At 62.5% G+C, this 230686-nt stretch carries 209 protein-coding genes, 1 tRNA gene and 1 riboswitch; of the genes, 106 read left to right on the forward strand and 104 right to left on the reverse strand.

Annotated elements, in window-relative coordinates; genetic code table 11:
- Window positions 1-235 precede the first annotated feature (235 nt).
- From GC125_RS03480 to rraA, 6 genes are all read left to right on the forward strand, one after another.
- Window positions 236-1306, forward strand: coding sequence for an AbrB family transcriptional regulator (locus tag GC125_RS03480; RefSeq protein WP_199864421.1), 1071 nt, complete (start codon window positions 236-238; stop codon window positions 1304-1306).
- Between the two features lie 116 nt (window positions 1307-1422).
- The gene (locus GC125_RS19910; RefSeq protein ID WP_199864422.1) at window positions 1423-1575 is read left to right on the forward strand and encodes a hypothetical protein; all 153 of its coding nucleotides are present in this window, start codon (window positions 1423-1425) and stop codon (window positions 1573-1575) included.
- A 120-nt stretch (window positions 1576-1695) separates the two neighbouring features.
- Entirely contained in the window at window positions 1696-2613 is a 918-nt protein-coding gene (locus GC125_RS03485; RefSeq protein ID WP_199864423.1) for a LysR family transcriptional regulator, read from the forward strand.
- Window positions 2614-2701: 88 nt separating this feature from the next.
- Complete coding sequence (locus GC125_RS03490; protein WP_151984062.1) at window positions 2702-3793, forward strand: Ldh family oxidoreductase; 1092 nt, start codon at window positions 2702-2704, stop codon at window positions 3791-3793.
- Complete coding sequence (locus tag GC125_RS03495; protein ID WP_151984063.1) at window positions 3790-4752, forward strand: D-2-hydroxyacid dehydrogenase family protein; 963 nt, start codon at window positions 3790-3792, stop codon at window positions 4750-4752. The genes GC125_RS03490 and GC125_RS03495 overlap by 4 nt, the downstream gene beginning before the upstream one ends.
- Before the next feature lie 11 nt (window positions 4753-4763).
- Window positions 4764-5246, forward strand: coding sequence for a ribonuclease E activity regulator RraA (rraA, locus tag GC125_RS03500; protein ID WP_151984064.1), 483 nt, complete (start codon window positions 4764-4766; stop codon window positions 5244-5246).
- A gap of 18 nt (window positions 5247-5264) precedes the next feature.
- On the opposite strand, the gene GC125_RS03505 is transcribed toward rraA, so the two are convergent.
- The 13 genes from GC125_RS03505 to GC125_RS03565 all read right to left on the reverse strand — a co-directional run bounded on the left by GC125_RS03505 (window position 5265) and on the right by GC125_RS03565 (window position 20328).
- On the reverse strand, window positions 5265-5927 hold the full coding sequence (locus GC125_RS03505; RefSeq protein ID WP_151984065.1) for an MFS transporter permease: 663 nt from the start codon (window positions 5925-5927) through the stop codon (window positions 5265-5267).
- A gap of 100 nt (window positions 5928-6027) precedes the next feature.
- On the reverse strand, window positions 6028-6807 hold the full coding sequence (locus GC125_RS03510) for a siderophore ferric iron reductase (protein WP_151984066.1): 780 nt from the start codon (window positions 6805-6807) through the stop codon (window positions 6028-6030).
- A gap of 18 nt (window positions 6808-6825) precedes the next feature.
- Window positions 6826-8916 (reverse strand): TonB-dependent siderophore receptor, encoded by a 2091-nt coding sequence (locus GC125_RS03515; RefSeq protein WP_199864424.1) that lies wholly within the window; start codon window positions 8914-8916, stop codon window positions 6826-6828.
- Window positions 8917-9019: 103 nt separating this feature from the next.
- Window positions 9020-10228: a BaiN/RdsA family NAD(P)/FAD-dependent oxidoreductase gene (locus GC125_RS03520; RefSeq protein WP_151984068.1), complete on the reverse strand. Its 1209-nt coding sequence runs from the start codon at window positions 10226-10228 to the stop codon at window positions 9020-9022.
- Between the two features lie 137 nt (window positions 10229-10365).
- Window positions 10366-11955, reverse strand: a complete 1590-nt coding sequence (locus tag GC125_RS03525) for an FGGY-family carbohydrate kinase (protein WP_151984069.1) — start codon at window positions 11953-11955, stop codon at window positions 10366-10368.
- Between the two features lie 16 nt (window positions 11956-11971).
- Window positions 11972-12667 carry an HAD family hydrolase gene (locus tag GC125_RS03530; protein ID WP_286165348.1) on the reverse strand — a complete coding sequence of 232 codons (696 nt, stop codon included), beginning with the start codon at window positions 12665-12667 and terminating at the stop codon, window positions 11972-11974.
- Window positions 12668-12678: 11 nt separating this feature from the next.
- The gene (locus tag GC125_RS03535) at window positions 12679-14154 is read right to left on the reverse strand and encodes a mannitol dehydrogenase family protein (protein WP_151984070.1); all 1476 of its coding nucleotides are present in this window, start codon (window positions 14152-14154) and stop codon (window positions 12679-12681) included.
- 35 nt (window positions 14155-14189) lie between these two features.
- Complete coding sequence (locus GC125_RS03540) at window positions 14190-14963, reverse strand: L-iditol 2-dehydrogenase (RefSeq protein WP_151984071.1); 774 nt, start codon at window positions 14961-14963, stop codon at window positions 14190-14192.
- Window positions 14960-15973, reverse strand: coding sequence for an ABC transporter ATP-binding protein (locus GC125_RS03545; protein WP_151984072.1), 1014 nt, complete (start codon window positions 15971-15973; stop codon window positions 14960-14962). Before GC125_RS03545 ends, GC125_RS03540 begins: the two co-directional genes overlap by 4 nt.
- A gap of 12 nt (window positions 15974-15985) precedes the next feature.
- The gene (locus GC125_RS03550; RefSeq protein ID WP_151984073.1) at window positions 15986-16816 is read right to left on the reverse strand and encodes a carbohydrate ABC transporter permease; all 831 of its coding nucleotides are present in this window, start codon (window positions 16814-16816) and stop codon (window positions 15986-15988) included.
- A 13-nt stretch (window positions 16817-16829) separates the two neighbouring features.
- The gene (locus GC125_RS03555; protein ID WP_151984074.1) at window positions 16830-17702 is read right to left on the reverse strand and encodes a carbohydrate ABC transporter permease; all 873 of its coding nucleotides are present in this window, start codon (window positions 17700-17702) and stop codon (window positions 16830-16832) included.
- A 231-nt stretch (window positions 17703-17933) separates the two neighbouring features.
- Window positions 17934-19256 (reverse strand): ABC transporter substrate-binding protein, encoded by a 1323-nt coding sequence (locus tag GC125_RS03560; protein WP_151984075.1) that lies wholly within the window; start codon window positions 19254-19256, stop codon window positions 17934-17936.
- A gap of 130 nt (window positions 19257-19386) precedes the next feature.
- A complete protein-coding gene (locus tag GC125_RS03565; RefSeq protein ID WP_151984076.1) occupies window positions 19387-20328 on the reverse strand; it encodes a sugar-binding transcriptional regulator in 942 nt (313 codons plus the stop codon).
- Window positions 20329-20534: 206 nt separating this feature from the next.
- Between GC125_RS03565 and phnD the strand changes: the two genes are divergently transcribed.
- The 9 genes from phnD to GC125_RS03610 all read left to right on the forward strand — a co-directional run bounded on the left by phnD (window position 20535) and on the right by GC125_RS03610 (window position 29003).
- Window positions 20535-21482, forward strand: a complete 948-nt coding sequence (gene phnD / locus GC125_RS03570; protein ID WP_151984077.1) for a phosphate/phosphite/phosphonate ABC transporter substrate-binding protein — start codon at window positions 20535-20537, stop codon at window positions 21480-21482.
- A gap of 84 nt (window positions 21483-21566) precedes the next feature.
- Window positions 21567-22397 carry a phosphonate ABC transporter ATP-binding protein gene (phnC, locus tag GC125_RS03575; protein WP_151984078.1) on the forward strand — a complete coding sequence of 277 codons (831 nt, stop codon included), beginning with the start codon at window positions 21567-21569 and terminating at the stop codon, window positions 22395-22397.
- The gene (gene phnE / locus GC125_RS03580; RefSeq protein WP_199864425.1) at window positions 22397-23212 is read left to right on the forward strand and encodes a phosphonate ABC transporter, permease protein PhnE; all 816 of its coding nucleotides are present in this window, start codon (window positions 22397-22399) and stop codon (window positions 23210-23212) included. Before phnC ends, phnE (GC125_RS03580) begins: the two co-directional genes overlap by 1 nt.
- On the forward strand, window positions 23200-24027 hold the full coding sequence (gene phnE, locus GC125_RS03585) for a phosphonate ABC transporter, permease protein PhnE (RefSeq protein ID WP_286165349.1): 828 nt from the start codon (window positions 23200-23202) through the stop codon (window positions 24025-24027). The genes phnE (GC125_RS03580) and phnE (GC125_RS03585) overlap by 13 nt, the downstream gene beginning before the upstream one ends.
- A 118-nt stretch (window positions 24028-24145) precedes the next feature.
- The gene (locus GC125_RS03590; protein WP_286165350.1) at window positions 24146-24895 is read left to right on the forward strand and encodes a FadR/GntR family transcriptional regulator; all 750 of its coding nucleotides are present in this window, start codon (window positions 24146-24148) and stop codon (window positions 24893-24895) included.
- The gene (locus tag GC125_RS03595) at window positions 24892-25887 is read left to right on the forward strand and encodes an ABC transporter substrate-binding protein (RefSeq protein WP_151984080.1); all 996 of its coding nucleotides are present in this window, start codon (window positions 24892-24894) and stop codon (window positions 25885-25887) included. The genes GC125_RS03590 and GC125_RS03595 overlap by 4 nt, the downstream gene beginning before the upstream one ends.
- A gap of 76 nt (window positions 25888-25963) precedes the next feature.
- Entirely contained in the window at window positions 25964-26947 is a 984-nt protein-coding gene (locus GC125_RS03600; protein ID WP_286165351.1) for a Bug family tripartite tricarboxylate transporter substrate binding protein, read from the forward strand.
- A gap of 28 nt (window positions 26948-26975) precedes the next feature.
- Window positions 26976-27494 carry a tripartite tricarboxylate transporter TctB family protein gene (locus GC125_RS03605; protein ID WP_151984081.1) on the forward strand — a complete coding sequence of 173 codons (519 nt, stop codon included), beginning with the start codon at window positions 26976-26978 and terminating at the stop codon, window positions 27492-27494.
- 24 nt (window positions 27495-27518) lie between these two features.
- Complete coding sequence (locus GC125_RS03610; RefSeq protein ID WP_151984082.1) at window positions 27519-29003, forward strand: tripartite tricarboxylate transporter permease; 1485 nt, start codon at window positions 27519-27521, stop codon at window positions 29001-29003.
- A 64-nt stretch (window positions 29004-29067) separates the two neighbouring features.
- Here the strand turns inward: GC125_RS03610 and GC125_RS03615 are convergent, their stop codons facing one another.
- The 10 genes from GC125_RS03615 to GC125_RS03660 form a co-directional block, all read right to left on the reverse strand.
- On the reverse strand, window positions 29068-30867 hold the full coding sequence (locus tag GC125_RS03615) for an NAD(P)/FAD-dependent oxidoreductase (RefSeq protein WP_151984083.1): 1800 nt from the start codon (window positions 30865-30867) through the stop codon (window positions 29068-29070).
- Window positions 30868-31123: 256 nt separating this feature from the next.
- Window positions 31124-32743 carry a GMC family oxidoreductase gene (locus GC125_RS03620; protein ID WP_502706033.1) on the reverse strand — a complete coding sequence of 540 codons (1620 nt, stop codon included), beginning with the start codon at window positions 32741-32743 and terminating at the stop codon, window positions 31124-31126.
- 29 nt (window positions 32744-32772) lie between these two features.
- The gene (locus GC125_RS03625; protein ID WP_151984085.1) at window positions 32773-33990 is read right to left on the reverse strand and encodes an acyl-CoA dehydrogenase family protein; all 1218 of its coding nucleotides are present in this window, start codon (window positions 33988-33990) and stop codon (window positions 32773-32775) included.
- A gap of 110 nt (window positions 33991-34100) precedes the next feature.
- Window positions 34101-35627, reverse strand: coding sequence for a 2,3-bisphosphoglycerate-independent phosphoglycerate mutase (gene gpmI, locus GC125_RS03630; protein WP_199864426.1), 1527 nt, complete (start codon window positions 35625-35627; stop codon window positions 34101-34103).
- Between the two features lie 240 nt (window positions 35628-35867).
- A complete protein-coding gene (locus GC125_RS03635; protein WP_199864427.1) occupies window positions 35868-36611 on the reverse strand; it encodes a Crp/Fnr family transcriptional regulator in 744 nt (247 codons plus the stop codon).
- A 25-nt stretch (window positions 36612-36636) separates the two neighbouring features.
- A complete protein-coding gene (locus tag GC125_RS03640) occupies window positions 36637-37860 on the reverse strand; it encodes a glycoside hydrolase family 18 protein (RefSeq protein WP_151984087.1) in 1224 nt (407 codons plus the stop codon).
- 2 nt (window positions 37861-37862) lie between these two features.
- Window positions 37863-39224 carry a polysaccharide biosynthesis/export family protein gene (locus GC125_RS03645; RefSeq protein WP_151984088.1) on the reverse strand — a complete coding sequence of 454 codons (1362 nt, stop codon included), beginning with the start codon at window positions 39222-39224 and terminating at the stop codon, window positions 37863-37865.
- Between the two features lie 36 nt (window positions 39225-39260).
- Window positions 39261-42668 (reverse strand): polysaccharide deacetylase family protein, encoded by a 3408-nt coding sequence (locus GC125_RS03650; protein WP_151984089.1) that lies wholly within the window; start codon window positions 42666-42668, stop codon window positions 39261-39263.
- 234 nt (window positions 42669-42902) lie between these two features.
- Window positions 42903-43571, reverse strand: a complete 669-nt coding sequence (locus tag GC125_RS03655) for a response regulator transcription factor (RefSeq protein ID WP_151984090.1) — start codon at window positions 43569-43571, stop codon at window positions 42903-42905.
- A gap of 261 nt (window positions 43572-43832) precedes the next feature.
- Window positions 43833-44417 carry a sigma-70 family RNA polymerase sigma factor gene (locus GC125_RS03660; protein WP_151987510.1) on the reverse strand — a complete coding sequence of 195 codons (585 nt, stop codon included), beginning with the start codon at window positions 44415-44417 and terminating at the stop codon, window positions 43833-43835.
- A gap of 271 nt (window positions 44418-44688) precedes the next feature.
- On the opposite strand from GC125_RS03660, the gene GC125_RS03665 reads away from it, so the two are divergent.
- The gene (locus GC125_RS03665; protein ID WP_151984091.1) at window positions 44689-45009 is read left to right on the forward strand and encodes a BON domain-containing protein; all 321 of its coding nucleotides are present in this window, start codon (window positions 44689-44691) and stop codon (window positions 45007-45009) included.
- A 28-nt stretch (window positions 45010-45037) separates the two neighbouring features.
- Here GC125_RS03665 and GC125_RS03670 read toward each other — a convergent pair whose 3' ends face one another.
- On the reverse strand, window positions 45038-45241 hold the full coding sequence (locus GC125_RS03670) for a hypothetical protein (protein ID WP_151984092.1): 204 nt from the start codon (window positions 45239-45241) through the stop codon (window positions 45038-45040).
- Window positions 45242-45430: 189 nt separating this feature from the next.
- Between GC125_RS03670 and GC125_RS03675 the strand changes: the two genes are divergently transcribed.
- The 4 genes from GC125_RS03675 to GC125_RS03690 all read left to right on the forward strand — a co-directional run bounded on the left by GC125_RS03675 (window position 45431) and on the right by GC125_RS03690 (window position 47448).
- Window positions 45431-45730 (forward strand): hypothetical protein, encoded by a 300-nt coding sequence (locus GC125_RS03675; RefSeq protein WP_151984093.1) that lies wholly within the window; start codon window positions 45431-45433, stop codon window positions 45728-45730.
- Complete coding sequence (locus GC125_RS03680) at window positions 45731-46318, forward strand: DNA-3-methyladenine glycosylase (protein ID WP_502706034.1); 588 nt, start codon at window positions 45731-45733, stop codon at window positions 46316-46318.
- 68 nt (window positions 46319-46386) lie between these two features.
- Window positions 46387-46650: a DUF6894 family protein gene (locus GC125_RS03685; protein ID WP_151984094.1), complete on the forward strand. Its 264-nt coding sequence runs from the start codon at window positions 46387-46389 to the stop codon at window positions 46648-46650.
- A 78-nt stretch (window positions 46651-46728) separates the two neighbouring features.
- Complete coding sequence (locus GC125_RS03690) at window positions 46729-47448, forward strand: Crp/Fnr family transcriptional regulator (protein ID WP_151984095.1); 720 nt, start codon at window positions 46729-46731, stop codon at window positions 47446-47448.
- Window positions 47449-47455: 7 nt separating this feature from the next.
- On the opposite strand, the gene GC125_RS03695 is transcribed toward GC125_RS03690, so the two are convergent.
- Window positions 47456-47860, reverse strand: coding sequence for a hypothetical protein (locus tag GC125_RS03695; protein WP_151984096.1), 405 nt, complete (start codon window positions 47858-47860; stop codon window positions 47456-47458).
- Window positions 47861-47868: 8 nt separating this feature from the next.
- Entirely contained in the window at window positions 47869-48768 is a 900-nt protein-coding gene (locus GC125_RS03700) for a TIGR02587 family membrane protein (protein WP_151984097.1), read from the reverse strand.
- Between the two features lie 262 nt (window positions 48769-49030).
- Between GC125_RS03700 and GC125_RS03705 the strand changes: the two genes are divergently transcribed.
- The 3 genes from GC125_RS03705 to GC125_RS03715 are packed head-to-tail and all read left to right on the forward strand — an operon-like array spanning window position 49031 to window position 52516.
- Window positions 49031-49981, forward strand: coding sequence for a cupin domain-containing protein (locus tag GC125_RS03705; RefSeq protein ID WP_151984098.1), 951 nt, complete (start codon window positions 49031-49033; stop codon window positions 49979-49981).
- A gap of 40 nt (window positions 49982-50021) precedes the next feature.
- The gene (locus GC125_RS03710; protein WP_199864428.1) at window positions 50022-51344 is read left to right on the forward strand and encodes an oligosaccharide flippase family protein; all 1323 of its coding nucleotides are present in this window, start codon (window positions 50022-50024) and stop codon (window positions 51342-51344) included.
- Window positions 51341-52516 carry a GNAT family N-acetyltransferase gene (locus GC125_RS03715; RefSeq protein ID WP_151984100.1) on the forward strand — a complete coding sequence of 392 codons (1176 nt, stop codon included), beginning with the start codon at window positions 51341-51343 and terminating at the stop codon, window positions 52514-52516. Before GC125_RS03710 ends, GC125_RS03715 begins: the two co-directional genes overlap by 4 nt.
- Before the next feature lie 9 nt (window positions 52517-52525).
- Here GC125_RS03715 and GC125_RS03720 read toward each other — a convergent pair whose 3' ends face one another.
- Entirely contained in the window at window positions 52526-53323 is a 798-nt protein-coding gene (locus GC125_RS03720) for a creatininase family protein (protein ID WP_151984101.1), read from the reverse strand.
- Between the two features lie 13 nt (window positions 53324-53336).
- The gene (locus GC125_RS03725; protein WP_151984102.1) at window positions 53337-53723 is read right to left on the reverse strand and encodes a RidA family protein; all 387 of its coding nucleotides are present in this window, start codon (window positions 53721-53723) and stop codon (window positions 53337-53339) included.
- 200 nt (window positions 53724-53923) lie between these two features.
- On the opposite strand from GC125_RS03725, the gene GC125_RS03730 reads away from it, so the two are divergent.
- The 7 genes from GC125_RS03730 to GC125_RS03760 are packed head-to-tail and all read left to right on the forward strand — an operon-like array spanning window position 53924 to window position 60481.
- Complete coding sequence (locus tag GC125_RS03730; protein ID WP_502706035.1) at window positions 53924-54949, forward strand: ABC transporter substrate-binding protein; 1026 nt, start codon at window positions 53924-53926, stop codon at window positions 54947-54949.
- A 14-nt stretch (window positions 54950-54963) separates the two neighbouring features.
- Complete coding sequence (locus GC125_RS03735) at window positions 54964-55827, forward strand: ABC transporter ATP-binding protein (protein ID WP_151984103.1); 864 nt, start codon at window positions 54964-54966, stop codon at window positions 55825-55827.
- The gene (locus GC125_RS03740) at window positions 55820-56692 is read left to right on the forward strand and encodes an ABC transporter permease (protein WP_151984104.1); all 873 of its coding nucleotides are present in this window, start codon (window positions 55820-55822) and stop codon (window positions 56690-56692) included. The genes GC125_RS03735 and GC125_RS03740 overlap by 8 nt, the downstream gene beginning before the upstream one ends.
- On the forward strand, window positions 56692-58038 hold the full coding sequence (locus tag GC125_RS03745) for a cytosine deaminase (RefSeq protein ID WP_151984105.1): 1347 nt from the start codon (window positions 56692-56694) through the stop codon (window positions 58036-58038). The genes GC125_RS03740 and GC125_RS03745 overlap by 1 nt, the downstream gene beginning before the upstream one ends.
- Window positions 58026-59438, forward strand: coding sequence for an FAD-binding oxidoreductase (locus tag GC125_RS03750; RefSeq protein ID WP_502706082.1), 1413 nt, complete (start codon window positions 58026-58028; stop codon window positions 59436-59438). The genes GC125_RS03745 and GC125_RS03750 overlap by 13 nt, the downstream gene beginning before the upstream one ends.
- Window positions 59438-60034 carry an NAD(P)H-dependent oxidoreductase gene (locus GC125_RS03755; protein WP_199864429.1) on the forward strand — a complete coding sequence of 199 codons (597 nt, stop codon included), beginning with the start codon at window positions 59438-59440 and terminating at the stop codon, window positions 60032-60034. The genes GC125_RS03750 and GC125_RS03755 overlap by 1 nt, the downstream gene beginning before the upstream one ends.
- Window positions 60035-60073: 39 nt before the next feature.
- On the forward strand, window positions 60074-60481 hold the full coding sequence (locus GC125_RS03760; RefSeq protein ID WP_151984107.1) for a DUF4345 domain-containing protein: 408 nt from the start codon (window positions 60074-60076) through the stop codon (window positions 60479-60481).
- Here GC125_RS03760 and GC125_RS03765 read toward each other — a convergent pair.
- On the reverse strand, window positions 60478-62304 hold the full coding sequence (locus GC125_RS03765; RefSeq protein ID WP_286165352.1) for an ABC-F family ATP-binding cassette domain-containing protein: 1827 nt from the start codon (window positions 62302-62304) through the stop codon (window positions 60478-60480). The genes GC125_RS03760 and GC125_RS03765 overlap by 4 nt on opposite strands.
- A gap of 4 nt (window positions 62305-62308) precedes the next feature.
- A complete protein-coding gene (locus GC125_RS03770) occupies window positions 62309-62983 on the reverse strand; it encodes a thiamine diphosphokinase (protein WP_151984109.1) in 675 nt (224 codons plus the stop codon).
- 63 nt (window positions 62984-63046) lie between these two features.
- Window positions 63047-63153: riboswitch (TPP riboswitch) on the forward strand.
- 39 nt (window positions 63154-63192) lie between these two features.
- Here GC125_RS03770 and thiB point away from each other — a divergent pair.
- The 10 genes from thiB (at window position 63193) to GC125_RS03820 (ending at window position 74466) form a co-directional block, all read left to right on the forward strand.
- Window positions 63193-64206 (forward strand): thiamine ABC transporter substrate binding subunit, encoded by a 1014-nt coding sequence (gene thiB, locus GC125_RS03775; RefSeq protein ID WP_151984110.1) that lies wholly within the window; start codon window positions 63193-63195, stop codon window positions 64204-64206.
- A 16-nt stretch (window positions 64207-64222) separates the two neighbouring features.
- The gene (thiP, locus tag GC125_RS03780; protein ID WP_151984111.1) at window positions 64223-65845 is read left to right on the forward strand and encodes a thiamine/thiamine pyrophosphate ABC transporter permease; all 1623 of its coding nucleotides are present in this window, start codon (window positions 64223-64225) and stop codon (window positions 65843-65845) included.
- A gap of 2 nt (window positions 65846-65847) precedes the next feature.
- Window positions 65848-66576 carry a thiamine ABC transporter ATP-binding protein gene (locus GC125_RS03785; protein WP_286165353.1) on the forward strand — a complete coding sequence of 243 codons (729 nt, stop codon included), beginning with the start codon at window positions 65848-65850 and terminating at the stop codon, window positions 66574-66576.
- Between the two features lie 241 nt (window positions 66577-66817).
- Window positions 66818-68239, forward strand: a complete 1422-nt coding sequence (locus GC125_RS03790) for a M48 family metalloprotease (protein ID WP_151987520.1) — start codon at window positions 66818-66820, stop codon at window positions 68237-68239.
- A 193-nt stretch (window positions 68240-68432) separates the two neighbouring features.
- Window positions 68433-68771 (forward strand): ferredoxin FdxA, encoded by a 339-nt coding sequence (fdxA, locus tag GC125_RS03795; RefSeq protein WP_126008096.1) that lies wholly within the window; start codon window positions 68433-68435, stop codon window positions 68769-68771.
- Window positions 68772-69166: 395 nt separating this feature from the next.
- Window positions 69167-69751, forward strand: a complete 585-nt coding sequence (locus GC125_RS03800) for a CarD family transcriptional regulator (RefSeq protein ID WP_151984112.1) — start codon at window positions 69167-69169, stop codon at window positions 69749-69751.
- 153 nt (window positions 69752-69904) lie between these two features.
- Window positions 69905-70759: an RNA polymerase factor sigma-32 gene (locus tag GC125_RS03805; RefSeq protein WP_151984113.1), complete on the forward strand. Its 855-nt coding sequence runs from the start codon at window positions 69905-69907 to the stop codon at window positions 70757-70759.
- A gap of 113 nt (window positions 70760-70872) precedes the next feature.
- A complete protein-coding gene (locus tag GC125_RS03810; RefSeq protein ID WP_151984114.1) occupies window positions 70873-71712 on the forward strand; it encodes an AAA family ATPase in 840 nt (279 codons plus the stop codon).
- A 9-nt stretch (window positions 71713-71721) separates the two neighbouring features.
- Window positions 71722-72906: a vWA domain-containing protein gene (locus GC125_RS03815; protein ID WP_151984115.1), complete on the forward strand. Its 1185-nt coding sequence runs from the start codon at window positions 71722-71724 to the stop codon at window positions 72904-72906.
- Between the two features lie 102 nt (window positions 72907-73008).
- Complete coding sequence (locus GC125_RS03820; protein ID WP_151984116.1) at window positions 73009-74466, forward strand: NAD-dependent succinate-semialdehyde dehydrogenase; 1458 nt, start codon at window positions 73009-73011, stop codon at window positions 74464-74466.
- Window positions 74467-74544: 78 nt separating this feature from the next.
- Here the strand turns inward: GC125_RS03820 and GC125_RS03825 are convergent, their stop codons facing one another.
- The 3 genes from GC125_RS03825 to GC125_RS03835 all read right to left on the reverse strand — a co-directional run bounded on the left by GC125_RS03825 (window position 74545) and on the right by GC125_RS03835 (window position 77979).
- Window positions 74545-75138: a histidine phosphatase family protein gene (locus GC125_RS03825; RefSeq protein WP_151984117.1), complete on the reverse strand. Its 594-nt coding sequence runs from the start codon at window positions 75136-75138 to the stop codon at window positions 74545-74547.
- Window positions 75139-75236: 98 nt separating this feature from the next.
- Complete coding sequence (locus GC125_RS03830) at window positions 75237-77513, reverse strand: xanthine dehydrogenase family protein molybdopterin-binding subunit (RefSeq protein ID WP_151984118.1); 2277 nt, start codon at window positions 77511-77513, stop codon at window positions 75237-75239.
- Window positions 77514-77517: 4 nt separating this feature from the next.
- Complete coding sequence (locus tag GC125_RS03835; RefSeq protein ID WP_151984119.1) at window positions 77518-77979, reverse strand: (2Fe-2S)-binding protein; 462 nt, start codon at window positions 77977-77979, stop codon at window positions 77518-77520.
- A gap of 170 nt (window positions 77980-78149) precedes the next feature.
- Between GC125_RS03835 and ispG the strand changes: the two genes are divergently transcribed.
- Window positions 78150-79412, forward strand: a complete 1263-nt coding sequence (gene ispG, locus GC125_RS03840; RefSeq protein ID WP_151984120.1) for a flavodoxin-dependent (E)-4-hydroxy-3-methylbut-2-enyl-diphosphate synthase — start codon at window positions 78150-78152, stop codon at window positions 79410-79412.
- A 17-nt stretch (window positions 79413-79429) separates the two neighbouring features.
- Here the strand turns inward: ispG and GC125_RS03845 are convergent, their stop codons facing one another.
- Together GC125_RS03845 and GC125_RS03850 are read right to left on the reverse strand one after the other, a co-directional pair.
- Complete coding sequence (locus GC125_RS03845) at window positions 79430-81907, reverse strand: hybrid sensor histidine kinase/response regulator (RefSeq protein WP_286165355.1); 2478 nt, start codon at window positions 81905-81907, stop codon at window positions 79430-79432.
- Between the two features lie 100 nt (window positions 81908-82007).
- On the reverse strand, window positions 82008-82928 hold the full coding sequence (locus GC125_RS03850) for a polyprenyl synthetase family protein (protein WP_151984121.1): 921 nt from the start codon (window positions 82926-82928) through the stop codon (window positions 82008-82010).
- 112 nt (window positions 82929-83040) lie between these two features.
- On the opposite strand from GC125_RS03850, the gene mtgA reads away from it, so the two are divergent.
- The 4 genes from mtgA (at window position 83041) to GC125_RS03870 (ending at window position 85519) form a co-directional block, all read left to right on the forward strand.
- A complete protein-coding gene (gene mtgA, locus GC125_RS03855; RefSeq protein ID WP_151984122.1) occupies window positions 83041-83787 on the forward strand; it encodes a monofunctional biosynthetic peptidoglycan transglycosylase in 747 nt (248 codons plus the stop codon).
- A 70-nt stretch (window positions 83788-83857) separates the two neighbouring features.
- A complete protein-coding gene (locus GC125_RS03860) occupies window positions 83858-84499 on the forward strand; it encodes a glutathione S-transferase family protein (RefSeq protein ID WP_151984123.1) in 642 nt (213 codons plus the stop codon).
- A gap of 148 nt (window positions 84500-84647) precedes the next feature.
- The gene (rpmF, locus tag GC125_RS03865; RefSeq protein ID WP_126008123.1) at window positions 84648-84833 is read left to right on the forward strand and encodes a 50S ribosomal protein L32; all 186 of its coding nucleotides are present in this window, start codon (window positions 84648-84650) and stop codon (window positions 84831-84833) included.
- 272 nt (window positions 84834-85105) lie between these two features.
- The gene (locus GC125_RS03870; RefSeq protein WP_151987524.1) at window positions 85106-85519 is read left to right on the forward strand and encodes a hypothetical protein; all 414 of its coding nucleotides are present in this window, start codon (window positions 85106-85108) and stop codon (window positions 85517-85519) included.
- 26 nt (window positions 85520-85545) lie between these two features.
- Here GC125_RS03870 and GC125_RS03875 read toward each other — a convergent pair whose 3' ends face one another.
- Window positions 85546-85977, reverse strand: coding sequence for a GlcG/HbpS family heme-binding protein (locus tag GC125_RS03875; RefSeq protein ID WP_151984124.1), 432 nt, complete (start codon window positions 85975-85977; stop codon window positions 85546-85548).
- A 112-nt stretch (window positions 85978-86089) separates the two neighbouring features.
- Entirely contained in the window at window positions 86090-86686 is a 597-nt protein-coding gene (gene phaR / locus GC125_RS03880) for a polyhydroxyalkanoate synthesis repressor PhaR (protein WP_151984125.1), read from the reverse strand.
- Between the two features lie 281 nt (window positions 86687-86967).
- On the opposite strand from phaR, the gene GC125_RS03885 reads away from it, so the two are divergent.
- The 4 genes from GC125_RS03885 to GC125_RS03900 all read left to right on the forward strand — a co-directional run bounded on the left by GC125_RS03885 (window position 86968) and on the right by GC125_RS03900 (window position 90976).
- Window positions 86968-88152 carry an acetyl-CoA C-acetyltransferase gene (locus GC125_RS03885; RefSeq protein ID WP_151984126.1) on the forward strand — a complete coding sequence of 395 codons (1185 nt, stop codon included), beginning with the start codon at window positions 86968-86970 and terminating at the stop codon, window positions 88150-88152.
- Between the two features lie 82 nt (window positions 88153-88234).
- Window positions 88235-88957 carry a beta-ketoacyl-ACP reductase gene (locus GC125_RS03890; RefSeq protein WP_151984127.1) on the forward strand — a complete coding sequence of 241 codons (723 nt, stop codon included), beginning with the start codon at window positions 88235-88237 and terminating at the stop codon, window positions 88955-88957.
- 157 nt (window positions 88958-89114) lie between these two features.
- Window positions 89115-89657: a TRAP transporter small permease gene (locus GC125_RS03895; protein WP_151984128.1), complete on the forward strand. Its 543-nt coding sequence runs from the start codon at window positions 89115-89117 to the stop codon at window positions 89655-89657.
- Window positions 89654-90976, forward strand: coding sequence for a TRAP transporter large permease (locus GC125_RS03900; RefSeq protein WP_151984129.1), 1323 nt, complete (start codon window positions 89654-89656; stop codon window positions 90974-90976). The genes GC125_RS03895 and GC125_RS03900 overlap by 4 nt, the downstream gene beginning before the upstream one ends.
- Here the strand turns inward: GC125_RS03900 and GC125_RS03905 are convergent.
- Window positions 90970-91866, reverse strand: coding sequence for a helix-turn-helix domain-containing protein (locus GC125_RS03905; protein ID WP_151984130.1), 897 nt, complete (start codon window positions 91864-91866; stop codon window positions 90970-90972). The two genes, GC125_RS03900 and GC125_RS03905, sit on opposite strands and share 7 nt — an antisense overlap.
- A gap of 128 nt (window positions 91867-91994) precedes the next feature.
- Between GC125_RS03905 and pobA the strand changes: the two genes are divergently transcribed.
- Window positions 91995-93167, forward strand: coding sequence for a 4-hydroxybenzoate 3-monooxygenase (gene pobA / locus GC125_RS03910; protein ID WP_151987526.1), 1173 nt, complete (start codon window positions 91995-91997; stop codon window positions 93165-93167).
- A gap of 27 nt (window positions 93168-93194) precedes the next feature.
- Here the strand turns inward: pobA and GC125_RS03915 are convergent, their stop codons facing one another.
- From GC125_RS03915 to GC125_RS03925, 3 genes are all read right to left on the reverse strand, one after another.
- Entirely contained in the window at window positions 93195-94376 is a 1182-nt protein-coding gene (locus GC125_RS03915; protein ID WP_151984131.1) for an MFS transporter, read from the reverse strand.
- 112 nt (window positions 94377-94488) lie between these two features.
- On the reverse strand, window positions 94489-97953 hold the full coding sequence (gene pyc / locus GC125_RS03920) for a pyruvate carboxylase (RefSeq protein WP_151984132.1): 3465 nt from the start codon (window positions 97951-97953) through the stop codon (window positions 94489-94491).
- Between the two features lie 87 nt (window positions 97954-98040).
- Complete coding sequence (locus GC125_RS03925) at window positions 98041-98781, reverse strand: LuxR family transcriptional regulator (protein WP_199864430.1); 741 nt, start codon at window positions 98779-98781, stop codon at window positions 98041-98043.
- Window positions 98782-99030: 249 nt separating this feature from the next.
- On the opposite strand from GC125_RS03925, the gene GC125_RS03930 reads away from it, so the two are divergent.
- On the forward strand, window positions 99031-99597 hold the full coding sequence (locus GC125_RS03930; protein WP_151984134.1) for a type 1 glutamine amidotransferase domain-containing protein: 567 nt from the start codon (window positions 99031-99033) through the stop codon (window positions 99595-99597).
- Between the two features lie 58 nt (window positions 99598-99655).
- On the opposite strand, the gene GC125_RS03935 is transcribed toward GC125_RS03930, so the two are convergent.
- A complete protein-coding gene (locus GC125_RS03935; RefSeq protein WP_151984135.1) occupies window positions 99656-101350 on the reverse strand; it encodes a phospholipase D-like domain-containing protein in 1695 nt (564 codons plus the stop codon).
- 203 nt (window positions 101351-101553) lie between these two features.
- On the opposite strand from GC125_RS03935, the gene GC125_RS03940 reads away from it, so the two are divergent.
- Window positions 101554-102360, forward strand: coding sequence for a CDP-alcohol phosphatidyltransferase family protein (locus tag GC125_RS03940; protein ID WP_151984136.1), 807 nt, complete (start codon window positions 101554-101556; stop codon window positions 102358-102360).
- Window positions 102360-103160: an FkbM family methyltransferase gene (locus GC125_RS03945; RefSeq protein ID WP_151984137.1), complete on the forward strand. Its 801-nt coding sequence runs from the start codon at window positions 102360-102362 to the stop codon at window positions 103158-103160. The genes GC125_RS03940 and GC125_RS03945 overlap by 1 nt, the downstream gene beginning before the upstream one ends.
- Here the strand turns inward: GC125_RS03945 and GC125_RS03950 are convergent.
- Window positions 103076-104023: a lysylphosphatidylglycerol synthase transmembrane domain-containing protein gene (locus tag GC125_RS03950; protein ID WP_151984138.1), complete on the reverse strand. Its 948-nt coding sequence runs from the start codon at window positions 104021-104023 to the stop codon at window positions 103076-103078. The genes GC125_RS03945 and GC125_RS03950 overlap by 85 nt on opposite strands.
- Before the next feature lie 110 nt (window positions 104024-104133).
- On the opposite strand from GC125_RS03950, the gene GC125_RS03955 reads away from it, so the two are divergent.
- The 5 genes from GC125_RS03955 (at window position 104134) to GC125_RS03975 (ending at window position 109172) form a co-directional block, all read left to right on the forward strand.
- The gene (locus GC125_RS03955) at window positions 104134-105843 is read left to right on the forward strand and encodes a sulfatase-like hydrolase/transferase (protein WP_151984139.1); all 1710 of its coding nucleotides are present in this window, start codon (window positions 104134-104136) and stop codon (window positions 105841-105843) included.
- Complete coding sequence (locus GC125_RS03960; RefSeq protein ID WP_151984140.1) at window positions 105843-106829, forward strand: zinc-dependent alcohol dehydrogenase; 987 nt, start codon at window positions 105843-105845, stop codon at window positions 106827-106829. Before GC125_RS03955 ends, GC125_RS03960 begins: the two co-directional genes overlap by 1 nt.
- Before the next feature lie 74 nt (window positions 106830-106903).
- Window positions 106904-107272: a 6-pyruvoyl trahydropterin synthase family protein gene (locus GC125_RS03965; protein WP_151987528.1), complete on the forward strand. Its 369-nt coding sequence runs from the start codon at window positions 106904-106906 to the stop codon at window positions 107270-107272.
- Between the two features lie 2 nt (window positions 107273-107274).
- Window positions 107275-108345, forward strand: a complete 1071-nt coding sequence (locus GC125_RS03970) for a glycosyltransferase family 4 protein (RefSeq protein WP_151984141.1) — start codon at window positions 107275-107277, stop codon at window positions 108343-108345.
- Window positions 108342-109172, forward strand: coding sequence for a class I SAM-dependent methyltransferase (locus tag GC125_RS03975; RefSeq protein ID WP_151984142.1), 831 nt, complete (start codon window positions 108342-108344; stop codon window positions 109170-109172). Before GC125_RS03970 ends, GC125_RS03975 begins: the two co-directional genes overlap by 4 nt.
- A 29-nt stretch (window positions 109173-109201) precedes the next feature.
- On the opposite strand, the gene GC125_RS03980 is transcribed toward GC125_RS03975, so the two are convergent.
- Complete coding sequence (locus GC125_RS03980; protein ID WP_151984143.1) at window positions 109202-109765, reverse strand: cytochrome b; 564 nt, start codon at window positions 109763-109765, stop codon at window positions 109202-109204.
- Between the two features lie 44 nt (window positions 109766-109809).
- On the reverse strand, window positions 109810-110514 hold the full coding sequence (locus GC125_RS03985; protein ID WP_286165356.1) for a RibD family protein: 705 nt from the start codon (window positions 110512-110514) through the stop codon (window positions 109810-109812).
- 446 nt (window positions 110515-110960) lie between these two features.
- On the opposite strand from GC125_RS03985, the gene GC125_RS03990 reads away from it, so the two are divergent.
- On the forward strand, window positions 110961-119438 hold the full coding sequence (locus GC125_RS03990; RefSeq protein ID WP_286165597.1) for a GH36-type glycosyl hydrolase domain-containing protein: 8478 nt from the start codon (window positions 110961-110963) through the stop codon (window positions 119436-119438).
- 209 nt (window positions 119439-119647) lie between these two features.
- Window positions 119648-120889: an OpgC family protein gene (locus GC125_RS03995; RefSeq protein WP_151984145.1), complete on the forward strand. Its 1242-nt coding sequence runs from the start codon at window positions 119648-119650 to the stop codon at window positions 120887-120889.
- Between the two features lie 214 nt (window positions 120890-121103).
- Here the strand turns inward: GC125_RS03995 and pufC are convergent, their stop codons facing one another.
- The 12 genes from pufC to GC125_RS04055 all read right to left on the reverse strand — a co-directional run bounded on the left by pufC (window position 121104) and on the right by GC125_RS04055 (window position 132408).
- Window positions 121104-122480 (reverse strand): photosynthetic reaction center cytochrome PufC, encoded by a 1377-nt coding sequence (pufC, locus tag GC125_RS04000; protein ID WP_151984146.1) that lies wholly within the window; start codon window positions 122478-122480, stop codon window positions 121104-121106.
- Between the two features lie 9 nt (window positions 122481-122489).
- Complete coding sequence (gene pufM / locus GC125_RS04005; RefSeq protein WP_151984147.1) at window positions 122490-123464, reverse strand: photosynthetic reaction center subunit M; 975 nt, start codon at window positions 123462-123464, stop codon at window positions 122490-122492.
- A 12-nt stretch (window positions 123465-123476) separates the two neighbouring features.
- Window positions 123477-124301 (reverse strand): photosynthetic reaction center subunit L, encoded by an 825-nt coding sequence (gene pufL, locus GC125_RS04010; protein WP_151984148.1) that lies wholly within the window; start codon window positions 124299-124301, stop codon window positions 123477-123479.
- Window positions 124302-124431: 130 nt separating this feature from the next.
- Window positions 124432-124635 (reverse strand): light-harvesting antenna LH1, alpha subunit, encoded by a 204-nt coding sequence (gene pufA / locus GC125_RS04015; RefSeq protein WP_151984149.1) that lies wholly within the window; start codon window positions 124633-124635, stop codon window positions 124432-124434.
- 12 nt (window positions 124636-124647) lie between these two features.
- The gene (gene pufB, locus GC125_RS04020; RefSeq protein WP_151984150.1) at window positions 124648-124872 is read right to left on the reverse strand and encodes a light-harvesting antenna LH1, beta subunit; all 225 of its coding nucleotides are present in this window, start codon (window positions 124870-124872) and stop codon (window positions 124648-124650) included.
- Between the two features lie 141 nt (window positions 124873-125013).
- A complete protein-coding gene (locus GC125_RS04025; RefSeq protein ID WP_151984151.1) occupies window positions 125014-125250 on the reverse strand; it encodes a hypothetical protein in 237 nt (78 codons plus the stop codon).
- A gap of 34 nt (window positions 125251-125284) precedes the next feature.
- The gene (gene bchZ / locus GC125_RS04030) at window positions 125285-126760 is read right to left on the reverse strand and encodes a chlorophyllide a reductase subunit Z (protein WP_151984152.1); all 1476 of its coding nucleotides are present in this window, start codon (window positions 126758-126760) and stop codon (window positions 125285-125287) included.
- Window positions 126760-128301 (reverse strand): chlorophyllide a reductase subunit Y, encoded by a 1542-nt coding sequence (gene bchY / locus GC125_RS04035; RefSeq protein ID WP_151984153.1) that lies wholly within the window; start codon window positions 128299-128301, stop codon window positions 126760-126762. The genes bchZ and bchY overlap by 1 nt, the downstream gene beginning before the upstream one ends.
- 8 nt (window positions 128302-128309) lie before the next feature.
- On the reverse strand, window positions 128310-129290 hold the full coding sequence (locus GC125_RS04040; RefSeq protein ID WP_151987533.1) for a chlorophyllide a reductase iron protein subunit X: 981 nt from the start codon (window positions 129288-129290) through the stop codon (window positions 128310-128312).
- Between the two features lie 44 nt (window positions 129291-129334).
- The gene (gene bchC / locus GC125_RS04045) at window positions 129335-130270 is read right to left on the reverse strand and encodes a chlorophyll synthesis pathway protein BchC (RefSeq protein WP_151984154.1); all 936 of its coding nucleotides are present in this window, start codon (window positions 130268-130270) and stop codon (window positions 129335-129337) included.
- 109 nt (window positions 130271-130379) lie between these two features.
- Window positions 130380-131516, reverse strand: a complete 1137-nt coding sequence (locus GC125_RS04050) for a methyltransferase (protein WP_151984155.1) — start codon at window positions 131514-131516, stop codon at window positions 130380-130382.
- Between the two features lies 1 nt (window position 131517).
- Entirely contained in the window at window positions 131518-132408 is an 891-nt protein-coding gene (locus tag GC125_RS04055; RefSeq protein ID WP_151984156.1) for a polyprenyl synthetase family protein, read from the reverse strand.
- A gap of 71 nt (window positions 132409-132479) precedes the next feature.
- Between GC125_RS04055 and GC125_RS04060 the strand changes: the two genes are divergently transcribed.
- Both GC125_RS04060 and GC125_RS04065 read left to right on the forward strand, forming a co-directional pair.
- Complete coding sequence (locus GC125_RS04060) at window positions 132480-134042, forward strand: phytoene desaturase family protein (RefSeq protein WP_199864433.1); 1563 nt, start codon at window positions 132480-132482, stop codon at window positions 134040-134042.
- Window positions 134043-134047: 5 nt separating this feature from the next.
- Window positions 134048-134887, forward strand: coding sequence for a carotenoid 1,2-hydratase family protein (locus GC125_RS04065; protein ID WP_502706083.1), 840 nt, complete (start codon window positions 134048-134050; stop codon window positions 134885-134887).
- Window positions 134888-135021: 134 nt separating this feature from the next.
- On the opposite strand, the gene GC125_RS04070 is transcribed toward GC125_RS04065, so the two are convergent.
- Genes GC125_RS04070 through bchI form a run of 5 tightly spaced genes read right to left on the reverse strand, consistent with a single transcriptional unit; the run spans window position 135022 to window position 141354 of the window.
- Complete coding sequence (locus tag GC125_RS04070; RefSeq protein WP_151984159.1) at window positions 135022-136092, reverse strand: phytoene/squalene synthase family protein; 1071 nt, start codon at window positions 136090-136092, stop codon at window positions 135022-135024.
- A complete protein-coding gene (gene crtI, locus GC125_RS04075; protein ID WP_151984160.1) occupies window positions 136070-137593 on the reverse strand; it encodes a phytoene desaturase family protein in 1524 nt (507 codons plus the stop codon). Before crtI ends, GC125_RS04070 begins: the two co-directional genes overlap by 23 nt.
- Window positions 137594-138532: an alpha/beta fold hydrolase BchO gene (bchO, locus tag GC125_RS04080; protein ID WP_151984161.1), complete on the reverse strand. Its 939-nt coding sequence runs from the start codon at window positions 138530-138532 to the stop codon at window positions 137594-137596.
- 6 nt (window positions 138533-138538) lie between these two features.
- Window positions 138539-140329, reverse strand: coding sequence for a VWA domain-containing protein (locus tag GC125_RS04085; protein WP_151984162.1), 1791 nt, complete (start codon window positions 140327-140329; stop codon window positions 138539-138541).
- The gene (gene bchI, locus GC125_RS04090) at window positions 140326-141354 is read right to left on the reverse strand and encodes a magnesium chelatase ATPase subunit I (RefSeq protein WP_151984163.1); all 1029 of its coding nucleotides are present in this window, start codon (window positions 141352-141354) and stop codon (window positions 140326-140328) included. Before bchI ends, GC125_RS04085 begins: the two co-directional genes overlap by 4 nt.
- 132 nt (window positions 141355-141486) lie before the next feature.
- On the opposite strand from bchI, the gene dxs reads away from it, so the two are divergent.
- Window positions 141487-143439 (forward strand): 1-deoxy-D-xylulose-5-phosphate synthase, encoded by a 1953-nt coding sequence (gene dxs, locus GC125_RS04095; protein WP_151984164.1) that lies wholly within the window; start codon window positions 141487-141489, stop codon window positions 143437-143439.
- 12 nt (window positions 143440-143451) lie between these two features.
- Here dxs and GC125_RS19915 read toward each other — a convergent pair whose 3' ends face one another.
- Entirely contained in the window at window positions 143452-143733 is a 282-nt protein-coding gene (locus GC125_RS19915) for a hypothetical protein (protein WP_199864434.1), read from the reverse strand.
- Between the two features lie 1036 nt (window positions 143734-144769).
- On the opposite strand from GC125_RS19915, the gene GC125_RS04105 reads away from it, so the two are divergent.
- Window positions 144770-145141, forward strand: a complete 372-nt coding sequence (locus GC125_RS04105) for a hypothetical protein (protein WP_151984165.1) — start codon at window positions 144770-144772, stop codon at window positions 145139-145141.
- Between the two features lie 119 nt (window positions 145142-145260).
- Here GC125_RS04105 and GC125_RS04110 read toward each other — a convergent pair.
- Both GC125_RS04110 and GC125_RS04115 read right to left on the reverse strand, forming a co-directional pair.
- A tRNA-Arg gene (locus GC125_RS04110) sits at window positions 145261-145336 on the reverse strand.
- Window positions 145337-145381: 45 nt separating this feature from the next.
- Window positions 145382-146545: a M20 aminoacylase family protein gene (locus tag GC125_RS04115; RefSeq protein ID WP_151984166.1), complete on the reverse strand. Its 1164-nt coding sequence runs from the start codon at window positions 146543-146545 to the stop codon at window positions 145382-145384.
- A gap of 167 nt (window positions 146546-146712) precedes the next feature.
- On the opposite strand from GC125_RS04115, the gene GC125_RS04120 reads away from it, so the two are divergent.
- On the forward strand, window positions 146713-147924 hold the full coding sequence (locus GC125_RS04120; RefSeq protein ID WP_502706084.1) for a D-alanyl-D-alanine carboxypeptidase family protein: 1212 nt from the start codon (window positions 146713-146715) through the stop codon (window positions 147922-147924).
- The gene (locus GC125_RS04125) at window positions 147921-149018 is read left to right on the forward strand and encodes a CobW family GTP-binding protein (protein ID WP_151984168.1); all 1098 of its coding nucleotides are present in this window, start codon (window positions 147921-147923) and stop codon (window positions 149016-149018) included. The genes GC125_RS04120 and GC125_RS04125 overlap by 4 nt, the downstream gene beginning before the upstream one ends.
- 28 nt (window positions 149019-149046) lie before the next feature.
- On the opposite strand, the gene GC125_RS04130 is transcribed toward GC125_RS04125, so the two are convergent.
- Window positions 149047-149286, reverse strand: coding sequence for a sulfurtransferase TusA family protein (locus GC125_RS04130; protein ID WP_286165358.1), 240 nt, complete (start codon window positions 149284-149286; stop codon window positions 149047-149049).
- On the reverse strand, window positions 149283-150530 hold the full coding sequence (locus tag GC125_RS04135) for a L,D-transpeptidase family protein (RefSeq protein WP_286165359.1): 1248 nt from the start codon (window positions 150528-150530) through the stop codon (window positions 149283-149285). The genes GC125_RS04130 and GC125_RS04135 overlap by 4 nt, the downstream gene beginning before the upstream one ends.
- 222 nt (window positions 150531-150752) lie before the next feature.
- Here GC125_RS04135 and dxr point away from each other — a divergent pair, with 222 nt between their 5' ends.
- Window positions 150753-151946: a 1-deoxy-D-xylulose-5-phosphate reductoisomerase gene (gene dxr, locus GC125_RS04140; RefSeq protein ID WP_151984169.1), complete on the forward strand. Its 1194-nt coding sequence runs from the start codon at window positions 150753-150755 to the stop codon at window positions 151944-151946.
- A gap of 44 nt (window positions 151947-151990) precedes the next feature.
- On the opposite strand, the gene hemA (GC125_RS04145) is transcribed toward dxr, so the two are convergent.
- The 4 genes from hemA (GC125_RS04145) to GC125_RS04160 all read right to left on the reverse strand — a co-directional run bounded on the left by hemA (GC125_RS04145) (window position 151991) and on the right by GC125_RS04160 (window position 157353).
- Window positions 151991-153211, reverse strand: coding sequence for a 5-aminolevulinate synthase (hemA, locus tag GC125_RS04145; RefSeq protein WP_502706085.1), 1221 nt, complete (start codon window positions 153209-153211; stop codon window positions 151991-151993).
- Between the two features lie 298 nt (window positions 153212-153509).
- Window positions 153510-154307, reverse strand: coding sequence for an FAD binding domain-containing protein (locus GC125_RS04150; protein WP_151984171.1), 798 nt, complete (start codon window positions 154305-154307; stop codon window positions 153510-153512).
- A 94-nt stretch (window positions 154308-154401) separates the two neighbouring features.
- Window positions 154402-156747, reverse strand: a complete 2346-nt coding sequence (locus GC125_RS04155) for a xanthine dehydrogenase family protein molybdopterin-binding subunit (RefSeq protein ID WP_151984172.1) — start codon at window positions 156745-156747, stop codon at window positions 154402-154404.
- 120 nt (window positions 156748-156867) lie between these two features.
- Window positions 156868-157353 carry a (2Fe-2S)-binding protein gene (locus tag GC125_RS04160; RefSeq protein ID WP_151984173.1) on the reverse strand — a complete coding sequence of 162 codons (486 nt, stop codon included), beginning with the start codon at window positions 157351-157353 and terminating at the stop codon, window positions 156868-156870.
- A 332-nt stretch (window positions 157354-157685) separates the two neighbouring features.
- On the opposite strand from GC125_RS04160, the gene GC125_RS04165 reads away from it, so the two are divergent.
- A complete protein-coding gene (locus tag GC125_RS04165; protein ID WP_151984174.1) occupies window positions 157686-158852 on the forward strand; it encodes an FIST N-terminal domain-containing protein in 1167 nt (388 codons plus the stop codon).
- Between the two features lie 5 nt (window positions 158853-158857).
- Complete coding sequence (locus GC125_RS04170) at window positions 158858-160219, forward strand: ATP-binding response regulator (RefSeq protein WP_151984175.1); 1362 nt, start codon at window positions 158858-158860, stop codon at window positions 160217-160219.
- Window positions 160220-160250: 31 nt separating this feature from the next.
- Here the strand turns inward: GC125_RS04170 and GC125_RS04175 are convergent, their stop codons facing one another.
- Window positions 160251-160919, reverse strand: coding sequence for a response regulator transcription factor (locus tag GC125_RS04175; RefSeq protein WP_151984176.1), 669 nt, complete (start codon window positions 160917-160919; stop codon window positions 160251-160253).
- Between the two features lie 314 nt (window positions 160920-161233).
- On the opposite strand from GC125_RS04175, the gene GC125_RS04180 reads away from it, so the two are divergent.
- Window positions 161234-163000 carry a glucan ABC transporter ATP-binding protein/ permease gene (locus tag GC125_RS04180; RefSeq protein ID WP_151984177.1) on the forward strand — a complete coding sequence of 589 codons (1767 nt, stop codon included), beginning with the start codon at window positions 161234-161236 and terminating at the stop codon, window positions 162998-163000.
- 31 nt (window positions 163001-163031) lie between these two features.
- Here the strand turns inward: GC125_RS04180 and GC125_RS04185 are convergent, their stop codons facing one another.
- The 15 genes from GC125_RS04185 to bchF are packed head-to-tail and all read right to left on the reverse strand — an operon-like array spanning window position 163032 to window position 179084.
- Window positions 163032-163601, reverse strand: coding sequence for an isopentenyl-diphosphate Delta-isomerase (locus GC125_RS04185; RefSeq protein WP_286165360.1), 570 nt, complete (start codon window positions 163599-163601; stop codon window positions 163032-163034).
- Between the two features lie 36 nt (window positions 163602-163637).
- Window positions 163638-164852 carry a 5-aminolevulinate synthase gene (gene hemA / locus GC125_RS04190; protein WP_151987541.1) on the reverse strand — a complete coding sequence of 405 codons (1215 nt, stop codon included), beginning with the start codon at window positions 164850-164852 and terminating at the stop codon, window positions 163638-163640.
- Between the two features lie 18 nt (window positions 164853-164870).
- Window positions 164871-165683, reverse strand: coding sequence for a putative photosynthetic complex assembly protein PuhE (puhE, locus tag GC125_RS04195; protein WP_199864435.1), 813 nt, complete (start codon window positions 165681-165683; stop codon window positions 164871-164873).
- A 10-nt stretch (window positions 165684-165693) separates the two neighbouring features.
- Window positions 165694-166761, reverse strand: coding sequence for a magnesium-protoporphyrin IX monomethyl ester (oxidative) cyclase (gene acsF, locus GC125_RS04200; protein ID WP_151984179.1), 1068 nt, complete (start codon window positions 166759-166761; stop codon window positions 165694-165696).
- The gene (locus tag GC125_RS04205; protein WP_353617037.1) at window positions 166758-167066 is read right to left on the reverse strand and encodes an O2-dependent cyclase accessory protein; all 309 of its coding nucleotides are present in this window, start codon (window positions 167064-167066) and stop codon (window positions 166758-166760) included. The genes acsF and GC125_RS04205 overlap by 4 nt, the downstream gene beginning before the upstream one ends.
- The gene (gene puhC, locus GC125_RS04210) at window positions 167063-167551 is read right to left on the reverse strand and encodes a photosynthetic complex assembly protein PuhC (protein ID WP_199864436.1); all 489 of its coding nucleotides are present in this window, start codon (window positions 167549-167551) and stop codon (window positions 167063-167065) included. Before puhC ends, GC125_RS04205 begins: the two co-directional genes overlap by 4 nt.
- 4 nt (window positions 167552-167555) lie before the next feature.
- Window positions 167556-168236, reverse strand: coding sequence for a photosynthetic complex putative assembly protein PuhB (gene puhB / locus GC125_RS04215; protein ID WP_151984181.1), 681 nt, complete (start codon window positions 168234-168236; stop codon window positions 167556-167558).
- The gene (gene puhA / locus GC125_RS04220) at window positions 168233-168997 is read right to left on the reverse strand and encodes a photosynthetic reaction center subunit H (RefSeq protein WP_151984182.1); all 765 of its coding nucleotides are present in this window, start codon (window positions 168995-168997) and stop codon (window positions 168233-168235) included. The genes puhB and puhA overlap by 4 nt, the downstream gene beginning before the upstream one ends.
- Window positions 168998-169023: 26 nt before the next feature.
- On the reverse strand, window positions 169024-170457 hold the full coding sequence (locus GC125_RS04225) for a BCD family MFS transporter (RefSeq protein ID WP_151984183.1): 1434 nt from the start codon (window positions 170455-170457) through the stop codon (window positions 169024-169026).
- Window positions 170454-171155 carry a magnesium protoporphyrin IX methyltransferase gene (bchM, locus tag GC125_RS04230; RefSeq protein WP_151987545.1) on the reverse strand — a complete coding sequence of 234 codons (702 nt, stop codon included), beginning with the start codon at window positions 171153-171155 and terminating at the stop codon, window positions 170454-170456. Before bchM ends, GC125_RS04225 begins: the two co-directional genes overlap by 4 nt.
- A complete protein-coding gene (gene bchL / locus GC125_RS04235) occupies window positions 171155-172051 on the reverse strand; it encodes a ferredoxin:protochlorophyllide reductase (ATP-dependent) iron-sulfur ATP-binding protein (protein WP_151984184.1) in 897 nt (298 codons plus the stop codon). The genes bchM and bchL overlap by 1 nt, the downstream gene beginning before the upstream one ends.
- Window positions 172048-175764: a magnesium chelatase subunit H gene (locus tag GC125_RS04240; RefSeq protein ID WP_151984185.1), complete on the reverse strand. Its 3717-nt coding sequence runs from the start codon at window positions 175762-175764 to the stop codon at window positions 172048-172050. Before GC125_RS04240 ends, bchL begins: the two co-directional genes overlap by 4 nt.
- A complete protein-coding gene (gene bchB, locus GC125_RS04245; RefSeq protein ID WP_151984186.1) occupies window positions 175739-177268 on the reverse strand; it encodes a ferredoxin:protochlorophyllide reductase (ATP-dependent) subunit B in 1530 nt (509 codons plus the stop codon). Before bchB ends, GC125_RS04240 begins: the two co-directional genes overlap by 26 nt.
- On the reverse strand, window positions 177268-178572 hold the full coding sequence (locus GC125_RS04250; RefSeq protein WP_151984187.1) for a ferredoxin:protochlorophyllide reductase (ATP-dependent) subunit N: 1305 nt from the start codon (window positions 178570-178572) through the stop codon (window positions 177268-177270). The genes bchB and GC125_RS04250 overlap by 1 nt, the downstream gene beginning before the upstream one ends.
- On the reverse strand, window positions 178569-179084 hold the full coding sequence (bchF, locus tag GC125_RS04255) for a 2-vinyl bacteriochlorophyllide hydratase (RefSeq protein ID WP_151984188.1): 516 nt from the start codon (window positions 179082-179084) through the stop codon (window positions 178569-178571). Before bchF ends, GC125_RS04250 begins: the two co-directional genes overlap by 4 nt.
- Before the next feature lie 234 nt (window positions 179085-179318).
- Here bchF and GC125_RS04260 point away from each other — a divergent pair, with 234 nt between their 5' ends.
- The 8 genes from GC125_RS04260 to GC125_RS04295 all read left to right on the forward strand — a co-directional run bounded on the left by GC125_RS04260 (window position 179319) and on the right by GC125_RS04295 (window position 186891).
- Window positions 179319-180098: a cobalamin B12-binding domain-containing protein gene (locus GC125_RS04260; protein ID WP_199864437.1), complete on the forward strand. Its 780-nt coding sequence runs from the start codon at window positions 179319-179321 to the stop codon at window positions 180096-180098.
- Window positions 180099-180120: 22 nt separating this feature from the next.
- Window positions 180121-181545 carry a transcriptional regulator PpsR gene (ppsR, locus tag GC125_RS04265; protein ID WP_151984190.1) on the forward strand — a complete coding sequence of 475 codons (1425 nt, stop codon included), beginning with the start codon at window positions 180121-180123 and terminating at the stop codon, window positions 181543-181545.
- A 47-nt stretch (window positions 181546-181592) separates the two neighbouring features.
- Window positions 181593-182504, forward strand: coding sequence for a chlorophyll synthase ChlG (gene chlG, locus GC125_RS04270; protein ID WP_151984191.1), 912 nt, complete (start codon window positions 181593-181595; stop codon window positions 182502-182504).
- A 2-nt stretch (window positions 182505-182506) separates the two neighbouring features.
- Entirely contained in the window at window positions 182507-183874 is a 1368-nt protein-coding gene (locus GC125_RS04275) for a BCD family MFS transporter (protein ID WP_151984192.1), read from the forward strand.
- Window positions 183875-183877: 3 nt separating this feature from the next.
- A complete protein-coding gene (locus tag GC125_RS04280; protein WP_151984193.1) occupies window positions 183878-185077 on the forward strand; it encodes a geranylgeranyl diphosphate reductase in 1200 nt (399 codons plus the stop codon).
- Window positions 185074-185337 (forward strand): hypothetical protein, encoded by a 264-nt coding sequence (locus GC125_RS04285; RefSeq protein ID WP_151984194.1) that lies wholly within the window; start codon window positions 185074-185076, stop codon window positions 185335-185337. The genes GC125_RS04280 and GC125_RS04285 overlap by 4 nt, the downstream gene beginning before the upstream one ends.
- A 113-nt stretch (window positions 185338-185450) precedes the next feature.
- A complete protein-coding gene (locus GC125_RS04290; protein WP_151984195.1) occupies window positions 185451-185912 on the forward strand; it encodes a TspO/MBR family protein in 462 nt (153 codons plus the stop codon).
- A gap of 118 nt (window positions 185913-186030) precedes the next feature.
- Window positions 186031-186891, forward strand: a complete 861-nt coding sequence (locus GC125_RS04295; RefSeq protein ID WP_151984196.1) for a MipA/OmpV family protein — start codon at window positions 186031-186033, stop codon at window positions 186889-186891.
- 13 nt (window positions 186892-186904) lie between these two features.
- On the opposite strand, the gene GC125_RS04300 is transcribed toward GC125_RS04295, so the two are convergent.
- Complete coding sequence (locus tag GC125_RS04300; protein ID WP_151984197.1) at window positions 186905-187378, reverse strand: MarR family winged helix-turn-helix transcriptional regulator; 474 nt, start codon at window positions 187376-187378, stop codon at window positions 186905-186907.
- Window positions 187379-187640: 262 nt separating this feature from the next.
- Between GC125_RS04300 and ectA the strand changes: the two genes are divergently transcribed.
- The 6 genes from ectA (at window position 187641) to GC125_RS04330 (ending at window position 194791) form a co-directional block, all read left to right on the forward strand.
- On the forward strand, window positions 187641-188195 hold the full coding sequence (gene ectA, locus GC125_RS04305) for a diaminobutyrate acetyltransferase (protein WP_151984198.1): 555 nt from the start codon (window positions 187641-187643) through the stop codon (window positions 188193-188195).
- Window positions 188196-188252: 57 nt separating this feature from the next.
- Window positions 188253-189542 (forward strand): diaminobutyrate--2-oxoglutarate transaminase, encoded by a 1290-nt coding sequence (gene ectB, locus GC125_RS04310; protein WP_151984199.1) that lies wholly within the window; start codon window positions 188253-188255, stop codon window positions 189540-189542.
- Between the two features lie 48 nt (window positions 189543-189590).
- On the forward strand, window positions 189591-189998 hold the full coding sequence (locus GC125_RS04315; protein WP_151984200.1) for an ectoine synthase: 408 nt from the start codon (window positions 189591-189593) through the stop codon (window positions 189996-189998).
- A 64-nt stretch (window positions 189999-190062) separates the two neighbouring features.
- Window positions 190063-191523, forward strand: coding sequence for an aspartate kinase (locus GC125_RS04320; protein ID WP_199864438.1), 1461 nt, complete (start codon window positions 190063-190065; stop codon window positions 191521-191523).
- Between the two features lie 155 nt (window positions 191524-191678).
- The gene (locus tag GC125_RS04325; protein WP_151984201.1) at window positions 191679-192800 is read left to right on the forward strand and encodes an efflux RND transporter periplasmic adaptor subunit; all 1122 of its coding nucleotides are present in this window, start codon (window positions 191679-191681) and stop codon (window positions 192798-192800) included.
- Window positions 192767-194791 (forward strand): MacB family efflux pump subunit, encoded by a 2025-nt coding sequence (locus GC125_RS04330; protein WP_286165363.1) that lies wholly within the window; start codon window positions 192767-192769, stop codon window positions 194789-194791. The genes GC125_RS04325 and GC125_RS04330 overlap by 34 nt, the downstream gene beginning before the upstream one ends.
- 111 nt (window positions 194792-194902) lie before the next feature.
- Here GC125_RS04330 and GC125_RS04335 read toward each other — a convergent pair whose 3' ends face one another.
- From GC125_RS04335 to GC125_RS04350, 4 genes are all read right to left on the reverse strand, one after another.
- Window positions 194903-195526: a nucleoside triphosphate hydrolase gene (locus GC125_RS04335; protein WP_151984202.1), complete on the reverse strand. Its 624-nt coding sequence runs from the start codon at window positions 195524-195526 to the stop codon at window positions 194903-194905.
- Window positions 195523-196323 carry an ATP-binding cassette domain-containing protein gene (locus tag GC125_RS04340; RefSeq protein WP_151984203.1) on the reverse strand — a complete coding sequence of 267 codons (801 nt, stop codon included), beginning with the start codon at window positions 196321-196323 and terminating at the stop codon, window positions 195523-195525. The genes GC125_RS04335 and GC125_RS04340 overlap by 4 nt, the downstream gene beginning before the upstream one ends.
- The gene (locus GC125_RS04345; protein WP_151984204.1) at window positions 196320-197411 is read right to left on the reverse strand and encodes an ABC transporter permease; all 1092 of its coding nucleotides are present in this window, start codon (window positions 197409-197411) and stop codon (window positions 196320-196322) included. The genes GC125_RS04340 and GC125_RS04345 overlap by 4 nt, the downstream gene beginning before the upstream one ends.
- Before the next feature lie 159 nt (window positions 197412-197570).
- Window positions 197571-198545, reverse strand: a complete 975-nt coding sequence (locus tag GC125_RS04350) for a sugar ABC transporter substrate-binding protein (protein WP_286165598.1) — start codon at window positions 198543-198545, stop codon at window positions 197571-197573.
- Window positions 198546-198797: 252 nt separating this feature from the next.
- On the opposite strand from GC125_RS04350, the gene GC125_RS04355 reads away from it, so the two are divergent.
- A complete protein-coding gene (locus GC125_RS04355; protein ID WP_286165364.1) occupies window positions 198798-200012 on the forward strand; it encodes an ROK family transcriptional regulator in 1215 nt (404 codons plus the stop codon).
- Between the two features lie 103 nt (window positions 200013-200115).
- Here the strand turns inward: GC125_RS04355 and GC125_RS04360 are convergent, their stop codons facing one another.
- The 3 genes from GC125_RS04360 to eutB all read right to left on the reverse strand — a co-directional run bounded on the left by GC125_RS04360 (window position 200116) and on the right by eutB (window position 203610).
- Window positions 200116-201486, reverse strand: a complete 1371-nt coding sequence (locus GC125_RS04360) for an aspartate aminotransferase family protein (protein ID WP_151984206.1) — start codon at window positions 201484-201486, stop codon at window positions 200116-200118.
- Window positions 201487-201605: 119 nt separating this feature from the next.
- A complete protein-coding gene (locus GC125_RS04365; protein WP_151984207.1) occupies window positions 201606-202604 on the reverse strand; it encodes a cyclodeaminase in 999 nt (332 codons plus the stop codon).
- Window positions 202597-203610, reverse strand: coding sequence for a hydroxyectoine utilization dehydratase EutB (gene eutB, locus GC125_RS04370; RefSeq protein ID WP_286165365.1), 1014 nt, complete (start codon window positions 203608-203610; stop codon window positions 202597-202599). The genes GC125_RS04365 and eutB overlap by 8 nt, the downstream gene beginning before the upstream one ends.
- 227 nt (window positions 203611-203837) lie before the next feature.
- On the opposite strand from eutB, the gene doeA reads away from it, so the two are divergent.
- Together doeA and argE are read left to right on the forward strand one after the other, a co-directional pair.
- The gene (doeA, locus tag GC125_RS04375; protein ID WP_151984208.1) at window positions 203838-205037 is read left to right on the forward strand and encodes an ectoine hydrolase DoeA; all 1200 of its coding nucleotides are present in this window, start codon (window positions 203838-203840) and stop codon (window positions 205035-205037) included.
- Window positions 205038-205045: 8 nt separating this feature from the next.
- Window positions 205046-206203, forward strand: a complete 1158-nt coding sequence (argE, locus tag GC125_RS04380; RefSeq protein WP_199864440.1) for an acetylornithine deacetylase — start codon at window positions 205046-205048, stop codon at window positions 206201-206203.
- Window positions 206204-206238: 35 nt separating this feature from the next.
- Here the strand turns inward: argE and GC125_RS04385 are convergent, their stop codons facing one another.
- The 3 genes from GC125_RS04385 to GC125_RS04395 form a co-directional block, all read right to left on the reverse strand.
- Window positions 206239-206382 carry a type II toxin-antitoxin system HicA family toxin gene (locus GC125_RS04385; RefSeq protein WP_151984209.1) on the reverse strand — a complete coding sequence of 48 codons (144 nt, stop codon included), beginning with the start codon at window positions 206380-206382 and terminating at the stop codon, window positions 206239-206241.
- Between the two features lie 9 nt (window positions 206383-206391).
- On the reverse strand, window positions 206392-206634 hold the full coding sequence (locus GC125_RS04390; RefSeq protein WP_151984210.1) for a DUF1902 domain-containing protein: 243 nt from the start codon (window positions 206632-206634) through the stop codon (window positions 206392-206394).
- A 95-nt stretch (window positions 206635-206729) separates the two neighbouring features.
- Entirely contained in the window at window positions 206730-207515 is a 786-nt protein-coding gene (locus tag GC125_RS04395) for an SDR family oxidoreductase (protein WP_151984211.1), read from the reverse strand.
- Window positions 207516-207647: 132 nt separating this feature from the next.
- Here GC125_RS04395 and pyrC point away from each other — a divergent pair, with 132 nt between their 5' ends.
- From pyrC to GC125_RS04420, 5 genes are all read left to right on the forward strand, one after another.
- A complete protein-coding gene (gene pyrC, locus GC125_RS04400; RefSeq protein WP_151984212.1) occupies window positions 207648-208685 on the forward strand; it encodes a dihydroorotase in 1038 nt (345 codons plus the stop codon).
- Window positions 208686-208769: 84 nt separating this feature from the next.
- Window positions 208770-209468: an orotate phosphoribosyltransferase gene (locus GC125_RS04405; RefSeq protein WP_151984213.1), complete on the forward strand. Its 699-nt coding sequence runs from the start codon at window positions 208770-208772 to the stop codon at window positions 209466-209468.
- A 38-nt stretch (window positions 209469-209506) separates the two neighbouring features.
- Window positions 209507-210769, forward strand: a complete 1263-nt coding sequence (locus GC125_RS04410; protein ID WP_151984214.1) for a saccharopine dehydrogenase family protein — start codon at window positions 209507-209509, stop codon at window positions 210767-210769.
- Window positions 210769-211941 (forward strand): carboxynorspermidine decarboxylase, encoded by a 1173-nt coding sequence (gene nspC, locus GC125_RS04415; RefSeq protein WP_151984215.1) that lies wholly within the window; start codon window positions 210769-210771, stop codon window positions 211939-211941. Before GC125_RS04410 ends, nspC begins: the two co-directional genes overlap by 1 nt.
- A 50-nt stretch (window positions 211942-211991) precedes the next feature.
- The gene (locus GC125_RS04420) at window positions 211992-212915 is read left to right on the forward strand and encodes a carbohydrate kinase family protein (protein WP_151984216.1); all 924 of its coding nucleotides are present in this window, start codon (window positions 211992-211994) and stop codon (window positions 212913-212915) included.
- Between the two features lie 33 nt (window positions 212916-212948).
- On the opposite strand, the gene pgi is transcribed toward GC125_RS04420, so the two are convergent.
- Window positions 212949-214592, reverse strand: coding sequence for a glucose-6-phosphate isomerase (gene pgi / locus GC125_RS04425; RefSeq protein WP_151984217.1), 1644 nt, complete (start codon window positions 214590-214592; stop codon window positions 212949-212951).
- 75 nt (window positions 214593-214667) lie between these two features.
- Here pgi and GC125_RS04430 point away from each other — a divergent pair, with 75 nt between their 5' ends.
- Together GC125_RS04430 and GC125_RS04435 are read left to right on the forward strand one after the other, a co-directional pair.
- Window positions 214668-214934: a type II toxin-antitoxin system HicB family antitoxin gene (locus GC125_RS04430; RefSeq protein ID WP_286165366.1), complete on the forward strand. Its 267-nt coding sequence runs from the start codon at window positions 214668-214670 to the stop codon at window positions 214932-214934.
- Window positions 214931-215143 (forward strand): type II toxin-antitoxin system HicA family toxin, encoded by a 213-nt coding sequence (locus GC125_RS04435; RefSeq protein WP_151984218.1) that lies wholly within the window; start codon window positions 214931-214933, stop codon window positions 215141-215143. Before GC125_RS04430 ends, GC125_RS04435 begins: the two co-directional genes overlap by 4 nt.
- Before the next feature lie 50 nt (window positions 215144-215193).
- On the opposite strand, the gene GC125_RS04440 is transcribed toward GC125_RS04435, so the two are convergent.
- On the reverse strand, window positions 215194-216894 hold the full coding sequence (locus GC125_RS04440; protein WP_210251651.1) for a long-chain fatty acid--CoA ligase: 1701 nt from the start codon (window positions 216892-216894) through the stop codon (window positions 215194-215196).
- Window positions 216895-217168: 274 nt separating this feature from the next.
- Here GC125_RS04440 and GC125_RS04445 point away from each other — a divergent pair, with 274 nt between their 5' ends.
- Genes GC125_RS04445 through GC125_RS04455 form a run of 3 tightly spaced genes read left to right on the forward strand, consistent with a single transcriptional unit; the run spans window position 217169 to window position 222769 of the window.
- Window positions 217169-218014 carry an ImuA family protein gene (locus GC125_RS04445; protein WP_151984220.1) on the forward strand — a complete coding sequence of 282 codons (846 nt, stop codon included), beginning with the start codon at window positions 217169-217171 and terminating at the stop codon, window positions 218012-218014.
- 28 nt (window positions 218015-218042) lie between these two features.
- A complete protein-coding gene (locus tag GC125_RS04450; protein ID WP_353617099.1) occupies window positions 218043-219500 on the forward strand; it encodes a Y-family DNA polymerase in 1458 nt (485 codons plus the stop codon).
- Complete coding sequence (locus tag GC125_RS04455) at window positions 219497-222769, forward strand: error-prone DNA polymerase (protein WP_151984221.1); 3273 nt, start codon at window positions 219497-219499, stop codon at window positions 222767-222769. The genes GC125_RS04450 and GC125_RS04455 overlap by 4 nt, the downstream gene beginning before the upstream one ends.
- A 29-nt stretch (window positions 222770-222798) precedes the next feature.
- Here GC125_RS04455 and GC125_RS04460 read toward each other — a convergent pair whose 3' ends face one another.
- The 4 genes from GC125_RS04460 to GC125_RS04470 all read right to left on the reverse strand — a co-directional run bounded on the left by GC125_RS04460 (window position 222799) and on the right by GC125_RS04470 (window position 225368).
- Window positions 222799-224049: an OpgC family protein gene (locus GC125_RS04460; RefSeq protein ID WP_151984222.1), complete on the reverse strand. Its 1251-nt coding sequence runs from the start codon at window positions 224047-224049 to the stop codon at window positions 222799-222801.
- A gap of 218 nt (window positions 224050-224267) precedes the next feature.
- Window positions 224268-224588 carry a hypothetical protein gene (locus GC125_RS04465; protein WP_151984223.1) on the reverse strand — a complete coding sequence of 107 codons (321 nt, stop codon included), beginning with the start codon at window positions 224586-224588 and terminating at the stop codon, window positions 224268-224270.
- Window positions 224589-224875: 287 nt separating this feature from the next.
- Entirely contained in the window at window positions 224876-225052 is a 177-nt protein-coding gene (locus tag GC125_RS19920; RefSeq protein WP_199864441.1) for a hypothetical protein, read from the reverse strand.
- Between the two features lie 154 nt (window positions 225053-225206).
- Window positions 225207-225368 carry a DUF3606 domain-containing protein gene (locus tag GC125_RS04470; protein WP_353617038.1) on the reverse strand — a complete coding sequence of 54 codons (162 nt, stop codon included), beginning with the start codon at window positions 225366-225368 and terminating at the stop codon, window positions 225207-225209.
- Window positions 225369-225740: 372 nt separating this feature from the next.
- Between GC125_RS04470 and GC125_RS04475 the strand changes: the two genes are divergently transcribed.
- From GC125_RS04475 to GC125_RS04515, 9 genes are all read left to right on the forward strand, one after another.
- Entirely contained in the window at window positions 225741-226943 is a 1203-nt protein-coding gene (locus GC125_RS04475; RefSeq protein ID WP_151984225.1) for a tyrosine-type recombinase/integrase, read from the forward strand.
- Between the two features lie 172 nt (window positions 226944-227115).
- Window positions 227116-227316, forward strand: a complete 201-nt coding sequence (locus tag GC125_RS04480; RefSeq protein ID WP_151984226.1) for a helix-turn-helix transcriptional regulator — start codon at window positions 227116-227118, stop codon at window positions 227314-227316.
- A 189-nt stretch (window positions 227317-227505) separates the two neighbouring features.
- Window positions 227506-227754 (forward strand): hypothetical protein, encoded by a 249-nt coding sequence (locus GC125_RS04485; protein WP_151984227.1) that lies wholly within the window; start codon window positions 227506-227508, stop codon window positions 227752-227754.
- Window positions 227751-228269 carry a helix-turn-helix domain-containing protein gene (locus tag GC125_RS04490; protein ID WP_151984228.1) on the forward strand — a complete coding sequence of 173 codons (519 nt, stop codon included), beginning with the start codon at window positions 227751-227753 and terminating at the stop codon, window positions 228267-228269. Before GC125_RS04485 ends, GC125_RS04490 begins: the two co-directional genes overlap by 4 nt.
- Window positions 228270-228387: 118 nt before the next feature.
- Entirely contained in the window at window positions 228388-228687 is a 300-nt protein-coding gene (locus GC125_RS04495) for a DUF6074 family protein (RefSeq protein ID WP_151984229.1), read from the forward strand.
- Window positions 228688-228926: 239 nt separating this feature from the next.
- The gene (locus GC125_RS04500; protein WP_151984230.1) at window positions 228927-229220 is read left to right on the forward strand and encodes a hypothetical protein; all 294 of its coding nucleotides are present in this window, start codon (window positions 228927-228929) and stop codon (window positions 229218-229220) included.
- A complete protein-coding gene (locus GC125_RS04505; RefSeq protein ID WP_151984231.1) occupies window positions 229217-229813 on the forward strand; it encodes a ribonuclease H family protein in 597 nt (198 codons plus the stop codon). The genes GC125_RS04500 and GC125_RS04505 overlap by 4 nt, the downstream gene beginning before the upstream one ends.
- Before the next feature lie 54 nt (window positions 229814-229867).
- Window positions 229868-230347 carry a hypothetical protein gene (locus tag GC125_RS04510; RefSeq protein ID WP_151984232.1) on the forward strand — a complete coding sequence of 160 codons (480 nt, stop codon included), beginning with the start codon at window positions 229868-229870 and terminating at the stop codon, window positions 230345-230347.
- Between the two features lie 78 nt (window positions 230348-230425).
- On the forward strand, window positions 230426-230680 hold the full coding sequence (locus tag GC125_RS04515; RefSeq protein WP_151984233.1) for a hypothetical protein: 255 nt from the start codon (window positions 230426-230428) through the stop codon (window positions 230678-230680).
- Window positions 230681-230686 lie beyond the last annotated feature (6 nt).

Raw genomic sequence — 230686 nt, forward strand, 5'->3', positions numbered from 1 at the left:
GGCTTTCCCGCCCGCACTGAAAAGTTGCCGCAATGCCGCATCGCGGTTAGGCATTTCGTATGCGGCTGTGTACAAAAGATTCTGAAATCCCGCCATCCACCATCAATCGACAATTCGAATGCGATCGGCAATGACCCAATACGGTAATACGCACGATGAAAGTGCGTCCCCGGCAGAGCGGACGCCTTCGCCCGATTCGCTGCCACCGAAGAAGAACGGTTCAGGGCCGGAGGGGATGCGCGGTTTCCTTATCCGCCTGCGCACGCTGGCCGTCGGCACGATCGGTGGTTATTGCGGCTACCGGCTCGGCATTCCGCTCGGCTGGCTACTGGGGGCAATGGTCGCGACGATCCCCCTGTCGATCGCCGGGATCGACATGCGCTCGTTCCGCAAACCGCGCCTGGTGATGATCGCCGTGATCGGCCTGATGGTCGGCAGCGCGTTCACGCCGGAGGTCGCGGCGCGCATACCTGACTGGTGGCCGAGCCTTCTCGGCGTGCTGCTTTATGTGGTGATCGTCGCGCTGGTCAGCATTGCGGTCTGCTGGCGTCTCGGCGCCATGACGCCGGCGACAGCGGCTTTTGCAGGCATGCCGGGGGGCTTGAGCGAAATGGTCATCATCGGCCCGGCCATGGGGGCCGACGTTCGTTCCGTCAGCCTGGTTCACGGAACGCGTCTCGTGGTTCTCATCGCGATGACGCCGACCTTGCTGGCGATCTTCGGGCTGATCGGCAGCGGTGCCGGCGAGGGCGTCAGTCGCGCCATCCAATGGTTTCCTAGCATCAGTCTCTTCGATGTGGCGCTGCTTACCGCCTGCGCCGTGATCGGCTTCCTCGTCGCCAAGAAGATCCGGCTGCCTGCCGGCAATCTCACCGGTCCGCTGATCCTCAGCGCCATCGTTCATGTCACGGGCCTCACCGACGCACACATTCCGGACGCTTTGCTGGCTGCCGCGCAGATCGTCATCGGCTCCGTCATCGGCCAGCATTTCGCCGGGATCGCGCGCCGCGTTCTTCTGACGGGGCTTCTCCTGGGAGCGCTTCTGACGGTCTTTTCCATGGCGCTCGCCGGCGGCTTCGCGTTCGCTTTCGAGCAGCTGCTCGGAGTGCCTTTCGCAATCGGGCTCTTGTCGCTCGTGCCGGGAGGGTTGCCCGAGATGAGCCTGATCGCCATCACGCTTGATGCCGATCCGGCCTTTGTCAGCCTCCATCATCTCGCGCGCGTCGTGCTCATCCTGATCACCGCGCCGGTTCTCATCCCGCTTTGGGTGCGCAGGCTGGAAAAGCGCCGTATCGACAGAGGTTAACGCCCGGTTAGCCAGCCATCTCCAAAGGCGATGGCCCCCTGCCTAACGAGCGCTGCCATGACTGGCGTGATCGGCGTAGCCTCCATCCATCGACAATGCCTGCGATGGAGATGACAATGCGGATCACTTCTTTCTTCACCCGCGCGCTCGACGCGCTGGCCGATCATTTCGAAGGGGTGCGTCGTTACGAGACGAACCGGCTCGTGGGCGCCCGTCGTGACATGTGGCAGAGCCTGCCGAAGGCCGCTCGCCGAGACGCAGACTGTTAGGCGAACGGCCGCTTCGTGGCAGTCAGCGCGAATCCGTCTATGCTTGGATCGCGTCCGGGCCGGCCGATCGACAGCGATCGGCTCCCGGCGGATCAGTGGTTCAGCAGGGCGGGGATAACGATGCAGACTTTCGACCCGGTAACGGCGCGGCTTTTGATCGTGCTCGCCGAAAGCGGATCGATAGGCCGCGCAGCGGATCGTCAGAACATCGCGCCATCGGCCGTCAGTCGACGGATCAGCGATCTTGAGGCCCGGCTCGCCGTCTCGCTGTTCGATCGATCGACACAAGGGGTCCGACTGACGCCCGCCGGCCGCATCTATGTCGAAGGCGTGCGCACGATTTTGCGCGAGATCGCCGATCTCGATACGGCGATGGCGGATTTTGCCGAGGGCCGTCGCGGTAATTTGCGGCTTGCGTGCACGAGCTCGGCGCTTGCCGGGCGCCTGCCCGAACTTCTTGCCGATTATGCCGCACGCTATCCGACGATCGCGCTCGACATTCAGGAGATGAACGCCGCCGGCGCCCTCCTCGCAATTGACGATGGGCAGGCCGATCTGGCGATCGTCGCCGACAACAACGATTTCAGCCGTTACGACACGCGCATTTTCGAAGACGACCAGGTCTATGTGCTGAGCGCTCCGGACCACCCCGTCGCCGAGCGGCTGAGAACGGCCAAGCCGATCGCCTTCGAAGAGGTTGCCGGTCACGAGGTGGTGGGCATCCACCATTCCGGCGCGCTCGACCGGCTGCTGAGCCAGGCAGCGGCAAGCGCAGGCCGCACGCTGGGCGAACGCGTCAATGTGGAGAGCTTTCCCTCGCTCGTTAGAATGGTCGAGGCCGGCTTCGGTATCGGGTTTCTGCGGGCCACCAGCCTGCATCTCCTGACGCCGACCGATGTGGTCGCCGCTCCCCTCGAAAACGACTGGGCCAAGCGCCAGCTGCTGGTTGCGCATCGTCGTTCCGGACCGGTCTCGCGGTCCATGGCCTCTTTCCTCGACCTGTGCACGCAAACCTATCGGCCGACCGCCATATCGTGAGTGCCGTTCACTGCATGCGGCTGTATACACAGTAAGGAATCCCTGATAGCGAGGACCCATTGCGTGATGCCAGGGGAGGATATGCCGCATGCCCGCTTCAGACGTGTCTTTGAACGTCGATCCCATTCGGCTGACCGATCTCGTCGCCCGCATATTCGCCTCTGTGGGCGTGCCGACGGACCATGCGCGCACGGTCGCGGACTGTCTCGTTCTGGCGGATCTACGCGGTGTCGGATCGCACGGCGTCAGCCGCATGCCGATCTATCTGGAGCGCTTGCGCAAAGGGCTCGTGAACGTCGCACCGACGCTTGCCATTCAAGAGATCGCAGCCGCCTGCGCCAAAATCGACGGCGATAACGGGCTTGGTTTCCTGGTCGCGAAGAAGGCCATGGCCGAGGCTTGCACGCGCGCCGGAACCTACGGCGTGGGCGTCGTTGCCGCGCACAACAGCACCCATTTCGGCATGGCGGCGACCTATCTCATCGATGCGGCCAAAGCCGGTTACGTCTCCTTCGTATTCACCAATGCGTCTCCCGCGATGCCCATCTGGGGCGGCAGGAAGCCGTTTCTCGGAACCAGCCCATTTGCCTTCGGCGCTCCCGGTGGCGACGGCACGCCGCCGGTGATCCTCGACATGGCGACATCGGTCGTGGCGCGCGGCAAGATCCGCCGCGCTGCGCAGAAAGGCGAACCGATCCCGGCGGGCTGGGCGCTCGATGCCGACGGCAACGAGACGACCGATGCGCAGAAGGCCTATGAGGGCATCATCCAGCCGCTCGGCGGACCGAAGGGTTCGGGGCTTTCGCTAATGATGGAGGTGGTCGCCGGCGTCATGTCCGGCTCGGCCTTCGGCGGCGAAGTCGGCAATCAGTATGCCGATTTCGATCGCGCTCAGGATGTCGGCCACATGTTCGTGGCGCTGAAGCCGGATCTCTTCCTCGGCGAGGGCGATTATCGCACCCGCATGGGCGACCTTGTCTCCCGCGCCAAGGGCCAGCCCCGCCTGCACGACGACCAGCCGATCCTGATGCCGGGCGAGCCGGAATCGATCCGCGAAGCGGAGCGGCGGCGCAACGGTCTGCCGATATCGGTCGAGGACATCACGATGCTCGAAAACGAGGCCAGCCGCGCCGGCGTCGCCTTCGTTGCCGACGACCTAGCCTTGCGGAGTGCGGCATGAAGATCGCGATCCTCGACGACTACCAGAATGTCGCGCTGTCGCTTGCCGACTGGGCGTCGCTCGGCACCGAAGCTTCGATCACTGTCTTCGATCGCAATCTGTCCAGCGAAGACGAGGCTGCGGCAGAATTGGCCGAGTTCGATGTGCTCGTTTTGATGCGTGAGCGCATGGCGATGCCCGCGTCGCTGATTGCGCGGCTGCCTTCGCTCAAGCTGATCGTCGTTACGGGCGGGCGCACCCGCACGATCGACATGGACGCGGCCACCGATCGCGGGATCACGATTTCCCATACCCATCCGGGTGAATCGCCCATGGCGACGCCGGAACTCGCTTTCGGGCTCATCCTCTCCGTCGCACGCTCGATACCTCAGGAACATGCCCGTGTTCGTGACGGTGGCTGGCAGGAGACGATCGGCATGTCGATCGGCGACAAGACACTGGGCCTCATCGGGCTCGGCAAGCTCGGCAGCCGCATGGTGCCAATCGCAAAAGCCTTCGGCATGGACGTAATCGCCTGGAGCCAAAACCTGACCGACGAACATGCGGAGAGCCTGGGCGTTCGCCGCGTCGACAAGGCAACGCTCTTTCGCGAGGCCGATATCGTCTCGCTGCATCTCATCCTTTCGGAACGCTCGAAGGGAATCGTCGGCGCCGCCGAGATGGCGTTGATGAAGCCCGGTGCAATGCTGATCAACACCTCGCGCGGCGGGCTTGTGGATGAGGCAGCATTGATCGAGGCACTGACGGAAGGCCGCATCCGCGCAGGCCTCGATGTCTACAACGACGAGCCGTTGCCGGAAGATCACCCGTTGCGCCGTGTGCAGAATGCGGTGACGACGCCCCATCTCGGCTATGTGACGGCGGGTGCCTATACCGCCTTCTATCGCGATGCCGTCGAAGATATCGCCGCTTGGCGTGCCGGCTCTGCGGTGCGCGTGCTCGCGGCGCCGAAAGCCTGAGGAGATTTGAAATGCGCGACATCAAGACGGCCGACCTGGTCGACGATTACGAAGACAAGGTCCGGTTCTGCGACGCCACATGGCAGCGGTTCGGCCGCCGTGCATCTGCTTACGGGCCAATCTCGACGCTTAAGGTGTTCGAGGACAACGCGCTCGTGAAACAGACGCTGTCGGAGCCGGGCGAAGGTCGAATTCTCGTCGTCGACGGTGGCGGATCGACACGCACGGCACTGGTCGGCGACGTGCTGGCCGAGATCGGGCGCGCGAGCGGATGGGCAGGCATCATCGTCAATGGTGCCATCCGTGACGGCGAAGCGTTGGACGGCATGGATTTTCTGGTGTTCTCGCGCGGCCGTTCACCGGTGAAAAGCACCAAGACCGCTGCAGGGCACCGCGATCTGCGCGTCACTTTCGGCCAGGCCGATTTCGTCCCAGGACATTGGGCCTATATGGACGCGGACGGCGTCCTGATTGCTGAAAGCGCGCTCTTCTAGGCTCTCCGGCTGCCTCCGTCAGGGTTGGACGACCGTGACGGAGGCCACGGGAATGAGAACCGCCAGCGCGATACAAGCGCCCAAGAGCACGGTTCCGATGGCTTGTAAGAGTCCACGCAGTCGGCTCATTGGGCCGTGGATGGCGAACCAACCGCTGAGTGCGCCGAGATACCAGATCAGCCCGGTCAGAAAGAGCGTCCACGCGATCGGATTGGACAGCGGGTGATCCAACTGACCAATGACCAAAGCGATATCGAAACTGAGCGCAAAGGGGGCCGCCAGATAGCACTGGCTATAGAAGGCGGGCCGCAGCGTTGATCTTGTCAGCTTCTGGTTCTTCTGATGAACCCTCTGGATCCCGACCAGCAGCGGCAGCAGACTGAAGACGACGGCCCGAAACAGCAGCAGATTGCGATCGTCGGACAATACGCCGCCGAGCTCAGGCTGCAATACGCCGACATTCATCTGAAACAGATGGGCGAGGACGAGCGTCAGGAAGAGGAAGAGCGGCGGTGACAAGGTGTCGACGAACTGCTCTTCCGGTGGGTCGGTCAATTCGCGTTCCGCATAGATCATCATGCGGACAGGGTGCGTGACGCAGCGCCAGAATGTCAGCGGGTAGAAGATGAGCCAGGATACGATCTCGTAGAGGAGCGCCTCCGCGGATCGTAGAAGGTTCATGAGATCCATGGTGGCCCCGAGAGACTGAAAACTGGGACGCATTCTGGCCCAACCCGACAGGGCATGGCAATGCAGGTCCTTGGGGTTTTGAACGACCGGATCAGTCGTCGTCGGCGCGTCGCTTTTCCGTCAGTTTGGGGCAGGATGCGCAAAGTTGTCCCGGCTCGGTGCGGTAGTGGAGACAACAGGCCTTGCGAACGAGCTGCGGGCTGCAGCGTCCATCGATGTCCGTCGCGAGTGCGATATCGCTGGCACCATCGAGGTGCATGGCGGCCAGCCATCTTTGCTTGGCGGCAAGCAACGACAGGCCGCGGTCGTCGCCGGCAAAGGCGGGATGGGCCAGAAGCACGCCGAGCAGGCGGTCGGCGAGCAGACGTTCCGCATAGACCCGCTTGATCTTGATGATGCCGCTCAGGCGCCAGAACAGCGTATCGGTCAGATCCGTCAGCGACTGGGCGGTCGTCGAAAGCGCATCGTCTGGAGCGCTCTCACTGAGGGCATTGTCGCAAAACCGGTATCCGGCGACGAGCGTGCCGTCGATGCGCTGCTGCATGCGGTCGACACTGAGCCCGCACTTCAGATCGTGCACCGCCAGCACCGCCAGGATGCAGGGCTGCCAGACCAGCATCGACCAAGAGCGGGCGGCCCAATAGGCAGGACCGGCCGCCTGATGCGCCTGAGCCGTCTCGCGGACCAGCGTGGCGATCAGTCCGGCATCGGCATCGCTGCCATCGAGATAGCCCGCCGACCAGCGTTCGATCTTCCCGTCGAGAAGGGGTGTCTGCAGCCTTGCGCGCTCCAACAGCACCTGCATCCGCGCAACCTCGTCCGGCAGAGCAGCCGCCTCGGTCGGATGGGGATGTCGTGGGTGTGCGTTCACGGGCGTTCAGCTTTCTGGTCAGAACCGCGTGGCAAGCTTGAAGTTGACCGTGCGGCCCTGGCCATAGAAGCAATCGCCGCGTGCAAGGCAGGTCGTCAGGTAGTCCTCGTCGGTGATGTTCTGCACGTTGAGCTGCGCCGACCAGCGCTCGGTCTCGTAACCGACGAGCGCGTCGGCGAGCACGAAGGACGGTGTCTCGAAGTTGTCGGCGCCGTCGAGGCTGGCGCCGACATAGCGCACGCCACCGCCGAACACCCAGCCTTCGAGCTGGTTGCCCTGCGGCCGGTAAGTGACCCATGCGGATGCCTGGTGGGTCGGGACCGAAGCGAGTTCGAAGCCGGTCACCTTGTCTTCCGTATCGAGATAGCTGTAGCCCGCCAAAAGCTCGATATCGCGGTAGCGGGTTTGCGCTTCGAATTCAAAACCGCGGATCGTCGTTTCGCCGTTCTGCACGAATTCCGGTCCCGTGGGGCTGCCGACGGGATTGGGCAGACGGCGGTCCGTCTGGTCGATCTCAAAGACCGATGCGGTGAAGAGATGGGGCGTGCCGACCGGCTGATACTTGATGCCGGCTTCGATCTGGCGCCCCGTAACCGGATCATAAGTGAAGCCGCGCGAGTCCGCAGGTTGCGGCTCGAAGGCGGTGGCGTAGCTGACATAAGGCGCGATGCCGTTGTCGAAACGGTAAAGAACGCCGGCATTGCCCGAGAATGCTTCAGTCTCGACGTCGGCGGCATCGTTGTACCAGTCGTGCCGCAGGCCGAGCGTCACGAACAGACGGTCGTCGAACGAGAGATTGTCGAAGGCATAGATGCCGGTCTGGTCGGTCTGCTGTTCCGGTCCGCGCGCCCGCGTGAAGCTGGGTACTGGCGTGCCGTAAACAGGGTTGATCATGTCGATCGGGCTGAAGGCCTGCGAATAGCTGTCGGAGCGGGTGGTCGAATTTTGATAGTCGAGCCCGAAGGAGAGGGCGTGGCTCACGGCGCCGGTGTCAAATTCGGCATTGAGCCTCGCGTCGGAGACGAAACTCTGCGCTTCGTTATAGGCCGAGTAGAGAAGCCGCGGCACGGTGTCCCCGGTCACGTTCCATGGGAACGGGTAGACCTGGTCGTAGTCCGCCGTGCTGTCCGTGTAGCGCGCCGCCACGTCTACGCTGAACGTCTCGTTGAAGCGGTGCTCGAAGAGCCCCGTGACGGAGGCGCGTTCCGCGGCGTAGCGGTCGAAATCGGGTTCGCCGAGGAAGGTGCCATTGTCGACGAAATTGCCGTTGTCGGTCGGGATCAGCGATCCCTCTATGGGCACGAACCGCGACGTCAGCCCGCCATCGTCGTTCTGGTAGAGGCCGATCACCGTCAGTTTGGTATCGTCGGTCGGCTGCCAGGTGAGCGAAGGGTTGATGAAGAGCCCGTCGTCATCCACGAAATCCACCTGCGTGCCGCTCTTCTGACCCGCGCCGACGAACCGGTAGAGGAGGTTGCCATCCGCGCTGACCGGACCCGTCAGGTCGACGCCGATGCGGGCTCGGTCGTGCGTGCCGACTTCCACGAAGACTTCGCGCGCAGCCACTTCCTGCGGAAGCTTGCTCGTCAAGTTGACGATGCCGCCCAATGCGCCGCTGCCGTAAAGCGCGCCGACAGGGCCCTTGATGACCTCGACGGCGGAGAGCGCGTAAGGGTCGATGCGGCTGTTGTTGTAAAACGAGAAATCGTTGCGCAGGCCATCGAGGAACTGCGGGGCGGAAATACCGCGGATCGTCTTGGAATCGACGCGCGTGTCTGGACCGAAGGTTTCGGCATAGACGCCCGGCACGTAGAGAAGCGCGTCGGACACATCGTCGACGCCCTGGTCGGAAAGGCGCTGCTCGCTGACGACCGACACGGAGCGCGGCGTTTCGGCAACCGGCCGGTCGCTTTTGCCGACGCTGACCTGACGGATGATCGTCTCGCCTTTCGGCCCGCCCGTGGCCTGATCCGCGGAGACCGCTTCGTCCTCGACGGTCAAGGTTTCCAGGACGGTGGTGTCTTGAGCAAGAGCGCTGGTCGACAGCGAAATCAAGACGGATGCGAGAAGCGCGCGCTTCAGGTGAACACTCGACGACAAACGAACCACGACAATCCCCACTCAACTGCAAGGACTCCGGACTACGTAAATATGAGTACTTCTGTCAACAATTGAATCGCGGACCTGAAGATTTGTTGCGCGTGGTCCGATTTCAAGCGTGCGCGGTTGCGATTGCGCTTCCTGCAGCCCAGCCGGAAGACCAGGCCCATTGGAAGTTATAGCCACCAAGCCAGCCCGTCACGTCGACGACTTCGCCGATGAAATAGAGCCCTTCGACGGTCTTGGTCGCCATGGTCTTCGAGTTGAGCGCAGCGGTATCGACGCCGCCCAGCGTGACCTCGGCCGTTCGATAACCCTCGGAGCCGACCGGATAAACTTCCCAGTGCTTCAGTTTGTCGGCAACGGCTTCGAGTGCCTTGTCGCTCATTTCGGCGAGCGGTCCGTCCGATCCTGCAAAGCGCGATGCGTAGGCGGCGAGACGCTTGGGGAGGATCTCGGCCAGGGCCGTCGTGATGGATCTCTTTCCGTTGGCTTTCTTGGCCGCCCGCAGGGACTCGAAGATATCTTCCGACGGGAGAAGCGCGATCTCGATCGGCTGGGTTTCGCGCCAGTAGGACGAGATTTGGAGAACTGCGGGACCAGACAAGCCGCGATGGGTGAAGAGCATCGCTTCGTCGAAATGCGTCTTGCCGCAGGAGATGCGCGCGTCCACGGCAAGGCCCGCCATCTCCCGGAAATCGACCAGCACATCCTCGCCGAATGTCAGGGGAACGAGTGCCGGTCGTGTCTCGACGAGGGGCAGTCCGAACTGTTCCGCGATCTGATAGCCCCGGCCGGTCGCGCCCATCTTCGGGATCGACTTGCCGCCGCAGGCGACGACGAAGTTGCGGCAATGGACGGTGCTTGCATCGGGGGCCGAAAGCTTCACCTCGAACCCGGTTTCGCGCCGCTCGATGTTATCGATCGATGTCCCGAGGCGGAGTTCGCAGCCGACCGAGTCCATTTCCGCCAACAGCATCGCGATGATGTCTTTTGCCGAGTTGTCGCAAAAGAGCTGGCCAAGCGTCTTCTCGTGGTAAGTGATGCCGTGTCGCTCCACGAGCGCGATGAAATCATGCTGGGTGTAACGGCTAAGCGCGGACTTCGCGAAATGCGGATTTCGCGAGATGAAGTTCGCGGCACTCGCATGGAGATTGGTGAAGTTGCAGCGTCCACCACCCGAGATGCGGATCTTTTCCCCCGGCGCCTTCGCATGATCGACGACGAGCACGCGCCCGCCTTTGGAGGCAGCCTGGATCGCGCACATCATGCCGGCGGCGCCGGCGCCAAGGATCACGGTATCGAACTGTTCAGCGGGCATCGGTGCGCCTTGCGCGAAATTGGTGTCCGAGGGCAGATCGAGCTTCGCCCTTCGCGTTTGATGCGGGTTAGCAGCGTCCGGCGGAAGACGCCATGCTCACCCTCTCGTTTTGCGGCTAGCAGACCGTGGACTCACCCCTATTTCGACAGGCGCTCGATCTCGGCACGTTGCGCCTGCATGAGCTTGAAGATCGCATAGTCGCGGTCGAAGCGGTTCGTCATGGCGGGATCTGGATGGCGGACGGTCCCGGGCTTGATCATAGCGCTGCAGCAGGCCGCAAGCGTGTCGTGCCACCCCGCGGCGGAGGCGGCGGTCATGGCGGTGCCGAGCAACATCGCGTCTTCGGCGGCAGGCGTCACAGTGTTGCAGCCGGTCGCATCAGCATAAAGCGCCATCAGCACCGGGTTGCGCGTATGGCCGCCGACGACATGCATCGTGTCGATCAAAAGACCGTTCTCGTTCATCGCCTCGACGATCTGGCGAATCCCAAGCGCGATGGAGACGGCGGTGCGCCAATAGAGCCGGCAAAGGCTGTCGAACGACGTGTCGATCGACAGTCCGCTGACGACACCCAATGCGTGCGGATCGCCAAGGGGGGAGCGGTTGCCGTGAAAGTCCGGCAGGATATGCATGCGGCCGCCGAGGTCCGGCCCTTCAACCACGAGCAGTTCGGCAATGCGGGCACAGATGCGCCGATGCGCGGCCTTGTCGGGCTTGAGGCCGCTTCCGTGCGTTTCGATGATGTGATCGAGGAGGCCGCCGCTCACCGATTGGCCTCCCTCGGACAACCAGAAATCGGGAAGTGCGGCGCCGAGATACGGACCCCAGATGCCGTGGATAGGCCGCGGGCTCTGTGTTAGGGCCGTGACGCAGCTTGAGGTTCCGGCGATGAGCGCCACGCGGCGCTTCATCTCGGTAGCGTCGCCGGCATAGCCACCCAAGGCGCCAAGCGCACCAGCATGGGCGTCGATCAAGCCGACGCCGACCTGGCAATCGACGGTCAGTCCCAAGTCTTGAGCCGCTTGCGCCGTGAGTGGGCCGAGATTGGCGCCGACAGGCGCAGCCTTCGCCGGCAGGCCGCCTTGGGCCGTCATGTCCTCGATGCCGATCGCAGCGAGATAGTCATGCGCCCATGGCGAGGTGTCGTGAGCCAGAAACGTCCATTTGCAGGTGAGCGTGCATTGGGAGCGCGCGGTGGAGCCCGAGGCTTTCCATGTGAGGAAATCCACCAGGTCCAGAAAAAGGGCGCTCGCCTGCCAGCTTCCGGGAAGGTTGCGCTTGATCCAGGCGAGCTTCGGCGTCGCCATCTCGGGCGAGATGGTGCCGCCTGCATAGTCCACCACGCGGTGCCGCGTTGCCGTGGCCTCGTCGGCTTCTGCGATCGCCCGGTGATCAAGCCAGGCGATCGTGTCCCAGCGTGCGTCGCCGGTGGTCGAGACGGTGACCGGCTCGCTGCTCTTGCCCCGCAGCACAATGGAGCATGTCGCATCGAAGCCGATGCCTGCGACGTCCTCGGCCGGAATGCCGGCTTCCGTGACGGCATCGCGGACGGCTCGGCAGACAGCGTTCCAGATGTCGTCGGAATCATGCTCGGCGTGGCCGGGAAGCGGGCGAAGCATGACGATCGGATGCTCGGTGCGCGCGTGGATGTTGCCATGCGCATCGAAAATGCCGGCGCGGGCACTCCCGGTCCCGACATCGACCGCAGCGACGAATGCGCGCTTCACCAACACAACTTTCCCGTCAGGTTCTGGTCCCCAGCAGCGCTGGAAGTTCGCGCATGTTATCGAATATCAAGTCTGGCTCAAGGGCGGCGACACGGGCGTGAAGATCGAACTGCGCCGCGTGGGATCCTCCCGTGAAGGCAAAAACCCGCATTCCTGCGCGTTTGGCGGCTTCCACGCCGGGCGCGCTGTCTTCCACGACGAGGCACTTTGCGGGGTCCACGCCCATTGCAGCCGCAGCGTGCAGGAAAAGATCGGGCGCGGGCTTGCCGTTCGCGACCATCGTGGCGCTGAAGATGTGCGGAGAGAGCCGGTCGAGGAGGCCGGTGACTTCGAGCGACAGGGCGATGCGTTCCGGTTGACTGGAAGAGGCGACGCAACAAGGCATCGACAAATTCTGGAGCGCCTCGGCAATGCCCTCGATGGGCTGAAGGTCGCTGCGGAAGCGCTTGTAGAGCGCGCCGCGCATGGCTTCGAGATGCTCCTGCGTCACCGCGATGCCCGGATCTTCGCCGAGAGCGGTGCAGATGCTCGCCATGCTTTTTCCGAGAAAGCGCTCATAGGCGGCCTGTTCGGTCAGCTCGAAACCGATATCGGCGACGAGGTCGATCAGCACGGCGATGGAAATCGGCTCGCTGTCGACGAGGACGCCATCGCAATCGAAAATCACGAGATCCGGCTGATAGTTCGAACGGGCGCTGATCTCGATCGCCAAGGCTTCGCCCCCTATGCGTCTTTCAGGAAAGTCTGCAGCGTCGCTTTCGTGCCGTCGCGCCAAAGTGCCGCCAGATGATCCGCGAACGCCTTGGTGAAGACCGGATTCGTGCTGACCGATCCGAAGATGTCGGAGAGCGCCAGAAACTTTGATGGGTCGTCACGCGCGGCGAGTGCTGCCGCCTTCAGCCGTTCATGGCTGGCATCGTTGGCCGGAATGACGCGGCCGCTATCGGACGTTCCGGCGCAGTAACGGCACCACAGTGCCGAAACCAGCGCGAGGCCATTGACGGACTTGCCCGCCTGCAGCCGATCGGCGGTGGAAGGCAGGATGAATTTGGGTTGGCGGTTGGAGCCGTCGAGGCACAGCCGCGCAACGGTATCGCCGATCTTGGGATTGGCGAAGCGGCGCTCAATGAGGGCGAAATAATCCTGCAGGTCCGTATCCGGCACCGGCGGGACGCAGGGAATGATCTCCTCGCGCTCGACCTTTTGCAAAAATCCGCGCACCAGCGGGTCTTCCATCGCTTCATGGACGAAATGAATGTCCATCAGGGCGGCCGGATAGGCGATCGTCGCATGGCCGCCATTGAGGATGCGGATCTTCATCAGTTCGTATGGCGCGACATTGTCGACGAAGGTGACGCCGACATCCTCGAGCGCAGGGCGCCCGGCCGGGAACTTGTCCTCGAGCACCCACTGCTTGAAGTCTTCGCAGAAGACCGGCCATGCGTCCTCGATGCCGAATTCACTGGCAAGAATGCCGATCTCGCGTTCGCCCGTCGCCGGGGTGATGCGGTCGACCATCCCGTTCGGAAAAGCGACATTGGCGCGAACCCATTGGGCGAGATCCGGGTCGAACTGGTCGGCAAGACCCGCGACGGCGTTTTCGGTCACATGGCCGTTGCCGGGGATGTTGTCGCAGGACATGACGGTGAAGGCGGGCGTTCCGGCCTTCCGCCGTGCAGCGAGACCCGCGAGGATGAGCCCGAACACAGTTTTCGGCGTGGCCGGATTTTCGGCGTCATGGCGCATGTCGGGATGGTCGGGATCGAAGCGACCGGAGGCGGGATCGATATAGTAGCCGCCCTCGGTGATGGTGAGAGAGACGATGCGGATCGCCGGATCGGCGAGCTTCTCGATGATCGCCGCTGCATGTCCGGGCTCAATATAGTCGACCATGGCGCCGGTCACGCGCGCGGTGGATTTGTCGGCTTCCTGTTCGACCACGGTCGTCAGGTAGTCCTGTTGCTCCAGCTTCTCGCGCAGCGCCTCGTCGGAGGCCAGTATGCCGGCGCCGACGATCGCGAAATCGCGGTCGCGCCCCTGGTTGAAGAGATCGTCGAGATAGACCGCCTGGTGGGCGCGGTGGAAATTGCCGATGCCGAAATGGAGAATGCCAGGCGACAGCGCCGCGCGGTCATAGGCCGGGAGATCGGCCTTTCCCTGAAGGTCCGGCAACGTGGCGAGCGATGGTTTGGTCAGCATTATTTTCATTCCTCAAACGCAGCCTTCAAGGCGCGTCAGCTCATCCAGTTGCCGCCGTCGACATTGTAGGTCTGGGCCACGACATATTCGCTTTCAGGGCCGGCGAGGAAAATCGCCATGCCGACGAGATCGTCGGCGGTTCCCATGCGGCCGAAAGGGACTTCCGCACCCACGAGGCGCTTCTTTTCGCCACGCGGCCGGTTCTCGTACTGGGCAAAGAGCGCGTCTACGCCGTCCCAGTGCTCGCCATCCACGACGCCCGGGGCGATCGCGTTGACGTTGATGCGGTGGTGGATCAGGTTCAGCCCGGCGGATTGGGTGAGGCTGATGACCGCCGCCTTCGATGCGCAATAGACGGCGACGAGCGCTTCGCCGCGGCGGCCGGCCTGGCTTGCCATGTTGATGATGCGACCGGGGCGGTCCTGCGCGATCATGGAGCGCGCAGCCGCCTGCATCATGAAGAGCGTCCCGGACACGTTGATGCGGAAGACGCGGTCGAAGCTTTCGCGCGTAATGTCGACGATCGGCGCGAGATCGAATATGGCGGCGTTGTTGACGAGAATGTCGAGGCCGCCGCAGCGCGCTTCCACGGCGGAGATCGCCGCGTCGATCGATGCCTGGTCGGTCACGTCGAGGGCCACCGCGTAGGCTCCTTCGCCGATCTCCGCCGCGGTCTTTTCAGCGCGCTCGACATCGATATCGGCGATCGCCACCGTTGCGCCCTCGCGGATATAGGCTTCCGCGAAGGTGCGGCCGATGCCGCGCGCCGACCCCGTGATCAGCGCGGATTTTCCTCCCAATCGCTTCATTTGATTGCCAGGCCCTGCGCATCGAATTTGTGGATCTTATCGCCCTGCGGCGTGAGGTAGACCGTATCGCCATGTGCGAGCATCACTTCGCCACCGGTGCGCACGGTAATCACCTCGTCATTGGGTCCGGCGCCATCGCGGTGGACGTGCAGGAAGGTGTCGGAGCCGAGATGCTCGGACACGCCGACCTTGCCCTTCCACGCGCCGTCAGTGGTCGAGATGTCGAGATGTTCCGGCCGCACGCCGATCGCGGTCGCATCGTGACGTTCGGCTTCCAGGCCCTCGACAAAGTTCATCTTCGGCGAACCGATGAAGCCGGCGACGAAACGGTTTGCCGGATGCTTGTAGAGATCGAGTGGCGAGCCGACCTGCTCGATGCGGCCGGCCTGCAGGACGACGATCTTGTCGGCCATGGTCATCGCCTCGACCTGGTCGTGGGTGACGTAGATCATGGTCGTCTTGAGCTGCTGGTGCAATTCGGAGATTTCGAGCCGCATGTTGACGCGCAGCGCCGCGTCGAGGTTCGACAAGGGCTCATCGAACAGGAAGGCTTCCGGCTCGCGCACGATCGCGCGGCCAATGGCGACGCGCTGGCGCTGGCCACCGGAAAGCTGGCGCGGCTTGCGGTCGAGATAGTCGGTGAGGTTCAGGATGCGCGCGGCATCGCCGACTTTCTTGTCGATCACCGACTTGTCGTTGCCGGCCATCTTCAACGGAAAGGCGATGTTCTGGCGCACGCTCATATGCGGATAGAGCGCGTAGGACTGGAAGACCATCGACAGGCGCCGTTTCGCAGGTGCCAGGCCGGTCGCGTCTGTGCCGTCGATCATGATCTTTCCGCCCGAGACATCTTCCAGGCCCGCGATCAGCCGCAGCAAAGTCGACTTCCCGCAACCGGACGGGCCGACGAAGACGACGAACTCGCCGTCGTCGATCTCGAGATCGATGTCCTTGATGACCTTCGTCGTTCCGAAGGATTTCGAGACCTGGTGGAGGGTGATGTTGCCCATTGTCTGTCTTCCCTACTTCACGGCGCCGAAGGTGAGGCCGCGGACGAGCTGTTTCTGCGAGAACCAGCCGAGAATGAGGATCGGTGCGATGGCCAGCGTCGATGCCGCCGACAGCTTCGCGTAGAAATTGCCCTGCGGGCTCGAATAGGAGGCGATGAACGTCGTCAGCGGGGCTGCGTTTGACGTCGTCAGATTGAGCGTCCAGAAAGCCTCGTTCCAGGCGAGGATCACGCTCAGAAGCACGGTGGAGGCAATGCCTGGGACCGACATCGGCGCCAGCACATGGGTGATCTCCTTGCGCAGCGACGCACCGTCCATGCGCGCGGCTTCCAGGATCTCGCCGGGGATCTCCTTGAAGTAGGTGTAGAGCATCCAGACCATGATCGGCAGGTTGATCAGGAACAGAACGACGATCAGACCGACGCGGCTGTCGAGCAGACCCCAGTCGCGGAAGATCAGGTAGATCGGGATGAGCACGCCGACCGCCGGCAGCATCTTGGTGGAGAGCATCCACAAGAGCACGTCCTTGGTGCGGGGCGTCGGCGAGAATGCCATGGCCCAGGCGGCCGGGATGGCAAAGATGAGACCGAGCGCGGTCGAGCCGAGCGCGAGATAGACCGAGTTCATCATGAAGCGGAAGTAGTCCGAGCGCTCCTGAACCGTGGCGTAGTTCTCCAGCGTCCAGTCGAAGAAAATCCATTTCGGCGGAATGGATATCGCGTCGAGCTCGGTCTTGAACGAGGTGAGGATCGTCCAGAGGACCGGAAAGAAGATCAACAGGCCGACCGACCATCCGATGATGGTGAAGGTGATCTTGCGGCGGGTGGACACTGCGCGGGCCATGATCTCAATCCCTTCAAGCGTCGAGGTTCTTGCCGATGATACGGACAAGGAAGAAGGCAACGATGTTGGCGAGAATGACCGCCACGATCCCGCCGGCGGATGCGCCGCCCACATCGAACTGCAGAAGTGCCTGGCTGTAGACGAGATACGGAATGTTCGTCGTCTGCAGGCCCGGTCCGCCCGATGTCGTCACGTAGATCTCGGCGAAGATGGAGAGCAGGAAGATCGTCTGGATCAGGATGACGACCGTGATGGCGCGCGCCATGTGCGGCAGCGTGATGTACCAGAAGATCGACAATGCGCCGGCGCCGTCCATCTCGGCGGCTTCCTTCTGCTCTTCCGACAGCGACTGAAGCGCAGTCAAAAGAATGAGCGTCGCGAAGGGCAGCCATTGCCAGGCGACGATGATGATGATGGCGGTCAGAGGCGCGTTGGAGAACCAGTCGATCGCGCCGATGCCGATCCAGTTGAGAAACTGACCGATGACGCCGTAGACCGGGTTCATCATCATGTTCTTCCAGACGAGCGCGGCGACGGTCGGCATTACGAAGAAGGGTGCGATGACCAGAAGGCGCACGATGTTGACGCCGTAGAAGACCTGGTCGAGCAGAAGCGCAAGAAGGATACCGCCGCAGACGGTGATGAGAAGAACACCGACGACCAGCGTCAGCGTGTTGCGCAGCGCCGTGAAGAAGGCCGGGTCGGTCAGGAAAAAGCGGTAGTTCGTCAGGCCGATGAACGGTGTTTCGGCGGGATTGAATAGATTGTAGTTCAGTGTCGAGAAATAGAGCGTCAGCGACAGCGGCACGATCATCCAGATCAGCAGGGCGATGACGGCGGGCGCCATCATCAGGCGTGCGGCGGATTTCGTCTGCAGGGTTGCCATGGCAAGGCCGTCCTCGGCGGATCGCTATCGATTGCTGCGCAAAGCTGGAGCGGTTCCAGGTGAAGTTGAAACCGGTTCACCGTTTGGAAACGCGATAAATCAAAAACTTGGAGCGATTGAGCTGTTCGAAGAAGAACGAAATTGCTCAAGCTCGGGTGCCGGAAGGTCTTAGCTGCCGACAGAAGATAAATCCCGCCCGACGGAGGATCTGGCCGGGCGGGATCGGGCGGCTTACTGAATGTAGCCGGCCCGTGTCATTTCGCGCACGGCTGCCTGCTGAGCGGCCTGAAGCGCCTGGGTCACGTCCATGCTGCCGGAGACGGCTGCGGCCATCTGCTGGCCGACCGCGGTGCCAAGTCCCTGGAACTCGGGGATGGCTGCGAACTGCAGGCCGACATAGGGCTTGTCGTCGGTGATCGACGGGTCGGCATTGTTGATCGCGGCGAGCGTCTGCTCGGCGAACGGTGCCTCGGACGTGTACTGCTCGTTTTCATAGAGCGAGGTGCGCGTGCCGGGGGGAACGTTCGACCAGCCTTCGTTCTCGGCGACCAGTTCGAGATAGGCCTTCGAGGTTGCCCAGGAGATGAAGGTCTCGGCAGCTTCTGCCTTCTGCGAGCCAGCCGGGATCGCGAGCGACCAAGCCCAGAGCCAGTTGGCACCCTGGTTCGGGCAGTTCTCGATGCCGCACGGGAACGGCGCGAAGCCGACATTCTCGGCAACCTGGCTTTCTTCAGGGTTGGTGACGAAGGATGCGGCGACGGTCGCGTCCATCCACATGGCGCAACGGCCCTGGTTGAAGAGCGTCAGGTTCTCGTTGAAACCGTTGGAGGCTGCACCGGGAGGGCCGGACTCGGTCATCATCTCGACATACTGCGTCACCGCCGTCGTCCAGCCTTCGCTGTCGAACTGCGGCTGCCAGCTGGCGTCGAAATAGTTGGCGCCGTACGAGCGGGCCATGGACCCGAGGAAGGCCATGTTCTCGCCCCAGCCGGGCTTGCCGCGCAGGCAGATGCCGTAGACATCGTCATTGGCTTCGGAAATCTGGCGGGCGGCGTCGGCGATGAAGTCCCATGTGGGGGCTTCCGGCATTTCGATGCCGGCGGCTTCGAACAGGTCTGTGCGATAGAGCGTCATGGCGCTTTCCGCATAGAATGGTGCGGCATAGAGCGTGCCATCCGTGGAAAGCGCTTCACGGATCGCGGGGATTAGATCGTCCACGTCATAGTCGTCGCCGAGGTTCTCGAGTGGGAGGAGCCAGTCGTTCTCTGCCCAGATCGGTACTTCGTAAGTGCCGATCGTCATGATGTCGAACTGGCCGCCATTGGTGGCGATGTCGGTGGTGACGCGCTGGCGCAGCACGTTTTCTTCCAGTGTGACCCAGTTCAGCTGGATATCCGGATGCGCTTCGGTGAAGGCGTCTGTCAGACCCTGCATACGGATCATGTCGCCGTTATTCACCGTCGCGATCGTCAGCGTCTCCTGTGCCGACGCGCCTGCGGTGGTTCCGACCAGCAGTGCCGCGCAGGTGGCGAGAAGCGAAAACCTGTGTCTCATGAGTTCCTCCCAGATGAGTGTCGCCGGCAACGGCTTTGAGCAATTGCCTATGCTGTGGGCAATTACTCACATCTTGCCAAGCGATGTCAACGTGGATTAGTCGCTGCAGCGCAGCATTGGCTGGGCAGCCTCAGTCGAGGAGGGCGGTGGCCGTGTCTTCGTCGGTGATCAGGCCGTTGATCAGCCGGCCTTTCAAGGCAGCGGCGATGCCGGGAAGCTTAAGCGGTCCTTTGGCGATGCCAACGACGATGCAGGTGTCGCGGGAGGGGATGGGCGAACTGGCGACCCGGTCGTTGATGATGCCGTCGATCTGATGGCCGTCGCGGTCGATTGCCCAGCCGACGATCTCGGCGACGGCGCCTGCAGCGTTCAGCTCTTCAAGTTCGACCGGACTGATGAAGCCATCGATCACAAGCGGTGCATCCGGCCCGAGATCGCCGATGCCGACAAAGGTGATATCCGCCGTCGCCGACAGTTTGAGCGTCGCCTGGATCATCGGCTGCTGATGCAGCAATTCGCGCTCGTGCATCGAAGATGCGATGACCGGCAGCGGCATGGGGAACGAACGGCACTTCACCTTGTCGGCCATGGTGAAGACGACGTTGTAGAATGCGGCCGAACCATCGGGTGCGATGTTGCCGGTCAGCGAGACGACCTTGTGCTGCGGGCAATCCATACTCGGCAGCTTTTCGATCGCAGCCTTCAGCGTGCGTCCCGTACCGATGGCGATCGTGACCGGTTCCGGCGCGGACAGGCGGCGCTCCAGTTCGGCGGCCGCGGCTTCGGCGACGCCGACCGTGGTTGACTGGGAACCCGGATCGCTCGGCACGACTTCGACCAGCTTCAGGTCGAAGCGCTTCTTCAACCGCTGTGCGAGCTCGAGGCAACTCGCGATCGGATGGTCGATCCGGACCTTGACGAGGCCCTCTTTGACGGCGAGCGAGACCAGACGCTGCGCCGATTGCCGCGAGACGCCGAGCTTGCGGGCGATGTCGTCCTGGGTGTTGCCGGCGACGTAGTACAGCCAGCCGGCGCGGGCGGCATCATCGAGCCGCATGGTCGGTGTCGTCATCGGTGTGCGTTCTGCAAATTCCACATGTCATCTACGTATCCACGCGCGCGACGGCGCGCAATCGGGAACGCGTCGCCGTGGGCTCGACGGGGGCGCCGGCAAGTCTGTCATCGAAACATCATCGATATGTCACGGACCTGTAATCAACACGGTCAATAAGCCTGCAGCACCGCCGTTTGATGACCCGCCACGAAGAGGAAAAGCCCATGAAACTGTTTGCCGCAGCACTCGCCCTTTCGGCTGCCTTCATCCTTCCCGCTCAAGCCCAGTTTGCGCTCGATTCTCGCTTCACGGATGCCGATGGGGACTTGATGGCCGATGTTCCGACCGAGGCCGCCGAGCTCGTCGACCCGGATACGCTGATCTTCACCTACACGCCCGTCGAAGATCCGGCAGTCTATGCCGACGTATGGCAAGGCTTCATGGACCATCTGGCGGAAGCCACCGGCAAAGACGTCGAGTTCTTTCCGGTTCAGTCGAACGCAGCGCAGCTTGAAGCCATGCGTGCGGGTCGTCTGCACATCGCCGGCTTCAACACCGGCGGCAATCCGATCGCCGTCGCCTGCGCCGGCTTCCGCCCCTTTGCCATGATGGCTGCCAATGACGGTTCGTTCGGCTACGAGATGGAAATCATCGTTCCTGCAGACAGCGAAGCGCAGGAAATCGAAGATCTGCGCGACGGCGAGATCGCCTTCACGCAGGAAACATCGAATTCCGGCTTCAAGGCGCCTTCGGCCATTTTGTCGACCGAGTTCGACATGGTCGCCAACGAAGACTTTACTCCGGTGTTTTCCGGTTCGCACGACACGTCGATCCTTGGCGTGGCCAATGGCGACTATCCGGCCGCCGCGATCGCAAACTCGGTCATGACGCGCATGATCGAACGTGAAGTCGTGTCTCCCGACCAGATCCGCTCGATTTACCAGTCGGCGACCTTCCCCACGACGGGCTATGGCACGGTCTACAATTTGACGCCTGAGCTGCAGGAGCAGATCCGTGACGCGTTCTTCTCGTTCGAATGGGAAGGCTCTGCGCTTGCCGAAGAGTTCAGCGCTTCGGGTGAGGAGCAGTTCATCGAGATCAGCTTCCAGGAAGACTGGGAAGTGATCCGTCAGATCGACGAAGCAACAGGCGTCTCCTATTCCTGCCAGTAAGCTTCATCTGTCCTTCATGCGGGGACGCAGCCTCAAAGTCTGCGTCCCCGCATTGCATTTCTGAAGAGGGTCAGGGGCTGGGTCATGCTTGAGGTGGACAAACTCGAGAAGCGCTACAAGACCGGCGACATGGCGTTGCGCGGCGTTTCTTTCACGGTTGCCAAGGGGCAGGTCGTCGGTCTGATCGGGCCTTCGGGCGCAGGAAAGTCTTCGCTCATTCGCTGCATCAATCGTCTGGTCGAGCCGACCGGCGGCGCCATTCGGCTGAACGGTCTTGATCTCACGAAACTCTCCGGCGGTGGATTGCGGCAGGCCCGCAGGCGTATCGGCATGATCTTTCAGGAATACGCTCTGGTCGAGCGCCTGACGGTCATGGAGAACGTGCTGTCGGGCAGGCTCGGATACGTGCCGTTCTGGCGGTCGTTCTTCCGGCGTTTCCCGCAGGCGGACGTGGACAAGGCTTTTCAGCTTCTGGATCGCGTCGGGCTGCAGGATCATGTGGACAAGCGCGCTGATGCGCTTTCCGGCGGCCAGCGCCAGCGCGTCGGCATTGCTCGGGCTCTCGAGCAGGATCCCGAACTGCTGCTCGTCGACGAACCGACGGCATCGCTCGATCCCAAGACATCGCGCCAGATCATGCGTCTCATCTGCGAAGTCTGCCGCGAGCGCGAGCTTCCGGCCATCATCAACATCCACGATGTGGTGCTCGCCCAGATGTTCGTCGATCGCATCATTGGTTTGCGTGCCGGCGCGGTGGTCTTCGATGGCCCTCCGTCCGACCTCACGGATGCGGCGCTGACCGAGATCTACGGCGAAGAAGACTGGCATGCCATGCGCAAGACGCGCGAAGAGGACGCGCTCGACGAAAGCGAAACGAAGGCGTTCGAGGCCGAGCGCCTGGCGGAGCTGGTCTAGTGGTCAGCGCAGTTTCACCCGCCGGCTTGCGTCGCTGGCGCCGGCCCCCGGTTTTCATAAAGAGCCGGTTCTGGCGCATCGCCATCTATGGTGGTTTTTTCGCCTATCTCGTGCTTGCGCTCTGGTCGGTCGACCTCGACTGGGCGCGTATCGTGCAAGGCCTCGACCGCGGCCGGCGGTTCGTCGAAGGCTTCATGACGCCGGATTTCACCACCCGCTGGCGCGACATTCGCCAAGGCATGGTGGAAAGCATCACCATGACGGTGTGTGCGAGCGTCGTCGGCATCCTCATCTCGGTTCCGATCGGCATCGGAGCGGCGCGCAACATCGCGCCTTGGCCGGTTCACGCCGTGTGCCGCAGCATCATCGCCATCTCTCGCGCGTTCCAGGAAATCATCGTCGCGATCCTGTTCGTGGCGATGTTCGGTTTCGGGCCGTTCGCGGGCTTTCTGACGCTGTCCTTCGCGACAATCGGCTTCATCTCCAAGCTGCTCGCCGACGACATCGAGGAAGTCGATGAGGCGCAGGCGGAGGCTATCCGGGCGACCGGGGCGGGGTGGTGGCAGATCGTCAACTACGCGATCCAGCCGCAGGTCATGCCGCGGCTGATCGGGCTTTCGCTCTACCGTGTCGACATCAATTTCCGCGAAAGCTCGGTCATCGGTATCGTCGGTGCAGGTGGCATCGGTGCGACGCTCAACACTTCCATGGAGCGGTACGATTACAGCACCGCCGGGGCGATCCTGATCCTCATCATCGTCTTCGTCATGCTTGCCGAGTACAGCTCGAGCCACATTCGCAAATGGGTGCAGTGATGCCGTCCGGTTCGCAGTTGGACACGAGGATCTGGTCGAAGCACACACGGCGCGAGGCGTGGCTTTTATGGGCGGGATGGTTCGCTCTTGCGGTCGTCTTCGTCCTCTCTTGGCAGGTGATGAACGAGCGCACGATCTGGGCGTTCGTCGAGGATGCACCGCGGCAGGGGGCCGACCTGCTGTCACGGTCGTGGCCGCCGCGCTGGGACTATCTCGGAAATCTTTGGCAGCCTATCTGGGACACGCTGAACATGGCGACGCTCGGCACGCTACTCGGCACGGTGATGGCCGTGCCGCTGGCGTTCCTTGCCGCACGGAACACGTCGCCGAGCCTTCTGTTCCTGCGGCCCCTGGCACTGTTCATCATCGTGGCATCGCGATCGATCAATTCGCTCATTTGGGCGCTGCTGCTCGTCGCGATCATCGGGCCCGGCATTCTCGCCGGCATCCTTTCCATCGCCCTGCGGTCGATCGGGTTCGTGGGCAAGCTGCTTTACGAGTCTATCGAAGAGATCGACGAGACGCAGGTGGAGGCCGTGCGCGCCACCGGGGCGGGGCAGCTTCAGTTGATCGACTATGCGATCGTGCCGCAGGTGCTCCCCGCATTCGTCGGGATGACGGTCTTCCGCTGGGACATCAATATCCGCGAATCCACTATCCTCGGGCTCGTGGGCGCGGGCGGCATCGGGCTGCAGCTCCAGGGCTCGCTCAACACGCTCGCCTGGTCGCAGGTGTCGGTGATCTTCGCCGTCATCTTGCTGACGGTGATCCTCTCCGAGTGGGTGTCTTCGAAAGTCCGTCGGGCCATCATCTGAGCCCTCGGATTTCCGAAGGCGCATTTTGCAAGCAATCGCTCAATCAGGAGTCATGAAGATTCCTGTTGCCGATCAATCCGGATCAATATAGCGTCTCCTCGTGGGATGGAGCGCTGCGATGCCGATGATGGCGATGCATGTGGATGCGGGCATGACGACCGCCGGGCATGACGATGAGATCGATCGCCAAAGTGCGGTCGTATCGGATGGCGCGGCGCTCGTGCAGCTGCGCGCCTATATACAGAATGCTGGTTTTCAGCGGGGTCAAAAGCTTCCGCCCGAACGTGTTCTGGGGCCGGAGCTCGGCCTGCGGCGGTTCGAGTTGCGCAAGGCGATGGAGACTCTGGTCGACGAAGGCGTGCTTTGGCGCCATGTCGGCAAGGGTACGTTCATGGCGCGCCCGACCGATCAATCCGACCAAAATGATCTTACCGCGCTGTCGCGGACCATCAGCCCCGTCGATGTCATGCGGGCGCGGCTCAGCCTCGAGCCCGCTCTTGCACGGGAAGCCGCGATCCACGCGCCTGCGTCTGCGATCGCGACGATGCGGCTGACCATGGAGCGCAGCCACCTCGCCGGCACCTGGCGTGAATATGAGGCGCTCGACAACGATTTCCATCGGCAGATCGCCGAGGCAAGCGGCTCGGTCGTGCTTCTTGCGTTGTTCGATCAATTGAACACGCTCCGGCGCATGGTGGTTTGGGGCAACCTTGCGCGTACCGGAGCGCGGCCGCCGCGCAGTCACTCGAGCTTCACGGAGCACGAGATGATCACCGATGCGATCGAAGCGCGCGATGCCGATGCCGCCTATGGCGCCATGCGGACGCATTTGCGGTCGGTCGAAGATCGACTGTTCCGCGCACCATGAGCACGCAACCTGTGATCAGCGTCGCCTGTTTCGACCACGATCGGGTGATGCCGGTGATGGATGGTCGCGTGCCGGTCGAAGGCTTTCGGATCGAGCCGCATGTGCTGCCGACCTCGAAGCTGTTTCCGCTGGCGGTGCAGGAAGCGCGGTTCGACGTGACGGAATTGTCCCTCTCGAGCCACATCCTTCAGGTGGCGCGCGGCGAGGGAGCCTATGTCGCGATCCCGGCATTCATTTCGAGGGCTTTTCGTCACAACGGCTTTTTCCGGCGCGCCGGCAGCGGCATCGAAACCCCGGCGGACCTCAAGGGTCGCCGCGTCGGTGTTCCGGAATACCAGATGACCGCCGCGCTCTGGATGCGCGGCATTCTCAAGGATCAATACGGTGTCGAGGCAACCGATATCGAATGGCGCACGGGCGCGCTCGATGCCGGCGTGCGGCACGAGCGGCTGCAACTGACGCCGCCGCCTAACCTCAAGATCGTGCCCGTCAGCGACGGAGAAACGCTGCAGTCGCTGCTGTTGGACGGCCAGATCGACGCGCTGCTCGCTCCCAATCCGCCGAAGGCCTTTGCTGAGGGCGACCCGCGGATCGAGCGCATCTTTCCCGACTTCGAAAAGGTCGAACAGGACTATTTCGCCGAGACCGGGTTCTTCCCGATCATGCATGTCGTCGCAGTGCGCAAGACCCTCGCCGAGCAGCATCCCGAACTGCCGCGGGCGCTATACGACGCGTTCTCGACGGCACGAGACGAAGCGTTGCGGCGTCTCGAAGACGTTTGGCTCGGCTCGGCCAACCGGCTGAGCCTGCCATGGCTAAATGCATCGATGGAGCGTCTGCGCGCGACGATGGGCCGGGATTACTATCCTTATGGCTATCGCGGAGCGGAACGCGAAGTCGAGGCCATGTGCCGCTATTCGGTCGAGCAATATCTCGCGCCACGACGTGTCTCGGCGTCCGAATTGTTTCATTCGTCACTCATCGAAACCTGAAAGGAGGGCCATTCGAAAGCAGCCGGAGCCCGATCAGACGGAAGACATCAATCATTATCTTGGGAGGAGACCAATAATGAGCTTTTTCAAACTCAGTGCTTCACTGGCGCTGTGCGCCACGCTTGCCGGCACCCCGGCCGCTTTCGCGCAAGAGGAGATGCGCGCGCCGGAAGGCCCGATCGAATTCACCGTCGGCGCCGGTGCGGGCGGATCGCCCGACATCATCATGCGCACCATCGCCCAGATCATGAACGAGGAAGGGATCGTCGAGAACCCGATCGTCATTCAGAACCGGTCCGGCGGCGGCCACTCCAATGCCTACAATCACGTGCTCGGTCTGCCGGGCAACGAGACGACGCTGCTGACCTTGGCTTCACCGGTCTTCACCACGCCGATCGTCCAGGGCACCGATTCCGTCATCGATCAGATCACGCCGATCGCCGGCTTCGTGCAGTCGGAACTCGTGCTGCTCACCACGCCTGACAGCCCCTACAACTCGCTGCAGGATTTTGTCGCGGCTGCAACGGAACAGCCGGGTCGCGTCCGCATCGCCGGTGGCGCCTCGGGCGGCAACGACCATGTCGCGACGGGATTGATCGAAAAGGCGGCCGGGATCACGCTCACCTATATTCCCCACGAAAGCGGCTCTGCCGCACGGGCGACATTCCTCGGCGGTAACGTCGAAGGCCATTTCGCAACGCTTGCGGAAGGTCTCGAGGCGATCAATGCCGGCCAAGCAAAGGCGCTTGCGATCCTGTCGGCGGAACGCCGGACGGAAGAGGGCTATGCCGACGTGCCGACCGCAACGGAGCAGGGCGTGGACGTCGTCTACACCCAGTTCTGGGGTGTCGGCGGACCGCCGGATCTCGATCCTGCCGTTGCTGCCTGGTGGGCCGACAAGTTCGAGCAGGCAACGCAGTCGGCACGCTGGCAGGAAAGCCTCACGGCAAACATGCAACTCGGCGAATTCTACGGGCTCGAGGAAGCTGGCGACTACTTCGCGCGCGAACAGGAAACGTTCCGTACGGTCCTGACGCAGGTCGGTCTGGCTGCACAATAATGTGCTCGGCACTCAGTGAGGGCATCCGATGACCCAACCACTCGCCCCTCTGGCGGCTCCTCCGGAAACGGAGGTGCCTGCCGCGCCCGTGTACCGGGTGACGGCACTCGACTATGTGCCGGCAGTGGCGATGATCGCTCTGTCGATCGCGATCTTCGTTGGAACGGCGGGTCTCAAATACTGGGACAATGTCACGCCTGGCGCGCGCTTTCTGCCGATCTGGCTTTCCGGCGCAGGCATGCTGCTCGGAATTCTGCTGTTCGTCTCGCTGAGGCGCGGCGGTGACGGTGGCGTTCTCGATCTGCCCGATCGCGTGGGTTTGCGGCGGGCTGTGATGGCGCTTGCTTCGATGGCGATTTTCGTCGTCCTCGCCCCCATGCTCGGCATGGTCCCCGTGGCCGGGCTGTTCATGCTGTTCATGCTGCTCGGCGTGCTTGGCCAGCGCCTCGTTCCGAGCCTTGTCACGACGGCCATCGTCGTCTTCGGACTGAAATTCATTTTCGCTTACGGGCTTTCGGTTCCGCTTCCGGCACCGCTCGGCTTCTGACGCGACCATTTGGCGGAATAAGCCATGTTCGACCTTTTGCTTCAGGGATTTGCAGTGGCTTTCCAGCCGTCAAATCTTGCCTTCATTTTCGTCGGCGTGCTTCTCGGCCAGATCATCGGCGCTCTACCGGGCGTCGGGCCGGCTGCCGGCATGGCGCTTCTTCTGCCGCTCACCTTCGGGCTCGAGCCGGTAACGGCCATCATGATGCTCGCCGGCATCATGTATGGCGGACAATACGGCGGTACGCTCACCTCCGTGCTCATCAACGTGCCCGGCGAGGCTTCCGGTGTCATGACCGCGGTCGACGGTCACCAGATGGCCCGCAACGGCCGTGGCGGTGCTGCGCTCAGCATCGCGGCCATCGGCTCGTTCATCGCCGGCATCGGCGCCGTCTGCGCGGTCGCTTTCATCACTCCGGCGCTTTCGGGTTTCGCGCTTCGGTTCAACGCCCCGGAATACTTTCTTCTCGCCGCACTCGGCATCATCGCAACAGCTAGTCTTGGTGCAACGCCGATCCGGTCGCTGATGGCCGGCGTGCTCGGCCTGATGATCGCGCTTGTTGGAACGGATCCGCTTGCCGGTACGCCGCGACTTACCTTCGGCCAGCCGGCGCTCTATGAGGGAATCGACTTCATTCCCGTCGCCATCGGCGTTTTCGGCATCGCAGAAGTGCTGGCGTCGCTGGAGCGGGCGCATGACATGCATCCGATCCGCACACGGCTCAAGGATATGTGGCTGACATCGGCGGAGTGGACGGCAAGCCGCATGGCGATCGTTCGCGGTGGCTTCATCGGTCTTTTCGTCGGCATCATGCCGGGCGCCGGCGCCTCGATCGCGTCGCTTCTCGCCTATCTCACCGAGCGGCGGTTCAGCCGCAACCCGGAAATGTTCGGCAAGGGTGCGATCGATGGCGTTGCCGCGGCAGAGGCGGCCAACAACTCCGCGTCGCACGGTGCGATGATCCCGATGCTGTCGCTTGCCATTCCAGGCAATGCGAGTACCGCAGTGCTGCTCGCGGCACTCATCCTGCATGGCGTGCGGCCGGGACCCATGCTCATGACGCAGGAAGCGACGCTCGTCTGGGGCCTGATCGCGAGCATGTTCATCGGCAATGTCATGCTGCTGGTCATGAACCTGCCGATGGCGCCGCTTTTCGCTTCGCTGCTGCGCATCCCCTATGTCTATCTCGCCCCGGGTATCCTGGTGATCTCGCTCGTCGGTGCCTATGCCGCGACGCTCGATTTCGGCACGGTCTGGATGTGCATCTTCTTCGGCCTGCTCGGCTGGCTGATGATGAAGTTCGATATCCCGCGGCCGCCGCTGGTTCTTGCGCTGGTGCTCGCGCCGCTTTTGGAAACGTCGCTGCGGCAGTCCCTGCTGCTCTCCTTCGGCAGCCCGATGATCTTCATCGAGCGTCCGATCTCGGCGGTGCTTCTGGTGGTGGTTGCCTTCGCGCTCATACTGCCGGTCTGGAGCGCGGTGAAGCGCAGGCGTGCGCGCATCGCCTGATAACGGCGATCGTGAAACAAAAAACGGGGGCCACTGGCCCCCGTTTCCGTTCTGAGCTTTCCGATCAGCCCTTGTGGTGGCTTTCCTGCAGCCCGTAGACCGGGGTCGGGATGCCTTCCATCCGCGCCTTCAACTGCAGCGACAGGAACTGCGAATAGTGGCGCGACTGGTGGAGATTGCCGCCGTGGAACCAGAGCGCTTCCTGTTGCGTCGGCTTCCACATGTTGCGCTGCTCGCCTTCCCACGGTCCCGGATCCTTCGGCGTGCCCGAGCCGAGGCCCCAGCACTTGCCCACCTTGTCGGCCGTTTCCTGATCGATGAGGTCTGCGACCCAGCCGTTCATCGAGCCGTAGCCGGTGGCATAGACGATCACGTCAGCCGGGATTTCCTTGCCGTTGTCGAGCTTCACACCATTCTCGGTGATCTCCTCCACCTGGCCGGCGACGAGCTTGATCTTGCCGTCGATGATCAGCTGCGAGGCACCGATGTCGATGTAATAGCCCGAGCCGCGGCGTAGATATTTCATGAACAGACCTGAATCGTCGGCGCCGAAATCGAGCCGGAAGCCGGCTTTCTCGAGGTCCTCGTAGAACTTCGCATCGACCTCGCGGATCTTGTCGTAAACCGGCTTCTGGAACTCGTGCAGGATCGCATAGGGGAGCGAGGCGAAGATGAGGTCGGCCTTTGCCGTCGTCATGCCGCCCTGGACCGCGCGCTCGGAATAGAGATCGCCGAGGCCGATTTCCATCAGGCTGTCGGATTTCACGATATGGGTGGTCGAGCGCTGGATCATGGTCACGTCGACGCCGGCTTCGTAGAGCGCGGCGCAGATGTCGTGGGCGGAATTGTTGGAGCCGATGACGGCCACCTTCTTGCCCTTATAGCCATCCGGTCCCGGGTGCTGGGAGGAGTGGTGCTGCTCGCCCTTGAAGCGGTCGCGGCCCTTGAAGTTCGGAATGTTGGCCTTGCCGGACATGCCTGTCGCGAAGACGAGCTGCTTCGGCTTCAGCGTGATTTCCTTGCCGTCGCGTTCCACGACGACGGTCCATTCCTTGGTGTTTTCGTCGTACTCCGCGGATTTGGCGGTGGTGCTGGTCCAGTAGTTCAGCTCCATCACCTTGGCGTACATTTCCAGCCAATCGCCTATCTTGTCCTTGGGCGAGAAGACCGGCCAGTTCTTCGGAAAATCGAGATAGGGAAGGTGGTCGTACCAGACCGGGTCGTGCAGGCAGAGCGACTTGTAGCGCTTGCGCCAGCTGTCGCCGGCACGTTCGTTCTTCTCGACGATGATCGTCGGAACGCCGAGCTGGCGCAGCCGGGCACCGAGCGCGATGCCGCCCTGGCCGCCGCCGATGATGACGACATAGGGCTGCTTCTCGTAACCGAGCGTGCGCAGTTCCTCTTCGCGCTCCTCGATCCAGTTCTTCGTGCCGACATCCTGGCCATGCTTGGCGCCGAGCGGGCGGGTGAAACCGGATTTCTCCTCATAGCCCTTGAGCTCGACCATCGTCGTCAGCAGCGTCCAGATCTGGCCGTTTTTCACCCGGATAAGGCCGTAGCCGCGGGCAACGGCCGTCTCGAAGGAAATCCAGCTTTCCATCAGGCCGTCGTTTTCGGTGGCGTCCTCGCCTTCGGCGACTTTCCAGTTCGTCGGCTTCACCTCGTCAAGGCGCGCTTGCAGCATGTCCTTGACCTGGGCGCGACCTTCCATGGTCTTGATGTTCCAGGTGAAGGCCACGAGATCGCGCCAGTAACACTGGTCTGCAAACATGCCGACCGCTTCGTCGATCTGCCCGCCTTCGAGCGCGTTTCCGAACGTGTCCAGAAAAGCCTGCATGCGCGTGCTGGGTGTCTTGTCGAGCATTTCTCTCTCCCTCTGCTCTCAAGTTGATCGGACGGCTCCTCCGCCGCCCGGCATTATCCGGCCGTCAAGAATAGGTGCGCCGCCAACGGTTCCGCAGTCTGGGTGGATAACCACCGGGTCGCTGGAACCGCGTTCAAACTTCTCGATATGCAACGATGCCGACGCTCGGGCCTCTTCTCCTGATGGGGATGCTGGCACGGCATCGCGCGAGGGACAAGAACACTAACGGACAGTTGATTTGGGCCGGCGGCTCGCTTCAGCGGCGATCCTCGATGATCATGGCAGCGCCCTTTTCGGCGATCATGATCGTTGGCGAGTTGGTGTTGCCGGAGGTGATCGTCGGCATGATGGAAGCGTCGACGATGCGTAGGCGATCGATCCCGCGTACCCGCAGGCGTTCGTCCACGACGGCCTGGGGGTCGTCCGCCAAGCCCATGCGGGCGGTGCCGACGGGGTGGAAGATCGTCGTGCCGAGATCGCCCGCTGCCACGAGCATGTCTTCCTCGGACTCGATATGCGCGCCCGGCTTGTGCTCCTCGGGCCGATAGGGCGCCATGGCCGGTTGGCCGACGATGCGGCGCGCCCATTTGAGCGAGTCCACCGCAACGCGGCGATCTTCTTCAGTGGAGAGATAGTTGGGACGGATATCGGGCGCGTCCGAAGCTTCCGGACCGGAGATATGGATGGAGCCGCGGCTCGAGGGTCGCAGATTGCAGACGCTTGCCGTGAATGCATCGAAGGGATGCAGGCCTTCGCCCCAGACATCCAGCGACAGCGGCTGGAAATGGAATTCGAGATTGGCCGTCTCGTATTCGGGACTCGATCGCACGAAAGCGCCCATCTGCGACGGCGCCATGGTGAGCGGCCCGCGGCGGCGCAGTGCATAGTCCACACCCATCAGAGCGCGGCGGAAGAGCCGTGCATAATCGCCGTTCAAGGTGCGGATGCCTGTCACCTTGTAGACGGGACGGATCTGCAGATGGTCCTGCAGATTGGCGCCGACGCCCGGCAGATCGGCAATCGGCTCGATCCCGTGCGCACTGAGCACCGCGCCCGAGCCAATGCCTGACCGTTCCAGGATGCCGGGAGAAGCGACGGCGCCGGCGGAAACAATGATCTCGCCGGTCGCGCGGGCGATCACCCGGCGTCCGTTCTGGATATAGGAGATCGTCGTGGCGCGGCCGTTCTCGATGCCGACCTTCTCAACCAGAGCGCCGGTTTCGACGATCAGATTCTGGCGTTTGAGCGCGGGGCGCAGGAAGCCGCGAGAAGCACTCCAGCGGCGGCCGCGCTTCTGGTTGACCTGGAAGTAGGACGAGCCGGAATTGTCGCCTGAATTGAAGTCGTCGATCTTGGCGATGCCCGCCTGTTCGGCGGCGTCGCGCAGACGGTCGAGGATCGGCCAGCTGATGCGGGGTTTTTCCACGCGCCATTCGCCGCCCTGCGCATGGAAGCGGTTCGGCGGTGCCTCGTGGTCTTCGTGCTTCATGAAATGGGGCAGCACGTCGTCCCAGCCCCAGCCGGTAAGGCCCATCTGACGCCAGCCATCGTAGTCACGCGCCTGGCCGCGCATGTAGATCATCGCGTTGATGGCGGAGGAGCCGCCGAGCACCTTGCCGCGTGGATAGGCCAGCGTGCGTCCGTTCAGCCCAGGCTCGGCCGCAGTCTTGAACAGCCAGTCGGCACGCGGATTGCCGATGGCGAAGAGGTAGCCGACGGGGATGTGAAACCAGATCCAGTTGTCACGGCCGCCGCCTTCGAGCAGCAGCACGCGGTTGCGCGGATCGGCCGAAAGCCTGTTCGCGAGAACGCAGCCGGCCGAGCCCGCGCCGGCGATGATGTAGTCGAACTGGCCGTCGTACTGCGTTTCCTCCACGCGGTTCTCCTCCCTCGTTTCTGCGGCGCTTAAGACGTTTGCGCCTGTTCGTCCGGCCATTGCCAGAAGGTGCGCTCTTCTTTCTCCAGGAAGCGGCTCAGCACCATCTTGTGGACTTCGTCCGCACCATCGACCAGCCGGGCCTGGCGGGCGTATCGGTAGATCCATTCCAGAACGGTGTCCTTGGAATAGCCACGCGCCCCGTTGATCTGGATCGCGACATCGGCCGCGTCATGCAGAAGATTGGCGACGTGCACCTTCGCCATGGAAACCTCCTTGCGGGCATAGCTGCCTTGGTCGAGTTCCCACGCGGCCTTCATCACGAGAAGGCGTCCGATCTCGATGCGCATGGCGAGATCGCCCAACATCATCTGCACGCTTTCGCGCTTTGCCAGAAGTTCGCCGAAAGCGTGACGTTCGGAGGCATAGGCCCGGGCGATTTCCACGCAGCGCTTGGAGAGACCGAGCCAGCGCATGCAATGGGTGAGGCGTGCGGGTCCAAGCCGGATCTGCGTGACCTTCAGGCCGTCCCCTTCGCCCATGAGGACGTCTTCGACCGGCACTTCCAAGCCGTCGAACACCAGCTCGCAATGTCCGCCATGTTCCTCTGGTCCCATGATTTCGATGCGGCGCTCGATCGACCAGCCGGGTTGATCCTTGTGGAACATGAAGGCTGTCAGGCCACGGCGTTCATCGTCGGAGGTGCGTGCCATCAGGATGAAGTGGCTCGCCTCGGCTGCCCCGGTGATGTACCATTTGCGGCCTGAAATGACGTAACGGTCGCCCTTCTTCTCCGCTTTCGTCAGCATCATCGATGGGTCCGAACCGCTTCCGGGCGCAGGCTCCGTCATGGCAAATGCGGAGCGCACCTTTCCGTCGACGATCGGAGCAAGCCAGCGCTTCTTCTGCTCAGGCGTCGCGACAGCTTCGAGCACCATCATGTTGCCGTCGTCGGGAGCCGCCGAATTGAAGATGACAGGCCCGAAGATCGACCGGTTCATCTCCTCGTAGCAGACCGCCATGCCGACCTTGCCGAGACCTCGGCCGCCGGTTTCCTGCTTCAACTGCAGGCACCAGAGGCCCTCCGAGCGGGCTTGGGCGCGAAGTTCATCTGCCAGATCGATGCGGATGTTCTCATGCGCATCGTAGGAGGACCGGTCCGCCTCCAACGGCAGGATGCGGTCTTCGACGAAACGGGCGATGCGATCGCGGTGGTCGGCGATCTCGCGTGGCAGATGAAAGTCCATGAATGCTCCTCCAGTCGGACGGGTGCTCCCACACCCGACCTCGATGTTCTGGATAGCGATCTATGGCGCAGGCTCCAACCCCGGCTTTTGGCGAGGACAGAGGCTTTTAATCAAGCCTCGGGCGTGATCAGCGAGCGGCCCGTCATGGCGGCAGGCTGCGCAATGCCAGCCATGGCAAGGAGTGTCGGTGCTACATCGGCGAGGATCCCGCTGCGGATGGTGCAATGGCCGGGCATGCGCACGATGACGGGCACCGGGTTCAGCGTGTGGGCCGTGTGCGGCTGACCCGTGATGGCGTCGATCATCTCTTCGCAATTGCCGTGATCGGCGATGACGAGAAGTTGGCCGCCCGTGCGGTCGAGTGCTGCACAGACGCGGCCGATCGCGTGGTCGACGGTTTCGACGGCCTTCACGGCAGCATCGATGATGCCGGTATGGCCCACCATGTCGGGGTTGGCGTAGTTGACGACGATCAGGTCGAACTTGCGGCTGTCGATCGCAGCGACCAGCGCGTCGGTCAGTTCATGTGCCGACATCTCTGGCTGCAGATCGTAGGTCGCGACGGCCGGCGATGCGACGAGGATACGGTCTTCGCCTTCGAATGGTGTTTCGAGACCGCCATTCAGGAAATAGGTGACGTGCGGGTATTTCTCGGTTTCGGCCATGTGCAACTGCTGCAGGCCAGCCCTCGAAACCGTTTCGGCCAATCCGTCATTCAGCGTCTGCGGTGCAAAGAGCGGCGCAACCAACGGATCGAGCTCGCTGCCGTAGGACACCATGCCGATGGTGGACGAAAACGCGATCGGACGTTTGCGCTCGAAACCGTTGAAATCCGGATCGGTCAGTGCGCTCAGGATCTGGCGCGCACGGTCGGCGCGGAAGTTGAAGAAGATGAGCCCGTCCCCATCGCACATGCCGGCATAATCGCCGATGACGGTGGGCAGGATGAATTCGTCCGTCAGGGCCCTGGCCGTTGCCGTTTCGATGGCGTCGCGGGCAGAAACCGCGTGCTCGCCCTCGGCTTCGACCATGGCGCCATAGGCTTTTCCGACGCGGTCCCAACGGCGGTCGCGGTCCATGGCGTAGTACCGGCCGCTGACGGTCGCTATCCGGGCGCCGGCGGGAAGCTCGGCCTCGAATGTCGCGAGGAATTCGCGCGCCGACGCCGGCGCGGTGTCGCGGCCATCGGTGAAGGCGTGGATCAGAACCTCGATTCCGGTGTCCGTCAGGATGCGCGCCAGGGCGACCGCATGATCCATGTGGGCGTGGACGCCGCCATCGGAAACGAGACCTGCGAGATGGCACCGACCGCCTGCGTTCAGGATCTTCTGCACGATACCGCTTTCGGCAACGCTTCGAGCAAGCTCGCCATTGGAAATCGCGGTGTCGATGCGGGGCAGGGTCTGCATCACGATGCGGCCAGCGCCGATATTGAGGTGGCCAACTTCGGAATTGCCCATCTGGCCTTCCGGGAGACCGACGGCCGGACCGAACGTCGTTAGCGTCGCATGGGGGCAGGTGGCGCGCAGCCGGTCGAAATTCGGCGTGCTGGCCAGCGCGACGGCATTGCCGGTCGTCTCGGCGCGCTCGCCCCAGCCGTCGAGGATCATGAGAAGGGTGGGCTTCGCGCGCTGCATGATCGGCATCCTCTGGTCCAGGTCGTCCATCCGCTTCATGCGAGATGAGACGGCATGAAGCGCTGATGCCGCCCCGCGCAGCAGATGTCAAACGCTAGCGCGTGCGCTGGTCGGCAGGCCGAAAGGAAAGTGACGGCCAGCCGGAAAGGTGTCGAGCCGCGCTTTCGTCGGCCAATTGGTCGACCCAAACCACTACGCGCGCCCAAGCTAGGCGGTGGCTCAATCGTGATGACCCGTCCTTCAATCGGAATCCGGGCCAAGGCCGGCGCGGCGTTTCAGCTGTTCGGGCTCGAGGATGATGACGTTGTGCGGACCGGCGGCGTCGATGACGCGATCGGACCTTAACCGCTTCAATCCCCGGCACACCGTTTCGACGGTCAGGCCGAGATGATCCGCGATATCGACGCGCGACATGTCGAGCCGGACCCTGCTGCCGCGGCTTGTCGGACCGATCAGCCGCCCCGCAAGCCTCACCAGGAAATAGCTGATGCTCTCGTCCGCATCCTTGTGGAGATGCATCAGCGTTTCCGTCTGAATATCCCAAGGCTCCCGATCGACGGCGCCTTTCACGGCTTCGAACTGGTTGGCCGGCAGATGCGAAAGCTCGACGCGGTGGACCCGGCGCAACCGGCACTCCTGGAGCGCCTCGGCCGTCAGCAGCCGCGTGCCGTCGTGAGAAAGGCTGAACACGTCGTTGCTGACGATGAAGCTGGCGATCATGCGCTTGCCGTTGGGCTGGATGTGGGACAGCGCAATGAGACCGCTTTCCAGAAGATGGATGTCGCTGCCTGGGTCGCCTTCCACGAACAACGCACGTCCGGCCGCCAATGTCTCCGGCCGATGCGCGGAAAAGGCGCTTATAAGCGGGCTCGCCGGAACCTGCTGCAGGAGCGCCGATCGGTTCGGTGGATCCGGTTCATAACCGAGCCCGACCGTATTTGGCGGTCTGGCCGCCCTTTTCATGTGCCTGAGATGGATCTGCACGGGTCTGTCCTCGATATATTTGAGATCAATGGGTTCCGTTGAGCGCCTTGCCGACCGCATCGAGCAGGGCGCCGTCATCCGATCCGAGCTCCCAAAGGATCACGCCGGCATGGCCCTGTCGGCGGGCGAACTCGGTCTTTGCGGCGACGGAGCGGGCGTTGTCGTAGGATATCCAGACGCCGTCGGCGGCGTTGTAGAGGTAGGGCACCTCGGCTTGCTCGTTCCAGAAGGCTTCGAAGCCCTTGTCGAGCGGTCGAGCGGCGACGAGGTCCCTGTATGGGATGCCCTCACCGCTCCACGCTTCCGTGCCGTCAGGATCGCCGGGCAGGAGCAAGCCGTCGCCTGACCCCGAGACTTGCGAGAACGCTCGGCCATAGAACGGAATTCCGACCGCAAGCTTGGAAGCGGCAACCCCGGCTTCCTGCCAGGCTGCCATGCTGGCCGTGATGTTCGCGGCGGGCTCCGGGTCGTCGGCGATCGGTGCCAACGGTGCGTTGAAATTCGTGACCGTCGCGCCTGCATGGTAGTCGTAGGTCATCACGTTGATGCGGTCGACGTGAGCCGCGAGGTCGTCCGGATAGGTCGATGCGATCATGCCGGGCGATGCTGCGACGGCAACGGTCAATTCCAACGTGCTTCCATTGGTGAAGCCATCCATCGCGTCGCGGATGCTGGCGAGAAGCAGCGACAGGTTTTCGCGATCGGCCGGCGTTCCATCCTGGAGGCCGCCGGCGACGGGGTACTCCCAGTCGATGTCGACGCCGTCGAACAGGCCGGGATAGGGACGAAAGAACACGTCCATGATGGATTGCGCGAAGCGAGCCCTGCCGTCCGCGGTTGCGGCTAGACTGCTGAAGGGAGCCGATCCCGTCCAACCGCCGAAAGCCACGAGAATTTTCAGATGGGGATGAGCCTGTTTCAAGGCATAAAGGCGCTGGAAGGTGCCCGTTTCAGGGATGCCGAAATCTGGAGAGCCAAGCGACGATGGCTCACCGTCGCATTCGCCGACCTCCGAGCAGGGATCGGCCAGCGCCGCTTCGCCATCGTCGTCGATGGCTCCGAATGCGTAGATGATGTGCGTCAGTTGGTTGGCGGCAAGGTGGTTGATCAGGTCGGGTCGGTCGGCAGCGCTCCACCACGACAGATAGCCGGCCACGGTGAAGTCTTGAGCGCGGGCAACGGCAGCCGGAGCCGTCGCGAGCAGCAAGCCCGCGACCACTACGGTGAAGAGATGCTGCTGCCGCGCCATCGTCACAGCCCTGCCGTCTGGCGCTCATCCTTGGCGCTGATGATGTTGAGCATGTCTCCCGGATGCATCTCGGTGAAGCTGTGAGCCTGTATATGCTGGAGGCCGTCCGGCGTGCGCCGCACGATCTCCATACGCATATGGCCGCCTTCCTCTTCCATTGCCGTCGGGTCGAGCGTCGCTACACGCGCGAGCACCTGGGCAAGGCTCGACCGCGTCGCTTCTTCCTGCGCGACGGCTGCGCGCAGTGTCTGCAACTCGCGCTCGACGGCGATCTGCTGCTCGATTTCGCCGTCCCGTTCCTGAAGGCGGACTTCAGTGATGTTGCGCTCGATCCGCGTCATCGCCGCACGCAACTCGTTCCAGGCCGCGCGAGCGTTCGACAGTTCGCTGCGTGCGACATGCACATTCTGGTCGGTGGTTGCTCCCCGCCGACGCAGATCGTTCATCACCGCGACGCGCTCGATCTTTTCCATCATGGTCTCTTCCGAATCCGCGACGCTTTGCTCGACCAGCGCGCGCTCGGCGATGAGTGAGGTCAGGATCGTTTCGCGCGCAACGCGACGGGCCTCGACGCCCTTGCGTTCAAGGTCCCTCAACGCTGTGGCTTCCGCCTGCAAATCCTCCGCGGCGCGCGGGCCGGCTACACTGAGCAACTGCTCGACGAGCCTCGAACTGTTGCGGTGGGTCTCATCTGCCAGGACAGAAGCGCGGGCCAAAACGCCCTTGAGCCGCGATTCGGCTTGGCGAACACGTTCCCGTTCGCGCACCAGATCGAGCTGGCGCCACTGATCGCCGTCAATTCGATCACTCGCGCCGGCAAGCGCAAGCGCGTGCATCACCGTCATGCCTGGAACGTAGGGGAAATGCCCCGGCTGCGGGATTGCCCCCGCCACGTAGACCGGCTCGCGCGCGGTGAGCTGAATCGCGACGGCGACATCTCCGTTGAACAGTTCCTTGAAACGGTTCTTCAGCGCATCTTCCAGTTGCGGGCTCGTCAGCATCGCGGTCTGGGTCGGGCCGATCAACGGCAGGAAGATGAAGCCGTCCTGCTGGATGACGTATTCGCCGGTGAGCTCCGAGCGCTCGACCAACGAGGAGAGAACGCTGTCTTCGGCGCCGCCCAAATCCTCGCCGAAGCGTTCGAAGAAGGTGATGCGAAGCGTGTCTCCGATCACGAAAGCCGTGCGTGCTTCCACTGCAGACGGGGTAAGCGCCGCATGTTCGACAACGGGACGCAGCTTGAGATCCTCGGCGGAGATTGCGCCCGACGGCGCGAGCGTAAGAGATGCAAGGGCGGCGCCCGCGATGATCCAGGCAACCGCCCGGGCACTCGGCGAAGCTCGATCTGATTTGAGAGAATGCATGGTTTCATTCCTTGTTTCGCAATGGCCGTGAGGCGTTCAGGCTAAAGGCTGCATGACGCGACCAGTGCGCACCAATTTGCCCCAGCCGACGAAGGTGCCCTTGAGGGCTGCAAGCAGCGCTCGAATGGCGGTGACGTAAAGAAGCTGGCGGTAGGTGATGCGCTGCAGCAGCACCAGGAAGACGGTATCGATCGTGACGCGCCCGCCGCCGAGACGCACGCCGATGGAGGCGGCGATCAGGTCGAGCGTCTGGAACCCGACCCAGAAGGCGGCAAGCAGTTGCAATGTCGGCAGGTCGACGGGATCTGCCGAGAGCATCAGCGAGGCGGCCGTCGCGGCGAGCAGCAGGAGAAGGGCCGCGTCCATGATCGGCGCGATGAGCGTGAACAGAAACTGGAGGATGATGTTGGGCAGGGTGACAAGCGATATGCCGCTCGGCCGCGCCGCCATCGCGCCCTTGTGCTTCCAGGCGATCTGCAATGTTCCGAACAGCCAGCGAAAACGCTGTTTCAGGAAAGGACGCAGTGTTTCGGGCGCTTCGGTCAGGGCGACCGCGTCGAGCGCATTGACGATCTTCCAACCCTTGCGCTGAAGAGCGATTGTGAGATCACCGTCCTCGGCCAGAGTGTCGGTGGAATAGCCGCCGACCTCGATGAGTGCCGTGCGACGCCAGGCGCCGATCGCGCCAGGCACGACGCCGATCGCGTCGAAAAGCTCGAAGGCGGAGCGCTCCAGCCCCTGGCCGATCAGATATTCGAGCGCCTGGAAACGGGTCAGGAGGTTGACCGTGTTGCCGACCACGACTTTGCCGGCCACTGCGCCGATGCGGTCATCGGTGAACGGGCGGATGAGATGTTCGACAGCATCGGGCAGGAGCACCGTGTCTCCATCGATGGCGACGAGCACGTCTTCGTGGGACATGGCAATGCCATAGTTGAGGGCTGCGGCCTTTCCACCGTTTTCCTTTCGGAAGACACGCACACGTGAATTGTTGCGGAAGGTCTCGCGCACGACGTCGCTCGTGCGGTCACTGGAGCCGTCGTCGATCACGGTGATGGTCAGGCGATCGCCGAGCGTTGAAGCCAGCAGTCCTGCAACTGTCTTGGCAATGACCTTTTCCTCGTTGAAGGCGGGAACGAGCACTGCGACGCTGCCGCGGAAGATTGGCCGCGAGGCTTGGCGTTGCCTGCGGCGGCGCTGGGCGAATGCCGCCGCGATGATGAACGCCAGACGGGCGGTCCCGATGACGGCGGCCAGGATGGCAATGAAAGAGAGAACGCCACCGAACCGCGCGCCCATGGCCATTCCCGCCGCCCGGATATTGCTGCCCGTACGACTGGCGAGCGTTTCGGGCGCATAGGGTTGGACCAACGCCTCCTGAGATACGCCGACGAGCTCGTGTGTGGACACGAACCGGTAGCCTTCCGCCGACAACGTATCGATAATCTTGGGCAGCGCCTCGATGGTTCCGCGTCGATCGCCGCCGGAATCATGCAGCAGCACGACCTGGCCGTTGCCGTCTCTCACGTCGTCGATCACGCGCTGGGCGAGCTGGTCGCCGGTCCAGACGAAATAGTCGAAGGCATCGATATCGAGGCCGCCGAACAGATATCCAAGCCGCGTCGCCTCGCCATAAAGAGCCGGAACACCTTCCAGATAGTCGTAGCCGGTCATCGCATAGGGCGGGCGAAAGAGCACCGAGCGCACGCCCAGCTCGGATTCGAACGCGCGTTGCGTCGCTGTCAGCTCCGCAGCGATCCGCTCGGCGCTGCTTTGAAACAGATTGGGATGCAGGAAGGAGTGGTTGCCGACATCGTGGCCCTCTGCGAGCGCGCGCCGCGCGATCCCGGGATCGTTCATCACCTTGCTGCCGATCATGTAGAAGGTGGCGCGTGCACCGCGTTCCTTCAGGATGTCCAGAATCTGCGGCGTGAAGACCGCATCGGGTCCATCATCGAAGGTCAGGGCAATGGATTTCGGATCGGCCGGGAACCAGGCAGCGAATTCCGTCTGGCGGGGAACCTCAGGCATGGTTTCGCCGACGATCAACCCAAGGCTTTCATTGAAGCTGAGGCTGCGGCTGCCGGCCGATCCCGGAGCTGCCGAAAGAAGTGCGCCCTTGGCCTGCTCGAATGCGCCATAGCCTGCTTCCGTCGTCGTCAGCTCGGCACGCGTCTGGTCATCCGGGATCAAGCCTTTGGCAAGGAAACGCCACACGCCCGGATCTTCCAATCCGAGCCGCCAGATCGCGATCCCGGCGGGGGCGGTGGCGAGAGCGACACTCGCCTGATTGAAAACGGTCGCGGCATCCAGCATCCAGACGGACCGGGCCGTGCCCACGGCGTCCGCATAATCGAAGGTCGCGTTGAGCGAGCCCGGATCCAGGCGCAGCTCGGCGCCGCTCGCTGCCATGCGATCCCACGCCATTTGTACCGACATCAGCTCGCTGGTGCCGTGGGCTTTCCAATCATAGGCAAAGGAGCCGATCGAAAGGATCAACTTCTCGCTCGGCACGACACGGGTCACGGTCGCCAGGTAATCCTCGAACCATCCCTGGCTCGCCGTCGGTCCGGAGCGATGGCGCTCGCCGGTGTTGTCGTGCGCCTGGACAAGAACATAATCGGTAGCCGACGAGACGCTGGCGATCTCGGCTGTCGAGGCGCCTACCGGCGCGATGTAGATGATTTTTCGGTCAGACGACTTCAGCGTTTGGCGGAGCGCCGCCAGAAAGAGCCTGGTGTCACGGTGACCGGCAGGCGAGGCCTCGGAAAAGTCGATCGCAATGCCCGCCGCGCCGAGCGTGTCCAACTGGACATCGATCCGTTCCACCAGTTCCTGCCGTGTCGCGGGCGAAGCTAGGAAGCGCAGCATGTCGCTGGTGGATGCCTCCGCTTTCAGCATCGGATAGAGCGCGAGATCCGGCGCGTTCTGCTTGATCCAGGGCAGCGTCGGGCTTTCCACCAGAGTGTTGACGATTTCCGGTCGTGTACCCTCGGCCCGCAGGCTCAACCATTCGGGAATGATGCCGTCGAGGCTGTCGGCATTGCGCATCAGCGAAATGAAGGCGCCGGTGTCCTCTTCCGCCATGAAAGCAAGGCGCATGGATTGGCGGGCGGCTTCGCCGACGTGGCGGTTGCGGGTCGCGACAAGTGCCGGCTCGTGTCGGTTTTGGGCGTGCTTGCCGGGTGCGCGGGCCGTCAGTGCGGGATGGGAGCCGACCAGTTGGCGCAGGATGGGTGCATTGACGATGCCGTAAGCGACGACCGCCAGGCCCGTGCACAGGACGAAGATCAGAATGAGCGCGATGACGTTGGCAAACAAAGCCCGACGCCCGGTGCCATCGAAAAATATATGGCTGGCGCGGTGATTGTTCTCTACCGGTCCGGACGGCTCGTCCCCGGCGGACACGGCATCACGTGCTTGACCTTCGCTTCCATCTGCCATGTTCCCAGCCCTCTAGGCGTACGCCTGCGATCAAACCTGCGGCTGCGCGGTCAGCTCTAACGACCCAGCAATGAAGTGTTGAGACCAATGTATTTTAGCGCGAATTTTATTTATTGATTTTCGTCAGTGTTTCACAATTAATTTACAATTAAAAAATTCGAAGATGTCTTTAAATGCGAGAACGCAAACTATAATATAATAATATATTTGGAAAGTTAGCGTTGATACTACGTATCAATACGTATGTGATACGCTGCGCTGATGATCTGGCCGGGGCAAATGCGCGACGAAATCGTTTTCAACGATCATTGCGAGGCGGACGAGTTCGGCGACGCTGCGTGCGTTCATCTTGGCCATGACGTTGGCCCGATGAACCTCCACGGTTCGCGGGCTGATCCGCAATTCATGGGCGATCGACTTGTTCGGGAGGCCGCCGACAACGCCGCGCATGACATTGGCCTCACGGGGCGTGAGCCGAGACATGCGCGCCCGGACATCACTGGCTTCGCCATGCTCGCCGGTGTTGATGCTGCATTTCGTATCAGTTGCGACGCGAACGGCATTGACCAGCGTATCAGGTTCGAACGGCATCTGAAGGAAATCCGCTGCACCAGCTTTCATCGCGGCGACAGCCGTTGGAATGTCGCCTTCCTTGGCGACGAAGACCACGGGGAGGTGCGTGCCATTGGTTCTGAGTTCGTGCAGGCACTGTGTCTCCGAGGGAGAGCGGGGTTCTCTCCCAACGACGATGCAGCCGGGAGAGATGCTTCCAGGCAGCGCTAGAAAATCGTTGAGGCTGCCATGGAAACGAACGGCGAAGCCCGCGAGTGCCAGCATGAAGCTGATGGAATGGCGCACCCCGTCATCCGGGTGGATCACGTGTATGACGATTTCTTGACCCATGGACGTGCCTCGGAACAAGCGAAAGAGGCTTGGGGTGTGTTGGAGCAGGCAAGCCTAAGATCGCGTGTTGCTAATGCAAATCACCTGCACCTTATTAAATCTTAGCACCATCGCTTACGTCCGGCGCCGGACGAAGGTCGGGTCCATTGACCAGACCATGCGATCAAACTGTCCCTTTGTCCTAAGCACCTAAGTCCGCATGGGATGCCAGGACCCGACGTTCACCATCAGCTAAGCAACGCCGCGGATGTCGCGGAAGCATCAGGCCGGCAGGAGTTGTTCCCGATCTCCCGCGTTGACCATGGCTTGGGCGGACACTTCACCTGAAAGCTCGATCAGATGAAGACGTGCGCGGTTCAGGCGGCTTTTAATCGTTCCGATGGCGCATCCACAGATCTGAGCGGCGTCGATATAGCTGATGCCCAGCATCGAAATCAGAATAAGCACTTCTCGCTGCTCATAGGGGAGCTTGCGGATGGCCTGGGCGATCTCGTGGCCGCGCATGGTCCATTCCTGGGTGGGGCTCATGACCGGTTTACCCGAAGCACAGTCGGCAGCCGCCGGGCTTTCACGCGCGTAAATCCTCGCCTTTGTATAAAAGGTGTTCCGCATAATGGTGAAAAGCCAGGATTTGAGGCTCGTGCCGGGCGTGAACTGGTGAATGTTCGCAATCCCCTTCAGCAGGGTTTCCTGCACCAAATCGTCGGCATCGTTGGGATTAGGGCAGAAGGTGCGGGCGAAGGCGCGCAGTGGGGCGATCATCGCAACGATCTGGCGATCGGTATCTTGTTCACGTGGCAGGCGAATGGGTTCGCTGGTCCCCTTTGTCGAAATATTCGGAATCATATTCATGTCCCTTTACTCCACAGTCTTGTCTGCCCCAGCATGGCCACTCAACGGATGGTGATTACCCTCGTTCCACAATAATAAATCTCCAGAAGATCTTTCTTTTTACTAGGGATTAACATGGGTTATTGACCCATCCCCGTCGGTCGGGAATGGACGATCACGTGATCTGTTCAGGCCCGGTGTGCGTTCGCCGGCGGTGCTCTATTTCGTGCGGCGATGAACATTCATCGGGTACAGCGCGTTGGGCTCCATTGACGGAGCACAGTCCATGGCGCGCAAGACACCTTCCAACCTTCGGTCCGGCCCTCATCCCCATGCGGACACGCCTCGCGAGGAGGCGTCGGAGCCTGCCGAGGCTCTGCCCTCCTATTCGGATGCCGAACTGGAACGGAGCCTGAGCGGTCTGATCGGCGAAGACGCGGCGATGGATGGATCGAATGTTTCCATCCACATTGCGGATGGTGTCGCGCATCTCTCGGGAGAGGTGCTGACCGAAGGGGAAGTTCAGCGGGCCGCAGAGATCGCCGCGAGCCTGCCCGGCATCACTGCCGTTCAGAACGAGCTGGTCGTCAAGCGCGGATCGCAATAGAGGCAGACGCTCGCCTCTTCGACCTGTATCAGCTCGGCCGGGTTCCGAATTCCAGCGCAATCCCGCCGATCGTCGCTTCGTCGATGATCATCTGTTCGATCTTCGTTACATCGAGATGAAATCTGTGCGCTAGGGTGGCAACCAGATCGTTGACATGTACGGGCGCGTTGTCGATCCGAGCATCGTTCATTGCACGCGCGATTTCCGCGCCGATCATTTCGTTGTCGTTCATCGAAGCCCACTCCAGTTGCGCGCAGACCGTAGGTGCATGAAGACCCGCTGACACTAACATATGTTCGTTTCAGCGGCGCTAGCTAATGCGTCCGACGGTTCAAGGTACGGGCGACTGTTAACCTTTGTTATTGCGGTGTCTCCGCACAAGAACGATGGTCCGGTCTCGTTCCAGTGGAAGGACAGCGCCATGGACATCACCCGCGAGTTGATTGTTCTCATCGAAGATCCAGCAATCCCTGACAAAGACCGCATCCTGAAAACGCGTTCCCTCGTCGAGACGATGACCTGTCGGTTCGATGACAATGAAAAGGCCGGCCGGATGCGGCGGACCTTCAACGATGCTTATCTCAATCTTCAGCTGGCCGTGATGGCGAACCATCCGAGTATGATCCAGCAATGTCGCGAGCAGTGCCGCGCGATCATCGTCGAGATCGCCGAAACTGCGCGAATGGCGTCCGAACAGTCGACACGGAAGGTGGCTTCTTAGTTGCAGACTTTGAGCGATCCGCCCGCCGGACTGACGTTGGCGCCGCTCTCGTTTTTTGAAGGGGATGCCGTTTCCATTGCCCGGGCCCTGATCGGCGCCACGTTGATCGTGCGTGGCGTCGGTGGGGTTATTGTCGAGACGGAAGCCTATCGCGGCGATGACGCCGCTTCGCACAGCTTCAACGGCGAAACCACGCGCAACCGGGCGATGTTCGGACCGCCGGGGCACGCTTATGTCTACCGGTCCTACGGCATACACTGGTGCCTCAACGTCGTCTGTGCCAGTGGGCAGGCGGTGTTGTTCCGAGCCATCGAGCCGGCGTTCGGCCTGGAGACCATGCGCGCACGACGAGCCCGGGAAAAAACCCGGGAGCTGTGCGCTGGACCGGGGCGACTGGGACAGGCCCTCGGTATTGATCATGCCGACGATGGACAACCGTTCGATGGGAGCGGTTTGGAAATCCGCACTCCGCCAACATCGTCCGTGCCCGTTCTTGCGGGCCCGCGCATCGGCATTACCAAAAACGTGGACATACCCTGGCGCTTCGGACTGTCGGGCTCGTCCTATCTCAGCCGTCGGTTCGCTTGAGATGGATGGAACATCGAAAGGGTCAATGGCTTTGGCTCGCAGGGATCGTCCGGCTGAGGAGAGACGACATGCCCCCGCCACAACGCTTGGAGCCCGTCTTGCCGGTTTATCAGTTCAAGTTCACCAAACAGCACGGCACCGAGACCGTCGACGGGATATTTCTGGCAAACGAAGCAGCACTGCAGCAGGAAGCAGTCCGCAGCGCGCGCGACATCATGCATGAAGGCATCGACGAGGGTCTGGACCGCTCGCAATGGGTACTGCACGTATTTGACGCGCAGGGCCGTTTGGTGCTTCATCTTCCCTTCGCAGAACTTTTGCAGCCGGATTAGTTCATTCAGATTGCTCGGCCTTCCGATGATTTTCATGAAGGCCGCATTTGTCCGCGCAACTTGTTGAATGGAAGACGCATGCCGCATTGCCTAAAGCTCAATCTCTCCGCTCGCGACAGGTTGAGCGAAGCCGAGTGCGCGATCATCGATCAGATGGGGGCCCGGCAGAAGCTCATACCCGCCAAGCACGACATCGTTCGCGAGGGGGACGTTCCGACCGACAGCTGTCTCGTCCTCTCGGGATTTTCTGCCCGCTATCACCTTCTGGCAAACGGCAAGAGACAGATCAGCGCCATCCATGTGTCTGGCGATTTCGTCGACCTGCACAGTCTGCTTCTGAACGAAATGGACCACGGCGTCGTGGCGCTGAGCGACTGCCACGTGGCTCTCGTGCCGCACCGGTTTCTGCGCGAACTGACGGAAACCGAGCCGCATCTGTCTCGGCTGTTATGGCTTTCGACGCTGATCGATGCCGCCGTTCACCGGCGATGGCTGGTCACGTCCGGCCGCCTGTCCGCCAGCGCTCAACTGGCCCATCTGCTATGCGAGATATTCCTCAGGTTGCAGGTCGTGGAGCAGGTCGATGGCAACAGCTTCAATTTCCCCATCAGCCAGGTGGAGCTGAGTGACGCGCTTGGACTTTCGACCGTTCACATGAACCGTACAATCCGTGATCTGCGCACTCAGGGGCTGGTGTCCTGGAAAGGATCGGAAGTGACGATCCTCGACTGGGACCGCCTTGTCGAACACAGCGACTTCGATTCCGTGTACCTCAATATCGGTCAGCGTGCCCGCTGATGCCGGCTCAGGGATCGGCGTAGCCTTCCACTATGACCTCGAACTCGGTCGTGCCCTTCGGCAGGTAAAGCCCGCCGGTCTTGGTCGAGCCCGCCGAGACATGGTCGATATGGACCGACCGCCGTTCCTCTTCGCCGGGACCGTCGTCGAAGACAGCCGACACGATGACGTTTGCCGCGGCGCGCGAACCGTCGTTGCGCACGCTGAAGAGCAACTGGCCCGTCTCTGCGAAATCCGCAGCCTGCTCGGTGGTCACGGTCAGGCTCGGTACTCCCCCGGTCGTCGTCACACCGCGAAAGACGAGGAAGCCGACAATCGCGACGATCATGATTGCCGAAACGATGCCGATGGCCCATTCAACCTGCTCGGCCCGCTTTTCGGCACGCCGTGCCGTCTCAGACTTCTCGCGCATGATTACCCTTACAGGATGAGGCGTGCGGCAGCAGCGCCAAGCGCTGCCGGAAACGCGAGAACGATCGTCGTCATGACGGTCGGGAGAAGAGCCTCGCCATCGAGACGGCCGAAACTCCAGAGTACGAAGAGGCTGATGAGGATAGCCAGCAGATAGCCGACCAGCGTGAAACGTACGAAATCGCTGATCCAGGGTGCATCGTTCGTCGTCAGCGCGCTGCCCTTGAAGCCGACGGCATAGACGAAGCCGTGCATGACCAGCAGCGAAACCCCCAGCAGCAGTACGGCGTGCAATGGCGTCATCATATGGGCGATCATCGGCATTTCGTCCGTCGGCGCCACGTTGAGGCTGAGGAAGAGAGCGCCGACTGCCATCAGGAACAATTCGCCACCATAGTCGCGCAGGGGCGTATCGGACGATGCGGTGTCATCGTTCTGTTCGGCGGCGTCATCGTCGCCATCTTCCCCACCAAGTTGGCTGCGGCCAAGGAGTGCTCCGATGCTGGCGGGAATGGCCTGCAGAACGATCTTTCCGATGACCTCGTCGAAGGACATGCCCGGACCAATCACCTTGAAGACGGCCAGCACGACCGCGGCCGTCAGGAGCCCGATGGTAAAGGCGACGCAGGCGTCGCGCACGTCTTCCTGCCAGTCCCAGGTATCCTCGAAGCCGATCCGACGCGCGAGCCCGACAAGAAGCGGCAGCGTCACGATGACCAGCATTGCCAGGCGGAAACGGTCGAGTGTGAAGCCCAGCCACCAAAGCTCCATCGTCATCAGCATCGGCAGCGAAAAGATCAGCGCACCGCCTGCGGCACGACCAATGCCGACGATCTTTTCACGCAAGGGCGCGTGCTGGTCCGCGTCTAAGCCGTCGTTGCGTGTCGACACGATTGCTGAAGTCCCCATGGGTGCGCACTTAACATTCGGCGCCGCTGCGAGTTCCGCGAAGCCCACGTTCAAGCCAATGAAGACAATAGCACAAGCAGCCGTAAGGAGCGGTTAAGCATCAAAACCGATTGCGGCAGCGGCGAGCTATTCACACGCCACGGTTTCAATGTCTGGTAATCGCTGAACGATAGCGTCCCGCATGATTGACGGCATTCGTTACGGACATCGATGCGATCCCATGCGTCGGACCGATCGATGTCACGTGCTGGGGAGATGACAGATGACAGATCTTTTCGCGAATTTCGGACCGGAGGCGCGTGCGCTTTGGGGACATCACGACGTGAAGTTGCGGCACCGGCTGCATGAACGACCCCTCTTTGGTGACGAGCAGCTTGGACGCGTTCTCGACGCGATCGAACCCCACCAGATGGCGATCAACACGATGGGGCGCGGCGGTCACGATGCGCGGACATGGTCGTACTGCCAGCGCGGCGATTTGAGCGGCAAGCAGCTCATCGATGCGGTGCGCCAGGGTCGCATCTGGATCAACGTCACCTCGGTGCACAACGTGGTCCCGGAATTCGGCGCATTGCTGGACGAGATGTTCGCCGAAATCGGCGCGCAGGTTCCCGAAATGAAGGTCATCCGCAAGTCGATGGGCCTCTTGATCTCCTCGCCCAACGCCCAGGTCTTCTACCACGCCGATGTTCCCGGCCAGTCGCTCTGGCAGATTCGCGGGGAAAAGCGGATCTACATCTACCCGAACGGCGAGCCCTTCCTGAAGCCGAAGGATCTCGAAAACATCATCCGCGGCCGCACCGAGGAAGAGGTGCCCTACCAGCCCTGGTTCGATGCGCATGCCCGCGTCTACGACCTCAAGCCCGGCGACATGCTGCATTGGCCGCTGAACGGGCCGCACCGCGTGCAAAATGCCGATTGCCTCAACATCTCTCTGACGACCGAACACTGGACGCCGGCGATCCGCCGCCATTTCGGCGTGCAGTACGGCAACGGCTTGCTGCGCTCTGCGGGCTACGCGCCGCGTTCGCGCTCGACGGACGGTATCGCCGCCTATGTCAAGTGCGGGCTCGCCGTTGCGTGGCGTCTGGCGGGCCAGCAGCAGCGGCAGAGCTTCAAGCGCGTGATGCGCTACAAGCTGGACTCACGCGAGCCGGGCTTCCTGGTTCCGCTCGACCGCCAGCCCGAGCCGATGCTGCAGGCAGCCGAGTAGGAGCACGGTCATTTCCAGGCGCAGCGACATTCTGGGCAGATTGTTCGATGCCCGTCGGCGACAGGGGCTGACGGTCATCGGCGTGCGCGTGATCGGGGCAGGGCTCGCGCTCGTTGCCCAAATCTTGGCCGCGCGCATGATCGGCCCGGAGGATTTCGGGCGATACAGCCTGCTGCTCGTCTGGCTGCTGCTGATGGGGCACGGCGCAACGGTCGGCACAAACCAACTGATCTGCCGCTTTCTCGCCCAGTATCTCGAAGCCGGCGAGCGTCATGCGGCCGCGGGGCTTCTGCGTGCCGTCTTCAGCGTGGTCGCTTGCCTTGCGGGAAGCCTGGCGCTCGGTGCGATCGGCGTGCTGTGGCTCAACCCGTTCGGCTTCGATACGGCCATGGTGGCGCTCGGCATGATCGCCTTCATGGCGGCGCCGCTCCTGACGCTGCAGGACTATCTCGAGGCGATCGCGCGCGGCATGGACAAGCCGACGCTCGGCATCGCCCCCGCCTATGTGATGCGGCATCTCGGCTTGATCGTCGGTCTGGTCGGCCTTCTCGCCATGGGTGAGAGTGCCGATGCATTCACCGTCATGACGCTGACGATCGCGGGTCTCGCCGCGAGCTGTCTCATCCAGTATGTCCTGATCCGATCGCATCTGAACGAAGCTCTCCAGGGCGCGGCGCCGTCGTTCGGCGAGCGCCGCAAATGGCTCCGCGCCGCCATGCCGATTGCGCTCGTCGATGCGGCGGAGGTTTTGTTCCTCAATGCCGATGTCCTGATCCTCGGTCTTTTCCTGCCGCCGGAACTCGTTGCGTTCTATTTTGCCGCCACGCGGCTGGCGCAGGTTCTGGGCTATGTGCCCTACGGCGTCTCGGCCGTCACGGCGCAGCGCTTCGCCGCGTTGTCGGCAACAGGCGATCGTGTCGGCTTGCAGGCCATGGTGCGACAGGCCGCGCTGATCTCCAGCACGCTCACGGCCATCGGCGCGCTGGTGCTGAGCATTCTGGCCGCGCCGCTCCTCAGCCTCTTCGGTGACGGCTTCGAGGCTGCGGCGCTCGTCGTGCCGCTGCTCTGCTTCGGCACGGTGATCCGTTGTCTGCTTGGACCCGGCGAAGACGTGCTGACCATGCTGGGCGAAGAGCGTGCCTGCTCGCTCAGTTTCATGATGGCACTTGCCCTCAACATCGCCCTCAGTTTTGCGCTCGTTCCTCTGATCGGCCTTTACGGAGCGGCAATCGCCACCGCCGTGTCGATCACGATGCGCAGCGCCCTGATGGCCTATTTCGGCTACCGGCGTCTCGGCATCATTCTGCCGGTCGGTATCCCAGACAGCATTGGCACCGCAGCCTTGAAAGGAAATCCGTCATGAGCCAGACGCAGGTCCTCGGCGGCAGAGCGACGCTTTCCAACAAGCGCACTCTTTCGGAATTCGACTGGACGATCGGCGATGCGCGCACCCTGTTGCGGCTCGATGCGCAGGCGTGGGACAGCCTGTCTGCCGAAAGCCTGGTCGAGAACCCCTTCTACGCCCGACCCTACCTCTTGGCGGGGCTCGGTCGCGTTGAACGCACGGCGGCCAAGCGGGCATTGGTGATACGCTCGCCGGGGGCCGGCCTCGTCGGGCTTTTCCCTTTCCGAAGCTTCGGTGTTCCGCCGTTCAGCGTCGCGCGCGGTGCGGCGAACATCTATCAGGCGAGCGGAACGCCGCTCATCCACCGCCGCCATGGCGCTCGTGTCATCGCGCAATTCGTCGACCTGCTTGCGGCAGGCCGCATCGCGCCGCTGTTCGTTCTGCGTCACATCGACATGAGCACCAACTTTGCCACAAGCCTGATGCAGGAAGCGCGGCGCGCCGGCTTGATCATCGAGGAAACCCATCGCTACGACCGTCCGAAACTGACCCGCATGGAGGGCGGCTTCGACCGCCACATCGACACCGTGATCAGCCGCAGCCGTGCCAAGGATTTGCAGCGCAATTTGCGGCGGTTGAAGGAGATCGGAACCGTTACGTTCGAACGCGCCGACTGTCCTGAAGCCGTCGACGAGCGGCTGGAGGATTTTTTACGCATTGAACACTCCGGCTGGAAAGGTGCGCGCGGCACGTCATTTCTCGCCAATCCGCGCCATGCGGCTTTTGCGCGGCTCGCTTATGGCGGCACGGCCGGGCTCAGCGTGATCGACAGCCTGTTGCTCGACGGCAAGCCTATCGCCGTCAGCATCAATATGGCCGGCGGCGCCACCAACTTCACGCCGAAATGCGCCTATGACGAAACCTACAAGCGGTTCAGCCCGGGGTTGCTTCTCGAATACTTCGTCATCAAGGCGTTTTATGAGGACAAGCGCTGGGAGCAGATGGATTCTGCCACGGGTATCCAGGACCACATCATTGGCGGTTTCTGGAACGACACGATGCCGATGGCGGACCTCGCGCTTGCACCGGACACTGTGCGTGGACGCCTGACCGTTGCGGCGCATCGCCAGACCTTGAAGGGAATCTCGATCGCCAAGGATTTGCGCGATCGATACTGGCGCCGTGGCTGACAGGAACGGTTAGACGTCCGAACGTGCCGTGGGCAACGGACGCCGCTGAACCTCTTCCAGAAGGCCGAGCATTCCACGCACCTGATGGGCGGCGATCTGCCGGCCCTTCTCGGCGGTCGCGGCAGCGGCATTGCCGACGGCGCCCGACGCCTGCACGTCGGTCGCTATCCAAGCGTAGGACGGCATGCCGGTCGGGCGAAGATGGCGATAGTTCTCTTCATCGGCGACGGCGATCGAGGTGAAATTCTCGGCCCGCTGCATATCGACCAAGTGCGGCTTGAAGTGCAGCACCAACGATGTCTCCACATCGCCGCCGTGGATTCCGTGGCGCTGCTCGTCTTGGTCGATCAGCCCATCCGGATAGCCGAAACTCCAGCCTGTCTTCACCACGAACATGCCGTGCCTGACGCGCAGTTCGCGCGCGACGATGCCCATGATGTCGACATTGCCGCCATGGGAATTGACGAAGACCAGCTTGCGGATGCCGGCGCGGGCGACGCTGTCGCCGATCTCTGTCCATGCGTCGATCAGCGTCGTGGCTGTCTTCGTCACGGTGCCCTTGGAGAAGAGATGTTCGTTCGACTTACCGACCGACTGGACCGGCAGAATGCGCAGATCCAGCGTCTCGGGCGTTGCGGCGATCAGTTCGTCGAGCAGGCCCTGGTTGATGATCGTGTCGGTGCCGACCGGCAGATGCGGGCCATGCTGTTCGATGGCTGCAATCGGTACGAGGGCGATCGTCGACATCGGATCGCAATTGTCGAAATCGCTGGCGAGGAAGTCGGTCCACCAGATCTTGCGGGTCATGACGGCGTCTCCTTCAGGCTTTACCGGCCGCGACGAGTTCGATCTCGACGACGAATTCCGCACGGGCGAAACCGGAGACGATCACCAATGTCGAGGCAGGGTATGGCGCGGTAAACAGCGCGTTTCGAACGCTCATATAGTCCGGCAGGTGGCTGCGATCGGTGACGTAGGCATTGATCCTGACCACGTCCGCCAAGGACAGGCCATCCTCCTTCAGGATCGCCTCTGCATTGGAAAAGCACAGCCGCGTCTGGCTCGCGCAATCGAGGGGGATCGTTCCATCGGGTGCGATGCCCAACTGGCCGGAACAGAAGACGATGCGGTGGCCTTCGGGCACGACGATGCCGTGGCTGTAGGCGGAGAAAGGCGGGTGGATGTCGGTGGGCTGGAGGCGCTTCATGCTGCGGACAATAATCGTGCCGTGTCACCATGCAATCAGGAAAAGAATGGCGACTGATTAATGTGCAGGCAAAGCGTCTTCTGGTGAATCTTTGGGCTTAACACCGAATGGCGTTGCGCTAGTCTCAGGCGCGAAACCGAGCGAGCGAGCCTCGATGCTTCCCTCGTGAGCGGTATGCCAAAAAAACAGGGGATGGGTCCATGCCAGTGATTTCGAACCGCCATATCGCCAGCGCCGCAGTCGTTGCAGCGGCGATGCTCACGTTGCCTGCTCAGGCGCAGGACGGCGAGCTGATCGATGTAAGCTACGGCACAAACTGGCTTGCCCAGGCGGAACATGGCGGTTTCTACCAGGCTATCGCCGACGGCACCTATGAGGAATACGGCCTCAACGTCACCATCCGGCAGGGCGGACCCCAGGGCGCGAACCGGGCGCTGCTCGTCGGCGGCCAGATCGATTTCTACATGGGCGGCGCCACTTCTGCGATCAACGCAGTGAAGGAAGGTATCCCGACCATCACGCTGGCGGCGATCTTCCAGAAGGACCCGCAGGTTCTGATCGCGCATCCCGACCAGGGCTTCGACACCTTCGCCGACCTTTCCGGCGCAAGCCAGCTCATCATGGGCCAGGAAGGGTTCACCACCTATTTCGAATGGATGAAGTCGAATTTCGAAGGCTTCTCGGACGAAATGTACACGCCCTATACGTTCAACCCGGCGCCTTTCATCGCCGATGAGCGCGCCGTCCAGCAGGGGTACCTGACGTCCGAGCCGTTCGAGATCGAGCGCCAGGCAGGCTTCGAGCCGGTGGTCTATCTGCTCGCGGACGAGGGTTTCGATCCCTACTCCACGACGATCGAGGCGATGCGGCCCTTCGTCGAGGAAAACCCGGATGTCGCCAAGCGCTTTGTCGAAGCGACGGCGATCGGCTGGGCCAATTATCTCTACGGCGACAACACGGCCGCAAACGACCTGATCAAGGCCGACAATCCGGAAATGACGGACGAGCAGCTTGAATACTCGCTGGAGAAGATGAAGGAATACGGTATCGTCGTTTCGGGAGAAGCCGAGGAACAGGGTGTCGGCTGCATGACCGATGCGCGCTGGCAGAACTTCTATGACAACATGGTCGAGGCCGGTGTCTTCGAAGCCGGAATCGATATCAGCCAGGCCTATACGACCGAGTATGTCTGCCAGGGCGTCGGCGTCGATCTGATGGATCAGTAGGCCCCTGCGTGGGGATGAGCGAAGGGACGGCCCAGGTGGCATTGGCGTTGAAGACACCTTCGGAACAGGTCTCGCCCGGGCGTGCGGGTGCGCGCCCGGTGGTTGCGCTCACCAACGTGTCGAAGGTGTTCTCGAACGGAACGAAGGCATTGTCGAACATGACGATGTCGGTTCGTCCGGGCGAGTTCGTCAGCCTGCTCGGACCTTCCGGCTGCGGCAAGTCGACGGCGCTTCGCATCATCGCCGGGCTCGGCGAGCCGAGCAGCGGAACGATCGACTGGCCGTCGTCGCAGATCGACAGCCGCGGGCTGCCCCAGGGTGATGTCGGTTTCGTCTTCCAGGAGCCGACGCTGATGCCGTGGCAAACGGTGTTCGGTAACGTCTACCTGCCGCTGAAGCTGCGCGGAAAATCGAAAAGCGCAGTGAAAGAGCAGATTATGGAGACGCTGGCGCTCGTCGGCCTCCAGGATTTCGCCGACGCCTATCCGCGTGAACTGTCCGGCGGGATGAAGATGCGCGTCTCGATCGCCCGCGCACTGGTCACCAAGCCGAAGCTGCTCTTGATGGACGAGCCCTTCGCGGCGCTCGACGAAATCACGCGGCAGAAACTGAATGACGACGTGCTGCGGCTTTGGGCGCAGTCCGGCCTGACCGTGATCTTCGTTACCCATTCGGTCTTCGAATCCGCCTATCTCTCCAGCCGCATCGTCGTGATGAAGGCAAGACCTGGCCAGGTCTTCGCCGATATCGCGCTCGATCCGCCGCTCGAGCGGGACGACCATTTTCGCACGTCGGAAACCTACCGCGCCATCTGTGCCGAGGTGTCCGATGCGCTGCAGGCGGCGATCGTGAAGGGTGGAGGTGTGCACCATGGCTGATGCGCTCGGCAGCACTGCCCGCGAAGCCGCAGAGGATAAGGCCGAACCGGAGCGGGCTGCTCCCGCGCGAGGACCCCTGGTGCCCGATCGATTGCTCAGGATCGTCGTGCCGCTCGGCATGTTCTGCCTCGCGGTCCTCGCCTGGCATCTCTACGTCACCATCAACGAGGTTCCGCACTATATCCTGCCGAGCCCCGTGCTTGTGGCGCAGGCCTTGTGGAACGACTGGGGTACGCTTGCGCCGGCGCTGTTCGTCACCGTCAAGATCACTTTCACGGCGCTCTTTATGGCGCTCGTCGGCGGGGTGGGGCTTGCCATTCTTCTCGTCCAGTCGCGCTGGATCGAACTCGCTCTTTTTCCCTTTGCCGTCATCCTGCAGGTAACACCGATCGTTGCGATCGCGCCGCTGCTGTTGATCTATGCATCGGACACGCAGACGGCGCTGCTCATCTGCGCATTCCTCGTCGCCTTCTTTCCAATCCTGTCGAACATGGTTCAGGGGCTGAAGAGCGTCGATCACAACCTGATCAATCTGTTCGAGCTCTATGGCGCAAGCCGCTGGCAGACGCTGATCCACCTGAAGATCCCGGCATCGCTGCCCTATTTCATGGCAGGCCTGCGCATCGGCGGCGGGCTGGCACTGATCGCGGCCGTCGTCGCCGAATTCGCGGCGGGCTCTGCCGGTGCCGGTTCCGGGCTCGCCTTCCGACTGCTTGAAAGCCAGTATCGCCTCAATATTCCACGCCTCTTCGCAGCGCTCGTCCTGTTGACGGCCACGGGCGTCGCGATTTTTGCCTTGACCTCCTTCATCTCCTGGCTCTCGCTACGGCGTTGGCACGAGAGTGCAATCCGCCGGGAGAATTGATGACCGCCACGACTGCAGCCGGGGCAAGCCGTCTTGTCCTGAAGAACGCGCGTCTGCCGGATGCGCTGGCCGGCAAGCCGACATCAGCCGCGGTGCCGCGCGTCGACATCACGATCGCGGATGGTCTGATCGCCGCCATCGAGCCATCATCAGAAGATGGCGGGGACGGCTCGGCGGCAACCGGCGCTGACACCCACGACATGCGCGACGGGCTGGTTCTGCCCGCTTTCGTCGACATCCACACCCATCTCGACAAGGGCCATATCTGGCCGCGCAAGCCCAATCCCGATGGGACGTGGATGAATGCCCTGCTGTCGGTCGCCGAGGATCGCGAGCGGCACTGGTCTGCGTCCGACGTCGAGCGACGGATGGAGTTTTCGCTGCAGGCAGCCTATGCGCACGGAACTGCGGCGATCCGCACCCATCTCGACAGCGCTCCTCCACAGCACGGCATCACCTGGGACGTGTTCGAAAAGGTGCGTGAGCGCTGGGCCGACCGCATCGAGCTGCAGGGTGTATCGCTGCTCGGGCCCGACCATCTGCTCGACAAGAACATCGTGGCCGAAGTGGTGCGGCGCACCAAAGCCGGCAACGGCGTGATGGGCGGCGCGATCGCCGATCATCCTGAAACAAAGACAGCCATGCGCAACGTCGTGGAGGCGGCGGGCGAGGCCGGGCTCGATCTCGACATTCACTGCGACGAGACCGGCAACCGGGAGGCATCGGCACTCTACTGGCTCGCCGAAGCGGTGATCGAGACGGGCTACAAGGGCCGTGTCGCGGCCGGACATTGCTGCGCGCTCGCGGTGCAGGACGAGGCAACGTTCCAGAAGACCTTGGAGCGTGTGGCGCGCGCCGGGATCGCCGTCATCTCTTTGCCCATGTGCAACATGTACCTGCAGGACCGTGCGGAAAACGGCGCGCGTACGACGCCGCGCTGGCGCGGGGTCGCGCCGCTGCGCGAACTGGCGGAAGCCGGCGTGCCCGTGGCGATTGCATCCGACAACACCCGCGATCCGTTCTACGCCTATGGCGATCTCGATTGCATCGAAGTGCTGCGCGAAGGCGCGCGCATCCTGCATTTCGACCATCCGGCAGAAGAAGCCTGGATCTGGGCCCGCAGCGTCGGTGCCACGCCGGGCGCCTTTGCCGGCATGGAGGCGAAGGCCGAGATCGTCGTCGGTGCGCCGGCAGATCTCGTTCTTCTCGGCGCCCGCAACTGGTCGGAGATGATGGCGCGCCCACAGGCCGATCGGAAAATCATGCGCGCCGGCCGCATCATCGATGCGAAACTGCCCGACTACCGCGACCTCGACGATCTCATGGGAGACACATCATGGACCTGACCGGCTTCCGCGCGGCGCTTGGCGATATCCCGATCGAAGATCATCCCCGGCTCGTGCAGCAGAAGAGCCGCGACCACTATTGGTATTCGCCGATCCTGAAAGCTCAGCTCGACAAGGTCACGGCCGATCTCGTCGTCATGCCGCGCAGCGTCGAGGATGTCGTGACGATCCTTGCCGCCGCCTACAAGTTCGACGTCCCGATCACGCCGCGCGGCGCCGGTACCGGGAATTACGGCCAGGCCATGCCGCTTGCGGGCGGCGCCATGCTCGATCTCAAGAACATGGACACGGTGCTGGAGATCAAACCGGACCGGGTTCGGGCGCAAGCCGGCGCGATCATGGTCAAGATGGATGAGGAAACGAAGGCCGCGGTCGGCGCGGAACTGCGCTTTCATCCCTCCACCTATCGCATGGCGACGATCGGCGGCTTCATCGCAGGCGGATCAGGTGGCATCGGATCCGTGCGCTGGGGCGGTCTGCGCAATCTCGGCAACATCCTCGGCCTGAAGATCGTCACCTGCGAGGAAACCCCGCGCGTGCTCGACATTCGTGGTGCCGACATCATGAAGCTCGCCCATGCCTACGGCACCAACGGCATCATCGTGGAAGCGGAAATGCCGCTCGCGCCGGCCTATGACTGGGTGGAAGTCGTCGTCGGCTTCGACGATTTCCTCGCATCCTGCCGCTACGCCGAAGCGCTCGCCGGCCAAGACGGCATTCTGCTCAAGGAAATCTCGCCCGTCGCCGCGCCGATACCTTATGACTATTTCGGCCGCTACCGGGATTTCCTGAGGCAGGACCAATCGGTGGTGCTGATCATGGTCGCGCCGAATTCCGTCGACGCGCTGAAACTCTTCACCGACCATCATGGTGGCGAGATCCTGCACCGCAGCGATGTGCACGATCTCGATGCGGACGGCCGCAAGCTGCCGCCGATCTATGAGTTCACCTGGAACCACACGACGCTCCGCGGCCTGAAGATCGATCCGACGATCACCTATCTCCAGACGCAGTATCCGACGCTCGATCATCTGGAGAAAATCTACAAGCTCCTCGGCGACGAGATGCCGATGCATATCGAGATGACGCGCTTCGACGGGCGCGTTGTCTTCTCCGGCTTGCCCATCGTGCGCTACACGGGCGAGGAGCGTCTCGAGGAAATCATACGCCTGCACGAGGAGAACGGTTGTCTGGTCTTCAACCCGCACCGCTACACCCTCGAGGAAGGCGGCATGAAGCAGACCGACCGGGCGCAACTCGCGTTCAAGAAGGAAGCCGATCCGAAGGGTCTCCTCAATCCCGGCAAGATGATCGCGTGGGATGACCCGGACTTCGATTTCGACTCCGGTCGCGTGTGGTTGTTTGCCGGTCTCGGCGTGCAGGCGCGAGGCGCAGCCTGATGCGGGTCCACGTCGTGCATGCCCATCCGGTCGAGACGAGCTTCAACCGCACGCTTTTCAACACCGTCTGCGAGACGTTGCAAGCCGCCGGCCACGAGGTGGATGCGCTCAGCCTCTACGACGAGGGCTTCGAGGCGACGCTATCGCGCGAAGAGCGCCTGAACTATCACGACGTGCCGCACAATGTGACGGACACCATCCGGCCCTATGTGGAACGGCTGAATGCCGCGGACGCAATCGTGTTCGTCCATCCGGTCTGGAATTTCGGCTACCCGGCGATCCTCAAGGGATATTTCGACCGCATTTTCCTGCCGGGCGTGTCCTTCACCATGTCGGCGGGCTCCGACCGGGGGCATCTGAAACCGAACCTTACCCACATCCGGAAGGTCGCCTTCGTCGCGACCTATGGGGGTACGCGCTTCCGTGCCATGCTGATGGGCGACCCGCCGCGCAATCTCGCTCGCCGCTGGGCCTGGGCGACGTTTCGCGGCAAGCGGCCGCCGGACTATCTCGCGCTTTACGATATGAACAACAACGAAGCGCCGGAATTGAGCGGCTTCATCGAGCGCTTGCGCCGTCATTTCGCGCGGTTTTGAGCGCACCAGCCGCGCCGTGCTCTGGGAGGAGGGGACGTCATGAATGAACGCCGCCTCCTTCAGGTCGTGGTCGCGGTGCTGTCGCTCATGCCCGTCTGCGCCGGGCTTGCCGGTGTCGTACTCGGCCCCGGGTTTCTTTCAACCGAGGAACCATGGTCGGCCAGCCTCGACAGCCATGTTCGCTTCCTCTCCGGCGTTTTCTTCGCACTTGGACTCGCGTGGTGGAGTTGCGTCCCAAACATTGAGAGGAAGACGGACCGCATGCGCCTGCTCGGCGTGGCAACGATCGTCGGTGGCTTGGCGCGGCTCGGTTCGCTCGTTGTTGTCGGCGTCCCGTCTGCCGGACATCTGGTCGGCCTCGGCCTCGAGCTCGTCATCGTGCCGCTGATCCTCGTCTGGCAGACGCGGATCCGGCGCATCGCCTTAAGCGGTGAGGGACGAACCTAGCCCTCGATCTCCTCGCGCAGGACTTCGAGTTCCAGCCATTCCTCTTCCATGCGATCGACATCGCCGCGCAATGTTTCAAGCGCCTTGGCATCACGAGCGAACGCTTCGGCCTGCTTGGTAAAGTAATCGGGCTTGGCCATGCGTGCCTCGATGGCAGCGATTTCCGCCTGCTTCGTCTCTATCTCCTTGGGCAGGGTTTCGAGCGCGAATTTCTGCTTGTAGGAGAGCTTGCGGGACGATCCGGAAGCCTGCGGCTTTTCCTTGCCGCCCGATGATCCCTTCGGCTTGTCGCCGGCGGCCTTCTTGGCGGCATCGTTGGAGAGCTTGCGCTGCGCCATCATATCGGTGAAGCCGCCCGCGAAGGCCGTCCAGCGGCCGTCCGGCGCCATCAGATTGGCGGGCGCAAGCACCGAGCCCACCGTGCGATCGAGGAAGTCTCGGTCGTGGCTGACGAGGATGACGGTTCCTTCGTAGCTCGCGACGATCTCCTGCAAGAGATCGAGCGTTTCCATGTCGAGATCGTTCGTCGGTTCGTCGAGGACGAGCAGGTTCGACGGCCGCGAAAGAATCCGCGCCAGCATGAGGCGTGCCCGCTCGCCGCCCGACAATTCGCGGATCGGGGTGCGCGACTGTTCCGGGTGGAACAGGAAGTCCTTCATGTAGCCGGTGACGTGCTTCTGCACGCCGTTGACCAGCAGCGTGTCGCCGCGCCCGTCGGTCAGATAATGGGCAAGCGTGTCGTTCTCATCGAGGTCGTCGCGGCGCTGGTCGAGAACCGCGATGTCGAGATTTGTGCCGAGGCGCACGAAGCCCGTATCCGGCGCCAGCCGTCCGGTCAGCATGTTCAAAAGTGTGGTCTTGCCAGCGCCGTTGGGGCCGACGAGGCCGATACGATCGCCGCGATGAACCCGCAGCGAGAAATTGTCCACGGCGCAATAGTCGCCGAAATGCTTCGAAATGCCCTCGGCTTCGATGACCAGCTTGCCCGACTGGTTGCCGTCGCTCGCCTGCGTCTCGACGCGTCCGGTCGGACCGCGATGGCTGCGGAACTCCTGCCGCATGGTATGCAGTTCGCCGAGCCGGCGGACGTTGCGCTTGCGCCTCGCCGTCACGCCGTAGCGCAACCAGTGCTCCTCGCGTTCGATCGCACGGCCGAGCTTGTGGAGGTTGCGCTCCTCCTCTTCCATCACCTGGTCGCGCCAGTCTTCGAAATGGGCGAAGCCACGGTCGAGCCTCCGGGTCGTGCCGCGATCGAGCCAGACGGTGGCGCGCGAAACCTTTTCCAGGAAGCGTCGGTCGTGCGAGATGGTGATGATCGCGCCGCGGAAACCGGAGAGCTCCGACTCCAACCACTCGATGGTGGGCAGGTCCAGATGGTTGGTCGGCTCATCGAGCAGAAGAAGATCGGGCGACGGCGCCAGAACGCGGGCAAGGGCCGCGCGCCGCGCTTCGCCGCCCGAGAGGCGGGAGGGTTCTTCTTCGCCGGTCAGGCCAAGATGCTCGAGGAGATAGGTTACGCGATGCGGGTCGTCGCCCGGAGCGAGCCCAGCCTCTGCATAGGAGCGCACGTCCGCGAAGTCGCCGAAATCCGGCGCCTGGAAGAGATAGCGGATCGTGGTCGAGGGGTGCCGGAAGACCTCGCCCGATTGCGGTTCGGCAAGACCGGCGGCGATCTTCATCAGGGTCGACTTGCCCGAACCGTTGCGCCCGACAAGGCAAATGCGGTCGCCTGGCTCGACCTGCAGCGCTGCACCGTCAAGCAGCGGTGTCCCGCCGAATGTCAGATGGATGTCGTCGAGCTTCAAGATAGGTGGTGATGCCAAAGGGTTAGGCTCCGGAAAAGTCGTTCGGGCGGGCAAGCAGCAGGGCAGGTCCGCCCGCGTGCCGGATGGTTACCGGCCCTTCCGCCACATTGGATATGGTGCGTGTCGTGCCGAATGTGCAGTCGAAATCGGTGAGAGGATAGCGCGCGCCCTCGATGGTCAGGCTCGCGATATCTGCAAAGGCCAGCAAGGAGAAGAGGCTGCCCTTCGGCAGATCGAAGGTCATCGGGGTACCGGTGAGGGGAAAACCCTCTTCCTCGCCCGATGTCAGCGTGATCTCGAAGCCTCGTTCCGCCAGCTTCACCGCCAGCGCCATGTGGGCAAAGGCGTGGTCCGTGCGCTCGCCGCCCAATGCACCGACGAGAATTATGCGCCGCGCTCCACTGTCGATCGCCGTTTCGATCGCGATCTCTCCATCGGTCGCATTCTTGGCCGGCGGGTATGGCTCGCGTCTGACATCCGGCCAGCTGTCGATCAGGTGAGCGTCGGCAGAATCGAAGTCGCCGACCCAGAGTTCGGGCTTCACGCGGAGTGCTGCTGCATGGCGCATGCCGCTGTCGGCTGCAATCACGCGGGTGCCCTCAACCTGCGATTTCAGGCGTTCCGTCACGGTCACTTCTCCGCTCAGGAGAACGGCGAAATGCGCATTTGCGTCTGTCGGGGTCGGTTCTGCCTGCATCGCCCGCTGCTCTAGCAGCTTTCACGCGCCTTGCCAGTGCCACCGGCCGCGATTACACATGGAGTTGCTCTAACGGGGTGTTGTCCGGAAACGGACGGCTGAGAGGCGCATGCCAACCCGAAGAACCTGATCCGGCTCATACCGGCGGAGGGATTAGACGCGTCAGAAAACGCCTATTCCCCTGAAAGCCATGAACAGAGGAGGCGTTGATGACGCTGAAGACATTCTTTCCCATGCTGCTCGCGGCCAGTTTCCTGGCTCCCATGTCGTCCGAGGCGCAGGAGGCGACGCGATCGCTCACCGTCTACACCTATGACAGTTTCGTTGCCGAATGGGGCCCGGGACCGCTGATCGAAGAGGCCTTCGAGGCGACATGCGACTGCGACCTGATCTGGGTCGGCGCGGCGGACGGCGTGGCGCTCCTCAACCGGTTGCGGCTGGAAGGCGACCGGGCGGAGGCCGGCGTCGTGCTCGGGCTCGACACCAACCTCGTCGCGGAAGCCAAGGAGACGGGCCTCTTTGCTGCCCATGAAATCGACACAAGCGCGATCGACGTCCCCGGCGGCTTCGAGGACGACGTCTTCGTGCCTTACGATTACGGGCATTTCGCCGTAGTCTACGACACCGAGGTGATCGACACGCCGCCGACAAGTTTGAAGGAACTGGTCGAAGGCGACCCGAACCAGAAGATCGTGATCCAGGATCCACGCACATCGACGCCGGGACTTGGCCTTCTGCTCTGGATCAAGTCGGTCTATGGCGATGATGCCGCATCCGCCTGGGCCGACCTCAAGGACCGCGTCCTGACGGTGGCGCCCGGCTGGTCGGAATCCTATGGCCTCTTCACCGATGGCGAAGCGCCGATGGTGCTTTCCTATACGACGTCGCCGGCCTACCACATGGTTTCGGAGGATACCGAGCGCTATCAGGCGGCGGCGTTCTCCGAGGGGCATTACCTGCAGATCGAAGTGGCAGGCGTTCTTGCCTCGGCGCCCGATATCGATCTTGCACGCGAATTCATGAGCTTCATGACTGGCGAAGGTTTCCAGGACGCCATCCCGACCTACAACTGGATGATGCCCGCAGGCCCGATAAGCGAAGAACTGCCCGAGGCTTTCTCGCGCCTGGTTCAACCGGAAGAAAGCCTGCTCTTTTCGCCGGAAGAAGTGGCCGCCAACCGTCGCGCATGGGTCGATGAGTGGCTGTCGGTGATGGCCGAATAACCAGAGAGCCGCCGCGATGCGCGCCTATCGGGCCGATCCTCTGGATATCGCTTTCGGCATCGCGGCGCTTGCCATCATCCTCGGCATCGTCGGGTTAGCCGTCGCCGGGCTGCTTGTGGCGGCAGGCGCCGACGCGTCGCGGTTCACGGCGTTCGATGCCTATACGATGCGTGTCGTTCGCTTCACGCTTTGGCAGGCCGGGCTTTCGACGCTGCTCTCGCTGGCCTTTGCCCTGCCGCTTGCACGGGCGCTGGCGCGGCGCCCGCATTTTGCGGGACGCGCCTGGATCTTGCGGCTCTTTGCCGTGCCGCTCGGCCTGCCGGCCATCGTCGCGGCGCTCGGCATCATCGCCATTTGGGGGCGCCAAGGCGTCGTTAACGACGCGTACCGCTGGCTCGGGGCGGAGCAGCCGATCTCCGTCTACGGTCTACCCGGCATCCTCATCGCCCACGTCTTCTTCAATATGCCGCTCGCAACGAGACTGCTGCTTGCAGCGCTGGAGCGCGCCCCGGCGGAGTATTGGCGCAATGCCGCCCAACTGGGGCTTTCCGCCGGCTCGGTTTTCAGATTGATCGAGTGGCCGGCCATGGCGCGGGTGATCCCGGGCATCGCCGGCCTCGTCTTCATGCTGTGCGCCACGAGCTTTACGCTGGTGCTTCTGCTTGGCGGCGGACCGGGAGCGACGACGATCGAGGTGGCGATCTATCAAGCGCTGCGGTTCGACTTCGACCCACCGCGGGCGGTCACCCTCGCATTGATCCAGATCGCGCTGACCGGCGCCCTTCTCGGCGTGCTGGCGCTTCTGCCCCGGCCAGAGGAAGGGCGCGGCGAAGGTGCCTTGCCGCGAAGGTTCGACGCGAAATCGCCAGGTGCGCTGGCTCTCGACACGCTGGTGATCGGCCTCGGCCTCGGCTTCGTGGCAGCACCGCTGGCGGCTACGCTGATGTCAGGTCTTGCTGCCGATTTGATCGCGCTTTTTGGCGAGGCGCTGGTGCAAAGAGCGCTCGTGACGAGCCTTCTGATTGCAAGCGCTGCTGCATGCCTCTCCGTCCTCATGGCGGGCATGATTGCACGGGCGCGCCATGCCGCAAGCGGTGCGCGCCGCAAGCGCTGGGCAGCCCGAGGGCTTCGCACGTCGCTTGCCGGGGCGGGCTCGCTGATTCTTTTGGTACCGCCGGTCGTTCTTGGTGCCGGCTGGTTTCTCGTCTTGCGGGATCATGTCGATCCGTTTGCAGCGGCGCCGGTCATCGTGGTGGTCGTCAACGCGTTGATGGCGCTACCCTTCGCGTTGCGGGTGCTGGAGCCGGCCTATGCCGGCCACATGCTGCGGACGGAACGGCTCAGTCTTTCCCTGGGGCTCTCGAGGTTGAGGCGGCTGTTGCGGGTGGACCTGCCGGCGCTGGGCCCGACGATCGGCGCAGCGTTTGCGTTCTCGATGGCGCTCTCGCTCGGCGATCTCGGTGCCATCGCGCTTTTCGGAAGCCAGGATCTGGTGACATTGCCCTATCTGCTGCTTCAACGAATGGGCAGCTATCGCACCGATGATGCGGCCGGGCTGGCGCTCATTCTCGGTTTTCTCTGCCTTCTGTTCATGATCGCCGGGACCCGCTATGGCGGCGGCAGCGCGCGGGAAGCATGAGCATGAGCGGTATGATGCCACCGACGATCGAGTTCGATGATGTGCGCTTTCGTTACGGTCGTGGCGGCATGGAGATGGCGTTTGCCACTGTCGTTCCGGGGGGCAGCATTACCGCCATCATGGGTCCGTCTGGATCGGGCAAGTCCACCCTGTTTGCGCTGCTCGCGGGGTTCGAGCAACCGCAGCACGGGATGATCCGCATCGGGATGGTCGACGTGACGCGGCTGGCGCCGGCCGAACGGCCGATTTCCATGGTCTTTCAGGACAACAATCTCTTTGCCCATCTCGACGTTGCCGCGAACATCGCGCTCGGGCAGGGCGCGCGCGATGCCAAAAGCGCCGCCGGCAAGGAGCAGGCGTCCGATGCGCTTCGGCGCGTCGGACTCGAAGGCTTCGAGCGCCGGCGGCCTGCGTCGCTTTCGGGTGGCGAGCGGCAGCGCGTCGCGATGGCGCGGGCGCTGGTTCGGGCGAGGCCGGTGCTGCTGCTGGACGAACCTTTTGCCGCGCTCGGTCCCGGTCTGCGCGACGATATGCGCGCGCTCATCGCTGATCTGCACCGGCAGAGCGCGTTGACCACGCTGATCATCACCCATCAGCCGGAGGATGCGCGCGCCATTTGCGACCGCATTATCTACATCGAGACAGGCAAGGTCCAGGCGAACGAGCCGACGCAATCGATGTTCGAACGGGCTGATCTTGCCGGATGGCGGGACTATCTCGGAACTGATTGAGACGATCCGTCAGCCGAGCCGGACAAAAATGTCACAGGTCGACCCGCGTCCTTCCGATGGAACCAACGTGCGCAAGATCGGCCTTTGAACCGACCTTTTGCTGTTGTAATGCTCCAGTCATCGGCTGGCATCCCGCGGGGCGACGAACCTGTTTCAATCGATTGCACATGATTGGGTGCCGCGTCAGCGGCGTGGAACTGCGAGCGGCAAGGCCGTCGCGGCAGTGATCCTTATTGCCTGCATGATTGTGCTGTCGGGCTGTCAGAGCATCATAAGCGAGCAAGACACCGTCGTGCTTGCGCCATCGCAAACCCCGCAGACCGTGGAGCAGATCGCGCGCGATGATCCGCGTGCCCAGCTCGGCGCTCGCGAACACCCGCGGATCGTTGCAAGCTATGGCGGCGAGTATCGGGATCAGCGCACAGAACTGCTTCTGGCGCGTATCGTCGGCAAACTGACCGAGGTTTCGGAGAATCCCCGGCAGACCTACCGCATCACGGTCCTGAATTCGCCGGCGATCAATGCTTTTGCCCTTCCCGGCGGCTATCTCTACATCACGCGTGGCCTTCTGGCGCTTGCCAACGATGCGGCGGAAGTCGCGGCCGTCCTTTCCCACGAGATGGCCCATGTGACGGCCAATCACGGGATCGAGCGGCAGCAGCGCGAAGAGGCCGAAGCGATTGCGGGGCGTGTCGTGTCGGAAGTGTTGTCGGGCGATATTGCGGGGCGTCAGGCGCTGGCGCGAGGCCAGTTGCGACTGGCCGCCTTTTCACGCAACCAGGAGCTCCAGGCCGACGTGATCGGTATTCGGATGCTCGGCGAAGCGGGCTATGACCCCTATGCGGCGGCGCGTTTCCTGGAATCCATGGCATCCTATTCGCGCTACCGCTCGGCCGAGCCGAACGACGATCCGCAGATGGACTTTCTCGCGAGCCACCCGACGGCGCCGCAGCGCATCGAACTTGCCCGCCGCCACGCACGCGCATTCGGTCCCGAAGGCGTCGGAACGGCAGACCGAGACCTCTATCTCGACGGCATTTCCGGGCTTCTCTTCGGCGATAGCCCGGAAGAAGGCTACGTGCGCGGACGGAGCTTCCTTCATCCGAACTTGCGCATTCGCTTCGATGTGCCCCAGGGCTTCGAAATCGACAACACGGCCGAAGCGGTTCTGGCGACGGGGCCGAACGACCTCGCAATCCGCTTCGACGGTGTCGACGATCCGGGTACGTCGCTTGCCGAGTACATGCGCAGCGGCTGGGTGACCGGGCTTGACGAGGCGTCGCTCAGGCCGCTCACGATCAACGGCCTGGAGGCGCTCAGCGCCCGCGCAGCCGCCGATCGCTGGTCGTTCGACGTCACGATCGTCAAGGTCGACGACCAGATCTACCGTTTCCTGACGGCTGCACCGCGCGGCAGCAGGCAATTGGACGAAGCCGCGAATGTCCTGAAGACGACGTTCCGCCGCATGACGGCTGGCGAGGCGGTTGCCCTGCAGCCGCTACGCCTGCGCGTACTGACAGCGGCCCCCGGGGATACGGTGCAGTCGCTTTCCGCCCGGATGGAGGGCGATGAACGCCGCGAGCAGCTGTTCCGTCTGATCAACGCACTTGGGCCGACCGGTCAGGTGGCGCCAGGCATGCGGGTAAAGCTGATCACCCAATAGACAGGCCGATATACCGCTTTGATCGCGGGTATATGCTTTTGCATGGACGTCGCCCAAGAGCATGATTTTGCTCATCCCGGCCCCGTCGCAGCGTCACGCTTGCAATGGTGGCTGCGCGGCAAAGCGGCATCTTGCAATGGTGCTGCAAAGCCGCTACCCCACCACCACTCACGAAGGACGGCGTGGAGCACGCATGACGTATCTGGTCACCGACAACTGCATCAAATGCAAATATATGGACTGCGTGGAAGTCTGCCCAGTGGACTGCTTCTACGAGGGCGAGAACATGCTCGTCATCCATCCGGACGAGTGCATCGACTGCGGTGTCTGCGAGCCGGAATGCCCTGCCGATGCCATCAAGCCCGACACTGAGCCGGGTCTCGACAAATGGCTTCAGGTGAACACCGAGTTTGCCGAGAAATGGCCGAATATCACGGTCAAGCGCGACTCTCCCGCCGACGCTGCGGAGTTCGACGGCGTCGAAGGCAAGTTCGAGAAATACTTCTCCGAAGCACCCGGCGAGGGCGACTGAGACAATCTGCCGCGCTTATCGCCTGTGGATGGTGATTCGGGCTTCGTTGCGATTCGGTGTTGGCGCACCGAACGATCTGTCGTGCATGACGGATCGAGCAAATATTTGATTTCGGGTGATTTTTGTGTTAGATAAGCACAATTGTCGTCATGTGGCGGCAATGCGTCGACCGCAACGACACCACGAAAGAACGTTCCCTGTCTTTTCAGCTGTATAAGATGGCGACCCCGTGTTGGCCAGTGCCAACCTTGTTTCGCGGCGTGGCTGCGTCTCGCAGGTACTCACGACGGAATGAAACGGGATGGACCTGATCGTCCTTCTCACTGTCCGGCTCGACCGGGCCTTATGCTTGTCCCGGCTGGGCCGGGGCGCGTAACAGGGAGTCTCGAGAACGAATGACAATGCAGATTAAAAAATCCAACCAGCGCCAGGGCTTCAAAACGGGCGAAGCGATTGTCTATCCCGCACATGGCGTCGGTACCATCGTCGCCATCGAAGAGCAGGAAGTCGCCGGCCACAAGCTCGAGCTTTTCGTCATCGACTTCGAGAAGGACAAGATGCGCCTGAAGGTGCCCGTCGCCAAGGCGCTGAGCATCGGTATGCGCAAGCTGTCCGAGACTGATTTCGTCGAGCGCGCCCTCAAAGTCGTTCAGGGTCGCGCGCGCGTCAAGCGCACCATGTGGTCGCGCCGTGCGCAGGAATACGATGCAAAGATCAACTCCGGCGATCTCATTTCGATCGCGGAGGTCGTGCGCGATCTTTACCGCGCCGAGAACCAGCCTGAGCAGTCTTATTCCGAGCGCCAGCTCTATGAAGCGGCACTTGACCGGATGGCCCGTGAAATCGGCGCCGTCAACAAGATGTCCGATACCGAAGCCGTTCGCCTGATCGAGGTCAATCTCAACAAGGGTCCGAAGCGCGGCAAGGCCGTCGACGAAGACGAGACCACGGACGAGGCTTCTCAAGACGAAGCAGCTTAACCGGCTTCATCGTTCCAATGATCCCTAAAAAGCTCGGGCCTCGGCCCGGGCTTTTTTTGTCGCATTCGATCAAATCGCACGAAACATTTGAATGATCCGCAACCTTTGGCGCTGCGTATTGTTTGCAGATAAGCCGACACAGAGGGTCCGCTGATGGATAGTGCAGCCCGCAGGCATATGGTGAAGGCGGCTATGGCCGCTCCCTATCTGGAACGTGACGAAGAGCACCAGCTTGCCGTTCGATGGAAAGAACAGCAGGACCAGGATGCCCTGCATCGTATCACGACCGCCCATATGCGTCTCGTGATCTCGATGGCTTCGAAGTTTCGGAATTTCGGATTGCCCATGGGCGACCTGATCCAGGAAGGCCATGTGGGCCTCTTGGAGGCGGCAGCGCGTTTCGAGCCGGACCGTGAGGTTCGCTTCTCCACCTATGCGACGTGGTGGATCCGTGCGTCCATCCAGGACTATATCCTTCGCAACTGGTCGATCGTTCGAGGCGGTACCAGCTCTGCACAGAAGGCACTCTTCTTCAATCTTCGACGTCTACGCGCGCGGCTGTCGCAGGGCAGCGAAATGTTGACCGAGAGCGCGATCCACCAGGAGATCGCGACGGCACTCGGCGTTCAGGTCAAGGACGTCGCGGTCATGGATGCCCGCCTTTCGGGCTCCGATACGTCGCTCAACGCACCCGTCGGTGACGGCGATTCCGGCAGCGCCGATCGGGTGGATTTTCTACGTTGCGACGCGCCGCTGCCGGACGAACAGGTCTTGCAGTCGATCGATGACGAGCGACGGTCAGCTTGGCTGAAAAGTGCGCTGACGACGCTCAACGCGCGCGAATTGCGCATCATCCGCGAGCGGCGGCTGGCGGAAGAGGGCGCGACATTGGAGTCGCTCGGCTCAGAACTCGGCATCTCCAAGGAGCGCGTGCGGCAGATCGAAAGCCGTGCGCTCGAAAAGCTGCGTCAGGCTTTGTCCCACCAGTTGCCCGCGCTTCAGGCTTGAAGGCAGGCGTTTCGTCCGCAGGTCTCCCGACGCAATCGCGGCGGCAAGCTTGACGTCGTGGCTGCCGCCGAGGCACTTACCGGCCCATGAACGAGCCAGGGAGTGGACCTGCCATGCGGTTTGACGGCACCGAAGCCTATATTGCGGAAAAGGATCTAACGGTCGCCGTCAATGCGGCAATCGCTCTGCAGAAGCCACTGCTGGTCAAAGGCGAGCCTGGCACCGGAAAAACCGAACTCGCTCGCCAACTGGCCTCCGCACTCGGTCTCGATCTCCTCGAATGGCATGTGAAGTCGACCACAAAGGCCCAGCAGGGTCTCTACGAGTACGATGCCGTATCGCGGCTGCGCGATAGCCAGCTCGGCGACGACCGCTTCAACGACATCGGCAATTATATTCGCCGAGGCAAGCTCTGGGATGCCTTCGATGCCGACAAGCGCGTCGTGCTTCTGATCGACGAGATCGACAAGGCCGACATCGAGTTTCCGAACGACCTCCTGCAGGAACTCGACCGGATGGAGTTCCACGTCTATGAAACGGGAGAGACGATCCGCGCCCGCCATCGGCCGATCGTCATCATAACGTCCAACAATGAAAAGGAACTGCCGGACGCCTTCCTGCGCCGCTGCTTCTTCCATTTCATCCGCTTTCCCGACATCTCGACCCTTCATCGGATCGTCGAGGTCCATTACCCGGGCATCAAGCAGAACCTGGTGCGCGCCGCGCTGACGCAGTTCTACGAGATCCGCGATGTTCCGGGCCTGAAGAAGAAGCCGTCCACATCGGAAGCGCTCGATTGGATCCGCCTGCTCGTCGCCGACGACGTGGCGCCGGAAGACCTGCGCGGCGACGCCAAGAACGCCTTGCCGCGCCTGCATGGCGCGCTCCTGAAAAACGAACAGGACGTCCACCTCTTCGAACGCCTTGCCTTCATGGCGCGGCGTCAGGGTTAGCGCCCGGCCATGTTTCTCCCCTTTTTCCTCGAACTGAAAGCGGCGGGCGTTCCCGTTTCGCTGGGCGAGTATCTTGCGCTGCTGGAGGGTTTGGAGGCGGAGCTTGTCACCTATGACGTCGAGGGCTTTTACTACCTTGCCCGGGCGACGCTGGTGAAGGATGAGCGGTTCATCGACCGGTTCGACAAGGTCTTTGCCCATGCGTTTCGCGGGGTCGAGGCGGTTACGGGAGAGGAGGGCGCTTTTCCCGTCGCCCTGCCTGAGGAGTGGCTGCGACGGCTCGCGGAAAAACATCTGAGCGAAGACGAGAAGAAGCTCGTCGAGGCGCTGGGTGGCTTCGAGAAGCTGATGGAGACGCTGAAGCAGCGCCTGGAGGAGCAGAAGGGGCGCCACCAGGGCGGCTCGAAATGGATCGGTACGGCCGGCACCTCGCCCTTCGGTGCCTATGGCTACAATCCGGAAGGTGTGCGTATCGGGCAGGACGGCAGCCGGCACCGCCGGGCGGTCAAGGTTTGGGACAAGCGCGATTTTCGCGATCTCGACGACCGGGTCGAACTGGGCACGCGCAACATCAAGATCGCCCTGAAACGCCTGCGCCGATGGGTGCGGGCAGGCGCGGCCGAGGAACTCGACCTCGGCGGTACGATCAAGTCGACGGCCGAGCACGGCTATCTCGACGTGCGCACGCGACCCGAACGGCGCAACGCGATCAAGCTTCTGATGTTCTTCGATGTCGGCGGCTCGATGGACGATCACATCAAGACCGTGGAAGAGCTCTTTTCCGCGGCGCGCGCCGAGTTTCGGCACATGGATTACTTCTACTTTCACAACTGCCTCTATGAAGGCGTGTGGAAGGACAATCGCCGGCGCCACGAGGCAGTGCTGCCCACCTACGATCTCATCCGTACCTATGGTTCCGACTACCGGGTGATCTTCGTCGGCGATGCGGCGATGAGCCCTTACGAGATCGTCTATCCGGGCGGGTCCGTCGAGCACTGGAACAAGGAAGCCGGGCAGGTCTGGCTGGAGCGGGTGCTCGCCCATTTCCCGAAGGCTGCCTGGCTGAATCCCACGCCGCAGGCTCATTGGGGCTATACCCATTCGATCGGGCTGATACGGCAGATCGTCAACGACCGCATGTTTCCGTTGACGCTCGGCGGGCTTGAAGCTGCAACGCGGGAATTGACGCGCTGAGCCTAAAGTCGTTTGCTCGACGGAACGTGCCTGCTGCTATCCCCGTTTGAGGGACAACAGCCATCACCAAAAATCCACTTAAGAACGGACAGGGAGAGCGTCATGCTGACACGCACGAGCCAGTATCTGAAGGAAGCCAATCTCATCGATGGCGCGTGGGTCGGTGCCGACAGCGGTGAAACCATCGACGTCATCAATCCGGCGACGGGCCAGCGGATCGGCTCGGTGCCGAAATCGGGCAAGGCTGAAACGCGCCGCGCCATCGACGCTGCGCACACGGCGTTTCTCGAATACCGCAAGACCTCGGCTGCCGAACGCGCCAAGCTGATGCGCGCGCTTCACGATGCCATCATGGACAACCAGGATGCGCTCGCCGAACTGCTCACCATGGAGCAGGGCAAGCCACTGGCCGAGGCCAAGGGCGAGGTCGGCATGTCGGCCAGCTACATCCTCTGGTACGCGGAGGAAGCGCGTCGGGTCTATGGCGACACGATCCCGTCTTCCTGGGCGGACCGTCGCATGATGGTGATCAAGCAGCCTGTCGGCGTCGTTGCGGCCATCACGCCGTGGAACTTCCCGTCCTCCATGCTCGCCCGCAAGATCGGCCCGGCCTTGGCAACCGGTTGCACGAGCGTCGTCAAGCCGGCAACCGCCACGCCCTATTCGGGCATCGCCTGGGGCGTTCTCGCCGAAGAGGCCGGCTTCCCGAAAGGCGTTATCAACGTGGTCACCGGCGGTTCGGGCGACATCGGTGGCGAACTGACGTCGAACGAGAAAGTGCGCAAGATCACCTTCACCGGCTCGACAGAAGTCGGCCGCAAGCTGCTCGCGCAATCGGCCGAAACGGTCAAGAAGGTGTCGATGGAGCTTGGCGGCAACGCGCCGTTCCTCGTGTTCGACGATGCCGATCTCGACCGCGCGGTGGAGGGCGCCATCGCGGCGAAATTCCGCAACACGGGCCAGACCTGCGTGTGCACCAATCGCTTCATCGTCCAGTCGGGCATCCACGACCGCTTCGTCGAGAAGCTGGCGGAGAAGGCGGCTGCGCTGAAGGTCGGCAACGGTCTCGATGACGGCACCACCCAAGGACCGCTGATCGACAAGGACCAGCTTGAAACGGTCGAAAAGTTCGTTGCCGACGCCAAGGAAAAGGGCGGCAAAATCCTGACCGGTGGCGAACGCCATGAACTCGGCGGCAATTTCTACAAGCCGACCGTGATTTCAGGCGCGACGAAGGAAATGCGCTTCACCAAGGAAGAGATCTTCGGCCCCGTCGCACCGGTCTACAAATTCGAGACGGAGGAGGAAGGCGTCGCCCTGGCCAACGACACCATCTTCGGCCTCGCCGCCTATTTCTACACGCAGGATCTCGGCCGCGCGTTTCGTGTGATGGAGGGGCTGGAATATGGCCTCGTCGGCGTCAACGAGGGCGTCATCACTGCGGTGGAAGCGCCCTTCGGCGGGGTCAAGCAGTCGGGTCTCGGCAAGGAAGGCGGTCATCAGGGGATCGAGGAATACCTCGAGAGCAAGTATGTCTGCCTAGGCGGTCTCGGCTTCTAAAAGCGTTTCCAGGTGAAGTGGACACCGGTTCACCGTCAGGAAACGCGCAAGATCAAAAACCGTGGGCCGGGACGCGCTTCAGTTCAGAAGAATGCGACCCACGACTGCCGGCCTGTCCGATCCTTCGGGAACCGGTCCGACGATCACCGCCTCGCCGTCGCGCGGGGTGGTGCCCGTCAGGGCCTGAACGACGCCGCCATGGGTGATGAAGAGCTGATTGCCGGGACCTCTGAAACCGTTGATGCGTGCGATGATGGCATCAAGCTGATCTTCTTCGCTCATCTCGGTCTGGCCCAGAGGATCCAGTTCCTCGAGCACTTCGACGCTGTATGAGCCGAAGGCGAGATCGGCGGTCTCCTGGGTGCGGCAGTACTCGCTGCTATAGATGCCGTTGATCGTCACCGCGCGGGCGGCGAAGCGCGTTCCCTGACGCCGCGCCTGGGTGCGGCCGCGGTCGGACAGAACCGCCTGCGTCGCGCAATCCTGAGGATCGACTTCGGAGGCGTCTCCGCCAAGCGTCTGCGCGTGCTGGAGCAAGATCGTATAGCCGCCATTCGACAGGCGCACCCAAGCCGCTTCGGTGGCCTGCGCGGCATCAGGAGCAATCGCCGATCCGACGACCAGGGCTATGGCTACTGCGGAGCCGGCGAGAAGGTGTCTGAGCTTTTTCATCCTGAACCATATCTAGGTGTAACGCTCAGAGATGTCAGCCCTTGATGTCGTGTATGAGCACGCATGCGCCGAATTGCGCCATGCCGTTTCAACCCATATCAAGCGAACTTCGTATCGTGGGTAAAGGGCATGCGCCGAAGGCGCTCGCCCGTCAGCGCGAAGATGGCATTTCCAAGCGCCGCTGCCACGGGCGGTGTGCTCGGTTCGCCCGCGCCGCCCATGCGCGCGGCATTCTGCAGGATTTCGACGTGAATGGCCGGGCATCGATCGATGCGCAGCGCATCGAAATCATGGAAATTGCTTTGCTGGACGCGGCCTTCGTCGAGCGTGATTGCCTGGCCGAGCGCGGCTGAGAGGCCGAAAATGACGCCGGACATCATCTGCGCTTCGAAGATCCCCGGATCCAGCACCGTGCCGGGGTCTGCAGCGCACCAGACGTTTTCCACGCGGATGCCGCGATCATCGCGCGAGATTTCAACCACCTCGGCGACCCAGGTGCCGAAGGACAGCGTGAAGGCGAGGCCGCGCGCCCGTCCTTCAACTGGCTGCGATCGCCAATCGGACATGTCGGCGACCTTCTCGAGAAGCGCGGTCGCGACCGGGTAGGGCGCCATCAGCTTCAAGCGGTAATCGAGCGGATCCATGCCGCTCGCCGCCGCCAGCTCGTCCATGAAGCACTCGTGGAAGAAGCCGTTGATGGAATTGCCGACCGAACGCCAGATACCCACCGGCACGCCGATATCGGCCTTGACGCCGGCGACGCGGTAATTGGCGATGGCATAGGGCTGGTTGAAGGCTCCGTCGACAATGCTCTTGTCCGGTCCCGGCAAGCTGATCGACGGATAGAAGCGTGATGCCATGGGCGAAAAGATCGGCGGAGCGGCCACCACGATGTCCAGGGCCTCCGGCAGACTATCGGCGCCGAGTGCCGCGCGCAGCCGTCCGGTCGCGGCGGGGCGATAGTAATCGTGGGCGATGTCTTCCTCGCGCGTCCAGATCACTTTGACCGGCCGACCGCCTGTTTCGCGCGCAACCAGGGCGGCGTAGACGGCGACATCCGGCTCGACGCGGCGGCCGAAGCCCCCTCCGAGCGAGGTCGTGTTGACCGTGCAGTCGGCAGTCGGGATGTCCAGCGCCGCCGCTGCGACGGCTTGAATGAGATTCGGCGCCTGGTTCGGCAACCAGAGATCCAGCCTGCCGTCCGCAAAGCGCGCCGTGGCGTTCATGGGTTCCATGGCGGCATGGGCCAGATACGGCACGTGATATTCCGCCTCGACGATCCGGTCGCGGGCATGGTCGGCGAAAACAATGTCCGTATCGCCATCGTCGCGCATCACATCGCGCGACCCGGTGCCGACGGCCGCTGTAAGGATCTCGCCGACGGCCGCATCGTCCAGGGTGGATGCGGGCTTTTCCCATTCCACCGAGACGGCGTCGGCCGCCATGAAGGCGCGCCAGGTGTTATCGGCAATCACCGCGAAACCGCGACCGAGCCGATGATCGATCTCGATCACGGAATGGACGCCGCGCATCTGTCTGGCGGCCTCTGCATCGAATGCGAGGACGCCGCCGCCGAAATGCGGATTGATGCGCACCGTCGCATGAAGCATGTCGGGCAGGTCGACGTCGACGCCATAGATCGGCGCGCCGGTTACCTTGGCGCGCATATCGGTGCGCGGCTGCGACTTGCCGAGCAGTTTCCAGTCTTCGGGCGAGCGAAGCGTTATGGCGCGCGAGACAGGCGCTTGCGCGGCCTCGGCGGCAAGCGCGCCGTAGGACAGAAGTTCGCCACTGGCGGGATTGCGCACCGATCCCGCGTCTGTCTCGAGACCCGTTGGTTCGACGCCCCAGCGGGTCGCCGCCGCTTGCTTCAAGGCCTCACGGGCGGTGGCGCCGGCATGGCGCATCTTCTCGAAGGCATCGACAGTGGACGACGAGCCCCCCGTGATGTGCAGGGCCAGGAACTTGCCGGCGATGCCAACTCCGGAGCGGGCGATGGTTGCGATCGTCGACTCGTCATAGGTCGGGAAAGGCAGGCCGTCTTCCAGCATCGCGATGTTGGCATAGGCGCCTGACGCCGGCCCATGCTCGACCACGACGGTCTCCAGCGAAACGTCGAGTTCTTCGGCCACCAGTGCCGCAAGCGTGGTGCTGACGCCCTGACCCATCTCCGCGCGCGGCACGAAGATCGTGATCGTCTCGTCCGGTGCGATCGTCAGATAGGGATTGAAGACGGCCTCCCCGTCATCGGCGCGCGCCGCGAGCGGGTTCTCAGGCGGCCGACGGTACGCATAGGCGCCGACCGCGAGCCCACCGGCGATGGCGGCAGTGCCGATGAGGAAAGTGCGCCGCGCGATCTTGCCGATCGATGCCATGGGCTCAGCTCCGCGCCGATTGTGTCGCAGCCGCGCGCCGAATGGCGGCCCGGATGCGCGGATAGGTGCCGCAACGGCAAAGATTGCCGGCCATCGCTTCATCGATCTCCGCATCACTTGGGGCGGAATTGGAAGCGAGAAGCGCGGTGGCCGACATGATCTGCCCGGCCTGGCAGTAGCCGCATTGCGCGACCTGCTCGGCGATCCATGCTTCTTGCACGGCCGTCAGGACGCCATCATTCGCAAGGCCGTCGATGGTCGTGACGGGGCCCTCGACATACTGAACGGGGAGGGAGCAGGAGCGCTCGGCAACGCCGTCGACCAAGACCGTGCAGGCGCCACAGGCGCCGATGCCGCAGCCGAATTTCGGGCCCATGATGCCCAATTCATCGCGCAGCACCCAGAGCAGCGGCATGTCGCCTTCGATATCGAGCGAGTGGCGTTCGCCGTTGACCGTCAATTCCATCGGGGTTTCTCCGTCGCGGCTCGAAGCCGTCCCACAGGTAACGATGGGACGTCACGCGCACAAGGCAAGTGCGGCTTCCAACTCGAGGGACGTTGACAATGGAGCGGTGCTATATCACCTGAAAGCCAGCCGGCAGGCTCGCCTCCGGTCTATCGTTTGAAGGACGCGCCATGCTCGATCGCAGCCCGAATTCGGCTCAACCCTATCTGACGGCCCCGCTTTCCCGGCGCGCTTCGATCGCGGTGGATGTCGGCGGCGTCATCGTCGGCGGCGGTGCCCCGGTGGTCGTGCAGTCCATGACGAACACCGACACGGCCGATATCGACGCGACGGTTGCCCAGGTCGCCGCGCTGAACCGCGCCGGTTCGGAGATCGTTCGCATCACCGTCGACCGGCCTGAAAGTGCGGCCGCCGTGCCGCGCATCCGCGAACGTCTCGATCGCCTCGGCATCGACGTGCCGCTCGTTGGCGACTTTCACTATATCGGCCACACGCTGCTTGCCGATCATCCCGATTGCGCCGCGGCCCTGGCGAAATACCGCATCAATCCCGGCAATGTCGGCTTCAAGGACAAGCGTGACCGTCAATTCACGCAGATCATCGAGCAGGCGATCCGCCATGACAAGCCGGTACGCATCGGTGTGAACTGGGGCTCGCTTGATGAGGATCTGCTGACGCGCCTGATGGACGAGAACCAGGCCAAGGGCTCTCCCATGACGGCGCGCGAGGTGACACGCGAGGCGATCATCCAATCGGCGCTTCTGTCGGCGGAACTCGCCGAGGAGATCGGCCTGCCGCGCAACCGCATCATCCTGTCGGCGAAGGTCAGCCAGGTTCAGGACCTGATCGCCGTCAATCTCGAGCTTGCCCGGCGCACGAACCATGCGCTTCATCTCGGGCTGACGGAAGCGGGCATGGGCTCCAAGGGGATCGTCGCCTCGTCGGCCGCCATGGGCATCGTGCTTCAGCAGGGTGTCGGCGACACGATCCGCATTTCGCTGACGCCGGAGCCGAATGGCGACCGCACGCGCGAAGTGATCGTCGCGCAGGAATTGCTGCAGACCATGGGTTTCCGCCAGTTTCTGCCGGTGGTCGCGGCATGCCCGGGCTGCGGACGCACGACGTCCACCGTGTTCCAGGAGCTTGCCCAGACCATCGAGGGCGATCTGAGACGCAACATGCCTGTTTGGCGCGACCGCTATCCAGGCGTCGAGAACCTGCAGGTCGCCGTGATGGGCTGCATCGTCAACGGCCCGGGCGAATCCAAGCACGCCGATATCGGCATCTCGCTGCCGGGAACGGGCGAAAGCCCCGCTGCCCCCGTCTTCATCGACGGCAAGAAGGCCAAGACGCTTCGCGGCCCGAACATCGCCGATGATTTCCAGGCACTCGTTGCGGACTATATCGAGCAGCGTTTCGGTCGCTCAGCCTGACAGCTTGGAGTTGCTGATCATGCGCGGCGCAGTTCGTGCCGTTCGGCAAGCCAGTGGTTGACCTTGGCTGCCAGCATGTCCGGTGAAATCGGCTTCGACATGTAGTCGTCCATGCCCACTTCCAGACACTTCTCCCGGTCACCCTTCAACGCATGTGCCGTGATGCCGACGATCGGAGTTCGCGAAAGGCCGAGCTGCAATTCGCGGCGGCGGATCGCTGCGGTTGCCTCATGGCCGTTCATTTCCGGCATGGAGACATCCATCAGGATCAACGCGGGGCGAAGCGCTTCCCACTGCATCAGGGCAAGACGGCCATTGCCGACGATCTTGAACGCGTAAGGCAGTTCCTGAAGCGCCTGGGTGAAGACGATCTGGTTCACCTCGTTGTCTTCGGCGACGAGAATGTCGATTTGGTCGGTGTTGGTACGCGGGCCTTTCTGCCGCGTCTCCGGCATGGACTGTGAAACTTGTTGCACGGGTTTCGGTGCCGGTATCTTGGGCTCGACTTGTGCCTGTCTCTCGCACACCACGGGCGTTGGCCTGGCAACGCCGCTGCGCGCGGCCTGGATGACGCTGGTCGCCGTTTCGAGCAGCAGCGAGGAGCGGGTCGGCTTGTTCAGATGCGCCTCGATGCCGAGTTCGCGCACGAAACGCATCTGCGTGTGCTGGTCCACAGACGAGAGCACGAGGATCGGTATATCGGCCAAATGCGTGTCGCCCCGGAGGTGGCGGGCGACATCGCCGCCATTCATCTCGGGCATCTGGTAGTCGAGGACGATCAGGTCGACCTTCGCGCCGAGCGAACGCGCCTCCTGCAGGAACGCGATACCGGCCGGACCGCTCTCGACCGCCACGCAGTCGAAATGCCAGCTCTGGAACTGCTCGATCAGAATGTCCCGGTTGATGGGGTTGTCCTCGATGATCAGAACGCCCGCGCCGCTCAGGTCCGTGGGCAGGATGCGCTGCGGCTTGGCGCCCTCCGCTTCGTGGATCGGCAACTCGATGGCAAAGGAGAAGCTCGATCCACGGCCGTAGGTGGACGCCACCGCAATGTCGCCGCCCATGAGGTTGATAAGGCGGCGCGCGATCGCGAGGCCGAGGCCCGTGCCTTCGTGCCGGCGCGTCGAGGATGCGTCGACTTGACTGAACTTGTCGAAGATCGTGTCGAGCTTGTCGGCTGGGATGCCGATGCCCGTATCTTCGATCGTGAAGGCGATTTTGACATTGCCTTCACCCACCGTGCCGGAGACGTCGACGAGCACATGGCCGGCTTCTGTGAACTTGACGGCATTGCCGACGAGGTTGGTTAGTATCTGTCGGAGGCGCCCGACGTCGCCGATCAGCATGGCCGGGAGGTCGGGCTGCACCCGCACGATCAGTTCGAGGTCCTTTTCAGCGACTCGACCGGAGACCAGCGTTGCGACATCCTCGACTGTCTCGGCCAGGCTGAAGGGTGCCGGATCGAGCTCGATCTGGTTCGCGTCGATTTTCGAAAAATCGAGAATGTCGTTGATGATCGTCAGCAGCGCGTTTCCGGATTTGACGATGACGTCGGTAAAGGTGCGCTGTTTTGCATTGAGCTCGGTCTTCGCCAGAAGCTCTGCCATGCCGAGAACGCCGTTCATCGGGGTGCGGATCTCATGGCTCATATTGGCAAGGAATTCGGATTTCGCGCGATCGGCGGCAAGGGCCTGGACCATGGCGCGATCGGTTTCCTTCTGCTTCGCCGACAGCCGCTGCACAATGCGCTGCACGGCGAAATCCATCGGAATGAAGACCAGGAAGAGCAGAGCCAGAAGCGCGGCAATGGTGATCAGCAGGAATTGCTGCAGCGTTTGGCCCTGGTTTCGGGAAAGACGCTCAAGATAGGAGCGGACCTCAATCTGCGCTCTTTGATTGGTCACGGCGACGTTGTTGTCGTAGAGCGAGAAAATCTCGCGCGCGGTCCAGTGCATGTCGAACTTGGAGCGCGCTGATTCCACACGCGCCCGATCCAGCATCAGCCGGTAGTGCTGGAAAGGGTCACGCGACGGCATGTATTGGGAAGCATTGACGATGCGCAGCTGGAGCGATTGAGGCGCGGCGCTCCAGAATGCCTCCAGGCGACGCATTTCAGCGTCCGCATTGTCCAGGCGAAACTGCATGGCGGCTTTGACGGGCTGGATGTCGACATCAATCGGCTGCGCGGCCAAACGCTCTCGTCTCTCAGCAAGCGTCATTGAGCGCAGTGCGAAGGGAAGAGTCGGTCGTTCTGATGGAAAACGACGCGCGACCGATTCCGAATAGGCCGCGAGGTCGGCCATCTGCACGTCGAGTTGGGCGAATTGTTCGCCGAGCGCGCCGATGCGGTTGATGTTGATGACCTGCTCGCGCTGCTGCAGGAAGAAATAGAAGCAGATGGCGCCGATCAGGACCAGGGAGAGGACGTAGCTGCATCGCAGGCTCCAGGCCCAGCGGTTGCTTCCGAAGATGCCGATCGAACTGATCTTCGCCATTGATTGTTTGCGCCCAGCCCGTTGTTGCCCCGCAGCAAACATCGTCGGTCAGGGTTAAGAAACCGTGCCTTCGTCTCAAGCAGCCCGGCAAGGACGAGGCTCAGTTTCGCCTGTTGGCGACGAACGCGGCTGCCTGGCGCAGGGGCTCGGCGCGGGCGCCGTAAGGCTCCAGCAATTCCACGGATGCGTCCACGAGGCCGCGGAGCTGCGTCTGTGCCCATTCCGCTCCGTGCAGGCTGACGAGCGTCGCTTTGCCCCGGTCGGCATCCTTGCCCGTCGCCTTGCCCATCGCGGCTTCGTCGGCCGTCAGGTCCAGAAGGTCGTCGGCGAGCTGGAAGGCGAGCCCGATCGCTTCTCCGAACCGCGAGAGCCGTTCGCGGTCGTCCGGCGCGGCGCCGCACACGATAGCGCCAGCCTCACAGGCGAAGCGCAGCAAAGCGCCTGTCTTCATGGCCTGGAGCGTGACAATCTCTTCTTCGGAAAGGCTTCTGTTTTCCGAAGCCAGATCGATCATCTGCCCGCCGACCATGCCGCCAAAACCGGCAGCACGGGACAGCGCGCTGACAAGCGCCACCCGGCGGTCGGGCGCAAGGGTGGTCGAGGGGTCGGTCACCATGTCGAAGGAAAGCGTCAGCAGCGCATCGCCCGCAAGGATCGCGGTCGCTTCGTCATAGGCGATATGGAGCGTGGGGCGACCGCGTCTCAGCGCATCGTCGTCCATGGCAGGCAGGTCGTCGTGCACGAGCGAATAGGTGTGGATGCACTCGAGCGCCGCAGCCACGTCCAGCGCAGCCGCCTGCGTGTCGTCATCGGGTGCAAAAAGGGAGGCGGATTCCATGACGAGGAAAGGCCGAATCCGCTTTCCGCCGCCAAGCAGCGCGTAGCGCATGGCCGAAAGGATGCGCGGTGGCAGCACGATCTCGCCCGGGCGCGGCGTTCCGTCCAGCCGATCGGCCAGTCTTCGCTCGACGAGCGTTGCGCGGGTGGCCAGTTGGCTTTCAAAATCGAAGGGCAGGTCCATTGCGCCCTCTTGGCACGGGCCGGGCCTCGTCGGCAACGATTTCCTGAAAGCAGTGGCAATGCTCCGACAGCAAAGCTATGGAGGATTTGAGACGGCAGAAGGATAGGCGGCCTTGTCGCAGCGACACCGACATTTCGGTGAGAATTTTGAAGCGAAACCGCGCGGCCGCCGGCGTCGGGCAGGCATCGGCCGATGGATCGGGCGGCTGTTCCTGCTTGGCGTCTTCCTGCTCATTTTGCCCTATCTGCTGATCCTCCTTTATCGCATCGAGATCGTCCGGCCATGGTCGACGCTGATGGCCTATGGTCTCGTCAGCGGGCAGGGTGTCGAGAGGACCTGGGTTCCGTTCGAAGACGTGGCGCCGGTGCTCGTCCAGTCGGTGATGATGTCGGAAGACGGCCAGTTCTGCGCCCATGACGGCATCGACTGGGAGGCGCTCAACTCGGTGATCGACGGCGCTTTGGAGGGTGAATCGACCCGCGGCGCGAGCACGATCCCGATGCAGACGGCGAAAAACCTGTTTTTGTGGCCAGGTCGGTCCTTCGTGCGCAAGGCGCTCGAGGTGCCGCTTGCCATGGCTGCAGATTACACCTGGTCGAAACAACGGATGATGGAAATCTATCTCAATATCGCGGAATGGGCGCCGGGCGTTTATGGCATCGAGGCGGCTGCGCATCATCATTTCGGCGTTTCGGCCAGCAATCTCAGCGCCAGCCAGTCCGCGCTTCTGGCCGTGTCGCTGCCCAATCCTCACCAGCGCAATGCCGGGTCTCCGGGCGATGGCCTGCGACGGCTGGCCGGCAACATCGAAGGGCGTGCACGTCAGTCCGGCGCCTACATCACCTGCCTTTATGGATAGTTGACGCGATCTGACTGGTCCGGCCGGGCATCGACACGGTAGGTTCACCGCCAATCGTCGGAGTATCCCCATGTCCCGCCTCACTTTGTTCATCGCCAACAAGACCTATTCGTCCTGGTCGTTTCGCCCATGGCTCGCGATGCGCATGGCCGGGATCGATTTCGACGAGGAACTGATCCCGTTCAGCGCTGGCGGCTCCAACCCGGCCTTTCGCGCATTCTCTCCGACAGGAAAGGTGCCGGTGCTGCGTGATGGTGACCTCGTCATCTGGGAGACCTTGGCGATCCTCGAATATCTGGCGGAAACGTACCCGGCGATTTGGCCTAGAGACGCGTCCGCCCGCGCCAGGGCACGCGCCATATCCTCGGAAATGCATGCGGGCTTCCAGGCGTTGCGCAACGAATGCCCGATGAACATGCGGCGTCCACGACGCGCCATCCCGGTGAGCGCGGCAGCGCAAGCCGATGTCGTGCGCATCACGGAGATCTGGACCTCGGCGCTTACGCAGTCCGGTGGACCGTTTCTCTACGGCGAATTTTTTGCTGCAGACGCGATGTTCGCGCCAGTGGTCAATCGCTTCGACGTCTACGCATTGACAGAAGATGCCGACGTTCTGGCCTATATGGAGCGGGTGAAGGCGCTTCCTCCATACCTGGAATGGGCGGAGGCGAGCCGGGATGAGCCCTGGGTGGTGCCTGAGGAAGAACACTAGAGAGTTTCGTCAAAAAAATGCCGTGGCCGCTGGTCAAACGCCTGCCGACACTGTATGAACCCGCCAAATTTCCGAATTCGGCAACGTCTGTCTTCGACGATCGGTCGAGCAATCAGGCGTTTCTTGTCGCCCGCGAATGGAGTGAACCATGGCTGTACCTAAAAGAAAAACGACGCCGTCCAAGCGCGGCATGCGTCGTTCGGCAGATGCTATCAAGGCCCCGACCTACGTCGAGGACAAGAATTCCGGCGAACTGCGCCGTCCGCACCACGTCGACCTGAAGACCGGCATGTACCGCGGTCGCCAGGTTCTGACGCCGAAGGAAAGCGCATAAGCGCTTCCCGGGCGGTCGCAACAGGCCGCCTTTTCGATCAGACTATGCAAGAGGCTGGCTTTCGCCGGCCTTTTTCCGTTGCGGGCGCCTGTATCCCGCACATCGTAGGGTGACGAACCTGTCGCCAAGGCGCAGGATTACACTGCCGATAGCTTAGAGTGATTTCGCTTTTCTTCGAATTGCTCAATCACACCAAAATTTTGATTTGTCGCGTTTCCAAACGGTGAACCGTTTTCCAATTCACCTGGAAACGCTCTATGACGGAGACCGCCGTGCTGACCGCATTTCCCCTGATGATCATTCCGTTCGTTCTCTACAACATCGCCATGTTCGGCATTGTCGGCTTTGGCGGGCCGGAATGGCTGGCAAGCGAAGTGACGAGCCTGCAGATGGTGTCGGGCGCCGTCTGGACGCTGAGCTTCGGCGATCTGATCATCGTCATCGCGCTGGTGATGCTGTTCGCGGAAATCGTGAAGGCAACGCGGACGGGTCCGTTTCAGATCGTCGACCATCTCTTGTCGCTGGTCGTCTTTCTCGTCTTCATGATCGAGTTTCTGCTGTTCCAGAGCGCCGCGACGGATGTGTTCTTCATCCTGATGGCGATCGCCTTCGTCGACGTGGCGGCAGGCTTCACGGTCGCGCTGCGCAGCGCATCGCGCGACGTCTCGATCGGTCTTGGCCGCTGAAAAGGTCCAGCGGCCGTCGGTGCCCGCTAGTCTTTCTGGGCAATGAGCCCGGCGGCTTCGATGCCCGCGACGGCTGCCGTCTCGTCGTTGTCTGCGGTGTCGCCGGAAATGCCGACTGCACCGAGTATGGTGCCCTTCTTGTCCTTGATCAGCACGCCACCCGGCACCGGCAGGATCTTGCCGTTTGAAATGCCGACCATGCCGGTAAGGAAGTGCGCGCGCGTCGCAGCCTGGTCGTGCAACCAGCGCGATCCCATGCCGACCGAGAGCGCGCCATAGGCCTTTCCGGCGCCCATGTCGAAACGCAGCATTGATGCCCCATCCTGACGCTGAAACGCCTTCACGTGACCACCGGCATCGAGCACGACGACGCCGAGCGGCTTCAGCCCCATTTCCTTGGCCTGCGCCAGAGCGCCGGTGATGATGCGATTGGCTTTGGACAGAGGCAAGTCGGTCATAGGTAAGTCTTCACTTTCATTTTAGATCGGAGTTTCTCAGAGGACGTCAGAGCACTTGGATTGCCAAGTGCTCAAAGAGCGAAACAGTTTTTCCGTGAAACGCGAAAACGGTTCACTCGCCCATGCGGTCGAGCTTTTCCTGAAGCGCGCGTAGCTGATCCTTCAGCTCGTTCAGGTCCTTACTGTCGCTGGTCTTCTTGCGTTCGCCTTCTGAGCCCGCTTCCTTCGCCGCCGCGTTGAAAGGCGAGAACATGCGCATGGCCTGCTGGAAAATCTCGGTGTTGCGGCGCACCTGCTCCTCGGCCATCTGAATGGGGATTTGCATGTTGCGTGCCATCGGGTTGTCGCCGAAGGCCTTGGTCATCTGCTCGCGCATCTGGCCTTGCTGGGATGTGAAGGCTTGCATGGTCTGCTCGAGATAGGTCGGCACGACCATCTGCATCTGATCACCATAGAACCCGATCAGCTGTCGCAGGAAGGAAACGGGAAGCAGCGTGTTGCCCGTCTTCGATTCCTGTTCGAAAATGATCTGCGTCAGCACCGAATGGGTAATATCGTCGCCTGATTTGGCGTCCTGGACGATGAAGTCCTCGCCGTTCTTCACCATCACCGCGAGATCATCGAGCGTGACGTACGTGCTCGTCCCTGTGTTGTAGAGACGCCGGTTGGCGTATTTCTTGATGATGATGTCACCGTCTTTTTTGGCCATGCTCTCCCCTTACAACCAAAATCGAACCGGCAGCCATTCTGCTGGATGCAAACTGTAGGCGATATGCCTCGCCGTTGACAAATGCTTTGTGCGATGCGGCGAACCTTCTTCTGCTGCGCCGCAATACACGCCGTAGCAAGCCGTCGCCCGCTGGTCGAAAGGCGCCAAGACGGATTTGACTTGCGGCGGGAGGTCGGTCAGTTTCTTTGGCAAAGAACGCCGCGTTTGCCGCAATGGCTGCGTGGCTAGAAAAGCACTCGCAAAACGGGATTTTCATCATCATGGCTTCCGCACAATCGATCGTCATCGCCAGCGCCGGGCGCACGGCCGTCGGCTCTTTCAATGGTTCATTTGCTTCCGTGCCTGCCCATGAACTCGGGGCGGCCGCTATCAAGGGCGCGCTCGAACGGGCAGGCGTCGATCCGAAGGAAGTGAACGAGGTGATCCTCGGCCAGATCCTGACCGCGGGCCAGGGCCAGAACCCCGCCCGCCAGGCCGCCATGGGCGCGGGCATCCCGCAGGAAGCGACCGCCTGGGGCCTCAACCAGTTGTGCGGATCTGGTCTGCGCGCCGTTGCGATCGGCATGCAGCAGATCGCAACCGGTGATGCCGACATTATCGTTGCCGGCGGACAGGAATCCATGTCGATGGCGCCGCATTGCGCGCATCTGCGCGGCGGCGTGAAGATGGGCGACTTCAAAATGGTCGACACCATGATCAAGGACGGCCTGATGGATGCCTTCTACGGCTACCACATGGGCAATACCGCCGAGAACGTCGCCCGCCAGTGGCAGCTTTCGCGCGACGATCAGGATGCCTTTGCCGTCGCGTCGCAGAACAAGGCTGAAGCCGCGCAAAAGGCAGGCCGCTTCAAGGACGAAATCATCCCGTTCACCGTCAAGGGCCGCAAGGGCGATACCGTCGTCGATCAGGACGAGTACATCCGCGCCGGTGCGACGCTCGAAGGCATGCAGAAGCTGAAGCCCGCTTTCGACAAGGAAGGCACGGTGACTGCCGGCAACGCGTCAGGCATCAATGACGGCGCCGCCGCTGCCGTGCTGATGAGCGAAGCCGAGGCTTCCAGGCGCGGCATCACGCCGATGGCGCGTATCGTTTCCTGGGCGACAGCAGGCGTCGATCCGCAGATCATGGGCACCGGCCCGATTCCCGCTTCCCGCAAGGCACTGGAACGCGCCGGCTGGAAAATCGACGATCTCGATCTCGTCGAAGCGAACGAGGCGTTCGCGGCTCAGGCCTGCGCAGTCAACAAAGACCTCGGCTGGAATCCGGAGATCGTGAACGTCAATGGCGGTGCGATCGCCATCGGTCACCCGGTCGGCGCATCTGGCGCGCGTATCCTGAACACGCTTCTGTTCGAAATGGCACGGCGCGACGCCAAGAAGGGCCTTGCCACGCTCTGCATCGGCGGCGGCATGGGCGTCGCCATGTGCCTCGAGCGCCTTTGATCTATCGACCTTAGAATGAGCGAGGGGGCCGACAGAGCCCCCAGCTCAAAAGAATTTCAGTGCATCGGGAGGATGGCAGAGAATGGCACGAGTAGCATTGGTGACGGGTGGTTCGCGTGGGATTGGCGCGGCGATTTCCAAGGCGTTGAAAGATGCCGGCTATACGGTCGCAGCGACCTATGCCGGAAATGACGAGAAGGCCGCGGCGTTCAAGCAGGAAACGGGCATCGCCGTCTTCAAGTGGGACGTCTCCAGCTATGACGCCTGCAAGGAAGGCATCGCCAAGGTCGAAGCCGAAATCGGCCCGATCGACGTGCTCGTCAACAATGCGGGCATCACGCGCGATTCCATGTTCCACAAGATGACGCCCGACATGTGGAACGACGTGATCAACACCAACCTGACCGGCCTGTTCAACATGACCCACCCGGTCTGGACGGGTATGCGCGACCGCAAGTTCGGCCGCGTGATCAACATTTCGTCGATCAATGGCCAAAAGGGCCAGATGGGCCAAGCGAACTATTCCGCCGCCAAAGCCGGCGATCTCGGCTTCACCAAGGCTCTTGCACAGGAAGGCGCGCGCGCCGGCATCACGGTCAACGCCATCTGCCCGGGCTATATCGCCACCGAGATGGTCATGGCCGTGCCGGAAAAGGTGCGGGAATCGATCATCGCGAACATTCCTGCCGGCCGGCTCGGCGAGCCTGAGGAAATTGCCCGTTGCGTCGTCTTCCTTGCATCCGACGAAGCCGGCTTCCTCAACGGCTCCACGATTTCCGCCAATGGCGGTCAATTCTTCGTCTGACCGGCTGTCCAAGGGGCCGATCGAGGCCTGTGGCGAAATAATCCATCGGAAACGGGCAAGTCTGGTAAATCGCCGGACTTGCCCTTTCTCGTTGCGTCGCAATAGATAGGGCCGCAGACACCAGGGTGGATGGTGACGGTAGGAGGATCTGCACACGATGGCGACGCTTGGGAAAGCCGTACGGTATCTGGCGCTGACGCTTGCGATCGCCGGTGGATTGGCACTGGTCTTCATAACCCTGATGACCATCGTCTCGATTTCCGGCCGGGCGCTGATTTCCTTGGGGCTTCGGCCTGTCCCGGGCGACTTCGAACTCGTCGAAGCGGCGACCGGCTTTGCCGTGTTCAGCTTTCTCGCGTGGTGTCATCTCAACCGCGAGCATGCTTCCGTCGAAATCCTGACCATGCGGTTTTCGCCGGTCGTCAATCGCGTCATTGATGTGATCGTCGATGCGCTGATGTTGCTGGTCGCCAGCGTGCTCACCTATCAGCATTGGCTCGGCACGCTCGACAAACTCGCCTATCGCGAGACGTCCTTCATTCTGCAGTATCCGGTCTGGTGGGCTTATGCGCTGGGCCTCGTCGGTGCCGTCGGCTTCGTCATCGTCGCCGTCTATTGCCTCATTGCCAGCATCAGGGCGCTTGTGCGGCCTGATGCTGCGCCTCCCGTTCTTTCGCAGTCTCAAGGTCCGATCGCGTGACGAATTTCGAAATCGGCCTCTGGTCGTTCCCGGTCCTGCTGGTTCTGATCTTCCTCAGAATTCCGATCGGTCTGGCGATGTTGCTCGTCGGGATCGGCGGCAGCTTTGCGCTCAACGGTTCGCTTCTGATGATCATGGCGCAGCTGAAGAACCTGACCTACGGCACGTTCTCCTCCTATTCGCTGTCGATCATCCCGCTGTTCCTGCTCATGGGGCAGTTCGCGGCGCTGGGCGGCATGTCGCAGGCCCTGTTCCGGGCGGCTGAAACCTGGCTCGGCCATCGCAAGGGTGGCGTTGCCATGGCTGCGATCGGTGCCTGTGCCGGCTTCGGTGCCATCTGCGGGTCGTCGCTGGCAACGGCCGCCACAATGGGCAAGGTCGCACTGCCGGAGCTCAAACGCTACGGCTATGCCGGCGGGCTTTCGACCGCGACGCTCGCTGCCGGCGGCACGCTCGGCATCCTCATTCCGCCATCGGTCATCCTGGTCATCTATGCGATCCTCACCGAGCAGAACATCGCCAAGCTGTTTGCTGCGGCGTTCCTTCCGGGCGTGCTGGCCGCCATTGGCTACATCATCGTGATCGCCATCTATGCTCGGGTTAAGCCCGAAGCGGTGGGCAAGCGCGACCGTGCACCCTATTCAGAGCGGTTCCGCGCTCTTCTCGGCATCTGGCCCGTTCTCATCGTCTTCGTTGCGGTGATCGGCGGCATCTATACCGGCGTCTTCACGCCGACGGAGGCTGCCGCCGTGGGCGCGTTCGGGACCGGCGTGATCGCGCTTCTCAACCGTGGTCTCAACTGGACCACGCTGAAGGAGGCGATCGTGTCGACGGCCGGCGCCACGGGCATGATCTTCTTCATCGTGCTGGGTGCTGCGGTCTTCAACAGCTTTCTCGCCTTGTCGCAGCTGCCGCAGACCATGGCCGCGTTCGTGACCGAACAGGGCTTCAGTCCCTGGATGGTTCTGACGATCATCCTCGTTCTCTACCTCGTCATGGGCTGCTTCATGGATTCGCTCTCCATGATCCTGCTCACGGTGCCGATCTTCTTCCCGATCGTATCGGTGCTGGATTTCGGCCTCACGGCAGAAGAGTTCGCCCTCTGGTTCGGCATCCTCATCCTGATCGTCGTGGAGGTGGGGCTGATAACGCCACCTGTCGGGATGAACCTCTTCGTCATCAATTCGATGTCGAAGGAAACGCGGATTTCCGCCACCTATGCGGCGGTGATGCCGTTCGTCGCCTCGGATATCATCCGCACGGCGATCCTCGTCATTTTTCCGAGCATCTCGCTTGTTCTCGTCCGGCTTCTTTACTGAGGTTGGCGATCCTGGTTCTTCAGCCGATACGCGGTCGGCTGAAGTCCCGTCTCGCGCTGGAAGAAGCGCGTGAAATAGGCCGTATCCGTAAAGCCGAGCCCCAGCGCGATCGCCTTGATCGGCTGAACGCTGAAGATGAGGCTGCGCTTGGCATCGTTGATCAGCCGGTCTGCCAGAAGCCGCTGTACGGTGCGGTTCTCGGCGCTTTTCAAAATGCGGTTGAGATGGGTCGGTGAAAGACCCAGCTCACGGGCATAGAAGCCGACCGGACGGTGTTCTCGGTAATGGCGCTCGACGAGCTGTGTCAGCCGATCGAGCCGCACGCGATCCTTGTCGCGCTGCTCCGGGGCGTCTGTGTCCGTCGTGCGTTGCCGGATGGTGCGGATCAGCGATGCGGTGAGAAGACTCTCGATGAGTGCTGCATAGCCTGGTCGCCTAGCTGCGTATTCTGCCTGGATTTCTCGAAGCATGGCATGAACGGCGGAGTGCGCCGGCAGATCGTCATCCAGCGGCTCGACCTGGACCGTCGGTGTGTTCAACGCCGGCGAGAGATCCACTGCGAGCAAGGTCGCAAGCCGCGATGCGGCAATGGTGAGCACGAAGCCTTCGACGTCGTTGGAGAAGCGGAAGCCATGCACGGTGCCGACCGGCACCATGACGAGGCACGGCAATGCGAGCCGGTGATGCACTCGCCCGTCGCCAAGCTCCGCGGTGCCGGAGCGAATGTGCAGAATTTGAAAGTAGCTGCGATGCCGATGCGGCTTGATCTCCCAGCCATGCATGCGCGAGCGCTCGTAGATATCCTCGCAATGCAGTAAAAACTCCGGCGTACCGGAGGATTGGTCGGATCGGTCCTCGCCGTAGAGATCGTAGGTCGGAATGATGCGCATGGGTCTACTTGGATCGAGATGGCGGAAAAGTCCACATCAATGCAAGCTCCGTCCATTTGCCGTGCCACCCACAAAAGACATCTTGCCGGCAGGTACAGATTGAATTGAAGGAGCTCTCGGTGTCCGTCATCCGCACGCAGGTCGCGATCATCGGCTCGGGGCCGTCAGGACTGCTGCTCGGCCGGCTTCTCACCCAGGCGGGCATCGACAGCATCATCCTCGACCGCGTCGATGCGGCCTATATCCTGGAGCGCGTGCGTGCCGGTGTTCTGGAAGAGGGCACGGTGCGGATGCTGGAAGAAGCAGGCGTTGCAGAGCGCATGCACCGCGAAGGCCTGCCACATTCGGGTTTCGACCTCACCTTCGACGGGCGGCGCCACCGCATCGATCTCGAAGGCCTGACGGGCGGCAAGAAGGTCATGGTCTACGGCCAGACTGAGGTGACGCACGATCTTCTCGACCAGCGCGCGCGCGATGGCGCAACCTCGATCTACGACGCCGAGGACGTACAGCCGCATGATTTCGATAGCGAAAAACCCTACGTCACCTATCGCAAGGATGGTGTGGAGCACCGGATCGACTGCGATTTCATCATCGGCTGCGACGGTTATCACGGGCCAAGCCGAAAGGCGGTGCCCGAAAATGCGATCAAGCTGTTCGAGAAGGTCTATCCCTTCGGCTGGCTCGGCATCCTGGCCGATGTGAAGCCGGTCAGCCATGAACTGATCTATGCAAACCATCCTCGCGGCTTTGCGCTCTGCTCCATGCGCTCGCTCAGCCGCAGCCGGTACTACGTTCAGTGCTCGCTCGACGACAAGGTGGAAGAGTGGTCCGACGAGCGCTTCTGGGACGAGCTGCGCCGCCGGTTGCCCCAGGATGTCGGGGAAGCGCTGACGACAGGCCCCTCATTCGAGAAATCGATCGCGCCGCTGCGCTCGTTCGTCGCCGAGCCGATGCGTTTCGGACGGCTGTTCCTCGTGGGCGATGCGGCGCATATCGTTCCACCGACAGGGGCCAAGGGTCTGAACCTCGCCGTGTCGGACGTGCACTACGTCATGGACGGTCTTCGCGAACACTATCTGGAGAAGTCCCAGGCCGCGCTTGACGCCTATTCGGCGCGTGCGCTTGCCCGCGTCTGGAAGGCCGTGCGGTTCTCCTGGTGGATGACGACGATGATGCACCGCTTCGACGATACGGGTCCGTTCGGCCAGCGCATCCAGGAGGCCGAACTCGACTATCTCGTGCATTCGGAGGCGGCATCAGCCTCGCTTGCGGAGAATTATGTCGGGCTGCCTTACTGACACGGGCTCACTCAATAAACGATCGCGTCAATCCTTCTGCATGTCTCCATGGCGGGCGAGCGAGGACAGAGCCAGGACGACGATGAACAGGATCGGCAGGGCGGTGAAGACGGCGGCAAAGCCCGTGTGCTCGGCGATGAAGCCGATGACGGACGGCGCCACCAGGATGCCCGAATAGCCCATGAAGGTGACGACCGACAGCGCGATGCCCTGCGCGAAGCCCGGCAGATTGCCGGCTGCCGAAAAGGCGATCGGCACCATGTTGGAAATGCCGATGCCGGCGATAGCAAAGCCGATGACCGCGACAGTCGCGTTCGGTGCCTGACCTGCCACCAGCATACCGACGATGGCGAACAACGTGCAGATCCGCAGCGTCAGAACCGCTCCCAGACGGTCGCGGATGGGGTCGCCGGCGAACCGCATGACTGCCATGGCGGCCGAGAATGCGCCGAAGGCCATGCCGGACAGAGCGAGCGTCGCGTCCAGTTCCTGGCGCAGATAGAGCGCGCCCCAGTCGAGAATCGCGCCTTCAGGCGTCATGGAAAAAAGCGCCATGATACCGATCAGATAAGGCAGCACGCTTTTCGGCAGGCGAAGAGGCTGCTTTTCCGCAGTTTCCGGCTGTGCGTCGCCGCTGACGAAGCGGAGCGCGAGGAAGACGATGGCGGCGAGAACGACCGTCACGATGATCACATGGTTCGTCGTGCCGAAGGCCGCAATGAGCACGCCCCCGAGGGCCGCGCCGACAAGGCCGCCCAAGCTCCAGAAGCCATGGCAGGACGACATGATCGCGCGGCGCATGGACTTTTCGACGTGGACGGCGTTGGCGTTCATCGCAACATCCATTGCGCCAATCAGGCCACCGAAGAAGAAGATGACGACAACGGCTGCGGGAACGGTCGGTGCCAGCGTCAGCAGAAGCAGCGCCGGGATGCAGGCGATTGCGGTGATGCGCGTGACGAATGCGGAGCCGAGACGGGCGACCATGGCGCCGCCGACCGGCATCATCACGAGCGAGCCCAGACCGAAGACGAGGATCATCAAGCCAAGCTGGCTTTCGCTCAAGCCGAGACGACTGGCAAAGTCCGGGATTTTTGGTGCCCAGCTGCCGACGATGAACCCGTTGGCGAAGAAGAGAGCGGAAATCGCGGCCCGATGGCTTGGAAAGAAGCCGGTCGTCGCGCTGGTGTGTCCTGTTGTGCCGTGCATGTCACTTTTTCCCGGGCCGAGGCTCTTCGGGCTCTATTAAATCGATTTGATCGCGTTGGAAATGGGGCAGGCGCGCGTTCTCGCCTGCCCGAACTTCACGATTGATGGCAGATCATTCCGCTGCGTAGGTTGCGAGCAGATCCTTGGCATCGATCTGGTCGCCGGCTTTCACGAGCACTTCACCGATGACCCCGTCACGGTCGGCGTGGATCGCCGTTTCCATCTTCATGGCTTCGATGGACAGGATGACGTCGCCCGATTCCACCTTCTGACCGGCCGAGACGGCGATCGCCGACACAACGCCCGGCATCGGCGCGCCGATATGGTGGTCGTTGCCGGCTTCCGCCTTGCGCTTGACGCCGTTTCCGCCGGCTCCGTGGGCGCGGTCAGGCACCTTCACGCGGCGTGGTTGGCCGTTGAGCTCGAAGAAGACCGTGATCATGCCCTTGTCGTTGGTCTCGCCGATCGCCTGATTGCGCACGACCAGCGTCTTGCCTTTTTCGAGATCGACGAACAGCTCTTCGCCGACATCGAGGCCGTAGAAATAGGCCGGTGTCGGCAACACGCTGACCGGGCCGTAGGTCTCAGCGGCGAGCGCGAAATCGGTGAAGACCTTCGGGTACATGAGATAGGATGCGAATTCGAACTCGTCGACGTCGCGTTCCAGCGTCTCTTCGATCGCCTTGCGCTCGACGGCTAGATCGGCAGGCTCCAAGAGCGCACCGGGCCTTTCGGTGAAGGGCTTCTCGTCCTTCAGTATCTTCTTCTGCAGCGCTGCGGGCCACCCGGACGGCGGCTGGCCGAGATCACCACGCATCATCGACACGACCGATTCCGGGAAAGAGATGTCCTTGCCCGGGTTCTCGACGTCGGCCACTGACAGATCCTGCGAGACCATCATCAGCGCCATATCGCCGACGACCTTGGAGGAAGGCGTCACCTTCACGATGTCGCCGAACATGCGGTTGGCGTCCGCATAGGCCTGGGCCACTTCGTGCCAGCGGGTCTCGAGCCCGAGCGAGCGGGCCTGTTCCTTGAGGTTGGTGAACTGGCCGCCCGGCATCTCGTGCAGGTAGACTTCTGAAGCAGGGCCGCGCAGGTCGCTTTCGAATGCGGCATACTGGTTGCGCACGGCTTCCCAGTAGAAGGAAATCCGGCGGATCCATTCGGGGTCGAGACCGGGATCGCGCTCGGTGTTGCGCAGCGCTTCCACGATCGAGCCGAGGCAGGGCTGCGAGGTGTTGCCGGACAGTGCATCCATCGCCGCGTCGATGACGTCGACGCCGGCATCGACGGCCGCCAGAACCGTGGCGCCCGCGATGCCTGAGGTGTCGTGGGTATGGAAATGGATCGGCAGATCGGTCGTGTCGCGCAAAGCCTTGAAGAGCACGCGCGCGGCGGCGGGCTTCAGCAGCCCCGCCATGTCCTTCAGCGCGATGATGTTGGCGCCTGCCGCTTCAAGCTCCTGGGCGAGCTTGGTGTAGTAGGCAAGATCGTATTTGGCGCGCTCCGGATCGAGGATGTTGCCGGTATAGCAGATCGCCGCTTCGCACAGCCTGCCGGTCTCGCGCACCGCATCCATGGCTACGCGCATATTCTCAACCCAATTGAGGCAATCGAAAACGCGGAAGACGTCGATGCCGCCCTTGGCCGCCTGCTCCACGAAGTGGCGCACGACATTGTCGGGATAGTTCTTGTAGCCGACGCCGTTGGCGCCGCGCAGTAGCATCTGCAGCAGGATGTTCGGCGCGCCCTTGCGCACGAGGTCGAGGCGCTCCCAGGGGTCTTCCGTCAGGAAGCGCATGGACACGTCGAACGTCGCGCCGCCCCAGCACTCCAGCGAGAAGAGTTCGGGAAGCGCGCGGGCATAGGTATCGGAAATACGCGCGATGTCGTAGGTGCGCATGCGGGTTGCCAGAAGCGACTGGTGGCCGTCGCGCATGGTCGTGTCGGTCAAAAGCACGCGCGTTTCGCCGCGCATCCATTCGGCGAATTTTTCAGGGCCGAGCGTATCGAGGCGCTGCTTGGTACCGTCCGGAATCTCCTTCTTGCCCACATGGGGAATGCGCGGCGCCGCCGCTTCCGCCGGCACGGGACGGCCCTTCACCTCGGGATGGCCGTTGACCGTCACGTCGGCGAGGTAGGTCAGAAGCTTGGTGGCGCGGTCCTGACGACCGACTTGCTCGAACAACTCCGGGGTCTCGTCGATGAAGCGGGTCGTATAGGAATTGTCGCGGAATTTCGGGTGGCCAATGATCGCTTCGAGAAAGGTCAGGTTGGTGGCGATGCCACGGATACGGAATTCGCGCAGTGCCCGGTCCATGCGCAGGATGGCTTCTTCCGACGTCGGCGCCCATGCGGTGACTTTTTCAAGCAGCGGATCATAGAAGCGCGTGATGATGGCGCCCGAGTAGGCTGTGCCGCCATCGAGGCGGATGCCAAAGCCGGTCGCGCCGCGATAGGCGGTGATGCGGCCGTAGTCGGGAATGAAGTTCTGCTCCGGATCTTCGGTCGTGATGCGGCACTGCAGGGCGTGGCCGTTCAGCTTGATGTCTTCCTGGCGCGGAACACCCGATTCCGGCGTGCCGATCTTCTTGCCTTCAAGGATGCGGATCTGCGCCTTGACGATGTCGATGCCGGTCACTTCCTCGGTGACCGTGTGCTCCACCTGAATGCGCGGATTGACCTCGATGAAGTAGAATTCTTCGGTATCGGCATCCATCAGGAATTCGACGGTGCCAGCGCCGACATAAGACGTGACTTCCGCAATCTTGCGGGAGTATCCCGCAATTTCGGCTCGCTTCTCGGCGGAGAGATAAGGCGCGGGCGCGCGCTCGACCACCTTCTGGTTGCGGCGCTGGATGGAGCAGTCGCGCTCGAAGAGATCGACCACTGTGCCATGGGTGTCGCCGAGGATCTGGCTTTCCACGTGGCGGGCGCGCTCGACGAGCTTTTCGAGATAGACCTCGTCCTTGCCGAAGGCCGCTTTCGCCTCGCGCTTGCCTTCCGTTACCTCACGGGCCAGATCGGACGCTTGGCGGATGACGCGCATGCCGCGTCCGCCGCCGCCCCAGGACGCCTTCAGCATGAGCGGGTAGCCGATCGCTTCCGCCATTCGGCCCACTTCGTCCATGTCGTCCGGCAGAGGCTCGGTGGCCGGCACGACCGGGACCCCGACTTCGATGGCCAAATTGCGGGCGGCGACCTTGTTGCCCAGCCGACGCATCGTATCCGGGCTCGGGCCAATGAAGATGATGCCGTGTTCGGCGCATGCGTCGGCAAATTCCGGGCTTTCGGACAACAGGCCGTAGCCGGGGTGGATCGCATCGGCTCCGGAGAGCTTTGCGACGCGGATCACCTCATCGATCGACAGGTAGCTTTCGATGGGTCCGAGATCGCGCTCCAGATGCGGGCCGCGGCCCACCTGGTAGCTTTCATCGGCCTTGAAGCGGTGCAGGGCGAGCTTGTCTTCCTCCGCCCAGATGGCGACGGTCTTGATGCCGAGCTCGTTGGCGGCGCGGAAGACGCGGATTGCGATTTCGGAGCGGTTGGCAACGAGAATCTTCGAAATCGGCACAGCGCAACTCCCCATGTTGGCACTTCGAAGTGCCGGCAACTCGATCCTGACTGTCTAACGCAGAATTGTTGCGCTGCAAACAGATCGTCAGGACACGAGACCGAGCCGGAAGGCAAGCGCAACGGCGTGATGCCGGTTCTTGGCCTTCAGCTTCTGCTGGATGCCGTTCATGTACCAGTCGACTGTATGGTTGGAGATTTCCAGGACCGCCGCGATTTCCGGGGAGGTCATGCCGTCGGTCAGGTAATGCAACGATTCCATCTCCCGATGGGTGAGTTTGACGTCGTTCAGGGCGTCCAGCGGATGGCCACGTCCCAATCCCTTCAGATCGACAGTGTGCCAGTACGCCTTGCTCGCGAGGGCTCCGATCACAGCGAGATCTGTCCTGCTCAGGTCGACAGGATCACCGCCGATGCTGAGATGAGCGAGCAAGCCCCGGCGGCCATGGACCGGGAAACTATAGCCGTCCTTGAGGCCGGCTTTGCTGGCTTCTGCCATCATGCGGTCCATGCGCTTGCCGTGCTTTCCGTTCGCATGAAGTTCAGCAGCGGTCTGCCAGCGGAAGCCCGAGCGTGATTGGCCGAGATGCCTCACGACCGGATCTATAAGCAGATACTTACGTTTCACATAGGTTGCCGCCCATCCCTCGGGCAGGACGCCAGACAGGAGGGCGTCGTCTAACGGTTCATGGGGAAGCTGGGCTCTGACCAGGCCGTGGTAGGCAATGCCGTAGGATGCGAGCGCCTCCTGAAGGATTCGCGTCACTTCCTCCACGGTCTCGGCATTGTCGATGCGGTCGATTGCGGCAAGAAGGGCGCTGACAGTCACCTGGCGGGTCCTTGGATAGCTTTGGTCGAAGCTTCTGCATTGTGCGCCTGGGGCGCCGTGAGAATTTATGGGATTCGGTCCACGATGCAACGAGACGATGCGTTTTTGGATATACGACGATGGGCGCATGTCTCAGAGGTTGCATCAGAATTTCCCGACGCCTTTTCTTCTGTTCCAGACGGAACGGTCGCCATGGGCGGTGCGTTGGACAGGCAGACGGGGGGAGGCTCTCATTCAAAGGAGACGAGCATGCCCAAAATCGAATCTGCAAAAGTCGCGATCCTGGCAACCGATGGTTACGAGCGTTCTGAACTGCGCGAGCCGCTGGATTTTCTAAAGTCCAAGGGCGCGAAGGTCGACGTCGTTTCGTTAAAGTCCGGTGAGATCAAGAGCTGGGACGAAGACAACTGGGGTGACAGTGTCACCGTGGACAAGACCCTCGACGAGGTGAGTGTCAGCGACTACGACGCGCTCGTTCTTCCGGGCGGCCAGATCAATCCCGACTTGCTGCGCGTGGAAGAGAAAGCCGTCAAATTCGTTCGCGATTTCGCCGAATCCGGCAAGACGCTGGCGGCGATCTGCCACGGCCCGTGGCTTCTCGTCGAAGCCGACGTCGTGCGCGGCCGCAACGTCACGTCGTATGGCTCCATCAAGACCGACTTGATCAACGCCGGTGCGAACTGGAGCGATCAGGAAGTGGTCACGGACGAAGCGGTGATTACCTCGCGCAATCCCAAGGATCTGCCGGCGTTCAACGCCAAGATCGTCGAGGAGATCGAAGAAGGTCGCCACGAACGTCAGATCGCTGCCGAATAGAACCTTTCGGCGGACAAACTTGGAAAGAGCGGCCCCTGTGGCCGCTCTTTTCGTTTGATCAGACGAGTTCGTCCGGGACGAGCCAAGACTTCTTGGCGTGCGCGTCGAGGTGATGGCGTGGCAGCGGGACGATGAAGCCCTGACGTTCTTCGGCCGTGCCCTTGGCATTCTTCAACGCGATGCCATTCCAGCGCTTGAGATGTTCGGACGTCCATTTCGACGTGTCCATGTCCAGAGCGTGCTCCCAAAGCCGCACGCGGAACTTCTTCACGGAATCCCCGCCGCGCCATGCGATCGCGGTTTCCGTGTCCGTCACGAGGCTGCGGTCATTCAGGTTGGCGGAGCCGATGATCGCGATCTTGTCGTCGCAGACCATTGTCTTGGCATGAATGTAGATCGTGTTCTTGATGATCTCGTCGGGATCGTCCTCTTCCGGATCAGGAAGCTTGTCGTCGCGCGGCATCTGCATGCAGTAGATGCCCAGCCGATCACCGAAGGCGTCGTAGAGCATGTCGGTGTTCTTCTCGCGCAGATACTGCCCATGACGCGTGGCGATGTTGGGCTCGTCTTCGACGAACGCATCTTCGGGGATGAGGGGCAACACCATCATCAGCTCGAGCTGCTTCTTTTGTTTGGCACGCTTGGACAGCGCCTCGGCGATCGCCGTCGAGCGGATGTACTGGTTCTCGATGTAGATGAAGTCCTCGGCCTTCGAGATGATGTCGAGATAGGTTTCACGGATCTCGGTGATCTGGGTCGTCGGCGATCGAGACAGCCACGACCGGCTCTGCTTGGAGACCGTGCGCATCGGCTTCACTTCGACGCCGCCCTTGATGGGCTTCGTCTCGGGTACTTCCGTGGCCAGCTCGGGGATCGTGATGCCGTTGGGCATTTGCTTGATTCCATCCGGCGCCTTCAGCGATTTCAGGAACTCGATGCTGTCTTTGCGTTCCTCGTTCCACCGGCTTCGAAAATGGCGGGCAAAGAACTTGGCGACCGGGCCTTCCAGTCGGCAGGCCACGTCATGCCACGGAAAGGCGTTGTCGTGTTCCCAGTCGTCCTTGCGCTTGGTGGTGATATCCAGGCCGCCGAGAAAGACGATTTCGTCGTCGATGACGCACAATTTTTCGTGATGAGCCGCCGGATAGAATCCGGGGAACGCCGTTGGTTTGATCGAACACGTCTTTCCGTCGAAATTGACGAAAGGCCACAGGCCAGGTGCTGCTTCGAGATAGGCCACCTTTTCCTTCTTGGTCTTGAAGGCATTGATGGTGTTGACCTTCTCCGCGAGCTTCCAGCGCAGTATAGGCTGGGCCGCGGTTCGGGCTGCCGGGCCCCAGCGCGTATCGTGGCGTGAGCACATGATGGACAGGTGGCGCTTCTTATCCTCCGGCAGCGCGTCGGCGACGGCATGCAGCTTCCGGTAGGCTTTCCACGCATCGAGATGATAAACGGTGCCGATTACGGGATCGAAATCAGCCACCACGATGCGCAGGTCGACGCCACGTTCCACGACATCCTGCAGGAGGCCGCTGAGCGTCTTGGCCTTCACCTTGCCCGTGGTCTTGATGGATGGCTCCAGCGTCCAATAGGCCATGTGGACGGATGATTTCGCCCCATCGATCGCTTCTTCAAGCGCCGCATACGTTTCCATGCCGCCGATAAGCGGCTCTACCTTGTGTCCGGGAGTGAAATCCATCCCGTCGGGATGGGTCGCGAAAAGGTCGCCATCGTACTTCACGCTCTTCGCCATCAAGTTGCTCCGGATCGGTGGGAAATAGGAAGTGGAGTCAGGGTCAACCGTGCCCGCGGTCAACTCCTTCAGGTAACGAAATGCTAAAACACACAGGCGTCGATGCGGTTCCGGTGGATATCCGGCAGCTTGTGCGATTGCCGATCGAATCAGATATCGGGTCCAAGTGATCCGGCGATTGTGACAGTTGCGTAAAGGCACACATGAAAAAGAAGAATCCGGGCGTCAAAACCGCCGTATCGCCAGAACTGCCTGCACGCAATCTTTATCGTCAGACCGTCTTCGCCTTGGTGGGTGCCGGCGTTGCGCTGGTGGTCGCCAATGCGTTCGTGTCCAGTTGGGCCACGCTGGGGCTCATCAGCGCCATGACGTCTCTTGCGATTTACGCCACGGTCGGGGCGATCGTCCTTTCGCGCATTCTCGCGCATCATCCGTATCGCGTTTTCGGCTGGCCCAATACGGTGACGCTGATGCGAACGGTGCTGGCGGCTCTCGTTGCCGGTTACACCGCCGAGATTTCGCTGTGGACGCTGCAACCGAGCCCGCAGCTTGCCTGGTTCTTCGCCGGCATCGCAACGCTCGCCGTCGTGCTCGACGGTGTCGATGGCTGGCTGGCGCGGCGCTTCGGCCCCCGTTCCGATTTTGGCGCGCGTTTCGACATGGAAAGCGATGCGCTCCTGATCCTCATTCTGTCTGTGCTGGCGCTGGTCCTGGACAAGGTGGGTCCCTGGGTCCTGCTCATCGGCGGCATGCGCTATCTCTTCGTCGGCGCATCCTACCTGCTGCCGTGGCTCGATAGCCCCTTGTCGCCGTCGATGCGCCGCAAGACCGTTTGTGTCATCCAAGGCGCGGCCCTCTGTCTGCTTGCCATGCCTCCAATCGCCGGCGCGGCCGCCTCGAGCGTCGCGGGTTTTGCGCTTGCCGCCATCATCGGTTCGTTCGCCATCGATATCGCCTGGTTGTTCAGGCATCGCGGACGACTGGGCGGACAGCAGGAGGGCCGGGCCTGATGGATATCCGCACGCTCGCCGGTCTGGTCCGCTCGCTCGTCATCTATCGCGGTCAGCCTTGGAAGCAGCGACGTCTCGCGGCGTTCTACAGCAAGCTTCTAACGCCGGGAGATTTGTGCTTCGACGTTGGGGCGCATGTCGGCAGTCGCTCACGGGCGATGGTGAAAGCAGGGGCCCGTGTCATTGCGCTCGAACCACAGCCGGTGTTTCTCGATTTTCTTCGCCGCTTCGTCCGCTCCGCCGACATCGAGATCGTGGGCGCTGCCGTGGGCTCCGAAAGCGGCCGGCTGACGCTTCACATTTCGAGGCGCCATCCAACGGTAACGACGATGTCACGCGACTGGATCGATACCGTCGGCAAGACCAAGGCGTTTTCGTCCGTCGATTGGGACGAGGCGGTCGAAGTGCCCGTGACGACGCTTGATGCGCTGATCGAAACACATGGCCTACCGAGTTTCTGCAAGATCGACGTCGAAGGGCTCGAGTCCGACATTCTCGCAGGCCTCAGCCAGCCGATCCCCATCGTCGCCTTCGAATACATTCCCGAGGCGCTGGATGGCGCGCGCGCCTGCATCGAAAGGCTCGAGACGCTTGGTCGCTATCGCTTCAACTGGGTAATTGGCGAACGCCATGTTTTTGCCGAACCGCACTGGCTTTCCGCCGCCGACATGCAGGCCGCATTGACCCGTGCATCCGCCCACGGGTCCGGTGACATCTACGCCCGGCTGGAGGCCGCTGAAGATCGCTTGAGCAGCACGAGCGCACCGGGCAGGGCGCCGACGATGCTGACGACGCCGTAGAGCAGCGCCGCCGCCAACCCATCGGAGCCTGTAAACCCGGCCAGCGGCCACAGAGCGGCGGCTGCCCCTTCTCGCAAGCCGAAGCCGCCTATGGAGATCGGCACCAACATCGTCAAAAGCACCAGCGGAATGAGCGCTGCAGCTGCGAGCAGACCGAGCGGCGCGCCGATGGCAGCCGAGGCGAGTGCGAAAACGGCGATATAGAGAAGCGCGATCGCAAGGCTCAGCATGCCTTGGACGAGCCACGCGCCATCCGTCAGCCATGCCTTTCTGATCGATGGGCCGAGCGTTTTCAGCCAGTTGGCAAGGGGCCGCGGAGCCAGCCGCGTGCCGATCCAGGCGAGAAGGACAAGCGCGCCGAAGATCAACGGTGGTGCGGCAAGCAGCCAGCCGGTTCCGACCGGCAGCGTTTCTCCCAAAAGCAGAGGCCAGCAGGCGATGCCGATGGCGGCGACCATGAAAAACGCCACCTGGCCGGCCAGTCGCTCGAGAACGACGGCGCTTGCCGCCACGCCGTAGGCCTTTTCGCCGGCACCGTCACGGGCCTGGCCTTCCCGCGTTGCGCGTACGGCGTCACCACCGACGCCGCCCGGCAGGACCATGTTCAGGAGGCTTGCCAGATAATACTCCGAAATGGCTCGACGGATGGGGAGGGGACGGCCGAGTCGCTTCGTCGTGAAGTGCCAGCGATAGGCCGAAAGCACGATCTGGCCTTGCACGAGGATGATCGCGAGGATCGTCAGGGAAAGGTCGGCATCGAGCAGGCTTGCCATCGCCGCGTTCAAATCGACGGCAAAAGCGACTGCGACGAGAAGTCCAACGACGGCGAGCAGCCGTATGACAAGTTTATGACGATCTGGCATGTTGAGAAACGTAACGCTCGCCTGTTCTTGGGTCTTTTCGGCCGCGAGCCGGGAATGATGCTGCGCGACCCGGAGGAGGTCGTGGTTCCTCAATTCGGATCGTTGAAGTGATGGTAGATAGATTTCGATTGGACAATGAAAAGTCCGAGCGGTCCGGCGGCCGTCGAGGCTTCAGCGTTTTGTTGCTGATCGCGGCGGTTCTGGCAATCGCGGCGGCACTTTTGCTGCCCAACGACCAATCCCGCCTCACGCTTGGTGCCTTTGCAGCCGTTCCGATCGAACTGCTCGTCCTGATCATCGCGCTTGCGATCCTGCCGGGCGTGATACGGCCGCTTATACGATGGGGCGCGGCGATCCTGCTCGCCATCGTTCTGATCGTGAAGCTTGCGGACATGGCGGCGTTCGAAGCCATGGCGCGGCCGTTTAATCCGGTTCTCGACGCGCATCTGTTGAACGCCGTTTGGGATCTGGCGGTCGGAACACTCGGCCAAGCCGCTGCCATCGGGCTGACCATCGCCGTCGTTCTCCTGATCGGGCTGATCATTGTGCTTTCCGGCGTGCTTGTCGGGATCACTGCTTCAGGCGTCAGGCGCCATCGCCTCTCTGCCGTGATCATTGCGGGAGCCCTGCTCTTGGTCGGTTGGCAGGTGCCCACGCTTTATCCGCAGTCCCAGAACCTGCATTTCCTCACCGCATCGACCACGGGGCTCATGGAGCGTCACGCGACGTCCTTTGCCGCTAGCCTCAAGGATCTCGAGGAATTCGATCGCGAAGCCAGCAACGATCCGGCGGCCGATATCGCCGACGATGTGCTGATGTCGCGGCTAGGTGGTCGAGATGTGCTGCTGTTCTTCGTCGAATCCTATGGCCGCACCGTGCTCGACAATCCGCTCTACGCGCCGTCCATTCGGCCGCTTCTGACGCAGCTCGGCCAGACGGTCGACGATCATGGCCTCCATGCGGCGAGCGGCTTTCTCACCTCGCCCGTATCGGGTGGCCAGAGCTGGCTCGGTCATGCCTCGACGCTTGCCGGGCTCTGGGTCGACAATCAGCGGCGCTACAATTCGATGCTGGTCAAGAATCGGCAGACACTGGTCGATGATTTCAACCGCGCAGGCTATCGGACTGTGGCGGTGATGCCGGCGATCACGATGGCCTGGCCCGAAGGCACGGCGCTCGGTTACGACGTGGTCTATGACGAGCCCAATCTCGGTTATGAGGGCCTGCCGTTCAATTGGGTGACGATGCCCGATCAGTACACGCTTTCGGCGCTCGACCGCTTCGAGCGGTTGGCGGATCGGGACGAGCCGCTCTTTGCCGAGGTGGCACTCATTTCGAGCCACGCTCCGTGGACGCCCATTCCGCGCGTCATCGACTGGGAAGCCGTCGGCGATGGCTCGGTCTTCTCCGAACAGGCGCAGGACGGCGCGACGCCGCAGGAAGTCTGGGCCGATCCGGAGCGCGTGCGCACGCAATTTCGCCTGTCGATCGAATATGCCCTGGAAAATCTCGATTCCTATATCGCGGAACGGCTTGCCGACGAGTTCGTTCTGATCATTCTCGGCGACCATCAACCTGCCCGCATCATCACCGGCGAAACGGACAATCGCGACGTGCCAATTCACATCATTTCCGACGATGCGCAGATCGTGTTGGATCTTTCCGAAGCGCTCGGCTTCACGGCCGGGATGACCCCACCGGACGACGCGGTGGCGGAACGCATGGGCGTTTTTCGAGGACGCGTGGTCGAAACGCTGAGCTCGCCGCCAGGCACCCGTAATGATGGGGTTGCCGGCACTCGAAGCATCGGGCCGACTTGATGCCGGATACAAAGAATGCCGAGGGCGCTCAGGCGTCCTGTCTCACCTATGTTTCGCCTGGAAAGGTCGAACTTCGCCGGGCCCCACGCCGTCTCGGCGACGGGGATAATCTGGTTATGCTGAAGGCACAGCATTCCGGCATCAGCCGCGGCACGGAAAGGCTTGTTTTCAACGGCCTGGTTCCGCCCAGCGAACACGAGCGCATGCGCGGACCTTTCCAGCATGGCGATTTCCCATTTCCCGTCGGCTACGGTTACTCCTGGGTAGGGCAGGTCGTTGGCGACATCACGCAATCCTATTTCGGCCTGTTCCCGCATCAGGATCACGTGGAGGTTCCGCGAGAGGCGCTGACCGCGCTGCCGGATGGGCTCGATCCCCGTCGTGCCGTTCTGACAGCCAACATGGAGACGGCCCTCAATATCGCCTGGGATAGCGGCGCTGGGCCTGGCGACCGGATCTCCGTCGTCGGTGGTGGTGTGCTTGGGCTGCTGGTTGGGGGAGTCGTGTCCGACATTGCCGGCACGGATGTCGAGATCGTCGATATCGATGGCGCCCGGGAAGCTGTCGTCCGCGCTCTAGGCGCCGGCTTCGCCACCCCGGACCGCGCGACCGGCGATCGCGACATCGTCATCCACACGAGTGCGAGCGAAGCTGGGCTTGCGACGGCGCTGTCATTGGCCGGGACGGAGGCGACGGTCGTCGAGGCGAGCTGGTTCGGTGCCAACACGCCCAGCGTCCCGCTTGGCGGCGCCTTCCACAGCCGCCGGCTCGTCTTGAAGTCGTCCCAGGTCGGAATGGTGTCGCCTTCGCGTCGCGTGCGCTGGTCGTACAAGCGGCGTCTCGAAATGGCGATGAGGCTTCTGCTCGACGACAAATACGATCGTCTGATCACCGGCGATGTCGCCTTCGCCGACCTGCCGTACCAGATCGGGAATATTCTCGATCCGAAAGCGGATGGTCTGGCGACAGCCGTGTCCTATCTTTGAACCTTGAACACATCTCCATTTTTTACGAGGACTGAGCATTGTCGGAATATTTCGTCGAACTGCGTGACTCCATCATGATCGCCCACTCGTTGCCCGATCCGTTCTTCGGCCCGGCGCAGGGCATGCACGGCGCGACCTTCACGGTCGATGTGCAGTTCGTCGCCGATCGCCTGACCGATAAGAACGTGGTCGTCGATATCGGCAAGGCGATGGAGGCGCTTGCGGCAACGCTGAAGCCGCTGAACTACCAGAACCTCGACGAAATCCCCGCCTTCAAGGGCCAGATCACGACGACGGAGTTCCTGGCGCGTCATATCTTCGACGAACTGGCCGAAACGGCGCGCAGCGGCGGACTCGGTGAGGGATCGGAGAACATCAAGCAGATCCGCGTCTATCTCCACGAATCCCATTTTGCCCGCGCCGGCTACAACGGGACCCTCTGATCATGCCAGGCAACGAGGCTTCGGCGACGAAGCCGATTGCGTTCGTTATTCCGGGCGACATCGACACCCTGTCCGGGGGCTATGGCTACGCCAGGGAGGTCATGGCCGCATGGCGCGCTTCCGGCGTGCCGTTCGAGCATGTGGTTCTGCCGGGCGACTATCCGTTTCCTTCGAGCGCCTCGCTGGAAACGACGGAACGGACGATCGCGGCGATCGATGCGGATCAGCCGATACTGATCGACGGCCTTGCTTATGGGGCGATGCCTAAGGCTCTGATCGACAGGCTTCAGCGACGTTTCGTTGTCCTGCTCCATCATCCCCTTGGCCTAGAGACGGGATTGGACGAAACCCAGGCGAAGTCTCTGATCGAGACCGAGAGAGCCGCCGTCGATGCCTGCGCGCATGTGGTCGTGACGAGTGCGGAGACGGCGCGGACGGTCATCGATCTGTTCGATGTGGCGGATAGCAACGTAACCGTCGCCGTTCCCGGCACCAAGCGGCGACCAAGGGCGACGGCCGCTACTCGGCCTACGATCCTGTCGCTCGGCTCGCTGACGCCGCGCAAGGGCCATCTCGATCTGATTGCGGCGCTGGCGAGGCTCAAGGACCATGATTGGACGGCGCACATCGTCGGTTCCGCATCGGCGTCGCCGCAAACCGCCGACGACATCCGGTGGGCGATCGCAGCCGAGGGTCTTGAAGATCGCATTCATGTTCCAGGCGCGCTTGGTGGCGAGGACCTCGATCGGCTGTTTGCGCAGTCCTCGATCTTTGCACTGGCATCCTATTATGAGGGATACGGAATGGCGTTTGCCGAGGCGATGGCGGCGGGTCTTCCCATCGTCGGATATCGCGCAGGCGCCGTGCCGGATCTCGTTCCCGCCGAAGCGGGCACGCTCGTCGCGCCGGGCGACATCGATGCGCTGACGGAGGCGCTGGAAATATTGATCCGTGACGGCGCTCATCGGGACAGGCTCGCCGACGGCGCATATCGCGTCGGGCAGTCCCTACCGGACTGGCCGGAAACGGCCGCGCTCATCAACGACACCGTGCGGCGAAAGGCTTCAGCATGACCGATATGTCCGAAATCAAGGGCTTTGCCGCCGACTGGCTGGCTTTGCGGGAACCTGCCGATCACGCCTCGCGCAATGCGGAGGTTCAAGCCGCCTTTCTCGCTCATATGGCCGCGCTGACAGGCGAGGCGGTGATCGTCGACATGGGCGCCGGCACGGGGTCGACCGCGCGCGCACTTGCACCGGCGATCGCGAAGGCGAATCCGGAGCTCCGGCAAAACTGGGTTCTCGTCGATGCTGATAGCCAACTTATCGATCGTGCGCGTCTGGAACTGTCGGGTCTCATCGACCAAGGCATCGGCGTTGCGTTCGAGCAGGCCAATCTCGCCGACCGCTCGGCATTGAACGGCTATATGGCCCGCGCCGACGTGGTCACCGGCTCGGCGCTGATCGATCTCGTTTCGGCCGAATGGCTCGACTGGATGGCGCACGCCGCCGCCCAGCATAGGACTGCAGTTCTATTTGCGCTAAATTATTCGGGCACCGAGACGTGGTCGCCGCCGCATGCGGCAGACCATGGTGTGCTTCAGGCGTTTCTTGCGGATCAGCGTCGCGACAAAGGGTTTGGCCGCGCGCTAGGTCCGGATGCGACCGACTACCTCGCGCAAAAGCTTGCCGGGGCCTTTACCGTGACGCGGGGAACGAGCGACTGGCATCTGGGGCCGGCCGATCGCCCCCTGATCGAGGCTCTGGCGACAGGGATCGCCGATGGTATTGCGGCGCATCCCGAACCGACGGCTGATGTGCGCGATGGCTGGCTCACGTCGCGTAAAATGGCCGAATCCGTCATGATCGGCCACGAAGATATCTTCGCACGCCCGGTCTGACTGGCTGAAGCGAATGCGGCGAGGGAAGCTCAGGCTTCCGGTTCTGCCACCCGCTTGCCGATGCCCATGCGGCCGACCACCCCGTCGCGCTTGACGAAGGCGTGGTAAAGCGCCCCGGCGACGTGCAACACGAGCAGCACGAGGAACACTTTCGACGCGATTTCGTGGGCAAAAAGCAGCGTTTCGGCGAGATCCTCGTCCTTTTCGAGCAGGACGGGGACGTGGAACAGGTAGAAGACGTTGATCCCCTGCGCGCCCGCTCCATAGGCCGATTTGCCGAGCCAGCCGAGGATCGGCACGACGAACAGCATGACATAGAGGCCGACATGCACCAGATGGGACAGCGTGCGCTGCCATCCGGTCAGCACCGCGGCGGGCTTGGGTCCTGAAAAGGCGAGGCGGGATGCAACCCGCAGAACCATCAGGGTCAGCACTGTCAGGCCGATCGACCAGTGCAGGGTGTACATCACGTCGGTGACCGGGTTGAAGTCCCTCTCGACCATGATGAGGCCCAAAGGGAAGCCGACGAGGATCAGGAGAAAGATCGTCCAGTGCAGAAAGCGTTGTGCCGGGTGATATGTCCTGCGTATCATCGGACTGCGACCTCCAGATAATGAGGCTGGGTCAGGCCATGACTTCAGGCCGCGGACCAAACGCTCTGCATGGTGCATTCGTATAGCACGTCGCCATCGTCGAAACGGATCAAACGCACGTCCGGTCGGATGGCGCCATTCAGGCTGTCGATGGGGGTCAGGTTCAGGCCGCTGACGCCGGATCCGAGGATGATCGGCGCCATCAGGATGTGGAGCTTGTCGATCGCGCGGTGATTGATGAAATGCGAGAGCGTGGAGGCTCCGCCTTCGACGAGGATACGGCGATAGCCCCTCGCTGCCAGCGCGTTGACCACGGCTACGGGGTCGAGCATGGGCTTGTCTTCGCCGTCAGCGAGCGGAAGCGTGGCGACCCCGATCTCGTCCTCATGTTGCACGTCGCCTTCGCGACGGATGAAGAGCGGCTTTTCCGTGTGGGCATCGAAAAGGCGAGCGTCGGGCGGCGTGCGGCGGCCCGGATCGATCACCACGGCGCGCGGCGAAGAACCATTGCAGCGGCGTACCGTCAACTGCGGGTCGTCCGCGACGACGGTTCCAACGCCGACGATGATCGCATCCGCCTCTGCCCGTAACGCGTGCAGGTGATCGAGCGCATCGGAGCCATTGATGTATTTGGATGCACCGTTGGCGCAGGCAATGCGTCCATCGAGTGTCTGGCCCAACTGACCGACCACCACGATCTGGTCAGATTTTGCAGTCTTCAATGCATCCATGTCCACGCTGATGTTCACGCCAAAGCTCGCCTTTTGCTGATGCCGCCGCATCGCATTTGCCATGCACTACGACCAACAGCCCAAAGCGGATTGGTATCGAGGCGAGGTCCCGGCGCCGAGACGACGGCTCTCGGCTTCTCATATACGTGACGGACGGTCGAAAGTTCCGGGCCTGATACAGCAGGAAATTCAAAATTATGACAAAGCGGGATGGAACGCGTTTATAAGAAGCGGATTAACAGAACCGTTGGGCGCAGAATGCGGTGTCTGAAAGCGACGCTTTTCAGATCATCCAAACCGCTCAACGACCTCTCAAGATATGCGGGCAGCGAACGCCGATGAATTTTCAGGACAAGTCCCTCGACAATGGCGCGTTGACCGCAGGCTCGACTGAGCCTCGGGATCCACGACGGGCCAGCGGTGGCGCATCCAGCCGTGCAGCCGTCACCAAAGTCCTGAAGCGCATGAACAAGAACGATTCGATCCGCGCGAGCTACCTGTCCGACGACGATCTGAAGCAGCTTGGCGGGCGTCTTGCCACGGGCGAAGTGCACACGCTGCCGGAATTTCGTGCCTTCGACCTCGTGGCGCGCCAAAAGGAAAACGAAGCTGCCATCCTGAAGGCGTATCGCTCGACCCGCGAGGCGAACGAGAGCGGCGAGATGATCACGCCGGCGGCGGAGTGGCTGCTCGACAACCACTATCTGGTCGAACAGAACATTCGCCAGGTGCGCCAGGATCTGCCGCTCAAATTCTATCGGCAGCTGCCGACGATCGATCTGCCGGGCGTCGGCGCGTTGCCGCGCGTTCTCAGCATCGCCTGGATGTACATCGCCCACACCCACAGTGCGCTCACGATGCCGAGCCTGACGGCAATGGTCGACGGGTACCAGTCGAAGAAGGTCCTGAAGATCGGCGAGGTCTGGGCGCTGCCGTCGATCGTGCGCTTCGTGCTGATCGAAAATCTCAGCCGCATTTCGGTGCGCGTCGAGCACGCGCGCAACATGCGCCGGCTCGCCAACGAAGTGGCCGATCGGATTCAGAAGCTCGAGCCCGGGCAGAGCTGCCGCGACGTGCTTTCGGAGAACGCCAAGCACACCGAAGACAACGCGTTTGCGGCGCAAATGCTCTATCGCCTGCGCGATGGCTCTGCCGTCGCCGAAGAAGCGATTTCCTGGCTTGAGGCGCGGCTCGAAGAGCGCGGCATGGACGCCGAAGAGGTGCTGGTGCGCGAGCACAGCCGCCTTTCCTTCGGCAATGCCACGATGGGCGCGATTATCCGCTCGCTGCGCAAGATCGACGACACGGATTGGACGGTCTGGTTCGAGACGGTCAGCCGGGTCGACAACATTCTGAGGGAGCGGTCGACTTTCTCGCGCCTCGATTTCCAATCGCGCGACATCTACCGCGACGCCATCGAGCGCCTTGCCCGCCGGGCCGAGAAGGAAGAGGTCTTCGTTGCCGAGACGGCTCTGGCCATGGCCTCGGAGGCGTCCCTGCCGGACGACGAGCTCGATATCGGGCCCTTCGTGGTTGGCGATCGCCGCGCCGAACTGGAAACGGCCATCGGTTATTGGCCATCGATCCGTGACCGGATCTGGCATCAGGCCAAGCGTTTCGGCTGGCTGTCCATAGCGGTGCCGAATCTTGCCCTTGTTCCAATTTTCATGGGGCTCGCGTGGTGGCTGCTTTCGTCGCTCGACGTCCCGACAGGGCCTGCAATCCTGCTGATGGCGTTTTTCCTGTTGCCGGCAACCGAAGCGGCAACAGGTCTCTACAATACGCTGGTCTCGCTCACCGTTCGGCCGACGCGGCTCATCGGTTACGAGTTCAAGGACGGCATTCCGGAAGATCAGCGGACGCTGCTCGTGGTGCCCTCGCTTATTGGTTCGCGCGATGGTGTCGATGAACTGATCCGCAATCTGGAAGTGCATTATCTCGCCAACACCGCGGGCGAAATCTATTTCGCAATTCTCTCCGACTGGACGGACAGCGACGTCGAGGAGGGCGCCAAAGATCTGGAGATTCTGGATTATGCCAACCAGCAGATCGCAGAACTCAGCGCGCGCTATGCGTTCGACGGTCGCACGCGCTTTTTCCTGTTGCACCGCCGTCGGCTCTACAATCCGGCCGAGGGCGCCTGGATGGGCTGGGAGCGCAAGCGCGGCAAGCTGCACGAGCTGAACCTGCTTCTGCGCGGCGACAAGGACACTACTTATCTGGAGCCCGAAGCGCCGCTTCCCTCCGATATTCGCTATGTGATGACCCTCGATTCCGACACGCGCCTCACGCGTGACGCCGTCACCAAGCTCGTCGGCAAGATGGCGCATCCGATGAATCGGCCGGTTTTCGACGCCGACACGGGACGCGTAACCAAGGGCTACGGCATTCTCCAGCCGCGCGTGACGCCCTCGCTGACGACGGGGCACGAGGCTTCCGCGTTCCAGCGCATCTTCTCGGTCAACCGGGGTCTCGACCCCTACGTCTTCACCGTGTCGGACGTTTACCAGGACATCGGCGAAGAGGGCTCGTTCACTGGCAAGGGTCTCTACGACATCGATGCATTCGAAGCGGCGCTCAACGGGCGTATTCCGGAAAACGCAGTGCTTAGCCACGATTTGCTGGAAGGATCCTTCGCCCGCAGCGCGCTGGTGACGGATGTCGAGCTTGTCGAGGATTTTCCCGTTCGCTATCAGGTCGAGGCTTCGCGGCAGCATCGCTGGGCACGTGGCGACTGGCAGCTCTTGCCCTTCATCTGCAAGGCGACCAGCGGTGTAACGGCGCTCGGGCGCTGGAAGATGATCGACAATCTCCGCCGTTCGCTGACCCCCATCGTCTGGGTGCTCGGATCAGTGGCCGGCTGGACGATCCTACCGATCAATGACGCCCTCGTCTGGCAGATGGTCATGATCGTCAGCCTGTTCGTTGCTCCGACGCTCGGCCTTCTTTCCGGTGCGATCCCGCGGCGAACCGACATCATCCCGCGTGCGCACGTTCAGTCCGTGGTCGAGGAATTCGCATCCGCCACGGCGCAGGTCGTGCTGCGCGTCATCTTCATGGCCCACACCGCCTGGATCATGGCCGACGCGCTGGCGAGAAGCCTCTACCGATTGTTCGTCAGCCACGAGAAGATGCTGGAATGGCGGACGGCTGCGCAGGCGCATTCCGGTGCTTCCGGTGATATCGCCTCCTATTACCGATCGATGTGGCAAGCGGTCGCCATCGGCCTTCTAGCGCTTCTGATACCGTTCCTGTCCATCGGCAATGGCGGCGAGCTGGTCGCCGTGCCTTTCGCGCTGTTGTGGGTTCTGTCGCCTGCGATCGCCTGGTTCGTGAGCCAGTCGGCCGAGACGGAAGATCGTCTCGTCGTCAGCGACAGCGACAGGGATGAGTTGCGGCGTGTTGCGCGTCGCACTTGGAGCTACTTCGAGACCTTCGTCAACGAAGAGCACAACCACATTCCTCCGGACAATTTCCAGGAAACGCCGGCACCTGTCGTCGCGGGCCGCACATCGCCGACGAATATCGGCATCTATCTGCTTTCCATCGTCTCGGCCCGGGATTTCGGCTGGATCAGCCTTGAGGAATCCGTGCGGCGCCTGGAGCAATGCGTGCGCACGCTGGACCGTATGGAGAAGCATCGCGGCCATCTCCTGAACTGGTACGATACCCGTACATTGCAGCCGCTCCTGCCGCGATACGTTTCCGCAGTCGACAGTGGGAACCTGGCGGGTCATCTGATCGCCGTGTCGTCGGCCTGCCGCGACTGGGCCGATGCGCCTGCGGCTTTCCTGCAGGGCTCGCTGGACGGCATCGACGATGTCGCAGGCATTCTGGAAGAAACCTTCGCGCAGGTTGCCGACGACCGGCGTACGGTTCGGCCGCTGCGCAAGCGGATATCGGAGCGCATCGAAGGCTTCCGTCGTGCACTCGCGCGTTTGAAGCATGAGCCGGAATTTGCTTCGATCCGCACCATCAACCTGTCGGTGCTGGCCCGAGAGATCGAAAAGCTCGCGGACGATCTGCATAATGAGATCGGCTCGACGGAGACGCAGGATCTCATCTCCTGGTCGCGCAGCCTGATCGCAGCCTGCGAGGCGCATGTCGCCGATGCGGTGTTCGAGCCGCAGCAGATCAGCGCGCTGCGCACACGGCTAGAGGCATTGCGGGATCGCACGCGCGATATCGCGTTTTCGATGGACTTCCGCTTCCTGCTTCGGGCCGACCGTCGGCTGCTTTCGATCGGCTATCGGGTCGTCGAGAACGAACTCGACGAAAGCTGCTACGATCTTCTGGCATCCGAAGCGCGGCTCACGAGCCTGTTCGGCATCGCCAAGGGCGATCTGCCCACCGAGCACTGGTTCCGTCTCGGCCGCCCAATCGTGCCGGTTGGCTCCCACGGCGCGTTGATGTCGTGGTCGGGATCGATGTTCGAATATCTGATGCCGCCGCTCGTCATGCAGGAGCGCCAGGGCGGCATCCTCAACCAGACGAACAATCTGATCGTGAAGCGACAGATGGAATATGGCGCAAGCCTCGGCGTGCCATGGGGCATTTCAGAAGCGGCCTTCAATGCCCGCGACCCGGAGATGACCTATCAGTACACCAATTTCGGCGTGCCCTCGCTCGGTCTCAAGCGCGGGCTTGGCGAGAATGCCGTGGTCGCCCCCTATGCGACGATCCTTGCCAGCCAGTACCGACCGCGCGACGCGGTCGCCAACCTCAAGCGCCTGCGCAATCTCGGCGCGATGGGGCGATACGGCTACTACGACGCGGTCGACTTCACGCCGAGCCGCGTGCCTGAAAAGCAGAAATATGCGGTGGTCAAAAACTACATGGCCCACCATCACGGCATGTCGATCACCGCGATCGCCAATGTCGTCTTCTCCGGCCGCCTCAGGGACCTGTTCCACAGTGATCCGGTGATCGAAGCGGCGGAGCTGCTGCTTCAGGAAAAGGCGCCGCGCGACGTGCCGGTGATCACCGTCAAGCACGAAGAGAAGCTGGCGGACAAGGGCACGACCGACTTGCGACGCCCGGCGTTGCGGATCGTCGAGAATCCGAAGGTCGCAGACCGGACCGTGGTCCTGCTCTCGAACGGCCACTTCTCGACGATGCTGACGGCAACCGGCTCGGGCTATCAGCGCTGGAACGGCCTCGCCGTCTCGCGCTGGCGGCCGGATCCGACGGAAGATCGCTGGGGTTCTTACATCTTCGTGCGCGACACGCGGTCAGGTGACTGGTGGTCCGCAACGGTCGAGCCGAAACAGGCTCCGGGTGAGAAGGCGACGGCAATCTTCGCCGACGACAAGGCCGAATTCTACAAGACGGTCGGCGATATCCGCACCGAGCTCGAATGCATCGTCGGTGTTGAAAGCGACGCGGAGGGCAGGCGCCTTACGATCTTCAATACGTCCAAAGAGGATCGCTTCATCGAGGTCACGTCTTTCGCCGAACTGGTGATCGGGGCCGACGATGCCGACATGGCGCATCCGGCTTTCTCGAAGATGTTCGTGAAGACCGAGATCGCCCGTCAGGGCGATGCGATCTTTGCCGAGCGCAAGAAGCGGTCGCCCGGCGATCCGGACATGCAGGTCGCCCACTTGATCGTCGACAGCTCCAACACGAGCCGTGAGACCCAGGTGGAAACGGACCGTCGCGCCTTTATCGGCCGGGGCCGAACCCTTGGCGAGGCGCAAGCCTTCGACGGGCGCGATGCGTTGTCGGGCAGTCAGGGCTTCACGCTCGATCCGTGCCTGTCGCTGCGGCGTACCGTCCGCGTTCCGGCCGGCAAGAAGACGCGGGTGATCTTCTGGACGATCGCTGCACCGAGCCGCGCGGAACTGGAAGAAGCCGTTGCCCGCTATCGCCACGTGGAAAGCTTCAACCACGAGCTGATGCAGGCATGGACCCGGTCGCAGGTGCAGACGCGCCATGTGGGCGTCAGTTCGCAGGAAGCTGCCGATTTCCAGCGGCTGGCGCGATACCTGGTCTACCCGGATCTGGAGCTGCGCAGCGGGACGGAATCCTTCACGTCCGGCCTCACGCGACAGTCGGCTCTGTGGCCGCTCAGCATCTCGGGCGACTATCCGATCTGCGCGCTTCGGATCAACGACGACACCGACCTCGAAATCGTGCGCAAGGCGCTGCTCGGACAGGAATATCTGCGCGCACGCGGCCTTGTCGCCGATCTCGTGGTGATCAACGAGAAGGCGAGTTCCTACGCGCAGGATCTGCAGAACGCGATTGAGTCCATGTGCGAAAACGCGCGGTTGCGCGGCACGGCCGACGGCCCTCGCCAGCACATCTTTGCCGTGCGGCGCGACCTGATGGACCAGGCGACCTACGAGCAGTTGCTCGCGGCGTCGCGGATCGTGCTCCATGCCCGCAACGGCAAATTGTCGACGCAGATCGACCGTGCCGCGGCGGCTGCCCGCGCCTCCGCGGAAGCGGAACGCAAGCTCAAGGGCCGTGCCACGCAGGCCGATGATGACCGCCAGATGCTCGCTACCCCATCGGTGACTTCGCCGGTGGTGCCGGGCCGCGCCGTCAAGGCGCAGCTTGGTACCGCAACGGTCGATGGCAGCGATCTCGAGTTCTTCAACGGCTATGGGGGATTTGCCGAAAATGGCGCGGATTACGTGATGCGCTTGCGTGCCGGCGAAGCGACGCCCCAGCCCTGGATCAACGTGTTGTCCAACGGCACCTTCGGCGGGCACATCGCTGCAGAAGGTTCGGCGTTCACGTGGAGCCTCAATTCGCGCGATTACCAGCTAACGCCGTGGACCAACGATCCGGTCGAAAACCGCCCGGGCGAAGCCTTCTACGTGGCCGATCGTCAGTCCGGCCGCGTGATGACGCCGTTTGCAGCGTTCGCCGAAGATGGACCCGAAATCTACGAGGTCCGGCACGGGCAGGGCTTCAGCAAATTTACGACTGATCGCGGCGGTGTTGCGCTCGAGCTCACGCAGATCGTCGATCCGGAAAACCCGGTGAAGCTTTCTCGGCTCACCATTCGCAACGATGGCGAGATCAGCCGGCATCTCAGGGTGTACGGCTACGTGGAATGGGTGCTTGGCGGCAATCGCGGCCGCACAGCCCCGTTCGTAATGTCGGAGCGGCCAGCACAGAACCTGCTGACGGCGACCAACCCCTACAGCATCGACTATGCCGGGCGAACCGCGTTCCTGGCGCTTGACGGCGCCGACAGCTTCACCACCAGCCGGCGTTCGTTCATTGGCACCGGAGGATCTGTGTATCGACCGGATGCGGTCTATGGACTCTATCCCCTCGACGGCATGATGGAGCCAGACGGCGACCCGTGCGCCGCGCTCGCCAAAGACATCGATTTGGCACCAGGCGAAAGCCGGACGGTGATCTTTGCGCTCGGCGATACGGACAGCGCGGAAGAGGCCGAGCGAATCGCCGCACTCGCTTCGCCTGCGCATTTCGACCAGGCGCTCAATGCCATCAATGCCGAATGGGATGGCTTCCTTTCGACGCTCACCATCGACACACCCGACAGGGCGATGGATTTCATGGTCAATCGCTGGCTGCCATACCAGTCGCTGGCGTGCCGCATCCGGGCGCGTTCCGCGTTCTATCAGGCGAGTGGCGCCTATGGTTTCCGCGACCAGTTGCAGGATACGCTGTCGCTGATGCTGCATGATCCATCGCTGGCGCGTGCGCAGATCCTGAATGCGGCCGGGCGGCAGTTCCGCGAAGGCGACGTTCAGCATTGGTGGTTGCCCGCGACGGGAGCCGGCGTTCGCACGATGATCTCGGACGATGTCGTCTGGCTCGGCTACGGAACGGCGGAATATCTCCAGGTGACCGGAGACCTTGCGATCCTCGAGGAGCCTCTGCCGTTCCTTGAAGGACCGGCGCTTTCGGAAGGACAGCACGACAACTTCTTCCAGCCGCAATATTCCGAAGAGACGGCAACGCTCTACGAACATTGCGCGAGGGCTCTCGATCTCGCCGTCATGCGGACGGGTCCGAACGGTCTGCCGTTGATCCTCGGTGGCGACTGGAACGACGGCATGAACCGGGTCGGCGAAGGCGGGCGTGGCGAAAGCGTGTGGCTCGGCTGGTTCCTGATCCATGTCCTCGATCGTTTCGAGGCGATCGCACTGGAGCGCGGTGAAACGGAACGCGCGGGCGCATGGCGTGCCCACGTGGAGAAACTAACCGTGGCTCTGGCCGGGCCCGGCTGGGATGGTGACTACTATCGCCGCGGCTATTTCGACGACGGATCGCCGCTCGGTTCCCACATCAACGACGAATGCCGGATCGATTCCATCGCCCAGTCCTGGAGCGTTCTCTCGGGTCTCGGCGATCCGGCGCGGTCCGAGCAGGCGATGAACGCCGTCATCGATCATCTCGTCGACGACAATGCGCAGATCATCCGGCTGTTCACGCCGCCTTTCGAAAACTCCGACAAGGAGCCCGGCTACATCAAAGGCTATCCGCCGGGCGTCCGTGAAAACGGCGGGCAGTACACCCATGCCGCAACGTGGGTGGTCTACGCTCTGGCAGCTTTGGGCCGTGGCGACGAAGCGCATCGTGCCTTTGCGATGCTCAATCCCGTGAACCACGCGCTCGATCGGTCGGCTGCCGACCGCTACCGCGTCGAGCCCTATGTCGTTGCCGCCGACATCTATTCCGGCGGTCCACGCGACGGACGCGGCGGTTGGACCTGGTACACGGGTTCCGGCGGCTGGCTCTATCGCGCGGCGGTGGAAGCCATTCTCGGCATTCGACGGCAGGGCGATCGCCTGATCGTCAATCCGAGCCTACCGAGCAGCTGGCCTGGCTTTTCCGCGCAATTGCGTCTGGATGACAAGAGCTATCGCATCGAGGTCAAACGCGAAGCGTCCGAGTTGCGCATCACCGTCAATGACGTTCTGGTGGAGAATGTGAAGACCGGGATCGCACTATAGCTTGCAACCAAACGCCGCTCGTGGCGTTTGAATTCGTCCGGCCGATCAAGAAGAAAAACAAGATCGCCAATCGGCCGGTACAGGTTTCAAGGGACATTCTCAGCCGATAAGGCGCGAGCGAGTGGGTGCGCGCGTGTCTTGAACGGTGTCCACCTTGCGATAGCCAGAGAGCTTCGCGGGTGGCGAAGCTTGGACAGGCTTGAAGACCAATGGCTTTCTTTGCAAACCCGAACGCGCAGTCGTTTCCCCTGGCTGCGCCGCCAACCGACAGCCGCGACAGCCGGCTCGATGTGTTGCGCGCGTTGGCGTTGATCACGATCTTCATCAACCACGTGCCCGGCAATCCGTACGAGATTTTCACGAGCCGCAATTTCGGCTTTTCGGATGCAACGGAAGCATTCGTTCTGATTTCCGGCATCGCGGTTGGGCTGGCCTATGGGTCCAAGTTCCAGGCGGGGCAGCGGGTTGCCAGCGCCATTCGCGCATGGCGGCGGGCGTTCACGCTCTACGTCGCGCACATCATGGCAACGATGGTGACGATCGCTATCTTCTCCGCCGGGGCGATCTATTTTTCCGCACCGGATCTCTTGGAGCGCATCAATCTCAAGGCGGTCTTCGAAGACACGCCCATGGCGCTGTACGGCATCGTCACGCTTGGCCACCAACTCGGTTACAACAACATCCTGACCATGTACGCCGCCGTGCTCGTCATGGTGCCGGTCCTGCTGCTCATCGGCACGCGCAGCCTGCGGCTGATGCTTGCCGTTTCCGCAACGCTCTGGCTGCTGGCCGGGCTCTACCGTATCGGGCCGCCTCATTTTCCCAATGGCGGCACCTGGTTCCTGAACCCGCTCTCCTGGCAGTTCCTTTTCGCGATCGGGATGGCCGGCGTGATGCATGTGAAGCGCGGCGGGCGCATCGCCATCCATCCGGGTCTGGTCGGTGCCTCGATCGTCTATCTTCTGGTCAGCCTCGCATGGGTGAAGCTACCTCTGTGGGGCCTGGAAAAGGCCTTGCCGTTGCCGTTCGTCCTTGGCGACTTCAACAAGACATTCCTCACGCTGCCACGGCTCCTGCATGTGCTGGCGTTGGCATATGTGTTCCTCGCCTTTCCGATCTTTTCCAGGATCACCCGTCTCGGCCACGCCAACCCCTTGGCCGTCATGGGTCGTCATGGCCTGCCGGTCTTCGTGGGCGGGACGATCCTCTCCATGGCGGGGCAGGTCGTCAGCCAGGTGACGGAAACCGGCTTTCTGCTCGACACGGCCATCCTCAGCGCCGGTATCGCGCTCCAGTTCCTGCTTGCCTATTACCTCGAATGGGAAGCGCAGCTGCTGAAAGGCCAGAAAGCGCGTGTCAGGCCCGTCCAGGGAACGAGCGTGCCGCCGGTTGCTCCTGCCCGAGGTCTTGCGCCGACAAATGCGCCGGCCGAGCAGCAGATCCCCGCATAGAAGAAAGTTGCCGAGGAGACATTCTTGCCAGGGGTAAGAGCTTCCGACAAGGCAGCTTCCCTCACGCAAAACGGCCCCGGTTTGAGCCGGGGCCGCTTCGAATGGCGTCGGGAGGGATCTGGGTTCGGGAGGAAAACCGTCTCGCTTCCGAAGCCGCCAATTTGCGCATTTGGTTGCGGACGACGGGGCTCCCCGTCGTCCGTTTTTGGTTCGCCTATTGCGCAGGAGGAGCGGGCTCCTCGGCGGCCGGTGGCACGGCTTCTTCGGCCGCAGGAGGTGCGGCCGGTTCTACGGCGGGCGCAACCGTGCTGTCGGCGGGAGCGGCGGGCTGCTGGCTCTCCTCAGTCGCCGCTGGCTCGGCACCGGTAGCGTCGGGAGCCGGCGCCGGATCCGTCGCGGCGTCATCCGGTGTTCCTGCATCCGCAGGAGCCGGATCGCCCGGAACTGCATTCTCCGCGTCCGGTGCAGTCGCGCCATCCGCCGGCGTTTCGGCCGGTGCCTGGTCGGGAGCCTCGTCCGCCGGGGTGTCCATGGTCGCGCCGTCGCCGCCTTCGGCATCGGGCGTACCGCTGGCCATTTCGGGCGGGCCGGCGAGTTCCGGATGGTCCTGCAGCATGCTCACGCCACCGAGAGGCTTGTTCACGCCGTTGTGGCAGGTCGAGCAGACGGCTTTCGGCACGTCGCCCTGGGGTCCGAGGCGGTTGGGCGGGAAGACCCCTTCAAGCGGCAGGATGTAGTCCTGGTTGATATCGCGGACCATGTTGATGCCGTACCAGGCCGTCGTTCGTTGCGTCGGGCTCGTCTCCCAGCTCGAGAAGGAACGCGTGTTGTGGCAGAAGGTGCAGTTCACGCCGAGCGAGTCCGACATGTGCATCATCAGACCATAGGTATTCTCGGCCGCCTGGATCGGCATGCCTTCCTGGTCTTCGATGGGCAGGGCATTGGTCGGAACCACGCGGATAACTTCGCGGTCAACGAGGTAGTCGGTCAGCGCGTCGTAGGGCAGCGACGAATAGGCCGCGACCTCGGTGGCGACGTTCTGTCCATTGCGACCGCCTGCCATTCCACCTGCACTCGGCAGGTCCTCGTTCTGGTACCAGACCGATTGCGGTACAGGCTGGCCGAGATGGCAGGTGTAGCAGGTGACGCCGGTTTCGGCGACGTGGTCGTCCCAGTTCTGGTTGATGTCCCAGGTCATCTCGATCATCGAACGGGCGACGACCTTGGTGTAGATTTCGTCGGACGCCATGTTCTCGAGGTTGTGGCAATAGCCGCAGCCTTCTTGTGGGGCGACCCACTCGGTGATGTGCGCCATCAGCCGGTTGAACTGCGCGTCCGACAGGTCGCCAAGAACCTGAACGTTCTCGTAGATTTCGGAGGCGCGGGTGCCTTCCGCCGATTCCGGCGGATAGAGAGGCTCGGGAATGACAACAGCGGCCTCCTGGATTCGGGGATTGGTGACCTGTTCCATCCCGGTTCCGCGGTAGCCGATCTGGGTGACCTCCATCGGAGGCCGCTCCCAGGTCAACATCATGGCGATCGTCAGCAAGGCGGCAGCGACGATGCCGATCAACGACAATGCGATTCTCATGGCGCCCTCCTACTCGATGGCGAGCGCTGCTGCCGGATCCGGCAGCGGTGCCCATATTTCGGGATACATCGGCGCGACGCCATGCTTGACGGCCCAGAGGTACCAGTTGTCGACGACGGTGCCTGTGAGCAGGATACCTATGCCGCCGGTCAGCGTGACAAGGACTGCGAACCACCATGCCCAGCGGTGAACAGATTCCATTGTTGCATTGAATCCCATCGTCCAGCGCCACACGAGTGCAGCGCGTTCGGATGCAGTGCCGCGATCGGTGATCTGCTCGATCTCGCGTTCGCCGCCGACACGAGACACCGCGAGAATGGTGGCTGCGTGCATCGCGAAGAGAACAGCCGACCCATAGAGGAAGGCGATCGAGAGCATGTGGAAGGGGTTATAGAAGAGGTTGCCGTATCTCAGGGAAAAGGCGGCGGTCCAGTCCAGGTGCGGGAAGATGCCGAAGGGAACAGCTTCCGACCAGCTGCCCATCAGGAGCGGGCGGATGAAGCCCAGCACCAGATAAAGGAAGATAGCGGAGGCGAAGGCCCAGGCGACATGGGTGCCCATGCCGAGAGCGCGTGCTCTCGTATAAACGCGCACCCACCACAGAAGGATGGAGGTGGTGAGGAAGAAGCCGGCCATCAGCCACCATCCCCCTTCCGACATCGGGGGGATCGTCAGGCCGTATTCCGGCCGTGGGGGCTCCAGCGCGAGCCAGGGCAGCTGCCGCACGAACTGGATCGGGTCCCAGTTGACCGAAGCCCACATGTTGAGACCGATGATCTCGAAGGCGATGATGCCGCACATGAGCGAGACGATGCCGGTCCAGCCGAGATAGATGGGGCCGACCTGGGCGTTGCCGATCTTGCCGAGCCAGTAGGAAAAGCCTGCCTGAGGCTCACGTCCCCAGGCGCCCGTGCGCATCGGAACGCCCATGTCTGGCTCGGATCTGACCTGAACGCGCGTGAAGATGTTTTGATATTCGAACATGGTATCGCCTCCTCACGACCAGATCGGCAGGTTGAGCCACCAGGTCCACCATTCCGGCCAACCACGTGACCAGAAGGGACCGGAGATGATGATGCAGACCGCGCTCCAGAAAGCGGCGGAAACGGACAGGAACAGGCCAAGCCGGTGAATGCCGAGCGTGCCGATCGAATAGCCGATCGTGTCACGGAAGAAGGTGTCTTCGTATTCGGGAGACTTCACCTCTTCGCCCTTCGGCGGATTGGTCGCCGACAGGATCAGGCCGCCGTGCATGGAAAGCGCAAGCGCGTTCGTGAAGAAGAACGTGATCGCGATCATGTGGGCCGGATTGTAGTGGAAGTGCAGGTACTGGTAGCCGACATTCGACACCCAATCGAGGTGGCTCATGATGCCGTAGGGGAAACCGTGACCCCAGGCGCCGAGCAGAACCGGGCGGATGACGACGAGCGAGATGTAGGCGAAGATCGCGAAAGAGAATGCAAAGGGGATGTGAAGCCCCATGCCCAACTTGCGGGCGATTTCGGCCTGGCGAAGCGCCCAGGAACAGAACGCGCCGATGGCGCAGATCGTGATGATCTGCCAGAGCCCACCTTCCTTGAGAGGCGCGAGGCCCAGTCCATAGGAGAGGTCGGGCGGGGCGATCGAGATCTGCCACAGGTTCCAGGTCGGGCCGATCGCTGCGCCATAGAGGATCAGCGCCGTGCCGAGAAATGAGAAGAAGATGGTGGTGACACCGAAGAAGCCGACATAGAACGGGCCGACCCAGAAATCGAAGAGGTCGCCGCCGAGAAGCGTGCCGCCACGCACGCGATATTTCCGTTCGAAACTGAGCATTGCCATGGCGCCATCTCCCTTCCCAGAAGGACCCGTTTCCGCTCTCCAGACGAGGCGGACTTCGCAGCCGATTTGTGCGGATGGACGCGGGCGTGGCGGACTGGCCGCCGGCGCCCGCACCGGTCTTGAACCGGCACTATCCGAGTTGGTGCTCGAATGGTGCAGGAACGATCTGTTCGATCGATGCGGCGGCGGGGGCGGCTTGCGGCGCGCCTTCCAGCCAGTTGAACCGTTCCGTGCTGAGCAGGATGAAATGGATCAACAGAGCAAGTGCGAACAGGAACGTAAAAAGCGCGACGAGTGCACGACGCGGATCGAAAAGCAGCCAGATTCTCCACATGGTCTTCTCTCCTCAGCCGACGAGTGTCTGAAGGACGCTGAGCGCCGGCTGAACGCCGTCGTTGAGCGAGACGTAACCCTCTGGTCCCGGCAGCCACGGCCGCCACATCCACACGAGGATGTGAGCGATAACCGCAACGATGACGAAGCCAATAAAGCTACTCATGAAGACGGAGTGGAATTCCCTGGCCTCTGCTTCGGAAAGCCCCGACAGCGCGCCGTCGATTCTCTCAGCCATGGTCTACCTCCTAGGTTTTGGCCTTTCGGCCATGGTCCCCAACGGCACGGGATCGTGCCGGCAGAGTCTGCTTTGCCGTCTCGGCCCGGAGGCGTCCTCGGCGTTTTCCTTTGCGGCGAACCGCAAGGGATCTGTTGCCGTTCAGCGGTAGGCGAACGGTATGCAGCTGCTTGCGGCAACCCGAACCTCGGTGAGGATCGATCGTTGACCGCTCAAAGCGGGAACTGAGGCGCGCAACCGGCGCGGCGCCAGGCGAAGGCCGATGGCGACGATCAGGAAAAAGGCGAAGACACCGAAATAGGTGAGCCGGTATTCCCGATACTCCGCGCGTCGTTCGCGACGGTCGTGTCCCGGTCTGGCGATATCGATGACAGCCATGTGCAGTCCCTCCTGCGGCAGAGCCGCCCCGGCATTACGCCGGCTCCAATTCTCCGTTCAGCACCGAGCGCATGCGCCCGATGCCGACTTCGTCTTCGCCCGCATTGCGAGCCTGCCGTTCCGCAGCATCGCGCAGCCGTTTGGCGGCGGAGATGCGGGTGAGTACGGGGTGGGCTTCGATCGCCTCGTCCAGCAGCGCGCGTGCCGCCTCGTTCCAGCCAAGCGCGCGCTCGGGTCGCGCCGGCGTGGCCTCGACACGGTCGAGATCGGTGCCGAGCGGTAGGATGTGGAAGAGCGCATCGAAGAGTGCGTTGCAGACTTCCTGGACGAGATAGGTCGCCCCGGCGTAGCCCATGAACGGCGTTCCCGTGTGCCGCCTGATGATAGCGCCCGGAAACGAGGCTGCAATGAACGCAGGCCGCGGTCCGTGCATGGCGCCAAGTTCTGCGGCATACATGCGCTCGTTGAACGACCCGAAAAGCACCAAGGGCGGAGTTGCCTTGATCGCCGCGCGCACGGCGTCGTTGTCGGTCTTCGCTCCGGCGATGCGCGCGATCGCGAAGTTGCATGGCAGGCCCATGTCCTCTTCGAGAAAATGCCGGATGCCGCGCGTATATGTTTCACCCGCCACGATGCCGAAGCTCGCCGTGGCATAGAAATCCTGGGTGACCGACCGCCAGAGATCCCAGATCGGCTTGATGGTCGTGTGCTTTTCGGCGGCGATGAACGGTTCCGGATCGAGACCGGTGAGCTCGCCGAGCTTGCGTAGGAAAAGTGTGGTCGAGTGAAGACCGATCGGTGCCTGCAGATAGGGGCGATCGAGGTCTTCGCAGAGCTTGCGCCCGAATTCGCGATACATGCAGACATTGACGTCGGCATCGATAAGGCGCGGCACCTCGGCCAGGTCCGAGCCGAGCGGGAAAATGAGATTGAGCTCCGCGCCGATGCCTTCGACGAGGCGACGGATTTCCGCGACATCGGATGGCATGTTGAACATGCCGTAGGCCGGGCCGATGATGTTGACCCGCGGCTTGCCTCCGCGCTTCTCGGCGGCTGCTTTCGCCTTCTCCAGCGCCTTTGCCTTGTTCTTCGGGCCGAAGATCTTCCAAAGCCAGGCCAGCGCGCGGTCGGCGCTCTGCCACTGATCTTCATCGATCGTGCGTGGCAGAAAGCGCTGAATGTTCATGCCTTCCGGCGTCACGCCGCCGCCGATCATCTCGGCGATCGAGCCGGTCACGACCACGGAAGGAACAGCGGGATCGAGCGTCGAATGGGCGCGCTTCATGGCCTGCTCGGTACCGATCTGGCCGAGTTCCTCTTCGCCGAGGCCGGTGACGACGATCGGCAGTTCATGCGGCGGCAAAGCGTCGGTGTAATGCAGGACAGAGGTGACCGGCAGGTTTTCGCAACCGACGGGCCCGTCGATGATCACCTGCAGGCCCTTGAGCGCCGTGAAGACGTAAACGGCGCCCCAATACCCGCCGGCACGATCGTGATCGAGGACCAGCATCAGACGGGTCCTCCGACTTGCGGCCAGACGCCGGACGTCGCACCGGTGCCAACCCCTTCGAAGAAGTCCGTCATGCGATCGAAGCGCGCCTTGCCGGCAACGGCCGCGTTGATGACGGTTGCCAGCGAACCGGCGCCTGCGATCCCCATCAGCGGACGGGCGGATATGAGGTTGGTAAAATAGAGCGCCGGGACCGAGCGCTGCTTCACATGCTGCACGACCGGTGTGGTGCCTATCGCGAGATCCGGCGAGAATTCCTCGAAGGCGGCGATGTCGTCTTCCAGCGACGCACGGAACTTCACCATGACGCCGTGGGCCTCGAGCCAAGCTGCATCTTCCTGCGACCAGCGCGTCTTCGGGCATGCGGTGCCGACATAGCGGAGGTCCGCGCCGGATTCCTTCAGCAGCCGGCCGACCAGCAGTTCGGAGCCTTCGTAGCCCGACAGCGTTATGCGGGCGTTTATCGGCGCTGCCTTCAATGCGGCAGCGATCGGGTTCAGCACCAAGCCCTTGGCGGCATCGATGATGGCGGGCGCGACGCCCGCTGCCTTGCCGACAGCGTCGAGCCAGGCTGCTGTGCCCGACAATCCGACGGGGGCCGAACCGATGACGGGACGGCCGGCAGCCTCGAACTCGCGAACGCTCGCGGTGTAAAACGGATGGATCGCCGCTGCGACCGCGCAGTCGAGGGCGCTATAGAGTTCGCGCCATTCGCGTGTCGGAACGACAGGTCCGGCGGCAAGGCCGAGCGGTTCGATGAGGCGGGAGATGCTGACCGGGTCGGCCGGGAACATTTCGCCGATCAGCGCGACGGTCGGCTTGTCGGTGACGGCAGTGCTCGGCGCTGCAACGGGGCCCTGTTCAGCTTCGCGGCGGGCATAGGCGAGCATGGCGCCGGCCAGCACGTCCTTGGCTTCCGCATGGGTCGGCACACCAAAGCCCGGCACGTCGATGCCGATGATGCGCACGCCGTTTATTTCCTTGGGCAATGCGCGGAGCGGCACTCCCGATGCTGTCGGCACGCAGAGATTGGTGACGACGATCGTGTCGTAGAGTTCCGGATCCGCCAGCTTGTGGACGGCGTCGCGGATGTCCTCGTAGAGCTTGCCGGTCACGAGCGTTTCGGAATTGAACGGGACGTAGCCGACCGAGCGCTTGGCGCCGTAGAAATGGGACGTGAAGGTCAGGCCGTAGACACAGCAGGCAGATCCCGAGAGCACCGTTGCCGTGCGACGCATACGCAGCCCGACGCGCAGAGAGCCGAAGGCCGGGCACATGGATTGCGGCTGGTCGTGCGGGCCGGTCGGGTAATCCGATTTCAGCTGGTCGAGCATCGCGCTCTTGCCGTTGGCACGCGCGGCCTTGTCCATCTCGGCCTTGCCGCCATGGCAGGAACCTTTGGCCGAAACCGGCCGATCATTGACGACGGAATCGAATACCGGCGAGCCGCTATCGTCACCGCGTCCGGCATTCGCGGCGTCGTTGTCGCGCTCTCCCGAGAGCGGCAATCTTTGATCCAGTTGGCTCGGGCGGTCATCCATGATCGCGCTCAAACCACGTCGTAGACGACTTCGAGGGACTGCTTCTCGACCACGATGCCGCCACGCATGTCGGCCTGTGTCGCGGGATCGAGCACCACATGCGCACCGACGTCGCTGCCCTTGAAGAGCGCGAGCAGCCCGTCATGCTCCAGCGGGTTGGGGCGCACCGGTTGGGCTTCCGCCACGTTCAAGGCTAGCGTTTCAAACAGCGAGCCCCAGCGGCCGCCGGGCAGGCCGATGATCTCGTAATTGGCGCTCTTGCGACGAATGTCCTCGTCGGCAGGGATGGCAGCGAGGATCGGAATGCCGACCGATTCCGCAAATGCGGCCGCTTCGCCCGTCCCGTCGTCCTTGTTGATCACCATGCCCGCGACACCGACATTGCCGCCGAGCTTGCGGAAGTAATCGACCGCCGAGCAGACATTGTTTGCGACGTAGAGCGATTGCAGGTCGTTGGAGCCGACGACGATGACCTTCTGGCACATGTCGCGGGCGATCGGCAGGCCGAAGCCGCCGCAGACCACGTCGCCCAGGAAGTCGAGCAGCACATAGTCGAAGCCCCATTCATGGAAGCCCAGTTTCTCGAGCAGTTCGAAGCCGTGGATGATGCCGCGTCCGCCGCAGCCGCGACCGACTTCCGGCCCGCCGAGCTCCATGGCGAACACGCCGCCTTTCTTGAAGCAGACGTCGCCGATCTCGACTTCTTCGCCGGCCGCCTTCTTCTTGGAGGATGTCTCGATGATCGTGGGGCAGGCGCGCCCACCGAACAGAAGCGATGTCGTGTCGCTCTTCGGGTCGCAACCGATCAGCAGCACACGTTTGCCCTGCTGCGCCATCATGTGGGAGAGATTGGCGAGCGTGAACGACTTGCCGATGCCGCCCTTGCCGTAGATCGCGATGATCTGCGTGGTCTTCTTCGCTTCACCTGTTTCCGGCGTTGCAATTGGCTCGGAGGCTTCCGCGCGCAATGCGGCGTGGAGCTCGTCCATCGCGCCGGATTTCGGTTCGCTCGCGCCGATCTTCACGTGAGAATTCATTGGATGTCTCTCCAGTCGAGGATCATTTTGAGGCAGTTGCGATCGAAAAATGCGGTCTGGTAGGCGCTGTCGGCGTCTTCCGGATGGCTGCGATGGGTGATCAGGCCGTCAAGCGGAAGGCGACCCTCTTCGACCAGCGTGCTGACGGCTGCGAGATCCTCGGGACGCCATTCGGCGGCAATGCGGATCGCGCATTCCTTGATGAAGGCAGGGGCAAAGGCGAAGCCGACCCGCTGATCGTAAAACCCGGCGAGCACGACCGTGCCGCCGCGCGCCAGATGGCGGATCGCCGGATCGAGGATGGCGCTGTCGCCGCTTGCATCGCAGATGCAACCATAGTCGCGCCGCTCGTCTTCGGCCGGATCGACGACCGTGTAGCCTTGCGCACCGGTTCGGCGCTCCGGGTCGGTTTCCCAGACGGTCGGCGCGGGGGCGCCACAGGCGATGGCAAGACGTGCGATGAGCCGGCCGAGAACGCCATGGCCGATGATGAGATCGGGCATCTGGTTGGGGCAGGTCTGCAGCGCATGGTAGGCGGTCGCGGCAAGCGCCATGAGCACGGACTGCGCATTGCGCGGCGCGATCGTCGTCCTGTTGCCGGGCGTGATGATGCGCGAGGAGGCGCCGCCGAAGAGACCGCGCATGTCGCGGTAGCAGGAAGCGCCCGGAACGAAGACGAAGTCACCCGGCTTTCGGCCGGATGTCGGACCGGCTTCCACCACTTCGCCGACCGTTTCGTAACCGGGAACCAACGGATAACCCATGCCCGGGAAGGGCGGCATCGTACCGCTCCAGAAAAGCTTCTCGGTGCCGGTGGAGACGCCGCTGTAGTGCACGGCCACGACCACGTCGTCGTCGTCCCGGCTCTTGAGCGCGAGATCAATCAGCGACAGACGTTTGGGCTCGTGAAGGACTACGGCATGCGCATTCATGACCTGCTCCTGGCGGCCGTGGCAGACAACACTCCCAACGACCAAGTGTCAGCATATATTGACACATTAGTTTGTCAAATCTTTTGTACATATTGTGACAATGAGATTTCTAGCGGATCGCCAGAATGCTGCGAGAAAGCAGCGGTTGACGCGCAGGCAGCGCGCGGATCGTTTCGAAGCCGGCTGCCCGCAACATCGCCTGGATTTCCTCCGCGGAGCGGGGTCGTCCCTGTCCCATCGCGAGCAGATAAAAGCCGAAATAGGCATCGGCCATGGCGCTCGTGCCGTCCGTTTCCGACATGGGCTCGCTCAGCAGAAGCCGGCTGCCCGCGCTCATGGACCGGTGGAGATTGGCGAGCAATCGCTGTGCGTCGCCATCGTCGTGGTCATGCAGAACGCGGTTCAACGTCACGAGGTCGGCGTCGAGCGGAAGAGCGTCGGAAAATGCACTGCCTCCATGCACCTCTATGCGATGGCCGAAAGGATGCTCGTGCAAACGCCGGCGGGCGATGGTGGCAACTGCGGGAAGGTCGAGAAGAACCAGCCTGGCCTTTCTGGCTCGTGCGGCGACGGCAAGAAGGAAGCTGCCGTCGCCGCCGCCGACGTCCAGGACCACTTGATGGTTGCGGACAGGATAGGCCGAGAGGATCTCCGCGGAGATGAAGGATTGCGAGGCGGCCATCAGGTCGCTGTAGCGTCCGGCCGCAGCGTCCCCGTCACCTTCCGCATCGCGATAGTTCCAGAACCGCCGAAGTTCCGTGTCGGATTTCGGGGTGCGCAAGAGCGCCAGCGGATCGGCCAAATCGCGGTAGAGCAGGCTGTGGTGGCGGATCATGGCCACGACGCCGGGATTGTCGACCAGCGCCGCACCGAGTGTGCCCAAGGCATAGCGGCGGTCGGGCTGCTGGTGGGCGAGGTCCAGAGATGCGAGCGCCCGCATCAATGTGTGCGCAGACGCCGTCGACATTTCGCCGGTTTCCGCAATGTCTGCCGTGGATTGGGGACGGCGCGCCATCTGATCGAAAAGATCGAGCTCGACGGCCGCCGATAGGGCCTGGCTATAGACGAAGCCGGCGGTCAGATCGAAGAGGCGGGACGCGTTGCGGCGCGCGATCGGCCGGGTCAGCGGAAAGCGCGCGGCAAAATCTCGAAACTCCCTGCGCGCTACCTGGCGGCTGCGAAATGCATGGAACGCCGACAGCAAGCGGCGCAGCGGCGAGCCCGCGGAATAGGGTTGGTCCACCATGTCATGCGGGCAGGAGCGCGCTGGATGCCGGAAGAAACCGCGCGGATTCGCGCTGGATCTGGCGGCGCAGCGCGTCCCTTCCCGGACAATCCGGAACGGCTTCGATCGTTTCGTCGATGAGCGAGGTGAGGCGGCGGACCGCGCCCTTCAGCCCCAGTGCCTTGACTGCGTTCGGGCGACCCAAAGCGTCATCCTTGCCGATGGGCTTGCCGATTTCCTCGCGCGTTGAGCACACGTCGCGGATGTCGTCGGCGACCTGAAACGCTTCGCCCAGCCGGTATCCGAGCCCGGCCCATGGTTCGTGTGGCTGCCCTGCCGCTGCAGCGCCGGCCATCGCGGCACCGGCAAAAAGCGAGCCGGTCTTGGCCTGCTGGTAGAGCACGAGGTCTATCTCGGGCTCGCTTTCCCAGGCCTGCCCGGCAACGATGCCGCCCGGCATGCCTGTCGCGCGGGCGAGGATCAGCGTGAGCTGCAAAGCCCGCTCAGCGCTCACACCACCGGCCATCGCCAGTGTCTGAAAGCCGAGAATGATCAGGCCGTCGCCCGCGAGAAGCGCGAGTGGTTCGCCAAATGCCAGGTGGACGGAGGCTTTTCCACGCCGAAGGTCGGCGTCGTCGAAGCAGGGCATGTCGTCATGCACCAGCGATGCGCAATGGAGAAGCTCGATGGCAGCTGCTGCGGCATTGGCGACTGCGGGGCGATCGTCGCCGCAGGCACCAGCCACCGACAACGTCAGGCGTGGCCTGATCCGTGCTCCACCGGGGAAGACCGCATGGTGATAGGCCGCCGCCAGCAAGGGTGGCGCGTGGCCTGTGCAGGCGCGCGCCAGCACCTCGGCCAAAGCCTCTTCGATTCTGATGCCGGGATCCTGTCCGGGGTCGATCGCTCGCATGCTTCCCTCCACCGGTGTAAAGTGTCATGATCATCTTGCATGTAAATTCAGATTTACACAAGGACGCTTGGTTGACATCAGCTTCGGACCTTTTGGACGCCGAGATCGCCGTCATCGGCGCGGGTATAGGCGGCTTGAGTGCGGCCTTGACCCTGGCTGGTTCGGGCGCGCGCGTCATCGTAGTGGAAGCGCAGTTGCATGTGGGTGGAAAGCTGAGAAGCCTGGATGTCTCCGGAGCTGCCATCGACTCCGGCCCGACCGTGCTGACGATGCTGGATGTGTTCGAAGGTCTGTTCGATCAGGCCGGATTGAACATGTCCGACTATGTGACGGTCCGGCCATCGCACTGCCTCGCGCGGCATTTCTGGCCGGACGGAACGCAGCTCGACCTTTTCGCCGACCTCCAAGACAGTGCTGCCGCCATCGCTGACTTTGCGGGCGCTCGCGAGGCGCGCGGCTACCTCGATTTCAGCCGCCGGGCCGAAGATGCGTATCTCGCGCTGAAGGACAGCTTCATGGCTGCGCCAGCACCCAGTGCCGCCTCGCTGACATTGAGCGGCGGCATCGGTGCGATGTTCAAGATCGCACCATTCCGATCGCTCGACGCAGTGATCGGCGATCATTTCAGAGACAGGCGCCTGAAGCAGCTTTTCGGACGCTATGCGACCTATTGCGGTGGCTCGCCCTATCAGGCGCCGGGCCCGTTGATGACCATCGCGCATGTGGAGCGCGCCGGTGTCTACCTCGTCGAAGGCGGCATGGTGCAGCTCGCCGAAGGGCTTGCACAAGCATGCCGGGATCGCGGCGTCCGATTCCTCATGGGCAACAGGGTCGAGCAGATCGAGCTCGATCCCGCGATCGGCTTCCAACTGCATCTCGATGACGGCCGCGCGGTTAACGCCCGAGCCGTCATTCACAATGGCGATCCGTCGATGCTCTCGATCGCTGGCCGCGGTAATACCACAGTTCCTGCCGTGTGCCCCCCGCATGAACGATCCCTGTCCGCCGTGACGCTCTCCCTCACCGGGATCGCGGAAGGCGTCGATCTCGTTCGCCACAACGTCTTCTTTTCGAGTGACGCTCGCCGCGAGTTCTCCACGCTGTTCGAGCGGCGCGAGGTGCCGGACGAGCCGACGCTTTATGTGTGCGCGCAGGACCGGGACGACGCTGGCCTGCCCACGCCCGGGCAACCCGAGCGCCTTTTTGTCCTCGCCAACGCGCCTGCGGATGGCGACGATCATGTCTCTGATGATAGGGAGCGCCAGCAATGGCAAGCCAGGATGTTGAAGCGCTTGGCGGAGATGGGGCTGACGCTGCGCGAGGTGACGTGCGCGGTGACGATGCCATCGGATTTCGAAGCGCTGTTTCCGGGATCGGGCGGAGCGCTCTACGGCGCGGCGCCGAACGGAGCCATGTCGTCCTTTCGACGCCCAAAGGTGCGGACGGCGGTGCCCTTTCTCTACCAAGCAGGCGGGGCGATCCACCCCGGGCCGGGCCTGCCGATGGTGGCGCTATCGGGAATCAATGCAGCGCGGGCGGCAAAGATGGACCTCGGTTCGACGTCCATGTCGGCGCGAACGGCTATTGCTGGTGGTACCTCGACGCCACGAGCGATGACGGGCAGCATGCGCTGACCGTCATCGTCTTCGTCGGCAGCGTCTTCTCGCCCTATTATCGTTTTGCTCGAAGGAGCGGTGCGGCCAATCCGGAAAACCATGTCGCGTTCAACGTTGCGCTCTATAGCAAAGGCGCAAACCGATGGGCGATGACGGAGCGGAGCGCCTCTTCCCTCAAGCGCGACGAGACCAGTTTTTCGATCGGCGCGAGCTGCGTCGAACGAACGCCATCGGGACTTCAGTTTCGTATCGACGAGCGCTGCATGCCCGTGCCGCGGACGCTGAAGGGCTCGATCAAGGTCACGTTCGAAGAGGTGTCGCCCCGTGCATTCGCGCTCGATCGTCTCGGCAAACACAGCTGGCGGCCGCTTGCGCCACGAATGCGGGTCGATCTCGCATTCGACAAGCCGGATCTGCATTGGAGCGGTGACGGCTATCTCGACATGAATTACGGCTCGGAGCCTCTGGAAGCAGCGTTCTCGACATGGTCATGGTCGCGGATGCACCTCAGCGATCGAACGCGGCTGCTCTACGACGTGACGGAAAGCGATGGACGATCCCATTGCGTGGCGGTCGATGTCGTCGACGGCGAGATCGTGCCTTATGTCCCGCCGGGTCCGGAAGGCATCGTGGGCCTTCCCAAGGGACTATGGCGCATGGATCGGTGGACGCGCAGCGACCCCGGGGTGAAGCCTGCGCTGGTCAGGGCGCTCGAAGATGCGCCGTTCTATACGCGCTCGCTGATCGATGCGTCCATCGGCGGACGGCGCGGCTTGATGGTGCACGAAAGCGTGGATCTTCGGCGCTTCGTCTCACCGGTCGTTCAGGCCATGCTCCCCTTCCGGATGCCGCGGCTCCGTTGATTGTTTCTTTGCGGCCTCGGCCCGTTCGCGGTCGTAGCGGCGCAAATTGCGCAATTCCCGAAAACCGAAGAAGAGCGCAAGGCCGAGAACCAGCGTCAGTTCCGCAAAGATGATCCAGCCCGGCGACATCCCGGCTACCCTTCCAGCTGCGCGGCGCCGTCCGGTTCTCGACGAGCCTTGAAGGCGCCCAGCAGTTGCAGCATGCGCACCACCCGGGCGTCATACCGCCACCAGGGCGGCAGCGTCTCCAGGCGCGGGGAGCGTGCTTCGGCTTCGACGGCATCGATGAGGAACCGGGTCGCCGGGAGCGATGGTTGGTTCAGTCCGTCCGGCGATGGCAGTGGCATCGCGGCCGCCTTCAGGGCGAGCGAAATCTTGCGACGTTTCGAGATGATGGCGCGCTCATGGACCGGATCGACGCCGGCGCGAATTTCGTCGCCGATCGCGTGATAGAGAAGGCGCGAAGCCTGGATGCCGCGGCGGCAATTGGCCGGTAGCTCGGCGATGCCCGGCAGCGCGCGATCATAGAGAAACTCCGCCCGGTCGAGCAGCCGCAACGTCATCCGGCGTACCGTTTCCGATTGGGCGCCATCGGGCTTTGTTGCCGCGATTTTCGACAGGCCCTCACGGCGCAGCCATTCCTCCGGCACGTAGTTTCGGCCGGCACGTGCGTCCTCGCCGATGTCGCGGGCGATGTTTGTCAGTTGCATCGCCACGCCAAGGTCGGCTGCGCGGGCGAGCACGAATGGATCGCGCCTTGCCATGACCAGCGTCATCATCACGCCGACTGTGCCGGCGACCCGAGCAGCGTAGTCCTCGAGATCGCCAAGCGTGTCGTAGGTCCGGCCGTATGCGTCCCATGCAAGGCCTTCGAGAAGCGCTGCGGGGACGGCTTGCGGGATGGCGAAGCGGGCCACGGTCTCGGCGAAACTGCGGTCGACGAAGTGGTTTGCGGGCCGCCCGCGATAGATGTTGTCGAGACGTGCAGTCAGCTCGGAAATCGCCTCGGGGCCACCATTCGCCTGATCGATCATGTCGTCGGCCATCCGGCAAAACGCGTAGATGGCATAGGCCGGTTCACGCACTTCCACGGGCAGCAAAAGCGAGGCGATGAAGAAGGATTGCGAGCCCTGGCGGATCGACTGCCGGCACTGGGCACAGTCGCGCGGCGTCAGTGGCGATCTAGCGTTTGAAGGCAACGGCATCGGGCACCATCCTGTCGAGCATGCGGGCAGAGGAAATGACGCCGGGCAGGCCGGCACCGGGATGCGTGCCGGCGCCCACGAGATAGAGGTTCTCGGCCGCATCGCTGCGATTGTGCGGCCGGAACCACGCGCTTTGCGTCAGGATGGGTTCCAGAGAGAAGCCTGAGCCGTAGGGCGAGAGATAGCGTTCGGCAAAATCATCGGGAACGGCGATCGCCTCCGTCACGATCTCGTCCCGCAGGCCCGGCAACAGCGTCGACGAGAGGCGTTCGATGATGGCGTCGCGGCGCCTGGCGGTCGCCTCAGTCCAATCGATGTCCGCGCCGAGATGGGGGACGGGCGTCAGGGCATAGAAGGCATCACATCCCGAAGGTGCAACGGTCGGATCGCTGGCACTTGGGCGATGCAGATAGAGGCTGAAATCCTCGGTCAGCGGACGGCGCTTGAAGATGTCGTTCAGCAGGCCTTCATAGCGCGGACCGAGCAGGATGGTGTGGTGGCCGACATCGTCGTAGCGCCGCCCGGTGCCGAAGTAGAAAACGACGAGCCCCATGGAATAGCGCGATTTGCGAAGCCGTTTCGCCTGGCGTTGGCCATTCGGCAAAAGTGGGCTCGTCACGGCGGGATCGGCATTTGAGATGACGATATCGGCATCGAGCCGCGTGCCGTCGGACAGCCGGACGCCGGAAACCTTGCCGTCGGTCAGCGTGATCGCTGCGACTTCGCTGCGCGTGACTGCGAGATTATCTTGTCCCCGGATGAGCTTCACCAGGCCATCGACGATCTGGCTGACGCCGCCTTGCGGGTAGTGAACGCCCCAGCGACGTTCCAGCGAGGGGATCAGACAGTAAATCGCCGGCGCGCTTAGCGGATTGCCGCCGATGAGCAGCGGGTGAAAGCTCAGCATGGTGCGCAGTTTGGGGTGCTTTACATGCGCCGAGACAAGGCCGAAGACCGACCTGTAGCCCTGCAGCCGCAAGAGGTCCGGCGCGATGCGCAGCATGTCCGTGACGGTCGAAAACGGCTGGTCGGCGAGTTGCTCGAAACCGAGCGCCATGATCTCGTCGCTGAGCTTCATGAAGCGGCGATAGCCCGGTAGGTCGGCCGGGTTTACGCGCCGCACCTCCGCCTCCATGGCAGCGATGTCTTCCGAGCAGGCGATGGTGTCGCCGTCGTTAAAGCGGAGTTTGTAGAACGGCTTCAGGCGAAGCATCTCGACGTCGTCCTGCATTCGCTTGCCGCAGAGGGTCCACAGTTCCTCGAAAAGATGCGGCGCCGTGACGATCGTCGGGCCGCGATCGAAGGTAAAACCGTCCTGATGGATCACACCGGCGCGACCGCCGAACTCGTCGAGCCGCTCAAGCACGGTCACGCGATAGCCGCGAGCGCCCATGCGGACGGCTGCGGCGAGGCCGCCGAAACCGCTGCCGATGACGATGGCGTGGGGTCGCTTGTCGTCAGCGGCGCGCAGCGGGCGTTGATTGTCCACGACGGTCAGCATTCATCGATCCTCGCTCGGTTCGGGCTCGCCCGTTCGCGTCGCGCCGGGCGCGATGGCGGCATCGCTTGCCAGAAGTCGCAGCAGGCGCGCCGCTTCGTTGGGCTGTTCTTCGTGGTAGAGATGGCCGCCCTCATTGAGGATGAGCGTTGTGATCGCCGGCGACAGGGCAGCCACCGACTGACTGTCGGCGAAGGGTACGGCCTTGTCGCCTCTTGTCGCGACCAGCATGGTCGTCGTCTTTAGCTTGCCAAGGTCCGTGTTGAGGCTTTCGAGATCCCAGTTGGCCATCATGCCGAGCGTTCCCGCCACATGGCCGGAATGGCGGAAAAGGGCGCGATAAAGCGCTACGCCTTCGGGTTCGATCGTCGAACCGGTGCCGGCGAGCAGCCTTCGGGTGGCATCCATGCTTTCCGCGCGCCACGCAAAAAGCTTGGGTGCTAAGGGATTGATGAACAGCAACCGCGCCAGCGGCCCGTAGATGCCGGAGCCGGCGATCGGGCGGATGGCGGCATTGAAGCCGACGATGAGCTTGCATTGCGGCAGGCGCCCATCGAGCGCCATGCGCAGGAGAATAGCCGCCCCGGCGGAGTGTCCGGCGGCGCAGACGATGGAGAGCTTGAGCTCTGCGATCAGCGCCGCCAGTGCGCGTGCCATGCCGGACAGCGTGAGATCGTGCTGGCTGGCGCCGCGCGTGAACCCGTGACCCGGCAGATCCGGTACGATCACGGTGAAATCGCGTGCGAGGTCGGGCAGCATCCGGCGAAAGCTGTGGCTTGCCGCGCCGGTGCCATGGATGAGCAGCAGCGCGGGGCCGCTCCCTGCGACCTGCACGTGCCAGGTGAGCGGGCCGGATCTCACAAAGCGGCTGTTTTCGCGGTTCGGCCAGTCTTTGCCGAGCACGTTCCAGTCCGGATAGCGGTGGGTGGAGAGCGCGTTCATGGCCGTTCAGTTCGGCCTGGCATTCGATTGCCGATCCATTCGGCTCCGCACCGCAAGGCTCAGATCCTTCGCGCGGCCGGCAGGTAGCGGGAGATATTCGCCGCCCATGGCCCGGGCCAGATCGGCTGCATGTTCGCGCGGCCGCCGTGCCGTATCGACCAGCACGCTCGAGAGGCCGGCAAGCCGGAATGCGGCGGCCATGCGCTGGGTATCCGCCTCGGCACGCTCCCGCCCGGCGGTGCCGTCGAGCGCGATGTTGGCGCGGCCGTCGGTCATCAGGATCGTGATGGCGTTCTGACCGCGTTCGGCAGCCTTGCCGGCAAGGAGACGGGCAAGCGCCAGCCCGCCGGCAAGCGGAGTCGGTCCGCCGCCCGCCATGGCGACGAGCGCGCGCCTTGCGCGCAGCAGCGAGCGGGTAGGGGGCAGAACGATCTCGGCTTGCGCGCCCCTGAAGACGATTAACGCCACGGCGTCGCGCCGCGCATAACACTGGCCAAGGAGCGTCTCGATCGCGCCCTTCGCTTCGCCGAGCCGTGCGTGGGCCGACGACCCGGACGCATCGACGGCGAAAATCGCGAGCGTTTCCGATGGCGCCGAAAAGCGGGTGTAGCGAAAGTCCTCGCGCCGGATCGCGATCGGCCGACCGGTTGCAGCATCCGAAGAGGTCGCTATCCGTCGGATCGTCTGCCAAGGGACCGCAGCGCGCAATGTTGCAATGATATCCAATGCGCTGCGACCATTTTCAGGTCGCGGCCGAGCAGCCAAACGTCGGCCTCGGCTTACGGATCGTTGGCTCGGTCCGCGCTTGCCGGAGGATGCTCCGCCGCGTGCGCCCCGTGCTGCGGCAGCGGCTTGAAGCACGTCTTCCGGCAAATAGGCGTCGAGGATGTCGACCGCGATTGTTTCGTCGGCGCCGGCATGTTCCGAATCTTCCAGATCCTGCGGCAGGTTTTCGGCTCGATTGCGCTCGGGTTCAGATTCGGCTGCCGTGTCGGGTTGTGGAATGTCCGGTGATTCCGGGTTTTCACCACTGTCGTCTTCGGCGGCGATGGGGGTGAGACCGAAAACAAGGCCGACTGCTTCACGCAGTGCTTCGGTGCTGGCGGTAGCTTCCCCATCCAGATACGCGAGGATGCGGGTCACGTTCAGAAGATGCGATGGCGCACGCATGGAAGATCGGTTGAGGGCGAGTGCCAACGCGCAGCAAGCCTCCATCACCGGCTCCGGCACTTCGACATCGCGTGCGGTTTCCTGAGCATCTGGCAGCGCCGAGGCGGTACTACCCGGTTCCAGAAGCAAACGGCCCCTGGAAAGATCCAGCGTCAGCGAGACGCGATCCAGCAGGCAGGGATGGACGGCTTCGTCCGACAGACCCTCGTCGAGCAACAGAACCGTTATTTCGCGCCGATCGATCGCGGCTGCGATCAATGCGGCCTGCAGCGCCGTCAGCCTTTCCGCCATGGCAATGATGAGAATGCCGCCCTTTGCGCGCGACAGGATCCCAGATCGCGCAACAAGCTCGCGTTGCGCGAGCGTCGCGGCGAGATCATATCCATCGACAAGATGATCGTCGGCGATCGATGGCGTCATGCGCAGCCAGGGCAGCTGCTTGGCGATGCGCGACTGCAGAATTTCCACGACAGAGTCACGTACCGGCCCGGCCTGCGACTTCAGGCGCAAGCCGCCGAGCAGCAACGGATCCGTAGCGAAGACATCGGCTGTCCTCAAGACAGCGGACCAAATGTCCGGTGCATCCGGCCGCTCACCCACCGGGAGATCGCCGGTGTCGGCTGTCATGCGACTGCAACCGATATGGAGGCGATCGCGCGTTCGACACGGATCGACGAGCCGCTCTCGTCCATCGGATCGCGGCGCAGGCGATGCCGCAGGCAGGATGGTGCAACGGCCAGCAGAAGTTCGGGCGTGACGCGTTCGCGCTGTTCGTAGGCTGCGAGCGCGCGGGCTGCCCGCATCATGGTCAACTCGCCGCGCGAGCCATCGATGCCGAGCTTGATTGCCAGGCCAGCCGCGATCTCCAGGATTTCGTCGCCAACGGCGATACCGTTCAGTTCCGCGCGAGCCTTGAGAATTCGCTTGCCAAGCGCTGCGTCCTTGCGCGCCCAGCTGTCGAGAAACTGCGTGGGATCGCGCTCGAACGCATCCCGTCGCTTCACCACCTCGATGCGCTCCGCGATATCGGTGGGCGATGTCACGTCGAGCGACAGGCCGAACCGATCGAGCAGCTGCGGCCGCAGCTCGCCCTCTTCAGGATTGCCGCTGCCCACCAAGACGAAGCGCGCCGGATGGCGCAGGCTCAGCCCGTCGCGCTCGACGAGGTTGACGCCCGATGCGGCAACGTCGAGCAACAGGTCGACGAGGTGGTCCTCCAGGAGGTTGACTTCGTCGACATAGAGGAACCCGCGGTGGGCAGCTGCCAGCAGTCCCGGCTGAAACGTTTTTTTGCCCTGGGTCAGCGCCGCTTCGATGTCGAGGGCGCCGGCAACCCGGTCTTCGCTCGCGCCGAGAGGCAGATCGATAACCGGAATTGGGCGCTTGTCGACCTTGAGGCGCGGGTTCGAATTGCGCTGGCAATCCGGGCAGTCGGCTGTCGGCGCGTCCGGATCGCAGTTGAAGCGGCAGCCGAGCACCGTCTTGATCGGGGGAAGAAGAGCCGCCAGCGCGCGCACGGCCGTGGACTTGCCGGTCCCCCGATCGCCGAGGACCAGCACGCCGCCGATCGCGGGATCGATGGCCGCCAGAAGCAGCGCGCGCTTCATTTCGTACTGACCGACAATGGCGCTGAAAGGATAGGTCTGCGGCATCCGCGTCTCTCTTTTCGAGTGTCCAACTGTATGTCGACATTGACTGTAATGTATGTCAATCTAAATTGACATACCCAATCGTCCGTCGGCGGTCATTGATTGTCGGAGGGTCATGACGCCGGGAGAGCCATGATGAGCAGCAGGAAGACGCCTTCACAAACGCCGCTTCTCGATCAGGTGACCGAGCCCCACGACATGAAGCGGCTGAGCGACCGGCAGTTGCGGCAGCTAGCCGATGAGTTGAGGCGCGAAACCATCGACGCGGTTTCGGTGACGGGCGGCCATCTCGGCGCAGGGCTGGGCGTCGTGGAACTGACGGTTGCGATCCACGCGGTGTTCGACACGCCAAAGGATCGTCTGATCTTCGATGTCGGTCATCAATGCTATCCGCATAAGATATTGACGGGCCGGCGCGATCGGATCCGGACCTTGCGCAAGGGCAACGGACTGTCCGGCTTCACGAAGCGGTCGGAAAGCCCCTATGACCCGTTCGGCGCCGCCCATTCGTCCACATCCATTTCCGCAGGGCTCGGCTTCGCCGTCGGCCGGGACTTCCAGGGCAGCGACGACCATGTCATCTGCGTGATCGGCGACGGCGCCATGTCGGCCGGCATGGCGTATGAAGCGCTCAACAATGCCGGCGCGCTCGGCAGCCGGCTGATCGTGATCCTGAACGACAATGCCATGTCGATCGCGCCGCCCGTCGGTGCGATGTCGAAATACCTTGCCCGGCTCTATGCCGCACGGCCTTTGCAGGACCTGAAGTCGGCTGCGCGCAACGCCGTCGACCACCTGCCGCCGCCGCTCAGGGAAGGGGCCCGACGCGCCCGTACGCTCGTCAAAGGGCTGGTTCCGGGCGCGACGCTGTTCGAGGAACTCGGCTTTTCCTATGTCGGCCCGTTCGACGGACATGATCTTTCGCAGATCCTCCCCATCCTCAGGACCGTGAAGGAGCGATCCGACGGCCCCGTTCTCCTCCACGCCATCACCCGCAAGGGCAAGGGCTATAGACCGGCTGAAGAAGCCGCGGACAAATATCACGGCGTTTCCAGCTTCGATGTCGCGAGCGGCCATCAGGTCAAGAGCGTGGCCAAGGCGCCCTCTTATACGAAGGTGTTCGCCGATGCGCTGATCCAGGAGGCGGAACGCGATGCCTCCATCGTCGCGGTGACGGCTGCCATGCCGGACGGCACCGGTCTCGACCGCTTCGCCAAACGCTTCCCGTCACGCATGTTCGACGTGGGCATTGCCGAACAGCATGCGGTGACCTTCTGCGCCGGTCTCGCCGCCTCCGGCATGAAGCCGTTTTGCGCCATCTATTCGACCTTCCTGCAGCGTGGTTACGATCAGATCGTGCATGACGTGGCGTTGCAGCGCCTGCCGGTGCGCTTCGCCATCGATCGTGCGGGGCTCGTCGGCGCCGATGGGCCAACGCATGCGGGATCCTTCGATCTCGGCTATCTGTGCAACCTGCCGGATTTCACTGTCATGGCTGCAAGCGACGAGGCGGAACTGGTGCACATGGTTGCAACGGCGGCTGCTTTGTCCGACGGGCCCTCGGCGGTGCGCTATCCGCGCGGAGAAGGCACCGGCGTAGCCATGCCGGCCGTCGGCCAGGTGCTCGAGATCGGACGCGGCCGGATCGTCAAGGAAGGCACGCAGATCGCGCTTCTGTCGCTCGGCACCCGCCTGCAGGAATGCCTGGCAGCGGCCGAACGGCTCGACGCGATGGGGCTTTCCACGACGGTTGCCGATGCACGCTTCGCCAAACCGCTCGACGAAGCGCTGATCCTATCGCTCGCACGCGAGCACGCGGTGCTGATCACCATCGAGGAGGGCGCACGCGGCGGGTTCGGTGCTCATGTGCTGCATCTGCTTGCCGAGCGCGGCGTGCTCGACCGCGGCTGTCGCATTCGCACGCTGACCTTGCCCGATCGCTTCATCCAGCAGGACAAGCCGGAGGCGATGTATGCGGAAGCCGAACTCGATCGCACCGCCATCCTCGCCGCCGCCGAAGCTGCCATCGGTCTCGGCACGATCGAGCGCCAGCCGGAAATCGTGCGGTTGCACCGGTTGCGGGAATAGGAAAGAAATTAGTTAGAAGACGCCGACGGCTAGGTGCATCCAGACCGTCAGCGCGGCCAGGATGGCCACGATGCCCGCAGCGGCTTGCGCTCTCGTCCCAGGCAGTAGCCTAACCGACATCTCGATCGCCAACCACACGAATGCCAGGATCCCGGCCGCCGCGAAGAAATCCTCCACCCCCCAGGCGATTTCGGTCGACACGGTCACGGCCAGCGCCGGGACGAGAAGCACTGCGACAGCCACGAGGGCAAATGCGCAGCGCCAAGTGCCGGGGCTCAAGATTTTCGAAATCAATCCAACGCTCCGGACAGTCAAGCCGACTGCATCAGGCAGGCTGATGATCGCTGTATATGACGTCTCTCCGTGGCATTTCGGAGATGGCGAACCGCTACAGGCGATGATGACATCTATATCTGCGCTTTAGCTTCCAAATGAGCGGATAGCTGCACCGTAATCCAATCTCGGCCGATCCTGCGGATGTGGATCGTTTTTCGCGGTCTCCAAAAAATTGCAAGGGATCGCGAGCCTTTAGGGCGGTGAAGGCCATCGCTTCGTCCACGGTGCGCCGGTTCGATTCAATACTTGTCGCGACGAAACGAAGGAGGTCGCGGCTAGTGGATCGGCACGAAAGCAGCCTTTCACAATTACGATGGCAGCTGGCTGGGCTACGCATGCAGGCGGCAACGCTGCGCCTCGCGTTTGCGCTCAAGGCTGGCTTTCGTCCCGATCAGCCACGCGTTCCAGGTGGGCGCACGGATAGTGGACAATGGACCCGAGTGCCCGGCTATGCGCAGGTCCATCCTGTCTCACGCCGAAGGGCGGGTGGCGGGCAAGTTAGAATCGGCGGTCGCTGGCATTCCATCACCCCAGCGCAGGAAGTGCGACTGGCGCAATCCTACAGCGCCATGCGACGCGCTTTGCGGGACGTGCGTGAGGTGGACCGAAACTGGAAGCCGAATGCGCAAGCCTACTCGACGGTCGAGGGACTCATTTCGGCCAACCGCGGCATCGAGCTTGAAGCGCGATTTCGACTGTTTCAGCTTCTTGGAACCCGTGCCGAGCTAGGTCCATACGCACGCGAGTGGATACCGGCACCATCTACCAACCGCCGCCTGAGCCGATTTGAGCAAAGGGAGGTCGATCGACTCGGAAGGAAATGGGGGTGTCATCGCTGCGGCAGCACGGATCCCAACAGCACATCCGGTTCTTTCATTGGCGATTATCAGGTGCCAAAGTCGATAGGAACACCGACGAGGATTTATCCTCACTGCGCCCACTGTAGCGCGAGCCAAGGTGGCCTGATTGGAAATTTTCGACGGAGGATGATTCAATGACGGCCAAAAAGGCGTCTGTCTTGCTTGATTATTGCAGCTTCTACATTTCTGGTATTGATGGGGTGAGGGTACCCCTCGATCACGACCTGCGCGGTGTCGCGTTTACCGAAGATTGCATAAATGTCAGCGCTCTTCCCTGGAACGAAGGGGAGACGACCATCACGCTCGTTTGTTTCGAAGAACTGCCGCCGCAGGCTACTTCGCTGAGATTTGACGGTACCCTCAATACGCCTGACTATCGCGTGGACCTCTTCGATGCGAACATCCCGGAAATTCTTTCCATGGAAGTTCCTAGCACGCGAACAAGAGTTCGTATCTGGATGAACCGTCCGCTCCATCCGGATAATGTGATCGTGGCGCTGGGGTGACCGGCACTGTTGCCTTGGGTCTGGCCATGCAGACATTACCCGTTGGTCGGTACAAGATTGTCCTTCATGTCCGAGGTGCAAACCATTACCAACGTCTCCGGGCTGTAAAGTTCCGAAGTTGGTGATCCCGGCAGGATTCGAACCTGCGACACCAGGATTAGGAATCCTGTGCTCTATCCCCTGAGCTACGGGACCACGCGGGTCTTTCCATAATTGAGACCGCGGCGTTCGCCAAGGGGCTCAGGCTGCCAGGCGGGTCTCGGCGAGGCGGACCCAGTAGGAGATGCCGTGGGGGATGGCCTCGTCGTTGAAATCGTAGCGTGGATGGTGAAGGCCGGCAGTGTCGCCATTGCCGATGAAGATGAAGGCGCCAGGCCGCGCATTCAGCATGTAGGAAAAGTCTTCGCCGCCGAGCGTTGGCGCGACGTCGCCGTCGACATTGTCGTCGCCGGCGATGGTCGCCGCCGCCTGGATGGCGTGGTCAGTCTCTTCGTCGTGGTTGAAGGTGACGGGATAGTTGCGGTCGTACCAGATGGAGACGGTCGCGCCATGGGCCGCCGCGATACCTTCCGTTATCTGTCGGATGCGCGCTTCGCCGAGGTCTCGGTTGTGTTCGGACAGCGACCTCACGGTGCCGGAAAAGACCGCCTCTTCCGGGATGACGTTGTGGGCAAAGCCCGCCTTGAACTGGGTGACCGAAACGACGATCGCATCGACCGGATCGGCATTGCGCGAAGCGATCATCTGCAGCGCCTGCACCATTTGCGCCGCGATGACGATCGGATCGATGGTCTCGTGCGGCATTGCCGCATGGCCGCCGCGCCCGTTGACGGTCACGCGGAACTCGTCGGTGGCAGCCATGATCGGGCCCTTGCGGGTCGCGAACGCGCCGACGGCGAGGCCCGGCAGGTTGTGCATGCCGTAGACTTCCGCAATCTGGAAGCGCTCCATCATGCCGTCCTTGACCATTTCGTTGCCGCCGCCACCACCTTCTTCGGCGGGCTGGAAGATCACCGCAACTGCGCCGCGGAAATTACGGGTGTCGGTGAGATATTTCGCCGCGCCGAGCAGCATGGCCGTATGGCCGTCATGGCCGCAGGCATGCATCTTTCCAGCGGAACGCGATGCCCAGTCCTTGCCCGTCTGCTCGGTGATCGGCAGGGCATCCATGTCGGCCCTGAGACCGATCGTCCGGCCTTCGCCATTGCGGCCGCGGATGATGCCGACGACGCCCGTCCGGCCAAGCCCCGTCACCACTTCGTCGCAGCCGAATTCCTTGAGCTTGTTTTCGACGAAGGCCGCCGTCTCGTGCACGGCGAAGAGGATTTCCGGACGCTGGTGCAAATGACGCCGCCAGCCAGCGACTTCTCCCTGCAATTCGGCGGCGCGGTTGAGGATTGGCATGAACGATCCTTGATTTTCTGTGCAAGGCCACGAGATGGCAGCCAGTTGGTCCCCAATATGTGGACCTCGGGAGCGTCCGGATCAACGATCTTTTTGCCACGGTGGCGCCATATAGGTTAAGTACGGCCTTCGGCTTCGCCGCCACTGTCCAAGGAATGCATGACGTGCTGCAAAGCCGCGCTAGACATCTGTTCGCCGCCATCCTCCTTTCGGGGGGGCTTCTCTCTTCGACAGCCGGTTTGTCGGCTGCGGATGCTGCGCCACGCATGCTGGTCGATGTCGAGAGCGGCCGGGTCATCGAGCACGAGGATGCGTTCAAGCGCTGGTATCCGGCTTCGCTGACGAAACTGATGACGACCTATCTCGCGCTGCGCGCCATCGAGAGCGGCGAGGCGGACCTCACGTCGCCGGTGACGCTCAGCGCGCGCGCCGCCGCACAGCCGCCGAGCAAGATGTACTATGGCGAAGGCGCCACGATGACGCTCGACAACGCCATCAAGATCATCATGGTGAAGTCGGCGAACGACGTGGCGATGGCGATCGGGGAGTCGCTCGCCGGCACCGACAGGAACTTCGTTGCGCGTATGAACGCCGAGGCAGAGCGGCTTGGCATGACTTCGACCCGCTTCATCAATGCCAATGGCCTGCCAGGCGAAGGCCAGTACACGACGGCGCGCGACATGGCCTTGCTGGCGCTCGCGATCAAGCGCGACTTTCCGCAGTACTCGAACTATTTCAGCATCGAGGCCATCCAGGCCGGCAGCGACATCTATCCCAACTTCAACATGCTGATCGGACGTTATCCGGGTGCCGATGGCATGAAGACGGGGTTCATCTGCTCCTCGGGCTTCAACCAGGTGTCGTCGGCAAGTCGCAATGGCCAGTCCGTGGTCGCCGTCGTCTTCGGGGCTGAAAGCTTGGCCGACCGTGCGGAAGAATCCGCCCGATTGCTGGAGGAAGGTTTGACGGGCCAGGTGCCGGCCAGTGCAACGCCCATCACCCAATTGCAGCCCTATGGCGAGGGTAACGCCGAAGTTGCGGATCTGCGCCCGCAGATCTGTTCGCCCGAGGCGGCCGCTCAACGATCCGAAGGCCGCGACGATGACGGCGAATTGATCCTGAGCTCTTCTTTCATCCGGCCGCTCGAGCGCGAGCTTGAGCCCGTCGCGGTTGCGCTTGGTGGAACAGGCGGACGCGTGGCGGCGATCCAGGTGGATGTGCCGATCCCTACGCCACGTCCGCGGCTGGTCGAGCTCGAGGACGATTCAGCGCCCATGGAGGCCTCGCTTGCGACATCAGCGCCGGAAGGCGAAACGGAGACAGACGGGCTTCGGCCTTCGCTCGACGTTCCGCTGCCACTTCCGAGGCCGCGCCCTTGAAGCGCCACGATCCCATTCCCGTGACGGTCCTGACCGGCTTCCTCGGCTCGGGCAAGACGACCCTGCTCAATCGCCTGCTCAAGGATCCGCAACTCACGGACACGGCGGTGATCGTCAACGAGTTCGGCGATGTCGGTATCGACCATCTGCTGGTCGAGCAGTCGAGCGATGGCGTGATCGAACTGTCGGACGGATGCCTTTGCTGCACGGTGCGCGGCGAACTGGTGGATACGCTGGCGGAACTGGTCGATCGGCTGCAGACGGGTCGCATCGAGCGCCTGCGCCGTATCGTGATCGAAACGACTGGCCTTGCCGATCCGGCGCCGGTTTTGCAGGCCGTGATGGGCCATCCGGTCCTGGCGGACAGCCTCCGCCTCGACGGCGTCATCACCACGCTCGACGCGTTGAACGGGATGGGCACGCTCGACCGGCACGAAGAAGCGGTCAAGCAGGTAGCGGTCGCCGATCGGATCGTGCTGACCAAGACGGATCTGGCCGACGATACATCGGTCGACGCGCTGCGCCAGCGCATCGGCGCGCTTAATCCCGGAGCGCCGCTTCTCGATGCTCAGGAGGCGCAGACGGGCTATGCGGCGCTCTTCGATTGCGGGCTTTACGATCCCGAGACAAAGACGGCGGACGTGCAGCGCTGGCTGCGCGACGAGGCGATTGCGGCGGCGGGTCACCATCACCACCATCATCACGACGTAAACCGCCACGATGCGCGCATCCGCGCCTTTACGCTCGTGCATGAGGGTCTGGTGGATCGCGACGCGATCGCGATGTTCATCGATCTCCTGCGCTCGGCCCACGGCGAACGGGTGCTGCGCATGAAGGGCATCGTCGCGCTGTCTGACAATCCGGAGCGCCCGCTCGTCATTCATGGCGTCCAGGGTACCTTCCATCCGCCGGCACGATTGCCGTCATGGCCGGATAGCGATCGCCGCACGCGCATCGTCGTGATCACGCGCGATCTGGGTGAAGACTTCGTGCGGGACCTTTTCGGCGCCTTCGCCGGGCAACCGGCTGCGGATCGGGCCGATCGCGTTGCGCTGGAATCCAACCCGCTCGTCGTGCCGGGTCACCGGTTCTAGCAACCGGATCTCACGAATAAGCGGGCGTTCAAGCCTTCTCGATGCAGAAGCGGTGTCCGCTCTCCACCGTTTCAGTGGAAATGAGCCGATTGCCGCTTTCCTGACAGAAGTGGGGAATGTCGATGACCGCCATCGGGTCGGTCGTTTCGACCAGCACCCGCGTGCCTGACGCCAGCGCGGCCATGCGCTTGCGCGTCTTGAGGACGGGCAGCGGGCATTTCAGGCCTTTGAGGTCGTAGGTGATCGTTTCGCCTGATCCAGACGTCAATTCCGACCCCAGAGCGACCAGCGGGGGCGTTCCGCGACCTGCTGGGCGGGCGCAGGAGGCGGCGCTGCGTAAAGCGACGTCGAAGTGCCGAGCGGATTGGCGGCGGGAACGGGCAGCGCGGTCGTCGTCATCGGTGCCGATGCGGCAGGTGCGCTTGCTTCGGTGGGAACCGGAACCGCAGCGGGCTGTGCAGGCTGCACAGGAACGGTGGCACCTGCCGTTGCAGGCGCGATGACGGCCGGTGAAGCGGCAGCAGGCACGACAGTCGTGGCGGTCGTAGCCGTTGCGGCGGCAACGGAAGCCGGGCTCGATTGGTTTGCCGGCAACAGCCGAGAAAGCGAACCGGAGCGGCCCGGGCGCTGGCCGGTCTGCTTCTCCAGAGCTTCCTGGAACGCTGCTTCATAGTCTTGAACATAGGTCTGGTAGGCGACCTGCAGACTTTGAGGCGTGGAGGTCGCGGGACAGGCGGCGGCGGCGTCGAAGACCGCGTTCGGCTCTGTCGGAACCTGGTTGAAGATGTATTCCTTGTTGCAGACGTCGACCTTCGGCGGCGTCTTGGTCAGCTCGAAATGGTCGTAGCCGACCTTGAGCATTTCCCAGAAGGCGTAGTTCGGGTTGTCGCGGTGACGCGCCATGTTTTCAGCCGTCATGCGGAACGGCAGTGCCTGGACCTGGAAATTCTCCTGTCCACCTTTGAAGGCTTCGCGGGCAAATGCGTAGATTTCGAGGACCTGCTCGTCCGTCATCGAATAGCAGCCGGCGGATGAGCAGGCGCCATGCACCATGAGGTTGGTGCCGGTGCGGCCATGGGCGCGGTCGAAACGGTTCGGATAGCCCAGATTGAACGAGAGATAGTAGCTGGAATTGGGGTTCATCTGGTGACGGTTGACCGTGTAGAAGCCTTCCGGCGCCTGACGATCGCCTTCGACCTGCTTCGGTCCAAGCTCACCCGACCATTTACAGATGTCGTATTCGGCGATCTTTTCGAAGCGGCCGTTCGCTTTCGCCTTCCAGACCTCCAAAACGCTCTCTTCCTTGAAGATGCGCATCATGATCGGTGAGGCCTCGGTCATGTCGTAGGCCTTCATGCGGTTGACGACCTTCGTCGGCAACGGATGTTCGACCTTGTTCGAAACGCTGGAAAGCGTGTCGTTGCTGCATGCCGCCAATGTGAGGCAAAGCCCCGAAACCACAAGAAGTCGATGCCAGCGCATGTCGGCTGTCCACCCTGCCCGAATCGTCATGCGGTAATCCCCGCGGTCACTGATCAAGCGACCTCAATAGGCTGAATACAGTTCATAAATTCTTATCGCAAGCGTTAACCTCTGATTTCTGGGTTCGAAAGATCGCTCAATTCGTCCGAATAGTAAGGCCGATCGCCCGGTTTTGGCTGGCATAAGCTGCGTGAAGGCTTCAAAGATCGGCAGGGCTTTACGAAGCGACGGCCAGACGGGATAGTCGCCGGCATGACACAGACTTCTCAAGAACGCCGCCGCCTCACAGTTCTCGGCGCGACAGGATCCATCGGGGCGAGCACGCTGAACGTCGTGCGCCATCTCGGCGGGCGGGACACGTTCAAGATCACGGCGCTGACAGGGCGCGACAATATCGAAGTCCTTGCGCGGGAGGCGATCGCGCTCGGGGCGGACTTCGTGGCCACAGCTGACGAAGATCGGTACCATGCGCTGCGCACGGAGCTTTCCGGCACCGGCATCGCTTGCGGGGCAGGTGCCGACGCGCTGATCGAAGCCGGTGAACGCGAGGCGGACATCGTGATGGCGGCCATCGTGGGTGTGGCCGGCCTTGCGCCAACGCTCGCCGCCGCGCGGCGGGGCGCCGACATCGCGCTGGCCAACAAGGAATGTCTCGTGTCGGCGGGTCAGTTGTTCAAACGGGAAATGTCAGCTGGTGGCGGACGGCTGCTGCCTGTGGACAGCGAGCACAATGCGATCCACCAATGTCTCGCGGCCGGGGGAAACGAGGCCCTTGAACGTATCGTTCTCACAGCCTCGGGCGGTCCCTTCCGCAATCACACGCTCGAACAAATGGCGCAGGTGAGCGCGGATGACGCGGCCGCGCATCCGAACTGGAGCATGGGCCGAAAGATATCCATCGACAGCGCGTCAATGTTCAACAAGGCGCTCGAAATGATCGAGGCGCAGCATCTTTTCGATTTGCGGCCGGATCAGGTGGAAGTGGTCATTCACCCGCAGTCCATCATCCATTCCATGGTCGGCTATGCGGATGGTTCGATGCTGGCGCAGCTTGGCGCGCCCGACATGCGCACGGCGATCGGCTACGCGCTGGCCTATCCGGAACGGCGGAACCTGCCGGTCGAGCGGCTCGATTTCAAGCAATTGTCACGGCTGGATTTTCAGGTGCCGGACGAAGAGCGGTTTCCAGCGCTGCGGCTGGCGCGTGAAGCGATGGAGCGCGGTGGTCTTGCCGGTGCCGTGCTGAACGGCGCCAAGGAAACGGCCCTCGACTCTTTTCTGGCTAAAGAAATCGGCTTTCTTCAGATGGCGGATGTGGTGGAGCGCACAATGGCGCGTATGGCCGGAGCGGGTGCCGCGACGCGGATCGATGCCGTGTATGCGGCCGATGCGGAGGCACGCGTCATCGCTGCCGAAGAAATCGCCGGCCTGCGCCACGCAGCTTGAGGATTTGAGGCAGCTCGAGGATGCTCAAGCCGCTTTGATGGACATCAGGCGACGGCGCGCGACAAGGCGCAACGGGACCAGAGCGACGACAAAGCCGACACGAGATGATCGATGTCGGCATCGCTGTGGAACGGTGACGGCGTGATACGCAGGCGTTCCGTTTTTTTCGGTACCGTCGGATAGTTGATCGGCTGAACGTAGATACCGTAATTGTCGAGCAGCAGATCCGACAGCCATTTACACTTGGCCGCATCGCCGACCATGACCGGCACGATGTGGCTCGGGTTCGGCATATAAGGAATGCCAATGGCATCGAGGCGGGCGCGGACGCGGGCAACGCGGTCCTGATGACGCATGCGCTCGATCTGGCTCTGCTTCAGATGGCGGATCGAGGCAAGCGCGCCCGCGGCAAGAGCCGGCGGCAGCGCGGTGGTGAAGATGAAGCCGGAGGCGAAGGAGCGCACGAAGTCGCAAAGCGCGGTGGAGGCAGCGATATAGCCGCCCATCACGCCGAACGCCTTGCCCAGCGTGCCTTCGATCACCGTCAGGCGGTGCATCAGGCCTTCGCGTTCGGCGATACCGCCGCCGCGCGGTCCGTAGAGGCCGACGCCGTGGACTTCGTCGAGATAGGTCATGGCGCCGAACTCGTCGGCGACGTCACAGATCTCCTTGATCGGCGCGATGTCGCCATCCATCGAATAGACGCTCTCGAACGCGATCAGCTTCGGCGCCTTCGGATCGGCTGCCTGGAGCTTGGCACGCAGATCCGCGACATCGTTGTGCTTCCAGATGACGCGCTCGGCCTTGGAGTGGCGGATGCCTTCGATCATGGAGGCGTGGTTCAAGGCATCGGAAAAGACGATGCAGCCGGGGATCTTCGAGGCGAGCGTGCCGAGTGCCGCCCAGTTGGAGACATAGCCCGAGGTGAAGAGGAGCGCTGATTCCTTGCCGTGCAAATCAGCGAGCTCCTGCTCGAGCAGGACATGATAGTGGTTGGTGCCGGAGATGTTGCGGGTACCGCCGGCGCCTGCGCCGCAGCGGTCGATCGCTTCCTTCATGGCAGCCACCACCTTCGGATGCTGGCCCATGCCGAGATAGTCGTTCGAGCACCAGACGGTGACGCTCTGCTCGCCATTTTCAGTATAACGGGTCGCGTGCGGAAATTCCCCCTGGCGCCGTTCCAGGTCGGCGAACACACGGTAACGTCCTTCTTCACGAAGGCCGTCCAATGCGTTCTGGAAAAATCCGTCGAAATCCATCGTCACACGCTCCACTGACTGCAACCCGTTTTCGGTTTGGAACCGTTCTAAGTCAAGGTTGGATGCCCCAATTCATAGCAAAAGGCCTGCTTTCTCTGCAGAAAACGAGGAAATGCGACGACCCGTCGCACAGTTACGCAAGCCTTCCTTCCCTACAACCGTTCTAATGTACGGCATTGGCGTTGGCCACGGGCGAAGGTCGTAACCCGACTTGCTGTTGCGGGCCGAAGGTCGGATCACTCAGGCAAGACAAAGGGCCGACAGCTTGCGCTCCGGCCCTTCGTGCAGGTCAATGTCGACGCAATTACTTGGCTGAAGCCACTGCGCGTTTGGCCATCACCTTCACCAGATTGGCGCGGTATTCCGAGGATCCGTGAAGGTCGGAAAGCATGCCACCCGGATCGACCGAAAGAGTGGCGACGGCGTCGGGCGCAAAATTCGCCGACAATGCTTGCGCTGCCTCCTCCCAGTGGAAGACCCCGTCCGAGCCGGCGCCGGTAACGCCGACACGCACGTTCGAGCCGGTTTTCGCGACGAAGACGCCGCACATGGCATAGCGCGATGCAGGGTTGCGGAACTTCTCGTAGCCGGAAATCTCAGGCGCCGTGAACGAGACGGCAGTCACGATTTCATCGTCTTCAAGTACGGTTTCCAGCAGGCTGACGAAGAATTCGGAGGCTTTGACGGCCCGCTTGCTGGTATGGATCGTGGCATCCAACGCGATCATCGCGGCGGGGTAATCGGCCGCTGGATCGTTGTTTGCGACCGAACCGCCGATCGTGCCCATGTAGCGCACCTGCGGATCGCCAAGCACGCTCGCCATGTGGTGCAGGCCATAGCAGACCGACTTGATCTCGTCTGAATCCTTGATCTCGAAATGCGTGACGGCGCCACCGATGCGGACATCACGGCCATTGACCGTGATGCCCTTCATTTCCTCGACGTGACGCAGGTCGACAAGATCTGACGGCGCGGCGAGACGCTGCTTCATGGCAGGCAGAAGCGACATGCCGCCAGACAGGAACTTGCCCGATTCCGTGGAGCTCACGAGCTTTGCGGCTTCCTCAACCGAGGTCGGACGATGGTAATTCGTTTGGTACATTGGATGTCTCCCTGAAGACGAAGGGCAAGGGCTCGCAGGGTTCAGTCGCTACGGTGCCGCTTGCTCTTCAATCCTCTGCTTTCTGATGGCGTTGTCAGGCGTTGTGCAGGGCTGCCCAGACCTTTTGCGGGGATGCCGGCATGCTGAGCACGTTGGTGCCGATCGCGTCGGTGATGGCGTTGATCACCGCCGGTGGCGACCCGATCGCACCAGCCTCGCCGCAGCCCTTGATGCCGAGCGGATTGCCCGGGCATGGCGTGGTCTGGTGCGAGATCTGGAACGACGGCAGGTCGTCGGCGCGCGGCATGGTGTAATCCATGTAGCTTGCCGTGATCAGCTGTCCCGTCTGCGGATCGTAGTGGCAGCCTTCCAGCATTGCCTGGCCGATGCCCTGCGCGAGACCGCCATGGACCTGACCTTCGACGATCATCGGATTGATGATGTTGCCGAAATCGTCGGCCGCTACGAAATTGAGGATTTCCGTCTTGCCCGTGTCGGGATCGACTTCGACCTCGCAGATGTAGCAGCCGGCCGGGAACGTGAAGTTGGACGGATCGTAGAACGCGCCTTCCTTCAGGCCTGGCTCCATGCCAGAGGGCAGATTGTGCGCAGTGTAGGCCGCAAGTGCCATCTGGAACCAGGGCAGCGTCTTGTCGGTGCCGGCAACCTTGAGCTCGCCGTTCTCGATGACGATGTCGCCTTCGTCCGCTTCCATCAGATGGGCTGCGATCTTCTTGGCCTTGGCCTCGACCTTGTCGAGCGCCTTGACGATCGCGCTCATGCCGACGGCTCCTGAGCGAGAGCCGTAGGTGCCCATGCCCATCTGCACCTTGTCGGTGTCGCCATGGACGATGTTGACACTGTCGATCCCGACGCCGAAGCGTTCCGCCACCAGCTGCGCGAAGGTCGTTTCGTGGCCCTGGCCGTGGCTGTGCGAGCCGGTCAGGATTTCGATCGTGCCGACTGCGTTGACGCGCACTTCAGCCGACTCCCACAGGCCGACACCGGCGCCAAGCGAACCGACCGCGGCAGACGGCGCGATGCCGCAGGCCTCGATGTAGCAGCTCATGCCGATGCCGCGCTTCTTGCCGCGGCTTTCAGAATCGGTGCGACGGGCGGCGAAGCCGTTATAGTCGATCTCCTGCATTGCGGCGTTCAGCGATGCTTCGAAGTCGCCGGTGTCATAAGCCATGATGACCGGGGTCTGGTGCGGGAAGGAGCGGATGAAGTTCTTGCGGCGAAGTTCAGGCGGGGAAACGCCCAATTCGCGCGCCGCCGTCTCCATCATGCGTTCCATCACGTAGGTCGCCTCCGGACGGCCCGCACCGCGATAGGCGTCGACAGGCGCCGTGTTGGTGTAGATCGCCTTCACATTCGCGTGGATCGCCGGGATGTTGTACTGGCCCGACAGGAGGGTCGCGTAGAGATAGGTCGGCGTCGCCGACGAGAAGAGCGACATGTAAGCGCCGAGATTGGCCTTGGTCTCGACCTTGAGGCCGAGAATGTGGTGGTCGGCGTCGAACGCCATCTCCGCATGGGTCACGTGGTCACGGCCATGGGCGTCGGTCAGGAAGGCTTCCGTGCGATCGCAGTTCCACTTGACCGGTACGCCGGTGCGCTTGGAGGCCCACAGGCAGACGATCTCTTCCGGATAGATGTAGATCTTCGAGCCGAAGCCGCCGCCGACATCGGGTGCGATGACGCGCAGCTTGTTTTCGGGCGCGACGTTGTAGAACGCGCTCATGACCAGGCGGGCGACGTGCGGGTTCTGCGACGTCGTCCAGCAGGTGTAGTGATCTTCCGCCGCATCGTAGACGCCGAGAGCCGCGCGCGGCTCCATGGCGTTCGGCACGAGGCGGTTGTTGACGATGTCCAGCTTGACGACGTGCGCCGCCTTGGAGAACGCGTCGGCAGTTGCCTGTTCGTCGCCGAGCACCCAATCGAAGATCAGGTTGTTCTTGGCTTCGGGATGGATTTGCGGAGCGCCGTCGCGCAGCGCATCCTCGACGCCGGTGACGACTGGCAGTTCGTCATATTCGATATTGACGAGATCGGCGGCATCGCGTGCCTGTGCCCGGGTGTCGGCCACCACGATCGCGATGGCATCGCCCACATAGCGGACGGTGTCCTGTGCCAGCGGACGCCATGCGCCCATGTTCATCGGCGAGCCGTCCTTGGAGTGGACCATCCAGCCGCAGATCAAATTGCCGATGCCGTCTTCCGTCAACTGCTTGCCGTTGAGGATGCCGATCACGCCCGGCATCGCTTCGGCTTCGCTCGTGTCGATGCTGACGATCTTGGCGTGAGCATAGGGCGAGCGCACGAAGACGGCGTGCTTCATGCCGGGAACGACCATGTCGTCCGTGTAGCGGCCTTTGCCTGTGATGAAACGCTTGTCTTCCTTGCGCAGAACGCTGGCGCCAATACCTTCGATACCCATCAATTCCTCCTCAAGATCCGGGGGCCGGAAACCGGCCAATTCCTCCGAGAAAACGCAGGCAATGCCGCTTCGTGAGGCGCGCCTATGGCGCTGCCCACAGCCCGACCTGCGCCGGTCTGCTTATTCCGCGGCTTGGCGCTGCTCTTGCGAACCGGCAGCGGACAGAACTGCTTTCACGATGTTGTGATAGCCGGTGCAGCGGCAGATATTGCCTTCCAACTCGTGACGAACGGTCTGCTCGTCGAGGTCGGCACCATGGCGATTGACGATGTCGATCGAGGCCATGATCATGCCGGGCGTACAGAAGCCGCACTGCAGGCCATGGTGCTGCTTGAAGGCAGCCTGCATCGGATGCAGCTCCCCACCCGTGGCAATGCCTTCGATGGTGACGATTTCGGTACCTTCGGCCTGTGCCGCAAGGATCGTGCAAGCCTTCACCGCCTGGCCGTTCATGTGGATGGTGCAGGCCCCGCACTGGGTCGTATCGCAACCAACGTGCGTTCCCGTCAGTCCGAGATTCTCACGAAGGAAATGAACGAGAAGGGTGCGTCCCTCGACCTCGCCTGAGACCTGACGCCCATTCACCTTCATCGCAACTTTCGTCATTCGGGTTCCTCCCCTTGAACTCGCTGTCATTCGTCGACCGAACGTGAGGCGCCATCGACATCGATCATGCAATCCGACGCCCCGCAGCGATAGTTTGCGCGGAAGGGCTCGTTATGCAAGGTCGACGGCAGACGATGATCGTCGGTGACCTTCTCTGGCTCTCGCACCATGTGGCTGTATGAGCCACCATGCGGGAGCGTGGCGAACAATGGCATGGCCCTGAGAAAAGGACATTGTACTTTGGATGGTCGGCCGCGGCAGGCGCAGTGCTTGATAAGCGCGCGGTCCGGGGCGAATAGTGGCCGCAGGAAGAGGCGAGAGGCAATGGCCGGATGACCTGCCATATCACGACTTATGCGTGCGGCATCGTTGCCATCCACGGCAGCGATATCGGGCTGGACGAATTCGCGGGCACGCTTGCGGTCCAGGCGGGGGTCGCAGGCGCCGAGCTCGCTTCGCTTTTTTTTTCCCAGGACGCCATCGACCCCCACGAGATAGCAGCCAGCATGGCGCAACACGCGCCAGGTCTGCGCTATGTGGGCTGTTCGACGGCAGGTGAAATCACGCCGGATGGCTATGGCGAAGGCTCGATCATTGCCATGCTGTTTCCCTCGGACAAGTTCAGCGCATCGGCCTGCCTGATCCGCGACATCTCCACGGCGCGCATGGAAAGCGTCGTCAAGGACGTGCGCCAGTTGCGTCGCAGTTTCGAACCCAAGCGGTTCGCCGGCGGTCGCACCTTCGGCGTCGTGCTGATCGATGGTCTGTCCCGCGCCGAGGAAGCGGTGACCTCGGCGCTCTACTGGAGCCTCGATGAAATTCCGCTGGTGGGAGGTTCGGCCGGCGACAATCTGCGGTTCGAGAAAACGACGCTCATTCACAATGGCGACGTGGTGACCGACTGCGCGATCCTGATGCTCGTGCACAGCGCTGTGCCGTTCGATGTGTTCAAGACCGAGAACTTCAATCCGACCAGCCGAAAGCTGGTGGTGACCGCGTCCGATCCGGACACGCGCACCGTCCACGAGATCAATGCCGAGCCGGCGGCTGCGGCATACGCCCAGGCCATCGGCCTCGATGCGGCATCGCTGACGCCGATGAGCTTTGCCTCCTACCCCGTGGTGGTCCGGGTCGGCGGGGAGTATTTCTGCCGCTCCATCCAGAAAGCCAACGAGGATGGCTCGCTCACCTTCTTCTGCGCGATCGACAACGGGATCGTTCTGACGCTCGCGGAACCGATGGGCATGGTGGAATCGACGCGGGCGAAACTGCACGACGTGGCGGCCGGGCTCGGCGGGATCGATGTCGTGCTTGGTTTCGATTGCGTCCTGCGTCGTCTCGACGCTCAGAACCGGCAAAGTCTCGCCGCGATCTCCTCGCTCTATCGCGAGAACAACATCATCGGCTTCGGGACCTATGGCGAGCAATACCGGTCGATGCATCTCAACCAGACTTTCACGGGGATCGCCTTTGCGGCGAGCCCGGCGGCATCGGAGTGAAGCGGATGCGCGATACGCTCGGGATCGACGATGTCGAGAAGCTTCGCAAGATCAACACCGCGCTTATCGAGCGCGTCGAGCGTTCCATGGACCAGCAGGGCAATGCTTTTTCGCTGTTCCAGACTGCAATCGGCCTCGAAGCGCAGGTGAGGCAGCGGACTGACGAACTGACGAGCGCGTTGCGGCGTATCGAACAGACGAACCGCGCCTTGAGCGCCGCCAAGGAAGCAGCCGAGGCGGCCAATATTTCAAAGACGCGCTTCATCGCAGCGGCAAGCCATGACGTGCTGCAGCCGCTCAATGCGGCGCATCTTTCCATTTCCGCGCTGGCGGATTTGCAGACGAGCGATCAGGGCAAGAAGCTTGCTCGACAGGTCGAGCAGTCTCTCGACACCATGAACGAATTGCTGCGTACGTTGCTCGACATTGCCAAGCTCGACAGCGGCGTGATGAAACCGGACATCGTGAACCTGCCACTCGATGCGTTGCTCGGAAGCCTGAGCAGCGATTTCCAGCAGATCGCCGCCGCGAAGGGCCTCCATATCCGGTTCCGTCCGACCGATGCGATCGTGCGGTCCGACCGGGGAATGCTGCGACGGGTGCTCCAGAACATCATTTCCAATGCCATCCGCTATACGAGCCGTGGCGGGGTGCTGATCGGTGCCCGCAAACGTGGCGCGCTTCTGCGCATCGACATCGTCGACACCGGCATGGGGATCGCCGAAGACCAATACGAAGCGATCTTCGAGGAATTCCATCGCGGCACGATGCCGGCCGGTGGCGACCTTGGAGGCACGCCGGGCCTGGGCCTCGGGCTGTCGATCGTGCAGCGCATGGTGTCGGCGCTCGGTCACCACATCACCTTTACCTCACGCCCCGGGCACGGCACGGCATTTCACCTTTACGTGCCATTCGGCCAGCCCGATCTGGTGCGGGGGAAAACCCGCGAATACGCGCCCCGGCTGCCGATCTCCAACCATCTCTTCGGGGCCAACGTGCTCCTGATCGAGAATGACCGCTCGGTCATGGAGGCTATGCTGACCCTTTTGGAGAGCTGGCATTGCTCGGTGCGGATCGCGAGCCACAGCAGCGAGGCGATCGGGCTGCTTGCCGATCCTGCATGGCGGCCGGACATCGTGATCGCCGACCAGCACCTCGATCATGGCGATCTCGGCTCGGTGACGATCGAGCACATTCGCTATTATCTTCGCCGGCAGCTTCCTGCCCTGATCGTGACCGCCGATCCTTCGGCTGGCCTCGAAGCCCGTTGCAAGACCCGCGACATCGAGGTCATGTACAAGCCGCTCAAACCAGCCGAGTTCCGCGCCCTCGTCGAGCATCTGCTCGCGGCCGGCAGGGCCGAGTGAGATCAGGTGAGGGACTACCGCCCAAAGCGCACTAGGGATTGTCCCGCGCAAAGGCGTTCAAGTCCGCGATATCGAGCTTGGTGACTTCGATGACCGCCTGGGTCCTACTGTAGACGTTCAGCTTGCGCAGGATTTCGGAAACATGCGCCTTGATCGTGGTTTCTCCCACCCCGAGCTCATAGGCGATCTGCTTGTTCAAGAGCCCCTCTCGGAGCATTTGCAGGACGCGCAATTGCTGTGGGGTCAATGTCGACACCTTGCTGATCATGGCCTTGCGTCCGCTGTCGTCCGCATGATCGTTCGGCGGCTCATAGAAATCAGGCACATAGACTGCGCCGGCCATGACGCGCTGGACGGCGATGGTCAGCTCCTGCTTGCGCACGGATTTTGGAATGAAACCGGCGGCGCCATAAGACAGCGCTTCCGAAATGACCCGGGAATCCTCGTGACCTGAGATGACCACGACCGGGAGGCGCGGAAACTGCGACCTTATGGCCAGAAGGCCTTCGAAACCGCTGACACCGGGTATCGCCAGGTCGAGAAGAACCAAGTCGAACGCTTTCTGCTCATGCAAAATGGTAAGCGCGCTTGCGAAATCGGCAGCGTCGACGGTCTGGGTGTCAGGGCCCGCCAGGGCGAGGGCGCTGGTCAGGGCTTCACGGAAGAGCGGATGGTCGTCGACAATCAGATAACGTGGCATCAAGACCCCTTAGATCGACTGAGGCCGTTCGTCACGTATAATTTTTCTGTTTTATACTTCGATGTTCATGCGGCGATTACCTTGCCAAAACTGTTTGGCATCCCAGATATGGAATCCGGGCAAGATGGAATGCGATGCATCTGAGTAAATTTTTTGCATCTGCGAAGTAGCCTTCACGGCATGTTACAGTGAAAGCGAAAATGTTGCGGACGCTGGCGCAACCATCCCTCTGAAATCCCATTGTGTTTCCTAAATTACCCGATAACGCTGCTGCCGATTGGTGCGGCGCACAAAAGTCGCGTTCGGAGTGTGTGATGTCTTTGACTGAGATTTATTGGCGGGCCCTGCGTTACCTTGGGCACCAGCGTACGGGCGTTCTGTTCGTGTGCGCAGCCAATATCGTGTTGGCAGTGGTAACGATTGCCGAACCCATCCTGTTCGGCCGCGTCATCGACGCGATTGCCGAGAAGCAAGGCATCTTCCCGACACTCGGCCTGTGGGCCGGCTTCGGCGTTTTCAACATCGTCGCTTTCGTCATCGTCGCCCGCAGCGCCGACCGCCTCGCTCACCAGCGTCGCGTTCAGGTGCTCGGTGATTCCTTCGAGCGCGTCATCCGCATGCCGCTGTCGTGGCACCACGAGAAAGGCACCTCAAACGCACTTCACACCATGCTGCGCGCGGTCGATACGCTTTTCGGCCTCTGGCTCGAATTCATGCGGACGCACCTGACGACGGCCGTCGCTCTCGTGTTGCTGGTGCCGACTGCGTTGGCCATGGATCTGCGTCTGTCGATGGTGCTCTTCGTTCTGGGCATTCTCTACTTCATGATCGGCCGCTTCGTGATGAAGCGTACGAAGGAAGGGCAGGCGGCTGTCGAGCGCTACCACCATGATGTCTTCGGCCATGTGAGCGATTGCATCTCCAACGTCTCGGTGCTGCAGAGCTACAATCGCATGGATAGCGAAGTGCGCCAGCTGCGCATCCACACATCCCGGTTGATCAACGCTCAGTTTCCGGTTCTCGATTGGTGGGCGCTCGCAAGCGGCCTGAATCGTATGGCGTCGACCATTTCGATGATCGTGATTTTGCTGATTGGTGCGATGCTGGTGTCGGCTGGCGAGCTGCGCGTTGGCGACGTCGTGGCCTTCGTGGGTTTCGCCAATCTTCTCATCGGGCGTCTCGACCAGATCATGCAGTTCGTGAACCAGGTTTTCGAAGCGCGCGCCAAGCTTGTCGATTTCTACGCGCTGGAAGATGCCGCACCGGCACTGGACGAGGCAGAGCAGGGCCGTGACATCGGTCGCGTCGAAGGCCACGTCCGCTTCGAGAACGTCTCGTTCTCGTTCCCGAATTCCGGCCATGGCATTTTCGATCTGTCGTTTGAGGTTCCGGCCGGCAAGACGGTCGCGATCGTCGGTCCGACGGGCGCCGGAAAAACGACGCTCATCAACATGCTTCAGCGGGTGAATGAACCTGTGGAAGGACGAATTCTGATCGACGGCGTCGATGTACGCTCGGTGACGCGTCGTTCGTTGCGCGACAATATCGCCACTGTCTTCCAAGATGCCGGCCTTCTCAACCGTTCGATCGAGGAGAACATCCGCCTCGGCCGTTCGGAGGCGGGTGACGACGAAGTTCTTCGTGCGGCTCAGGCTGCGGCGGCCGACGACTTCATCTACGGCAAGGCGCAGGGCTTTGCGACGCTGGTCGGCGAGCGTGGCGGTCAGCTTTCGGGCGGCGAGCGTCAGCGCATCGCCATCGCGCGGGCCGTGCTGAAAGATGCGCCAATCCTCGTTCTCGACGAGGCGACCAGTGCGCTCGACGTCGAAACGGAACAGCGCGTCAAGGAAGCGATCGACGAACTGCGCCGTGACAGAACGACCTTCATCATCGCGCACCGCCTGTCGACGGTGAAGGATGCGGACTTCGTGATGTTCCTCGATAAGGGACGTCTCGTCGAAGCGGGTTCGTTCGGCGAACTCGCGGCATCGAGCGGTCGCTTTGCAGCGTTGCTTCGTGCCGGGGGGCTGTTGACCGATGATGAAGTTCGCCGCGTCAGCCACCTCGCTGCAGCTGCTTGAAGATCGCCAAGACGTCTGTCGCCCGTCACTTTCAGGCGGGCGACAATCCCAGTTCAGACCAACGCTCGAGATAGATCCGGAACCAGGGTGTGATGCTGTCCGGGTTCAACCGCGCTTCGCGTTGAAGCTCTGCGATCTCGACCCAGCGCACCTTGTCGACTTCCGTCGGATCGAACGGGATTGCGGTCTCGGGATCGTCGACAGTACCTTCGAAGACGTGGACCCGCTCGTGCTCCGTCAAACCCTGGCCGACATCGGCCCGATACTCGATCACGGCGCGAGGCTCGAGATCGATGTCCAGACCGAGCTCCTCCCATAATCGGCGGGTGGCGCAGGCGGAGGGGTTTTCTTGCCAGTCCGGATGCGTACAGCAGGTGTTCGCCCACTGGCCGGGGCTGTGATACTTGCCGCCGGCACGACGCTGGACGAGCAGGCGGTTTCCACTGAAGACAAATGCCGAAATCGCCAGATGCTTGATGCCGCGCCGATGCGCATCAAGCTTCTCCACCGGGTAGAGAGCGCCGTCATCGTCGATCGCCGCAATGATGCGATCGTCGCCGCAGCGGGTCGTATCCGGGGAGCGCATCAACGGCAAAGGCATGTGCTCTCCCCTTGTTCGGCGGCGGCGGTCTTGGCGTCAGGCGACTGCGCGTGACAGGGCGCAGTGTGACCAGAGATCGCTCAGCGCATGCAGCATCTGGGCCATGTCCCCGTCGTCATGCACCGGGGATGGGGTGATGCGCAAGCGTTCCGTCTTCTTCGGCACCGTCGGATAGTTGATCGGCTGAACGTAGATGCCGTAATTGTCGAGCAGCAGATCCGACAGCCATTTACACTTTGTGGGGTCGCCTACCATCACCGGCACGATGTGGCTCGGGTTCGGCATGTAGGGAATGCCGATCGCGTTGAGGCCCTGACGAAACTTAGCAACACGGTCCTGGTGACGCATGCGCTCGATCTGGCTCTGCTTCAGATGGCGGATCGAGGCGAGCGCGCCTGCGGCAAGAGCCGGCGGCAGCGCGGTGGTGAAGATGAAGCCAGAGGCGAAGGAGCGCACGAAGTCGCAAAGCGCCGTGGAGGCAGCGATATAGCCGCCCATCACGCCGAACGCCTTGCCGAGCGTGCCTTCGATCACCGTCAGGCGGTGCATCAGGCCTTCGCGTTCGGCGATGCCGCCGCCGCGTGGTCCGTAAAGGCCGACGCCGTGGACTTCGTCGAGATAGGTCATGGCGCCGAACTCGTCGGCGACATCACAGATCTCCTTGATGGGCGCGATGTCGCCATCCATCGAGTAGACGCTTTCGAACGCGATCAGCTTCGGCGCCTTCGGATCGGCTGCCTGGAGCTTGGCGCGCAGGTCGGCGACATCGTTGTGCTTCCAGATGACGCGTTCTGCCTTGGAGTGGCGGATGCCTTCGATCATGGAGGCGTGGTTCAACGCATCGGAAAAGACGATGCAGCCGGGGATCTTCGAGGCGAGCGTGCCGAGTGCCGCCCAATTCGAGACATAGCCCGAGGTGAAGAGGAGCGCTGATTCCTTGCCGTGCAAGTCAGCGAGCTCCTGCTCGAGCAGGACATGATAGTGGTTGGTGCCCGAGATGTTGCGGGTACCGCCGGCGCCTGCGCCGCAGCGGTCGATCGCTTCCTTCATGGCGGCCACCACCTTCGGATGCTGGCCCATGCCGAGATAGTCGTTCGAGCACCAGACGGTTACCGTGTGGGTTTTGCCTTCCACATGGCGGACTGCCTTCGGGAATGCACCGTTCTGTCGTTCGATGTCGGCGAAGACGCGGTAGTTGCCTTCTTTGCGGAGGTCCTCCAATTGGCCTGCAAAGAAATTTTCGAAATCCATCATCGCGTTTTCCCTCCCCTACTCGACATGAATTTTAACGGGTGCGACAGGCGCCTTCGCGCCCAGTTGCGTCGCACCGACTCCAGAACGGCTCCAGTTCCAGATCGCGTCCACCGGCAGCGGCAGGACGAGGAACCAGTGCTCGACAATGGCCAGGACCAGAAGCGTCAGAAGCAGCATCGTGCCGGCGATCTGCGCGGCATCGGTTGCTTCGACGAGGGCAAGGCCCATCGCTGTCGCGATGATTGTCGAGATGGTGATCGAAACCGGGAAGAAAGCGTTCATCGAACGCTTGCGTAGAAAGCTTTTCAGATAGGCGAGGTGCGGCGGCAGCAGGCTTTCGCCGAGATTGCGCACGCCGAAATGTAGATTGAGCTTGGCACTGGCGCGCATGCCCCAAAGGATCATGAAGGTCCAGAAGCCGACCTGGTTTTCCGCGCCCCAGGTCAGCAATGCGATGACTGCCGCCGCCGCGACGATCAGAAGCTCGTGCCAGATGATCGCGCCGATGGCGTGCCCCATATGGGCCAGCCCGCTGCAATGGGCGTGGCATGGCCGGGTGCGGGTCCCCGTCACGAAGCCCATCAGGAAGCTCATCTCGATGAACGCCCACACGGCCAGGGCACTGGTGAAAGCGCCGTAGACTGCCGACACGCTATCCTGCGTGCCGGTCCAGGCGAGACCGACGAGACCCGCAACCAGCATCACCGTCGCCCCGGCCATACTGAAACCGTATGTGCGCCGGGGGAGCCCATCCAGGAAAAGGATCGCTCCGGTGGCGAACCACCAGAGGAACAGGGCGTAGGCGATGGGTGCGAGATAGGCGCTCACAGCTTTTGGCTTACCAGACCGGCTGGAGGCGACTTGCCTCCGGCAGTGCATTTTCCTTCACCGGCAAAGCGTAAAGGCGAACGAATATCGTCCCAGCACGCGCGATCAGCATGGCGCGCGAGGCCTTTGCCGCGACGCCCTGCTTGCCGTTGAGATCGTTCAGCTTGGCGTTGATGACGCTGAGCTTCTCCAGGCCGCGCGCGAATTTCGGATTGTCGATATCGAGCACCAGCGGGAACACCTGGCGCGTGATCTCGCTCGTCAGGTGGAAGACGCGGTAGTCGTATTCGACCGGGTCGATGCCGAGCGCCTTGTGGAACTCCGGCCGTGCCTGGTCGCGGACATACATCGTTGCGAAGACGGCGAGCAGGAAGAAGCGCACCCAGAGCTTGTTGGTGCCGGCCAGATAATCGGGATTGGCCCGCATCAGCAAAGCGAAGGCTTCACCGTGCCGGAACTCGTCGTTGCACCACTTCTCGAACCATTTGAAGATCGGGTGGAAGCGGCGCTCCGGGTGGCGTTCGAGATGCCGGTAGATGGTGATGTAACGCGCGTAGCCGATCTTTTCAGACAGGTACGTGGCGTAGAAAATGAATTTCGGCCGGAAGAAAGTGTATTTCTTCGCCTTGGTCAGGAAGCCGAGATTGACGCCAATGCCGAACTCTTTGAGCGCGTCGTTGATGAACCCCGCATGGCGGGCCTCGTCGCGGCTCATCAGGCCGAACAGCTTGACGATGTCTGGATTCTGACCGCGTTTCTTCATCTCCTTATAGAGAACACAGCCGGAAAACTCGGCCGTCAGCGACGAGACCAGAAAGTCCACGAACTCGTTGCGTAGGCCTTCCGGCAGCGCATCGAAATCGATCCGGTCCCAGTTTTCGTCGCGCTTGAAATGGCCCTTGTTCGGATCGGCTTCCATTTCGGCGATGAGGGCATCCCACTCGCGGCGCACGGGCTCGACATTGGTGCGGTCGAGCTCGGCGAAATCGGTCGTGTAGAAGCGCGGCGAGAGCATGGTGGTCTCGGTCGCCATTCCCGTCGTGTCGCGCGATTGAAGGGAGAGTGTTTCGATGGTCATAGCCGTTCTCCTGACGAGAAGCTGAATTCCAGAAGTTCCATGAATTCGAAGTCGCCGGTCATGCGGACCCAAAGCTTTTCGGGTGCGGATGCCTTGGTGACGGTCGCCATGCGGTTGAAGACGGCGGTTTCGCCGTAGGGCACAGCGATCTCCGGACCGTGGACATGCACGCTGTCGCCCGGCTCGATCTCGACGTCACCGGCCAGTTCCATATGCGCGTGCAGACTCTCGAACGTGTGGGACACCTCGATCCGGCAGGGCAGGTCGATACGCGTCCGTGTGAGCGTGATCTTCTCCATCATCATGGTCGTTCTCCCTGGGAATCGTTCGGCAGCGCCGCGGCGATTTCCCGGTCATCCAGGAAGCGCTCGAAGGCGGCTCGGTTGGTTTGGCCAAAGGCATCCAGTGCAACGAGCCGGCCGGTCGCCGGATCTGAAAGAAGCACATGACCCTCTTCCGTGCGCTGGAGCGAGAAGGGGATGTCGTCGGAGATTTCCCGACGCTTGCGCTCATTGGCGAGCCCACGCATCGTGGCACGCAGGAAGCCGCCCTCGCCGGGCTGAACTCGCTGCAGCACGTGGCCGGTGCGGGCATCGATCACATCGACCGCGCCATCTCGGCGATCTGAAAACGACAGTTGTGCCGTTGCGACCACATGGGATGATTGATCGATCGCGCCCAGTCCGAAACCGCCGACCGCGGCAAAGCCGATCGAAAGCACCATAACGCCAACCATCCAGGCCAGCGGGCTGGCGTAGATGCGCTGCGGAGCGGGGTTTGCCTGGGTCATCAGCTTATCCTCTAACCGTCGCGGGCTGCGGTGCCTGGTGGGCCGGCCGCTGATCGCTCGAGACCACGGTGAAGCGCGGTTGAACATGGCCAGCTTCAGCCGCCAGCGCACGGGCAACTTTCTGCGCCACGATATCCGCACCTGGAACGGCGCGCAGCATCGGCTCGGGATCGCGCAGCGACAGAGGGCGCACATGCGGCCAGAGAAGGAGCCAGGCGATCCGATCCGGACGCGCGACCTTCAATGCGACATTACCCGCGCCTGATTTCGTCAGCTTTCGGACAGAAGCACTTTCGATGCGTGCGAAGGGAATGTTGAGCGTGACGGGCAGGGCGAGACCCGAGCGGATCAGCAGGCGCTTGCTGGTCAGCGTATAGATCGTGGTGCGGGCGTAGGCATAGCCAAGGCCGAGCAGGATGCCGAGGCCGGCGAGCGCCACAGGCACCATCCAGGCAGCATGCATCAGGGCGGCCATGACGCCGAGACCATCATAGAGAGCCGTCGCAAAGCGCCAGATCAGCAGCAGTGCGAAATAGATCGCCACGGCGCGCAGGTGGAAGGCATCCGCTGCAAGGGCGCGCCAGTCCGGTGAGCCCTGCCAGAGAAGGGCTTCGTCCTGGGGCAGGGCTTCGGGCAGGCCAGGGGCGTGCTCGAAGGCGAAATCGTCATGGGAGAGAGCGCTCATATCAGGGGCTCCGAACGTTCTGGTGTCGCGTAGAGGTGGCCGCCGGCGAAATAGGCCATGATGCGATCTTCCTCGAGCAGAGTGATCCGATCCATCGCGGCCAAACCCGGCACGTCGGCGAATTGCGCGGAGGTCAGCGACTTGACGTCGACCTGCGTCTTCTTGATGCGTGCAAGGTTGTGCGGAACGAGAACGTGGCGTCCGTCGCCCAGTTCGACTTCGAGATAGCGGACCATGTGCTCAGCCCGATCGACCCAGATATCGGTGACGGTCGCGACCCGGCGGCGGTCGACGGCGAAAACCGGCAAGCCGCGGGGATCGAAGTCGCCGTTGGCGATGCCGAAATGGGTGTCGCTCGACCACGGCACAATGCGCAGGCGGCCGTCATAGGTCATGTCGGGACGATCGTCGCGCTCAGCCCAAGCGGCGGGACCGACCCCGTCGATGAGCGGATTGCCCGTCGGCGTCATCGGTGCGCCCGGCCATGGGGCGACGCGCATCGCGGCGATCGGCCGGCGGTCGCGCTTGTCATTCGGCACAGTGTAGGTGCCGGCGCCGTGTGGCCGCAGGAAGGTCTTCGGCTCCGCCATCAGCAGTTCGTTGGGGCGGTGAAGCTGCCCGCCGGGGTCGCGCTCGAGCGGATAGCCCTCGCGGCGGTCTTCGCGGCGGATGTAAAAGATGAGGCCGGCGAAGAAGAGCCAGAAGGCGTAAAGCGCCAGCTGGGCAACGTCGATATAGCCTGTGATTGCGCCGATTTCCATTGCCGTGTCCTTCCTCCGTCCCCGAGCTAGTTGGGGAATTCCATCATGCCGAAGCGTTCACGCGCTGCGCCGACCTGCGGGCCCGGATACCGGGCGAGGGGGCCGATCGCGATGAGCGTGGCGAAGAGCAGTCCAATTTCGATGTGGTAGACGACGCCGTAGCCGGCCGAGACCTGGTCGAAGACCGAGCCCTGAGCGGCAAGGTGCGTGACGCCGTCGCGGATCAGTCCGCCGGCCGCGATACCGAGCCCCATGGAGGTGGCCTGCACCGCGCCCCAAGCGCCAAGCGCCATGCCGCTGTCGCCATCGTCGGACAAATCCATTGCAGCGGTGAGCATGCTTACCGCGAAAAGCCCGCCGCCGAGCCCAATCAAGGCCGTGCCAAGACGGAAGATCAGGGCCGATTCCAGCGGTGCCGCGATGATGACGAGCGAGAAGGCCGGAACACCCACCAGCGCGCCGATGGCCGACAGGCGATACGCGTTGAAACCTGACGACAAGAGCCGCGCGGCGATGGTGAGGCCGACCAGCGTGCCGGTTGCGAGAATGGCCGTCAGCATCGTCGTCGCGCCGACCGTCAAGGCGAGGACCTGGCCACCATAGGGCTCGAGCAGCACATCCTGCATGGAGAACGCCGCTGTTCCGAGTGCCAGCGCGGCGAGAAGGCGCCCGGAGCGTCCCGACGCCATGAAAGAGGCCCAGGCTTCGGCAAAGGCCGGCCGGGGACGGTCGTGGCGGGTGCGTGCGGGATCGCGGCCTTCCTGCTTCCAGAGCGCGATGATGTTCAGCGCCATCGTGACCATCGCGGCGCCCTGCACGACCTGGATGAGCCGCAGATGCGTGTAGTCGGCCAGCAGTGTCGAGAAGACGATCGCGGACACGAGCATCCCGACCAAGAGGAAAACGTAGAGCAGGGCGACGACGCGCGGGCGATTCTTCGGTTCTGCAAGATCGCAGGCGAGTGCCAGCCCGGCGGTCTGTGTTATGTGCATGCCGGCGCCGACCAACAGGAACGCAAGCGCTGCGCCGATCTGCCCGCCGAGGGGACCATAATGGCCATCGCCCGAGAGCAGGAGGAGCGCGAACGGCATGATGGCCAAGCCGCCGAACTGAAGCAGCGTGCCCATCCAGATGAAGGGAACCCGGCGCCAGCCCAGATAGGAGCGGTAGGTATCCGAGCGATGGCCGATCAGCGCACGCAGCGGGGCGGCGACGATCGGCAGCGCCACCATGAGCGCGACCAGTGCGGCCGGAACGTTGAGCTCGACGATCATGACGCGGTTCAAGGTGCCGGTCAGGAGCACCATGGCCATGCCGACGGAGACCTGGAAGAGCGAAAGGCGGAGCAGTCGTGCAAGCGGCAGCCCGGGGCTCGCGGCATCGGCGAACGGCAGGAAGCGTGTCCCAACCGAGCGCCAGAGCAACGCCAATCCCGTCTTGTGGCTGCGCGCAGTGCTCATCGCCGCATCAACTCCAAAAGTTCGGAGGTGTAGAAGCCGTGGCTGACGCGGCTGCGATCATAGGCCTGCCAGTCGATCAGTGCGGGAGACTCCGCGATCTGCGCCGCGATGGCAGCCGGCGATGTCGGCGTCACGGAAGGTGCCCGGCTGCGCTTCGGGAAAAGCCGGCCGGTCAGGTGCATCGCGGCCAGGAGCGGCGTGCGCGGTACATAGGTGAAAAGCAGTGTGTGACGCGTGCGGGCACCGAGACGCGCGAGCACCTCCACGGCATCCGGTGTGCTGTAGTGGATGAGCGAATCCATCGCCACGACGGCGTCGAACGGACCGAGCTCGCCATCAAGCATGTCGCCATGGCGGAACTCGATTGCGCCGTCGCGGCAATCGGCCGGCAGGTTTTCCTGCGCGTAGGCGATCGTTTCGGGCGAGAGGTCGACGCCGACCACGCAGGCGCCGCGCCGCGCCAACGCGACGCTGATCGCGCCGGTGCCGCATCCGGCATCGAGGATGCGCCAGCCCTGCAAGTCGGAGGGAAGGCGCGACAGGATCGTCTCCCGCATCTGGCTGCGGCCCTCGCGCACGCTGTCGCGGATGCGGCCGAGTGGCGAGCCCCCGGCAAAGCGCTTCCAGGCATCGAGCGCGGTGCTGTCGAAATAGGTGCGGACTTCGTCGCGCCTCGATCGGTAGGTGCTGCTCTCCATCATTCGAATCCCAGGAATTCGAAGATGTCGCGGTCCTTCATCGGCTGGGCATCAAACACTTCGTTGCCGGCGAGCAGCGTGCGGGCGAGCGCCATGTATTCGGCGCGTGCACGGTCGACTTCCGGCGAGGAGTCCATTTCGAACAGGGTCGACTTCTTCAGTCGCGACCTTCTTACGGCATCGAGATCCGGAATATGGGCGAGGCGCTTCAGGCCAACGGCCTGGTTGAAGCGATCGATCTCGTCGGTCGCATGGGACCGGTTGGCGATAACACCGCCCAGGCGCACATTGTAGTTCTTGGACTTCGCCTTGATGGCCGCGATGATGCGGTTCATCGCGAAGATGGAATCGAAGTCGTTGGCAGCCACGACAAGCGCGCGCTCCGCATGTTGCAGGGGCGATGCGAAACCACCGCAGACCACGTCGCCGAGAACGTCGAAGATGACGATGTCGGTGTTTTCCAGAAGGTGATGCTCTTTTAGGAGCTTCACGGTTTGGCCGACGACATAGCCGCCGCAGCCCGTGCCGGCCGGCGGTCCGCCTGCTTCGATGCAGCGCACACCGTTGTAGCCTTCGAAGACGAAATCCTCCGGTCGCAGCTCCTCGGTGTGGAAATCCACCTCTTCGAGGATGTCGATGACGGTCGGGATCAGGGATTTTGTCAGGGTGAAGGTGGAATCGTGCTTGGGGTCGCAGCCGATCTGCAGAACGCGCTTGCCTAGCAGCGAAAACGCCACCGACAGGTTCGACGATGTCGTCGACTTGCCGATGCCGCCCTTGCCATAGATGGCGAAGACTTTCGCCGTCTCGATCTTCAGATCGGGATCGAGATGAACCTGGACGCTGCCTTCACCGTCCCCGCGGCCCTTGAGGTCTGGTCTTGTATAGACGTTCATGCTGCGGCCTCCACTGATATGCCTTCGAGACGGTCCTCGAGTTCGTCGTTCGCCTCTAGCAAGGCGTCGAGTGTTTCGGCGTCTGGGTGCCAATAGCGGCGCTCATGGGCCTCGATCAGGCGACCGGCGAGACGCGCGGAAGCCTGCGGGTTGAGCTCGGCCATGCGACGGCGCATGGTTTCGTCCAGCACGAATGTCTCTGTGATGTTCTGATAGATCCAGGGCGCGACCTGGCCGGTGGTGGCCGACCAGCCAAGCGTATTGGTGACGTGGCTTTCGATCTGGCGCACGCCCTCGTAGCCGTGATCGAGCAGCGCTTCGTAGAACTTCGGGTTCAACGTGCGCGTGCGGGTCTCGATCGCAACCTGTTCGGCGAGCGTGCGCACCTTGCCGGTGCCGCGCGTTTGGTCACCGACATAGACCGGCACATCGGAACCGCTCGCACGCTTCACTGCGCGGCTGATGCCGCCGAGCGTATCGAAATAGTGGTCGACCGTCGTGACGCCGAGTTCCACCGATTCCAGGTTCTGATAGGCGGCATCGACACCGGAAAGAATATCGCCGAGAAGTTCCGCCTGGCGGACGGGTTTGCCGTCCACGCCGTAGGCGAAGCATTTGCGGCGCTGATAGGCTTCGGCCAGTTCGTCCTCGCCGTCCCATGCGCCGCTGTCGATCAGCTGATTGACGTTGGAGCCATAGGTGCCGGCGGCGTTTGAGAACACCCGCAATGCGGCTGTTTCGAGCGTGCAGCCGGATTGCTCCGCGTAGCGGGTGGCATGCTTGCGGACGAAATTCCTGTCGAGCGGTTCATCCGCGGCGGCAGCCAATTGGCATGCTTCTGCCAGAAGCTTGGTCTGAAGCGGAAGCAGGTCGCGGAAGATGCCCGACAACGTCATGACCACGTCGATACGAGGCCGACCGAGCTGATCGAGCGGGATGAGATCGGCCCCTGCAAGCCGGCCATAGCCATCGAAGCGGGGCGCTGCGCCGATCAAAGCAAGTGCCTGGCCGATCGGGCCGCCTTCGCTCTTGATGTTGTCGGTGCCCCAGAGAACGAGCGCGATGGATTCCGGCAGTCGGCCTGTGTCGGCGAGATGGCGTTCCAACAGCCGGTCGGCCTGCGCGCGGCCATCGGCGCAAGCGAACGCGCTCGGCAGGCGGAAGGGGTCGAACCCGTGGATGTTGCGGCCGGTCGGCAGGATCTCGGGTGTGCGAACGATATCGCCTCCGGCAACCGGGCGGATGAAGCGGGCATCGAGTGCCGCGATTAGGCCGGAGAGTTCGCTGTCCGTCGAAAGATGCCGGTTTGCCGTGGACAGGCGTTCGGCCAGAACCAGTTCCGCGCCGGTGGGCGCGATGCCGTGTTCCTTGAGGGCGAGTGTTGGATCCTTGCTATCGGCGATCATGTCGATCACTTCGGGCGGCAGCGATGTGTGTTGGTCTGCCCCTGCGATCGCCTTGAGGAGATCGACGCGTTCGGATGCGGTGATCGGCTCGCCGGCCACATGCATGCCGTGTGGAATGAGCGTCGCTTCCAGCTCTGCAAGGTCGGTCATCAGAACGGCGATTTCGTCGCTGCCGGCACCGTCGAAGACGGCGTTCTCCTTGATGAGATCGAGAGCGGCCGCCTGCGTGCGGATCAGCGCGGCCAAGGCAACTCTTTCGCGGTGCGCGGCAGGGGGCGCGGCACGCCAGCGGTCGATCGCCGATTTCAGGTCGACCATGCCGCGGTAGAGGCCGGCCTGGGTCACGGGTGGGGTCAGGTAGCTGACGAGCGTCGCACCGGAGCGACGCTTGGCGAGCGTGCCTTCCGACGGATTGTTCGCGGCATAGAAATAGATGTTCGGCGCACTGCCGATGAGCCGGTCCGGCCAGCAATCGCCAGAGAGCCCTGCCTGCTTGCCAGGCATGAATTCCAGTGCGCCGTGCGTGCCGAAATGCAGGATGGCATGCGCGGCAAAATCCTCGCGCAGATAGCGGTAGAAGGCCGAGAAGGCATGGGTGGGGGCGAAGCTGCGTTCGAAGAGCAGCCGCATCGGGTCGCCCTCGTAGCCAAAACCGGGCTGGATGGCGACGAGGACATTGCCGAACCGCTCGCCGAGAATCTGGATGTTCTGGCCATCGCTCAGATCGCGACCGGGAGCGGGGCCCCATTGCCGCTCGATTTCTTCCAGGTGAGGCTCGCGACGCACATGGTCTTCAGCCGAAACGCGGGCGGTGACGTTCGCCGGCGTTCCGAAGCGGGCGGCGTTGCCCTCCAAGAGAGCGACGCGCAACGCATCCGCATTTTCAGGAAGGGCGACGTCGTAGCCTTCCGCCTGCATGCGCTTCAGCGTGTTGAACAGGGAGCGGAAGACCGACAGATAAGCGGCGGTCCCGGTCGCGCCGGCATTCGGCGGGAAATTGAAAAGAACGATCGCCACCTTGCGATCGGCACGCGCGGAACGGCGCAGGCGAACGAGCCGCTCGACCCTCGCGGCCAGCATCGCGACGCGTTCAGGTTCCGGCTGCATATCGCGCCCGCCGGCGGAACCGGCGCGGCCGCCATAGACCATGTGGCCGCCGGCTCCGTCTATTTCCGGAAGGGCGACCATCATGGTGGTCTCGACGGGGGTCAGGCCCTCGCCTGAGCGGTGCCATTGTTCCAGACCTTGGAATTCGATGGCGCACGCCGAGAGGTAGGGGACGTCGAGGCGCGCGAGAAGCGCTTCGGCGGCGCTGGAGTCATTATAGGCCGGGCCGCCGATCAGCGAGAAACCGGTGAGCGAGACGACGGCATCGACGGTGGCGCGGTTATCGCGCAGGAAAAAGCGCTCGACGGCCTGGCCGGCATCGAGACCCGCCGCAAAGGCGGGCACGACGTTCAGGCCGCGCGCTTCCATCGCCCGGATGACAGCGTCATAATGGGCCGTGTTTCCAGCGAGCACGTAGGATCGCATGATGATGAGGCCAACGGTGCCACTGGCAGCGGCCTTGCGTGGCAACGCCTCGGCGCGATCGCTGACACGGGTTGCCAGATCCGGGTGGTAGACACCGATCTCGGGATATTCGTTCGGCGCCTTGGCGTCGACGACGGCGCGCAGGGCGACGCGATTGCCCGATGCGTATCGGCCGACGAGGTAGCGGACCATGTTGGCGATGTTCTCGTCCGAACCGGCGAGCATATACTGCAGCGTGAGGAAGTAGGCGCGCAGGTCCTGCGCCTTGCCCGGTATGAAGCGCAGGATGCGCGGCAGCTGCTTCAGCATGCGCACCTGTTGGCGGCCCGCCTGCTGGCCTGGCTTGGCGGCGCCCCGCAAGCGCTTGAGCAGGCCGATGATGCCACCGGTCGGGTTGTTCATGGCGAAATCGCCGAGCCGCGTGATCTTCACCACTTCACCGGCCGAGAGGCAGCCGATGATGGCGTCGCATGCATCTCGCCGCGCCTTCAGCCACGGCATGACTGTGCGGATGTGTTCTTCCATGAAGATCATGTTGGCGATGACGATGTCGGCGGATGCGATGTCGTCGCGACAACGATCGGCAGCGAGCGGATCGTCGCCCCATTCGGCCATGGAATGCAGCGTCAGACGAAGCCCGGGAAGTTCCGGCGCAAGAAGCCTCCCCGCACGCTCGACCGCGCTCGCCATGTGACTGTCGAGCGTCACGATGGTCACGGTGATTGGGGTCACCGCGATGGGTGTCGTCTCACCGGCTGTAATGCGCTTTTGCATCGTAGAGCGTCTCGATTGTGATGGTGGACAGACCGTGGTCTGCGGCGAAACGTTCTGTGTTGCGGCGGGCTTTGCCGCGCACGAAGAAGGGGATCTTTTTCAGTTCGCTTTCAGCGTCCTGGGCCCAGTTGGCAGCGCTCGAGGCTTGGGGTTGCGGTGCTTCCGGCTCGACAGATTTCTGGCTTGCGGGAGCAAGGTGCGAAGGGTTCGCGCCGTCATGAAATTCGAAGTCGTTGCGGAACATGCCGAGGAGATGTTCCTCGAGGCCCATCATCAGCGGGTGGACCCAGCTGTCGAAAATGACGTTCGCGCCTTCAGGTCCCATCTGCGGCGAATAGCGCGCGGGGAAATCCTGCACGTGAACCGGTGCCGAGATGACCGCGCAGGGAATCTGCAGCCGTTTGGCGACATGACGTTCCATCTGGGTGCCGAGCACGAGTTCCGGCTGGGCCGCAATGATCGCATCCTCGACTTCCAGGTGGTCGTCGGTGATCAGCGCTTCGAGACCGTAAGCCTTTGCGGCTGCACGAACGTCGCGGGCAAATTCGCGCGTGTAGGTGCCGAGACCGCAAACGTTGAAGCCGAGCTCGTCGCGCGCGATTCGAGCGGCGGCGATGGCGTGGGTCGCATCGCCGAAGATGAAGACACGCTTGCCGGTCAGGTAGTTGCTGTCGATCGAGGCGGCGTACCATGGTGCCCGCGACTGGACGGTGGCGAGCGCAGCATCAACGTCGAGACCGGCCAGTTGAGCCACCTCTGCGACGAAATCGCGGCACGCGCCGCTGCCGATCGGCACGGTCTTGGTGAAGGGCTGGCCGTGGCGCTCTTTCAGGAAATTGGCGGTCGTCGCGGCAATCTCGGGATAGAGCACGACGTTGAAGGCAGCCTGCGGGAGCCGGGCGAGATCATGCACGGATGCGCCGAGCGGTGCCACGACATTGACCGTCACGCCGATCGAGACCAGCAGCCGGCGGATTTCCTCAATGTCGTCGCGGTGGCGAAAGCCGAGCGCCGTAGGACCTAAGATGTTGCAGCTGGCCAGATTGCGGCCTTCAGGCGTCGGGCCGGCGGCAAAGCTGCGGACCAGGCGATAGAAGGTTTCGGCAGCGCCCCAGTTTTCCTTCTTCTGGTAGGAGGGCAGCTCGAGCGGCACGACGGGAATGGAAAGGCCAAGCGCTGCGGCAAGCCCGCCCGGATCGTCCTGCAGCAGCTCTGCCGTGCAGGAGGCCCCGACGATCATTGCGTCGGGCTGGAAGCGGGCCGCTGCTTGCGCGCAGGCGGTCTTAAAGATCGCTGCGGTGTCGGCGCCAAGATCGCGCGCCTGGAAGGTGGTGTAGGTGACCGGCGGACGCTTGGCGTCGCGCTCGATCATCGTGAACAGCAGATCGGCGTAGGTGTCGCCCTGCGGTGCATGCAGCACGTAATGAAGCCCGCGCATGGCGGTTGCGATCCGCATCGCGCCGACATGGGGTGGGCCTTCATATGTCCACATCGCAAGCTGCATCACGCTCTCCCGGTCTGAAGAAGCGCGCGACGGCGCAAGGGGCGCATGAACAGCTCGGCGAGATCGCCGGCCTGGTCATAGCCCTGGATGGGGGTGAAGACGAGTTCGATCGACCATTTGGTCGCGAACCCTTCCGCCTCGAGCGGATTGGCAAGGCCCATGCCGCAGACGGTAAGGTCAGGCGCAGCATCACGCAGTCGATCGAGCTGGCGGTCGACATCCTGGCCTTCGCTGAGCGTGACATCGCTCGGCAGCAGGGCGAGTTCGGCAGACAGGTGCTGCCGGTTGAGGAAAGGTGTGCCGACTTCGATCGGGATCATGCCGGCTTCGCGCGACAGCACGCGGGCCAGGGCTGGCTCCAACTGGGAGTCGGGGAACAGGAAGAGGCTCTTGCCCTCAAGCTCGGAGCGCGCCCGCGTCATCGCGATGCGGGCCCGATCACGTCCTGGCCGGGTGATGGCTTCGAAGCGCCCGCGATCGACGCCGAAAGCGTCAGCCGCAGCCTGGAGCCAGGCGGTCGTGCCTTCTTCGCCGAGCGGAAACAGGGGATGCAGCAACTGGCAGCCGCGGGACTGAAGAAGGCGGGCGGTTTCGGTGAGATAGGGCTGCGCCAAAAGCACCGTCGTCGAGGGGCCGACCGACGGCATGGCCGTGCTTTCGCGCATCGGCAGAAAATCGACGTGCTCGATACCGAGCGCGGTGAAGATGCGGCGGAACTGATCTTCCACCACATCGGCGAGCGAGCCGGCGACGAGGAGGCGTGGCTTTGCGTCCTGATCCTGCGCGGGCAGGGCCGCGACGAGACTTGCCAGGAACCGGTCTTCGCCCTCGGTGAAAGTCGTCTCGATGCCGCTGCCGGTATAGGTGAGGAAGCGGACCCCGTCGTGCTGGCCGCGGGCCTGCAGTCGTTCGGCCGCTTTGGAGAGATCGAGCTTGATCACTTCCGACGGGCAGGAGCCGACGAGCACGATCATCCGGATTTCCGGCCGTCTTGCAACGACGCGGGCGACGATGCGGTCCAGTTCGTCGTGCAGGTCCGCCATGCCGGCAAGGTCGCGGTCTTCAATGATGGCGGTCGCGAAACGGGGTTCCGCGAAGATCATCACACCGGCCGCGGACTGCATGAGGTGGGCGCATGTCCGCGATCCAACGATCAGGAAGAATGCATCCTGCAGCTTGCGGTGCAGCCAGATGATGGAGGTCAGGCCACAGAAAACCTCGCGCTGGCCACGTTCGCGCAACAGAGGCGCAAGCGGCGTCGAAGGCGTCGTGGGTGAGGATGTCCGGTCGAGCACGGTCGTCATGACGCAGCGCCTTCTGCAAAGGGGGCACCGGTCGGGTCGTCGCTGCGCGAAAGCCGCGCCTGCCGCAGCTTCACGATGAACTGGGTCGCGTTGACGACGTAGGTGAAATAGGCAGCCAGCGCCAACCAGAGCAGCTGCGTGGTGTCCAACGCGCCTGACAGCAGTGCGGCGAGATAGGCCGTGTGGAGCGCCAGCACCACCATGGAGAACACGTCCTCCCAGAAGAAGGCGGGAGCGAAGAGGTAGCGACCGAACACGACCTTCTCCCAGATCGAGCCGGTGATCATGATCGCGTAGAGAAGCAGCGTTTTGACGACGATGGATGCGTGCGCAGCCATCGCACCGTCGCCACTCAGGAGATAGCGCGCAATCAGAATGGCGGAGATGATGAAGGCGAGGAACTGGATTGGCGCGAGGATCCCCTGAACCAGCGTCCAAACGGTCTGGTCCCGGCGGGCGCGCTCTTCAGCGGTGTAAAGCGCTACGCACTGCCTGGTACTCGATCCCGCCATGCGCCTTGCCTCCTGCTGCACTGAACTGCAGCTGTTGAAAGGAGAGTACTGCCGCACGGAGGCATGTGTCAACTAAACATGACGTACATCTGGATTTACAATGTCGTGCAATTGGGTCATGCTCAGCTGACATTGAAGATACCCTTGGCGCCGGATCGACCATTCCTTCGACGCCTTTCTTTGGTGCCCGATCAACACCAGTCATGGCGATGGGGTCGTCGAGCGAGGTGGCCCATGAGCGATACTGCACATCGCATTCATGCAGTCAGACCGAACGGTCGGTCTGCCGATTACCTGCGGCAAATCGGCGCGAAACGTCCGTTTGCACCGTTGCTTCCGATCGATGAGGTGATGATCGCGGCCTTTACCGAGACGCTGCGAGCGCCTGGCTTCTGGGCATGCGAGCGTTCGGTCGACATCCTGCGCGATCGGTTGCAGCCACGGCAAACCATTCAAGATGCTGTATTTTCACCGGCCGCACGCCTTGCGGGCGCTTATTGGTCGAGCGACGTCTGGTCATTTCTCGATGTGACGGTTGCCGTCTCGCGGTTGAAGCGTCTTCTGGCGCAGGAAGCTCGGCAGAACCATCAAGCCCCAAAAATCGGCGCCCGCTCGATCCTGCTTTCGGCAGCGCCGGGCGAAACGCATGATTTCGGCCTTCATTACGTGGCACTGGCGTTCGAACGCGCAGGATACGCGGTCGATCTGCGCACCGGCGCCGATGAGGCCGAACTCATGTCGGCGCTGGTTATGCACAGATACGACCTCGTGGGGCTGTCTCTCTCGGCCCAATGCTTGCTCGACAGGTTGACATTGTTTATCGGGAGCGTTCGTAACAGGGATAAGACCCGTGACGTTTTATTCCTCGTCGGAGGTAATGCGTTCGTCAGTTGCCCTGAGTACGCCGCTTGTGTCGGTGCCGACTTCTTGGCGACAGATCCCGACACGGCAGTTTTCCTTGCACAGCTGCGATTGGGTTCGCATGCGGGGCGGGAGCAAGCTTTGGCGCGGTAGGTAAAGGAATTGGACGGCCTTGATGGACCATCAACCTGCCGACGAGTTCAGTCGCTCCTTTGCGAGCCAGCAATCTTTGCTGGGTGATCTCGGCCCGGCTGCCATCGTGGCCATCGCCCAGACCGCATCCGACATCACGCTCGTCTTGAACGCCGACGGAACCGTCATCGACGTCGCCTACCGCGACCGCGACCTGTCGAAATATCGCCCGGAGTCGTGGGTCGGTCGACTTTTTGCGGAGACCGTGACGGTCGAGAGCCTTGAGAAGGTCGAGGCGCTGCTTGCCGATGCGGCGCACAGTCCGCGCACGCGGGCGCGGCAGGTCAATCACCCGGCTTCCGGTTTTCCCGATCTGCCGGTGTCCTATGCGCTTTTGAGCTTTCCGGATCAGAAGATCCATCTCGCCCTCGGCTCCGACCTGCGCGGTGTGGCCCAGATGCAGCAGCGGCTGGTGGCGGCGCAGATCGAGATGGAGCGGGACTATCGCCGGCTGCGCGATGCGGAAGCACGGTATCGGGTGCTGTTTCAGGCCGAAGATGAAGGACTGGTTGCGCTCGACGGCACGAGCCTGCGCATCATCGATGCCAATGAGGCTGCCGGCCGCCTTTTCGGGCGTCCGGTTGCAAAGCTCATCGGCATGTCCTCCGTCCAGCTTTTTGCTGCCAGCGAGCCTGCGGAACTGGCGGCGACGCTGGCCGACGTGCGCGCGCGTGGCGTCGCAGAACAGATCGTTGTCAACGCCGCCGACGGTATCGGCGCTCTCAGTCTCTCGATTATCCCATTCCGTCTTGCCGGGGCGGTGGAGCTTCTGATCCGTATCAAGCCGAGCGGAAGCCCGATGTCGGGGGAAGCCCATGGCAGGGATTTCTTCAGCGGTTTGCCCGATGGCCATGTGGTTACCGATCGGCAGGGCGTGGTGCTGGAGGCGAACCCGGCTTTTCTCGATCTCATCCGTGTCCTCAGCCCGGAGCGGGTCGTCGGCAAGTCGCTCGACAACTGGCTCGGGGCGACCGGCGTGGACGTACAGATCATCCTATCCAATCTGCGCGAGCACCGTGTCGTCAGCCGGTTCCAGACGATTTTGCGCGATGGCTTCGGCGGCCGACATGATGTCGAATTGTCGGCGGGGCAGATCGACGAGGGTGGCGGCACGTTCGGGTTCTCGATCCGAGAAGTTGCCGCTGTCGCCGCAGATGCCGTGCGCACCGCCGGCGAGGGCGGGCTCCCTTATCAGGTGGAGCAATTCGCGGATCTGGTTGGGCGCGTCCCGCTCAAGGATCTCGTTCGGGACACGTCCGACATTATTGAGAAGATGTGCATCGAATCCGCGCTTCGCCTGACGGGCAACAATCGCGCATCGGCGGCCGAGATGCTCGGGTTGAGCCGGCAGAGCCTCTATATCAAACTGCGCCGCTACAATCTGGCCGACTTTACCGGCGAGGATTGATGTCAATTTGAATTGACAGTCTTTAGCGTCAGTCGTAGCTTTCCGCTATGGCCCAGTCTGCGACCGCGCATCCACGCCCTGCCTATCCCTCGCTCTCGGCGACGATTGCGCTGTTGAAGCCCATCACGTGGTTTGCGCCGATGTGGGCGTTCGGCTGCGGCGTCGTAGCCTCCGGCGTGCCGCTTCAGGAGCGCTGGGTCGCCATCCTGCTCGGTATTCTTCTCGCCGGTCCGCTTGTTTGCGGGGCGAGCCAGGCGGCCAATGACTGGTACGACCGCTTCGTCGATGCGATCAACGAGCCGCACAGGGTGGTGCCTTCCGGCCGCATGCCGGGACGCTGGGCATTTCATATCGCAGCCATCGCAAGCGTCATCTCGCTGTGGATAGGGTATCTCCTTGGCCCCTGGGTGCTGGGCGCAACGGTGGTCGGGCTCATTCTCGCCTGGATCTATAGTGCGCCACCGCTTCGGCTTAAGCGCAATGGCTGGCTTGGTGCCGCCGCCGTCGGGCTCTGCTACGAAGGCTTGCCCTGGTTTACGGCCGCGGCTGCGGCGCTTGGCGGCTATCCGGGCCACAAGACGCTGATCATCGCGCTGCTCTACAGCATCGGCGCGCACGGGATCATGACGCTCAACGATTTCAAGGCTGTCGAGGGCGATCGGCGGATGGGCCTTGCTTCCTTGCCGGTGACGCTTGGAACCGATCGGGCCTGCCAGGTCGCCTGCTTCTTCATGGCCGCCGCGCAATTCGCCGTGGTCGCCTTGCTCATTGTTTGGGGCGCACCGATGCACGCTGCGATCGTCGCGGCCCTGATCGTCGTGCAGCTTGGTCTCATGCGCCGGCTTCTCGCTGATCCAGAAGGACGTGCCGCCTGGTACAACGCGACCGGCACGACGCTCTATGTTCTCGGCATGCTCGCTGCTGCTTTTGCACTTCGCGGCTTTCCGGGCGGGCTATGACGATGAGCGACGCGAAACCCGCAAACGCACTCGCTTGGATCGACATCGTTCGGCTCGGCCTCGTCCAAGCCTCGCTCGGCGCCGTTGCGGTGCTGTCGACGTCCACGCTGAACCGGGTGATGGTCGTTGAACTGGCGCTGGCGGCTATGGTGCCGGGCATCCTGGTGACACTTCATTATGGCGTTCAGATAACGCGGCCGTTGTGGGGCCATGGCTCCGATGCCGGCGGTCGCCGCACGCCGTGGATCCTCGGAGGAATCGCGCTCGCGGGCCTCGGAAGCGTGGGGGCTGCCGCTGCAAGCGCGTTGATGGCGACGAACTTCGCGCTGGGCATGGCGCTCGCTGTGGTCGATTTCATCCTGATCGGGATCGGCATCGGTGCTGCCGGCACATCGCTGCTGGCACTTCTTGCCACCAACACCGCCGCGCCCCGCCGCGCAGGAGCCGCCACGCTCGTCTGGTTGATGATGATTGCCGGCATGGCGCTCACGTCCATTGCAGCGGGCGCCTGGCTCGATCCTTTCACGCCAAGCAGGCTCGTCCTCGTCACGGCGATCGTCAGTATTGCTGCGCTGGCGCTGGCTGGACTGTCGCTTGCCGGTATCGAAAGCAGACTGCGCCGCAATCCGCAGCTTGCGCCCGAACAGGCGGCCGTGAAGGTGTCGTTCCGCGAAAGCCTTGTTGACGCCTGGGCTGACGGGCAGGCGCGTCGCTTCACCATCTTCGTCTTTCTGTCGATGCTTGCCTTCAGTGCGCAGGATCTCATCCTGGAGCCCTACGCCGGCCTCGTCTTCGCGATGACGCCCGGAGAAACGACGACGCTTTCCGGTATCCAGAGCGGTGGTGTCTTCATGGGCATGCTTCTGGTGGGCCTTCTTGGCAGCAGCCTCGGCCGCACGCGCCCGGGCGTTCTGAAAATCTTCACGGTCACCGGCTGCATCGCTTCGGCGGTGGCGCTGGCGCTGCTCGGGGCGTCCTCGCAGAGCCCCGGGGCATGGCCGTTGACCGCCAATGTGTTCGCGCTCGGTTTTTCCAATGGCGTGTTCGCCGTTGCCGCGATCGGCTCCATGATGGCGCTTGCCGGTGCTGCCAACAGGCATGGAGAACGGCCGCGCGAGGGCATGCGCATGGGCCTTTGGGGCGCAGCGCAGGCAATCGCTTTCGGCCTGGGTGGATTTGCGGGCACGATCGTCGTCGACATCGCCCGGTCCGTGCTCGCCGTCGAAGAGGCCTATGCGCTGGTGTTCATGATCGAAGCCGGTCTCTTCCTGATTGCAGCCGCCGTCGCTTTTGCGATCGTCATGCCGTCCTCGGCCAGACCGCGCGTGACGACCAATCCTTCTCCAGATGTCCTGCAACCCGCGGAGTAAGCCATGAGCCCTGCCGAATACGACGTTGCGATCATCGGTGGAGGCCCGGCGGGAGCGACGACCGCACATGAGCTGGTCAAGTCCGGCGCCAGCGTTCTGCTGCTCGATCGGGAAGGGCGGCCAAAGCCTTGCGGCGGAGCGGTTCCGCCCCGGCTGATCGAGGATTTCGCCATTCCTCCGGAACAGATCGTGGCGCGTGTCGGCTCGGCGCGTATCATTTCGCCCAAGTCGCAGGCGGTCGAGATGACGATCGACGGACATCGCCGCCGTGCTGGAACATCCTATGTCGGCATGGTCGACCGTGAGCATTTCGATCGCTGGCTGAGACGGCGGGCGCAAGCTGTCGGCGCCCATGTCGAGCAAGGCACGTTCGATCGCGTCGAAGAACGGACCGGCGGCGGCTTCGCGCTCAATTACCGCGATGCGCACGGTGCGCGCGTTTCGTGTCGGTCGCGGCTGGTCATCGGTGCGGATGGAGCGAATTCGGCAGTGCGGCGGCAGATGTTTCCGTCGTCGGCGCGGCCGCCTTACGTCTTCGCCTATCATGAAATCGTCCGTTCACCCGACAGCCTGGAGTTCGACCAGTCGCGATGCGATGTCGTCTATGATGGGGCCATCTCGCCGGATTTTTACGGCTGGGTCTTTCCGCATGGGGCAGTAACGAGCGTCGGCGTCGGCAGCGCCAAGAAAGGGTTCGATCTGAAAGCCGCCACCGGCGAGTTGCGGCGTCGATCCGGGCTCGGCGATGCGGAAATCATCAGGCGTGAAGGTGCGCCGCTGCCGCTCTATCCCTTGAAGCGCTTCGACAACGGCCGCGGCGTTCTCTTGATCGGCGATGCCGCCGGCGTCGTGGCGCCGTCATCGGGCGAGGGCATCTACTACGCCATGTGCAGCGGCGAACTGGCGGGCCATGCGGCGCTGGAAGCACTGCGGACCAACGACGTGCGTGCATTGAAAAGCGTGCGCAGCGAATTCGGGCGCATGCATGGGCGCACCTTCTTCATCCTGCGGATGATGCAGTATTTCTGGTACTCGAGCGATGGCCGCCGCGAGCGGTTCGTTTCCATGTGTCGCGATCCAGACGTCCAGAAGCTCACCTGGGAATCCTACCTCGACAAGCAGATCGTGCGGCGCGAGCCGATGGCGCATCTGCGCGTCTTCCTCAAGGACATGTCGCATCTGATGGGCATCGCCAAGGCATGATGGCCTGGCTTCTGGACGGCGGCGGCGTCGCGCTCCTCGCCCTGGCCATCCTCCTTGCCGAAATGGTGCTGCTCGTCCGCCCTGCCTTTCGCGCAGGCCGCAAGGCAGGGATAGGATACGTTGCGACATCACTATCCGGCATCTTTCTGATTCTTGCCGTCTACCGCGTTGCGGTCGCGGGGCTGGATGCCGTGGTCCTCATGCTTCTCACTCTCGCATTCGTCAGTCATCTGACCGATCTTTGGGCCAGATTTCGCTAGCCGATGGGTTATAGTGGCTGCAGTCCGATCGACATCTGTAGATGCAATCGGAACCTCAGACCTCGCGCGCCATTCGGTGCAAGAACCGCCTTTTTCCGGAGCCAGTCAGGTCCATGGCACTCGCAGTCTTCGTAGTTCTCGTTCTCGTCGCCGCTTCAACCGGTGCCATTTTCAAGCCCGGCGCCTGGTACGAGCGGCTGGACAAGCCCTCCTGGACGCCGCCGAACATCGCGTTTCCGATCGTCTGGTCGATCCTCTACGTCATGATCGCGATGGCGGGCTGGCTGGTCTGGCGGGAGGTCGGCTGGTCTTTGCCGATCGTCCTGTGGGGCGCGCAACTCTTCGTGAACGCGGCCTGGTCTTGGTTGTTCTTCGGGCGGCGGCGCATGGACTTGGCGCTGATCGATGTCGGCGCCCTGTGGCTGGTGATCGCCGGCTTTATCCTGACGGCCTGGCCGATCTCGACGACGGCTTCTCTGCTTTTCTTGCCCTATCTCGTCTGGGTCAGCATTGCGGCGGCGCTCAACCGATCGGTGCTGAACCGCAACCCTCACGCACAATCGCATCCAGCATGAACGGCGAAACCAATTTTCGGCGTTGACCGTATCGGACTGGCTGACTAGCAAGAGACGAGGGAAAGCGCTGTCTCGGCGGCGTTGGGGCTTCCTGCCCATTCAGAGGAACGACCATTTCATGACAATGAAACTCGCTGTTGCGCTTGCCGCCGCTTGTGCCGGCCTTTCGACATCGATCGCTTTCGCGGCCGATGCGACCATGGGCGCCGCCCCGATGGGACAGGATCCCGTTGTCCAGGAAAGTGGCGGCCTGCCGTTCGGCATCGTTGCCGGTGGCTATGCATTCGTGTCGCCGGTTTACGAAGGCTCGGATGAATACCGCGTCGTCGCGTTCCCCGTGATCTACCCGCGCTTTTATGGCGACGGCCCGGGCCTTGGCGATCGCTTCACCCTGCGCGGTCTCGACGATGTGCGCTTCGCGGTCATCCAGCATCAGGGCTTCGAGTTCGGCCCGCTCGCCGGTTACACGTTTGGCCGCGACCAGGACGACGCCGATCTGATCAATGGCATCGGCGATGTCGACGGTGGTCTGATCGTCGGCGGCTATGCCGGCTACAAGTTCGAACCGTTCTTCATCGATGCGGCATTCGCCACGCAGGTGACCGGTGAGGACGACGCTGGCTATCAGGTTAAGGTCGCCGCCGGGGTCGATCACACGATCACCGACCGGCTGGACATGACGGCGACACTCTCTACGGCTTACGCGTCCGACGACTACATGGACACGTATTTCTCGGTCACCCCGGCCCAGGCGGCCGCATCCGTGGCAAATCTCGCCCCCTACGATGCCGATGGTGGCTTCAAGAACGTCGCCGTCGATCTCGCTTTCGACTATCGCCTGACAGAGCGCGCGACGTTCACGGGCAGCGTCGGCTATTCGCGCCTTATCGGCGATGCGGCCGATAGCTCGATCACGGCTTCGGAAAACCAGTTCCGCGGCGGCGTCGGCCTCACCTATACGTTCGGCCGCATTCAATAAGTCGCGTCAATTTTCAGCGATCGATCGCCGACCCGTCCAAAAGCGGGGAGGCATCGATCGCATGCGCGTTCAGCATCGTCGCGACGCGCTCGAGCGATGAGACGATCATCGCCTGCTCCCAGCTCTCCAGCGCCTCGAAACGCGTGGAAAACAATTCCTGAAGTGCATCGGGCGCTGTCTCCATCGTTTGCCGACCCTCGGGCGTCAGGCTGATCCAGATTTGCCGCCGGTCTGTTTCACCCCGGATGCGTCGCGCAAAGCCGCGGTGTTCCAGTTTGTCGATCAGCGACGTCACGGTCGCCTGGCTGATCCGCGCGCGTGACGCGATCTCCTTCGGCGTCGTTTCGCCTGCTTCCGCAATGATCTGCATCAGAACGCGCTGTGCGGCCGTCAGTCCCGTGCTGCGCGACAGCGCTCGCGCATGCTGATCCGTCGCCTTGAGAATGCGCCGCAGCGCCACGAGGCTTGCGTGCGTTCGCTCCTGCATTTCCTTAGCCTTTCAAAGGGGTGTTTCAGCACCACTTGTCTTTAGAGTGCGCCATGCATTTCGTCTATCAAATGAATTTTGGATCGGTTTTCGTAGAATGCCATTCGCCAAGTGCGGCATTCGCCCCCAAAAAAAGATCATTATTCCTTGGAACCCCGCCTCTCATGTAAAAAATGCCTGAAATGCGGCGTGATCGTTGAATCGTTTCGTAGGTGCTGTATATTTCGGCAATCGAATTAATAAGACCAAGGCGGACGGGACAATGACACATCACACGATCGAACTTTCGGGGCACCGCAAGCGGCCGGTCGACGGCGTCAGCTTTCGCAAGCCGAAAAAAAGCGATGGCGCCGATGTTTGGCGACTGATTGCCGGTACAGGCAAGCTCGATGAGAATTCCATGTACTGCAATCTTCTGCAGTGCGACCACTTCGCCGACACCTGCATCATTGCGGAACTGAACGGAGAAATCGTCGGCTGGATTTCAGGTTACATCCAACCCGACGCGTCGAGCACATTTTTCGTCTGGCAGGTTGCGGTATCGGAGAAGGCCCGGGGGCGGGGTATTGCCAAGCGCATGCTGACCGAACTGATGCGCCGCAAGGAATGCGCCGACGTCGAGCGCGTACAGACGACGATCACCAAGGACAATGAGGCGAGCTGGGCACTTTTCCGCTCGTTCGCCAGGCAGTCCGGCGCCGAACTTCAGGATCGGCCCTATTTCCGCGAAGAAGAGCATTTCGACGGCGAGCACGACACCGAGCACATGGTGACGATCACCTTCGAAGACAGCGTACGCATCGCTTTCGCTGCCTGATCAGCTCTTCACTTCACCCTTCGAAACTTTCACCAATCCAGACACTGGAGTGGCACCATGACGACTATGACCATGACCGACAAAACCATCTATGAACGTCGCGAATCCGAAGCGCGCAGCTATTGCCGCAGCTTCCCGAACGTCTTTTCATCGGCCCGTAATGCCGTGCTTCGTGATGAAAGCGGCCGCGATTACATCGACTTTCTCGCCGGCTGTTCCTCGCTGAATTACGGCCACAACGATCCGGACATGAAGGCGGCGCTGGTCGACTACATCACCAGTGATGGCGTCACGCACGGCCTGGACATGCACACGTCGGCGAAAACCGCCTTCCTCAAGGCGTTCGAAGAGATCGTTCTTGAACCGCGCGGCCTAGACTACAAGGTGCAGTTCACGGGTCCGACGGGTGCCAACGCCGTGGAATCGGCGATGAAGCTCGCTCGCAAGGTGACTGGCCGCACAAACATCATCTCGTTCACCAACGGCTTCCACGGCGTGACCATGGGTGCGCTTGCTGCCACTGGAAATGGGTACCATCGCGGTGGCGCATCGGCGCCATTGTCCAACGTGCAGCGCGTGCCGTTCGATGCCTATCATGGTGACGAAATCGACACGGCGCAGATGCTGGAGAAGATGCTTGACGATCCGTCCAGCGGAATCGACACGCCTGCAGCGATCATGCTCGAGACCGTTCAGGGCGAAGGTGGTCTCAACGCCGCGTCGGCCGCGTGGGTCAAGCGCATCGAGGAGATCGCACGTGCCCATGGCGCGCTGCTGATCATCGACGACATCCAGGCCGGCTGTGGCCGGACAGGCACGTTCTTCTCGTTCGAGGACATGGGTGTTTCGCCTGACATCGTCACGATGGCGAAGTCGTTTTCCGGCTTCGGGCTGCCCTTCGCGGCTGTGCTGATCAAGCCGGAGCACGACATCTGGGGCCCGGCTGAGCACAACGGCACGTTCCGCGGCAACAACCATGCTTTCGTCACGGCACGGATCGCGCTGGAGAAATTCTGGAAGGACGGTGCTTTCCAGCAGGAAGTCCAAGCAAAGGGCGACTATCTGAAGCAGCGCCTGGAAGCCATCGCCGACATGGTGCCGGGTGCCCGTCTCAAGGGGCGCGGCATGATGCGTGGCGTCGATGTGGGAACGGGCGAAGTTGCCGGAGAGATCTGCAAGCGCTGTTTCCAGCAGGGTCTCATCATCGAAACGTCGGGCGCGCATGACGAGGTCGTCAAGATCCTCGCGCCACTGACGATCGAACAGGACCTGCTGGCAAAGGGTCTCGACATCTTGGAAGCTGCGGTTGCCGAAAAGTTTTCGGCGCACAAGATGGCGGCTGAATAGCCGCCGTCTCGCCGTACCTGCCGAGAACAAGACAAGAAGGATCAACGCATGATCGTCAGAGATTTGCATACGGAAAAGACCACCGAACGACGGGTGGATTCAGAAGGCTGGAACTCGGTGCGCCTGCTGCTTGCCGGCGACAACATGGGCTTCAGCTTTCACATCACCACGATCTATGCAGGCGGCGAACTGCAGTTTCATTACAAGAACCATTTCGAGAGCGTCTACTGCATCTCGGGTGAAGGCTCGATCGAGGATCTGGCGACCGGCGAAGTGCACGAAATCCGCCCCGGCGTGATGTACGCACTGAGCGATCACGACCGGCACATCCTGCGCGGCAAGACCGAGATGACCATGGCCTGTGTGTTCAATCCGCCGGTCACGGGTAATGAAGTCCACCGGGCGGATGGCTCCTACGCGAATGCCGACGAGCATCAGCAGTCAGCCGCAGGCTGATCCGCGTCGCACCGAAATCTGGACACCGGACAAGATGCCGCTTCTCAGCGGGATGGAGAGTGGAATGAGTATCACCGACAACATGAACGAGACGCGCGGCGTCCACACGGTCGAGAAGATCGGCGGCACTTCGATCAGCCGATCGCGCGAACTCATCGACAGCATCTGGGTCGGCGACCGCGAGGGCGTCGATATCTACAATCGGGTTTTTGTGGTTTCGGCCTATGCCGGCATGACCAACGCTCTTTTGGAGCACAAGAAAACCGACGAGCCGGGCGTCTATGCCCTGTTCTCCAATGCCGACAACGACCATGGCTGGATGGACCAGCTGAACCGCGTCGGCACAATGATGCGGGACAAGAACGCAGAAATCCTGAGCGATGCCGGCGACCGGAAAGTTGCCGACGATTTCGTGCGCGAACGCATCGAGGGTGCGCGCACCTGCTTGTTCGATCTGCAGCGTCTTTGCTCCTACGGCCATTTCCGGCTCGAGGAACACATGATGACGACGCGCGAGCTGCTGTCGGGTCTGGGCGAGGCGCACTCTGCCTTCACGACCGTGCTGCTTCTGCGTCGTCACGGCGTCAATGCGCGCTTCGTGGATCTCACCGGCTGGCGCGACGAAAGCCACCCAGATCTCAACGCTCGGATCGAAACGGCTTTTGCCGACATCGATCTTGCGCAGGAACTGCCGATCGCAACCGGTTACGCACAGTGCCGCGAAGGCCTGATGCGCGAATTCGATCGCGGTTATTCGGAAGTGACGTTTGCGCGGATCGCCGCGCTGACCAAGGCGCGCGAAGCGGTCATCCATAAGGAGTTCCACCTGTCGAGCGCCGATCCGAAGCTCGTTGGCGTCGATGCGGTCAAGAAGATCGGACGGACCAATTACGACGTCGCCGACCAGCTTTCGAACATGGGCATGGAGGCCATCCATCCCAAGGCCGCCAAGACCCTGCGCCAGGCGGGCATTCCGCTTCGGGTCGCCAATGCGTTCGAACCCCAGGATCCCGGCACTTTGATCGACGCGGAACCGGCAAGCGAGCCACGCGTCGAGATCATCACTGGCTTGCCGGTCATTTCGCTGGAACTGTTCGAGCAGGACATGGTCGGTGTGAAGGGCTACGATGCGGCGATCCTCGAGGCGCTGAAGCGTCATCGTGTTTGGATCGTTTCGAAGACCTCCAACGCCAACACGATCACGCATTATCTGGAGGGGTCTCTGAAGAGCATTCGGCGCGTCGAACACGATCTCGCGGCCCTCTATCCCTCGGCCGAGATCAAGGTTCGCAAGGTGGCGATCGTCTCTGCGATCGGACGCGAACTGCGCGGTCTGGACGTGATGCTCAATTCGCTCATTGCGCTCAAGGATGCGGGCATCGAACCGCTCGGTGCGCACGAAACCGGCCGCGGTGTGGATGTACAGATCGTCGTTGCGCAGGAATCGATGGACGTGGCGGTGAAGAGCCTGCACCGCACTCTCGTCGAAACCGAAACCGACGTGGAGCTTCGAGCTGCAGCTTGATGCATGAATTCTGAACGAAGTACGCCAAGCCCGGTTCAAGATTGGTTCAACCGGGTTTGCTTATAAAGCGCCACTGCCGGCCTTCGATGGGTCGGCCGTGGCGTTTTCTATTTCCCTGAAGGCGCCTCCTTGAGACGTAGAAACAGGGTTGAACCATGGCAAGTTCCGCGAGCCGCATCCTGGCCGGCGCCACGCTCCTCTCCCTTGTCGGAGCAGCTGCCGCCTATTCATCAGGCCATTTCACCCAGCCAGCCGAAACCGAGCAAAATGGCGGGCTTCTCGAAGTTGCCGCGGGCGATCTCGTTCGTACGGTTGCCGCATCGGGCAAGCTGACACCGGCTCGCGAGGTCGACGTCGGTGCGCAAGTGTCGGGCCAACTGCATCGCATCCACGTCGAGGAAGGCGATCTCGTTGAAGCAGGTCAACTTCTCGCAGAAATCGATCCGACGCTCGCGCAGGCCGCTCTGGTCGAAGCGGAAGCTGCAGTCGATGTTCTTCGTGCCGACCTCGATGCCAAAGCCGCGGAAGTTCGGCAGGCCAACTCAAGTCTGCAGCGTCTTCGCCATCTTGCCGATCGTGGCGTCAGTTCAGCCGCGGAGCTCGATGTTGCCGTCTCGGCCATCGCGGTTGCCGAGGCTGGCGCTAACAGCCTGCGCGCCCAGATCCGGCAGGCAGAAGCCGCACTCCAGACAGCGCGCGCGAATATCGCCTATACCCGTATCGTGTCACCAATGGCCGGGACCGTGATGACCGTTGCCGCCAAGGAAGGTCAAACGCTCAACGCCAACAATGAAGCGCCGCTACTTTTGACGATTGCCGACCTCACGCGGATGCGCGTGGAAGCGGAGGTATCCGAGGCCGATGTGTCGCAATTGGAGCCTGGCCAGACGACGCGGTTCACGGTCCTGGGGCAAGCCGATGACGCGCGCAATGGGCGGCTGGCGCAAATCCTGCCGGAGCCGCTGGTGGTGAATCAGGTCGTTTTCTACCGGGCGCTGTTCGAGGTCGACAATCCGGACGGCCGACTGATGGACCAGATGACGGCGCAGGTCTTCTTCGAGCTCGAAACCTCGCAGGGGGAGCCGCTCGTTCCTCTCGATGCTCTGGTCAACAATGGCCGTGAAGGATCATCCGACATCGTGCTTCTGCCAGGCGTCGACGGAAGCGTAGAGCAACGCCGCGTGGAGCTGGGTGCGCGTGACGACGTGCGTGCCGCTGTCGTCGACGGCCTGGAGCCGGGTGAATGGATCTTCGCCAGCGGGGCTGCTTCGCGATGAATGCCCACATGCGTCCGGTGGTCACTGATGATCGGGACAACTTGGTCGAGCCGATCATCCGGGTCCGAGGGCTCACACGTCACTACGGGATAGGCGACGCGCAGACCGCGGTGTTGAAAGGCATCGATCTCGATGTTGCAGCAGGGGAGTTCGTGGCGATCATCGGACAGTCCAGCTCGGGCAAATCGACATTGATGAACATACTGGGTTGCCTCGATCAGCCATCCGATGGGACCCTGCATATCGCCGGCCAACAGATCGACAGTCTGTCGCAAGACGATTTGGCGGCGCTTCGCCGCGATCGGTTCGGCTTCATATTTCAGCGTTATCACCTGGTCGCCGGCATGAGCGCGGTCCAGAATGTGGCGTTGCCGGCTGTCTATGCCGGCATCGCCGGGGACGTGCGGCGGCAACGCGCGGAAGAGATCCTCCAACGCCTTGGGCTCGGTGCGCGTCTCGACCATGCCCCTGATGCCTTGTCGGGCGGGCAGCAGCAGCGTGTTTCGATCGCACGGGCTCTGATGAACGAGCCGGATATCATTCTTGCCGACGAACCGACCGGCGCGCTCGACAGCGACACGGGTGACGCGGTGATGGCGCTGCTGGCGGAACTGAATGCGGAAGGCAAGACCGTCATCATCGTCACGCATGATCCGGAAATCGCGGCGCAAGCCACCCGGGTAATCCGCGTCAAGGACGGCCTGGTCGTGGACGATCGGCGCAGTGCAAGCGCTCAGCTCGGCGCCGGGCAGTCGCCCGTCGAACTCGCAAGCGAAAAGCCCGCGCGCGCAGCGCAGCCAGGCGAGATAGCCCTGATGGCGCTCTCTGCACTCCGACGCAACCGTTTGCGCACAGCGCTCACCATGCTCGGAATCGTCATCGGTGTCGCATCCGTCGTCGCGATGCTCGCCATCGGCGCGGGCGCGCGCGAGCAGGTTCTTGCCGATATTCGAAAGATGGGAACGGACCTGATCGAAGTGAAACGCGGCGCGCGGAATGTGCGCGGCGGTGGCGACGATGTTCAGACGCTGGTGGCATCCGATCTGAAATCCATCGAGCGCGTCGCCGGCGTTGCCGGCGTCATCCCCGAAAGCGATCAATCGGTGGTTCTGCGCTCGCCCGTGCGGGATCATCAGGTCACCGCGATCGGCACGAGCCACGATTTTCCTTTCGTTCGGGACTGGCCGGTGGAGAGCGGTATTTTCTTCGACGAGTCCCATGAAGGACGCTATGCCAGCGTCGTCGTCATCGGGTCCTACACGGCCTCGCTTCTCTTTCCCGATGCCGATCCCGTCGGGCAGTACGTTCTCCTCAACAACGCTCCTTTCCAGATCATCGGCGTCATCGAGGAAAAGGGTGTCGTTACCGGAGGCGGCCGTCACAACAGGGACGACCAGGTTCTGATCCCCTATACTACGGCTGGTGCCCGCATTTTCGGACAGGATTTCTTCAAAGAGATGATCGTGAAGGCAGAGCCTTCAGCGTCGCTCGACGCTGTTGAGGCGGGACTTTTCGATGCACTGCTGCATACACACGGGCGCGAGGATTTCCATTTCCAGAACATGAGCGGGGCGATCGAGCAGGCAGAGGCTGCTCAGGCATCTTTCACCGTGTTGCTTGGATCGATTGCTGCCATTTCTTTGCTGGTTGGCGGCATTGGCGTGATGAACATCATGCTGGTTTCTGTCACCGAAAGGATCGGCGAGATCGGCATTCGCATGGCCATCGGAGCGCGACGGATCGATATCACGCGCCAGTTTCTCATCGAGGCAATTGCGGTGTGCGTTGCTGGCGGGGTGACGGGTGCTGCGATCGGTGTCGCCATCAGCATCGGGCTTCCATTGCTGGACGACGGCTTTGCCGCGGTCCTGACGCCTGGTCCGGTTATGATTGCGGTGTTGTGCGCCGTAGCGACCGGTCTCCTCTTTGGAATCGCACCCGCCCGCAAGGCAGCCAGACTTGATCCGGTCGCAGCGTTGACGCGCAACTGACGAACGCTACTCGAGTCATTTCGCTTTTCTTCGGATCGCTTGATGACTTCAAGGTTTTGATGTGTCGCGTTTCCGAACTGTGAGCCTTTATCCAATTTGCCTGGAAACGCTCTAGCTGGCCGTGATGTCCGCAGGTCGGGAGAAGCGTTTTACCCAGGCGACGTTCTGCATGTCGTTGTCGAGGGCACGGCTGAGGGCTGCTTCCCGTGAAAGCCCGTGGTGAAGCCAGCGACGGACGAGACGCTCCTGGAGCGTTTCGTCATCCACGTCGAGCCAGACGGTCATGTCAAAATGGGCAGACAGATCCGACCAGGGCGTCCGGTCGACCAAGAGATAGTTGCCTTCGGTGACGACGACCCGGTGATGCGGTGCAATGATCGCGCCTCCGGAACGAGCGAGATCGAGCGTCCTGTCGAACACGGGCACGGCGATCTCGAAATCCGGCATGGTCCGAATGGTATCCAGGAGAAACGCGTATCCTCGCGCATCGAAGGTTTCCGGCGCGCCTTTGCGATGCATCAAGCCGCGCGCCTCCAAAACGGTGTTGTCGAGGTGAAACCCATCCATCGGCAGCAGCGCCGCGACCTCGCTGCGATCATTCAATGCCCTGACCAAGCGTTCGGCCAGCGTCGACTTGCCGGCGCCCGGTGGACCGGCCAAAGCCACGACGAAGCGGTGGCGGCCGGCCGCGCGGTTCGCGACCTGTTGCGCCAGATCCTCGATGCTTGGGTTCATGCTGCCAGAACATCCTCAGGCGGGGACTTTGCGCCCGTCATGAAAGCGACAGCATCGGACATGGAATGATCGCTTGGCTTGACGACGCAGAGCCGTCGGCCGAGCCGGTGAATGTGGATGCGATCGGCCACCTCGAACACATGCGGCATGTTGTGCGAGATGAGCACGATCGGGATGCCGCGCTTGCGGACATCCAGGATGAGTTCCAGCACGCGGCGGGATTCCTTCACGCCGAGCGCTGCCGTCGGTTCATCCATGATGATGACCTTCGAGCCGAATGCAGCGGCGCGTGCGACGGCGACACCCTGGCGCTGCCCGCCCGAAAGTGTTTCCACCGGCTGGGCAATGTTCTGGATCGTCATCAGGCCGAGATCGGAAAGTTTTTCACGGGCGATCCGCTCCATGGCGCTGCGGTCGAGCATCCTGAACATCGAGCCGAGCGGCCCCGGCTTTCGGATTTCGCGGCCGAGGAACATGTTGTCGGCGATCGAAAGCGCTGGGGAGAGCGCTAGCGTCTGGTAGACGGTTTCGATGCCGGCTTCGCGCGCCTCCATGGGCGAGGAAAACCGCATTGGCTTGCCATCGAGTTCCATCTCGCCGTCGTCGATGGTTACGGCGCCTGAGAGCGCCTTGATCAGCGAGGATTTGCCGGCACCGTTGTCGCCGATCACCGCAAGGATTTCGCCCGGATAAAGATCGAAGTCAGCTTTGTCGAGTGCGGTCACCCGGCCGTAGCGCTTGACGAGACCTCGTGCCTTCAGGATCGGGCGGGAAGCATTTTCCGAAACCGTGCTCATGCCGAAACCTTTCTGATCCACTGGTCGATCGCGACGGCTATGATGATGAGCCAGCCGATGGCGAAGACCTGCCAGAGCACGTCTACGCCCACGAGGCGAAGGCCGGACTGGAAGACGCCGACGATCAGCGCGCCGATCAACGGACCCATGATGGAGCCACGACCGCCAAAGAGGGAGATGCCGCCGATCACCACGGCGGTGATGGACTGCAGGTTGCCTTCGTAGAAGCTTTGCGGCGAAACCGAACCGACGCGGCCGATTGAGGCCCAGGCGCCCAACGCGCAGACCAGGCCCGCCAGCGCATAGACGGAGACGAGGATTCGGTTGGTGCGGATACCGGCGAGTTCGGCCGCTTCCCTGTCGTCGCCGACCGCATAGACATGGCGGCCCCAGGCCGTGCGGTTCAGCATGTACCAGAGCGCCGCGAAGATCAGCACCATCAGCACCGATCCGTAGGAGAACTGCGCGCCCATGACGCCGAAGTTCTGGCCGAAGAGCTTGAGGATCGGCGCCTGCGCATCGATGTCCTGGCTGCGGATCGACTGGGCGCCGGAGAGCCAGAGATTGAGCGCGAAAAAGATGTTCCAGGTGCCGAGCGTCGTGATGAAGGGCGGCAGTTTCAACCGCGTGACGAGAAGGCCGTTCATCGCGCCGGCAGCAACGCCGCCGACGAAGCCAATCAGGATCGCGATGGGCGCCGGAACGCCCATGGAGACGGCCAGGTTGCCCATGATGACCGACATCAGCACCATGATGGCGGCGACCGAAAGGTCGATGCCTGCCGTCAGGATGACCAGGCTCTGGGCCGCGGCGAGAATGCCGATGATGGAGACCTGCTGGATGATCAACGACAGGTTGAAGGCGGAAAAGAAGCGGTCACCAGCGACGAACCCGAAGGCGATGACCGAGAACAGAAGCACGATGATGGGCACCATCGTCGGATTGCCGTGCAGGAAATGCTGAAGCCGATCGATGGCCGTGCGGTTGTTCGCCTCGAACTCGGCAAGTTTCCGGTCGCTGCTCTCCAGGCTTTCCTCGAAGGATTGCCGGCTTCGCGTCGCAGCCGAGGGCTGGTCTGTCGTGGTCATGGTGAAACCTCCCATCGTTCGCGACGAAGAGCGTGAAGCGGAATGGACCGCCAATCAATCTGCGGTGCACAATGGCTCGGGGCGCAGGCCTGTTTTGATCAGGCATGCAGGCTGGTTCGGGCGGACGGCAGAGCTTGCCATCCGCCCGAAATGCACCCGTCAGCCCCAGCAGAGCTCCAGGCCTTCCTGGACGCTGATGGAGTCGACGCCGTCCACGGTCTGGTCGGTCACGAGCTGAACACCGGTGTCGTAGAAGTCGAGGCCGGGCGTCGGCGCGGGCTTTTCACCGGTTTCGGCAAATGTCGCGATCGCCTCGATACCGAGGGCAGCCATCTCCAACGGATATTGCTGCGACGTGGCGCCAATGATGCCTTCCTGGACGTTCTGGACGCCCGGGCAGCCGCCATCGACGGAGACGATGAGAACTTCGCCCTCGCGGCCGAAGGAACGTAGGGTTTCATAGGCGCCTGCCGCCGCCGGCTCGTTGATCGTGTAGACGACGTTGATTTCAGGATCGACCTGAAGAAGGTTTTCCATGGCGCGACGGCCACCTTCCTCATTGCCGGCTGTCACGTCGTTGCCGACGATGCGCTCGTCTTCCTCGTCGCCGATCATGTTCTCGTCACCAAGCTCGACGCCGAAGCCGGACAGGAAGCCTTGGTTGCGCAGGACGTCGACTGACGGCTGGCTGGGCGAAAGGTCCAGCATCGCAATCTTGGCGTTGGCGGCTTCGTCGCCAAGCTGGGCTGCGGCCCACTGGCCGATCAGTTCGCCGGCCTTGAAGTTGTCTGTCGCGAAGGTGGCGTCGGCGGCATCGATTGGCTCGAGAGGCGTGTCGAGGGCGATGACCAGCACACCGTTGTCGCGGGCTGTCTTCAGGACATCGACGATCGCCTTCGTGTCGGAGGCGGTGATCAAGATGCCCTTGGCGCCCGAGGCGATGCAGGATTCGACCGCCTGGACCTGGGTTTCATGGTCGCCATCGACGCGGCCTGCGTAAGTGGAAAGTTCGACGCCGAGCTCTTCCGCTTTCGCGGTGGCGCCTTCCTTCATCTTGACGAAGAACGGGTTGATGTCGGTCTTGGTGATGAGGCAAGCGCTCACCGTATCCTGAGCTTTGGCAGGTGCGGCCATGATGAGGCCGGCGGTGACGGCGGCAAGGGCAGTCGACGCGAGAATGGCGTAGCGTGTCATGATGATCCTCCCAGAATGACGATCCGGACCACTCCCTGTCCGGCGCTGACCAAACGAAACACCAAGCGTCGTCGCGTGTCAATAAATAAATCACTCTTATTTAGTTATTGACACGCGGGCTGTGTCGCGCTCATCCTTGTCTCTGCCGGGAAGACCTGCGAAGGACGTCCGGCATCGGCAGGGAGGACATCAATGGCGCTGACGGGCGGGCTGCAGGAGGCTGGCGGCCAGCAATTGCGCGGCTCGAACCAGAGCGGCATGCGCGCTTACAACGAGCGGCTCGTGCTGAGCCTCGTTCGGCGCCATGCGGTGCTGGTGAAGACCGAAATTGCCCGCATGACCGGCCTTTCCGCCCAGACGATCTCGGTCATCATGCGCGAACTTGAAGCCGACGGCCTGCTCGTTCGCGGCGAGCCGATCCGCGGCAAAGTGGGGCAGCCCTCGGTGCCGCTGTCGATCAACCCGGAAGGCGCCTTCTTCATCGGGCTGAAAGTGGGACGGCGCAGCGCCGATCTCATCGTCATCAATTTTCTCGGCCAGCCGGTCGCCAGCCGTCACGTCGGCTATGCCTATCCCGACCCCGATGCCATTCTGGCCTTCGTGCGCGAGGGACTATCCGAAATGATCGCGGCGCTCGGCGCCGGGCAGCAAAGCCGGATTGCCGGGCTCGGCATCGCCATGCCGTTTCAGCTTTGGAACTGGCATGACGAGGTTGGTGCGCCGCAGGTGCAAATGGATCGCTGGCGTCATTTCGACCTGAAACGCGAGATCGACGCGATCTGCAATTTCCCGGTCTATCTGCAGAACGACGCGACGGCGGCATGCGCGGCGGAACTGATCTTCGGCGAACGTGCCAGCCGGCAGGACTTCATCTATTTCTATGTCGGCACCTTCATCGGCGGCGGTATCGTTTTGAATGGCAGCCTCTATGCCGGGCGAAACGGCAATGCCGGGGCGCTCGGCTCCATGCCCGTTCCCGGAAAAGAAGGGCGGACCGAACAATTGATCGATCAGGCTTCGATCATGGTGCTCGAGCGCATGCTGGTGAGCGACGGTATCGATCCGGCTCCCTTATGGCAGGCGCCTGAGGACTGGTCGCGGTTCGACGCGCATGTGGATCGCTGGATCGCAACGGTAGCGACCGGTCTCGCCTATGCCATCGTCGCATCCGTCTCGATCATCGACTTCGAAACCGTCGTCATCGATGGCGGGATGCCGCAGCCCGTGCGCGATGCTCTCGTTGCCGCAACGCGAGCAGCTATCGGTGCGATGGACCTGCAAGGCATCGACATGCCCACGGTCGAGGCCGGCTCCATCGGCCCTATTGCGCGGGCGCTGGGTGCCGCCAGCCTGCCGCTCTTCGACAAATACCTGATCGACCAGCACACGTTGATGCGGGAAGCCTGACGGGCGGCCGGGCGATCTCGGCCAACTCGTCTTTCGACGAACTCGGGGTGAGGTAGAGTGGTCTGGCTGGGCACCACCGAGGTGACCAGCCTTTGACCGGTGGTCAGCCGAAGACCTCGGCCAGTGCAGTGCGCGTGGCGTCGACGATGCGGTCTGCTTCCTCGCGCGTCAGGCAAAGCGGTGGCGCGAAGCCCAGAATGTCGCCTTGCGGCATCGCACGGCCGATGACGCCCTGCTTCAGGACAGCGGCCGAGACGGCGGGACCGATCTTGCGCGAGGGGTCGTAGAACGTTCGGCTGGACTTGTCCTCGACGAACTCCACCGCACAAAGCATGCCTTCGCCGCGAACATCGCCGACTTGGCTGTGATCGGCGACGGCGTCCTTCATCTTCTCGTTCAGATAGGCGCCGACCGTTCCTGCGTTCTCGACGAGACCGAGATCGTCGACGAGTTTGAGGTTTGCAACGCCTGCGGCTGCGCCGATCGGGTGAGCCGAATAGGTCCAGCCGTGGCCGATCGGGCCCATCTCATCGGAGCCTTTCACCAAAACCTGCCAGACCTTGTCGGAGATGACCGATCCGGACAGCGGGGCATAGGCGGACGTCAGGCCCTTTGCGATGGTGATGATGTCCGGCTTCAGGCCATAATGCGCCGATCCCGTCATGGTGCCGAGACGGCCGAAGCCGGTGACGACTTCGTCGGCGATCAGGAGGATGTCGTGCTTGTCGAGCACGGCCTGGATGGCGTCCCAATAGCCGGCCGGCGGCGGAACGATGCCGCCGGTGCCGAGCAGCGGTTCGCCGATGAAGGCTGCGATCGTGTCGGCACCCTCCATGGCGATCATTTCCTCGAGCTTGTCGACGCAGTGGGTGACGAAGTCGGCTTCGCTCATGTCGAGATCGGGCCGGCGGAAATAGGATGGCGTTTCGGTGTGCAGCACCTGGGAGAGCGGCAGATCGAACTTGTTGTGGAAGGGCGTTAAGCCGGTCAACGAGCCGGTCATCAGGCCCGAGCCGTGATAGCCGCGCCAGCGCGAGATGATCTTCTTCTTCTGCGGACGGCCGAGAATGTTGTTGTAGTACCAGACGAGCTTGATGTTGGTTTCGTTCGCGTCCGATCCGCCTAGCCCGAAATAGACCTTCGACATGTGCTCGGGCATGCGGTCCATCACCATCTTCGCGAGCGTGATGGAGGCCTCCGTGCCGTGGCCGACATAGGCGTGATAGTAGGAAAGCTCCTTGGCCTGGGCGGCGATCGCATCGGCGATCTCCTGGCGGCCGTAGCCGACATTCACGCAGTAGAGGCCGGCGAAACCATCCAGCAGGCGGTTGCCGTTACGATCTTCGATATAGACGCCCGAGCCGCCGGTGATGACGCGGTTGGCGCTTTCGCCGCGTTCGTGTTGGCCCATATGCGTGGAGGGGTGGAAGAAATTCTCGCGGTCCCACTGGTCGAGCTGGTCGTTCCTGAGCATGGCTACTCCGTCGGGTGGTCACTTGGTTTCCAGCGCCCTCTTGCCGGCAATTCGATGCAGCGGCCGGGCCTTCGGGCCCCTCCATGGCGCATAGCGCGGCAAAAAACGGAGGTGCGGGCCTATAGGGCCACTTTTGAACCTTTACCCCCCGCCTTGGCAACCCCGAGTGCAAAGGTCGCGATCGCGGTGTCCTGTGCGCCGGTGCCGGTGAGGTCGCAAATGGTGATCGCATCGTCGGAAAGACGACCCTCGATCTTGCCGGCGACGATGTCGCCCAATTCCACCGGCTGGCCGGTTCCCCATAGCCCGGACGCGATCGCGGTCCTCAGTTCGCCGAGCTTTTCGCACTGGCTTGCACGATCGGCGACATAAAGGTCGGCCCGGGTGAGAGCCTCTGGCTCGATCTCGTTCTTCTCCGGGCTGTCGGAGCCCATCGCCGTGATGTGGAGGCCCGGATGCAGCCATTCGGCCTTGATGATGGGTTCGCGGGCAGGGGTCGTCGTGACGATGAGCTGGCTTTCCGCCACCGCCTTTGCGCCATCCGGTTCGGCGACGACCTCGATGCCCAGCTCTGCCGTGAGATCCGCGGCACAGGCTTCCGTCTTCGCCCGATCCCGGCCCCAGACGATGAGCTTGCGGAACGGCCGGACGAGATATGCCGCTTTCATCTGCAGACGTGCCTGGACGCCGGTGCCAAAGACGGCAGCCGTATCGACGGATTGCGGCGCCAGGTGTTTTGCGGCGACCGCGCCGGCCGCTGCCGTGCGGATGTCGGTCAGGTAGCCATTGTCCATCAGTAGTGCTTCGACGAGGCCCGTGCGCGCGGAGAAAAGGATCATCAGGCCGTTCAGGCTCGGCAGGCCAAGCTTCGGATTGTCGAAGAAGCCGGGGCTCACCTTGATGGCAAAACCGTCGAAGCCGGGGATATAAGCGGTCTTCACGTCCACTTCGCCGTGGGCCTCGGGGATCGCCATGGAAAGGATCGGCGGCATCACGACCTTGCCACTTGCCAGTGCCGCGAAAGCCTCTTCCACGATTTCGATGGCTGCATGGTCCAGATGGACGAGTTCGCGCAGGTCGCGCTCGGTGAGAATGAGAACGTCGCGTGGCTCAACCATGGTCGTAAGTCCTTCCTTTGACGGTGACGTCACCGAGCACGATGTCGTCTCCCGCCATGATGCGGGTGAAGACGCCCATATCGACGTTGCGTCCGGTGATGACGGTCGCGACGGGACTTTCGAGGTTCCCCAGCTTTCCGGCCATCATGGCGGCGATCCCGACGACGCAGGCGCCCTCGGCCACGATGCGCTCCTCGAAGAACAGGGCCTGCATCGCCCGGTAGATGTCGTCTTCGGTGACGAGGACTGTGTCATCCAGAAAGGCGCGGCAGAGGTCGAAGGAATAGCGGTTCTGCAGCCCGATCCCGCCGCCGAGTGAATCGGCAAGGCTCGCCACTTCGGTGACAGTGACAGGACCGCCAGCCAGAATGCTTTCGTGCATTGCGGCGCCACGGTCCATGGATATGCCCACCACCCGGATCGACGGTTTGATGTGCTTGGCGGCGAGCGACATCCCTGCAGCAAGTCCGCCGCCGGAAAGCGGGATCAGCAGCGTTTCGATGTCGGGCCGGTCTTCCAGCATCTCCAGCGTTATCGTGCCTTGTCCGGCAATGATCTGCGGATGATCAAAGGGTGGAATGTCCACCAAGCCTTCATCGGCGACGAGGCGTGCCGCTTCCTCTTGCGCATCATCCTGACTGTTTCCGACGATCCGCACTTCGGCGCCGAGCGCACGAATGCCCTCCACTTTGGTCTTCGGCACGAGCGCGGACATGCAGACGACCGCACGCATGCCGCGTGCCTTGGCGGCATGGGCGACCGCGCGGCCATGGTTGCCGGTCGAGCAACAGGTGACGCCGGCGCTATCCGATGGAAGCTGCATGATCGCGTTGACGGCGCCGCGCAGTTTGAACGCGCCGATGGGCTGCAGCGACTCCAACTTCAGAAGTGTCTCGGTGCCAAGGATCCGTGACAGCGCAGTGGCTTCGACGAGCGGGGTGCGCAGCACGTGGCCTGCGATGGTCGCCTGTGCCTGTTCGATGTCGTTGAAGCTTGGGGAGGTCAATGCGGCGCGCTCTCCGGTGTTTTTCTTGATTTGATGGCGTCGTGAGGCCTCAAGCCGACCACGGAGGCGTCGACGCTGTCAAGTTTGCCCCGATGCGGGCTGCGAGCGCCTGGCTCGTGGCGGCATCCGGACGTCGCTTTCAGACAGGTTGTTGCCCGTGCTGCTTGTAGTGTAGGCATAGTGTGACGGTGCCTAAAAATGTCGTTTTAGATCAGGAAAATTTGCCGATGCCTGCCAGTGCATTGCCTTTCAGCCACGCCGAATACGAGCGTCGACTGCGTCTCGTGCGCGACTCCATGCGCAGGCAGGAGATCGATGTCCTGTTCGTCGAGGACCCTTCCAACATGGCATGGCTGACCGGCTATGACGGCTGGTCTTTCTACGTGCACCAAGGCGTGCTCGTCTTCCATGACGAAGACCCGATCTGGTGGGGGCGCGGGCAGGATGCCAATGGGGCGGTCCGTACAGTCTACATGGAGGACGCGCGCTGCGTTCCCTACGCCGACCACTATGTGCAGTCGCGCGAAATTCATCCGATGCAGACGCTCGCGGCGCTGATCCGCGACAAGGGCCATTCGTCGTCGCGTATCGGCGTCGAACTCGACAATTACTACTTCTCCGCCAAGGCCTATCTGGTGCTGGAATACGAACTGCCCAACGCGACCTTCAGCGATGCGACGGGTCTCGTGAACTGGCAGCGCACGGTCAAGTCGAACGAGGAACTCGCCTTCATGCGCAAGGCGGCGCTGATCGCGGAGAAGGTCGTCGACGGCATCGTAGAGCGCGTCGAGCCGGGCATGAAGAAGAACGAGGTGGTGGCCGAGATCTATGCGGACACGATCCGTGGTCTCGACGACGGCACGGAAGAGGGCATCTGGGGCGACTACCCGGCTATCGTGCCTCTTCTGCCGAGCGGATCGGATGCCGCCGCGCCGCACCTCACCTGGAGCGCGCAGCCTTTCAAAAAAGGTGAAGCGACCTTCTTCGAGATCGCAGGATGCTACCGCCGCTATCACGTGCCGTTCTGCCGGACGGTGTTTCTTGGCAAGCCGCCGCAATATCTGCTCGACGCAGAAATGGCCGTGGTGCTCGGCCTCGAAGCAGGGCTCGAAACCGCGCGTCCGGGCGCGCGCGCCGGCGATGTGGCGCGGGCCTTCCACTACGAGCTCGAGAAGATCGGCATCGATCGCGGCGCCCGTTGCGGCTATCCGATCGGCATTTCCTATCCGCCGGACTGGGGCGAGCGGACCATCTCGTTCCGCGAGAACGACGACACGATCCTGGAAGCCGGCATGACCTTCCACTTCATGCCGGGGCTCTGGATGAAGGATTGGGGCCTGGAGATCACCGAAAGCATCCTGATCCGCGATGGTGCAGCGGCGGAATGCCTCTGTAATCGCCCGCGCAAGATGTATGTGAAGGACTAGCCGGCTTCATGTTGCTGGAGCGGACCCGCGCGATCCTTGCCGATCTCATCGCCTATCCGACGGTGTCGTCGGATAGCAATGTGGATCTGATTGCGTATGCGGCGGACCTGCTGAAGCAATCCGGCGCGGAAATCCGGATCTCGCAGGATCCCGAGGGCGGCAAGGCGAACCTCTTCGCGTCGCTTGGGCCTGGAGGGGATGGCGGTATCGTGCTTTCGGGCCATTCCGATGTCGTGCCCGTCGAGGGGCAGGACTGGACGAGCGATCCGTTCGCGCTTCGGGAAGCCGACGGCCTGCTCTACGGGCGCGGCACCTGCGACATGAAGGGCTTCATCGCCGCATGTCTCGCCATAGCGCCGGTTTTCGCCGCGCGCGATCTCACCCGCCCCGTGCATTTCGCGTTCACCTATGACGAGGAAGTCGGCTGCCTCGGCGCGCGGACGCTGATTGCCGATCTCGCCGAAGCAGGCATCCGACCGTCGGCTGTCATCATCGGCGAGCCGACAGAGATGCGCATCATCGAAGGCCACAAAGGCTGCTTCGAATACACGACGCATTTCACGGGCTCAGGCGGCCATGCCTCGATCCCCGATGCGGGCGTCAACGCCATCGAACATGCCGTCAGCTACATCACGCGGTTGCTGCAATTGCGCGAACCGCTGAAGGCGCGGGTGCCTGCGGGCAGCCCGTTCACGCCGCCGTGGACCACGCTTCAGGCCGGGGCCATCGTTGGCGGGCCGGCGCGCAACGTGGTGGCGAGCGACTGTCGCGTCGACTGGGAAATGCGGCCGGTGACCGCCACCGACGCCGATTTCGTCAAGGCCGAGATGCGGGCTTACGTCGAAGAGGTGCTGAGGCCGGCCATGCATGCGGTCGATCCAGCAACCGACATCGTGACCCACGTGATCGGCGAGGTCGAAGGTCTGGAACCGGCCAGCCATTCCGAGGCGCTCGCCATCGCGCGCGAGCTGACCGGACGCAACGAGGCCGATGTCGTCTCTTTCGGCACAGAGGCCGGCCTTTTTCAAAAGGCCGGCATTTCCGCCGTCGTCTGCGGCCCCGGCTCCATCGCGCAGGCCCACAAGCCGGACGAATTCATCAGCCTCGACCAACTCGACCAGTGCCTCGGCATGTTGGAGCGACTGGCCGATAAGGTCAGCCGCTGAGTCCGATCAGAATTTGTGGTCGATGCCCGCCTGTTTCATGATTTGATGTCGCTATCGACCGGGAATTTCTTGCCGGTCGTCGGGTTCCACCAGATCTCGTGATCACCTTTGCCGTGGCGGAAGAATGCGCAACCGTTCTCGCGCAGGATGTCTTTGACTGCCTTTGTGTAGCCCGGCATCCGTCGAAGTCAGGCGCGCGATGAGATGCCGGCGACGTTCGCCATCAGCGCAAACGGCACCTCTGCGTGGACAGCCTCGATGACACCGTTCTCCTCGAGAAGCTCAGGCACCATCACTTTCAGCTTGGCGATCATCTGATCCATGGACGGCGCTTCGGTAGCAAGGCCAGGAACATCGCTATCGGCGACGTACCAGACCTGCGCCTCCTCATCCCATTCGACAGCGACAAAGAATTCATGCTCGGGTCGCATCACCGGGTCCTTTCGCGGTAACTCGCACCGCTGCGCTCACGAAAGATATGGGGCGCCGGGCTGATCTCTGTCAACGCCGGCGCGCCACTGCATCCTTAGACCGACTTGATCGCGCCGCCGTCGCAGCGGATCAGGCTGCCGGTCACGTAGCTTGCGGGCACCGACACCAGGAAGGCGGCGACGGAGGCGAATTCTTCCACGGTGCCGTAGCGGCCGGCGGGGATCGAGGCGCGGGCGGTTTCGCGGATGTCGTCGATCGGCTTGCCGGTGCGCTTGGAATTGGCTTCGTCCAGTTCGTCCACGCGTTCGGTCTGGATGCGGCCGGGCAAGAGCATGTTGAAGGTGACGCCGGCACCGGCATTCTCATTGGCCATGGATTTCGACCAGCCGACAAGTGCAGAGCGCAGGGCGTTGGAGAGGCCTAGATTGGGGATCGGTTGGATCACGCCGGATGATGCGACAGTGAGGATGCGGCCGAACCCTTGCTCCTTCATCGCAGGCAGGAAGCGCTGCGTGATCGCCATCACGCGCAGCACCATCGTGTCGAACTGTTTTGCGAGAACCTCGAGCGAGGCGTCGGTCATCGCGCCGGGAGGCGGGCCGCCGGTGTTGTTGACGAGGATGTCGATGCCGCCGAGTTTCTCGGCGACTGCGGCGGCGAGCGTATCCACGACGCCCTGATCGGTGAGGTCGGCTTCGACGAAATCGGCCTTGCCACCCGCTTCGCGGATCGTCGCGACGGCGCGTTCCAGCTTGTCGCGGGAGCGGCCGGACAGCAGCACATGTGCGCCTTCTTCGGCGAGCTTGGTGCCGATGCCGAGACCGAGGCCGCGTGTGGAGGCAAGCACGAGCGCGCGTTTGCCGGTCAATCCGAGATCCATGATGCTCTCCCTTTTCGTTATTCGGGCCTCGGTATAGCCGCCGGGAGCCGTGAACAACAAGCGGTGCGGCGATTGTCCTTGGCCGACCGGCTCTGCTAACGAGGATCAACGTTACAGACTTGTGAGACCTCAATGACCGAACTGACGATCCGCCGCCCCGACGACTGGCATCTGCATCTGCGCGACGGGGCGATGCTGGAAGGCGTGCTGCCGCAGACGACGGCGCATTTCGCACGCGCGATCATCATGCCGAACCTGGTTCCGCCAGTCGTCACCGCGAACGATGCGCGCGCCTATCGCGATCGCATTCTGAATGCGCGGCCGGACGGGTCGGACTTCGCGCCGCTCATGACGCTCTATTTGACGGAAACGACCGACCCCGACGATCTGGCGGAGGCCCAAGCGAGCGGTATCGTCACGGCTGTGAAGCTCTATCCGGCCGGCGCGACCACCAATTCTGCAAGCGGTGTGCGCGACATCGACAAGGTCATGCCGATCCTCGAGCGCATGGCATCGATCGGCTTGCCGCTCTGCGTGCATGGCGAGGTGACGGATCCGGCGATCGACATCTTCGACCGGGAAGCGGTCTTCATCGAACGGGTGTTGGCGCCGCTGCGCAAAAGGCTGCCGGAACTGAAGATCACGATGGAGCATGTCACGACGAAGGACGGCGTGGATTACATCAAATCGGCTTCCAGCAATCTCGCGGGATCGATCACCACCCATCACCTGATCATCAACCGCAATGCGATCCTCGCAGGCGGCATCCGCCCGCATTATTATTGCCTGCCGGTCGCCAAGCGGGAGACGCATCGCCTGGCGCTGCGCGCCGCCGCGACGTCGGGCGACGCGCGGTTCTTTCTCGGCACGGATTCCGCACCGCATGTGGATGCCACGAAGGAATGCGGCTGCGGCTGCGCGGGGATCTTCACCGCCACCAACACGATGCCGCTGCTTGCCCATGTGTTCGAGGAGGAGGGTGCGCTGCACCGGTTGGAGGCGTTCACCTCGCTCAACGGTCCTGCCTGGTACGGCCTTCCGGTCAACAAGGGCACGTTGACGCTGACCAAGCGCGCCGAGCCGGTCGCCTACCCCGCAAAGATCGAGACGGGCGCCGGGCCGGTCACGCTTTTCGATCCCATGTTTCCGGTTCACTGGGATGTCGTCTGACGGGTAGCGCCGCGCATCGCTTGCTGCTAATCAACCGGCGCCCGCTCTTCCCGCCCGCCCGATCAGACAGTCAAGGATCCGCCGATGTTCGCCAACAGCTTCCCCGACAAGGATGTGGCCGCCGAACTCGTCGCGAAAATGCTGCTTGAGATCAAGGCGGTCCACTTCAACGCGGACGAGCCTTACAAGCTCGCATCGGGCATGCGCAGCCCCGTCTATATCGACTGCCGCAAGCTGCTGTCCTATCCGCGCGTCCGTTCCGCCGTCATCGATTTTGCCGCTGGCACGCTTCTGCGCAACGCCGGCTTCGAGCAGTTCGACTGCATTGCCGGCGGCGAGACGGCCGGGATCCCCTTCGCGGCCTTGCTGGCCGATCGCCTTGGCCTGCCGATGATCTATGTGCGCAAGGCGCCAAAAGGTCATGGCCGCAATGCCCAGATCGAAGGCCATATGCCTGAGGGCGCGCGCGTGCTCGTCATCGAGGATCTGACGACGGCCGGCGGCAGCATGTTCAAGTTCATCGATGCGATCCGCGCAGCCGGCGGCGTCGTCGATCACGGTATCGCGCTCTTCTTCTACGGCATCTTCCCCGAGGCAGAGCAGCGCTTCGAAAACGGCAAGGTGAAGCTCCATTACGTCGCCACCTGGCGCAATGTGCTGGCCGGTGCCCGCGATCAAAAACTTTTTGACGAAAAGACGTTGTCGGAAGTCGAAGCATTCCTGAATTCGCCGCTCGAATGGTCGGCGCGCAATGGCGGCATTTCCGAACTGCCGCAAGGCTGATTTTCTTTCCATAGCTCAATCAACGAGGGAGACAGGCCGTGACGAAGCCGAAGCTCTTGATCGTCGGTGCCGGTGGCGTCGGCCAGGTGACTGTCCACAAAGCGGCCCAGTTCCGCGCCGAATTCGGCGGGATCGTTCTCGCTGCACGCAACGCGGATAAATTGGCTGCGATCGCGCAGGAAGTGCAGGAGCGCTGGGCGAAGCCCGGCGAGGCTGCGCTGATCGAGACAAGAACGATCGATGCACGCAGCATCGAGGACGTGAAACGCGTGATCTCGGAGACGGGCGCCCGCATCCTGATCAATGTCGCGTCGCCCTATTGCAACGAAACGCTGCTCGACGCCTGCCTTGCCACAGGCACGCATTATCTCGACACCGCGCTTGGCGAGGACGAGCATGTCGAGGACATCAAGGCGCCCTGGTACTCCTATGTGGAGTGGCCGCGCCGCGAGAAGTTTGGCGAGAAGAAGCTCAACGCTTTTCTCGGCATGGGGTTCGATCCAGGCGTCGTGAACATCTTCTGTGCGCAGGCCCGCAAGCACCATTTCGACAGCATTTCGTCTATCGACATCATCGACGTGAATGCCGGCAGCCATGGGCAGTACTTCGCGACGAATTTCGACGCGGACGTCAATCTGCGCGAGGTGAAGGAAGACGTCATCACCTGGGAAAACGGCGCGTGGAAGACGATCCCGCACCACTCGGAATGGATGGATGTGACGCTGCCGCAGGTGGGATCGCACCGCGTCTATTCAATGGGGCACGACGAGTTGCAGTCGCTGGCCTACACTTTCCCTGGCACCGAGCGCATCACCTTCTGGATGGGCTTCGGCGAGCACTATCTCAAGGTGTTCAACGTGCTCGACAATCTGGGGCTAACCTCGTCGATCCCTGTCGAAGTCGACGGTGTGGAAGTCGCACCGAACCGCCTCGTCAAGGCACTCCTGCCGGATCCGTCGTCGCTCGCACCGGATTACGAAGGCAAGATCTGCATCGGCTGCGACATCCGAGGCATGAAGGATGGCCAGGAGAAGCGGCTGTTCATCTGGTCGAACTGCGACCATGCGGAGAACTACGAGGAGGTCGGTAGCCAGTCGATTTCCTATTCGACCGGCGTTCCCGTCATCACCGCGATCCGGCTGATGGCGGACGGCACGTGGAACCCGCAGACCATGACCCATATGGAGGAGCTGGATCCGGATCCGTTCCTGAAACTGATGCCGGAAACGGGCATCGATTGGCACGAGACGGTGCTGCCGGTCGACGGCTCTTGGCCATTCGCAAAGCCGGGGGCTGCCTGATGGCGGGCAATTTCGAGCGCTTCGATCCCGCGCGCGTGCCGAGCCCCTGCTATGTCATCGATCTCGCCAAGCTCGAGGACAATCTGAAACTTCTGAAGTCGGTCGGTGAACGCGCGGGCGTCGAGATCCTGCTCGCGCTCAAGGCCTTTTCTTTTCCGGGCGCCGGCGGGCTCGTCGGCCAGTATCTTTCTGGAACGGCGGCAAGCGGGCTCTATGAAGCGCGGCTCGGGCGCGAGCGGTTCGGCGGCGCGGTCCACACCTATGCGCCGGGACTGTCGACCGCCAATATCGACGGCATTCTGGAGCATTCCGATCACGTCATCCTGAACTCCCTGCATCAGTGGCAGCGCTTCGAACCACAGCTTAAGGCGGCATCAGGCGTCGATTTCGGACTGCGCATCAACCCTGGCCATTCGGAAGTGGCGCAACCGCTTTACGACCCTTGCGCACCGTGGTCTCGGCTGGGCGTGCCGGCCGACGCGATCACTGCCGAGGACCTGGCGCCTTTCGGTGGTTTGCATGTGCATGCGCTTTGCGATCATGATTTCGATGCGTTCGACCGACTGCTGAGCGCTGTCGAAGAGCGATGCGCGCATCTCTTCGGTGCGGTGCGCTGGATCAATCTCGGTGGCGGGCTGCTGATCACCGAGGATGGCTTTCCGATCGACACGCTGGTGGAGCGCCTGAAGGCCTTCCGCGCCCGCACGGGCCTCAAGGTCTATCTCGAGCCCGGCACGGCGGTGGCCCTGCATGCGGGCGCGCTGGTCGCGGAAGTGCTCGATATTGCCGAGAACGGTGCCGCCATCGGCATTCTCGATGCTTCGGCCACGTGCCACATGCCCGATGTGATCGAAGCGCCGTTCACGCCAGAACTCATCGGCGCACAGGCTCTGCCGCGCAGCCTGGCAGCGTCCGAGGCGGACGATCTGACAATGCGTCTCGGCGGGCCGACATGTCTGGCCGGCGACGTGATCGGTACCTATCGCTTCGCCACCCGGCCAGAGATCGGCGACCGGCTCGTCTTTCTCGATCTCGCCTATTACACGATGGTCAAGAACACGACCTTCAACGGAACGCCGCTGCCATCCATCGCCACATGGGATGCGCGCACGGATGCCGTCGAGATCGTCAAGACATTCGGCTACGAAGATTTCGAGCAGCGACTGGGCTAGCCACGAAGGGCCGAATTGATTAAATCGATTGAATTCTTGGGAGGGGTGCGATGATCGTTTGCTGTGGTGAAGCCTTGATCGACATGCTGCCGCGCAAGTCGGTCACCGGCGAGGACGCTTTCGCACCCTATGCCGGAGGGGCGGTGTTCAACACAGCCATCGCGCTCGGGCGGCTCGGTATTCCCACCGGGTTCTTCACGGGTCTCTCCTCCGACATGTTCGGCGATGTGCTGCGGGCGACGCTCGACAGTTCGCATGTAGACCATTCCCATTGCGCATCCCTCGACCAGCCGACGACGCTCGCCTTCGTGAAGCTCACCAACGGTCATGCGAGCTACGCGTTCTTCGATGAGAACACTGCCGGACGGATGATCACCGATGCCGACCTGCCCACGTTCGGGCCTGACGTGACGGCGCTGCATTTCGGGGCGATCAGCCTGATCTCGGAGCCGTGCGGCTCGACCTACGAGGCGTTGATGAAGCGCGAGGCGGCACGCCGCGTGATCTCGCTCGACCCCAACATTCGCCCGGGCTTCGTTCGCGACCGGCAGGCGCATCTGGAGCGGATGAACCGGATGATCGCCATGAGCGACATCGTGAAGCTGTCGGACGAAGATCTCGCCTGGTTCGGTTTCGATACGCCCGAGGCGGCTGCTGCCGAATGGCTGAAGGCCGGCCCGTCGCTCGTGGTGGTCACGAAAGGCGCGGAAGGTGCAATCGGTCTTTCGATTCGCCACCGCGTGAGCGTACCGGGCAACCGCGTCGACGTTGCCGATACGGTCGGTGCCGGCGATACGTTCAACGCAGGCATTCTCGCCTCGCTCGACCGTGCATCTCTTTTGACGAAGGTTGCCATTGCCGACCTCGGCGAAGATGCCATTGCAGATGCGCTGTCGCTCGGCGCAAAGGCCGCGTCGGTGACCGTGTCGCGCCCGGGCGCCAATCCGCCCTGGGCTCACGAAATCGGTTTTTGATCCCGGCTTGAACTGTGCGTGGCCTGCTGAAGCTTAGGCGCCCTGCAGATTTCGGATCGTCTTGACCAGGCCGAGCGTCGATGCATCGTGGCCTTCGCCGGCATCCTTGCCTTTGACGACGGGCAGCAGGCCGGTAGCGAGCTCCTTGCCGAGTTCAACGCCCCACTGGTCGAAGGCGTTGATGCCGAAGATCTGAGCCTCTACGAACACCCTGTGCTCGTAAAGCGCGATAAGGCGACCGAGCGCTTCTGGCGTCAGCTTGTCATAGACGAGCGTGATCGAGGGGCGGTTGCCGGAAAACACGCGGTGGGGCGCGATGCGATCGGCATCGGCGTCGGATGCGCCCTTGTCCTTCAACTGCTGTCTTGCTTCAGCGAGCGTGCGGCCGCGCATCAGCGCCTCCGATTGCGCCAGGCAGTTCGCGATCAGCAATTGGTGCTGATGGGCGAGATCGGGCTCATGGCCGTTTGCCGCGATCATGAATTCCACCGGGATGATGTCCGTCCCCTGGTGCAGCAGCTGGAAGAACGCATGCTGGCCGTTGGTGCCCGGCTCGCCCCAGACGATGGGGCCGGTCGGTGTGTCGACCGCGGTGCCGTCGATGGTGACGCCCTTGCCGTTCGATTCCATGTCGAGCTGCTGCAGATAAGCGGCAAAACGGGAGAGGCGCTGGTCGTAGGGAATGATCGCGCGCGAGGCGTAGTCGCAGGCAACGCGGTGATAGAAGCCGATCAATCCGAGCAGCATCGGCAGGTTCTGTCGGATCGGCGCATCCGCAAAATGGCGGTCCATGGAGTGGGCGCCATCCAGGAAGCGGCCGAAATTCTCCGCGCCGACGGCAATCATCAGCGGCAGGCCGATCGCCGACCAGATCGAATAGCGTCCGCCCACCCAGTCCCAGAACCCGAAGGTGCGGTCTTCGCTGATCCCGAAGGCTGAGACCTTGTCGAGCGCGGTGGATACCGCGCAGAAATGATCGCCGACGGCCGCTTCGCCGAGCGCCGCCACAAGCCAGCGGCGCGCGGTCTGCGCGTTGGTGATCGTTTCGATCGTCGTGAACGTCTTGGACGCGATGATGACGAGCGTCGTTTCGGGATCGAGCGGCTTCAGCGTGTCGGCGATATGCGCGCCGTCGACATTGGAGACGAAATGCGCCTTTGGCCCATCATGATAGGGCGCGAGCGCCAGCGTCGCCATGGCCGGGCCGAGGTCCGAGCCGCCGATGCCGATGTTGACGATGTCGGTGATCTGCTTGCCGGTCGCACCGCGAGCCGTGCCGCTGCGGATCGCTTCGGCGAATTCTCCCATTGCCTTCAGTACGGCCTGCACGTCGCCCATGACGTCCTTGCCATCGACCATGACGGGCTTGCCGGACCGATTGCGCAGGGCCGTATGGAGCACAGCGCGCCCTTCCGTGGTGTTGATCGCCTCGCCGGAGAACATCGCGTCCCGCCGGGCCTCGACGTCGCTGTCGATGGCGAGTTGCTCCAGAAGCGCGATGGTCTCGTCGTCGACGCGGCACTTGGAATAGTCGAGCACCAGATCGTCCAGCCGCGCCGAGCAGCGCTCAAAGCGCGATGGGTCGGCATCGAACGCTGCGCGCATGTCGGCCGGAGCCGCAGTTTTCGCATGGATTTTCAGGGCGTCGAGCGTGGTCTTGCGAGCATCTGCGGTCATGGTGCGTGCCTGTCTTCGCTTGGGGCGGGACTGTTCTATGCGCGGTCTGAGAGGGCTGTTCAAGGGCGATGAGGGTTGGCAAAAATTGCCGCGACGGTGGATTTTGCTGTAGAAGGTTGCATCAGCCGGGAGATTGGCATGCTGCGCATCGCGCTTGAACAGGAAGACGACGGACGCTGGATCGCCGAGGTTATCGATCTGCCCGGTGTCATGGCCTACGGGAACAGCCAGGCGGAAGCTGAAGGAAAAGTCGAGGCACTCGCTCTTCGAGTCCTGGCCGATCGCCTTGAGCACGGCGAAGTCATCCCCGAACTTAGCCGACTGTTCGTCGTGGCTGCATGAGCCGTTTTGGCTCTTATCCTGCTCGTCGCGTTTTGGCGGCTCTTCAGCGGATCGGATGGTCCGTAAAACGTCAGAGCGGTTCCCATAAGGTGCTTGAACGCGAAGGTTGGCCCGAGGTGGTCTTCGCATTCCACGATAGCGAAGAAATCGGTCCTCGAATGATGACCCGAATTGCCAAGCAGACTGGGCTTGAGCCTGATCATCTCTGATAGCAGCGGAATAGGCGAGGCAGGGCGCTTCCCCGCCTCGCTTCCTGAATTTATTCGTCGCGCAGCTTGCGACGCAGGATCTTGCCGACATTGGTCTTCGGCAGTTCGTCGCGGAACTCCACGTATTTCGGGCGCTTGTAGTTCGTCAGGCCTTCGGCGCAATGCTTCTTCACGTCGTCTTCGGTGAGGGACGGATCCTTCTTGACGACGTAAAGCTTCACGACTTCGCCGGAGTGCTCGTCGGGTAGGCCGATGGCTGCCGCTTCGACGATGCCCGGATGGGACACGGCCACTTCCTCGACCTCGTTCGGATAGACGTTGAAGCCGGAGACGAGGATCATGTCCTTCTTCCGGTCGACGATCTTGGTGTAGCCGTCCTCGTCCATGTAGCCCATGTCGCCGGAGCGGAAGAAGCCGTCCGGCGTCATCACCTTGGCGGTCTCGTCGTCGCGCTGCCAGTAGCCCTTCATGACCTGCGGGCCGCGGATGCAGATCTCGCCGACGTCGCCGATGCCGAGATCCTTGCCGTCCTCGTCACGGATCGCGATCTCCGTGGAGGGCAGGGGCAGGCCGATCGTGCCGGTGAATTCGGCGCGGTCGAAGCGGTTCGCGGTGGCGACCGGCGATGTTTCGGAGAGGCCATAGCCTTCCGAGATCGGGCAGTTGGTAAGCTGGTGCCACCGTTCGGCAACCGGACGCTGCACGGCCATGCCGCCGCCGAGCGTCAGAATGAGGTTGCTGAAGTCCAGCTTCTTGAAATCATCGTTGTTGAGCAACGCGTTGAAGAGCGTGTTGAGGCCCGGGAAGATGTGGACCTCATACTTTGCGAGTTCCTTCACGAAGCCCGGAATGTCACGCGGATTGGGGATCAGGATGTTCTGGGCGCCCTGGTCGATGCCCATGATCGCGTTCACCGTCAGCGCGAAGATGTGGTAGAGCGGCAGCGCGCAGACGAAGATCAGCCGATCCGGCCGCTCCTTGTTGAGGAACGCCGCCTGCAGCCAGAGATTGATCTGGGCACCGTTCGACAGGACGTTGGCATGGCTGAGCACGGCGCCCTTGGAAACGCCGGTCGTGCCGCCGGTATATTGCAGGAACGCGACGTCGTCCGGCTTGACCTTGGCGGGGACGAGCGTCTTGCCCCGGCCGTCCGCCAGGGCCGCCTTGAAGGGTGTATGGCCGGGCAGATTCCACGCCGGCACCATCTTCTTCACCTTGCGAACCACGAGGTTCACGACGTGGCCCTTGAGGCCCATCATGTCGCCCATGGTTGCCACGCAGACATGCTTGACGTCGGTCTTGGCGACCACTTCCTGCAGCGTGTGGGCGAAGTTTTCCAGGATGATGATCGCCTTTGCGCCGGAATCCTTCAGCTGATGCTGCAATTCGCGTGGCGTGTAGAGCGGGTTGACGTTGACGACGACGAAGCCCGCACGCAGCACGGCTGCGATCGAAACGGGGTTCTGCAAAATGTTCGGCATCATCACGGCAACGCGGTCGCCCTGTTTCAGGCCCTTGCCTTGCAGCCAAGCACCGAGCGCGGCGGAATGGGTGTCCAGATCGGCATAGCTGATGGATTTGCCCATGCAGGTGAATGCCGGCCGCTCCGCATAACGCTTGCATGCGGTTTCGATCAACTCACCGATAGAGGCATAGGCCAGTGGCCCAATATCGGCCGGAGTGCCCGGTGGATATGAGTTCAGCCAGATCTTGTCGGGGTTCTGGTCGGTTGTCCTGATATTTTGTTCCACGATGCCCTCCCGGTATCTTGTGGTCTTTTAGGCACTTCCTCTCAAACCTTCCGCGCCGTCCCACGCTGGTTTGAAAGGCTAGCAGGATTTGTAGGGCATGGCACCCCGCGCCCTCCGCGCTAATTGATATGACTTTGACGTAAACGTCGCTCGTACGCAACTGTCTCAAACATGGCCGGTGTGGGTTGTTGACTCTTTGTGGAAGCTGAGTCCTAAATAGAACATAACATGAACATTAGATTGACCCCAAACCGACGATCGAGCCTTGGTTTCCATGTCCTCCACCCTTTCTCAGCTCAAGCGGCAACTGGCTGCACTGGAACCGGCGCGATCGCCGGGGGAGAAAGGCTTTACGCTCGGCCTCGACCAGGTCGATGCGGCCTTGGGCGGCGGGCTTCCGCGGGGGTGCCTGCATGAAGTCTTTGCCGGCAATGTGGGCGATGCCGGTGCAAGCGCCGGGTTCGCGCTTTCGCTTGCCCTGCGCGCCGCCGGTGAGGGACGTCACATCGTCTGGGTACGGCATGCTCTTGCCGTGCTGGAGCAGGGCGATCTCTATGCGCCCGGTCTTGCTCAGTTCGGCATCGATCCGGACAGGGTTCTGCTGATTTCGGCAAAAAGCGAGACAATGGTGCTGCGGGCGGGACTTGAGGCCTTGCGGTCCCCGGCCCTTGGCGCCGTTCTTTTGGAAATCTGGGGCAAGGCAGGGTTTCTAGACCTGACAGCCAGCCGCCGCATGATGCTGGCGGCCTCACGTTCCGGCGTGACCGGCTTCGTCCTGAGGGCGGCGGGGCAGCCGCAGCCCAGCTCTTCACTCACCCGATGGCAGGTAAGGGCGGCACCCTCGGTGGGGCTTGCGGCCGGGGCACCGTCCAATCCTGTCTTCGACATTCTTCTGGACCGTCATCGTGCCGGCATTGCGGGCGGGCGCTGGCATTTGGAGTGGAACCGTGACCGCAAAAGCTTCGACCTTTCCGCAACACAGCCTGCCCGTTTCGACGAGCCCCTCGCTGCACCCAAGCGCCGCGCCGCAAAGCCGCTTTCTGGCTCTGTGGTTTCCCTTCCTGTCGACCGACCGGCTGCATCGCCAGAAGACCAGAAGCCCTTCCGCAAGACGGGCTGAAGACGCGCTGACAGAGAAAAGCGGCAACCTGTCTAAGCCTCTCGTCACCGTCGAGAAGGTGAAGGGCGCACTTCGCCTCGCCGCCACCGACAAGGCGGCACGGGCGCTCGGCCTGTCGCCCGGGCTCACTCTTGCCGATGCACGAGCGCGCGTGCCCGATATCGAAGTGTGCGAAACGGCGCCGGAAGCCGACCGGCGCATGCTCGAACGGCTCGCCGATGCCTGCGACCGCTTCACGCCGCTCGTCGGTTTCGATGGCAAGGCCGGTCTTCTGCTGGACATTGCCGGCTGCGTCCACCTTTTCGGTGGCGAGGCGGCCATGCTGAAGGAAATCGCAGACAAGTTCGAAACGGCCGGCTTCAAGACCTTCGCCGCGATCGCGTCGGCGCCGGATACGGCACGCGCAATGGCGCAGTTCGGGTTCGGCGGCATCGTTGCCGGCGGCAGTGAAGAGCAAGCGGTGCGGCCGTTGCCCGTGGCCGCCCTTGGTCTTTGCGCAGAGACCGAAAACGGGCTCGCCCGCGCCGGGCTCAGGAGCATCGGCGATGTCGCGGCGCGTCCGCGCGGGCCGCTCGTTGCGCGCTTTGGTCCGGAACTCGCCTACCGGCTCGATCTCGTGATGGGTCGTGCACGCTCGTCGATCACGCCGCGCCGCACGGTCGGCGACATCATCGTGGAAAAGCGGTTCGGCGAGCCGATCGGCTACGAGGAAGACATTCGCGCGTGCCTGCGCCACCTCGCGGGGCAGGCGGGAGAGCTTCTTCAGGAGCGCGGCAAGGGCGGCCGGCTCTTCGAGGCGGCCTTCTTCAGGGCCGACGGAAAGGTTACGCGCATACCGGTGGAAACGGCGCGGCCCTCGCGCGATGCTGCTGCGCTGATGCGCCTTTACGATGCCAAGCTGGAGGGGCTTGCCGATCCCCTCGATCCCGGCTTCGGCTTCGATCTGATCCGCCTCTCGGTGATCTTCAGCGAAACGCTCGTTCCCGAGGCGCAGGAGCTTTCGTCGAAAGGCGTTCCGACCGAAGAGGCGAGCGAATTGGTGGAGCGGTTGAGCGCACGGTTTTCGCCCGAGCAGGTGGTGCGCTTCGTCTCGCGCGACACGCATATTCCCGAACGTGCCGCCGAAGCCATTCCGGCATTGTCGTCGGAGCAGTCGGCGATCACCTGGGTGGTGCAGGAGAGTGGCGAGCCACCCTTGCGGCCGCTCTTTCTCTTTACGCCGCCCCATGCGATCGACGTCACCGCCTCGGTTCCGGATGGCCCGCCGCATCGCTTCTTCTGGCGCCGGGTCGAGCATGCGATCGTCAAGGCGGAAGGCCCTGAACGCATTGCGCAGGAATGGTGGCGCGATGCCGGACAGGCCATGACGCGCGACTATTTCCGGCTCGAGGACACCGCTGGTCGGCGGTTCTGGGTCTATCGCGAAGGGCTCTACGGGGTGGAAGTCACCAATCCTCGCTGGTTCCTGCACGGGATCTTCGCATGATGCGTTATGGCGAACTTGCGGTTTCCACCAATTTCTCCTTTCTGCGCGGGGCCTCCCATCCGCATGATTTCATCATCCGCGCGCTGGAACTCGGCCATGCCGGCATCGGTATCGCCGACCGCAACACGGTAGCAGGCGTCGTACGCGCCTATAGCGCCCTCAACGAGTTGAATGCCGATTACGCCGCTCAGTACGGAAAGGGTGCCAAGCTCGATTTCAAGCTGGTCGTCGGCGCCCGGCTCGTCTTCGCCGACGGCACGCCGGATATCCTCGTCTATCCGGAAAACCGGGCCGGGTGGGGAAGGCTTTGCCGGCTTTTGACCAAGGGCAAGATGGGCGACACGAAGAAAGGCGATTGCGTCTTGAGCTTCGCCGATCTTCTGTCGCTTTCGGCCGATCTTCTGTTCATCGTCATGCCACCCGACCAGCTGGACCAAGTGGAGGCGACGCTCGCGCAGCTTTCGCGGACCGCACCCGGCTCGGTCTGGCTGGGCGCCGCCATGAGCCGCCGCGGGGATGACCGGCGCCGCCTCGTCGCCTTGAAGTCCCTGGCCGATGCGGCGCGCGTGCCGCTGATGGCACTCAATGACGTGCTGTATCACGCTCCCGAACGCCGGCCCCTGCAGGATATCCTCACCTGCATTCGCGAGAAGACGACGATCGAGGCGGCGGGTCGGCTGCTTCAGGAAAATGCCGAGCGCTATTTGAAGCCGCCGCACGAGATGCAGCGGCTGTTTCGCGATTGCCCAGAGGCCATCGGCGAGACCACGGACTTTCTCGCCCGCATCGATTTTTCGCTCGATCAGTTGAAATACGAATATCCCGAAGAACCGGTGCCGCCCGGCAAGACGCCCCAGGGCTGGCTGGAGGAGCTCACCTGGAAACATGCCGGCTGGGTTTACCCCGACGGCGTTCCGCCCAAGGTGGAAGCGCTTTTGAAGCAGGAATTCGCGCTGATCGCGAAGCTCGATTACGCGCGCTACTTCCTGACGATCCACGATATCGTGCAGTTTGCGCGCAACCGGGGCATTCTGTGCCAGGGAAGGGGGTCAGCCGCCAATTCGGCGGTGTGTTTCGTGCTCGGCATCACCTCGGTCGATCCCGCGACCAGCAATCTTCTCTTTGCGCGCTTCCTGTCGGAAGAACGCCGCGAGCCGCCGGATATCGACGTCGACTTCGAGCATGAGCGGCGCGAAGAGGTGATCCAGCACCTTTACAAGCGCTATGGACGGCTGCGCGCGGGCATCGCCGCGACCGTCATCCGCTATCGGCCGCGCAGCGCCATCCGCGAGGTCGGCAAGGTTTTCGGTCTCACCGATGACGTGACGGCCAGGCTTGGGGGCATGGTGTGGGGCAGTTTCGGCGACAGCATTCCTGAAAACCATGTGCGGCAGGCGGGGCTCGATCCCCATAACCCCGTCATCGCCCGCGCGCTCGATTTCGCCCGCCAGCTTCTCACCTTTCCGCGCCATCTCTCCCAGCATGTGGGCGGTTTCGTGCTGACCAACGGGCGGCTCGACGAAACGGTGCCGATCGGCAATGCGGCGATGGAGGACCGTACCTTCATCGAGTGGGACAAGGACGATATCGACGACCTCGGGCTGATGAAGGTCGACGTGCTGGCGCTCGGCATGCTGACCTGCATTCGCAAGTGCTTCGACCTGATCCGGCTGCACGAGGAAAGGGATCTCGATCTCGCTGCCATCACCCACGACGACGGTGTCTACGGCATGCTGCAGAAGGGCGATTCCATCGGCGTCTTCCAGGTGGAAAGCCGGGCGCAGATCAACATGTTGCCGCGCCTGAAGCCGAAGGAATTCTACGATCTCGTCATCCAGGTGGCGATCGTCCGGCCCGGGCCGATCCAGGGCGACATGGTCCATCCCTATCTTCGGCGGCGCGATGGGCTGGAGGAAGTGAATTTTCCTTCGCCCGCGCCACCGCATGATCCGGACGAATTGCGGCACGTTCTTGAGCGCACGAAAGGTGTGCCGCTGTTTCAGGAACAGGCGATGCAGTTGGCGATCACCGCGGCGGAGTTCACGCCGGACCAGGCCAACGGCTTGCGCAAGGCGATGGCGACCTTCCGCCACAACGGCACGATCGGCCGTTTCGAGGAAATGATGGTGGATGGCATGGCGCGGCGCGGTTACGACCGGGCCTTTGCCGAGCGCTGCTTCGCGCAGATCAAAGGCTTCGGCGAGTACGGATTTCCGGAAAGCCATGCGGCTTCCTTTGCCCGCCTGGTTTACGTGTCCGCCTGGATCAAACACCACTACCCGGCGGTCTTTGCCTGTGGCCTCCTCAATTCGCAGCCCATGGGGTTTTATGCCCCGGCGCAGATCGTTCGCGATGCGCGCGAGCATGATGTCGAAGTGCGCCCGGTGGACGTCAATTTCAGCCATCACGACAACACGCTCGAGCGGGCGGCGAACGGCAAGCTCGCCCTGCGCATCGGCTTTCGCCAGATGGACGGTTTTCGCGAGGACTGGTCGGAAGCGCTCGTTTCACGGCGTGGCCGTGGCTACACCAGCATCGAGGCCTTGTGGCACACGGTCGAGCTCGAACATCGCGCACTGAAAGGCCTGGCCGATGCCGATGCATTCCGTTCGATCGGGATCGACCGGCGTGACGCGCTGTGGGCCGTGCGGCGGTTGCCGGAAGATCGGCCGCTACCGCTCTTTGCAGCCGCCGCACAGCAGGAGCTCGGGCTTGAACAACCGTCCCGCCTGCCGCCCATGCCGCTCGCCGAGCAGGTGGTCGCCGATTACCAGACCGTGAAACTCTCGCTCAAGGCGCATCCGATCGCTTTTTTGCGCGAGCGCTTCCGCAAGGAAGGCATCATCTCCTGCGCCCAGACGGCGGACATGCCGGATCGCGCTTTCGTCAAGGTTGCGGGGGTGGTTCTGGTGCGACAGCGGCCCGGCAAGGGCAATGCCATCTTCATGACGCTGGAAGACGAGACAGGCGTCGCCAATACGCTGCTATGGTCGCGGCTTTTCGATCGCTACCGCCGCGCCGTGATGAGCGCGAAGCTTGCCTTGGTCGAAGCCCAGATACAACGAAGCAAGGAAGGCGTGGTGCATCTGATGGTTACTGCTGTGCATGACCGAACCGGTGATCTCGCGACGCTTTCCGATGTCCATTCCGCCAGCATCGAACTGTCACGTGCGGATGAAGTCACCCGGCCGAATTACGGCCGCCAGGGCGAAGGCGGCCGACATCCGCGCAATGTGCGGATCATACCGAAGTCGCGTGACTTCCACTGATCCGCAGCCACGAATTGGCGGTGGGCGACTTACTTCGTCGGCATCCTGACGCCTGTCTTCGCGCTTGCAGGGGCAGGTGTCACTGCCATCGTGTTGCCGATAGCAGCAGCGTCTGCCGTGCCGAAGAACCGATCGCGCTCGCGCCAGATCGCCGGCAAGGCAAGAAGGCCGATCGACACCACGGCGATCACCGTCTTCGTCAGCTGCGACAGCTCCGGCGTGCGCTGGTCCATATAGTAGACAGCATAGACGATCACGACGTGCCAGACATAGACCTGCAGCGAGTGACGACCGAGCAATTGAAGGAAGCGCAGGGTGAAGACCCAGATCAGACCATCGGCCACCGCACGCACGACAGCGTTTGCGTGGCGCGGTCCGGCAATCAGCAGCCATGCCATGCCGAACGCGACGGCGATGAAGTTGACGAGATAGACCGGACCGAAGTCGGCGCGCACTTCAAGCGACGCAAACTTGCCGATCATGAAATCCGGCATGAAGCCGTGAGCGGTCGCGACACGCAGTGGCAGGAAGAACAGGACTGTGATCAACGCCACCTTCGGCCAGAAGGTTTTTTCCGGCGCAAAGATCATCGTCCAGTCGATTTTCTTCTGAGCCGTCAGGGCGCCGAGCACCAGCGCGGTGAAAAATACGATCTGCCAGCCCATCATGTTGAAGCTGACGCGCACGCCCTGATCGTCCGCTCCCGCCACCAGCGTGTCGAGCGGCGCCGTTACCAGGCGATGGACGCCGAGCTGGGCTGCGAACCAGATCAGAAAGGAGCCCACCATCACGGTGCGCCATTGTCCCTGCAGCGTCAGCCAGATCAGCGCAGGCGCGAAGAGCAGGTAGACCGTGTATTGGGGCAGGATGTCCATAAAAGTCGGCTGGAAGATGAACGTGGCTATGGCCGCCAGCCGAAGCGGATCGCTGAAATCGGTATCGCCGAGCCAGTTCCACCATGCCTCGTGACCGCCCGGCAGAACCATACGGACAAGCAATACTGCAATGACGAGACCCATGGCGTAACGATAGAGTTCGAACGCGCGCGAGTAGACTTTGCGCGATCCTTCAACCTTGCCGTATTTCAGCATCTTGCGGGCGTAGACCAGTCCGATCAGAAGACCTGACAGAAACACGAACCCCTGAGCGTCCTCGACAAACGCCAGCTGGCGATGGTTGATCTCGACCAGCCAATACCCACCGATGAACACGAGGTGGTTGATCAACATGAAAACGAGGAAGTACCCTCGCATTCCATCAATGATATCGAGACGTTTCACGAGCGGATAACCTTGGTTGAGCTGGGAGAGACCGTTTGGCCGCTCGCCAGGAACAACCATTGGACACTAATTCTGAGGTTTGAACGGGCTTCTAAAGGAAAGGTTGCGGCAAAACCGGGCCGTTTACCGGCCCGGTGGGTCACAATCAGCGACTCTTTGCCTTGATAGTTTATCGGAAGCTCAACAAGCGGCCGATGACACGTGGCCTGAGTGGCCGATCATTCGACCGTGTAGCTGCCCGTCTCGCACAGGTTTGCAGCGTCTTCCACGACGTCGCCATCGTCAAAGACCATGCGCAGATCGTAGTCGCAGGTCGACCGGCCGTCGGCGATGGTGATCTGAACGCTTTGCCCGGTTCCGAGAACGTCCGCTCCGAGAATATCCTCTTCCCAGTTCGAAACGTCGGTCGGCGACGCGTAGAATTCCATCAGCGTGTAGTCGGTGTTGTTGTTCAGCGTGAAGACGAGATCTTCAGCCGATGCGTTGGTTGCCAATGCCAAAGACGCAAAAGCGACTGCGGACAAAAAGGCGGACTTCATTGCGGTGTTCCCCAGGCGGCACAGTGCCCCAACGGCCGCGCACGATGCGCAGCCGGGCATCTCAATAGCCGCAGGCCGTCAACGGTACAATCGAGCCGCTGACAAGTTCACTGATATTGGTGAATGGAACCGTGAGCTTACGGGCGTCAGACACCCATGAACGACCAACCACCGAAAATAATCAGAAGAATGATGATGACGGCGATCAGCGTATTGCGGCTCATGACAGCTCCTTGCTCCGAATGACAAGCAAACTGCGCAGTGTGTGGAAGGTTCCCGGCTCTGCCTTACCCTTCCGCCTGCATCGTCCTTGCGATCTCCAGAAGCTTCTCGCGATCGGCGCCGTGCTTGGCGACGAGCTCCTTGGCCTGAAGCGGTGACAGGTCGGTGTTCTCCACCAGATACTTGATCTCCGCCTCGTCCTCATCCTGGGGGTTCGTCCACTCGTTGCGATCATCGGCCATGCTGGTCTCCTTCAGGAACAGAACCGGCGATAACGCACAGTGTTCCGAATCTGGCTCACTTCGAGTGAGGACAACAGGTGCCGAGCCGGTCGATACGCGCGGGGCAGTAGCACGAGAAAGAACGGCCACGCGGTGATGCCGCGCGGCCTGTTTCCTAATCCTTGAGGTTCTTTTCGACCTTTGTTCGGCTGTTGCCGACCTCTTTCACGGCGTCCTTGACCTCCGCCTTCGATTTCCCGGTCTTGTCGGCCTCGTAGCGAACTTCGTGGTCCTGCTTTCCAGCGACGCGTGAACGATCCTGCGGTGTGTTTCCCAAGATATTCTCCATTGATGTTGGCCCGCGACTAACGCCGGGACCAGCGTGATGTTCATATGGATGTCGTGAAATTCCAGATGAGATTCCGGCCTCATTGACGAGGCTGCCGGGTTTGCTTGGGGGGAGGGGACGCCAGGCTGTTAAGGCCCAAAGGCATGCAAAAATGGTGCCGCTTAGGTGACTCGAACACCTGACCCCATCATTACGAATGATGTGGCGGCACCTTTCACCATCTCACACTGTGAATCATGGTGCACAACCGAAAGCCCCTGATTTCTGGACTTGCGGCGGGTTCGTGGGGTCGTGCTATTAACACGACATAACATGCCCATACAGGGCTCCACGTTACCCAGCTGTTACCCAGGATGAAGAATGGCCAAGGCGCTGACGGTCAAGGCAATAGAAGCCATGAAGCCCGGAACCACCCGAAAGGAAGTCGCGGACGGCGGATTACCCGGGCTTTATCTGATCGTGCAGCCTAGTGGCTCGATGGTCTGGGCGGTGCGCTACAGGTTCGCCAATCGCCCGCGCAAATTTACAATCGGTGCTTATCCCGCGTTCACGCTTGCGATGGCTCGTGAAGCTGGCGCTACGGCTCTACGGGCGGTGACTGAGGGTCGCGATCCCGGCGAAGAACGTGCGGCCCGCGAAGCGGCTAGGCCAGCCAGTCTGGATCTCGTGCCGGCCGTGCTGGACGATTTCGTAAAGCGCCACGTCAAGCGCCACAATCGCCCCAGCACGATCAAGAACACTGAGGGATTCATTGACCGGACGATTAAGCCGGAATGGGCGAATCGCGATATAAAGACGATCACCAAACGTGACGTGATCGACCTGCTCGACAAGATCGCAGACGAGGGAAAGCCGGAATCCGCCGCACGGGTCCGGGCGGTCCTGAGCAAGTTTTTCAACTGGTGCGTAGATCGGGACATTATTCCGGCTTCGCCTGTGCCTCGGTCGACCTTCAAGCAAGGTAAGAGCCGGGAGCGGGTGCTTGCCGACAATGAAATTGCAGTGCTGTGGCGGGCGTGTGACGAGGTGGGCTATCCCTTCGGGCGCATGGTTCAAATGCTGCTGCTACTCGGCCAGCGACGGAATGAGGTTGCACATGCGCCGTGGTCTGAATTCGCCCTCGGCGGGAACGATCAACAATGGCTGATCCCTGCGGCTCGGACGAAGAACGGACAGGAGCATTCATTGCCGCTTCCTGCGCGGGCTGTTGGCCTGCTGGACGGCATGCCGCGCATTTCGGGATATGTGTTCTCCACCAACGGGGAAATGCCTGTCAGTGGCTTCTCTAGAGCTAAGCAGATCATAGACCGCAAAGTGGCTGCGATACTGAAGGGCGACGGCGCCGATAATCTGGAGCCTTGGACACTGCACGATCTGCGCCGGACGGCTGCAAGCGGCATGGCGAGGCTAGGTGTGGCTGTGCATGTTGTGGAAGCTGTGTTGAACCATCGTAGCGGATCGGTGCGTGGGGTCGCCGCGATCTACAATCGGTACGACTACGCAGAAGAAAAGCGGGCCGCTCTGGAGGCGTGGGCCGCTCATATTCACAGGCTAACGGTTTGAAACCATTTGGTTTGGCTCATGACAGTGGATGACTCGCACAGGCTATAGACAAGTTATCCAGTGGGTCAGTGGAAAGTGGGGACGGGACGCTTTTTGGCTTGTGCTTTGATTCACTTACGTTCGCAATCGAGCTACATTGTTAGCACATCAACAACAGAGGAAATGCAGGCAGATGAACGCAGATCGAAACACGAATTACCTGACTGGTCGGCAGGTGCAAAACCGCTACCAGATCAGCCATATGACGCTGTATCGCTGGGAGCATGATGCGGGAATGTGCTTCCCTTCACCCATGGTGATCAACCGGCGCAAATTCTTCAAGGAAGCGGATCTTGTGGAGTGGGAGCGGGAACGCGCCCGGGCTTCTGCATGAGCCGGAACGAGAGAACGGCAGGGGCCACGTTTGGCGACCTAACCCCTGCCGTTCGGAATCGATCGCTTTTAACGACCTCCACTCACCGAAGGAGCACCCTCCGATGACAGACCAATTTTATACGCATACCGCACAAGGTACAAACTGTTTCGGGGTTTCTCCCGCATCGTGCAGCCGGAGGGCTGACCGATGAGCAGCCATCAAATTGATATGTTTTCTGAGCCGGCAGTTGGTGACGGCGAGGATGACGGCATCAATCGGTGCGTCCCTCTTCAATGCCCCATTGACGTTTTCACGAACGAAGCAGGTGGCGTGACGATCCGGCAAGATCAGACCGGGTGGATGGGCTTGGAAGTCATCATCGCCATGAGTGATGTGGCTGCAGTCCGTGCAGTCATTAAGGCTCTTCAGCGTGAAATTGGGGATGCCAACCGATGAGCAATCAGAAACGGGCAATTCCAAAGGGTGAACGCTGGGCGCCTATGATTTTGGACACGATGGAGCAACCTGCCTGGGGCGCGTTGTCAACGACGGCGCAGGCGCTCTATCCATGGCTCAAGCTGGAGTGGCGGGGGCCGAAGGCGAACAACAATGGCAATATCCAACTGAGCGTGAGGCAGGCCGCGCAACGCCTTGGGGTGACGCGTGACACAGCAGCGGAAGCTTTCAGAGATCTGCAACGAAAAGGCTTCATCGTCCAGACTGCGCAAGCAGTTCTCGGGATCGAAGGTGCGGCCAAGTCGGCTTGCTACGAGATCACCGAAATAAAGATGCCAGCATCTGAAAAAGACGGGCGGAAGCTGTACCGGGACTGGCAACCTGGGAACGACTTTCCTTGCCAGCGGACAGGAGCGAACAACCCGTCCGGACGCAATGGCAGGAAAAAACCCTGTCATGTTTTTCGGGACGTGCCTGTCCTGAAAACCGTGACGAATTCGGGGGCACTGTCATGAAAACCGTGACGCGCTGTCCTGAAAACCGTGACGGAAGGTGCCAATCCATAGCCTCGTCCGTCATGATAATCGTGACATCCTTATTCTACCATATACATACTGGCTGCGAGGTACGGACATGATGACCAATCATCCGCCTCGCCCGCATTGGGAATCTGGCCGACAAGTCATTGTCTTCCCGATGGTGAACCGAACTAGCCGCGTTCGGATGACAGCTCAAAAGCTGATGGCCAAACCAACAGACAGAGCTGCCGAATCTTACCAAAATCAGGTGACAGCGGGCTTGGTTAAAGCTTTCGAGACGGTCGGCATTCCTGAAGACGTGCAGAGTGCGCAGATCAGCGCATTTTGGCGGGCCGTTACTGCGGAAATCAACCGCCTCCATTACAGCGGCCACGACCATGGGGGCGCCGCATGACGCATATGTTTCGAGACCGATCTGGAAGCGATACGCAGCCGCACCAAAAGCGGGACAGGATCGAAGTCGCTTTCTTGAATGATCCCAAAGATTTGGAAGCTGCCGGCGAAGGCAAGCGGGACAGCAGCGGGACACGGGCGGGACAGGATCGGGACAATGGATTTCCCCCAAACGGGGAAACGCTTCCGAAATGCTGCCTGCTCAAGCGCCGCAATTTCCGAAATGAAAGGCGATAACCGATGACCATTGCCGAAAGACAAGCGCGCGAAGCGCACGACCGCGAGAACCCATGGCGCCAGATGAACGAACGGCGCAGGCCTGGGCTCATGTGCAACTTGATGATCCAAGACAGAGCCGGCCACCACGACACGGAACGGCTCTATGTGGAGATGGATCTGGGGAAGTGGTGGGACGTCGATGCAAACAGCCCGGTCTATCATAACGTCCTCAATTGGCGCGCAGCGTACATCACGATGTCCAAGGAGGTGCGCGATGCACGACTGAGGCGCTACGAGGAAGGGCTAAGATCATGACGGCTTCAAAGCGTTGGGCCAAACGTCCAGTCAAGCGCGTGGGGAAAACCTACGAGATCAATCACGAAGCCTTCACGGTCGGCTTGCACATATTCTGCGATGGCGCATGTGAGCCAAATCCCGGGCCGGGTGGCTGGGGCGTGGTGACGTACAGGGACGGCGTGGAATTGTCTTCGCTGTCTGGTGGGGAGCCTGACACCACGAACAACCGAATGGAGCTGACGAGCCTCTTGGCGGCTCTGGGCGTTGCCTCGGGGCTCGATGAACCGTGCGTCATCTGGTGCGATAGTCAGTATGCCGTGACGGGTGCCAATGAATGGTCCATCGCCTGGAAGCGGAACGGCTGGCAACGCGGCGGGCCAAACGCTGATCCTAAGAACCGTGTCTTGCTCAATGCCGAAATCTGGAGAGCGATTGACGCGGCCAAAGGCACGGCGCCGATGGCAAAAATAAAATGGTGCAAGGGCCATGCGGGGATTGCCGGCAATGAGCGTGCGGACGAGTTGTCCACGCAAGGCCTTTCCGAAGCCCTCGGGGTTGGGGAAAGCGGCGATTATCTGACGGATCAATACCGGATGATGTTCGCCGAATAGTGCAAGAGTCTCAAAGGTTTGCTATGTTGCGCTACAACCAATCGAGGCGCAAAGATGCTGAAGACCAAGCCGCGTAGCAAGTTGCCTGAAGAGGGTTTCGAAGGTGCTGAGGTCCGCACGGAAACGGTGCGGATCTCGCGGTCACGGACAGAGCAACGCACAACGCGGGCAATGCCTGGGACGTTTGAGTGGCGCTATGGGCGTGACAGCTCGGACCCACTTTATATGGCCGGATCTCATTTCGCTCGTCTTTGGGAAAGAGCGAGCAACCTGCACGGCGGCTCGATCAATTACGATAGCGCTGGCGGTGGTGGCTGGAAGGGGCTTCCGGACGGACGCGCGGTCGCCATGCAAGAGCTGCAAGTGCTCATGAAAGAGTTGGGCAAACTCTGCTCGGCACGCCTGACCAACTATTGCGTTCTTGGCCACACGTCTGCCGAGTTGGGCTCAACGTTCAACATGCCGGAACGTGATGTCCCAGCCATCTTGAATCAGGATCTGCGAGCTGTGGCTATGTGCCTGCGGTACATGTGAAGCCGTTGACTTTCAACGCGAAAGACCCCATGGTCTGCGTATTGTGGTGTTCTGTGTCACTTGTCCTTGGAAGTTGCCATGACGCAGTCCACATCCCCTAAAAATGAAGCCGACACGCCCGAGGATGATGCTCGTTTGCACGTCCCATATCGGTTGGCCGATATCGTGCCGATCGCATTTCCGAACGGTGGAATGACCGTCAACGGCCTACGCAATGAAGTGCGGAAGGGCCGGCTCGATGTTTACCTGATCGCCGGCAAACACTTCACGACGCTAGCGGACATCGAAGAGATGAAAAAGCGGTGCGTTGTGCGGCAAGACACCCGGGACTAGGCCGTC

Source organism: Rhizobium sp. EC-SD404, from assembly GCF_902498825.1.
In the GTDB taxonomy this organism is placed as follows: Bacteria; Pseudomonadota; Alphaproteobacteria; order Rhizobiales; family Rhizobiaceae; genus Georhizobium.

Bases quoted from the DNA above. Each gene is read 5' to 3' on its own strand.
- GC125_RS03480 (WP_199864421.1), top strand. From the start codon at position 236: ATGCGCGGTTTCCTTATCCGCCTGCGCACGCTGGCCGTCGGCACGATC.
- GC125_RS19910 (WP_199864422.1), top strand. From the start codon at position 1,423: ATGCGGATCACTTCTTTCTTCACCCGCGCGCTCGACGCGCTGGCCGAT.
- GC125_RS03485 (WP_199864423.1), top strand. From the start codon at position 1,696: ATGCAGACTTTCGACCCGGTAACGGCGCGGCTTTTGATCGTGCTCGCC.
- GC125_RS03490 (WP_151984062.1), top strand. From the start codon at position 2,702: ATGCCCGCTTCAGACGTGTCTTTGAACGTCGATCCCATTCGGCTGACC.
- GC125_RS03495 (WP_151984063.1), top strand. From the start codon at position 3,790: ATGAAGATCGCGATCCTCGACGACTACCAGAATGTCGCGCTGTCGCTT.
- rraA (WP_151984064.1), top strand. From the start codon at position 4,764: ATGCGCGACATCAAGACGGCCGACCTGGTCGACGATTACGAAGACAAG.
- GC125_RS03505 (WP_151984065.1), bottom strand. From the start codon at position 5,927: ATGAACCTTCTACGATCCGCGGAGGCGCTCCTCTACGAGATCGTATCC.
- GC125_RS03520 (WP_151984068.1), bottom strand. From the start codon at position 10,228: ATGCCCGCTGAACAGTTCGATACCGTGATCCTTGGCGCCGGCGCCGCC.
- GC125_RS03535 (WP_151984070.1), bottom strand. From the start codon at position 14,154: ATGCTGACCAAACCATCGCTCGCCACGTTGCCGGACCTTCAGGGAAAG.
- GC125_RS03540 (WP_151984071.1), bottom strand. From the start codon at position 14,963: ATGAAGCGATTGGGAGGAAAATCCGCGCTGATCACGGGGTCGGCGCGC.
- GC125_RS03545 (WP_151984072.1), bottom strand. From the start codon at position 15,973: ATGGGCAACATCACCCTCCACCAGGTCTCGAAATCCTTCGGAACGACG.
- GC125_RS03550 (WP_151984073.1), bottom strand. From the start codon at position 16,816: ATGGCCCGCGCAGTGTCCACCCGCCGCAAGATCACCTTCACCATCATC.
- GC125_RS03555 (WP_151984074.1), bottom strand. From the start codon at position 17,702: ATGGCAACCCTGCAGACGAAATCCGCCGCACGCCTGATGATGGCGCCC.
- GC125_RS03560 (WP_151984075.1), bottom strand. From the start codon at position 19,256: ATGAGACACAGGTTTTCGCTTCTCGCCACCTGCGCGGCACTGCTGGTC.
- GC125_RS03565 (WP_151984076.1), bottom strand. From the start codon at position 20,328: ATGACGACACCGACCATGCGGCTCGATGATGCCGCCCGCGCCGGCTGG.
- phnD (WP_151984077.1), top strand. From the start codon at position 20,535: ATGAAACTGTTTGCCGCAGCACTCGCCCTTTCGGCTGCCTTCATCCTT.
- phnC (WP_151984078.1), top strand. From the start codon at position 21,567: ATGCTTGAGGTGGACAAACTCGAGAAGCGCTACAAGACCGGCGACATG.
- phnE (WP_286165349.1), top strand. From the start codon at position 23,200: ATGGGTGCAGTGATGCCGTCCGGTTCGCAGTTGGACACGAGGATCTGG.
- GC125_RS03590 (WP_286165350.1), top strand. From the start codon at position 24,146: ATGCCGATGATGGCGATGCATGTGGATGCGGGCATGACGACCGCCGGG.
- GC125_RS03595 (WP_151984080.1), top strand. From the start codon at position 24,892: ATGAGCACGCAACCTGTGATCAGCGTCGCCTGTTTCGACCACGATCGG.
- GC125_RS03600 (WP_286165351.1), top strand. From the start codon at position 25,964: ATGAGCTTTTTCAAACTCAGTGCTTCACTGGCGCTGTGCGCCACGCTT.
- GC125_RS03605 (WP_151984081.1), top strand. From the start codon at position 26,976: ATGACCCAACCACTCGCCCCTCTGGCGGCTCCTCCGGAAACGGAGGTG.
- GC125_RS03610 (WP_151984082.1), top strand. From the start codon at position 27,519: ATGTTCGACCTTTTGCTTCAGGGATTTGCAGTGGCTTTCCAGCCGTCA.
- GC125_RS03615 (WP_151984083.1), bottom strand. From the start codon at position 30,867: ATGCTCGACAAGACACCCAGCACGCGCATGCAGGCTTTTCTGGACACG.
- GC125_RS03625 (WP_151984085.1), bottom strand. From the start codon at position 33,990: ATGGACTTTCATCTGCCACGCGAGATCGCCGACCACCGCGATCGCATC.
- gpmI (WP_199864426.1), bottom strand. From the start codon at position 35,627: ATGCAGCGCGCGAAGCCCACCCTTCTCATGATCCTCGACGGCTGGGGC.
- GC125_RS03640 (WP_151984087.1), bottom strand. From the start codon at position 37,860: ATGGCGCGGCAGCAGCATCTCTTCACCGTAGTGGTCGCGGGCTTGCTG.
- GC125_RS03645 (WP_151984088.1), bottom strand. From the start codon at position 39,224: ATGCATTCTCTCAAATCAGATCGAGCTTCGCCGAGTGCCCGGGCGGTT.
- GC125_RS03650 (WP_151984089.1), bottom strand. From the start codon at position 42,668: ATGGCAGATGGAAGCGAAGGTCAAGCACGTGATGCCGTGTCCGCCGGG.
- GC125_RS03655 (WP_151984090.1), bottom strand. From the start codon at position 43,571: ATGGGTCAAGAAATCGTCATACACGTGATCCACCCGGATGACGGGGTG.
- GC125_RS03660 (WP_151987510.1), bottom strand. From the start codon at position 44,417: ATGATTCCGAATATTTCGACAAAGGGGACCAGCGAACCCATTCGCCTG.
- GC125_RS03665 (WP_151984091.1), top strand. From the start codon at position 44,689: ATGGCGCGCAAGACACCTTCCAACCTTCGGTCCGGCCCTCATCCCCAT.
- GC125_RS03670 (WP_151984092.1), bottom strand. From the start codon at position 45,241: ATGAACGACAACGAAATGATCGGCGCGGAAATCGCGCGTGCAATGAAC.
- GC125_RS03675 (WP_151984093.1), top strand. From the start codon at position 45,431: ATGGACATCACCCGCGAGTTGATTGTTCTCATCGAAGATCCAGCAATC.
- GC125_RS03685 (WP_151984094.1), top strand. From the start codon at position 46,387: ATGCCCCCGCCACAACGCTTGGAGCCCGTCTTGCCGGTTTATCAGTTC.
- GC125_RS03690 (WP_151984095.1), top strand. From the start codon at position 46,729: ATGCCGCATTGCCTAAAGCTCAATCTCTCCGCTCGCGACAGGTTGAGC.
- GC125_RS03695 (WP_151984096.1), bottom strand. From the start codon at position 47,860: ATGCGCGAGAAGTCTGAGACGGCACGGCGTGCCGAAAAGCGGGCCGAG.
- GC125_RS03700 (WP_151984097.1), bottom strand. From the start codon at position 48,768: ATGGGGACTTCAGCAATCGTGTCGACACGCAACGACGGCTTAGACGCG.
- GC125_RS03705 (WP_151984098.1), top strand. From the start codon at position 49,031: ATGACAGATCTTTTCGCGAATTTCGGACCGGAGGCGCGTGCGCTTTGG.
- GC125_RS03715 (WP_151984100.1), top strand. From the start codon at position 51,341: ATGAGCCAGACGCAGGTCCTCGGCGGCAGAGCGACGCTTTCCAACAAG.
- GC125_RS03720 (WP_151984101.1), bottom strand. From the start codon at position 53,323: ATGACCCGCAAGATCTGGTGGACCGACTTCCTCGCCAGCGATTTCGAC.
- GC125_RS03725 (WP_151984102.1), bottom strand. From the start codon at position 53,723: ATGAAGCGCCTCCAGCCCACCGACATCCACCCGCCTTTCTCCGCCTAC.
- GC125_RS03730 (WP_502706035.1), top strand. From the start codon at position 53,924: ATGCCAGTGATTTCGAACCGCCATATCGCCAGCGCCGCAGTCGTTGCA.
- GC125_RS03735 (WP_151984103.1), top strand. From the start codon at position 54,964: ATGAGCGAAGGGACGGCCCAGGTGGCATTGGCGTTGAAGACACCTTCG.
- GC125_RS03740 (WP_151984104.1), top strand. From the start codon at position 55,820: ATGGCTGATGCGCTCGGCAGCACTGCCCGCGAAGCCGCAGAGGATAAG.
- GC125_RS03745 (WP_151984105.1), top strand. From the start codon at position 56,692: ATGACCGCCACGACTGCAGCCGGGGCAAGCCGTCTTGTCCTGAAGAAC.
- GC125_RS03755 (WP_199864429.1), top strand. From the start codon at position 59,438: ATGCGGGTCCACGTCGTGCATGCCCATCCGGTCGAGACGAGCTTCAAC.
- GC125_RS03760 (WP_151984107.1), top strand. From the start codon at position 60,074: ATGAATGAACGCCGCCTCCTTCAGGTCGTGGTCGCGGTGCTGTCGCTC.
- GC125_RS03770 (WP_151984109.1), bottom strand. From the start codon at position 62,983: ATGCAGGCAGAACCGACCCCGACAGACGCAAATGCGCATTTCGCCGTT.
- thiB (WP_151984110.1), top strand. From the start codon at position 63,193: ATGACGCTGAAGACATTCTTTCCCATGCTGCTCGCGGCCAGTTTCCTG.
- thiP (WP_151984111.1), top strand. From the start codon at position 64,223: ATGCGCGCCTATCGGGCCGATCCTCTGGATATCGCTTTCGGCATCGCG.
- GC125_RS03785 (WP_286165353.1), top strand. From the start codon at position 65,848: ATGAGCGGTATGATGCCACCGACGATCGAGTTCGATGATGTGCGCTTT.
- GC125_RS03790 (WP_151987520.1), top strand. From the start codon at position 66,818: ATGATTGTGCTGTCGGGCTGTCAGAGCATCATAAGCGAGCAAGACACC.
- fdxA (WP_126008096.1), top strand. From the start codon at position 68,433: ATGACGTATCTGGTCACCGACAACTGCATCAAATGCAAATATATGGAC.
- GC125_RS03800 (WP_151984112.1), top strand. From the start codon at position 69,167: ATGACAATGCAGATTAAAAAATCCAACCAGCGCCAGGGCTTCAAAACG.
- GC125_RS03805 (WP_151984113.1), top strand. From the start codon at position 69,905: ATGGATAGTGCAGCCCGCAGGCATATGGTGAAGGCGGCTATGGCCGCT.
- GC125_RS03810 (WP_151984114.1), top strand. From the start codon at position 70,873: ATGCGGTTTGACGGCACCGAAGCCTATATTGCGGAAAAGGATCTAACG.
- GC125_RS03815 (WP_151984115.1), top strand. From the start codon at position 71,722: ATGTTTCTCCCCTTTTTCCTCGAACTGAAAGCGGCGGGCGTTCCCGTT.
- GC125_RS03820 (WP_151984116.1), top strand. From the start codon at position 73,009: ATGCTGACACGCACGAGCCAGTATCTGAAGGAAGCCAATCTCATCGAT.
- GC125_RS03825 (WP_151984117.1), bottom strand. From the start codon at position 75,138: ATGAAAAAGCTCAGACACCTTCTCGCCGGCTCCGCAGTAGCCATAGCC.
- GC125_RS03830 (WP_151984118.1), bottom strand. From the start codon at position 77,513: ATGGCATCGATCGGCAAGATCGCGCGGCGCACTTTCCTCATCGGCACT.
- GC125_RS03835 (WP_151984119.1), bottom strand. From the start codon at position 77,979: ATGGAATTGACGGTCAACGGCGAACGCCACTCGCTCGATATCGAAGGC.
- ispG (WP_151984120.1), top strand. From the start codon at position 78,150: ATGCTCGATCGCAGCCCGAATTCGGCTCAACCCTATCTGACGGCCCCG.
- GC125_RS03845 (WP_286165355.1), bottom strand. From the start codon at position 81,907: ATGGCGAAGATCAGTTCGATCGGCATCTTCGGAAGCAACCGCTGGGCC.
- GC125_RS03850 (WP_151984121.1), bottom strand. From the start codon at position 82,928: ATGGACCTGCCCTTCGATTTTGAAAGCCAACTGGCCACCCGCGCAACG.
- GC125_RS03860 (WP_151984123.1), top strand. From the start codon at position 83,858: ATGTCCCGCCTCACTTTGTTCATCGCCAACAAGACCTATTCGTCCTGG.
- rpmF (WP_126008123.1), top strand. From the start codon at position 84,648: ATGGCTGTACCTAAAAGAAAAACGACGCCGTCCAAGCGCGGCATGCGT.
- GC125_RS03875 (WP_151984124.1), bottom strand. From the start codon at position 85,977: ATGACCGACTTGCCTCTGTCCAAAGCCAATCGCATCATCACCGGCGCT.
- phaR (WP_151984125.1), bottom strand. From the start codon at position 86,686: ATGGCCAAAAAAGACGGTGACATCATCATCAAGAAATACGCCAACCGG.
- GC125_RS03885 (WP_151984126.1), top strand. From the start codon at position 86,968: ATGGCTTCCGCACAATCGATCGTCATCGCCAGCGCCGGGCGCACGGCC.
- GC125_RS03890 (WP_151984127.1), top strand. From the start codon at position 88,235: ATGGCACGAGTAGCATTGGTGACGGGTGGTTCGCGTGGGATTGGCGCG.
- GC125_RS03895 (WP_151984128.1), top strand. From the start codon at position 89,115: ATGGCGACGCTTGGGAAAGCCGTACGGTATCTGGCGCTGACGCTTGCG.
- GC125_RS03905 (WP_151984130.1), bottom strand. From the start codon at position 91,866: ATGCGCATCATTCCGACCTACGATCTCTACGGCGAGGACCGATCCGAC.
- GC125_RS03915 (WP_151984131.1), bottom strand. From the start codon at position 94,376: ATGCACGGCACAACAGGACACACCAGCGCGACGACCGGCTTCTTTCCA.
- GC125_RS03930 (WP_151984134.1), top strand. From the start codon at position 99,031: ATGCCCAAAATCGAATCTGCAAAAGTCGCGATCCTGGCAACCGATGGT.
- GC125_RS03935 (WP_151984135.1), bottom strand. From the start codon at position 101,350: ATGGCGAAGAGCGTGAAGTACGATGGCGACCTTTTCGCGACCCATCCC.
- GC125_RS03940 (WP_151984136.1), top strand. From the start codon at position 101,554: ATGAAAAAGAAGAATCCGGGCGTCAAAACCGCCGTATCGCCAGAACTG.
- GC125_RS03945 (WP_151984137.1), top strand. From the start codon at position 102,360: ATGGATATCCGCACGCTCGCCGGTCTGGTCCGCTCGCTCGTCATCTAT.
- GC125_RS03950 (WP_151984138.1), bottom strand. From the start codon at position 104,023: ATGCCAGATCGTCATAAACTTGTCATACGGCTGCTCGCCGTCGTTGGA.
- GC125_RS03955 (WP_151984139.1), top strand. From the start codon at position 104,134: ATGGTAGATAGATTTCGATTGGACAATGAAAAGTCCGAGCGGTCCGGC.
- GC125_RS03960 (WP_151984140.1), top strand. From the start codon at position 105,843: ATGCCGGATACAAAGAATGCCGAGGGCGCTCAGGCGTCCTGTCTCACC.
- GC125_RS03965 (WP_151987528.1), top strand. From the start codon at position 106,904: ATGATCGCCCACTCGTTGCCCGATCCGTTCTTCGGCCCGGCGCAGGGC.
- GC125_RS03970 (WP_151984141.1), top strand. From the start codon at position 107,275: ATGCCAGGCAACGAGGCTTCGGCGACGAAGCCGATTGCGTTCGTTATT.
- GC125_RS03975 (WP_151984142.1), top strand. From the start codon at position 108,342: ATGACCGATATGTCCGAAATCAAGGGCTTTGCCGCCGACTGGCTGGCT.
- GC125_RS03980 (WP_151984143.1), bottom strand. From the start codon at position 109,765: ATGATACGCAGGACATATCACCCGGCACAACGCTTTCTGCACTGGACG.
- GC125_RS03990 (WP_286165597.1), top strand. From the start codon at position 110,961: ATGAACAAGAACGATTCGATCCGCGCGAGCTACCTGTCCGACGACGAT.
- GC125_RS03995 (WP_151984145.1), top strand. From the start codon at position 119,648: ATGGCTTTCTTTGCAAACCCGAACGCGCAGTCGTTTCCCCTGGCTGCG.
- pufC (WP_151984146.1), bottom strand. From the start codon at position 122,480: ATGAGAATCGCATTGTCGTTGATCGGCATCGTCGCTGCCGCCTTGCTG.
- pufM (WP_151984147.1), bottom strand. From the start codon at position 123,464: ATGTTCGAATATCAAAACATCTTCACGCGCGTTCAGGTCAGATCCGAG.
- pufL (WP_151984148.1), bottom strand. From the start codon at position 124,301: ATGGCAATGCTCAGTTTCGAACGGAAATATCGCGTGCGTGGCGGCACG.
- pufA (WP_151984149.1), bottom strand. From the start codon at position 124,635: ATGTGGAGAATCTGGCTGCTTTTCGATCCGCGTCGTGCACTCGTCGCG.
- pufB (WP_151984150.1), bottom strand. From the start codon at position 124,872: ATGGCTGAGAGAATCGACGGCGCGCTGTCGGGGCTTTCCGAAGCAGAG.
- GC125_RS04025 (WP_151984151.1), bottom strand. From the start codon at position 125,250: ATGGCTGTCATCGATATCGCCAGACCGGGACACGACCGTCGCGAACGA.
- bchZ (WP_151984152.1), bottom strand. From the start codon at position 126,760: ATGCTGGTCCTCGATCACGATCGTGCCGGCGGGTATTGGGGCGCCGTT.
- bchY (WP_151984153.1), bottom strand. From the start codon at position 128,301: ATGGATGACCGCCCGAGCCAACTGGATCAAAGATTGCCGCTCTCGGGA.
- GC125_RS04040 (WP_151987533.1), bottom strand. From the start codon at position 129,290: ATGGACGAGCTCCACGCCGCATTGCGCGCGGAAGCCTCCGAGCCAATT.
- bchC (WP_151984154.1), bottom strand. From the start codon at position 130,270: ATGAATGCGCATGCCGTAGTCCTTCACGAGCCCAAACGTCTGTCGCTG.
- GC125_RS04050 (WP_151984155.1), bottom strand. From the start codon at position 131,516: ATGGTGGACCAACCCTATTCCGCGGGCTCGCCGCTGCGCCGCTTGCTG.
- GC125_RS04055 (WP_151984156.1), bottom strand. From the start codon at position 132,408: ATGCGAGCGATCGACCCCGGACAGGATCCCGGCATCAGAATCGAAGAG.
- GC125_RS04070 (WP_151984159.1), bottom strand. From the start codon at position 136,092: ATGCCGTTGCCTTCAAACGCTAGATCGCCACTGACGCCGCGCGACTGT.
- crtI (WP_151984160.1), bottom strand. From the start codon at position 137,593: ATGCTGACCGTCGTGGACAATCAACGCCCGCTGCGCGCCGCTGACGAC.
- bchO (WP_151984161.1), bottom strand. From the start codon at position 138,532: ATGAACGCGCTCTCCACCCACCGCTATCCGGACTGGAACGTGCTCGGC.
- GC125_RS04085 (WP_151984162.1), bottom strand. From the start codon at position 140,329: ATGACAGCCGACACCGGCGATCTCCCGGTGGGTGAGCGGCCGGATGCA.
- bchI (WP_151984163.1), bottom strand. From the start codon at position 141,354: ATGCCGCAGACCTATCCTTTCAGCGCCATTGTCGGTCAGTACGAAATG.
- dxs (WP_151984164.1), top strand. From the start codon at position 141,487: ATGAGCAGCAGGAAGACGCCTTCACAAACGCCGCTTCTCGATCAGGTG.
- GC125_RS04105 (WP_151984165.1), top strand. From the start codon at position 144,770: ATGACGGCCAAAAAGGCGTCTGTCTTGCTTGATTATTGCAGCTTCTAC.
- GC125_RS04115 (WP_151984166.1), bottom strand. From the start codon at position 146,545: ATGCCAATCCTCAACCGCGCCGCCGAATTGCAGGGAGAAGTCGCTGGC.
- GC125_RS04135 (WP_286165359.1), bottom strand. From the start codon at position 150,530: ATGACGATTCGGGCAGGGTGGACAGCCGACATGCGCTGGCATCGACTT.
- dxr (WP_151984169.1), top strand. From the start codon at position 150,753: ATGACACAGACTTCTCAAGAACGCCGCCGCCTCACAGTTCTCGGCGCG.
- GC125_RS04150 (WP_151984171.1), bottom strand. From the start codon at position 154,307: ATGTACCAAACGAATTACCATCGTCCGACCTCGGTTGAGGAAGCCGCA.
- GC125_RS04155 (WP_151984172.1), bottom strand. From the start codon at position 156,747: ATGGGTATCGAAGGTATTGGCGCCAGCGTTCTGCGCAAGGAAGACAAG.
- GC125_RS04160 (WP_151984173.1), bottom strand. From the start codon at position 157,353: ATGACGAAAGTTGCGATGAAGGTGAATGGGCGTCAGGTCTCAGGCGAG.
- GC125_RS04165 (WP_151984174.1), top strand. From the start codon at position 157,686: ATGACCTGCCATATCACGACTTATGCGTGCGGCATCGTTGCCATCCAC.
- GC125_RS04170 (WP_151984175.1), top strand. From the start codon at position 158,858: ATGCGCGATACGCTCGGGATCGACGATGTCGAGAAGCTTCGCAAGATC.
- GC125_RS04175 (WP_151984176.1), bottom strand. From the start codon at position 160,919: ATGCCACGTTATCTGATTGTCGACGACCATCCGCTCTTCCGTGAAGCC.
- GC125_RS04180 (WP_151984177.1), top strand. From the start codon at position 161,234: ATGTCTTTGACTGAGATTTATTGGCGGGCCCTGCGTTACCTTGGGCAC.
- GC125_RS04185 (WP_286165360.1), bottom strand. From the start codon at position 163,601: ATGCCTTTGCCGTTGATGCGCTCCCCGGATACGACCCGCTGCGGCGAC.
- hemA (WP_151987541.1), bottom strand. From the start codon at position 164,852: ATGGATTTCGAAAATTTCTTTGCAGGCCAATTGGAGGACCTCCGCAAA.
- acsF (WP_151984179.1), bottom strand. From the start codon at position 166,761: ATGACCATCGAAACACTCTCCCTTCAATCGCGCGACACGACGGGAATG.
- GC125_RS04205 (WP_353617037.1), bottom strand. From the start codon at position 167,066: ATGATGATGGAGAAGATCACGCTCACACGGACGCGTATCGACCTGCCC.
- puhC (WP_199864436.1), bottom strand. From the start codon at position 167,551: ATGACCCAGGCAAACCCCGCTCCGCAGCGCATCTACGCCAGCCCGCTG.
- puhB (WP_151984181.1), bottom strand. From the start codon at position 168,236: ATGAGCGCTCTCTCCCATGACGATTTCGCCTTCGAGCACGCCCCTGGC.
- puhA (WP_151984182.1), bottom strand. From the start codon at position 168,997: ATGGAAATCGGCGCAATCACAGGCTATATCGACGTTGCCCAGCTGGCG.
- GC125_RS04225 (WP_151984183.1), bottom strand. From the start codon at position 170,457: ATGAGCACTGCGCGCAGCCACAAGACGGGATTGGCGTTGCTCTGGCGC.
- bchM (WP_151987545.1), bottom strand. From the start codon at position 171,155: ATGGAGAGCAGCACCTACCGATCGAGGCGCGACGAAGTCCGCACCTAT.
- bchL (WP_151984184.1), bottom strand. From the start codon at position 172,051: ATGAACGTCTATACAAGACCAGACCTCAAGGGCCGCGGGGACGGTGAA.
- GC125_RS04240 (WP_151984185.1), bottom strand. From the start codon at position 175,764: ATGCAAAAGCGCATTACAGCCGGTGAGACGACACCCATCGCGGTGACC.
- bchB (WP_151984186.1), bottom strand. From the start codon at position 177,268: ATGCAGCTTGCGATGTGGACATATGAAGGCCCACCCCATGTCGGCGCG.
- GC125_RS04250 (WP_151984187.1), bottom strand. From the start codon at position 178,572: ATGACGACCGTGCTCGACCGGACATCCTCACCCACGACGCCTTCGACG.
- bchF (WP_151984188.1), bottom strand. From the start codon at position 179,084: ATGGCGGGATCGAGTACCAGGCAGTGCGTAGCGCTTTACACCGCTGAA.
- GC125_RS04260 (WP_199864437.1), top strand. From the start codon at position 179,319: ATGAGCGATACTGCACATCGCATTCATGCAGTCAGACCGAACGGTCGG.
- ppsR (WP_151984190.1), top strand. From the start codon at position 180,121: ATGGACCATCAACCTGCCGACGAGTTCAGTCGCTCCTTTGCGAGCCAG.
- chlG (WP_151984191.1), top strand. From the start codon at position 181,593: ATGGCCCAGTCTGCGACCGCGCATCCACGCCCTGCCTATCCCTCGCTC.
- GC125_RS04275 (WP_151984192.1), top strand. From the start codon at position 182,507: ATGAGCGACGCGAAACCCGCAAACGCACTCGCTTGGATCGACATCGTT.
- GC125_RS04280 (WP_151984193.1), top strand. From the start codon at position 183,878: ATGAGCCCTGCCGAATACGACGTTGCGATCATCGGTGGAGGCCCGGCG.
- GC125_RS04285 (WP_151984194.1), top strand. From the start codon at position 185,074: ATGATGGCCTGGCTTCTGGACGGCGGCGGCGTCGCGCTCCTCGCCCTG.
- GC125_RS04290 (WP_151984195.1), top strand. From the start codon at position 185,451: ATGGCACTCGCAGTCTTCGTAGTTCTCGTTCTCGTCGCCGCTTCAACC.
- GC125_RS04295 (WP_151984196.1), top strand. From the start codon at position 186,031: ATGACAATGAAACTCGCTGTTGCGCTTGCCGCCGCTTGTGCCGGCCTT.
- GC125_RS04300 (WP_151984197.1), bottom strand. From the start codon at position 187,378: ATGCAGGAGCGAACGCACGCAAGCCTCGTGGCGCTGCGGCGCATTCTC.
- ectA (WP_151984198.1), top strand. From the start codon at position 187,641: ATGACACATCACACGATCGAACTTTCGGGGCACCGCAAGCGGCCGGTC.
- ectB (WP_151984199.1), top strand. From the start codon at position 188,253: ATGACGACTATGACCATGACCGACAAAACCATCTATGAACGTCGCGAA.
- GC125_RS04315 (WP_151984200.1), top strand. From the start codon at position 189,591: ATGATCGTCAGAGATTTGCATACGGAAAAGACCACCGAACGACGGGTG.
- GC125_RS04320 (WP_199864438.1), top strand. From the start codon at position 190,063: ATGAGTATCACCGACAACATGAACGAGACGCGCGGCGTCCACACGGTC.
- GC125_RS04325 (WP_151984201.1), top strand. From the start codon at position 191,679: ATGGCAAGTTCCGCGAGCCGCATCCTGGCCGGCGCCACGCTCCTCTCC.
- GC125_RS04330 (WP_286165363.1), top strand. From the start codon at position 192,767: ATGGATCTTCGCCAGCGGGGCTGCTTCGCGATGAATGCCCACATGCGT.
- GC125_RS04335 (WP_151984202.1), bottom strand. From the start codon at position 195,526: ATGAACCCAAGCATCGAGGATCTGGCGCAACAGGTCGCGAACCGCGCG.
- GC125_RS04340 (WP_151984203.1), bottom strand. From the start codon at position 196,323: ATGAGCACGGTTTCGGAAAATGCTTCCCGCCCGATCCTGAAGGCACGA.
- GC125_RS04345 (WP_151984204.1), bottom strand. From the start codon at position 197,411: ATGACCACGACAGACCAGCCCTCGGCTGCGACGCGAAGCCGGCAATCC.
- GC125_RS04350 (WP_286165598.1), bottom strand. From the start codon at position 198,545: ATGGCCGCACCTGCCAAAGCTCAGGATACGGTGAGCGCTTGCCTCATC.
- GC125_RS04355 (WP_286165364.1), top strand. From the start codon at position 198,798: ATGGCGCTGACGGGCGGGCTGCAGGAGGCTGGCGGCCAGCAATTGCGC.
- GC125_RS04360 (WP_151984206.1), bottom strand. From the start codon at position 201,486: ATGCTCAGGAACGACCAGCTCGACCAGTGGGACCGCGAGAATTTCTTC.
- GC125_RS04365 (WP_151984207.1), bottom strand. From the start codon at position 202,604: ATGGTTGAGCCACGCGACGTTCTCATTCTCACCGAGCGCGACCTGCGC.
- doeA (WP_151984208.1), top strand. From the start codon at position 203,838: ATGCCTGCCAGTGCATTGCCTTTCAGCCACGCCGAATACGAGCGTCGA.
- argE (WP_199864440.1), top strand. From the start codon at position 205,046: ATGTTGCTGGAGCGGACCCGCGCGATCCTTGCCGATCTCATCGCCTAT.
- GC125_RS04385 (WP_151984209.1), bottom strand. From the start codon at position 206,382: ATGCCGGGCTACACAAAGGCAGTCAAAGACATCCTGCGCGAGAACGGT.
- GC125_RS04390 (WP_151984210.1), bottom strand. From the start codon at position 206,634: ATGCGACCCGAGCATGAATTCTTTGTCGCTGTCGAATGGGATGAGGAG.
- GC125_RS04395 (WP_151984211.1), bottom strand. From the start codon at position 207,515: ATGGATCTCGGATTGACCGGCAAACGCGCGCTCGTGCTTGCCTCCACA.
- pyrC (WP_151984212.1), top strand. From the start codon at position 207,648: ATGACCGAACTGACGATCCGCCGCCCCGACGACTGGCATCTGCATCTG.
- GC125_RS04405 (WP_151984213.1), top strand. From the start codon at position 208,770: ATGTTCGCCAACAGCTTCCCCGACAAGGATGTGGCCGCCGAACTCGTC.
- nspC (WP_151984215.1), top strand. From the start codon at position 210,769: ATGGCGGGCAATTTCGAGCGCTTCGATCCCGCGCGCGTGCCGAGCCCC.
- GC125_RS04420 (WP_151984216.1), top strand. From the start codon at position 211,992: ATGATCGTTTGCTGTGGTGAAGCCTTGATCGACATGCTGCCGCGCAAG.
- pgi (WP_151984217.1), bottom strand. From the start codon at position 214,592: ATGACCGCAGATGCTCGCAAGACCACGCTCGACGCCCTGAAAATCCAT.
- GC125_RS04435 (WP_151984218.1), top strand. From the start codon at position 214,931: ATGAGCCGTTTTGGCTCTTATCCTGCTCGTCGCGTTTTGGCGGCTCTT.
- GC125_RS04445 (WP_151984220.1), top strand. From the start codon at position 217,169: ATGTCCTCCACCCTTTCTCAGCTCAAGCGGCAACTGGCTGCACTGGAA.
- GC125_RS04455 (WP_151984221.1), top strand. From the start codon at position 219,497: ATGATGCGTTATGGCGAACTTGCGGTTTCCACCAATTTCTCCTTTCTG.
- GC125_RS04465 (WP_151984223.1), bottom strand. From the start codon at position 224,588: ATGAAGTCCGCCTTTTTGTCCGCAGTCGCTTTTGCGTCTTTGGCATTG.
- GC125_RS19920 (WP_199864441.1), bottom strand. From the start codon at position 225,052: ATGGCCGATGATCGCAACGAGTGGACGAACCCCCAGGATGAGGACGAG.
- GC125_RS04475 (WP_151984225.1), top strand. From the start codon at position 225,741: ATGGCCAAGGCGCTGACGGTCAAGGCAATAGAAGCCATGAAGCCCGGA.
- GC125_RS04480 (WP_151984226.1), top strand. From the start codon at position 227,116: ATGAACGCAGATCGAAACACGAATTACCTGACTGGTCGGCAGGTGCAA.
- GC125_RS04485 (WP_151984227.1), top strand. From the start codon at position 227,506: ATGAGCAGCCATCAAATTGATATGTTTTCTGAGCCGGCAGTTGGTGAC.
- GC125_RS04490 (WP_151984228.1), top strand. From the start codon at position 227,751: ATGAGCAATCAGAAACGGGCAATTCCAAAGGGTGAACGCTGGGCGCCT.
- GC125_RS04495 (WP_151984229.1), top strand. From the start codon at position 228,388: ATGATGACCAATCATCCGCCTCGCCCGCATTGGGAATCTGGCCGACAA.
- GC125_RS04500 (WP_151984230.1), top strand. From the start codon at position 228,927: ATGACCATTGCCGAAAGACAAGCGCGCGAAGCGCACGACCGCGAGAAC.
- GC125_RS04505 (WP_151984231.1), top strand. From the start codon at position 229,217: ATGACGGCTTCAAAGCGTTGGGCCAAACGTCCAGTCAAGCGCGTGGGG.
- GC125_RS04510 (WP_151984232.1), top strand. From the start codon at position 229,868: ATGCTGAAGACCAAGCCGCGTAGCAAGTTGCCTGAAGAGGGTTTCGAA.
- GC125_RS04515 (WP_151984233.1), top strand. From the start codon at position 230,426: ATGACGCAGTCCACATCCCCTAAAAATGAAGCCGACACGCCCGAGGAT.